Source organism: Variovorax sp. RTB1 (assembly GCF_035018765.1).
GTDB lineage: Bacteria > Pseudomonadota > Gammaproteobacteria > Burkholderiales > Burkholderiaceae_C > Variovorax.
In genome coordinates, this window is the sequence record NZ_JASJXG010000001.1 from 112,475 (window position 1) to 298,210 (window position 185,736).

A 185,736-nucleotide genomic window follows, 5' to 3' on the forward strand; every position below is an offset into this window, starting at 1 on the left:
GAAGCCCGACACCTTGAAGCCGCGCACCAGCGCCGACACCAGCAACACCATCAGCGCGTTGATCACGAGCAGAAAAAGCCCGAAGGTCAGCAGCGTGAGCGGCAAGGTCAGCACGATGAGCAATGGCTTGACCAGCGCGTTGGCCAGGCCGAGCAGCAGGGCGGAGACGACGAGCGCCGAAGTGCTTTCGAACTTCAGGCCCCGAAAAATCAGGCTGGCGACCCAAAGCGAGAGCGCCGTGATGGCCCATTGAACGAGAAAAGGCATCAGGTTTTGCATCGATCGATCATAGGGCGATCAGCCGGTGTGCCACCGTTCAGCGCGCGTCGTGAAAGATCAGCCCCATCGTCTCGCGCCGACCCGATCGCACGCGGCTGACGCCGTGCCGCATCGCCACCCGATAGATGCCGCGCGTCCCCGTCACCGGCCGTTGGTTGACCGCAAAGATCACCGCTTCCCCTTGCGCCAGCGGCACGACCTCGGCGCGCGACTGCATGCGCGGTCGTTGCTCGGTCAGGACGAACTCGCCGCCGCTGAAGCTTTGCGGTGCACTCAGCAACACGGTGAGTTGCAGCGGAAATTGCAGGTCGCCGTACAGATCCTGGTGCAGACAGTTGTAGTCGCCGGCGTCGTAGCGCAGCAGCAGCGGCGTCGGGCGAAGTTGACCGGCGGCATGACACCGTGCGAGGTAGCTGGCGTGGTCGGGCGGATAGTCGGCCGGCAGCTTCATCGCGCTCGCCCAGGCATTGGCGAGCGGCGCGAGGCGCGTGTACATCGCGCTGCGCAACCCGACGATGGCCTCCGGCAGCGGGTTGTCGAAGTACTGGTACTCACCCTGGCCGAAGCCGTAGCGCTGCATGACGACGCGGCTGCGAAACAGCGCGGGGCGGTCGTACAGGGCGGTGAGCGCGTTGCATTCGGCGGCGGTTAGCAAGGGGCCGGTGGCGGCGCAGCCGCGTGCGGCGAGATCGTCGAACAGGCGTGGCCAGTCGAGCCGGTCCAGGCGGTCCGTGGGGGTTTGAGTCATGGGTCGGAGCAGAAAAAGCAGCAGCGTGTGCCGCAGGGAAAGCGGAAAGGGCGGGGTGGCTTTGGTCGATTGCGCAGTCTGCTGCTGCTCGCTGCAAGGTGCACGCCGTTTCCGGACCCGTGTTTGCAGAATAATCGGGGCCGGCAGCAACAAGGAGACAGCATGGGCGCGCAGTGGAAAGCAAAACACAAGGACCTGGCGGCCAACGCCCGAGGTCGGGTCTTCGGCAAATTGGCGAAGGACATCATGATCGCGGCGCGCGGCGGTGCCGACCCGGCCTCGAACGCCCGGCTGCGGCTGGTGGTCGAGCAGGCACGCAAGGTGTCGATGCCCAAGGAAACGCTCGACCGCGCCATCAAGAAGGGCGCCGGCCTGACCGGCGAGGCGGTGCACTTCGATCACGTGATCTACGAAGGCTTTGCGCCGCATCTCGTGCCGTTGATGGTCGAGTGCCTGACCGACAACGTGAACCGCACCGCATCTGAAATGCGCGTGCTGTTTCGCAAGGGCCAGCTCGGATCGTCGGGCTCGGTGGCGTGGGATTTCGACCACGTCGGCATGATCGAGGCCGAGCCTTCGACCAAGGATGCAGACCCGGAAGTGGCCGCCATCGAAGCCGGCGCGCAAGACATGGAACCGGGCGCGGAAGACGGCACGACGATGTTCCTGACCGATCCGGCCGACCTCGATCTGGTGAGCCGTGCGTTGCCGGCGCAAGGCTTTTCGGTGCTGTCGGCCAAGCTCGGCTACAAGGCCAAGAACCCGGTCGACCCCGCCACGTTGAGCGCCGAGCATCTGGAAGAGGTCGAAGCGTTTCTGGCGGCGATCGATGCCAACGACGATGTGCAGAACGTGTTCGCGGGCTTGGCGGGCTAGACCTACAAAGCAGGAACGGCGCGCTGTCCGATTGCCATGTGGCACGGCGGGCGTCAGCATCTTCGCCAGTGCACGTATACCGCGCAACGTAACCCGAACCCAAAGGACATTGCATGGCATCCCCTTCCGACAATTCTCCCGTCTGGTTCATCACCGGCTGCTCCACCGGCTTCGGCCATGAACTCGCCTCGCTCGTGCTCGCGCGCGGTGGACGCGCAGTGGTCACCGCACGCGACAAGGCAAGGCTGGCTCCCTTGATCGAAGGCGCTGGCGATCGCGCACTGGCACTCGATCTCGATGTGACCGATGCGGCGCAGATCGCATCGGCTGTCGCGGCCGCCGAGTCGAAGTTCGGCCGCATCGACGTACTGGTCAACAACGCGGGCTATGGCTATCAATCGTCGGTGGAAGAAGGCGACGAGTCCGAGATCCGCGCGCAGTTCGATGCCAACGTGTTCGGTCTCTTCGCGATGACGCGCGCGGTGCTGCCCGGCATGCGGGCACGGCGCAAGGGCCATGTGCTCAATGTCACCTCGGTGGCAGGCTTCCTCGGCTTTCCGGGCTCCGGCTACTACGCGGCGAGCAAGCACGCGGTCGAAGGTTTCTCGGATGCGCTGGCATTCGAAGGCGAGCCGCTGGGCATCAAGGTGACCTGTGTGGCACCGGGTCCGTTTCGCACCGACTGGGCCGGTCGCTCCCTGAAGCAGACGCCCAACCGCATCTCCGACTACGCCGAGACCGCTGGCGCACGCATGAACACGACCGCGACCAAGACCGGCACGCAGCCGGGCGATCCGGCACGCGCCGCGGCCGCGATGATCCACATCACCGAGATCGACAATCCGCCGCGGCATCTGGTGCTCGGCGCCATCGGTTTCGAGAACGTGACCAAGACGTTGAAGAAGAGCCTGGCGGAAATAGAGCAGTGGAAAGAAACCAGCGTGGGCACCGACTTTCCGAAGTCTTGATGGCGGTTTGACGACAACGCGATCGATGGTTCGTCGATGACTTGAACAAGCAGCCGACCGGCCTGTTATTTTCTCGCCATGCGTCAATACTGGCTGATGAAATCCGAGCCCGACGAGTGCTCGATCGACGATGCGCTCGCCGCGCCCGTTGCCACCGTGTCATGGACCGGTGTGCGCAACTATCAGGCGCGCAACTTCATGCGCGACGCGATGCAGGTCGGCGACGGCGTGCTGTTCTATCACTCGAGTTGCGCCCAGCCCGGCGTTGTTGGCATCGCGCGCGTCGCCTCCGGCACGCGGCCTGACCCGACGCAATTCGATGTGGCATCGCCGTATTTCGACGCGGCCTCGAAGCCCGACGACCCGCGCTGGCTGCTGCTGGATGTGCAGGCGTTGCGCAAGACGCGGGTGCTCGGCTTGCCGGAGCTTCGTGCGGCGCCCTCGCTGGCCGAGATGGTGGTGCTGCGCAGGGGTAACCGGCTGTCGATCACACCTGTGACGACGGCGGAGTGGGCGTTGATCGATGGGACATTGCTTTCGCGATGAGTGCACGTACGCTCTTAGCCTCTTTGCTGTTCGTCACTTGCAATCCATTGGCGGTAGAGAGTGGCGCTCAACCGAAGGTCGACGCCGTCTGCACCGGTGATACCCGCGATGCCGTAAAGAAGGTCAGGAACACCGTAGCCCGCATCCTCAAGAAGCCGCCAGCGCAAATCGATGCGTCGAAATTACTCGTCGAACAAGGCGCCGATGAGTTGGACATCATGGAAGTCGTGCTCGATATCGAAGAAGAGTTCAAGGTTCGAATACCGGACAGTGCCATCGGCAGCACGCCGCACCAGATCGGCAAGGTGCTGACGGTCGAGAAGCTGGTGCAGGTCGTGTCGGGGCTTCCAAGGAAGTAGCGGATAGCGGGCAGCGGAAGCTGCGCAGCGAGCACATCACTCCGGCTGCGCCTGGCCCACCAGCCACTTCCCGAACGACTTCAACAGCGGCCGTTCGTCGCCGCGGTCCGGCATGACCAGGTAGTAGTTGCGTTCCCCGGACAGCGGCCGGGCACACGCAACGACTAGGTCGCCACGACGCAGCTCATCTTCGACCAGCATGGTCGGCATCAGCGCGACACCGAGGCCGTGCGTGGCAGCCCCGGCGAGGATCGAGAACAGCTCGTAGCGCGGGCCACCGCGCGCACTGGGCGCTTCGATTTGATGCGCATCGAACCACTGACGCCAACCGTCGGGCCGCGTGCTGAGTTGCAGCAGCGGCAGCCTGGCGATCGCGGCGGGCGTCACGGCCGTGCCGCGCGGCAGCAGGCGCGGGCTGCAGACCGGCACCACGTCTTCGTGCATCAGCAACAGCGCGCGCGTGCCGGCCCAGTTGGCGACCTGGGTCGGCGTGCCGGCATACAAGGCAGCGTCGAACTCCGTGTCTGCGAATAAAAAAGGCCGCGTGCGAGTTTCGATGTGCACGACCACGTCGGGCTGCAGCCGCGCGAAGTCGGGCAGGCGCGGCACGAGCCAGCGCGTGGCAAAGGTCGGCACTGCGGCCAGCGCCAGGGAGCCGCCCTCGCCCTGGTGCGCCATGGCGTCGAGCGTGTCGCGCTCCATGGCTTCGAGGCGCTTGGTGATCTGGCGTGCGTAGGCAGCACCGCTGGCGGTCAGCGCCACCCCGTGCCGCGTGCGGCGAAAGAGTGCGACGCCGACAAAGGCTTCGAGCGTGGCGATCTGGCGCGAGACCGCGCTTTGCGTCAACGCCAGCTCTTGTGCGGCGCGCGTGTAGCTTTCGTGGCGCGCTGCGGCGTCGAAGCAGACCAGTGTTTGAAGGGGCGGAATCTTGCGGCGCATTCAGGGCTTTCGGCGGTTCATGTATTCCATCGACGCATATCTGACTGAGTATTGCTCGTTTGCGCCAGGCTGCGTGCGTCGCTACGATCAGCCTATTCCCCTCACCTCATTTCCGGAGACAGCCTCATGGCCGCCAAAGCGCAATTTCACTGGGACGACCCGTTTTTGCTCGACCAGCAACTTACCGAAGACGAACGCATGGTGCGTGACGCGGCCAATGCCTACTGCCAGGAACGCCTGCTGCCGCGTGTGGTCGAAGGCTTTCGCTCGGGCGAGACCGACCCGGCGATCTTTCGCGAAATGGGCGCACTGGGCTTGCTTGGTCCGACGATCCCTGAAGAGTACGGCGGCCCCGGCCTCAACTACGTCTGCTATGGCCTGATTGCGCGTGAAGTCGAGCGCGTCGACTCGGGCTACCGCTCGATGGCCAGCGTGCAAAGCTCGCTCGTCATGGTGCCGATCTACGAATTCGGCACTGAGGCGCAAAAGCAGAAGTACCTGCCCAAGCTGGCCACCGGGGAATGGATCGGCTGCTTCGGCCTGACCGAACCCGACCACGGCTCCGACCCCAGCAGCATGGTCACGCGCGCCAAGAAGGTGCCGGGCGGTTATTCGATCAGCGGCGCCAAAATGTGGATCAGCAATTCGCCGATCGCCGATGTCTTCGTGGTGTGGGCCAAAGAGGTGAGCGAGAGCGGCACGGTCGGGCCGATTCGCGGCTTCGTGCTTGAAAAGGGCATGAAGGGTTTGAGCGCTCCCGCCATCCACAGCAAGGTCGGCCTGCGTGCCAGCATCACCGGCGAGATCGTGATGGACGGCGTGTTCTGCCCTGAAGAAAACGCCTTTCCAGAAGTGCAGGGGCTGAAGGGCCCATTCACCTGCTTGAACAGCGCACGCTACGGTATCTCCTGGGGCGCGCTCGGTGCGGCCGAAGACTGCATGCACCGCGCGCGCCAGTACGTGCTGGACCGCAAGCAGTTCGGTCGCCCGCTCGCCGCCAACCAATTGATCCAGAAAAAGCTGGCTGACATGCAGACCGAAATCGCGCTCGGCCTGCAAGGCTGCCTGCGCTTGGGCCGCATGAAGGACGAAGGCACGGCCTCGGTCGAGATCACCTCGATCCTGAAGCGCAACTCGTGTGGCAAGGCACTCGACATCGCCCGCCTGGCGCGCGACATGATGGGCGGCAACGGCATCAGCGACGAGTACGGCGTCGCGCGGCACCTGGTCAATCTCGAAGTGGTGAACACTTACGAAGGCACGCACGACATTCATGCGCTGATCCTCGGCCGCGCGATCACCGGCATTGCTGCTTTCGCGAACTGATCCGACCAGACTTCATTGGGTAGACATGGCGCAAGCAGCCCTCGACGGCATCAAGGTTCTCGATCTTTCGCGCGTGCTCGCGGGCCCGTGGTGCACGCAGATCCTGGCCGACCTGGGGGCTGACGTCGTCAAGATCGAGCGGCCCGGCGTCGGCGACGACACACGCACCTGGGGCCCGCCATTCCTGAAAGACGCGGAAGGCAACACGACCAACCAGTCGACCTACTACACCGCGTGCAACCGCAACAAGCGGTCGGTCACCATCGACATGACGACGGCCGAAGGCCAGGCGCTGTTGAAGCGCATGGCGGCGCAGAGCGACATCCTGGTGGAGAACTTCAAGACAGGTGGCCTCGCGCGGTACGGGCTCGACCAGGAGAGCCTGCGTGCCGCCAATCCACGGCTCATCTACTGCAGCGTGACCGGCTTCGGTCACGATGGCCCGTATGCCACGCGCGCCGGCTACGACCTGATGATCCAGGCGACCAGCGGCATGATGAGCATCACCGGTCGGCCTGACGAAGTGCCCGGCGGTGGACCATTGCGCGTAGGCGTGGCGCTCACCGACCTGTTCACCGGCGTCTATGCCAGCACCGCCATCCTCGCCGCGCTTGAGGTGCGGCACCGTACCGGCGAAGGCCAGCACATCGACATGGCGCTGCTCGATGTCGGCATGGCGATCCTGGCGAACCAGGCGAGTGCGTTCCTGAACACCGGCGTGGCGCCGCATCGACAGGGCAACAGCCATCCGAGCCTGGCGCCGTACCAGGACTTTCATACGCAAGACGGCTCGATGCTGCTGGCGATCGGCAACAACGGCCAGTTCGCGCGCTTCTGCGAGGCCGCCGGCCATGCCGAGTGGGCCAGCGATCCGCGCTACGCCACCAACACGTTGCGCGTGAGACACCGCGAGGTGTTGATCCCCGACATGGAAGCCGTCACGCGCACGCGGACCACCGCCGCGTGGATCGCGCTGCTAGAAGACAAGGCCGTGCCCTGCGGCCCGATCAACGACATCGCGCAAGCCTTCGACGACGAGCAGGTGAAGTCGCGTGGCCTCGCCGTGACGATGCAGCGCGATGCCGGCGACGGCATCGAAAGCATCGTGGGCGTCGCGAGCCCATTGCGCCTGCAGGCCACGCCACCGGTGTTGCGTCATGCGCCGCCCGCGCTAGGTCAGCACACCGACGAGGTGCTGGCCGAACTCGGCATGGGCGCGGCGCAGATCGCGGCACTGCGAACGGCGGGCGTGCTCTGACGCTGCACCGGCGCTCGAGCGAAGAGCGTGCAGAGCGCGCAGCGGCCGTGCCTGCGCCTGATACGCTGACGCCGGCCGATCGCTACGCCGAGCTCTTTGCGGCGGTGCAGGGCGCGCGCGTCTTCGCCGACAGCAAGACTTTCGTCGATTGCGCGCCGCGCATCGATCCTGCAGCGATCCTCGCGGCGTACCGCGCGCAACGCGACCGGGCGGACTTCGATCTGCCGGCTTTCGTCGATGCGCATTTCGAGATGCTGCAGCCGACCCCCAGCGATTACGTGTCGGTGCCGGGCCAGCCCATCGCCGATCACATCGACGACCTGTGGCGCGTACTGACGCGGGAGCCGCTCGACCATCCGCCGCGCGGCTCGTTGCTGCAGGTGCCGCACGCCTACGTGGTCCCGGGCGGCCGCTTCGGCGAGCTGTACTACTGGGATTCGTACTTCACGATGCTGGGCTTGTCGGCGAGCGGCAAGGCCGGGTTGCTGCACGACATGGTCGGCAACTTCGCGCACCTGATCGACACCTATGGCCATGTGCCGAACGGCACGCGCACCTATTACCTGACGCGGTCGCAGCCACCGTTGTTCGCCTTCATGGTCGAGTTGGCGGAACAACTCGACGATGTCGACGGCATTGATTTTTTACGGCAGTTGAAGCGTGAGCACGCGTGGTGGATGAGCGGCAGCGACGCGCTCGAATCGGATCGGACAAGCCAAACTGGCGCGGCGAACCGCCGTGTCGTGCGCTTGCCCGATGGCGCATTACTGAACCGCTATTGGGACGAGCGCGACACGCCGCGCGAAGAAGCCTGGCTCGAAGACGTCACCACCGCCAAGGCCGCGGAAGCGCAGGGGCGCGACGCTTCGGAGGTGTATCGGCACCTGCGCGCGGCGGCCGAATCCGGTTGGGACTTCAGTTCGCGCTGGCTGACCGAGCCGTTGCAGTGCGATGCGGATGCGGCCGTGAAGGGCGGCGCGGCCGACGCCGCATCGCTGGCGGGCATCTGCACCACCGACATCGTGCCGGTCGATCTCAACGCCCTTTTGTACAAGCTCGAATCGGTGATCGCGACCGTGTCTGCACGCGCCGGCGATGCGGTCGGCGCAAGCGACTTCGCGCATCGCGCTTCCGTGCGCAAGGCGGCCGTCGTGAAGTGGCTTTGGGACGATGCGCAGGGCGCGTTCTTCGATCACGACTGGCGGCTCGGCCGTCGCCGCAGTTGCCTGACGGCTGCCGGCATCTCGACGCTGTTCGCCGGCCTCGCCGATCCGGCGCAAGTCGAAGCGATGGCGGCAACCGTTTCGCGCAGCCTGCTGGCCCCCGGCGGCCTGTCGACCACCGCATGCACCAGTGACCAGCAGTGGGACCAACCCAATGGATGGGCCGCGCTCCAGTGGATGGCGATCCAGGGCTTCGCACACTACGGCGAGATGGCACTGGCACGCACCATCGCGCACCGCTGGCTGGCCACCGTGGCCGCGGTGTACGAGCGCGAAGGCAAGCTGGTCGAAAAGTACACGCTGCGCCAGCAAGAACACGACGCATCGGCTGGCGGCGGTGGTGGCGAGTACCCGTTGCAGGACGGCTTCGGCTGGACCAACGGCGTCACGCGGGCGTTGCTGGCAGCGCATCCGGCGCACACCGCCAACGACTGCGTCTCGAACGCACCGGTGCCGAAGCACCGTTAGCCCGCGACCGGAAAGCGGTCTTGCCCACGCGTGGTGTGGGCGACAAATCGCGGCATCCAGGCGTTGGCACGGCCTGGAACGAAGATTGCAGTAAAGGAAGTAATCGACACTTTTGTCGGTATTTTCCCCTGACCCGCAGGCATCGCCGATCCCATGAAAGCCCTCGACCAACTCATTCGCGACGTGCCGCCCGGACGCACGATCGTCGTGCGTGCGCAGGCGCTCGGCTTGAGCGAGGGCGCGTTCGTCAGGTTCGTGAACGAAATCAAGGAAGACGAAGGCATCGACGATTTCGATCTGGTTCAGCTGCACCGTTTGGGCGACAGCGGATGGCAGTCGCTCGACCTGCTGGCCGCGGGTGGCGCTAGCGGCGCAGTCGACGCGGTCTCGCTGCGCCGACGCAAGGCCTAGACGCGGTCGGGCGACTGAGGTCGCCGGGGGGGTCGTCAGGGGATAAGCTGCGCCGGTCTGCTTTTGCGAGTAAACCGAGGAATCCGCCATGTCGAATCGCCCGTCCGTTCCCCTCGCTGAACGCGCGCATGCCGTGGCGCTCCCCAAGTCGGGCCGAATCGCCGGCCTCTACGACGGTGCCTTTCTGGCAGACGCCTTCGCGATTCGCCTGCCGGCCGGCGCAACGCACGACCCGCTCGCACTCGCGCGCTTCGCCCTCGAACGCCCGGCTCCATGGGTCGATCGCCTGATGCGTCTGCGCGACAGGCTGGTGTCGCTGTTCGGCCTCAAAACCGCCAAAGCACTGCGTGCCGACACGTCGACTCGCACGCCGCGCGTCGGCATCTTTCGGATTTACGAAACGCATGCCGATGAAGTCGTGCTCGGCGAGGACGACCGGCATCTGGATTTTCGCGTGTCGGTGCGGCGCGGACCGTCTGCGACGGCGGGTGAGGGCGACGAGCTGGTGGCGGTGACAGTGGTGCATTGCCACAACCTGCTGGGTCGCAACTACATCCGTTTGATCGCGCCGTTCCATCGCATGGTGGTGCGGTCGGCGCTCGACCGCGCGGCGCGATCAGGCTGGCCGATGGCAGTGCCGGCCTGACTTGGGTTGATCACCTGCGCGATGGCCTGCGTGGCCGATCAGCGCACCTTCGACGCGTACCCGCCCTCGATCCAGGCCCCCGCGCTGGCCGACGTCAGCTTGAAGGCCGGTGGCACACGCGCCTCGCCCAGTTGCACGCCGGACTCGTCCTGCGCAGTGAGTACGGCGTAGGGGTTGTCTTCGTCCGGCACGATCTGCAGCGCGACGCGTATGCGCCCCGAGCCGTCGCCGATGTTGACGTGCTTGTTGAGTTGCCCGTGGAGCTGTTGCTCGTGGCGCCGCAGCACTTCGGCAGCCGTTTTGACGAGCGTGTGAAAGGCAGAAGGGTCCAGCGGCTTCGGATTCTTCTTGTCGCGTCCCATGGTCCACGGGCCGACCAGTGCCGGCTCGGGGTCGCCGTGGCGTGTCATCTCGACCGCCCAGCCGTCGTCGTCTTCGTTCTTCACCACCTTGGCGGTCCAGACCTCGTCGCGCCAAAGCCTTGGTTCCTGAATGGGGAGGTTCTCTTCGCTATCGTTGTTGTCGTTCATGCCTGAAGTTTTGCACAAGGAGCCCATCGTGAATCCAATGTCCGATCGTTTGCGGCAGGCGCGCGCCCAATGGCACCACGTGGGCGACGAGCGCCCGGCCTTCGCCACTCCGCCGCAGCCGGGTCAGGAATCGGTCTGGGACTATCCCCGGCCGCCGCGCATCGCGGCTGATGCACGTGAGGTCGTCGTCACATTCGGCGCGCTGGAGATCGCCCGCACGCGGCAAGCTTTGCGGGTGCTCGAAACAGCGAGTCCGCCCACCTTCTACCTGCCGCAAGCGGACGTGCAGATGGCACTGCTCGTTGCGGTCGCTGGCAATTCGTTCTGCGAGTGGAAGGGCGATGCGCGTTACTGGTCGGTGGTGGCCGGCGCCGATCGCCTCGACGCGGTCGGTTGGTCGTACCCAGCGCCGTTCGATGAGTTCGACGCGCTGCGCGACCACATCGCTTTCTATCCGCAGCAGCTGGTGTGCACCGTCGATGGCGTGCGGGCACAGCCGCAACCGGGTCGCTTCTACGCCGGCTGGATCACGCCGGAAGTGGTCGGGCCGTTCAAGGGCGAGCCGGGCTCGGGCGGCTGGTGATGCGACGCGCTGCCTGAAAAGTCAGAACACCGACAACCCCGTCTTGGCGACGAACAGTTCCAGCGCCTTCATGCCGAGCAGGGAGTTACCGGTGGCGTCGAGCGCCGGCGACCACACCGCGAGCGTGAGCCGGTCGGGCACCACCGCGACGATGCCGCCGCCCACGCCGCTCTTGCAGGGCAGGCCGATGTTGAAGGCCACGTCGCCGGCCGCGTCGTAGGTGCCGCAGGTCAGCATCAGCGCGTTGATGCGCCGCGTTTGCCGCTCGTTGGTGACCTCGGAATCCTGCTCGAACGGATGCGCGCCATCGCAGCACAGGAAGCCGGCGGCGCGCGCCAGTTGCTGACAATTCATGCGAATGGCGCACTGGTGAAAGTAGGTGTCGAGCACTGCCTCCACGTCGTTGTCGAGCTTGCCGAAGCTCTTCATGAAGTTGGCCAGCGCGATGTTGCGGTAACCGGTCGCGGCCTCTGAAGCCGCCACTTCCGCATCGAACTCGATCGGCTCGCCGCACAGGCTGGACACCAGCGCCAGGATGTCCGCCTTGGCGCTGCCGCGGTTTCCCTTGCCCTGGACGTGGCTCACCAGCCGGTCTGCCACTGCGATGGCACCGGCATTGATGAACGGGTTGCGCGGCTTGCCCTGTTCGTTCTCGAGCTGCACCAGCGAGTTGAAAGCGCTGCCCGAAGGCTCGCGGCCGATGCGCTCCCACAGCGCGTCGCCGAGGCGCTGCATGGCAAGTGTGAGCGTGAACACCTTGGACACGCTCTGGATCGAGAACGGTGTCGCGCTGTCGCCGGCCGCGGCTTCTTCGCCGTTGCACGTATGCAGCGCGATGCCGAGTTGCTTCGGGTCGATGCACGCGAGCGCCGGTATGTAGCTGGCCACCTTGCCGTCCGCCCCGAGAAAGGGGCGCAGCGTGGTCACGATGTCTTCGAGCACGGCTTGGTAGTTCATCGCAGCGATCTCCGGTTCACCAGCACGATGCCCGCCGCCACGCCCACCAGTGCGAGCACCAGTTGCAGCGTCAACGCTTCGCCGAGCAACACCACGCCGAACACCAGTGCGAAGAGCGGCGTCAAAAAGCTGAACGACGACATTTGCGTGGCGGGGTAGTGCCGCAGCATCCACATCCACGCCAGGTAGGTCGCGAAGGCGCCGACGATGGTCTGCACTGCAATGGAACTCCAGGCCCATGTCGAATAGCTCAGGCTCCAGTGCTCACCGAGCGCCATCGAGACGATAGGGCACACGATGGCCGCTACGCCGACTTGATAGAACAGCGTCTTCTCGGGGCTTGCGGTTGCGAGCTTCGTCGTGCGCAGCGCCAGCGTCGTCAGACCCCACAGCATGCCGGCTGCAAGGCCCAGCGCGTCGCCCCGCAACTGGGCCGATGTGCTGTGGCCGAAGCTCTCGCTGAAAGCCAGCACGACGCCCGCGAATGCGATGGCCAGCCCGGTCCATTGCAGCGCGCGCATGCGCTCTGACGGCACCCAGCGCGGCAGCAGCAAGGCGACCCAGAACGGCGCTGTATAGAGGAACACGGTAAGGCGGGAGGCAGAGGTGTTCTGCAGCCCGATGTAGATGCCGATGAACTCGCCGGTGAAGAGCAAGCCTGCCAGCAGGCCCGCGCCCAGGGTGCCGTCGCGCCGGAACAGCGGTACGCCGCGCCACCGGCACCAGAGCCATAACAGCAGTACGGCGCCGGACGTGCGGATCGAGGCTTGCCACAACGGCGGGACTTCCGCGACGGTCGTCTTGATGAGAATCTGCTGCCCGCCCCACGTGGCGCAGCAGACGATGAGCAGAGTGATGGCGAGGGTGTCTAGGTGGGTTTTGCGTTCGATCATTCGGAGGGGCGGGTCGCTGTCTGGAAACGTGAAGATAAACCCATCGGCATGGGGCTCCGCGGGGTATGCACGCCGAGCGTGCGTCTCGACTGGGCATAGGCCACCGAGCAGTTGGGGGCTAGAGTGGGCCGGAATGCATCCTTCACCTCAACCACCTGATCAATCATGACCCCTCTGCCCTTGTTAGCCATCCCCGGCCTGATGAACGACGAACGCGTCTGGAAGCACCAGCAGGAGGCCCTCGCGCCGGACCGCGAAGTGTGCATCGCCGACATCACGGCGTACGGCAGCGTGCACGAGATGGCCTCTGCTGCTCTGGCGAGCGCCCCCGGTCCGCGCTTTGCACTGGCGGGGTTTTCGCTCGGCGGTTATGTCGCTCTGGAGATGCTCCGGCAGGCACCCGACCGGATCGCAGCGCTGGCGTTGGTCGACACGGGCGCCCGTTCGGACACGCCGGAATCGACCGACATGCGTCGGCGAATGATCGCTGCCGTGGGCGCTGCGCCGGCCAACTTTGGCGCGGTGACGGCGGCCTTTCTCCCTCGCGTCATCCACCCTTCGCGGGCGCACGATGACGAACTGATCGACCTGTTCACGGACATGGCTCGGGCCGTCGGCGTCGAAGGATTCGTGCGGCAGCAACAAGCGGCCATGCTGCGCATCGACAGCCGGCCCACGCTCCCAGATATTCGGTGCCCTGTTCTGGTGATGTGCGGTCGCGAAGATCTGACCACGCCCCTCGCGCTCAGCGAGGAAATGGCCGCAATGATTCCCGGCGCCCGGCTGGTCGTGATCGAGACGTGCGGGCATATGGCACCGCTGGAGCGACCTGACGAGGTGACGCAGGCCATGGTCGATTGGTTGGGTAGGGCGCAGTAGGCCGGGCCCCGGCATCGGCCAGACCAGTCCAAACCTGCCCTATGCCCAGGCCGCGCGCCACCAGCCTGCGCTGGCTAAAGAGGGTGCTCGGTATAGAAGCGCCCGCCGTGATACAGCAACGGCGACGCGCCCACGTTGTGCGTGCAGCGCTCCACTTCGCCGACGAAGATGATGTGATCGCCTTCGTCGTAGCGGCTGCGGTTGAAGCATTCGAAGCTCGCTGCCGCACCCACCAGCACGGGGGCGCCACTCAGCCCTTCGGTGAACGCGACATCGGCCCAGCGGTCGATATTCTTGGTCGCGAAGCGTTGGGCCAGCGCCTTCTGATTCGCCGCGAGGATGTTGATGGTGTAGTGCGATCCGGCGCTGATGGCCGGCATCGACGATGCGCTCAGCGCCAGGCTCCAGAGCACCAGCGGCGGATCGAGCGAGACCGAGTTGAAGCTGTTGGCCGTGAGCCCGACCAGCGTGCCGTTGGCCGCGCGCGCGGTGACGATGGTTACGCCGGTGGCGAACATGCCCAGCGCGTTCCGGAACTCGTCGACCGAGAAAGAGGGCGCTTGCGCCTGGGCGGGGAGGGTCACTGGCATCACTGGCTGAGCAGTCGTCGAAAAGAAGAGAGCTATTCTGGCCGATCGCATGGCGCCTCGCTGTCGTCGAAGCGCCTGTTCGCACGCAAAGGCGACTAGCCGAAGAACCAGTAGCAGACCGCGATCGCCGCGACCACGCCGGCCAGTTCCGCCAGCAGTGCACAAGCCACCGCATGGCGCGCGCGTTGGATGCCGACCGCGCCGAAGTACACCGCCAGCACGTAGAACGTGGTCTCGGTGCTGCCCTGAATGGTTGCGGCGACCAGCGCCGGAAAGCTGTCGACGCCCTGGCTTTTCATGGTCTCGATCAGCATCGCCCGTGCCGCGCTGCCTGAAAAAGGCTTGACCAGCGCGGTCGGCAGCGCATCGACGAAGCGTGCGTCCAGGCCGCCGGCCGTCACCAGCCAGCGCAGCCCGCCGAGCACGATGTCGAGCGCGCCCGAGGCACGCAGCACCCCTACGGCGCACAGCATGGCGACCAGGTAAGGCAGCAGGTTCTTCGCGATGTCGAAGCCTTCTTTCGCGCCTTCGACAAAACATTCGTAGACCTTCACACGACGCAGCGCCCCGGCCACGACGAAGATCAGGATGATGCAGAACAGCACGAGGTTGCCGAGCAGCGACGACAGCGACGCGATGGCCGCCGCCGAAAGCGTGCCGAGCAGCGCCATGAAGCCGCCCAGCAGCAGCGCGCCCGGCAACAGATAGGCCAGCACCACCGGATCCCACAGCCGCAGGCGCTGCACCACTGCGACCGACAGCAGGCCGACCAGCGTCGATGCGCTCGTGGCCAGCAAGATCGGCAAAAAGACCATCGTCGGGTCGGCCGCGCCCTGCTGCGCGCGGTACATGAAGATCGTTACCGGCAGCAGCGTGAGTGACGATGCGTTCAGCACCAGGAACAGGATCTGCGCATTGCTGGCCGTGGTCGTGCTCGGGTTGAGCGTCTGTAACTCGCGCATCGCCTTCAGGCCGATCGGCGTGGCCGCGTTGTCCAGGCCGAGCGCGTTGGCCGCGAAGTTCATCGTGATGAGTCCCAGCGCCGGATGGCCTGCCGGCACTTCCGGCATGAGCCTCCGGAACAGCGGCCCGAGCGCGCGGGCCAGTGCAGCGACCAGCCCCGCTGCCTCGGCGATGCGCAAGAAGCCGAGCCACAAGGTCAGCGTACCGAACAGCAGCACCATCACCTCGACCGACAACCGCGCCATCGCGAACAGGCTCTCGACCAGCGCTGCGAACACGGCCGCATCGCCGCCGATGAGCCAGCGCCCGAAGGCGGCCAGCGCCGCCACCACGAAAAACCCCAGCCACAACCCGTTGAGCACGCGCGTCCTTCTCGATGCCGGCCGATGATAGAGGCGGCCCGAGCCAGACCCAGAGATGTTCACGGCGGACTCAGGAGAAGGAATTCAAGACGATTGAGGGTGACTCGATGGCGGCGCGCACAGGCCGCAGTTCCTCACTACAGTTCGCCCATGCAGTTTTCCCCACGACATTTCGCCAGTGGCCTCCTTGCGCTGGCGACCCTTTTGCTCGGCGGGTGCTTCACGCTGCCGCCAGCCGTGCCGAACACACCGAGCTACGCCATCACCGACGTCGCGAAGACGACGCTTGCCAAGCTGGCGGCGCAAGGAGCACCCCCCGTGGCGCCCGACGGCTCGCCGTTCTCCGGGTTCCGCCTGTTGCCCGAGGCGGCCTTCGCTTTCGACGCGCGCATCTCGCTGGCGCGCAATGCGGAGAAGTCGCTCGACGTTCAGTATTACCTCATCAACAACGACGACGTCGGACTGCTCCTGCTGAGAGAGCTGCGCGAGGCGGCGGAGCGGGGCGTGCGCGTGCGGCTGTTGATCGACGACCTCTACACCGGCGGAGAAGACGAGTTGTTCGCTTCGTTCGCTGCGTTCCCCAATGTCGAGGTGCGGTTGTTCAATCCGTTGCCGTCGCGGGTGAGTTCGCTGCCGGCCCGGCTGGCCTTGTCGATCTTCGATTTCGACCGCATCAACCATCGCATGCACAACAAGCTGCTGGTGGCCGACAACAGCTTCGCTGTGTCGGGCGGTCGCAATATCGCCAACGAGTACTTCATGCGCAGCACCGAGGCGAACTTCATCGACATGGACGTGGTGTCGAGCGGGCCGATCGTGCACGACATGTCGAAGGCGTTCGACATGTACTGGAACAGCTCGCACGTTTGGCCGATCGAGACCATCGCCCCGCTCACCGTCTCGAAAGACGAGGCGCAGCACCGCTTCGACGAACTGGCGCGCACCGCTGTGCCCGACGTGCCGCTGCGGCCGCGCGACGTGCTCGAGAAATCGCCATTGGGCGAAGAACTGCTGACCGGCAGGATCGATCGCCGCAGGGCCACGGCGCATCTCTTCGCGGACAACCCCGACAAGATCACGCGCGACCGTAACGCGGCGTTTCGCGGCAGCGTGACCGAAGGGGCGTTGGGCGTGATCGACACCGCGAAGAAGAAAGTGGTCATTGCTTCGCCGTACTTCATTCCCGGGCCGATCGGCATGGCGATGATGCGCAAGCAGATCGACGCCAACGTCAGCGTGGTGGTGGTCACCAACTCGCTCGGCTCGACCGACGAGCCGCTGGCCTACGCGGGCTACGAGCGATACCGGGCCGACATGCTGAAGGTCGGCGTGACGATCTACGAGATCGCGCCGCGCTACACCTTCAACAAGCGCTTCGGTGATTTCGGCAAATCGATCAGCCGGCTGCACGCCAAGCTCGCGATGATCGACGACTCGCGCATGTTCGTGGGCTCGATGAATCTCGACCATCGATCCGCCGCGGTCAACACCGAACTCGGGCTGGTCATCGACAGCCCGCCGATGGTCGAGGAGTACAACAAGCTCGTGACCGGCCCGCGCACCGACGACCTCGGCTACCGCCTGCGCCTGACGCCCGATGGCCGCCGCGCGCAGTGGGTCGAGTACGACGACCAGGGCGGCGACATCGTTCATGAAGACGTGCCGGGCGAGTTCCTGTGGCTGCGCTTCAAGAACTGGCTGTTGCTGCCGATCGTGGGGGAAGACCTGCTTTAGGCGCTTCGTTTCGCCTGCTTTTCACAATTCGCGGCGCCGCACAATCCGGGCGATGAATTTGCGCCGTCGTGATTTGAATCGGGCCGCTCTCTGGCTGGCCCTGGGCGCTTGGGGAGTGCGGCCGAAGACAACACGTGCGGCAGGCGCGGTGAGTGCGCCGCGCTGGCAGGGCAATCCGTTTTCGCTCGGCGTGGCGAGCGGCCAGCCGCGGCCCGACAGCGTCGTTTTGTGGACACGCTTGCTACCGGATGCGGCAACCGAATCCGGCTGGAATGCCGAAGCCGAGTGCCCGGTGCGCTACGAAATCTTCGGCGACGAGGCGCTTCGGCAACCGATGCGAAGCGGCGAGGTCATGGCCTGGCCGTCACGAGCGCACAGCGTGCATGTGCGCGCCGACGGGCTCGCGCCGGGGCGCAGTTACTGGTACCGCTTCACATGCGGCAATGCGGTGAGCACGGTCGGGCGTACCTGCACTGCGCCGGCAGCCGATGCCGAGGTGCAACGCCTCCGTTTCGCCCTGGCCTCGTGCCAGCATTGGGAGCAAGGTTTCTTCGCGGCGCACCGCGAGATCGCGCAGCGCGATCTCGACTTCGTGATGTTCGTCGGCGACTACATCTACGAGGGCAGCAGCCCGGCCTACACCGTGCGGCAGCACGGCAGCTGGACGCCGCACACGCTGCCCCAATACCGGGCGCGGCATGCGCTCTACAAAAGCGACGCCGACCTGCAGGCGTCGCACGCCGCGCATCCGTGGATCGTGACGCTGGACGATCACGAGGTGGTCAACGACTACGCCGACGATCGCGATCCGGCGTACACCGATCCCGCGCAGTTTTTGCAGCGTCGGGCTGCGGCCTATCGCGCTTACTTCGAACACATGCCGCTGTCGGTTCCGCCGCAGGGCGCGGCCATGCAGATCCACGACCGGTTTACATGGGGCCGGCTGGCCGACATCTGGACGCTCGATTCCCGCCAGCACCGCAGCCACCACGCTTGCCCCGATTCGCATCGCGACAACGGCCGCAGCGTGACCGGCTGCGCCGAGCTCGAAGACGCGTCACGCACCATGCTCGGCGCTGAGCAGGAGCAATGGCTGGCGGCTGGCCTCGCGGGGGCGGCGCGTCGCTGGAAGCTGATCGGACAGCAGACGCAGATCAGCGCCACGAGCGCCGACACGCCGCAAGGCCGCAGCGTCTGGACCGACGGCTGGGATGGATATCCGGCGGCGCGCCGCCGCTTGCTGCAGGGCATCGCGGAGGCCGGCGTGCGCAATGTCGTCGCGCTCGGCGGCGACGTGCATCGCCATGCTGCCGCCAACCTGCGCGTGGTGCCTAACGATTCAGCCTCGCCGATCGTCGCGACCGAGTTCGTCGGCGGCTCGTTGACCTCACGCGGAGCCAGCCAGGCCGCCATGGCGCGCATGCGCCGCGACAACCCGGACGTGCTGCATGCCCGCGGCGACGAGCGTGGCTGGGCATTGCTCGATTTGCGTCCCGATGCGTTGCAATGCGAGTTCAGGGCGACCGCACATCCGGTGGCGGCCGATGCGGTGTTCAGCCGGCAGGCGGCGTTCACTGTGCTGGCAGACCGTGCCGGGATCGAAGCGGCTTAACGAGGCTGCTTGGGCACGGTGATCAGCATGTCCGGTCGAAACGCATCCTGCTCCCCCTTGCTTCGGTAACCCAGGGGATTGGCGACCACCCGGCAGCCGTCCTCGACGTAGTCGAAAGCGCAGTGCAGATGCCCGTGCAGCCAGAGGTCGGTGAGCGGCAACAGTCCATCCAGGGAATTGCAGAAGCCAGCGGTGCCGGGTGCGAGGCCATAACGCGGGTCGGCGCTGGCGAGCGTCGGCGCGAAGTGGGTGACAGCGACCGTGGGGCCGTCAAACGGTCCAGACAAGGCTTTGCGCAGCCAAGCTTGACACGTAAGTGAGTGCTCTCTCAACAGGCCGGACATGAAGGGCTGACCGCCGCGCGTAGTGGCGGCCTTTCTCAAGTAGAAGTCGGCAGCGCGCATCGCTTTGCCTCGCTTCTTGAGCGCCTGAGCCAGGCCGTCCGACGGTTCGACCAAGGCATCGAAATCAGCCCAGAGGGTGGTGCCGACAAAACGAACGCCATCGATCACCAAAGTTTCGCGCTCGAGCCACTGGATGCCGAGTACCCCGCAAAGTTCGCGCAGCCGCGCATGCGTGGCGTCGAAATCGGCGTTGTCGTATTCGTGGTTGCCAGGCACATACAAGACAGGCACCGGCCAGCCATGCAGCGGAGAAAAGCGTGTGAGCCCGAAGTCCGGCGCGGTCAGCCGCGAGCCTTCCTGGTACGAGCCGACATCGCCGGCCAACACGAGCAGGTCGGCGCCCGGCGCCGGTGCAATCTGGAGGCGGGGGTGGGACTCGATGTGCAAATCTGAGAGCAACTGCAGTTTCATCGTCGATCGGTTTCCATGATGCTATGCAGAGCGCGCATAAGGTCGCTCTGGATATCTAAGGGATAACCCTTATCATTCTTCTCTATCTACTCAAGCGCCGCCCCAGGCCGCGCAATGTCATGTTTAGTCTATTTGCCTTTTCAGCCACGTTCGTTCGTTCGCTCCTCCAAACCAGCGCCAGCGCTGCGCCCGAAAGCCTGGCTGCCGTGTTGATGGAAAGCGCTGGCAGCCGTGCCGGTAGCGACGCCCGCCAGGCACAAGAGCTGCGCGTCGCAGCTAGCGCCTGGCTCAGCGTCGTCCGCTGAGTACCGATGTTGCGAACGCCGCTGCGGCCGACCGCAACAAAGCATCCCGCAGCCACTCGTGCGCATGGATGTGCTGCGCGCGCCGATGCCACACCGCATCGACATGCACCAGCGGCTGGTCGAACGGCAGGTCGCGCATCACCAATCGCTCGTCCACCCCGGTGACGTTGACGAAGTGGCGCGGTAGCACCGTCAGCAAATCGGAGCCTGCGACGACACGACCCGCGGTAAAGAACTGGTTCACCGTGACGGCGATGCGTCGTTCGCGGCCCAGGGCGCCCAACGTCTGGTCGACGAATCCGTACGGCCGGCCCGAGAAACTCACCAGCAGATGCCGTGCGGCACAGTAGGCGTCCAGCGTGAGCGGGCTGGCGGCCAGCGGATGGTCGCGCCGCATCACGCACACGTATTGACCCACATAGAGCCGTTGCGTTTCGAACGGCACGCCGACGCCCGACTGGCTGCGCGCCGCCAGGCTGGCGGTGACCGCCGGAAAATAGCCGATCGCCATGTCGGCCTCCTCGTGCTCAAGCAAGCCCCGCGGGTCGCGCGTCGTGAGCGGCAACACCCGCAATGAGATGCCGGGCGCTTCCAGTTCCGCGATCCGCACCAGGCCCGGCATGAGCTCGGCGGCGGTGGCGTCGGCCATGGCCAGCAGAAATGTGGTGTCGGATGTGCTGCTGTCGAATTCGCCCGGTGCGAGTGTGTGTTGCAGCTGACGCAATGCATCGCGCACGGTGGGCCACAGCGCCAGGGCGCGAGCCGTTGGTTCCACTCCGGCACCGGAGCGACGCACCAGCTCGTCGCCGAGCACGTCGCGCAGGCGCCGGAGCGAGTTGCTGACGGCCGGCTGGGTGATGGCGAGGTTGCGGGCCGCTCGCGTGAGGTTGCGCTCCGCCATCACTTCGTCGAAAACGCGAAGCAAGTTCAGATCGAGTGTGCGGAAGTTAACGTCCATCAGTGGCGTGAATGATAAACATCAAGAAGATAAAGTGGCGAAGCAGTAGGGCAAACCCTAATATCAATGCATCGGCTCACGCCACACCCGTTCCTTAGGAGGAGCACCATGACTTCTTTCGTCCATGTCGACCAACCCTCGCAGCACGCCGGCCTGAACCGCGCTACCGCCGCCTTCGATAACATCCGCAATGCCGGCCAAGGCGTGACGCGCTTCGGCCTTGCCTTTCGCTTGTTGATCGCTGCCGGCGTCGTGCTGCTCGCTGTGTCTACCCAACTCACCACGCACGAATTCGATGCCGGCTGGATGGCCGCCTGGATCTCGCTGTGCGCCATCGCTTTTGGCGTGATCGCGTTGAGCGCCAACAAGATCGGCCCGACGACGAGCCGCATCGCCACCGCCTGGCGCGGTATGGCTCAGCGCCGCGCCAGCGCTCTGGCCGATGAGCGCTTTCTGGCGCATGCCTCGTACGACCCCCGCGTACTGAAGGAACTGCAAGCTGCCATCACGCGCCAGCAGGCCGACGGAGAGCTGCCATTGGTAGCATCCGCAAAGGTCGACGCCGTGGTTCGCGCCCAGCAAACCCGCCGCACGCCGTCGCTGCACCAGGTTCTGGTCAGCCATAACCTGTCGCGCTACTACTGAGACAGGCATACGCCGGGCACTTCGGCGTTTCGCTTCCTGTGCCAACGAAGAAAAAGCCGCCCGAGGGCGGCTTTTTCTATGGGCTAACGAGTGATCACGCCGCCAGCCGCTTTTCGATCGCTGCCTTGGTCGCCGGCAATTCCGCAGGCAGATGGTGCGCCAGCTGGGTGAACAGCTCATCGTGCAGCTTCAGCTCCGCAAGCCAGGCGGCCTTGTCGATGCTGGTCACGGTGTCGAACTGCGCGGCGCTGAAATCGAGCCCAGTCCAGTTCAGGTCTTCGTAGCGCGGGCTCACCCCTGTGATGTGCGCCACGCCTTCCCCTGCCTTGCCTTCGATGCGGTCGATCATCCACTTAAGCACGCGCATGTTCTCGCCGTAGCCGGGCCAGACGAACTTGCCGTCTGCGCCTTTGCGGAACCAATTGGTCGTGTAGATTTTCGGCAACGATGCCCCCGATGCTTTGAGCTTTTTGCCCAGATCGAGCCAATGCTGGAAGTAGTCGCTCATGTTGTAGCCCATGAACGGCAGCATCGCGAATGGGTCGCGGCGCACCACGCCGGCCTGGCCGGTCGCTGCGGCCGTGGTTTCCGAACCCATCGTGGCAGCCATGTACACGCCTTCCACCCAGTTGCGCGCTTCGGTCACCAGCGGCACCGTCGTCGAGCGACGGCCGCCGAAGATGAAGGCGTCGATCGGCACGCCCTTCGGGTCGTCCCAAGCTTCGTCGAGCGCAGGGTTGTTGGTCGCGGCGACAGTGAAGCGCGCATTCGGATGCGCAGCGGGCTTGAGCTTGCCACCGACACCGGTTTCCGTTGCGATGGCGGGCGTCCAGTCCTTGCCCTGCCAGTCGATCAGGTGCGCCGGCAACGCCTTGCCGGGCGCGTCCTGCTCCAGGCCTTCCCACCACACGTCGCCATCGTCGGTCAGCGCGACGTTCGTGAAGATCACGCCGTCGTTCAGGCTGCGCATGCAGTTGGGATTGGTCAGCATGTTGGTGCCCGGGGCCACGCCGAAATAGCCGGCTTCAGGGTTGATGGCGCGCAGTGAGCCGTCTGCCTGGGGCTTGATCCAGGCGATGTCGTCGCCGATGGTCGTGACCTTCCAGCCTTCGAAGCCGGCGGGCGGCACCAGCATCGAAAAGTTGGTCTTGCCGCACGCACTGGGGAAGGCCGCGGCCACGTGGTACTTCTTGCCCTCGGGATTCGTCACGCCAAGAATGAGCATGTGTTCAGCCAACCATCCTTCCTCGCGGCCCATGGTCGAAGCGATGCGCAGCGCGAAGCATTTCTTGCCGAGCAACGCATTGCCGCCGTAGCCCGAGCCGTAGCTCCAGATCTCGCGTGTCTCGGGGTAATGAACGATGTACTTGGTCGTGTTGCAGGGCCAGGCCACGTCCTTCTGCCCGGCTTGGAGCGGCGCGCCTACCGTGTGCACGCAGGGAACGAACTCGCCATCGGCACCCAGCACGTCGTACACGGCCTTGCCCATGCGCGTCATGATCTTCATGTTGACCGCGACATAGGGCGAGTCGGACAGCTCGATGCCGATATGCGCAATCGGCGAACCCAAAGGGCCCATCGAGAACGGCACGACGTACATCGTGCGGCCCTTCATGCAGCCGTCGAATAGCGGTTGCAGCGTCGTGCGCATTTCAGCCGGTGCCATCCAGTTATTGGTCGGGCCGGCTTCTTCCTTTTTGGCCGAGCAGATGTAGGTGCGGTCTTCGACACGGGCCACATCGACCGGGTCGGAGTTGGCGAGGAAAGAGTTGGGCCGTTTGGCGGGGTTGAGTTTCTTGAAGGTGCCGGCGTCGACCAGTTGCTGGCAGAGGCGGTCGTATTCTTCTTTGCTGCCGTCGCACCAGTGAATGGCGTCTGGCTTGCACAAGGTGGCCATGTCGGCGACCCAGGCGATTAGCTTGGCGTTTTTTACGTACGAGGGTGCCTGAGTATTCAGGCCCTGCATCACGGGTGCGTTCATCGGAAGTCTCCTAAGTTGAAAATCGTCTTTTCGAACGGGACTTGGCGAGGCGCATCAACAGAAGGCACCGGCGCAAAAACCGTCTGAGAAAACGTTTCTTTTTTTAAGAGTGCATCGACGCGGGCCGCACCGCCCGCAGACAACAGCGCGAAGCGCTGTCAGGCCAGGAAGACGGCGATGGACGCCAGCAGCAGCATCAGCACGGCGCCGGCAAGCGGCAGCACGATGGGCATCATCGGCACGATCGACTCGACAGCGTCGTGTTCGACGGCGGCCGCGTGGCCTGGATCGACAGGGGTGGGGGTGGACATTGAATTACCTCGGAGGACCTAAAAACTGGTCCCATTTTACCGGCGACGGGCCTTTATGCGGTGTAGGTGCTTGCCAGCGCCTGCACCTTCGCGACACCTGCTTGTCGCGCATAGCGAAGACGCTCAGTGCTGCTCTTCGGCCTCGAAACCGGCCGCATGGAGTGCATCGAGCACGCTGGCCAGGTGAGGCCGACCGCGGGTCTGCAACACCAGTTCGACATCGACGTTCTGCGCCGCCTGCATGGTGAAGGCGCGTTGGTGATGCACTTCGTCGACGTTAGCACCCGCTTCCGCGACAGTGGCCGTGATCTCGGCAAGCGATCCCGGCACATCGCGTGCGCTCACCCGCACACGAGCGAGTCGACCGGCGCGCACCATGCCGCGTTCGATGATGGCCGCCAGCAGCAGCGGATCGATATTGCCGCCCGACAGCACCAGCCCGACGCGCTTGCCCTTGAAGCGCTCCGGATGCCGGATCATCGCGGCCAACCCTGCAGCGCCCGCGCCTTCGACCAGTGTCTTTTCGATTTCGAGCAGCATCAGCACGGCTTGCTCGATGTCGCCTTCGTCGACCAGCAGCAAGTCGTCGACATGCGTTGCGACAATCGCTTGCGTCAGCACGCCGGGCGTACCCACCGCGATGCCCTCGGCGATCGTGCTCCTGCCCTGCGCGTAGTGCGTGCCCTGGATCGCGTTGACCATGGCCGGGAAGCGTGTCGTCTGCACGCCGACGATCTCGATCCCGGGCTGGATCGCCTTGGCCGCCACCGCCATGCCGGCAATGAGCCCGCCGCCGCCGACCGAGATGACCAGCATGTCGAGGTCTGGCACGGATGCCAGCATTTCGAGTGCCACCGTGCCCTGGCCCGCGATGATGGCTTCGTCGTCGTACGGATGCACGAACGACAGGCCTTCGCTTTCCGCCAACTCGTAAGCATGGGCCCGAGCTGCCTCGAGCGTGTCGCCGTGCAGCACGACTTCAGCGCCGAAACCCCGCGTGCGCTCGATTTTCACGCCCGGCGTAAAGCGCGGCATGACGATCAATGCGCGCATCCCGAGCCGCTGCGCGTGGTACGCCACGCCCTGCGCATGATTGCCGGCCGACATCGCCACCACGCCCCTTACGCCGCTGTCGGACAGGTCGACCAGCTTGTTGCAGGCGCCCCGCTCCTTGAACGATGAAGTGAACTGCAGATTCTCGAACTTGAGAAACACCTGCGCGCCGACGATCTCCGACAACGTGCGTGACTCGACGCACGGGGTGTCGAGCAATTGTCCTTGCAGGCGCGCCGCAGCTCGCCGGATGTCTTCGATGCCAACCATGTGAGAGATTGTGGACGGGATCGCAAACGCTAGGGTTTTTACTCTTCCCAAGTCTTCCCCAATCCGGAGGTCTGCGTTATGGTTTGCGTGGGTTTCCTTTTGCTAGCTGGAGATTGTCCGATGGTCAAGCGTTCCGGGGTCGATGTGGTGGCTGCTGCCGTGCGCGGGCAGGCATTGCCGTCCCCCGGGCTAAAGGAAGCGCCGGTGCTGGAGCTGATGTGCTCGCATTTCGTGCTCACGCTCGCGGCCAAGCAGGGACCGCGTTTCAACGTGCGGCGCGACCTCAATGGACTGCTTTCGCTGACCGGTCGCCACTTGGTCTGGCCCGAAACGGTGCTCAAGCGCCTGGGCGAATTTCTGGGCCGACGCTGCGCCGGCAACGAAGCCTGGAAGGGCGTCGAAACGCTCGATGGGCGAACGCTGCTCGAACGCCACGGCATGTGGCGCGGCCCCTACGAAGAAGGCACGCTCTTCTTCTATCTCGACGAATACGCAAAGGACCAGCCGAAGGATCTGCTGTCGGTGCTGTCGGTCACGCGCGACTGGCTGACGCATGCGTTGCGCAAGCAATCGACGCTGGTCGAGAAAAACATCGAGGCGCTGGCCGGCCTGCTGCAACTGAACAAGGCCGAGCGCGCCCTGCTGCTCTACGGCACCTTGGCACGTTATCAGCGCGACCTGCGCTCGCTGCTCGTCGAGTTCAAGGTCAACAATGCGCCCGAGGCCTATGCCGCCATCGCCGACATCGCGGGCGTGAGCGCCAGCGACGTGGGCGAGGCGTTGCGCGCGGGCTCACGGCTGGAGCGCATCGGGCTGGTCGAAAACCTGATCTCCGAACACAACATCACCGACCTGGCCGACCTGATGAAGGTCAGCGAAAAGCTGCCGCCGGTATTGATGCGCGAGTACCGCGACCACAACGAACTGATGGCGGTGTTCACCCGGCCATCGTCCAAAAGCACTCTCACGCCGCACGACTTTTCTTTCGTGCAGGAAGACGCGCAGATGCTCGTTACGCTGCTGCAGGCTGCCGTTGCGCGCAAGGAGCCCGGCGTGAACGTGCTGCTCTACGGGCCGCCCGGCACCGGCAAGACCGAGCTGGCCAAGGTCGTGGCGCAGGCTGCGGGGCTCGAACTCTTCGAAGTCGAGTACGCCGACCGCGACGGCAATTCGTTGAGCGGCCGCGACCGCTATCGGTCGCTGCAGATTGCGCAGGTCTTTCTCAAGGGCAGCGCGCAGGCCGCCTTGCTGTTCGACGAAGTCGAAGACGTATTCCCGCCCATCAGCACCGAGGCCGCGCAGTTCATGGCGCGCGCCGAGCAAGTGTCGTCGTCCACCAGCGGCAGCGTCAGCGGCAAAGCCTGGGTCAACCAGATCCTCGAGTCGAACCCGGTGCCGACGCTGTGGGTCACCAACCGCATCGAGCAGATCGACCCGGCCTTTCGGCGCCGCTTTGCGTACCACCTCGAGCTCAAGTCGCCACCGCCCGGCGCGCGTGAGCAACTCATCAAAAAGACGCTGGAAGGCGTGATCGTCTCTGAAGCCTTCACCGCCAAACTGGCCGAGCGCAAGGGTCTCACGCCAGCGCAGATTCGCACCGCAGTGCGCTTTGCAGGCCTCGCCAAAACCGGCGATGCCTCGGTCGAATCGTTGATCGAACGCCAGCTGAAAAATGCAGACCTCGCATTGGGCACGCTCGACAAATCACTTGGCAACCGGCGCAGCGTGACCACGTACGACCTCGACATGCTGAATGTCGAAACCCGGTTCGAGATCCCGCGCATCGTCGAGGCATTGAAGGCGCGGGGCCACGGCACGATGTGCTTCTACGGCGCGCCGGGCACCGGCAAGACGGCGCTGGCCGAGCACCTCGCCAAGACGATCGGCCGGCCGCTCATCATCAAGCAGGCCAGTGACCTGATGAGCAAGTACGTCGGTGAAACCGAGCAGAACATGGCGGCCATGTTCAAAGAGGCCGAGGCTGAAAAGGCCGTACTGCTGCTAGACGAGGCCGACAGCTTTTTGCAAGATCGGCGCGGCGCGCAACGGACTTATGAAGTGACGGAAGTCAACGAAATGCTGCAGGGCATGGAGCGCTTCGATGGCATCTTCGTGTGCACGACCAACCTGCTCGAAAGGCTCGACCAGGCGGCGTTGCGGCGCTTCACCTTCAAGATCAAGTTCATGCCGCTGACGGCAACGCAGCGGGAGCGCATGTTCGTGACCGAGGCGCTCGCCGGCGATGCGTCGCTGATGACGCCGGAGATCCACAAGCGCCTTGCGCACCTCACGCAGTTGTGTCCGGGTGACTTCGCGGCGATCAAGCGGCAGACCGAGATCTTGGCGGCTGAGTTTTCAGCCGCTGAGTTTCTGGATCAGCTCGAAGCGGAGCACCGCATCAAGCCTGAAGTGCGTGAATCTCGGGGTATCGGATTTGTGCAGTAAGGCAAAAGTTTTCTGAAAATCTGCGACCGCCGTTTAGGCGCGCGGACAGGGTCACAACCAACCGTTGTAGCCGCCCTACTTGAAATCGTGTTTGCACGGGAGTTCGTGTTCTTTTGCACGAGCATGCCGAGCCAATCAACGCGCTGACGCCCCGGCCAATGGGTGCAAGCCCGAGCATCGGCGCAGCACGGCAACGCAGTCTGCGTGGCCGGCTCTCAAGAAAAATATTCAGGGAAATCACAATGAAACATTCGTTTCGCCTCGCGGCGCTGGCCGCTGCATTCGTCTCTCTAAGCGCTTCGGCCCAATTCAGCAATGTCGTCGTCGACGATGGCGCCGCAGCAACGACCTATGGGTCCACCAACGCGACGCCTGGCGTTACTTCGGGCACGCCACAAGTGCAAACCGCGGTGTTGGGGGCGGGCGGGCTCAGCGTCGTCACGACGACAGCTGCGTTTACGCGAGCAGATCATCTGCAGATCAATGGCGACGTGACGTCCATGTCGTTGGGCGCTTCTGGGGGCAGCGTCTCTTATACGAACAACGCGACCAACACGATCTCGCACTTTCAGGCTCTGCCTTCAGGCACCTTTGTCGGCGTGTCCGATGGCACGACGTTCATGGCGACGACCGGGCTGTTTTCTGATGGCACGACAGGACAAAACACGTTCCTCGGTCTGACCAATGCGGCAGGAATCGCGAACGTCGGTGGCATGACGAACGCCGGTGGCTTCAACAATGGTGGCAGCGGCATCACCAACGCCGGTGCCATCTCGGGCGTCACTTCGCTCATCGCAAGCGGGCTGGTGTCTGCTGGCAGCCTGAGCGTGAGCGGCGCGACAGCGACCAACGGCATCACCAACAACGGCAATCTCTCGACGACCACGCTCGGCACCACGGGGAACGCCACCATCGGCGGAAATTTGAGCGTGGCGGGCGTCACGTCGACCAGCGGCATCAACAACAACAACAACGTCATCAGTGGCGTTGCAGCGGGTGTGGCGAGTACCGATGCAGCCAACGTAAGTCAGCTCAAGCAAATCTCCGATGCGCAGGCGACGGTCAACGTCAACCAGGCCACGACGAATGCCAGCCAGTCGACGTTCAATACGAATCAGGCCAACATCAATGCGGTCCAGGCGCAGACAAATGCGTTGCAGTCCGGCACCAATGCAAGGGTGCAGCAGCAACTCGTCGACAACCGAAAGGTCGCGAGTTCAGGGGTGGCATCTGCAGTGGCTGCAGCTTCGATTCCAGCACTCGAGCGTGACAAGAAGGTGGGCGTCGGCCTGGGTGTCGGCAACTACGACGGCAGCTCTGCATTTGCGCTCGGCGTCGCGGCGCGTGTCTCCGAATCTTTGCAACTGAAGTTCACGGTCGGTAGCGGCAATGGCGGCCGTGTGTCGGCCGGCGCGGGCGGCATGTTTTCCTGGTGAGAATCCGAAGCGGCGTGCAGTCGTTTCAAGCCCGGAAGGCAATTGCCTTGCCGGGCTTTTTTGCGTTCGCCGCGCCGCTCAGTGGTCGGCCACGACCCGCAGCACATCCGCCCCATACGCTTCCAGCTTCTTCGCCCCGATGCCGCTGAGCCCCTGCAGGTCTTCCAGGGTCGCAGGCGCGCACTCCGCGATGGCGGCGAGCGTGGCGTCGTGAAAGATCACGTAGGCTGGCAGGTTGTGTTCGCGCGCCACTTCGGCGCGCCAGGCCTTCAACGCGGTGAAACGCGATTGCCCCGCTTCGTCGAGCTTGGCTGCGGCCGGCGAGGGCGCGCCGCGCGGTGTCTTCTCGCGACGTGATTTGCCGGAACCTCCGGCGCTGCTTCGCGCTACCGGTGACGACACCGACTCCCGCAACATCACCGTCGCCTCGCCCTTCAACACAGCACGCGATCCATCGGTCAGCTGCAGGGTGTTGAAAGCCTGCGAGTCGACCGCCAGTGCGCCGGTTGCGATCAGTTGCCGCAGCACGCCGCGCAACTGCACTTCACTGAAATCACTGCCGATGCCAAAGGTGCTGACCGACGCGTGGCCGAACTGCGTCACCTTGTCGGTGGCCTTGCCGCGCAGGATGTCCATGATGTGGCCGGCACCGAAACTGATGCCGCTCATCTGCTGTACGCGGTAGATGGTGCTGAGCAGCTTGCGCGCGGCGTCCGTGCCGTCCCACACCTGCGGCGGCGTCAGGCAGTTGTCGCAGTTGCCGCAGGGCGTGCTCTGCTCGCCGAAGTAGCCGAGCAGGCGCACACGGCGGCAGTCGCTGGCTTCGGCCAGCGACAGCAGCGCATCCAGCTTGCCGCGCATCACCTGCTTGAACTCTTCGCCGGCCGGGCTCTCGTCGATCATGCGGCGCTGGTTCACCACGTCTTGCAGGCCGTAGGTCATCCAGGCATCGGCGGCCGCACCGTCGCGACCGGCGCGTCCGGTTTCCTGGTAGTAGCCCTCGATGTTCTTGGGCATGTCGAGGTGCGCGACGAAGCGCACGTCGGGCTTGTCGATGCCCATGCCGAAGGCGATGGTCGCAGTCATGACGACGCCTTCTTCGCGCAGAAATCGGTCCTGATGTTTTTGCCTGATCGAAGCGTCGAGGCCTGCGTGGTACGGCAGCGCGTTGATGCCCGCCGCCTGCAGCGCGACCGCCACGTCTTCGACGCGCTTGCGTGACTGGCAATACACCACGCCGGCATCGCCTTCGTGTTCGCGCTCGATAAAGCGCAGCAACTGCGTGGTCGCTTCTTTCTTCTCGACGATGGTGTAGCGGATGTTTGGCCGGTCGAAGCTGGAGACGAACTGGCGCGCTTCTTCGAGTTGCAGCCGCTCGACGATGTCGGCCCGGGTCAGGTCGTCGGCCGTGGCGGTGAGGGCAATGCGCGGCACGCCGGCATAGCGCTCGTGCAACACGGTGAGTGAGCGGTACTCGGGCCGGAAATCGTGACCCCACTGGCTCACGCAATGCGCCTCGTCGATGGCGAAGAGCGACAGCTTGCCGCGCTGATGCAACGAGTCGAGCTGCTGCAAAAAGCGCGGCGTGTTGACGCGCTCGGGTGCGGCGTAGAGCAACGTGATCTCGCCGCTCAGCATGCGACGCTCGACGTCTTGCGTCTGCTCCCAGTCGAGCGTCGAATTCAGAAAGGCCGCGTTGACGCCGGCCTCGTGCAACGCTCCGACCTGGTCGTGCATCAGCGCGATGAGTGGCGACACCACGATCGACACGCCGTGGCCCGCGCGCTGCCGTGCGATCGCCGGGATCTGGTAGCAGAGCGACTTGCCGCCGCCAGTGGGCATCAGCACCAGCGCGTCGCCGCCATGCACGACGTGGTCGACGATCTCGGCCTGCGCCCCTCGAAAGTGCTCGTAGCCAAAGATTTCGTGGAGGATCTGCGCTGGGTCGGCGGAAAGAATGTCGGAGGGCAGTGCGGACAAAACGGGCAAGCTGAAGTGACGCGCACCCTGCGGCGCGCAAGCCACCATTGTCGCCGTTCGGTCGCGGCTCGGCGCCTCAGTGCCCGAACTGTTCCGCCCAGGCAAGCGCCTGCAGATGCGTGTCGATCATGTGGCTCGACGCGATGCGGTTGCGCACAGAAAGAATTTCCAGAAGCGCTTCGTCGGTGTGCTCGCAGGCCTTGGCGATGGCGAGGTATTGCGCGAACGGTCCGTCGCCCGACAGGATCGCATCGGTGATGGCCTTCGGCAGATTCACCAGCGCTAGCGCGTCCTCGAGCGGCATACCGAGCAACACATCGAGCATCGAGAACATGCCGGTGACGAAGGCCAGGTCGGCGTCGGCCGTGGGCATCGTTTCGAGCGCCAGCAGCTCCATCAGCCTTCCGCGAACGATGGCCCGCGTGCCCGCAGCCGGCGCCACGCTGCCCGGCGGCGTGTTGGTGATGAGCAGCGCCGTCCAGCGAAACAGTTTCTTCAGGCCGACCGTCAGCACCGCGTGCCGGAACGAGGTGATCTCGATGTTGGAGCCGAAGCCGACCGAGTTGATGTGCCGCAAGAGCTTGTACGCCAGCGTCGGCTCGTGTTTGAGCAGCTCTTCGATTTCCGTGGAGTCGGCTTCGCGCATCACCATGTTCAACAGCTTGATCAGGCCGGCGTACGACAGCTGGATCGACTTGTCGGTTCTGACGGGCGGCTGCGCGTACCAATGGCCTTCGAACATCTGCACGCCGGCGTCGGCCAGCGTTTCGTATTCAGCCGAAGTGCGTACCTGGGCGGCCATCGGCACCGCCCTGGTGCTGGAGCGGATGCCGCGTGCCAGCGCCGCGGCACGGTCTAGCTCCATGACACCCATTTCGAGAATGATGTAGGAGGCCAGGGAGACGAATCCCGCGTACTCCTTCTTCAACAGGCGCGCATCGAACGCCAGCTTGAAGCCCTTGGCCCGGGCCTCCTTGAGCACGGCTTCGTCGAGCCCGCCGCCGCCTTCAGGGCCGCCGGGGTCGCTGTCGGCACCGTCGCGTATTTCGAGCACCACGGTTTTCGGGTCGAGCTTGTCGAGCTGGCCATTCATGAGGTCGCGGCAGGTGCAACGGATGAAGGTCGGCTTGGCGAGGCGCGTCGCACTCTCGGCCGATCTGGCGGTGCCCGCATCGTCGAAACACGCGCCGGCCGTTTTGGGCGCTGCCACGGAGGGGACGAGTTGATAGCCACTGACCACGCGCTTCTCGTCCACGAGCATGCGCCGCGCCCGGGGCGGTGCGGGCACAGGGACGAAGTCGTCTTGCTGCATCAGCGGCATCGGCTGGCTGTTTGCAGCGGCGCGAGGCGCGCTGGCAGTGGTGGTGAACATCGCAATCTCCTCTTTCTCAGGTCCGGAGGCTCATCCGGAGGTTCGTATTTGTTATCGGCGTGCCGATGGCGAACTTGAGCAGCGGGTGGATCGTCGCGTTGGCATACGCCTTGCAAACGGGGTCCGGCATTCGCCTCAAAACGACCTGTATAGACAGCAATCTGGTGCATCGGTCACGTCTACTGCACCAATAGCGCAAAGGCGCTGGCACTTTCCGTGCACGTTGTCTCGGGGTTACCTTGTATATACAGGCTGGACGCAGGCGGATGACACTGTTCCCAACTTGTTCGACGCTTCACCCATCCACAGGAGAGCCGCATGGCCATCACAGTTGCTACCCTTCCTAGCCTCAAAAAATTCGCCCGCTCGCTGATGGCGGCCGGTGTTTGCGTCGCAGCCGGAACTGCGTCGATCGGCGCCAGTGCGCAGACCACTATCGCGCTCGGCATGTCGGGCTGGACCGGCTTCGCGCCACTGTCGCTGGCCGACAAGGCCGGCATCTTCAAGAAGAACGGTCTGGACGTCGAACTGAAGATGATTCCGCAAAAAGATCGCCACCTGGCGCTGGCGTCCGGTGCGATCCAGTGCGCGGCCACGACGGTCGAAACACACGTGTCGTGGAACGCGAACGGCGTGCCGATCACCCAGATCTTCCAGATGGACAAGTCCTATGGCGCCGACGGCCTGGCCGTGCGCAACGACGTCAAGACCTTCGCCGATCTCAAGGGCAAGGCCATCGGCGTCGATGCGCCGGGCACCGCGCCTTACTTCGGCCTGGCCTGGATGCTCAACAAGAACGGCATGACCCTGAAAGACGTCAAGGTCGTGACGCTGGCTCCGCAGGCTTCGGCGCAGGCTTTCGTCGCCGGCCAGAACGATGCCGCGATGACGTACGAGCCGTACCTGTCGACCGTGCGTGCCAACCCCGCCGCCGGCAAGATCCTGGCGACCACGCTCGACTACCCGATGGTGATGGACACGGTCGGCTGCGCGCCGACCTGGCTCAAAACCAACGCCAAGGCGGCGCAGGCGCTGACCGACTCGTACTTCGAAGCGCTCGAAATGATCAAGGCGGACCCGACCAAGGCCAACGAGATCATGGGCTCGGCGGTCAAGCAAGACGGCGCAGCCTTCGCCAAGTCGTCCGCCTACCTGCGCTGGCAAGACAAGGCCGCCAACCAGAAGTTCTTTGCGGGTGAGCTCACGCAGTTCATGAAAGAGTCGGTGCCGATCCTGCTCGAAGCCGGCGTGATTCGCAAAGCGCCGGACGACTTGGCCGTGACCTTCGACGCAAGCTACATCAAGTGATGCGCATGGCGCCGCTGGAGCCGGTGGGCGCGCGTGCGCGATGGGTGCTCGGCGTCGGCTTCTTCGTGCTCTTCGTTTGCGCGTGGAGCTTTTTCACGCTGGGCGGCTTCGTCTCGCCGACTTTTCTGGCGAGCCCGCCGACGATGGTCAAGGAGGCGTACCTGCTCTTCGTGGAGTACGGCTTCATCCGCGACATCGGCATGACGGTGTGGCGCGTGTTCGGCGGCTTCCTGCTGGCCGCGATCGTCGCGGTGCCGCTCGGCATCGCGATGGGTGCGTACAAGCCGGTCGAAGCTCTCCTTGAGCCCTTCGTATCGTTCTGCCGCTACCTGCCGGCCTCCGCTTTCATTCCGTTGCTGATTCTTTGGGCCGGCATCGGCGAAGCGCAGAAGCTGCTGGTCATCTTCATCGGCTCGGTGTTCCAGATCATCCTCATGGTCGCGGTCATCGTCGGCGGTGCGCGGCGCGACCTGGTCGAGGCGGCCTACACGCTCGGCGCCGACAGCAACGGCATCGTCAAGCGGGTGCTCATTCCGGGCGCGGCGCCGGGCATCGCGGAGACGCTGCGGCTGGTGCTGGGCTGGGCCTGGACCTACGTGATCGTGGCCGAACTCATCGGCTCGTCGTCGGGCATCGGCCACATGATCACCGACAGCCAGGCGCTGCTCAACACCGGGCAAATCATCTTTGGGATCATCGTCATCGGAATCATCGGGCTGGTGTCGGACTTCGCGTTCAAGGCCCTCAATCGCCGCCTCTTCGCGTGGAGTGCCATCTGATGAGCCAGCTTTCCATCCAGGCGGTCACTCGCGTTTTCGAAGGCACCAAAGGCCAGCGCACGCAGGCGCTGCAACCGATCGATTTTGAGGTCAAGGAGAACGACTTCGTGACCATCCTCGGCCCCTCGGGCTGCGGCAAGTCGACACTGTTGCGCATCGTCGCGGGACTCGGTCGTCCGAGCAGTGGCCAGGTGCTGCTCAACGGTCAGAAAGTCATCGGCCCCGGCGCCGATCGCGGCATGGTGTTCCAGAGCTACACGCTCTTTCCGTGGCTCGATGTCGAGCAGAACATCCGCTTCGGCCTGCGCGAGCGCGGCATGCCCGAGGCACAGCAGAAAGAACGCGCCGCTTATTTCATTGCCAAGGTCGGCCTGCGCAGCTTCGAGAAGCATTTCCCCAAGCAGCTTTCAGGCGGCATGCAGCAACGCACAGCCATCGCGCGTGCGCTCGCCAACGACCCCAAGATCCTGCTCATGGACGAGCCCTTCGGCGCGCTGGACAACCAGACGCGCGTGCTGATGCAGGAGCTGTTGCTCGGCATCTGGGAGGCCGAGCGCAAGACGGTGCTCTTCGTGACGCACGACATCGACGAGGCCATCTTCATGGCGAATCGCGTGGCCGTGTTCAGCGCGCGACCCGGCCGCATCAAGGCCGAGCTGGCCGTCGATTTGCCGCACCCGCGGCACTACACCGTCAAGACCACGCCCGAGTTCATGGCCCTGAAGGCGCGGCTGACCGAAGAGATCCGCGCCGAGTCCATGGCTTCGGTCGAGCACTGACACCATGAAGCGCGACTTGCCGTCCCTCGCCCTCTACGAGCAGGTCAAGGAGCACATCGTCCGCAAGATCCAGGACGGCTCGTGGCCCGCGGGGCACCGGCTGCCTTCGGAGCACGAGCTGGTTGTGCAGTTCGGCATCTCGCGCATGACGGCCAACCGCGCGCTGCGCGAGCTGGTGACACAGGGACGTGTGGTGCGCGTGGCAGGCGTCGGCAGTTTCGTGGCCGAGAACAAGCCGCAATCGACATTGCTGCAGATCGCCAACATCGCCAGCGAAATCCGCGCGCGCGGCCACGACTATGGCTATCAGCTCATTGCCGCAGAGCGCATCGCGTCGCCCGCCGATGTGTCGGCCTGGCTCGACCTGCGCTTGGGCGAGTCGGTGTTTCACAGCGTCTGCCTGCACCTCGAAAACGGCGTGCCCGTGCAGCTCGAAGACCGCTACGTCAACCCGCGTGTGGTGCCCGACTACCTCGACCTGGACCTTTCCAACCTGCAGCCCAGCGAGTACCTCGTGCGCAACGTGCCGTTCGACCAGATCGAGCATCTGGTCGACGCGGTGCTGCCCACCGCCGAGCAGGCGGTGCGGCTCGCGATGCCCGCGGCCGAGCCTTGTTTGTTGCTCACGCGTCGCACCTGGACGCGTACGGTGCCGGTCACGCTGGTGCGCTGCCTGCACCCGGCGTCGCGCTATCGGTTGGGCAGTCGTTTCAGTGCCGACGGCAACCCGCGTTCCGGATGAATCACATGCCGAATTCCATGCCAATAGAACCCACTCTCCTGTTGCCAGGCCACGTCGATCTCGCACTGCTGCGCCGCATCCACGCCGGCCGCGACATTAGGCTGGCGCTCGACCCATCGACCGCACACGGGATGGCGGCCGCGCAGGCGGCGGTGCAGCGCATCGTCGATAACGACGAAGTGGTCTACGGCATCAATACCGGCTTCGGCAAGCTGGCCAGCACGCGCATCGGCAACGACCATCTGGCCGAGTTGCAACGCAACCTGGTGCTGTCGCACAGCGTGGGCACCGGCGAGCCGCTGGCGCCGGCGGTGGTGCGGCTGGTGCTGGCGACCAAGGCGGTCAGCCTGGCGCGCGGCCACTCGGGCGTGCGGCCGGCGCTGGTCGAGGCGCTGCTCGCGCTCTTCAATGCCGACGTCATGCCGCACATCCCGGCCAAGGGTTCCGTCGGCGCATCGGGCGACCTGGCGCCGCTCGCGCACATGGCTTGCGTGCTCATCGGCGAAGGCAAGGCAACGATGCCTGACGGCAGTATCGTCAGCGGCGCCGAAGCGATGAAGCGCACCGGCCTCGATTCCTTCGTGCTCGGCCCGAAAGAAGGGCTGGCGCTGCTGAATGGCACGCAGGTCTCGACTGCGCTAGCGCTGGCCGGCCTGTTCGGCGCCGAGAGCGTTTTCGCGTCTGCGCTGATGTCCGGTGCGTTGTCGCTCGAAGCCATTCAAGGCTCGATCAAACCCTTCGATGCGCGAATCCATGCAGCGCGCGGACAACCGGGACAAATCGCCGTGGCGGCAGCGGTGCGTACGCTCCTCGATGGCAGCGAGATCGTGCCGTCGCATGCCGATTGCGGCCGGGTGCAAGACCCGTACTCGGTGCGCTGCATTCCGCAAGTGATGGGCGCCTGCCTCGATAACCTGACGCATGCGGCGCGCGTGCTGGTCATCGAAGCCAACGCGGCATCGGACAACCCGCTGGTGTTCGTGGACACCGGAGAAGTCATCTCGGGCGGCAACTTTCACGCAGAACCCGTCGCGTTCGCTGCGGACATCATCGCGCTCGCTATTGCCGAGATCGGCGCCATTGCCGAGCGCCGCATCGCGCTGCTGCTCGACACCGGCCTGTCGGGCCTGCCGCCGTTCCTCGTGCGCGTTGGCGGGCTCAACTCCGGCTTCATGATCGCGCAGGTCACGGCCGCGGCGCTCGCGTCGGAGAACAAATCGCTCGCGCATCCAGCCAGCGTCGACAGCTTGCCGACCTCGGCCAATCAGGAAGACCATGTGTCGATGGCGACCTTCGCGGCGCGCCGGCTGGGCGACATGGTGACCCACACGGCGGTCGTCGTCGGCATCGAGGCGATGTGTGCTGCGCAGGGCATCGAGTTGAAGCGACCCGACAGCGGGCTCAAGAGTTCGCCGCTGGTCGAAGCCGAGTTCGCAAAGATTCGTACCCAGGTCGCCTTTCTCGAACGCGATCGTTACCTCGCGTCCGACATCGAAGCCATGCGCCTGTGGGCGCTCGCGGCCGACTTGCCGCCCGCCTTGACCGACATCCTCCCCAGTCACCGAAAGGAGCCGACACCATGAATGCGCCCGACAAATTCATCGCCACTGAATCAGCTTCGCCCGACGCCAAAGCCGATCCGCGTCACGACCCGACCCGCGTGATCCGCGCCCCGCGCGGCAGCACGCTCACCTGCAAGAGCTGGTTGACCGAAGCGCCGTTTCGCATGCTGCAGAACAACCTCGACGCCGAGGTCGCCGAGCGACCGCAAGACCTCGTGGTGTACGGCGGCATCGGTCGCGCCGCCCGCAACTGGGCCTGCTACGACCAGATCCTCGAGTCGCTCAAGGTACTGGAAGACGACGAGTCGCTGTTGATCCAGTCGGGCAAGCCGGTCGGCGTCTTCAAGACGCACGAGAACGCGCCGCGCGTGTTGATCGCCAACTCCAACCTCGTGCCCAAGTGGGCGACGTGGGAAAAGTTCAACGAGCTCGACCGTGCCGGCCTCTTCATGTACGGCCAGATGACGGCGGGCAGCTGGATCTACATCGGTGCGCAAGGCATCGTGCAAGGTACTTTCGAGACCTTCGTCGAAGCCGGCCGCCAGCACTATGGCAACGACCTCGCCGGCAGGTGGATCCTGACCGCCGGCCTCGGTGGCATGGGCGGCGCGCAGACACTCGCGGGCGTGCTGGCCGGTGCCTGCGTGCTGGCCATCGAATGCCAGCAGTCGAGCATCGACTTCCGGTTGCGCACGCGTTATGTCGACAAGCAGGCCAAGGACATCGACGACGCACTGGCACTCATCGCGCACCACACGTCGAAGAAGGAAGCGATCTCGATCGCGCTGCTTGGCAACGCCGCCGAGATCGTGCCGGAATTGGTCAGGCGCGCGAAGGCCGGCACCGCCATCAAGCCCGACCTGGTGACCGACCAAACATCGGCGCACGATCTGATTCACGGATATCTTCCCGCAGGCTGGAGCGTGCCGCAGTGGCAGGCCGCCATGAAGGACGACGCGCAACATGCAGCGCTCACCGCCGCCGCCGCCGCATCGTGCACGGTGCACGTGCAGGCCATGCTCGACTTCCAGTCGATGGGCGTGCCGACGGTCGACTACGGCAACAACATCCGCCAGGTCGCTTTCGATCAGGGCCTGAAGAACGCGTTCGACTTTCCGGGCTTCGTGCCGGCGTACATCCGGCCGCTGTTTTGCGAAGGCAAAGGCCCGTTTCGCTGGGTCGCCTTGTCGGGCGACCCGGAAGACATCTACAAGACCGACGCCAAGATCAAGGAACTGTTCCCCGACAACAAGCACACGCACCGCTGGCTCGACATGGCGCGCGAGCGCATCGCCTTCCAGGGCTTGCCGGCGCGCATCTGCTGGCTCGGCCTCGGCGAGCGCCACATCGCCGGACTTGCTTTCAACGAGATGGTGAAGAGCGGAGAGCTGAAGGCGCCGATCGTGATCGGTCGCGACCATCTGGACACCGGCTCGGTCGCCAGCCCGAACCGCGAAACCGAAAGCATGAAAGACGGCACCGATGCAGTCAGCGACTGGCCGCTGCTCAACGCCCTGCTCAACACCGCGGGTGGCGCAACCTGGGTCAGCATCCACCACGGCGGCGGGGTCGGCATGGGCTACTCGCAGCATGCCGGCATGGTCATCGTGTGCGACGGCACCGACGCAGCCGCAAAACGCATTGGCAACGTGCTGTGGAACGACCCGGCCAGCGGCGTGATGCGTCATGCGGATGCGGGCTACGACATCGCGATCGCTACGGCGAAAAAGCATGCGTTGAAGCTGCCGATGATCGAGTAGTTTCCTTTTCTTTTCGTCATCTTCCATTGAAAGCTTCCATGCCCATTCGCCGTCAGTTTCTCGCTGTCGCAACGACAGCCCTCGCCACGCTCGGCTTTGCCTCCGCGCTGCATGCGCAAACCGGCGACACCATCACCGTCGGCACGGACGCTACCTTTCCGCCGATGGAGTTCGTCGACAACGGCAAACGCACCGGTTTCGACATCGAACTGGTCGAGGCCATCGGCAAGACGCTGGGCAAGAAGATCGAGTGGACCGACATCGACTTCAAGGGGCTCATCCCCGGTTTGATCTCCAAGCGCTTCGACATGGCGGTGTCGGCCATCTACATCACCGACGAGCGCAAGAAGGTCGTCGACTTCACCGTGCCCTACTACGCTGGCGGCCTCGTCGCGATGGTCAGGGCCGACAACACCAGCATCAAGACGCCCGCCGACTTGAACGGCAAGAAGGTCAGCGTGCAGGTTGGTACCAAATCGGTCACGTACGTGAAGGAGAAGTACCCGCAAGTGCAGCTGATGGAGGTCGAGAAAAACCAGGAGATGTTTAACCTGGTCGACATCGGCCGCAGCGACGCTGCCGTCACGGGCAAGCCCGCCGCCTATCAATACGTGCGCATGCGATCGGGCCTGAAGGTGCTCGACGAGCAACTCACGACAGAGGAGTACGGCATGGCGATCCGCAAGGACACGCCTGAACTGACGAAGGCGGTGAACGGCGCGATCGAGAAGATGAAGGCGGATGGCACGTATGCGGCCATCGTGAAGAAGTGGTTCAGCAACACGGCGAAGTGATGCCGGCTGACCAGCCCCATGGATCTTGATTTTTCCCCCGTCTGGCAAGGCTGGTCTGCCCTTTTGCAGGGCGCGCTCGTCACGGTCGAGCTCACGGCGTGCGCGCTGCTGCTCGGCTGCGTGCTCGGCCTCCTGGTTGGCATCGGCCGGCTGAATCCGAAGCGCCGCTGGCTCTATTCGGTGTGCACGGCTTATGTGGCGGTTATTCGGGGCACGCCGTTGCTGGTGCAGCTCTTCATCCTCTTCTTCGGGCTGCCGCACTTCGGCATCCTGCTGCCGGCATTCTTGTGCGGCGTGCTCGGCATGGGCGTGTACTCGGGCGCGTACGTGTCGGAGATCGTGCGGGGCGCCATCCAGTCGATCGACCGTGGCCAGACCCTGGCGGCTGAATCGCTGGGCATGACGCCGGCTGTCGCGATGCGACAGGTGATCCTGCCGCAAGCTATCGTGCGCATGATCCCGCCACTGGGCAACGAGTTCATCGCGCTGATCAAGAACTCGGCGCTCGTGTCCTTGCTCACCATTCACGACGTGATGCATGAAGGGCAGAAAATCATCAGCGTGTCGTACCGCTCGCTGGAGGTGTACCTTGCGATAGCGCTCGTGTACTTCGTGCTGACCGGTGCTGTCACGTTGGTGCTGCGCCATTTCGAACAACGACTTCGCCAAGGTGGACTGCTGAGATGACCCTGCAACGTTTCGCTCGCAACGCACTGCGCTCGACCCCGTGGAAAAACGGCGGCGGTACCACGCAAGAGATTGCGGCCTGGCCCCTGGGGGCCGAGTTCAACACGTTCGATTGGCGCGTGAGCATCGGCACCGTCGCGGCGAGCGGACCGTTCTCGGTGTTCCCTGACATGGACCGCACCATCGTGCTGCTCGACGGCGAAGGCATGCGCCTGCGTTCCGGCGATGGCAGCGTCGTGCACCGGCTCGACGAGCCGCACGAGCCCTTCGCGTTCAGCGGCGACGTCGATGTCGAATGCACGTTGATCGGCGGCCCGTCGAGCGACTTCAACGTGATGACGCGGCGGTCTGCATGGGTCGTCGATGTGCGGGTATTCGAAGAAGGCCTGACTCTCGGCGCTGCCGAGCACGGCGTGCTGATGAGCCTCGACGGCCACTGGCAGGTCGGCGAGCAGAAGTTGAATCAGGGCGAAGGCATCTGGTGGGCCGATCTCCGGACCGAGTGGCGGCTGGCGCCGTTGAGCCGCAGCGCGAAGCTGGTGGCTGTGCGATGGAAGCCGAGCGCGCTATGACGCCGTCTTAGCGCCCGTTCGCTCGTACCGCGGTCTTCATTGCTGCAATGCCTATCCGCGAAGGCACAGCCATCCCACCAGCAATGTGGCGCTGATCCATGCGGCTCGGCGAAGAAAGTATTGCATATGGTCGCGCCATGACAACGGCACCGGGTTGAGCGCGTGCCGGAGTACGTCGCGGTCCTCGCGACGCTGCATTCTTTGGCGCTGCCGGATCGTTTGCTGACTCAAATTGCAATCTGTCATGACGCGTCGAAAATTTTCCACTGAATGGCTGGCGTTGCACGAGAGGAGATTCCTCGGCGTAGCGACGATTGATTCTGTGGATTTGGGGGCGACGCCGGAATGCCGAAAGGCGTCATCACGATCACCGTTGGCGATCGTGTCGCTCAGGGAATTCGAAAAAGCGTCAGCCCGCCGGGCCAACCAGCCGCGCGTATGAAACGAACATGCTGGTCAACGTGCTGGCAAGCGGCGTGAGCGGAACGCTGTGTCTATGCACCAGGCAGATTTCATACCTGGGAAGTTGCTCCGCGAGAGGAATGGCGACCAACTTGCCGTCCATGATGCCGGCGGTCAAGATCATGCGAGGCAGCGGCGCGAGGAGGTCGGTCTCCGAAAGAATCGTCAAACTGTCGAACATCGAATTGCTCGTGACAGCGATCCTCGGACTGCCCAAGCCGCACGCGGCAAACAAGTCGACGACACTGCCTTTTGGAGCGCCAAAGGATTCGGGCGAACCGAGGACGAGCCATTCGCTTTCGGCGAGTTCGCGGATGGACCTGGCCCGTGCCATTGGATGGTCTTTTCTAGCCACTACCACGGGCTCGCTTTTGAACAGCTTGGTAACCACCAGATCTTCGGTTTCGATGTCTGCGGGCAAGGGCACGATCGCAAAGTCGAGGCGACCTTCACGCACAGCCGGAAGAAGCGAGTGCGACAGGCCGCTGGTCAGTTGGACCATCACATCCGGATTGCGTTTGCGAAAGTCGGCGAGCACCGTCGGTGCGAGCAGCAGTGATGGCGCCGTCGAAACGCCGAATGCAACGCTTCCCATACCAAGGCCGCGCAATTGTTGGATCGCCGTCTCCGCCTGATCGCATTCACGCAAGATCGCTTGCGCGCGCACGAACAGCGCGTCGGCGTAGCGGGTCAGCGTGATGCCACGCGTGGTGCGATGCAACAGGCTGACCTGCAACGAACTTTCGAGGTTTTGCAGGCTCTTGGTGAGGCCTGACTGGGAAGTCTGCAGTGAGCGCGCCGCGGCGCGAACGCTTCCCTGCTGGACCACGGCTACAAAATCTCGCAGTTGTTGAAGTGTCATGGCGTGATCGCTGAAGGTGATCTTGATGCTGTATTGCGACCTTACGCTGTTCAGCACCGCCCTACAGAATGGATCGGGCGATCGACCCGCTGGAGCCTTCATCGAATGTCGCGCAAAAAAAGAATGCCCGACGATGAAGACTGCGCCAGCCGACCGCCCGAACATCATTTTCATTGTCGCCGATGACCTCGGATATGCCGACCTGGGTTGCTACGGCGGCCGGGCGCCGGTCTCGCCGGTGCTCGACGCTCTTGCCGAGCGGGGCATTCGCTTCGACCAGGGATACGCCAACTCACCCGTGTGCTCGCCGACGCGCTTCGCGTTGATGACAGTCCGGTATCAGTACCACCTCCGGGGCGCTGCAGAGGAGCCCATCAACAGCAAGAGCCGCGGCAGCGCGGAGCTCGGCTTGCCAGCCGACTGCCCGACGCTCCCGTCACGATTGCGGGCTGCCGGCTATCGAACTGCATTGGTAGGCAAGTGGCACCTGGGCTATCCGCCAACCTTCGGCCCTCTCAAGTCCGGGTACGACGAGTTCTTCGGGCCGATGTCCGGTGGTGTCGATTACTTCACCCATTGCGACACCGGCGGCACCCACGACCTTTGGCAGAGCAGCGAACCAGTTACAGAAGACGGCTACCTCACCGACCTTTTCTCCAGGAAGGCCGTGGACTTTATCGAGCGTGCTGCGCCTGCGGCCGATGCGACGCCCTTCTTCCTCAGTCTCCACTACACGGCGCCACACTGGCCTTGGGAGACGCGAGACGACCAAGACATGGCAATGAGCCAGGAGCTGCGCGCCAACCTCTTTCATCACGGCGGCGGCAACATCCATGCGTATCGCAAGATGATTCATCACATGGACGAGGGCATCGGCTGGATCGTCGATGCTTTGAAAAAGAAGGGGCTGCTGGACAACACGCTGATCGTCTTCACGAGCGACAACGGGGGCGAGAGATTTTCAGACAATTGGCCTCTTGTTGGCGGCAAGCTTGACCTGACGGAAGGTGGCATCCGCGTGCCATGGATCGCGCATTGGCCAGCCGTCATCGCAGCTGGCCGACAAAGCGCCCAGCAATGCCTGACGATGGACTGGTCCGCCACGATGCTGGACGCGGCTGGCATCTTGCCCGGTGGCGCGAATGGTGCGAGTAGTGCAATCGACGAGTCAGAGACCCCGATCGATCCAGACTTCCCGTTGGACGGCGTATCGCTGCTGGCGGTGCTGCGTGGCACGGAGCCGCCGTTTCGCAGGCGGATGCATTGGCGCATGAATCATCGCGGGCAAAGGGCACTGCGCGACGGGGATTGGAAATACTTGCGTGTCGACGGGCATGACTATCTCTTCAATCTGGCCGAGGACGAACGCGAGCGCGCCAATCGCGCGACCCATCAACCGCTGTTGCTCGACGCGATGCGCGCGGACTGGGAAGCTTGGAACGTGACCATGCCCGAGATCCCTGCCGATGCCAGCGTGTTGCCCGGTTATTCGGCCAAAGACATGCCGCAGCGCTGAATCGATTTGTCTATCAATGGAAAGCGAAAGAAACATGAAATCCAACTTGCTGCACCTGCTCGTCATCGCGAGCTTCACGGTGCTTCCGTTCGGGTCCATTGCGCAAGAGGCGTATCCCGCCAAGCCCATCCGCATCGTTGTTCCCTACCCAGCCGGAGGTGTGCCGGACGTTCTCACCAGAGTCGTGGCAGAGAAAGTGGCGGCGTCCTGGGGTCAGCCATTCGTGATCGAGGCCAAGCCGGGCGCCAGCGGCAACATTGCGGCACTGGCGGTAAAAGGCGCCCCGCCCGATGGATATACGTTGATGGTTGCAGCCCCTTTTCTGACGATCAATCCGCTGCTCGACACCAACACCAAGTTTGCGGCCAAGGACTTCGTGCCTGCTGTCCTGCTGGCCAATTCACCGAACCTTCTCGTGGTGCCGGCAACGCTTCCCGTCAACACGCTGAAGGAGTTCGTTGCCTACGCCAAGTCTCGTCCGGGAAAGCTCAATACCGCCAACCACGGAACCGGAACGTCCAATCACATGGGCACCGAAGTGTTCATGTCGGTTGCGGATCTCGATATGGTCATGATTGGCTACAAAGGGCAGGTCCAGTCGGTGCCTGACCTGCTTAGCGGGCAGATCGATTTCATGTTCTTGGCCTCGGCGCAGGCTGCGCCTTTTCTCAAGTCCGGCAAGCTGAAGGCGCTTGCTGTCAGTGCCGACAAGCGGCTCGAGTCGCTGCCCGACGTCCCGACTGTCGGCCAGGCAGGCTACCCCGACGCCGTTGTGCTCCCATGGTACGGACTGGTAGCACCCGCAGGCACGCCGACGGCGATCGTCGCGCGCATCAATGCCGCGTTCACCGAAGCGCTGAAAGACCCGGAGGTCGCCAAGCGCCTGCACAGCCTGTACGCCGAGCCCATGGGTGGCTCACCCGCAGACTTTCAGCGTCTTCTGACCTCTGAAAACACGCGCTGGGCCGATGTCATCAAGAAGCGGAACATCCAGCCCAAGAAGTGAAGTCTTACACTGGCTCTTCGCCGGCAAAACATGCCGGCAAGTCTTCGGTGACCCATGACGATTTCGTTTGACTCGTATCCTTCCGCAGACGGCCTCTGGATCGATCTTCGGTTGCCATTCCAGCCTGGAACCAACGTAGCGATCGTCGTCGAGCATGGCATCGTTCGCTGGATTGGGTCGCCTGATTCGGTGCCGAAAGACTTCTTGGGGTTGCCGACGCATGAGGGCGGAGATGCGCTCGTCACACCCGGCCTCGTCGATTGCCACACGCACCTGGTCTACGGTGGCCAGCGCGCCAACGAGTTCGCGATGCGGCTGGCCGGCGCGAGTTACGAAGAGGTCGCGAAGGCAGGCGGCGGTATCGTCGCGAGCGTGCGCGCCACACGCGCGGCTAGCGAAGACGAACTGTTCTCGAGCGCATCGCATCGATTGCAAAGCCTGTTGTCCGAAGGCGTCTGCGCGATCGAGATCAAGTCGGGCTACGGCCTGGCGCTGGAACATGAGCGCAAGCAGTTGCGTGTGGCACGGCGACTGGCCCGAGCACATGGCGTGACGGTACGCACCACCTTCCTCGGCGCGCATGCGTTGCCGCCCGAGTACGCCGGCCGACCGCACGGCAGTCGCGACTACATCGACCTCGTGTGCAACGAGATGCTGCCCGCGCTGGCAGCCGAAGGACTCGTCGATGCGGTCGATGTTTTCTGCGAGCGCATTGCGTTTTCTCTGGCTGAAACCGAGCAGGTCTTCAAGGCGGCGCGAGCGCTCGGCTTGCCGATCAAGCTGCATGCCGAACAACTCTCCGACATGGGTGGCGCCGCGCTCGCCGCACGCTACGACGCGCTGTCGTGCGACCACATCGAGCACCTGTCGCAAGCCGGCATCGACGCCATGCGCGAGGCCGGCACCGTCGCCGTGCTGTTGCCCGGCGCGTTCTATACATTGCGCGACACGCAACTGCCGCCGATCGCCGCGTTGCGTGCGGCCGGCGTGCCGATGGCGGTGTCGACCGATCACAACCCCGGCACCTCGCCCGTGCTGAGTCTGCTGCTGATGGTGAACATGGCATGCACCTTGTTTCGGCTGACCGTTCCCGAGGCGATCGATGGCGTGACGGTGCATGCGGCACGTGCGTTGGGACTGCAGGAAACGCATGGCACGTTGGCGGTCGGGCGGCCGGCGAACTTCGTTTTGTGGGACTTGCAGGATGCTGCCGAGCTGGCTTATTGGTTCGGTCAGCGGCCGGTGAGGACTGTGGTGCGGCAGGGGAAGATTGCTGTGGGAAGCAACAGAACGTGAACCATGCGCTTTTCGCCGCAGATGCCCTGCTCCCCGGAGGATGGACACGCAACGTCCGTCTGACATGGGATGCGGCCGGTGACATTGCGCACGTGGAGCACGACGCCAAGCCTGTAGCGGGTGACCCGGTCGCCAACGGCCCGCTCATCCCCGGCATGGTCAACCTTCATTCGCATGCCTTTCAGCGCGCCATCGCCGGCCTTACTGAATTCCGCGGCCGGAGCGTCGACGGACAGCAAGACAGCTTCTGGAGCTGGCGCACCTTGATGTACCGTTTCGCGCTGCGGCTCGACCCGGCACAAATGGAAGCCATCGCGCTCGGCCTCTACGTCGAAATGATCGAGGCCGGCTACACGTCGGTCTGCGAGTTTCACTATGTGCACCACGACGCCGATGGCCGTCCGTATGCCGACGACGCCACGCTCGCGCTGGCCCTCATGCGTGCCGCGCACCGCGCCGGCATCGGCCTGACTTTGCTGCCCGTGCTGTACCAAACCAGCGGCTTCGGCGGCACCGCACCGGGCGACGGCCAGCGGCGCTTCATCCGCTCGACCGACTCGATGCTGCGACTGCTCGAACGCCTCAAGCCACTGTGCGATGCGCAAGGCGCACGGCTCGGCCTCGCGCCGCATTCGCTGCGCGCCGTGCCGCCCGAAGGCTTGCGCCAAGCGCTTGCCGGACTCGACGCGATCGATGCCACCGCGCCCATTCACATCCACATCGCCGAGCAGACCAAAGAGGTCGACGACTGCATCGCCTGGAGCCGGCAACGGCCAGTCGCCTGGCTGCTCGATCACGCTGACGTGAATGCGCGCTGGTGCCTCGTGCATGCGACGCACATGGACACCGACGAGTACGCGCGGGCGGCCCGAAGCGGGGCCGTCGCGGGGCTGTGCCCGACGACCGAAGCCAACCTTGGCGACGGCATCTTCGACCTGCCCGCGTGGCGCGCAGCCGGTGGTGTGTGGGGCGTCGGCTCCGACAGCCACATCTGCGTCAACGCCGCGGAGGAATTGCTGATGCTCGAATACAGCCAGCGCCTCGCGACGCGCCAGCGCAACGTCGTTGCCGACAGGGGACAACCGCATGTCGCCACGGCGATGACGCTCGCCGCAGTGCAGGGCGGCGCGCAGGCGGCTGGCCGCCTGGACCCCGGATGCGTCGCCGGCCTCGCGATCGGTCAGCGCGCCGACTTCGTCGTGCTCGATGCAGCGCAGCCAGCGCTTGCGGGATTGAATGCGGAGGACATGCTCTCGTCGCACGTATTCGCGAGCCACCGCACCAGCGCCATAGACGCTGTGTGGGTCCGTGGCGAACAGCGCGCGAGTGGCGGCCGGCACCTTCTTCACGACAGCGCAGCAGCAGGCTTCGTCGCTGCGCGCACGCAACTGCTTTCGACCACATGACCTTCGTCACCGACCAACCCCCATTCCGCTTTCGCCAGGGCACGCGCCCGTTGCTGATCTCCATGCCGCATGTCGGCACTTACGTTCCCCCGGCATTGGCAGTTCGCCTGACAGAAGAAGCGCGCCATGTGCCCGATACCGACTGGCACCTCGAACGGCTCTACGACTTCGCCCATGAACTTGGCGCGTCGGTGCTCGTTGCCACGCATTCGCGCTACGTCATCGACCTCAATCGTGCGCCGGATGGCGCCAGCCTCTATCCCGGCCAGAGCGTGACCGGCCTGTGCCCGATCGACACCTTCGACGACACGCCGATCTACACCGCAGGTGATGTGCCCGACGCCGCCGAAATCGCCGCGCGTCGCGATGCGGTCTGGCATCCATACCACCGGCAGTTGCAAGCTGAACTCGCCCGAATGAAGGCGGCGCACACCACCGTCGTCTTGTGGGACGCGCATTCGATCCGCTCGCGACTGCCGCGCTTCTTCGAAGGCAAGCTGCCCGACCTGAATCTGGGCACCGCCAACGGCGCGAGCTGCAGCGAAGCGCTTGCATCGACACTGCTGGCCATTGCGCAGTCGGCGCCGTCCTACGCGGGCGTGTTGAACGGCCGCTTCAAGGGCGGCTACATCACGCGCGAATATGGCGATGCGGCCGCGGGCGTTCACGCGGTGCAACTCGAGATGACCCAGTCCAGCTACATGCAGGAAGCGCTGCCGTTCAACTACTTGCCCGAAGCAGCGGCCGGCGTCTTGCCTCAAGTTCGGCAGATGCTCAACGCGGCGCTGGAGTTCGCCCAGAAACGCTAGGGACATCGAGGCGGCAGCAGAAGCAGGGAGGTGGCGCGAGATACCGTCCGATTGTCCAAACACCCCACAGGAAGAAATGTATGCCGATGATCAAGGTTGCCACCGAGGCGCATCACCCCGTCGAACTTCACTATGAGGACTATGGTGTCGGCAAGCCTGTGGTCTTGATTCATGGGTGGCCGTTGAGCGGTCGTTCCTGGGAGGCGCAGGTGCCTGCGCTGATCAAGGCCGGCTATCGCGTCATCACCTACGACCGACGCGGCTTCGGTACCTCCTCGCAGCCGTGGGCCGGCTACGACTACGACACGTTCGCCGCGGACCTGGATGCACTGCTGACGCAGCTCGAGCTGCACGGCGTAACGCTGGTCGGCTTTTCAATGGGCGGCGGTGAAGTTGCCCGTTACATCGCGAAGTTCGGCACCGCAAGAATTGCCAAGGCAGTGTTTGCTTCCGCTGTGACGCCGTACCTTTACAAGTCGACGGACAATCCTGAAGGCGGCCTGGACGATGCAACGATTGCGGGATTTCAAGGCGGTGTCGAAAGTGATCGGCTCGCCTTCCTGGACGCCTTCACCGAAAACTTCTTCAAGGCCGGCGACAAGGTGCAAGTCAGCGAGAGCCAGCGGGTGTATGCGCGCAACATCGCGGCTTTTGCCTCACCCAAGGGAACGCTGGATTGCGTGGCCGCCTTCGGTCGCACGGACTTCAGGGCCGACCTGGAAAAGATCAAGGTGCCCACGTTGGTCATTCACGGCGATGCCGATGCAATCGTGCCGTTCGAAGTGAGCGGTGCGCGCACGCACAAGGCGATTGCAGGCAGTCACCTCACCCTGATAAAGGGTGGCCCGCACGGGGTGAACCTCTCGCACGCTGCCGAATTCAACAAGGCCTTGCTGGAGTTCCTGGCCGTCTGAGTTCCGGGCGCTTCGGGGTTATTCGCCGGGCATCCGAAGTCCCGGTTTCTACAATCGGAAGCATGAAGCCTCTCGTCTACACCCGCGGCCAGGCGTTGCCTGGCATCCTCGCCCAGCGCATCGCCATCCTCGACGGCGCGATGGGCACGATGATCCAGCGCTTCAAACTCAACGAAGCGCAGTACCGGGGCGATCGCTTTAAAGACTTCGAGCGCGACGTCAAAGGCAACAACGAGCTGCTCTCGCTCACCCGCCCCGATGTCATTCAGGACATCCACGAAAGCTATCTGGCCGCCGGTGCCGATCTGATCGAGACCAATACCTTCGGCGCCACCACGATCGCGCAGGAAGACTACAGGATGGCGCATCTGGCACGCGAGATGAACGTCGAGTCCGCCAAGTTGGCTCGCGCAGCCTGCGACAAATTCAGCACGCCCGACAAGCCACGCTTTGTGGTCGGCGCGCTCGGCCCAACGCCCAAGACCGCGAGCATCAGCCCGGATGTGAACGACCCGGGCGCGCGCAACGTCGACTTCGAATCGCTGCGGGCGGCCTACTACGAGCAGACCGAGGCACTGGTCGAAGGCGGCTCCGACGTCATCCTGGTCGAGACGATCTTCGACACGCTCAATGCCAAGGCCGCGCTGTTCGCGGTCGAGGAGTATTTCGACAACAGCGGCGAGCGGCTGCCACTGATCATCAGCGGCACCGTGACCGACGCATCGGGCCGCATCCTGAGCGGCCAGACCGTGACCGCGTTCTGGCACAGCATCCGGCATGCACAGCCGCTGGCCGTCGGCCTCAACTGCGCGCTCGGCGCGGCGCTGATGCGGCCGTACATCCAGGAGCTGGCCAAGGTCGCGGGCGACACTTTCATCAGCTGCTACCCCAACGCCGGACTGCCCAATCCAATGAGTGAGACCGGCTTCGACGAGACGCCCGAAGTCACATCGCGGCTGCTGCACGAGTTCGCCGCCGAAGGGTTGGTCAACATCGTTGGTGGTTGTTGCGGCACCACGCCCGACCACATCGCCGCCATCGGGCGGGCAGTGGCGCCGCTGCACGGACGCGTGCTGCGCAATGCGTTCTATCGCGAAGCCGCCTGATCGGAAGCGTCGCAATCTGCGTTCGATCGGCGACTCTGCGAGTCTTCACTTTCAGCAAATTTGTGAAGCGCAGATGAAGCTTGCGCTCCAAACGCAACGAGCGTGCACGCGGACGCTTCATGCCGCGTTGTTCGACAAGGCCAGGCCGGCACAGACGAGGTTAAGGCCGATTGACAACGCTTCAGACCGCGGCCTACCCTGACCTCGCACAAGGACTCAACATGAACAAGACAAATGCTCAGCGATGGATCGGCATCGGCGCCCTCGCGCTGATTCTTCCGGTCGCCGCCGCTGCACAGCAGGCCTTCACGCGCGGGCCCGTCAACTTGCGCGCCGGTCCCTCGGGCGACTACCCGACGGTGGCGCGGCTCGGTCCGGGCCAGCCGCTCGACGTCATCGGATGCACCAACGGCTACGGCTGGTGCGACGTCGTGTTGCCCGACGAACTGCGTGGGTGGGTCGCAGCTCAAAGCCTCGACTACGCCTACGAAGACCAGCGTGTGCCGTTGGCCACCTACGGCGCCAGCATCGGCATCCCGATCGTCGGCTTCGCAATCGGCAACTACTGGGCCGATAACTACCGCGATCGCTCCTGGTACGGCGACCGTCGCTACTGGGGCAATCGGCAACCGCCGCCCGTACAGGGTTGGCGACCGGAACGGCCGCCTGAACCGGGCTGGCGGCCGAATCCGTTTCCAGGTGGCGGTGGCGGAGGTGGCTATGGCCCGGGCTATGGTCCCGGCTACGGCCCCGGCTATGGCCCCGGTCGCCCCGGCAATCCCAATTTCGGCGGGCCCGGTGGCGGTCAGCCTCCCGGCTACCGGCCACCACCCGGCGGGAACTTCAACCCGCCGCAGCAGGGGTTTCGTCCCCAACCGATGCCGCAGCCCGGCTTTCGTCCGCTGCCGGGCGTCGGGCTCCAGCCGTCGCCGCCGCCAGCGCCTTCCAACACACCGCCGCGCAGCAATGGCTTCCAGAAGGACGGTCCCTGACCTGACCCACAGCGACTTCGCTCGCTGCTCACCCGCGGCGTCGCATCAGGTCGACGAAGCGGCTGGCGCCCAGCCCGAGCGGCCGCTCTTTCGACCACACGACGTCGACCCATAGGTCGAGTCCGTTGCTGAGGTTCTCAAAAGGAATTTCGACCAGCGCGCCAGCGGCTATGTGCGGTAGCACCACGTTGCGCGGCAACCAGCCCCAACCCAGGCCCGCCGCGATCAGGCTCAGTGCTGCGAGCGCGTTGTCGGTGCGCCAGGTGTCCCGCGCATAGACGAAGCGCGGATCGCTCGTCGCCAGATCACGCCCAGCGACGACGATCTGCCGCGTCGTGATGAGGTGTTGTTCACGCAGTTTGCCGGCGGCCTGTGCGAGCACGGGGTGCGCTGGCGCGATGACCGCGACCATCGTCTCGCTGCTCACTTCCTGAAAGCCTTCGCGACCGTCCAGGCTTGGCCGCTCGAACACGAGCGCCAGTTGCGCGCGACCGGTGTGCAGCATGTCGAGCGCATCGGCCTGCGGCGCCGCCAGCACCTCGACTTCGAGCAGGGGATGCTCTTGCGCCAGTGTGGCGAGCGCGGCGCTCCACGGTGCCGCCAGCAACTCAGGCGCGATGGCGAGCGTGAGTCGATGTTCCAGGCCCTGTGTCAGCGAAAGCGCTTGAACCTGCAACTGCCGCAACTGCGTTGCCAGCAACCTCGCTTGCGGCTCCAGCGAGCGCGCGGCGGCATTGGGTCGCGGCTCGCGGCCGGCGCGGTCGAACAGCGGCAAATCGAGTTCCGCTTCGAGGTTGGCGATTGCCATGCTGACCGCCGAAGGCACGCGGCCCAGCGCCCGAGCGGCGGCCGAGAACGAGCCTTTGTCGATGACAGAGAGAAAGACTTCGACGCTGTCGCTCGACCAAGCCATGCCGTCTTACCTATCAGTTAGATTGAAAGTAGATAACTTTATATGTCAGCACGCCAAACATAAAGTCGCCTCATGCAAGGTATCAAACGCCGCGTCGTCTACATCACCCTCTACGAAGGCATCGCCATCGTGGCCGCCAGCGTCGGGCTCGCGCTGATGTCGGGGCAGGGCCTCGGTCATTCGGGGGCGTTGGCCGTGGTCGCCTCGGTCATCGCCGTGCTCTGGAACCTGGCCTTCAACGCGCTCTTCGAGCGCTGGGAATCGCGGCAAGCCGTGCGTGGCCGCAGCGTCAAGCGCCGCATCGCGCATGCAGTCGGCTTCGAGGGCGGGTTGATCGCCTTTCTGGTGCCGGTGTTCGCCTGGGCGCTGGGCGTGAGCCTTCTGGAGGCGCTGGTGATGGACCTCGGCCTGGTCGTGTTCTTCCTGGTCTACACCTTCGTTTTCAATTGGGGCTTCGACACCGTTTTCGGTCTGCCCACATCGGCTGCAACGCCTTCCACGAGCGCTGCTCAGCCGGCCTGAACCAGCGCCGCACTGCGGCATGCAACACTCGCTCGATGTCATCTTTGGAATGGGCCGCGTCGGCCTTGCAGGCGTTCGACGGGGCTGTGGCCGCGAGCAAGGGATTTCGCAGTCGCGAAGGGCAGCGGCGCATGGCCGAACACGTGGCGCGCACGCTGAGCGTTGCCACGCTCGGCAAGGCTGAAAAGTCGAATCTTTCGCAAGAGTCGCAAATCGGCGCCGTCAGCGGCGCCGATGAGCCGGTCCGCGCGATTGCCGTGATCCAGGCAGGGACTGGCGTCGGCAAGTCGCTCGCCTATTGCGCACCTGCCATCGCGCTGGCCCTGGCGCGCAACACGCGCGTGGTGATTTCCACCGCTACGGTCGCGCTGCAAGAGCAGTTGGTGAACAAGGACTTGCCGGCGCTCGCCGCGCTGCTGCCCGAGCCGTTTCGCTTCGCGCTCGCCAAGGGCCGCGGTCGCTACGTGTGCAAGCTGAAGCTCGAACGCCTGACCGGCATGGCGGCGGATGGCGCCGACGCAGAGCACGGAAGCCACGGCGAAGAGGGCGACAACTTCGAAGACGACCTGTTCGCCGACGAAGAGGCCGGCGAGGGCGCGTCGCGCGCCGTGCGGCCACCGCATGAGGTCGCCGCGCGCCTCCAGTTCCATACCGGTATCGCGCAAGCGCTTAACCGCGGGGCATGGGACGGCGACCGTGATTCGCTCGACGCCCAGCCCGCCGCCGACCTCTGGGCACCGATGGCGGCCGACGCTGCGTCGTGCACCGGCAAGCATTGCCCATCGTTCAACGGCTGCGTCTACTACGAGCGCCGCAAGACGCTGGTCGGCGCGCAGGTGATCGTGGTCAACCACGACCTGCTGCTGTCGTCGCTCAACAACCGCTTGCTGCCCGAGCTCGACAACTGCCTGCTGATCCTCGACGAGGCGCACCATTTGCCGGCCACCGCGCTCTCGCAATTTGCCTGCCGCATGGACCTGGGCCGCCACGTGTGGGCCGAGCGGCTGGCCCAGCGTGCGGTGCGCGTTGGCGTGCGGCTGGAGGTGACCGAGGTGGCCGACATTCCGATGCATGCCTCGCAGATGCGACAGGCGCTACAACAGGTCGAGCGGCTGGTGATGGAACTGTACGGAGAAGCTCTCCAGACCGGCCTCGCGAACGCCTTCAACGCAACGGGTCGCAACACATCCCGGGCACGTTTGCCGCTCGGTGAACTGCCGGAATCGCTGCAGGGACCACTCGGTCGGGTGGCGCACCATGCTTCCGGATTTCTGGACGCGTTGCGTGTCATCGCGAGCGCGTTGCGAGCCGAAATGCGCGACCAGCCAGCACTCGCCCGCCGGCTGTCCGCCATGTATGCCCAACTCGGCGCGCTGGCGCCACGGCTCGAACAGACACTCGACACCGCTCAATTGCTGTTGCGCGACGCAACGCCCGGTGCAGCGCCGGCCGCCAAATGGTTCACGCTGGAAGTCGATGGCGACCTGGCCACGCTGCAAGCCCACGCGAGTCCGTTGCTGCCTGGAGCGACGCTGCGCAACAACCTGTGGAACAAGGTGCGCGGCGCAGTGCTCACATCGGCCACGTTGACCAGCTGCGGACGCTTTGATTTTTTCTTGCGCGAGTCGGGCCTGCACGGTTTGCACGAGGAAGGCGTCGCGACCACGCTCGAAGTGCCCAGCCCGTTCGACTACGCCAAGCAAGGCAAGCTCATCGCGGTCGAGACCCGAGCCGATCCTCGCGAAGCTGCCGCCTATGTCGCCGAGATGGTGAAAGCATTGATGCGCGATCTGGCCGATGTGCGGCACGGTGCGCTCGTGCTGTTCACCTCGCGGGAGCAATTGCGCATGGCCGTCGAGGCGCTGACGTCCCGCCTGAAGCCCATCGTGCTGCTGCAGACGGCGATGCCGCGCCAGCAGTTGATGGCCACGCACCGCCACCGCGTCGCCGAAGGCCTACCGTCGATCATCTTCGGCATGCAGTCGTTTGGCGAAGGGCTGGACCTGCCGGGCAAGCTGTGCGAATCGGTCTTCATCGCCAAGCTGCCGTTCGCATCACCCGACGATCCGGTGAGCGAAGCCCGCGCCGAGTGGCTGCGTACCGTCGGCCGCGATCCTTTCACCGAGTTGGTGGTGCCGGCGACGGCGATTCGTTTGGCGCAGTGGGTCGGTCGCGCGATCCGCAGCGAGGACGATCGGGCGAGCGTGTATTGCTATGACCGGCGGCTGGTTCGTACGTCTTATGGGCAACGGTTGCTGCAGGGCTTGCCGGCGTTTGCGCTGACGACTGTGCGTGCGTCGGAGGTGGCGGTGGTCGTTTGACCAAACCCTCACGCGGCATCGACGATCCGAAAGCCGCCTAAAATTAAGCCTCTCGAGGAGCGTTGCAGCGTTGACCGGTCTTTCTCAAGACCCGGTCACGTCAGGCTCGGGATCGCAACGACGCTCACCTGATTTCAAAAATCTACAGGTGAGCCCGTGTCCCAGATGTCCCCGAACTCCGAGTCCCCAGAGACCTCAGGTACTCCGATTCTTCCGCCGCTGATGCTCTCGGGCCTCGAACCGGTCACGATCGGCGAGGGCGCCTTGTTCGTCAACATCGGCGAGCGCACCAACGTCACAGGTTCGAAAGCATTTGCCCGGATGATCCTGAATGATCAGTTCGAGGAGGCGCTCGCGGTAGCACGCCAGCAAGTCGAGAACGGCGCGCAGGTAATCGACATCAACATGGACGAGGCCATGCTCGACAGCAAGGCTGCCATGGTCCGGTTTCTCAACCTGATCGCCAGCGAGCCCGACATCGCGCGCATGCCGATCATGGTCGACAGCTCCAAGTGGGACGTCATCGAAGCCGGTCTGCGCTGCATCCAGGGCAAGGGCATCGTCAACTCGATTTCGATGAAAGAAGGCGTCGACGGCTTCAAGCGGCAGGCCAAGCTGGTGCGGCGTTACGGCGCTGCAGCGGTGGTCATGGCGTTCGACGAAAAGGGCCAGGCCGACACCTACCAGCGCAAGATCGAAATCTGCGAACGGGCCTATCGCATCCTGGTCGACGAGGTCGGCTTTCCGCCGGAAGACATCATCTTCGACCCGAACATCTTCGCCATCGCGACCGGCATCGAAGAGCACAACAACTACGCGGTCGACTTCATCAACGCGACGCGCTGGATCAAGCAAAACCTGCCGGGCGCCCGCGTGTCGGGTGGCGTGTCGAACGTGAGCTTCAGCTTTCGCGGCAATGACCCGGTGCGCGAAGCCATCCACACCGTGTTCCTGTACCACGCCATCAAGGCGGGCATGGACATGGGCATCGTGAATGCCGGCATGGTCGGCGTGTACGACGACCTCGAGCCGGTGCTGCGCGAGCGGGTGGAAGACGTGGTGCTCAACCGCCGCGAAGACGCTGGCGAGCGCCTCGTCGAAGTGGCCGAGACGGCCAAGAGCGGCGCCAAGGACGAGAGCAAGAAGCTCGAATGGCGCGGCACGCCGGAGCACCCGGTGGCGGTCGACCAGCGCCTGTCGCATGCGATGGTGCACGGCATCACCGACTTCATCGTCGACGACACCGAGGAGGCCTACCAGATCATTTTGGCGAAAGGCGGCCGGCCGCTGCATGTGATCGAAGGGCCGCTCATGGCCGGCATGAACGTCGTGGGCGATCTGTTCGGCCAGGGCAAGATGTTCTTGCCGCAGGTGGTCAAATCGGCACGCGTGATGAAGTCGGCCGTGGCGCATTTGCTGCCCTACATCGAGGCGGAAAAACTGCTCGACGAAGCCGCGGGGCGCGATGTGCGCACCAAGGGAAAGATCATCATCGCGACGGTCAAGGGCGACGTGCACGACATCGGCAAGAACATCGTCACCGTCGTGCTTCAGTGCAACAACTTCGAAGTGGTGAACATGGGCGTGATGGTCCCGTGCCACGAAATTCTGGCGCGCGCCAAGGTCGAGGGCGCCGACATCGTGGGGCTCTCGGGCCTCATCACGCCGAGCCTCGAAGAGATGCAGTATGTCGCCGGCGAGATGCAGCGCGACGACCATTTCCGCATCAAGAAAATCCCGCTGATGATCGGCGGCGCGACCACCAGTCGCGTGCATACGGCCGTCAAGATCGCGCCGCACTACGAGGGCCCGGTCGTCTACGTGCCCGATGCCTCACGCAGCGTGAGTGTGGCGCAGAGCCTCCTTTCGGACAACGCCACCAAGTACATCGACGAACTCAACGCCGACTACGAAAAGGTGCGACTGCAGCACGCCAACAAGAAGCAGATACCGATGTGGTCGCTGGCGAAATCGCGGGCCAACAAGACGCCGATCGACTGGGCGAACTACACGCCGCCGGTGCCCAAGTTCATCGGTCGCCGCGTGTTCAAGAACTACGACCTGACCGAGCTCGCCAAGTACATCGACTGGGGCCCGTTCTTCCAGACCTGGGACCTCGCGGGTCCGTTTCCCGCCATCCTGAAAGACGAGGTGGTCGGAACCGAAGCCGTGCGCGTGTATGCCGACGGTCAGCGCATGTTGAAGCGCCTGATCGAAGGCCGTTGGCTCAGCGCCAGCGGCATCGTCGGTTTCTGGCCCGCCAACACGGTGAACGACGACGACATCGAGTTCTATACCGACGAGAGCCGCACCGAGGTCGCCATGACTTGGTATGGCATGCGCCAGCAGACCGAGAAACAGATGATCGATGGCGTGATGCGACCGAGCCGCTGCCTGGCCGACTTCGTCGCGCCGAAAGACAGCGGCCTGAAAGACTATGTCGGCATGTTCGCTGTTACCGCGGGCCTGGGCGTCGAGAAGAAGGAGAAGTACTTCGTCGACGACCTGGACGACTACTCGGCCATCATGCTGAAGGCGCTGGCCGACCGGCTGGCCGAGGCCTTTGCCGAATCGCTGCATCACCGCGTGCGCACCGACCTCTGGGGCTATGCGCCGCACGAAGGCCTGAGCAACGAGGACATGATCGCCGAGAAGTACCGCGGCATTCGTCCGGCGCCCGGCTATCCGGCCTGCCCCGACCACAGCGTCAAGCGCGAGATGTTCGAAGTCATGCAGTGCCAGGACATCGGCATGACGCTAACCGAAAGCCTTGCGATGACGCCCGCCGCCAGCGTCAGCGGCTTCCATTTGAGCCATCCTCATTCGACGTACTTCAACGTCGGCAAAATCGGGCATGACCAGTTGCAGGACCAGGCGGCGCGCAGGAAACAAAGCGAGGCCGAGTTGGAGCGGCTGCTGGCCCCGAATCTATAACCCGTCGGCCGGTGCGTCCGTGGCCGGCGACCGGGAGTTTCTATTTTCCAGAAGTTGATTTTTGCAGCGGCGCACTACGCGGCGCTGGCGGTGTTCGTCGTGAGCTGTTGGGGCTACGGGCGCGCCGTGTTGTCCCGCATCGGCGCGCCCACGCCGGCCGACGTTTGGCTCGAAGCCGGTATGACCGCCACGCTCGGGGTCGGCCTGTTCATCTGCGCGTTTCAGGCATTGGCCATCGCGGGATTGTTCGGCGTGACGGGCGTTCTCGTGCTGGTCGCTATCGGCATCGGCGCTGCGGCGCTGCAAGTGCCGGCATGGCGGCGGCAATTGCGTGAGCGTGCCGCGGCTGCTACCTTTCCTTCCTCCTGGGGCGCCGACGCGCCGATGTCGTGGCTCGACAAAGCCGCACTCGCCGCGCTCGCGCTGATCGCTCTTCCGGCGCTGGTCGCACCGCTCGCACCGCCCGCCGTCTTCGACGAACTGATGTACCACCTGCCGTACGCGCGCATGCTGGCGCAGACCGGCGCGCTCGGCATCCACGACTGGCTGCGCTACCCCTGGTTTCCGTACAACTACAACCTGCTCTATGCCGCCGCGCTGCTGGTCGGCGACGACGTGCTGCCGCACTTCCTGAGCGCGCTCGCGGGCGCGCTGTCGGTAGGGATGGTCTATCGGCTCGGACGACAGCACACCAGCCGCACGCTCGCGCTCGCCGGCGCCGCCATCTGGCTCGGCCTGGGCGACTACGCCAGTGCGCTGATCGACATGGGCGTCGCACTGTTCGTGCTGGCCGGCTGCGTCGCGCTGTGGTGGTGGCGCGAGGCGCAGGATGCGAAGAGTCCGCAAGCGCCGCGCTGGCTGGTCGTGGCGACATTTTTCTTCGGCGTGGCGGCAGGGTGCAAGTACCAAGCGCTGACTTTTCTTCCGTTGGTCGCGGTGTTCGTGCTGTGGCGCGAGCGTCGGCCCAAGGTGTTGGCGCTCGCGCTGTTGAGCTTCTTGCTGCCGTGCATCTACTGGTACGCGCGCAACGCCATCACGACGGGCGACCCGTTCAACCCGATCGGCGCGCGCCTGTTCGGCTTCACCAACTGGAACGCCGCCGACTATCAGAACCAGTTCGACGACGTGAAGGCGCACGCGGCATGGCCGAACCTGGCGATCTGGGGCGTCGTGCTGGCGCCTTTGAGCCCATGGTTCAGGCGGTCTGCGGCGGTGCGCGCGGCGGTCGTGTTCTGCGCCTACTCGCTGGTCGTCTGGCTCGTGACGTCGCGCTATCCGCGCTACATGACGGCGTCGTACCCGTTGGTCGCGCTCATGTCTGCGCTGGGCTGGGCCGTGTTCTTCAAGGCGATCGCTTCGGGCGTTCGCAAGGCCGCACCGGCGTTCGCGGCGTGGTCACGATGGTCGACGGTCGGCGTTTGGGTCGGTGGGCTGTTGATCGTCACGCTCGCCGCCATGTCGGTGCAACAGACATTCAAGAGAGGCGCCATGGTCTCGCTCACGCAGGACACGCGCGATGCCTTCCTGCGCGTGAACGTGCCGGGCTATGAAGTGATGCGCTACCTGCGCGAGCATCCGCACGGCAAGCTCTATCAGGTGGCGCTGAGCGAGGCGATCTACTACGGCCCCGACGAGGTTTGGGGCGACATGCTCGGGCCGTGGCGCTACGCCGATTTTCTGGCTGCGCCGCCAGCCGAGATGGCGCGCAAGTTCATGTCGCTGGGCTTCGGTTCTCTGGTCGTCGCCTCGCCCTATGTGGCGGGCCTCAGCAGCAAGCCCGGCTTCGACAAGCACTTCGTTCCACTGTTCGAAAAGGACGGTGCCAAGGCCTACCGTATCCTCGCGGACGCGCCATGACCGAACTCTCCTTACTTTCCCTGCGCATCGCCGCCGTCATCCCGTGCTTCAACGAAGCGCTCGCCATCGCCCAGGTGATCGCCGAATTCAGGGCTGTCCTGCCCGAAGCGCAGGTCCACGTTTTCGACAACCACTCGACCGACGACACCGCCGCAGTGGCACGCGCCAGCGGGGCGCGCGTCACGCACGTGGCGCTGGCCGGCAAGGGCAACGTCACGCGGCGTATGTTCGCGGATGTCGAGGCCGACGTGTACGTGATGGTCGATGGGGACGCGACCTACGATCTGGACGGCGTGCGCCCGATGATCGATGCGCTGGTGGCAGGCAACCTTGACATGGTGGTCGGCTATCGCGTCGACGACGGCGCCGATGCCGAGACCTACCGGGCTGGCCACCGGCTCGGCAATCGCATGTTGACCGGCGCTGTCGTCGGACTCTTCGGCGGCCACCTCACCGACATGCTGTCGGGCTACCGGGTGTTCTCGCGCCGCTATGCCAAGTCGTTCCCGGCCGTGTCGGCGGGCTTCGAGATCGAGACCGAACTGACGGTGCACGCGCTCGAACTGCGCATGCCCTTCGCCGAACTGCCGGTGCGCTATCGCTCGCGGCCCGAGGGCTCGCACAGCAAGCTGTCGACCTACCGCGACGGCTGGCGCATCCTGAAGACGATCTGCAAGCTGTTCGTGAGCGAACGGCCGCTGCAGTTCTTTGCCAGCATCGCAGGGATGCTGGCGCTCGTGTCGCTGCTCGCCGCCCTGCCGCTAGCGCTCACTTACGTCCAAACTGGTCTGGTGCCGCGCTTGCCGACGGCCGTGCTGCTCACCGGCAGCATGCTGACCGCCATGCTCGCCTTCGTTTGCGGCGTGGTGCTGCACACGGTGACCATCGGCCGGCGGGAAGCCAAGCGGCTGCGCTACCTCGCGATTCCGGGCGTGCGACACGCTGTCGAGCCTTGAAGCATCCATCGATGTGCAGTGATCCGGCGATCAAAGCGCGATGAAGCTCGGTCGTGAATTCCTGACCTTCGCTGCGGTGGGCATCGTCGGCCTGGGAGTCGACGTCGGCGTGCTGTACCTCGCTGCGCCGGTGCTCGGCTGGTATGCAGCACGCGTCATGTCGTTTCTGGCCGCGGCCAGCACGACGTGGGCGCTCAACCGGCGCTACACCTTCGCGGCGCGGTCGTCAGACACGTCGATCGTGCGTGAGTACCTCGGCTATCTGGTGACGATGCTGGGCGGCGCCGTCATCAACTACGCGGTCTACGTCGCGACCCTGCACTGGATCGACGGTCGCTGGGCACCCGCGCTCGGCGTGGCGCTCGGCAGCTGCGCCGGCCTCACGCTGAACTTCCTGTCGGCGCGGCAGCTGGTGTTCAAGGCCCGGCGCGGTCCCTGACTGCGAACCGCGGCGCTACGCAGGGTAGGGCAGGGCAGGCTAGTCGAGCAGCGGCTCGAGCCCCGACGCGCTGTCGATTTCGGTGGGCTTGTAGAGCTTGTGCGCCGCCGCCGGGCCGGGGACATCGGTGACGACGACCAGGCGCCATTGGTCTGTCGTCTTGGCGCACGCGCGCTCTTGCGCCGAGAGCTGAAAGCTGGCCATCCCCGCCGCTGTGCCTTTCACCGCGAGCTTGAGCAACGTGGCGCCCTTCTTGTCCTTCACCTCGATGTCGTAGCCGAGGTTCTGGCCGACCACGTTCTCAGGCTTGTATCCGTAGCCCGCGAAGTGGCGCGTCAGATACTCCAGCGCGGCCGTCTGCAGCTCTTCGCGGGAGGCGACGACCACCACGACTTCCGGCGGCGGCACCGGAACGCCGCCCCGCGCACGTGCGGCCTGCATGTCTTCGTCGGTGGGCAGCCAGCCGCGCGCGCCGCGCACCAGCACTGCGACCTTCAGGTCGGCATCCCACGAAGCGACGTGCCATTCCTGCTCGTCTGGGACACGTGTCGAGACTTTGGCCGCCTTGTCCGTTTCCAGGTCTGCAATCTCGATGCGGTTCGTCTGCAATACGGCCCGCACGCCTTGGCCCGCGTCGAGCGACCGCTTGAGCAAAGTCAGACGGTCTTTGGCGCGCTGAATCTGCTGGGCGCTTCGCTCCCCGCCGTCCAGCCGGCGCTGCGCATCCAGCGACTCGAGATAGAACCAGCGCCCATCGCCGGAGATGCTGACCAGCTCCGCCCAGACGGTGGCGATCACGTTGTCGCCGGTCGCCAGCCAGGCGTGGTCGCCGGCTTTGTCGCGCGCTTCGAACACGCCCATGCGGGCAATGATTTCGACAGGCGTGCGTTTTTCGCCCGTGAGGCGCTTTTCGTTGATGAGGGCCAGGACGGCGGGTTCGACTTCTTTTTCCATGCGGGAGGGAATCTGCGGGTTGTGACCGTCTCAAGTATGCCGCGAAGCGCTCTGGCCATTGTCGGGTGGCTCGCGCAGAATTCGTTTCGGGTTCGGCTTCGCTCAATTTTCAGGAGATACGAAATGACCCCTAAAAACACGATTTGTATTTGGTACGACGGCACCGCGTTGGACGCCGCCACCTTCTACGCCAAGACGTTCCCTGACAGCGCGGTGGGCGCCGTCCACCATGCACCGGGCGACTATCCCGATGGCAAGCAGGGCGATGTGATGCTGGTCGAGTTCACCGTTGCGAGCATCCCCTGCATCGGTCTGAACGGGGGCCCGCATTTCAAGCACAGCGAGGCGTTCTCGTTCCAGATCGCGACCGACGACCAAGCCGAGACCGATCGCTTGTGGAATGCGATCGTCGGCAACGGCGGTCAGGAAAGCGAGTGCGGATGGTGCAAGGACCAATGGGGATTGTCCTGGCAGATCACGCCGCGCGTACTGATGGCTGCCATCGCGGACCCCGATCGCACGGCGGCCAAGCGCGTGTTCGACGCGATGATGACCATGAAGAAGATCGACGTCGTTGCGATCGAGGCGGCGCGGCGGGGCTGAACGGTCGCCGGGCCGATGCCCGACAACGCGGGGCGCTGGTGGCGCTCAGTGCGCGCCGGAAACTACCGTCGGCACCTCGGTCGCAGGCGGTGTATTGCGACTCCGGCCGCAACGCACGATGCCGTCGATCATCACCATGCCGACGCCGGGAATGTCGCCGATCTGCACGCTCTCCAGCAGGCCCGACGCGGGCGAATGCTGCGCCCTGTCCATGAACACGAAGTCGGCATCGCGGCCGACTTCGATCAGGCCGCTGTTCAGATTGCGGATGCGCGCCGTGTTGCCGGTCGCAAAGCAGAACACCTGCTCTGCCGGAATGTTGGCGAAGGCCGAGATGAACGACACCATGCGCAGGATGCCGAGCGGTTGCACACCCGAGCCTGCAGGGCCGTCGGTGCCGAGGATCACGCGGTGCGGGCACTTCAGTTCCATGGCGGCGCGGGCCGCGGCGATGGCGGTTTTCTCGTTGCCGTTGTGCACGATCTCAATGGCGCGCGAACTCTTCTCGCACAGCTCGCACACATGCGCTTCGGGCAGCGAGGTGTGGCCGCCGTTGATGTGGCCGATGATGTCGGCGTCGGCTTCGAGCACTACGTCCTTGTCGATGTAGCCCGAGCCCGGCACCGAAGGGCCGCCCGTGTGGATGGTGCTCTGGATGCCGTACTTGCGGGCCCACGCGACCATCTCCTTGGCTTCGTACCCGGCCTTGACCGTGCCCAGTCCCACTTCGCCCAGCAGTCCGACGCCGGCTTCGGCCAGTTCCTTGAAGTCGCTCTCGACCATGCCTTTTTCGATGACCGGCGCACCGGCCAGCACCTTCACGCCGGCCGGGCGAAAGTTGTCGAACGCGCGTTGCGCCGTGATGGCGAGCGCCTTCAATCCGACGATGTCCTTCGGCCGACCTGGCAAGTGCACTTCCCCGGCCGAGATCATGGTCGTCACGCCGCCGTTCATGCTCGACTCGATCCAGCCGAGCTGGCTCTGACGCGGCGTCCAGTCGCCGAACACCGGGTGCACGTGGCTGTCGATGAGACCGGGCGCCACGGTGGTCTGGTGGCAGTCGATGACGGTCTTGGCACCCTCGACGTCCAGGTCCTTGTACTTGCCGACCGCGACGATCAAACCGTCGTTCACCACGATGGTGTCGGCATCGAGAATGGGCTTGTCGATGTCGCCCGAAAGTAGCAGGCCTATGTTCTGGATGACGACTTTGCCCGACTTGCCGCCGGTTGCGATTTCTGCCATTTCTTGACCTCGTGGGGGACTGTTGTTGGTTCATCGGGGACGCCGGCATCGACCGTGCGCAGCACGGTCTCGATGACGAAGTCTTCCCAGTGCGACACCGCTTCGGGCGTTTCGAGCGGCTCGCCCAGAAACGCAGTGAGCGTGTGTCGGTTCGACGTATAGAAGTAGCCGGTCGATGCGATCAGCAGATACAGATCGCGGGCGGCGACGTCGGCACGAAAGAGCCCTTGCGCCACGCCACTGGTGAGCAACTGCTGGATGATGGCGATGGCCTGCGAGGAGTACTCGCGCGCTCGCAGCGACTTGGCGATGTGCCGGCCCTTGTGCAGGTTCTCGGTGTTGAGCAGCGTGACGAACTCGGGGTTCTTGCGGTAGTAGCCGAGCACGAAGCGGATTACCGCGGTGAGCGATTCGACGGGCCGCGTGGCATCGAGTTCGATCGAGGCCTCGGCCTCGTCCATGCGCCGATAGATGCCTTCGAGCACCGCGATGAAGAGGCCCTCTTTGCTGCCGAAGTAGTAATAGATCATCCGGTCGAACGACTTGGCGGCTTTCGAGATTTTCTCGACACTGCCGCCGTCGTAGCCGTACTTGGCGAAGACCTTGGTGGCGGCCTTCAAGATCGAATCGCGCGTGGCCTGCGCCGCAGCCTCGCGCACGCCGGTGCGGCGTGTGGGCTTGGCGGCGGCCTTGCGCTCCATTATTTTTCAGCGAAGGCGCGTTCGATGACGAAGTCGCCGGGCGTCGAAGTATTTCCTTCTTTGAAACCCTTCGCTTCGAGCATGTGCTTTAGATCGACCAGCAGGCCGGGGCTGCCGCACAGCATGACCCGGTCTTCGGCGGCGTTGATCGGCGGCAATCCCAGGTCGTCGGTCAGCTTGTTGCTCTCGATGAGCTCGGTGATGCGGCCCATGTTGCGGAACTCTTCGCGCGTCACGGTCGGGTAGTAGAGCAACTGCTTTTCGATCATCTCGCCCAGGATTTCGTGCTTGGGCAAATGATCGGTCACGAGGTCGTGGTACGCCAGCTCGTCGATCTGGCGCACGCCGTGCACCAGGATGACCTTCTCGAACTTCTCGTACGTTTCCGGGTCGCGGATGATGCTCATGAACGGTGCGAGGCCGGTGCCGGTGCCGAACAGATAGAGCCGCTTGCCGGGCAGCGTGTAGTCGATCAGCAGCGTGCCCGTGGGCTTGCGACCCACGATGATGGTGTCGCCCGGCTGGATATGCTGCAGCTTCGAGGTGAGAGGGCCGTCTTCGACCTTGATGCTCAGGAACTCCAGGTGCTCTTCGTAGTTGGGGCTCACGATGCTGTAGGCGCGCAACAACGGCTTGTTGTTCACCTTGAGGCCGATCATGGTGAAGTGGCCGTTCGAGAAGCGCAGGGAAGGATCGCGCGTGGTGGTGAAGGTGAACAGCCGGTCGGTCCAGTGGTGGACGGTAAGGACACGTTCTTCGCTGAATGCACTCATACGGGATTCGATGTTGGTTGTGAACAGAAGTCGGTCATCCGATTGTCCTAGGTTGCCAAAAGCCTTGCGAACCCGCTTTGGAAACGCCGCTCGAAAACACCATTGCAAGCCTTGGGCCCGTTTGCTACATTGACCATGAATGTAGTGAACGCCACATGAAAGTGTAGGGAATGCTACACAAATGTCAGACGCCGGACAAGCGCGGCTGTCGGCACGTTTGTTGCACGCAGCGGGAATACGCGTCCAGAAGAATCCTCACGAGATCGCCACGATGACCGAACACACCAAGACAGACGGATTGCCCGGCATGGACATGCCGGTGCCGGCCAGCCGCGAAGACAGCGCCGTCGCCAAGCCGGCCAAGATCGAGTGCAACGCCTGTCCCGTGCTGTGTCAGATCTCCGATGGCCGCACCGGCGCCTGCGATCGGTACGCCAACCGCGACGGCGTACTGGTGCGCGTCGATCCCGTGGTGCTGCTGCGTCGTGAGCTGTCGAGCGCCTCGCCCGCACTCGTACCCTTCGACCGACCGGCAGCAGAGACCGCCGATGGCATCGACCCCGACTGGAACGGCGACCTGCTGCATTCCGACGAAGTCTTCGTTACCGGCGTTGGCTCGTCGACGACGTACCCCGACTACAAACCAGCGCCCTTTATCGTGGCGTCGAAGGCGCGCGGCGTGGACATGATCACCGTCGTGACCGAAGGCATCTTCAGCTACTGCAGCCTGAAGGTGAAGATCGACACCGATCGTTTTCTGGGCGCCGAGCAGGCCAACGTGCGCTACCGAGGCGAAGTCGTGGGGCACGTCACCACGGCGGAGTACGGTTCGCAGATGCTGTCGCTCGGGGGTGTGCATCACCTGACTGGTGGCAGCAAGAAAGAAGGCCGTATGACGGTCGAGCTGATGCAGTTGCTCGGCAACAAGAAGCCGGTCGAATGCACCATCGACGGCGGCGCCAGCATGGTGATCCAGGCCGGCAAGGCGCCGATCGTCAACGGCGTCGAAGAGCAGCGCATGCGTGTCGGTTGCGGCTCGGCAGCCGTCGGCATCTTCGCGCGTCAGTTCGCCAGCGTGGCCGACGAGGTGGTGGTGGTCGACGACCACATTACCGGCGTGCTCACCGAACACCAGGCCGGCAAATGCCTCGATATGCCGAAGTCGGGGGTGCAGATGCGCGGCCGCAAATCGACGCCCGGCCGTTACTTTCAGGTGGCCAATCCGGGCAATGGCTGGGGCGGCACCGACATCGACGATCCGCTGTCCATCATCGAAGGCTGGGAAGAGGGTGTGGCCAAGCCCGGCTTGCGACTGCTGATGACATCGACCACCGGCGAGCACGCGCAGTGGTACGTGCTGGACGACGCGCTGCGGCCCGTCGAGCAGCCGATGCCGTCCGAGGTGCGCCGCATCGTCGAGCGCATCGGCGAGAACTGCGAACCATCGCTGTGCACGGTGTTGTTTCTCGGCGGCGCCGGCGGCAGCCTGCGCGCCGGCGTCACGGAAAACCCGGTGCTGCTGACGCGTGCCATCAAGCGGGCGCTGGTCAACGTGACCTGCGGCGGCGCGCCGGCCTATGTATGGCCCGGCGGCGGCATCACGGTCATGGCGGATGTCATGCGCATGCCCGACAACAGTTTCGGCACCGTGCCGACGCCGGCCATCGTGGCGCCGATCGAGTTCAGCATGCGGCGGGACGACTACGCCGCCCTCGGTGGCCACATGGACAGCATCTTTTCGCTGGAGCAGGCGCTCACGCGCGGGGCCTGGCAAGACGATGGCGCCCCGCTCGCGCGCCAGTGGCTGACGCTCGACGAGGCCAATCCGTGGCCACTGGGTCAACCGCCCATGCTGGGTTAAGGCACTGCCGAAAATGACGGCACAACGCAACCGGCTCGACGCGGACCGCTGGCATTTCAGCCACGGGCCCATCGACGTCATTGCCGAGGCACATGGCGATGCAGCGGTCGTTGCCGCGGCGCATGAGGCCGCGTGGCAGCGCTTCGCCTGCGTGCTCGACGAACTGGTGGGCGAGCTGCGCGAACTGCGTCGACCGATTCAAACAGTGCAAGCGACGCACACGCTGCGCGGCCCCATCGCACGCCGCATGTGGTCGGCCTGCGCACCCTTCAGTGCTGGCTTCATTACCCCGATGGCGGCCGTCGCCGGCTCGGTCGCGCAAGAGCTCGTTGCCTGCTATCTGCGCGCCGGCATCGAACGTGCCTGGATCAACAATGGCGGTGACATCGCGCTGCACCTCGCGCCGGGCGCGCAGGTACGCATCGGCCTGCTGGCGGACATCGGGGCCTTCGATTGGCGCGGCGCCGGCCCGCTCCTGACCGACGGCCAATTCGACATCACTGCCGACATGCCGGTGCGCGGTGTCGCGACCAGCGGCTGGCGCGGCCGCAGCTTGTCGCTCGGCATCGCGGACAGCGTCTCCGTGCTGGCGGCCACCGCAGCCGAGGCCGATGCGGCGGCAACGGTGATCGCCAACGCGGTCGATGTCGACGACGTGGGCATTCGACGCAAACCGGCCAGCGAATGCAAGGACGACAGCGACCTCGGTGACATCCCTGTGACGGTCGATGTCGCGACGCTGGATTCCGTGCAGGTGCGGCGTGCGCTGGACGCGGGATCAGCCTGCGCGCAGGCGCTGCAAGCGGCCGGCCGCATCCATGCCGCTGTGCTGGTTTGCCAGAAGCAATGGCGCGTCGTCGAGCCCTTATGCTCGGACGCACTGCGTGTCGCGCAGCCCGTCGGGCGCGTCGCGATGTCTGCAGTTGGTTCAGTATTTGCTTAACGAAAAGCAAGGCAACTTTCAATGATCGCAATGATCGATATCCGTCGCGTCTTCACCCATGTCGAGCACATCCACCACGAGTTCGGGCCGCGCGCCGAGACGCCGTTGGTGCGTGGCGCCGTCGGCGTGGTGATGACCAATCCATTCGCCGGCCGCTACGAGCCCGACATCCTGCCGATGATGGCCTTGCTCGATCCGGTCGGGGTCGACATGGCGCACCGGTTGCATGCCGCGATGGACGTGCCCCTCGACCAGATCGCCACGTACGGCAAGGGCGCCATCGTCGGCGCTGCCGGGGAGCTGGAGCACGGTGCGCTGTGGCATGTGCCCGGCGGCTATGCGATGCGCGAGCTGCTCGGCTGGAAGGGCGACCGCGCTGCATATACCGCTGGCAAGGCGGAAGCCAAGGCCGGCCAACCTGCCAATGCTCTGTCGATCGTGCCGTCGACCAAGAAAGTCGGCCCGCCCGGCGCCGCACTCGACGTGCCGCTGACCAACATCAATGCCAGCTACGTGCGCGGCCAGTTCGATGCGATCGAAGTCCGCGTGCCTGGTGCGCCGGCTGCGGACGAAATTGTCTTCATCCTGGCGATGAGCACGGGCTATCGCATCCATGCACGTGTGGGTGGACTGCTCGCCAAGGACATCAGCAAATGGGATGGTTTGCGATGAACGCGGCACCCACGAAGCATACAAAGACAAGGAAAAATTCATGAGCGCCAACATCAGAAAACTCGTCGTCCAGGTGGATGAAGTCCGCAAGGAAATGGGCCAGACCATCGATCCGCCGACGCGCCGTGCCGTCGCCATCGCTGTCATCGAGAACCCGTATGCCGGCCGCTACAGCGAGAACCTCGACGAGCTGATCGCCATCGGCGAAGAGCTCGGCGCACTGCTCGGGCAAAAGGCCGTCGCCGCGTTGGGCATTGCGCCCGGCGACGTCGAGAGTTACGGCAAGGCGGCCATCGTCGGCGAAGCCGGCGAGCTCGAACATGCGGCCGCCATCCTGCATCCGAAGCTGGGCGCTCCGTTGCGTGCCGCAGTCGAAAAAGGCGCCGCACTGGTGCCGTCGAGCAAGAAGCGCGGCACGCTCGGCACCGCCATCGACGTGCCGCTCGGTCACAAGGACGCCGCATTCGTGCGCAGCCACTTCGACGCGATCGAAGCGCGCGTGTCCGATGCGCCGCGCGCCAACGAGATCGTCGTTGCCGTGGCCGTTACCGACAGCGGCCGTCCGCTGCCTCGCATCGGTGGCTTGAAGGCCAGCGAGATCAAAGGCGAAGACGGCCTTCGCTGAACATGAGAACACCCCCAGCCTTCGCGCACTTCGTGTCGCTTCACCAACCCCCTTGCAGGGGGCAACACCAGCTTCCGGGCAAAGCCCGTTCCGCGGTGTTCCCGGCGAAGAGCTACTCATTCGTTACTTGTCACCATCCCCAAGGAGTTTCCCGATGAACCCATTGCGTCATGTCTTCAGCGCCGCGGCTCTCGCCGTGTTCGCCATCGCCGTCGTGCCCGCCCATGCGCAGGGCGTGATCAAGATCGGCGAAGTCAACAGCTACAAGGCGCAGCCCGCCTTCCTCGAGCCCTACAAGAAGGGGATGGAACTCGCAGTCGACGAGATCAACGCCAAGGGCGGCGTCAACGGCAAGAAGGTCGAGCTCATCACGCGTGACGACAACGCGAACCCCGGCGACGCCGTGCGCGTGGCCGAAGAACTGGTGGCGCGCGAAAAGATCGACGTGCTGACCGGCACCTTCCTGTCGAACACCGGCCTGGCCGTGGCCGACTTCGCCAAGCAAAAGAAAATCTTCTTTCTGGCCGGTGAACCGCTGACCGACAAGATGACCTGGCAAGGCGGCAACGAGTACACCTTCCGTCTGCGCCCCGGTACCTACATGCAGGCCGCGATGCTGGTGCCTGAAGCCGTCAAGCTCAACAAGAAGCGCTGGGCCGTCGTGTACCCCAACTACGAATACGGCCAGTCGGCGGTCGCTGCGTTCAAGACGCTGCTGAAGGCGGCACAGCCCGATGTCGAGTTCGTGGCCGAGCAGGCGCCGCCGCTGGGCAAGGTCGACGCCGGTGCCGTCGCGCAAGCGCTGGCCGATGCCAAGCCCGACGCCATCTTCAACGTGCTGTTCGGCGCCGACCTGTCGAAGTTCGTGCGCGAAGGCAATACGCGCGGCCTCTTCAAAGACCGCGCGGTCGTCAGCGTGCTGACCGGTGAGCCCGAGTATCTCGATCCGCTCAAGGAAGAAACGCCCAACGGCTGGATCGTCACCGGCTACCCGTGGTACGGCATTCAGACGCCCGAGCACAAGGCCTTCTTCCTGGCCTATCACGCCAAGTACAACGACTACCCGCGCCTCGGCTCGGTGGTCGGATACACCATGATCAAGTCGGTCGCAGCAGGCATCGCCAAGGCCAAGAGCACCGAGCCGCTGAAGCTGGTCGCCGCCTTCAAGGGCCTGCCGGTCGATACCCCGTTCGGCAAGATCACCTACCGCGCCGAAGACCATCAATCGACGATGGGTGCGTTCGTCGGCAAGACGAAGAACGAAAACGGCAAGGGCGTGATGGTCGACTACACGTACTTCGACGGCGCCAAGTTCCAGCCGAGCGCCGCCGACGTCAAGAAGTCGCGCGCCGCAGACTGATCGTTCTTTTTTTCGACCGCTAGCTTTCGACTGCCCGCCTCATGAGCCTCTCGTCCCTGCTGCTGCAGTTCCTCACCGGGCTGTCATCGGCTTCTTCGTTGTTCCTCGTGGGCGCGGGTCTGTCGTTGATCTTCGGGGTCACGCGCATCGTCAACTTCGCGCACGGCTCCTTCTTCATGGTGGGCATCTACATTGCCTACACGCTGGTCGACCGGCTCGGCACCGGGCTCGGTTTCTGGCCGGCCATCGTCATCGCGGCGCTGGCGGTCGGGGTGCTCGGCGCGTTGATCGAAATGGTGCTGCTGCGGCGCATCTACAAATCGCCGGAACTGTTCCAGTTGCTAGCCACCTTCGCACTCGTCCTGGTCATCAAGGACGCGGTGCTCTATCTCTGGGGGCCCGACGAATTGCTCGGCCCTCGCGCGCCGGGCCTGTCGGGCGCGGTTGAAATCCTCGGGCGGCAGTTCCCGACCTACGACCTGTTTCTGATCGTCGTCGGCCCGGTCGTTCTCGGCCTCATGTGGTTGCTGCTGACACGCACGCGCTTCGGCACGCTGGTGCGCGCCGCCACGCAAGACCGCGAGATGGTCAGTGCGCTGGGCGTCAACCAGGCGTGGCTCTTTACGGCGGTGTTCGCGCTGGGCGCCATGCTCGCGGGACTCGGTGGCGCGCTGCAACTGCCGCGCGAGCCGGCCACGCTGGCGATGGACTTGAACACCATCGGTGCCGCCTTTGTGGTGGTGGTGGTCGGCGGCATGGGCTCGATCCCCGGTGCCTACGTCGCCGCGCTGCTCATCTCCGAGATCAAGGCGGTCTGCATCTGGCTCGGCGTGGTGGAACTCTTCGGCTACAGCGTCTCGTTCTCCAAGCTCACGCTGGTGGTCGACTTCATCGTGATGGCGATCGTGCTGGTGTGGCGCCCGTGGGGCCTGTTCGGTCGGCCGCAGGCGCCGAGCCGCTATGTCGGTATGGCTGAAGAACCATTGCGTCGCGCCAGCAAGGGCTATCTGTGGGCCGTTGCCGTGCTCGGCGTACTGCTGATGGCGATGCCGCTGCTCACGGTCGACTCGCCCTACACCACGGTGCTGATGATCGACCTGCTGATCGCCGCGCTGTTCGCTGCCAGCCTGCACTTCATCATGGGTCCGGCCGGCATGCATTCGTTCGGCCACGCCGCGTATTTCGGCCTGGGTGCCTACGGCGCTGCGCTGCTGGTCAAGGCCAGCGGCCTGCCGATGGAACTCGCGCTGATCGTGGCGCCGCTGGTCGCAGCCATCGGCGCTTTCGTCTACGGCTGGTTCGCGGTGCGGCTGTCGGGGGTCTATCTGGCGATGCTGACGCTGGCCTTCGCGCAGATCACCTGGGCCATCGTCTACCAGTGGGATTCGTTTACCGGCGGCAGCAACGGGCTCACCGGCGTCTGGCCGTCGGAATGGCTGTCGGACAAGCGCATGTACTACTGGCTCACGCTGAGCCTGGTGGCGGCCGGCGTGCTGCTGCTGCGCCGCGTGCTGTTCTCGCCCTTCGGCTACGCGCTGCGCGCCGGGCGTGACTCGGTGCTGCGTGCCGACGCCATCGGCATCGACGTCAAGCGCATGCAATGGACGGCGTTCGTCATCGCCGGCACCGCAGCCGGTCTCGCGGGCTCGCTCTATGCGTTCTCCAAAGGCAGCATTTCGCCAGAGAGCCTGAGCGTCGACAAGTCGGTCGACGGGCTCGTCATGGTGTTGTTAGGCGGTGTCCAGACTCTGGCGGGCCCGGTCGTCGGTGCCGTCACCTTCAGCTGGTTGCACGACACGGTGGCGCGCAATACCGACTACTGGCGCGCGATGCTGGGTGCGATTATTTTGATTCTGGTGCTGCTGTTCCCGCAGGGCATCGCGGGGTTTTCCAAGCAGATGTTCGACAAGCTGAAACGCAAGACTGTAATGGCGGGGGATGCCCCCATCCCAGCCTTCTCCCGGAAGGGGAAGGAGCAACTTCCATGAACGCAGACATCGCAACATCCGTGACCGACGTCGCGCTTTTGAAGGTCACCGGCCTCGGCAAATCCTTCGGTGGCGTGAAGGCGGTCGACGGCATCGACTTCGAGTTGAAGGCCGGCGAACTGCTGGCGCTGATCGGGCCGAACGGCGCGGGCAAGTCGACCACCTTCAACATGGTCAATGGGCAGCTCAAGGCCGACCAGGGTTCCATCCTGTTCGACGGTCACGAACTGGTGGGCATGAAGCCGCGCGCCATCTGGCGCCTGGGTGTCGGCCGCACCTTCCAGATCGCAGAGACATTCGCTTCGCTGACGGTGGTCGAGAACGTGCAGATGGCGATGCTGTCGCACGACGGCAGGCTTTTCTCGATGTGGCGTCGCGCGGCCGAGCACAAGCGCGACGAAGCACTTGCGTTGCTTGACCAGGTCGGCATGAAGGCGCAGGCCGATCGGCCGTGCAGCGAACTGGCTTACGGTGACGTCAAGCGCGTCGAACTCGCCATCGCGATGGCCAACGCACCCAAGCTGCTGCTGATGGACGAGCCCACTGCCGGCATGGCACCGAAGGAGCGCAACTCGTTGATGGCTTTGACCAAAGACCTCGTGATCAGCCGCGGCTTGGCCGTGCTGTTTACCGAGCACAGCATGGACGTGGTGTTCGCGTACGCCGATCGCATGATCGTGCTGGCGCGCGGACGTCTGATCGCGCAGGGCAAACCGCTCGAGATCCGCGACCACCCGAAAGTGCAGGAGGTGTACTTCGGCAGCGGCAAGACCTTCGAGAAGATCGCGGAGAAGGCAGCGGCTGTCAATGCTGCTGTTGGAGCCTCGGCATGAGTGCACACGAACTGCTGCTCGAAGCCAAGTCGGTCTGCGCCTGGTACGGCGCGGCACAAATTCTGTACGACGTCGACCTCGAAGTGCGGCGCGGTGAAGTCGTCGCGTTGATGGGTCGCAACGGCGCCGGCAAGTCGACCACGCTGAAGACACTGATCGGCATGCTGACCAAACGGCGCGGTGCCGTGCGCTTCCTGGGGCACGACATTTCGAAGAGCGAGCCGCATGTGGCGGCGCGCCTCGGACTCGGCTTCGTTCCGGAGGACCGGCGCGTGTTCACCGATCTCACGGTGATGGAAAACCTCGAGGTCGGCAAGCAGCCCGAACGGCACTGGACCGACGGCACGGCGGCACCGCTCTGGACGCCCGAGCGGCTCTTCAAGCTGTTTCCCAATCTCGGCGAAATGCCGAACCGGCCGGGTGGCCGTATGAGCGGCGGCGAGCAGCAGATGCTGACCGTCGCGCGCACGCTGATGGGCAACCCGTATCTGGTGCTGCTCGACGAACCGTCAGAAGGCGTCGCGCCGGTCATCGTCGAACAGATGGCCAACATGATCCTGGAGCTCAAGTCGCAGGGCGTCAGCATCCTGCTGTCGGAGCAGAACATGCACTTTGCGGAACTGGTGTCTGATCGTGCCTACGTGCTCGAAAAAGGCCAGATCCGCTATCACGCGTCGATGGCCGAACTTGCCGCCAACGAAGATGTGCGGCGGCAATATCTCAGCGTTTGATTCGTCGCTTCATCTCAACCATCCAGCCAAGGACACCCAACCATGCATCGCAAAGCTGTCAAGCGCCCCCAGTCGGGCAACGTCGCCGCGGTTGGCTGAGCTGTGAACGCCTCTTTTCCCGACTCCGCTGCGAACTCCCTTGGCCGCTCTCGCGCCAGGACCGCCCTGATCGTGGTCGACGTGCAGAACGGCTTCATCGACGGCGGTGGCCTGCCTGTGAAAGGCGGCGCCGAGGTCGTGCCGGTGATCAACCGCCTCGCGTCGGTCTTCGAGAACATCGTCATCACGCAGGACTGGCATCCGCCCGGCCATGCCTCGTTCGCTGTCAACCACGCGGGCCGCAGCCCTTACGAGATGGCGACGATGCCGTATGGCGAGCAGGTGCTGTGGCCGGTCCATTGCGTGCAGGGCACCGAAGACGCCGCGCTGCACAAGGACCTCCACCTGCCGGCGGCGCAGCTCATCATCCGCAAGGGTTTCCATCCCGGCATCGACAGTTACTCCGCCTTCGAGGAAGCCGATCGCACGACGTCGACCGGCCTGGCCGCCTATCTGCATGCGCGCGGCATCGACACGGTCTATGTGACCGGACTGGCGACCGACTTCTGCGTCGCGTGGACCGCCCTTGACGCGCGCACCGCCGGCTTCACCGCGTTCGTCATCGAAGACGCGACGCGTGCGATCGATCTCGATGGCTCGCTCGACAAGGCCTGGGCGCAGATGGCCGCGCAGGGCGTCGGGCGCATCCAGTCGGCCGAGCTGATCGGTTGATGGCCTTTTCCCTGACCGTTAACGGCCGAGCGCAACAGCTGTCCGTGTCGCGCGAGGCATCGTTGCTGCACGTGCTGCGCAACGACCTCGGGCTCAACGGACCCAAGTACGGTTGCGGACTTGGCCAATGCGGGGCGTGCACCGTGTGGGTCGACGGCGTGGCGGCGCGCAGCTGCGTGATCCCGGCGCACGGCGTCGAAGGGCGCGAGATCACGACGCTAGAAGGGCTGGGTTCGCGTGGCGATTGGCACCCCGTTCAGCAAGCATTCGAAGACGCGCAGGCGGCCCAGTGCGGCTACTGCCTGAACGGCATGGTGATGCAGGCTGCGGCGCTGTTGGCGCGCGAGCCGAACCCGAGCGAAGACCGTATCCGCGCCGAGCTGTCCGGCAACCTGTGCCGTTGCGGCACGCATGTCGAGATCGTTCGCGCGGTGCAGCTAGCGGCGCTGCGGCTGGCCGAGGCCGCGTCATGAGCGCTGCGCAATGACATCGCGGCGGGCCGACCAGCCGCGCACCCGCGCCGACTTCTTGAATGCCGATGGCGTGCTCGTCATCGTGCGTCCGACGCCGCCGGCACCGCCGCCTGCCAAGGGCCAACCTGAGCTCGTGTCGGGCAACCCGATCGAAGGCGACGAGGTGCTGCTCGCGGTGTGGGACGACGGGAGCGCGACGGGGTTGAACGGCCACGTCGATCTGGGCACCGGCCTGCAGACCGCACTGGCGCAGATCGTCGCCGAAGAGCTCGACCTCGGCATGCCGTGCGTGCGCATGATGCTGGGCGACACCGCGCGTGCACCCAATCAGGGCGGAACGATCGCCAGCGCGTCGATCCAGAACCATGCGAGGCCGTTGCGCTTCGCCGCAGCACAGGCGCGGGCCTGGTTAATTGCGCGTGCCGCGGCACGGCTCGATGCGCCGGTCGACGCGCTGGTCGTTCGCAACGGCGTGGTTCACGTCGTCGATGCACCCGAGCGCAGCGTCGCTTTCGGCGACCTCGTGGCCGGCCAGCGCACCGTGCTGCAACTGGCGCATCACGTCGAACAGAAGCATCCGGACGACTACCGCATCGTCGGCACCTCGCAGCCGCGCGTCGACATCCCGGCCAAGCTGGCGGGCGAACTCGTCTTCGTGCACGACATGCGCGTGCCCGGCATGCTGCACGGCCGGGTGGTGCGGCCGCCGTATGCCGGTGCCGACCATGGCGACTTCATCGGCAACACGCTCGAGTCAGTAGATGAAGCATCGATCGCTCACATCCCCGGCATTCGCGCGGTGGTGGTGATCCGCGACTTCGTCGGCATCGTCGCCGAGCGCGAAGAGCACGCGGAGCAAGCCTTGCGCGAACTGCGCGTGACATGGAAGCCGTGGCCCGGCATGCCTGACCTCGGCGACGTCGCGCAGGCGATTCGCGACAACCCGTCGACGCAGCGCTTGCTGGTCGACGAAGGGGATGTCGATGGGGCGCTGGCCGCGCTAGCGGCGTCCGGCAGCTCGATGAGGCGGACGTATGTCTGGCCGTACCAGATGCACGCGTCGGTCGGACCTTCATGCGCGTTGGCGGAGTGGCATGCCGATGTCGATGCCGATGCTGATACGCATGAAGGCGGTGGTCAGATCGCACTGCGCGTCTGGGCCGGCTCGCAGAGTCCGCACGTGCTGCGCGAAGATCTCGCCAAGCTGATGGGCGTGCGCGATGTGCAGGTCGATGTCGTTCGCATGGAAGCCGCGGGTTGCTATGGCCGCAACGGCGCCGACGACGTGGCCGCCGATGCTGCGTTGCTGGCGCGTGCGGTCGGTGCGCCGGTGCGGGTGCAGCTCACGCGCGAGCAGGAGCATGCGTGGGAGCCGAAGGGTGCGGCGCAGCTGATGGAGATCGACGGCGGCCTGCTCGCCGATGGCGGCATCGCTGCGTATGACTTCGAAACCTCCTACCCCTCCAACGGATCGCCGACGCTCGCGTTGCTGCTGACGCGCACCATCGAACCGGTGCCACACGCCTATGAAATGGGCGACCGCACGGCGCGTCCGCCGTATGCGATCGACAACCTGCGCGTCAAGGTTAACGACATGGCGCCGATGGTTCGCGCGTCGTGGTTGCGCGGGGTGTCGGCGCTGCCGAACTCGTTCGCGCACGAGTCGTACATCGACGAGCTGGCGACGGCCGCCGGCGTCGATCCGGTGCAGTTCCGGCTGCGCCATCTGCGCGATCCGCGTGCTGTCGAGCTGGTGCAGGCGACCGCGCAGAAAGCCGGCTGGCGCATGCGTACCGGGCCGCAGGAAAACGCCGATGGCGGACTGGGCGAGGGCGGCGACATCCTGTTCGGCCAAGGCTTCGCGTATGCGCGCTACGTGCACAGCAAATGGCCGGGCTTCGGCGCGGCCTGGGCGGCGTGGGTGGCCGACGTCGAGGTCAATCGCAAGACCGGCGAGGTGCATGTGCGGCGCGTGGTCGTCGGCCACGATGCGGGACTGACCATCAACCCCGCGGGCGTCGAGCACCAGGTACACGGCAACGTGATCCAGACCACGAGTCGTGCGCTGATGGAGGAGGTGCGGTTCGCACCGCAGCACAAGGCCGGCGAACGCTTGCCCGGCGTGCTGCCGTCCGGCGTCGTCGCGAGCCGCGAATGGGGCAGCTACCCGATCATCAATTTTCGGCAGGTTCCCGTCATCGAAGTGATCCAGATGGCACGCCCCGGCGAGCCGCCGCTGGGCGCGGGCGAGTCGTCTTCGGTGCCTGGGACGGCGGCGATCGCGAATGCAATCTTCGATGCGACGGGGGTGCGGTTTCGGTCGCCACCGTTCACCTCCGAAGTCATCCGTGCTGCGCTCGGCAGTTCGCTTCCTCCCCCGCTGCGGGAGGGCATGGGTGAGGGCACGAAACCGGCGCAGCTTGACCTGCGCGCGCCCCCATCCCAGCCTTCTCCTAAAGGGGGAAGGAGCAATACAAGAAGCATTTGGGCGGTGGGGAGTGCGCTCGCCATCGGCGGCATCGGTGTCATCGCCGGGCTGCTCGGCTGGCGCTCGGTCATCGCACCCGTGTCGTTCAGCGCGCCGGTCTACAGCGCCTCGACCATCGAGCGCGGTCGGGTGCTCGCAGCGCTCGGCGATTGCGCCGTATGCCACACCGCTGCAGGCGGCGTGCCCAACGCCGGTGGACGTGCGATGGAGACGCCCTTCGGCACGCTCTACGCAACCAACCTCACGCCCGATGCCGACACGGGTCTCGGGCACTGGTCGTTCAGCGCATTCCAGCGTGCGATGCGCGAAGGCGTCTCGCGGGATGGCCATCACCTGTACCCCGCATTCCCGTACACGGCGTTCGCGAGGACCAGCGACGACGATCTTCAATCGCTCTATGCGTACTTCATGTCGCTGCCCGCGGTCAGCGCCGAAACGCCGCCTGCCGAGTTGAAGTTCCCGTTCAGCATTCGTCCTTTGATGGCGGGATGGAACGCGCTGTTCCACGACGCGACGCCCTACCAACCGGTCGCCTCGCAGACAGCCGAGTGGAACCGCGGCGCCTATCTGGTCAACGGCCTCGGCCATTGCGGCGCGTGCCACACGCCGCGCAATTCGCTCGGCGCGGAGCAGGGCGGCAATGCGCTCTTCTCCGGCGCCATCGCCGACGGATGGGAAGCGCCCGCACTCACCTCGCTTTCGAAGGCGGCCGTGCCGTGGGACGCCGATGAGCTGTACCGCTATCTGCGCCAAGGTCACACGCAACGGCATGGCATCGCCGGCGGTCCGATGGCCGAGGTCGTGCGTGAACTCGGCGCGGCCAGCGACGACGATGTACGCGCGATGGCAAGCTATCTGGCGACGTTCAATGCGGTGACGACATCGGCATTGCCCGAAGCGCACGCCGCCACGGCGACCCACGCTATCGACAGCGCCGCCGCCGGTCGCGGCCCGCTGCTCGGCTCGGCGCAGCGCATGTTCGACAGTGCCTGCGCCGTCTGCCATCACGATGGCGACGGGCCGACGCTGCTCGGCGTCAACACGCCCCTCGCGCTCAACAGCAACCTCACCAGCACGCGACCCGACAACCTGCTGCGCACCATCCTCGATGGCGTGCGCGCGCCGGCGACCAAAGACATCGGCTTCATGCCCGCATTTCGCGATGCACTCGACGATGCGCAGGTCGCGCAACTCGCGGGCTACATGCGCGCGCGCTTCGCACCACAGGAGCCGGCATGGAACGATCTGCCGGCGCAGGTCGCACGCGTGCGGGCCTTGCGCTGATCGCCGTACCATCGACGGCAGACGCTGCTTTCAAGCGCCGAACCAGGAGACACGCCCGATGACCACCACCCTCTCGCCCGACACCAGCCTGCCCCGCGACGCCGACCGCGCCACGCTCATCGGGCGCATCTGGCAACCCGGCATCGGGCCCACGCTGGTCGCAGTGCACGAAGGCGGACTCCACGACCTCTCGCACCTCGCGCCGACCGCGAGCGACCTGCTCGAAGCCGATGCGCCGCCCGCCGATGCCGTGCGCGAAGCCATCCAATCCGGCAAAGCGCCACGCATCGCGCATCTCGCCGATGTGCTCGCCAACAGCTTCGAGGCGCAAGACGACGAAACCAATGCGCGAGACTTCGGCCGGCCATGGTTACTGGCGCCGTGCGACCTGCAGGCGATCAAGGCCAGCGGCGTCACCTTCGTCGAGAGCCTGCTGGAGCGGGTGATCGAGGAACAGTCCCGCGGCGATGCATCCAAGGCCGACGCGATTCGTGCGGCGCTCAGCGGTGTGCTGGGCGACAACCTGGCCGGCATCGTGCCGGGGTCGCCCGAGGCCGCGAAGGTCAAGGCTTTGCTGATCGCGCAAGGCGCGTGGTCGCAGTACCTCGAAGTCGGCATCGGACCCGACGCCGAGATCTTCACCAAGGCGCCGGTGCTGGCGGCGGTGGGCACCGGTGCGCAGGTTGGCATTCATTCGGGCTCGGTCTGGAACAACCCAGAGCCGGAGGTCGTGCTGGCGGTGAACAGCCGGGGTCAGACGCTCGGTGCGGCGCTCGGTAACGACGTCAACCTGCGCGACTTCGAAGGCCGCAGCGCGCTGCTGCTCGGCAAGGCGAAAGACAACAACGCGTCATGTGCCATCGGCCCGTTCATCCGCTTGTTCGATGCGCACTTCGGCATCGACGATGTGCGCCGCATCACGGTCGGGTTGAAGGTCGTCGGCCCTGAAGGCTTCGTGCTCGAAGGATCGAGTTCGCTCGCGAAGATCAGCCGCGATCCGCTCGACCTGGTCGGCCAGGCGATCAACCCGCATCACGCGTATCCCGATGGCCTGATGCTGTTCCTCGGCACGATGTTCGCACCGACGCAAGACCGGCACGGTCCGGGTCAGGGCTTCACGCATGTGGTCGGCGACCTTGTGACGATCTCGGCGCCGGAACTCGGCGCGCTCGTGAATCGCGTGGTGCACGCCGATCAGGCGCCGCGCTGGAACTTCGGCATTGGCGCGTTGATGCGCAATCTTGCGGGACGCGGATTGCTCTAGCGTTTCAGCGCGTCCTTCAGAGCGTCCCGCGCAGGGCGCGCCTGTATTGAACTGCCTCCGCCACATGCGCGACCTCGACCAGCGGCGACGACGCCAGGTCGGCGATGGTGCGCGCGACCTTGAGCGCGCGATGCGTAGACCGCGCGCTCCAGCCCAGCTTGGCGGCGGCCGTGTGCATGAACTTCAGGGCTGCCGGTTCGAGGCCGGCGTGGCGATCGATCTCTGCACCTTGTAGCGCCTGGTTCGGCTTGCCCTGTCGCTCGACAGCGCGGTCTCGCGCAGCGGCGGCTCGCGTGCGGATGCTGTCGGTCGATTCACCCGCAGGTGAATCGAGCAGCTCCTTGGCCGACACCGCAGGTACTTCGATATGCAAGTCGATGCGGTCGAGCAACGGTCCGCTCAGCTTGCCCTGGTAGCGCGCGACCTGGTCGGGCGTGCAGCGGCAGGCTTTCAGCGTGGAGCCGAGGTAGCCGCAAGGGCAGGGGTTCATCGCGGCGATGAGCTGGAAGCGCGCAGGGAATTCAGCGCGCCGGGCCGCGCGCGCAATCGTGATGGTGCCGGTCTCCAGCGGTTCGCGCAGCGCTTCAAGCGCCGAGCGCGCGAACTCGGGAAATTCGTCGAGGAACAGCACACCGTGATGCGCCAGCGAAATCTCGCCCGGTCGCGGTGGCGATCCACCACCCACCAGCGCCACCGCGCTCGAGGTGTGGTGCGGTGTCGAGGTCGGCCGTTGCATGCAGCGCTCGATGGCGAAGCGGCCGCCGAGGCTGGCCACGGCGGCGCTTTCGAGCGCCTCGTCGACCGTCATCGCCGGCAACAATCCGGCAAAGCGTTGCGCCAGCATTGACTTGCCCGAACCGGGCGGTCCGACCATCAGGAGCGAGTGATTCCCGGCGGCCGCGATTTCGAGCGCCCGCTTGGCGCCGACGTGGCCTTTGACGTCGGACAGATTGGCGTACCGCGGCGGCGCGGCGCTCGCAGCCGGCAGCATGCGCGCCCACCCATCGACAGGAGCATCTATTGGTGCAGTCGTGTCGGCTGGCAAAAATTGACGCACCACATCGAGCAGATGCGCCGCGCCATAAACCTCGGTGCCATGCACCAGTGCGGCTTCCCTCGCACTTTCGGTGGGCAACACCAGCTTCATCGCGACACCGCAGCTGTGCAGCGCGAGTGCCATCGCCAGCGCCCCCCGCACCGGCCTCAACTGGCCTGACAAAGACAACTCACCCGCGAACTCGTGGCCTGCCAGCCGCGCACCGTCGATTTGACCGCTGGCCGCCAGGATGCCGAGCGCGATCGGCAAATCGAGGCGGCCCGAGTCCTTCGGCAGGTCGGCCGGGGCGAGGTTCACGATGATCCGCTTGTTGTTCGGGAAGTCGAGCCCGGCGTTCTGGATCGCGGAGCGAACCCGTTCACGGGCCTCCTTGACCTCCACATCGGCCAGCCCGACCAGCACGAAGCTGGGCAACCCGTTCGCTAAATGCACCTCGACGGTCACACTGGCAGCTTCCAGGCCCAGCAAAGCGCGGCTTTGCACCAAAGACAAACTCATTTCACTCCCTTTCCCCAATATGGTGCACCATACTTTTGTGGGGTCGTTGCTGCAGGTTGGCGGACAGCCAATTGACAGAAACAGTTTGATTAACTTTCGCCCGGCGAGCGATTCGGATTAGCGGTTCAGGTTCCGCGCTTACGTGAACTTTGGCACGCTCCCTGCTTTGAGGATCACTCCAACCCATTCCAAAACCCCCTGAGGAGCTACCCGATGATGCACCGTACCGCCGCCAAGACCCTGGTTGTCCTGGCCACCGCTTTGACCGCGACGGGTGCCGTCCTGGCCCAGACGACACCGGCCGCCGATCCGGCTGCGGCACCTGCGGCGACGTCCCCCCTGACTGCCAACATCTCGCTGACCACGAACTACAAGTTCCGCGGGCAGGACCAGGACACCATCGGCCACAACGGTTTGTACAAGACGCGTGGCGTGAAGCCGGCAGTGCAGGGCGGCTTCGACTACGCCTTCGGCGAAAGCGGCTTCTACGTGGGCAACTGGAATTCCAGCGTCAACTGGCTCTCGGGCAACAGCATCGAGATGGACATCTACGGTGGCTACAAGATGAAGGTCGGCGTGTTCGACCTCGACTTCGGCGTGCTGACCTATGTGTACCCGGGCAACCACCTGGGCAACACCACGGAACTCTACGGCGCTGCCACCTACAGCGACGACGCCCTGGGCGCCTTCACCGCGAAGTACTCGCACACGGTGTCCAAGGACTACTTCGGCTTTGCCGGCGCGGCCAACGGCTCGGGCCTGAAGGGCCGCAACAGCGGCTACCTGAACCTGTCGTATGCCAAGGAAGTCATCCCGCATCTGACGTTGAAGGCTGCTGTCGGCTACACGCGCCTGAGCAGCGACATCCGCAAAAACACGGGCTACAAGAGCTATGTCGACTACAACGTCGGCGCGTCGTGGGACTTTGGCGGTGGCCTGTCGCTGGCCGGTGCGGTGGTCGGTGCCAACAAGAAAGACGCCTACCTGGCGGTCGTGGAACCGGGTTTTGGCCCGATCGGCGCGCAGACCCAGTCGATCAACAAGGCGCAGTTCATCGCCACGCTGACCAAGACGTTCTGACCCTCCAAATAGAAAGCGCGGCGACCGCCGCCGCGCCCGTCGGTTTTATCTCAAGGAGAACATCATGAAGCTGGTTACAGCCATCATCAAACCATTCAAGCTCGATGAAGTGCGCGAAGCACTGTCGGCCATTGGCGTGCAGGGCATTACCGTGACCGAGGTCAAGGGCTTCGGTCGCCAGAAGGGCCACACCGAGCTCTACCGTGGCGCTGAGTACGTCGTCGACTTTCTGCCCAAGGTCAAGATCGAGGCAGCCGTTTCCGACGAGCTGGTCGAGCGCGTGATCGAAGCGGTCGAGGGTGCCGCCCGCACCGGAAAAATCGGCGACGGCAAGATTTTTGTCTACAACCTCGAGCAGGTTGTTCGCATCCGCACCGGCGAAACGGGCCGTGAAGCGCTCTGAGATCAAGGCACGAAAGAACAACTGAAATGAAAAAACTGCTCGTCTCCCTCGCGCTCGGCCTGAGCGTGTTTGCCGCTGGCTCTGCGTTTGTCACCTCGGTGCAAGCGCAGACCCCGGCGCCGGCCGCCGAAGCGGCTGCACCTGCGGCCAGCGCTGCGCCAGCGGCTCCGGCCCCTGCCGCAGCAGCTGCTGCGACTCCGGCAGCCGACGCTGCTGCAGCGCCTGCCGCTGCCGCCCCTGTCATCAAGTTCGACAAGGGCGATGTCAGCTGGATGATGGTGTCCACGCTGCTCGTCATCATGATGACCGTGCCGGGCCTGGCGCTGTTCTACGGCGGCTTGGTCCGCAGCAAGAACATGCTGTCGGTGCTGATGCAGGTCATGGTCACGTTCTCCTTGATCGTGGTGCTGTGGCTCATCTACGGCTACAGCCTGGCGTTCACGGAAGGCAATGCTTTCGTCGGCGGGTTCGACCGGCTCTTCATGAAGGGGATCTTCGATCCGGCCACCGGCGTGTTCGCACCCGGCGCGACCTTCAGCAAGGGCGTCTACATCCCTGAACTGCTGTTCGCTGCCTTCCAGGCCACGTTCGCCGGCATCACCTGCTGCCTGATCGTCGGTGCCTTTGCCGAGCGCGCCAAGTTCGGCGGCATCCTGCTGTTCATGGTGCTGTGGTTCACCTTCAGCTATGCGCCCATCGCGCACATGGTCTGGTTCTGGATGGGCCCTGACGCCTACGCAAGCAAGGAAGTCGTCGACTCGATGAACTCCAAGGCGGGCCTGATCTGGCAGTGGGGCGCGCTCGACTTCGCAGGCGGTACTGTCGTGCACATCAACGCAGCCGTTGCCGGCCTCGTGGGTGCCTTCATGATCGGCAAGCGCATCGGCTTCGGCAAGGAAGCCTTCACGCCGCATTCGCTGACGCTGACGATGGTCGGTGCCTCGCTGCTGTGGGTGGGTTGGTTCGGCTTCAACGCAGGATCGGCCCTCGAAGCCGGCACCAGCGCCGTGCTGGCTTTCATGAACACCTTCTCGGCCACCGCCGCCGCCGTGCTCGCATGGTGCATCGGTGAAGCGCTGCACAAGGGCAAGGCTTCGATGCTGGGTGCCGCTTCGGGTGCTGTCGCCGGCCTCGTCGCCATCACGCCGGCCGCCGGCAACGTCGGCCTCATGGGTGCCATCATCATCGGCTTCGTCGCTGGCTTCGCTTGTCTCTGGGGCGTGACCGGTCTGAAGAAGCTGCTCGGTGCAGACGACTCGCTCGACGTCTTCGGCGTGCACGGTGTCGGCGGTATCGTCGGCGCGTTGCTGACCGGCGTGTTCAACACGCAATCGCTCGGCGGCCCCGGCATCGTCGGCGACTGGGTTACGGCCAGCGTCGTCACCAGCGAAATCGGCCCACAGGTCTGGATCCAGCTCAAGGCTGTGGTGCTGACCATCGTGTGGTCGGGCGTGGTTTCGGTCATCGCCTACAAGATCGCCGACCTGACGATCGGTCTGCGCGTGACGGAAGAAGAAGAGCGCGAAGGCCTCGACATCTCTTCGCACGGCGAGACCGCATACAACAGGTAACCCCCCAAGGGCTTTGCGCACTTCGTGTCGCTTTCCTCCCCCCTGCGGGGGGCGACACCAGCGGATCGGCGAAGCAGGATCCGCGGTGTCTTTGGAATTTAAAGGCCACCTTCCGGTGGCCTTTTTTATGGGCGGCGGTGACGCACAATTACCTCCATGTGGACCACGCTTGACGACAGCCTTTGCGAACTGGGTGAATCGCCGTTCTGGCACCCGGGCGAACGATCTCTTTACTGGCTGGATATCGCTGGACGTGCTGTGTTGCGGACTCGTGGGGACATCGGTGCCGCCGGCGCGACCGTCGAGCGATGGGCGCTGCCCAGCGAGCCGGGCTGCATGGCGCCGGCGCGGCGGGGCGGTTTGGTCATTGCACTGCGCGATGGCATCTACCGGGCCAAGACATGGGGCGGCGCGCTGACGCAACTGGTCGGTGTCGACTACGACACGCGCACCATGCGTTTCAACGATGGCAAGTGCGATCCGCTCGGCCGTTTCTGGGCCGGCACATTGAACGAGGTCAAGGACAAGTCCAACGCCGAGCTCTATTGCCTCGACATGCGTGACGGGCGCGCACCGGCTTTGCAGCGCATGGCCGGTGATGCCATGACCGCCAACGGCCTCGCGTTCTCTCCCGACGCCGGCACCCTGTACTGGTCGGACACGGCGGCGCATGCCATCCGCGCGTGGGACTGGGTGGCCGATTCCAATACGCTGACGCGGCCGCGCGTGTTCGAGCAGTTCGCGGCCAAGCCGGCGGGCTGGACGCCATCGTCGCCGGTGCGCTATGCGGGGCGCCCCGATGGCGCCACGGTCGATGCCGAGGGCCACTACTGGGCAGCGATGTACGAGGGCGGTCAATTGCTGCGCTTCGCGCCCAGTGGCAAGCAGGTCGGCGCCATCGCGACGCCCGTGCAGTGCCCGACCATGCCGTGCCTCGGCGGCGATGATTTGAAGACGCTGTTCGTGACGAGCGTGCGCAAGGGACGTCCCGCAGAGGAACTCGAAGAGCGACCGGCCTCGGGTTGCGTCGTCTCCATGCGCGTCGACACACCGGGGTTGCCGGTGGCGTTCTTCGAGGACTGACACGATGACGAACTCCGTTGAACTCCAGCGCATCGTCGAGCGCGTGCGCGCTGCTGCGGCCGACGCCACGCCGCTCGACATTCGCGGTGGCGGCACCAAGGATTTCTATGGTGAGGTGGCTTCGGGCGAGCCGCTCGCGACCAGCGAGCTCACCGGCATCACGAGCTATGAACCCAGCGAGCTGGTGGTCACCGTCCGTGCCGGCACGCCGCTCGCCGAACTCGAAGCGCTGCTGGCCGACCAGGGCCAATGCCTGCCTTTCGAGCCACCGCGCTTTGCGCATCCGGCCAACCCCGGCGTGCGCGGTGGCACCGTCGGCGGCATGGTCGCTGCCGGCTTGAGCGGGCCGTCGCGCGCCAGCGTGGGGGCGGTGCGCGACTACGTGCTCGGTGCCACGCTGGTTGATGGTCGCGGCGAGGTGCTGCACTTCGGCGGCACGGTCATGAAGAACGTCGCGGGCTATGACGTCTCGCGCGTGCTGGCCGGGTCCCTCGGCACGCTCGGCGTGATCGCTGAGGTGAGCCTGAAGGTGCTGCCCGTCGTGCCGGCCGAAGCGACGATCGAGTTCGCTTGCGAGCAGGCCGATGCATTGCGGCTGATCAATGAATGGGGCGGTCGTCCACTGCCGCTGAACGCCAGCCTGTGGCGACGGCGCGATGGTGCGGGCGTGTTGTCGTTGCGCTTGCGCGGTGCGGTCGCGGCGGTCGACGCGGCGTGCCGTCATCTGGGCGGTGCGCCTCAGGCCACAGAACCCGCTGCAGCCGGCTGGCAATCGTTGCGCGATCAGCAGCATCCGTGGTTCTCCGACCGTGAGGCGAACGGCGGTGCTTCGGCCAACGCGGATGACCTCTGGCGCCTGTCGGTGCCGCAGACTGCGCCGGTGCTCTCGCTCGATGGCTCGCCGTGGATCGAATGGCATGGCGGCCAGCGCTGGTACCAGGCCGGGCAAGGGCAAGCTGAGCGCATGCGCGCAGCCGCCCGCGCGGTCGGCGGTCATGCAACCCTGTTCAGGGCGGGGGGCCGTACCGAAGCGACCGATGCAAGCGCACCGGCTGCAAGGTTCGATGCGCTGAGCGTGCCGTTGGCGCGTATTCATCGCGCGCTAATGAAAGAGTTCGACCCGCACCGGATCTTCAACCGCGGCCGGCTGATGCCGGAAGCTTGAGTCGTCTCGCTTCTTCAGCCAACACGTTAGCCAACACAGCCAGCTATCAAGGCCAGCCACTACCCCACATGCAAACCGAACTCGCCGCTGAATTTCGTGACACCGCAGACGGACAAGAGGCTGAAGCCATCCTGCGCAAGTGCGTGCACTGCGGCTTCTGCACCGCCACTTGTCCGACCTATCAATTGCTGGGCGACGAACTCGACGGCCCGCGTGGCCGCATCTACCTCATCAAGCAGGTGCTCGAAGGCAAGCAGCCGACGCGCAGTACGCAAGTGCATCTGGACCGTTGCCTGACCTGCCGCAACTGCGAAACGACCTGCCCGAGCGGTGTGCAGTACGGCCACCTGGTCGACATCGGCCGGAAGATCGTCGACCAAAAAGTGCCACGTCCCGCAATGGAATCGGCCACGCGCTGGCTGTTGAAAGAAGGCCTGCCGTCGCCGCTCTTTGGACCGGCCATGAAGGTCGGCCAGGCCGTGCGCGGACTGCTGCCCGCCGCGCTGAAAGCCAAGGTGCCCGCCAAGCAGGACGCCGGTATCTGGCCGACGACCCAGCACGCGCGAAAGGTGCTCATGCTGTCCGGTTGCGTGCAGCCGTCGATGATGCCGAACATCAACAGCGCCACCGCGCGTGTGCTCGATGCTGCGGGCATCCAGACCGTCATCGCCAGAGAGGCCGGTTGCTGCGGTGCGTTGAAGTTTCACCTCAACGACCAAGAGGGCGGTAAAGCGAACATGCGCACCAATATCGACGCGTGGTGGCCACACGTGGAACGCGACGAAGTCGAAGCCATCGTGATGAACGCATCCGGCTGCGGCGTCACGGTACGCGAATACGGGCACATCCTGCGCGACGATCCGGCATACGCGGCCAAGGCCCGACGCATCAGCGAACTGACCAAAGATCTGAGCGAGCTGTTGCCCGACCTGGTGCCCGTGCTCAGGGCGCGTGTGAAGCCGCCCGAGGGCGTTATCGCCTACCACCCGCCATGCACCTTGCAGCACGGCCAAAAGCTGCGTGGGGGCGTCGAAGTCAACTTGCGCGCGCTAGGGTTCGATGTGCGCGTCTCGCTCAACGAAGCGCATCTTTGCTGCGGCTCGGCCGGGACGTATTCGGTGCTGCAGCCCGAGCTCGCTTATCCGCTGCGCGATCGCAAGCTCGGCAACCTGAACCAACTTCAACCGAGCGTCATCGCCTCGGCGAATATCGGCTGCATCACGCATTTGCAGAGCGGCAGCGGCGTGCCGGTGAGGCATTGGATCGAGTTGCTCGACGCTGCGATTTCTGCGGATTGACCCGGTAGTTAGAGAAGAGTCAAAGAAGCGTCTTCCGTGGCGTTTCTTAACATTTAATTTCTTTTCGGAAACATTGAGGTGACACTTGCGGCGAGCGCAATTGTTAAATGCTTCACGCATCGTTAAAGAGAGTTGCAGCTCCACCTGAGACCGCGACTTAGTACCCACGTCTCGCGAGAATGCGACCAGATACTCGCGCCCCACTGCCAAGGCACTTTTTGACCGCGGCATCAATCAGGGGAAGCGACGATGAACCGGTCATTTAAGAGCATCTGGAGCGAAGCGCAAGGTGCGTGGGTCGCGGTGTCGGAAGTTGTTGGAGGGCGCGGGAAAAAGAGTCGCAGTGGTGCAACCTCTGGCCTCGTTGCGTTGTCGGTCACGATGGCCTTGTTGGCCGTGCCTGCGGCTGCGCAGACTCTCATCGTAAACTCCGGTATCAACAGTGGCGGCGATGCAAGTGCTGTAGCCGAGATCGGTCAAGCGGGCGGCTCTGCGCAGGGGTTTTTGACAGCCCGCGTGCCTTTGACGGCCGCAAATGTTTTCGGCCTGACCGGCAACACCATGACCGCCGGCATGCAGGTCTACAACACGGCCACAACCACCGGCGCGAACGGTGTCAGCCCGGGCTTGTACACGTGGAACGGCGCCCAATGGATTTCCAATAGCGAGGTGCCGTACGTTCATGCCAATTCAAACGTGGTTGGCAATTCGACCTTGACAAATTCAGGCGCCATCGGTGCCGAGAGTGTCGCCATCGGACCGCTCGCTGTGGCGGCGGGTGCCAACAGCGTCGCTGTCGGCAACGGCGCCGCGGCCAACACATCCGGCATTGCGATCGGACTTAACGCCAACGCTTCCGGCAGCAACGGCGCCATCGCGATTGGTGGTTCCGACCAGCCTGCCGCCCCCAACACCGCCGGAAAAATGGGTACTGCTGTCGGCTTCGGCAGTTCGGCACTGGCCACCGACTCCAACGGCTTCATCAACGACCACCAGGGCGGATCGGCTTTCGGCGGCTACGCGAAAACCACTGGCGGCTCCTACAACACGGCACTGGGCTACCGGGCACAGGCCACCGGTGCCGGTGACTCGATCCTGGGCGACGGCTACGCGACCTCGGTCGGCGGGTTCAGCTCGGCCGTCGGCACGGCTTCCACGGCCCTGGGTGCTTCCAGCAACGCTAGCGGCACCGGTGCGACGGTGGTCGGCACCTTCAGCAAGGCCACGGGCAACGGCGCCATTGCCATCGGCGGCGGATCGCTCTTTACCTCCACCTCGGCGTCGGGCGTCAGCGCCATCGCCATCGGCACAGGCGTCGGCACGGCGTTCGACCGCGCCACCGCCATTGGTATCGGAACCAAGGCCGGCAGTATCTCCTCGGTCGCCATCGGCGACACGGCCACCACCGGCGCCACAGGCCAGAACGTCGCCATCGGCGCGACCACCAACGCCAATTCGGGCAGCGCCACCGGTGGCGCGGTTGCCATCGGGCGGGGTCAGACTGCCGTCGGCGACGGCGCTGTCGCGATTGGCGACCCGAACACCGCGACCGGCAACGGTGCGGTGGCTTTTGGGCGCAACAACACGGCGACCGGCAACGGGGCGGTGGCTTCGGGCGACACCAACACCGCCATCGGCGATGGATCGGTTGCTGTCGGCGCCAATTCCAGTGCCAATGCGGGTTCATCGACCGGTGTGGGGGCCGTGGCCGTCGGCGCGAACGCCAATGCGGCCTATGCCAACAGCGTGGCACTGGGGTCGGGTTCCAACACCAGCGCGACGCTTGCCGCACTCACAGCGAATACCGCTTACAACCCTGCCACCGGAACGCTCGCGGGCACGACGCCAGTGGGTGAAGTGTCCGTTGGTGCAGCCGGTGCCGAACGCCGCATCACCAATGTGGCGGCGGGTTCGGTGGCGACCGATGCCGTTAACGTAAGTCAGTTGACTTCGTTGAGTCAGGTCGTTGCCGCCGGCAAAATCAAATACTTCAGCGTCAACTCCGTGGGCGGGACCAATGCAGACAACCTCGGTGCCATTGGCCTGGATGCCATCGCCATCGGTGTGGACGCAAAAGCGGTGGGCGACACTACGGTTGCATTGGGCTCAGACGCGGTCAGCGCGGGCAAGCAGGCGGTGGCCATCGGACTGCGGGCCAATGCCTCTGCGCAGCAGGCGATTGCCATCGGCAGCGATGCACTCGCAACTGATTTTTACGCCACGGCTGTCGGAACCGGTAGCCAAGCGACCAATTACCTTGCCACGGCCTTGGGGGCTGGAAACCTTGTCAGCGGCTCTTCTAGCACCGGAGTCGGCTCGTACAACACGGTGAGCGGAAACAACTCGGCGGCGGTTGGAACAGGCAACACAGTTGCGTCGAACAACGCCGTTGTGCTGGGCAACAACGTGACCGTTGCCGCGGGCCTCGATGGCGCCGTCGGCATTGGCAACAACAGCACAGTGACGGCATCGACCGTGGCTTCGTACAACCCAGGCGCGGGCACTGTAAGCGGCACGGCTATCGGTAGCAACGTTGTCAGCGTGGGCAGCGCAGGTGGCGAGCGGCGCATTACCAATGTGGCTGCGGGCGGGGCCCCTACGGACGCCGTCAATGTGAGCCAACTCAAGGCGGTCAGTGCAGCGGCATCTGCGATCGACTTCCCGATTCGGTCTGGCAATACCGGTCCCTTTACGACTTCGGCGACGGGTAAGGACAGTCTCGCCGTCGGCTCGACTGCAGCGGCCACCAGCGGCAACGGTACGGCCGTGGGCGAGGCCAGTCGTGCGTATTCGTTCTCGACTGCACTCGGCTACAACGCCAACGCAGCGGGCCAGAACAGCATGGCGCTCGGTGCTAACAGCCTCGCTGCAGGCACTCAGCAAACTGTGATCGGAATCGGTGCCAAATCCGACATTCTTTCGACCCAGTCCACAGTCATCGGTGAGGGCGCCTCGGCGACCAACGCCGCTTTCAGCACGGTCGTGGGCGCGGGCGCGGTAAGCACCGGCAATACCAACTCGGTCTTCGGTTACGGGGCTTCTGCGACCAACGTCACCAACGCCACCGCGATCGGCGAAGGTGCGTCGGTGACGGGCTCGGCAGGCATTGCACTGGGGTCCGGCGCTGCTGCGACCGGCAATCTGACCACGGCCATCGGCGTGGGCGCCGCATCGAGTGGCAGCACCGGCATCGCACTGGGCCTGAACGCCGTCAACACGGTCGACAACTCGGTCGCATTGGGAGCGAATGCATTCGACAGCGCTACTGCCAGCGTAACGACTGCGGGGACGACGGCCTACAACAGCAGCGTCATTGCCGGCAAGACCTTCAACTACGCGGGCGGTACGCCAATCGGTGTAGTTTCCGTCGGTGGTCCAGGCGCCGAACGACGCATCCAGAACGTCGCGGCCGGCCTTATCAATTCGACCAGCACGGATGCTGTCAATGGGAGTCAGTTGAATGCTGTAGCAGCTCAGACGGCCGCCATCGACTTCCCAATTCGGTCGGGCAATGCCGGCCCGTACGCCACCTCGGCGACGGGTGTGAACTCGCTGGCTGTGGGTGCCAGCGCAACCGCAGGTGCGGCGGGTGCCACCGCCCTCGGTGAGGGCGCGAACGCCAACCGTGCCGACAGCATCGCCATTGGACGCAATGCACGCGTCAAAACGGTGGTGACACCGCAAACCGTGGCTGGCGACATTGCGATCGGGGCCGACTCGGCGGCAGCCAACTATGGCTTCAGCTCTTCCGGCGGCGTTTTCGTGGCGGCGGTTGCTCTGGGCTCCAAGGCCAACGCGGCCGGGAGCGGCGCCGTGGCGGTCGGTGGCAACACCTTCGCGACCAATGGTTCGGTCGCAGTTGGCGCGGGCGCTATTGCGGGTGCGACGCCCTTCGGAACTGCACAAGCAACGAACCTGTCTCAGATTGCCATCGGCAGCGGTGCCAGAGCGGGAGCGAACACTACTGATTTTGGCGGGACCAATTCGATTGCTATCGGCAATCAAGCGGTTGCCAGCGTGGCCAATGAACACGACACGATCGCGATCGGAAATTTTGCGCGCGCAGCGGCCGCTGACACCATCGCTCTAGGTACCTTCTCCAACGCAAATGCGGGAGGTGCATTGGCCTTTGGCCGCTTTGCTTCAGCGCAGACCGCCGGAGCAATTGCCATTGGCTACGGAAGTATCGCCAACGCATCTGTAGACGACGTGGCGCTGGGTTCCGGTTCGGTCACGGCAGCACCCAATCCCACCAACAGCGCGACAGTCAACGGCCATACGTACGGACCATTCGCCGGCAGCGCACCGACCAGCGTGGTCAGCGTGGGCACCGGCGTTGCCGGTGGTGAAAGGCAGATCACGAACGTCGGGGCAGGGCGGATCACTGCATTGAGCACCGACGCGATCAATGGCAGCCAGCTGTATGCGGTGGCCGACGCGCTGACGTCCACGGTTGCGGCCGGCGCTACGCATTACTACAGCGTCAATTCCGCAGATCAAACCGCTGGCTCCAACTATGCCAACGACGGCGCGACCGGTACAAATGCCTTGGCTGCCGGCGTGGGTGCCTTGGCATCGGGCGGTCAAACCACGGCGATCGGCAATGGTGCGAACGCAGCAGTCGCAGGCGGCGTCGCGCTCGGCTCCGCTTCCGTTTCCGACCGAGCCCTCGTGCCCAGCACCGGCATCCTCGCGGCCGGCAATTTCATGGTCCCCTACAACACCACCGACCGCACCCTGCTCGGCGCCGTGTCGGTCGGCAACGCCACGAGCTACCGTCAGATCACCAACGTGGCCGACGGCACGCAGTCGCAAGACGCGGTCACGGTGCGTCAGTTGACCGGTGCGTTGCAGTCTTTCGCGGTCACGCCGACCAAGTACTTCCACGCCAATTCCGCGGCGGCGGACTCGCTGGCCGTCGGTAATGAATCGGTGGCGGTCGGTCCGCAAACGGTGGTCAACGGCAACAACGCGATCGGCATCGGCAATGGGGCGACGGTGCAGATTTCGGCACCGGGGAGCATCGCGATCGGTCAAGGTGCCAACACGCAGTTGGCCGACTCGATTGCCATGGGTACCAATGCGTCGGCCGCAGCGGTGCAGGGCATTGCGTTGGGTGCCGGCAGCATTGTCAACGTGGCAGGCGGCGTGGCATTGGGTGCCGGCTCGATCGCCAGCACGGCGGCAGGCGCCAAGGGCTACGTCCCCACCGGCGCCAGCGTGGCACAGACCGCAGCGGTCAATGCCACCACCAGCACGTTGGCAGGTGTGTCGGTCGGCAATGCGGCCTCGGGTCAGCTGCGCCAGATCAACGGCGTGGCCGCAGGCTCGGTCGACAGCGACGCGGTCAACGTGAGTCAGTTGAAGGCGGTGCAGACTTCCGTGACCACGCTGGACAACAACGCGGTCAAGTACGACACCACCACCGCCGGCACGACCAACTACAACTCGGTCAACCTGGGCAACAGCAACTCTACTGGGCCGGTCACGCTGGGCAACGTGGCCAACGGCGTAGCACCGAACGATGCGGTGAACGTGCAGCAGCTGAACGCGGGCGTGGCGTCTGCCAATGCGTACACAGATGCGCGCGTCAACGGGCTGCAAGGGAACATCGACGGTGTGGCCCGGAAAGCCTACGCCGGCGTGGCGTCGGCGATGGCACTGGAAAGCGCCCCGTACATCGCGGGCAAGACGACCTATGCGGCTGGCATGGGTTACTACCAAAGCCAGGGTGCGGTCGGCATCGCGTTGCGTCGCACGGCGGACAACGGACGATGGAGCGTGACGGGTGGCGTGTCGGCCAGTGCGGGCGGCGTGGCGGTGCGCGCGGGCGTGTCGGGGATTTGGGACTGACGGGATGAGAGCGACCACCACTTCATTCGCATCCAACTCCTCCTTCATCCCACTTTTCCGGAGATAGACACCATGTCATCGCACTCATCTTTTCGTTTCGTTCGCGCCACCTTCGGCCTGGTGGTGCTCACGTGTGCCGGCCTCGTGGCTTCGGCGCAGCAAGCGCAACCTGCGGCGTCCGCCGCGGCCGCAGGCGAGGTCAACTTTCCGTCGCTCGACAGCTCGTATCTCAAGACCGGATCGTTCGTCGGCCCCGACCATGTGCGGCGCATCACGCCCGGTTTGAGCAAGGACCAAGTGCGGCTCGAACTCGGCAATCCGCAGTACAGCGAAGGCCTCTTCGGTGTCCGCGAATGGGACTACGCCTTCAACTTCTACACGGGCAAGGGCAATGAGTACATCACCTGCCAATTCAAGGTGAAGTTCGATCTGGTCGACGATGTCTATCGCGCGGCCAGCACGCACTGGAAAGGCGTTGCCTGCGAACGCTATCTGAATCCGGTGGTGATGGCGCAAGCCGTTCCGGTGGTGATGGCCGCACCGGCGCCGGCACCCGTGCCCACCACGCGCCGCCTGACATTGGGCGCCGATGGTCTGTTCAAGTTCGCCAAGTCCGGTTTCAACGATCTGCTGCCTGCAGGTCGCGGCCGGCTCGAAGCACTGGCGTTGGAACTGCGTCGCGACGGCGTCGTGCTCAGCTCGATCATCATCACCGGCCACACGGACCGCATCGGTTCCGACGCGTCCAACGTGACGTTGTCGCAAGCGCGTGCCAGCACCGTGCGCAACTACCTCATCGGCAAGGGCCTTGACGGCAAGCTGGTGCGTGCCTACGGTGCCGGAGAAACGCAGCCAGTGACGCAATGCGCCGGCGAGCGGGTCACGCCCGAACTGGTGGCTTGCTTGCAACCGAACCGCCGCGTCGATATCGAAGTCGCGGGGCAGCAATGACAGCGCGGGGCGCGCCAGCTGAGTCGCGTCGCGGCGGCCGCATTCGTGCCTCGCTCCTGTGCAGTTTGCTGGTCTGTTCCACGCTGGTGTCGGCAAAGGTTCAGCAGGCTCAGCCGGTTGCACCAGCCCCGCCGTCGCGCAATGCGCTGGAGCAATTGACCGCGCAAGCCGGCATCGGTACATGCATGAGCACGATGCATCGCGTCGCACCGGCCCTGACCGGGCCCGAAGGCGCTTTCGCCGCCATGCTGATGACCAACCCGGTAGCGCCCGATGCCTCCGCGTTTGCAGCGTCGGTCGAGCGCGCCGAGCCGACGGGCACGCGCTTCGTCAGCGCGGTGTTCGCACCGACCGGGCGTGGCGGGTGCGACGTGGGCTACGACATGATCGACGTGTGGGGCAAGCCGTGCGCGCAAGTTGCGGTGCAGGACCTCGGCTACGCCAAGCCGCTCGATGTCGTGGGCAAGTCGATTGGCGTCGTCCCGATCAGCCCGACGCATCACATCTACCTGATGCCTACGGCCGGCAACGGCTGTGTCAGCATCACCAAGGAACTGCTGTTTCCCTGACCTGGTCTGGCGCTCCGGTCCGACCCTGAACGCCGGCAGTTGCGGCGACGCTTGAGTTCCCTGATTCAAGGAATGTCTGACCATGTTCAATAAAACCCGGATCGCTTTTGTCGCCGCAGCCTGCCTGGTGTTGCCCGGCGTCACAACAATCGCTGCGGCGCAATCCGCTATGCCGGCCATGCGTGGCGAGGGCGCCGCGCGCTACGTCTGCGGCGGCATCGGCTCCGACGAATCGACAGCCTTTCGCGCCGCCATGAAGGAGCATCCGCTGGCACTGTTGTTCGCGCGTGCCGACGGCGCTTACGAGGCCGACGTCGCGGTCAGCATTCAGAACGAAAACAACGTGACCGCGTTGGCGTTTCGCGCCAACGGGCCGGTATGCCTGATCGATCTCCCTGCCGGAAAGTACGTCGTCAACGCCGATGCTGGCAGCGCTTCCAAGAAGCAGGCGGTCACCGTGGGTGGCGGGTCGAAGTCGGTCGACTTCCGCTTTTGATCTGACGTGAGCTGGCGCCGCCTTGCGCGGGCGCCGTGTCTGTCAGGCCGTAGCCAGCGCCTTCTCAATGTCGCGCTCCATCGATGACGGCGTGTCGAGCGGCGCATAGCGCTTCAACACGCTGCCGTCGCGCGCCAACAAAAACTTGGTGAAGTTCCACTTGATGGCCGTGCTGCCGAGCAAGCCAGGCTTCTCCTTGCTGAGCCACTGGTACAGCGGTGCAGCGCCGCTGCCGTTGACGTCGATCTTCTCCATCATCGGAAAGCTGACGCCGTAGTTCTTGGTGCAGAACGCGCCGATCTCTTCGTTGCTGCCGGGGTCTTGCGAGCCGAACTGGTTCGACGGAAAGCCAAGCACCGTCAGGCCTTGCGCAGCGTACTTTTCATGCAGTTTTTCGAGCCCCTCGAACTGCGGCGTAAACCCGCATTTGCTCGCGGTGTTGACGATGAGCAAGACCTTTCCGCGATAGCTTGAAAGCTGCACGCTCTTGCCATCGATCTGGGTTGCGTCGAAATCGTAGACGGTGGTCATGTGGTGTGTCTTCCTGGGTCAGTGGTGTTTGTCGCTGCGCGCGATGGCAAGCAGATGCTGCACCTCTTCCGGGTATTTCCGCAAGTTGCTCAGATGCCAGCGGCGAATGAGCCACATGAAACCGGCGACCAGTCCGCCGAAAGCGGTGATGGCGGCGTTGGCCGACAGGCCGAGGCCGGTGCACGCGCTGTAAAAACCACCGAGCAGCAAAATGCAGGCTTGCTCGTTGAAGTTTTGTACGGCGATCGAACGGCCAGCGCCCATCAGGTTGTGGCCGCGATGCTGCAGCAGCGCGTTCATCGGCACCACCAGAAATCCGCCGCATCCGCCCAACAAAATCAGGAACGGCACAGCAAGCCACACGTTGCCGATAAAGATCATGCAGATCACCAGCACGCCCATGCCGATGCCCATCGGAATGACCTGCGTAGCGGTGTCGAGCCGCATGCGCATCGACGCCGCTACAGCGCCGACCGCCATGCCGATGGTGACCACGCCGGTCAGCCAGGACGCCTGCGTCGTGTTGTAGCCGAGTGCCACCGAACCCCAGGCGATGACGATGTACTTCAAGTTGCCGCCAGCGCCCCAGAAAAGCGTGGTGGTCGCGAGCGAAATCTGGCCGAGCTTGTCGCGCCAGAGGCGTGCATTGCAGTGCCAGAAGTCGGGCAACAACGATGCGATGTTGCGCACCAGGCCATGCTGCTTGTTGCTGCGCAGCGACCGCATCTCCACGCCCGTGTGCGGGATGCGCGTGTTGAACCAGGCCGCCAATGCGTAGACGAAGATCAGCACGCTGATCGCGGCGGCCGGCGGCGTGTCGACGCCGGTGTCGATGAACGGCAGATCGAACCGCAGCAGATGGCTCGACACCGTGTGCCCGACCAGCGTGCCGCCGAGCACGATGCCCAGCAGGATCGATGCGATCGTCAGCCCTTCGATCCAGCCGTTGGCCTTGACCAGTTGCGATGCCGGCAACAGCTCGGTCAGGATGCCGTACTTGGCCGGTGAGTACGCCGCGGCGCCGAGCCCGACGATGGCATACGACAGCAAGGGATGCGTGCCGAACAACATCATCAGACACCCGACCACCTTGATCGCATTGCTGATGAACATCACTTTGCCCTTGGGCAAAGCGTCTGCGAAGGCACCGACCAGCGGTGCCAGCACCACATAGAAGACCGCGAAGATCGGCACCAGCGCGGCACGCTGCCATTCGGGTGCGCCGGCACTTCTCATCAGTTCGACGGCGGCCACGAAAAGCGCTTGGTCGGCCAGTGACGAAAAGAACTGGGCCGACATGATCGTGTAAAAACCGCGCTTCATCGAGGGGCTGAATGGCCAGAGAGGGGGCTGCTGGCAATAGTGAAAAAAAGGCTTCCGCTACAGGCGGATGGGCGGTTATAGCATGGGGTTGCGATGCCAAAATGAGCACTACCACCCGTGTTTTCTGTGGGCATTGCGCCTTTTTTCGCACATTCTTTTGCACATTCAAAAACGAGTCCGAGATGCCCCGTCCGATTCTTGCCACCGTTCACGCCGACGCACTGCGCCACAACCTCGAGCGTGCGCGTCGTGCCGCGCTCGATTCGCGCGTGTGGGCGGTGGTCAAGGCCAACGCTTACGGCCATGGCATTGAACGCGTGTTCGACAGCTTTCGCGGCGCCGACGGTTTCGCGCTGCTCGACCTGGCCGAAGCCGAGCGGGTCCGCGCGCTCGGCTGGCGCGGTCCGGTGCTGCTGCTCGAAGGCGTGTTCGAGCCGCGCGACCTCGAACTTTGTTCCCGCCTCGACCTCTGGCACACCGTGCATTGCGACGCGCAAATCGACATGCTCGCCGCGCACAAGACGCAGGCACCGCAACGCGTTTTCCTGAAAATGAACTCCGGCATGAACCGGCTCGGTTTTGCACCGTCGCGTTTCAGGTCGGCCTGGACGCGACTCAACGCGTTGCCGCAGGTCGACGAGATTTCGCTCATGACGCACTTCAGCGACGCCGACGGCGCGCGTGGCATCGCGCATCAGCTCGAAGTGTTCGAAGACGCCACGCGCGACTTACCCGGCGAGCGCTCGATCGCAAACAGTGCCGCCACGCTGCGGCACCCGGCACTGGCCCGCGGCGATTGGGTGCGGCCCGGCATCGTGCTGTATGGCAGCGCGCCGGATTTCCCGGAGCACGACGCGTCACACTGGCAACTGCGGCCCGGCATGACGCTCTCCACGCGGCTGATCGCGTTGCAGACGCTGCAGGCCGGCGACACCGTCGGCTACGGCTCCAGCTTCACCGCCGAAGGGCCGCTGCGCATCGGCGTGGCGGCGGTGGGTTATGCCGACGGCTATCCCCGGCACTGCACCACCGGCACGCCGGTGCTGGTGAACGGGGTGCGCACGCGCATGGTCGGGCGCGTCAGCATGGACATGATCACGGTCGACCTCACGCCCGTGCCGGACGCAGGTTTCGACAGCGACGTCACGCTGTGGGGCCGCGCCGCCAACGGCACGCTGCTGCCGATCGACGAAGTTGCGCGCGCGGCAGGCACGGTCGGCTATGAGCTGATGTGCGCGGTGGCGCCGCGGGTTCCGTTCGCGGTCGACTGAGCGGGCCGACTTCGCGAGCGACTCAGCGCAGACTCAATAAAGCCCGAGCTCCCGACCCTTGAGCCGTGCCAGCCCGAGCAGCGCATCGGTGAACGGTGTCGGCACCTTCGTCAGCTGCCCGAGTTCACGCACCACGCTCACCAGCGCATCGAGCTCGATGGCGCGATGCGCCTCCACATCCTGCAGCATCGAGGTCTTGAACGCGCCGAGCTTGCGCGTGACGGCATGCCGGTCTTCCGGGCTGTCGGTGATCGAGATGCCGATGCGCGCGCCGATCTCCTTGGCCTCCAGCATCACCGCTGAAATAAAGCCGAGCACCAGATCGTCGGACATGATCTTGTCGGTGGTGGCGCCGGTCAGTGCGCTGATGGGGTTGACCGTCATGTTGCCCCACAGCTTGAACCAGATGTCTTTTTGGACCTGCGGCGACACGCTGCATTCGATGCCGGCACGGGTCAGCAGCGCCGCCAGTTCGGTCACGCGCGGTGAGGCGCCACCGGCCGGCTCGCCGATGATGAGCCGGTTGCCGAAGTGGTGCCGCACCACGCCGGGCGCGTCGAGCGAGCAGCTCGCATGCACCACGCCGCCGATCACATGTGACGCCGGGATGGCGGCGGCGATGGCGCCGTCGGGATCGACCGCTGCCAGCCTCGAGCCGGCCAGCGTGCCGCCGAAGCCGCCTTCGAGGAACCACCAGGGCACGCCGTTCATCGCGGTCAACACGATGGTGTCGGGACCGATCAATGGTGCGATCTGCGCAGCCACGCCAGCCAGCGCCGGCGCCTTCACCGCGACCACCACCAGGTCTTGTGGTCCGAACTCGGTTGGGCTCGCCACTGCGTGGACCGGCACGTGCAGCCGCTCGTCGCCACGCACGAGCGACAGGCCGTTCCGTTGCAAGGCATCGAGCGTCGCGCCGCGTGCCACGACGTTGATCCGTTCACCAGCTTGGGCAAGGGCGACGCCGATCCATCCGCCGATTGCGCCGGCACCGTAGATGCAGATTTTCATGATGTCAGAGGTGTCGAAAGGTCTTGAAGATGGCTCAGAGGTACTGGGCGAGGTTGTTGAGTTTGCCGGCGTAGACCTCGGCACCCTCGTCGATCTGCAAGGTGAGCCCGAGCGCACGGCCGGCGGCAATGGGCGCGAAATGCATTTCGATGGCGGCCATCAGCGTGTCGCCGACTTTCTTCTTGAGCGCATCGCTGCGGCCTGGCGTGATGCGCAGTTGCAGCCAGACGAATGCACGATCGGGCGCGCCGTCGGCCACCGCGAACTGTTGCGCCGGCCAGGCCAGCACCCGAGTTCCGGTGATTGGAAAGACCGGCGCGCCGCTGTCGTCGAGCGTGCCGACGAGCGTCGCGCGCAGGTGTTCGCAAAGTTCGTCGATGCGAAGTTCGTCTTCGAGGTTGGCGGTGTATTCGATGCGAAGGTGCGGCATGGCGCGATGTCTCCGTGTGTGCGGGGTGAGCGGCGGCGACCACCTTTATAGTCGCAGGCCCATGGCCAAAGACAGAAGCATCTACGTTTGCACCGAATGCGGAGGCACGAGCGCGAAATGGCTCGGCAAGTGCCCGAGCTGCGATGCATGGAATACGCTGGTCGAACAGGCTGCTGCGGTGCAACCCGGCAGCGCCAACAACCGCTTCGGCGCTCCGGTGTTCACCGCTCTGGCCGGCGCTGCCGAACTCGCCACCCTGTCGGACATCGAAGCCACCGACATGGCGCGCACGCCGACCGGGCTCGACGAGCTGGACCGCGTGCTCGGCGGCGGCATCGTGTCGGGCGGCGTCACTCTCATTGGCGGCGATCCGGGGATCGGCAAGTCGACGCTGCTGCTGCAGGCTGTCGATGCGCTCCAGCGCGCCGGGCAAAACGCGATCTACGTCACCGGCGAAGAAAGCGGCGCACAGGTAGCGCTGCGCTCCAAGCGGCTCGGACTCGATCACTCGCAGGTGCAGGTTCTGGCCGAGATCCAGCTCGAAAAAATCCTGGCCACGCTCGACGCCACGCGGCCGGCGATCGCGGTCATCGATTCGATCCAGACCGTCTACTCGGATCAACTCACGTCGGCGCCCGGCTCCGTCGCGCAGGTGCGCGAGTGCGCGGCGCACCTGACGCGCTTTGCCAAGGCCAGCGGCACTGCAGTGGTGCTGGTCGGCCACGTCACCAAAGAAGGCGCGCTGGCCGGCCCGCGCGTGCTGGAGCACATGGTCGACACGGTGCTGTACTTCGAGGGCGACACGCACTCGAGCTTCCGGCTGGTGCGTGCCATCAAGAACCGCTTCGGCGCGGTCAACGAGATCGGTGTTTTCGCCATGACCGAGCGCGGGCTGAAGGGCGTGACCAACCCGAGCGCGATCTTTCTGAGTCAGCACGCGGAGCCGGTGCCCGGCAGCGTGGTGCTGGTCACGCTCGAAGGCACGCGGCCGATGCTGGTCGAAATCCAGGCGCTGGTCGACAGCGGCGGGCCGAGTCCGAGGCGGTTGTCGGTCGGCCTGGACCGCGACCGCCTCGCCATGCTGCTGGCGGTGCTGCACCGTCATGCGGGCATCGCCTGCATGGACCAGGACGTGTTCGTCAATGCGGTCGGCGGCGTGCGCATCAGCGAGCCGGCGGCCGACTTGGCCGTGATGCTGGCCATCACTTCGAGCCTGCGCGGCAAGCCCTTGCCCAAGGGCTTTATCGCGTTCGGCGAAGTCGGCCTGGCCGGCGAAGTGCGGCCGGCGCCGCGCGGCCAGGAGCGTCTGCGAGAAGCCGCCAAGCTGGGCTTCAGCGTGGCGGTCGTCCCAAAAGCCAACGCGCCCAGAAAGGGCGCGAAGGAAATCGAAGGGCTGACCGTTCATCCGGTCGAGCGCATCGAAGAAGCGATGGACGTGGTGCGGCAGCTTCAGTAGCTGCGCGCAGGCCAAGCCTTGGTCAGCCGATGTGCATCGTGAAGGCCGGACCGTTGTTCAGCACGCAGGTGCCGCTGCCGAGCGTTGCCGAATTCATCGTGTAGCGGCAACTCAGCATGCCGCCGCGCGTGCCGCTGGCATTGGCGATGCCGCTGCGCTGCGAACTGCCCGCTTGCCGCGTCGACTCACCCTGGAATTGCTCGCCGGCGATCGTCGCGTTGAAGTAGCCGCGACCGTTCATGTCGTTCGTGACGGTGCCGGTGATCGTTCCGTACATGACTGCTTCGGCGTTGGCCGGGTAGAGGCGTGCGGTGAAGGTCAGCGCCACCATCGGAAGCGGCGTCACCATCGTTTGCGGCGCAGCCATCGGCATCGTTGCGACCGGAAACAACTGCTGGGACGGCACCTGCGGCGGTGGCGTTTGCAACGGCACGATGTAGCAGCCGCTCAACGCGGCGGCCGCGAATGCGCCGGCGAGGGAAAGACGAACAACAGAAAAAGACAAGCGCGAAGGCGAGAGCTTCATACACTTTTCGGTGGCCCGGGCAGATGCCCGTGAACGCAATGTCGTCGACACGGTCAGCGAAGCGCCGGGAATTTGGGTCGAGTAGCGCTGGGCGCTCCCGCAGGTAACGCCAGCCGCGCCCCGGCGACAATCGGTTCATGAATTTCCGGAAGATCCTCGTGCCGCTGGTCGGTATCGTGCTGCTAGGGCTAGCCTATCGAAGCTACGGCTGGCAGGGCGTCGCGCTCGTCGGCGGCGCCATCGTCATGTTTTTGCTGCTGCACTTCAACCGCGCGATGAAGGTGCTGCAACGCGCCGCCGAGCGGCCTGTGGGCTACGTCGACAGCGCCGTCATGCTCAACGCCAAGCTCAAGCCGGGCTCGACGCTGATGCACGTGGTCGCGATGACGCGCGCGCTCGGAGAGCCGAAGTCGCAAGAAGGCACGCAGCCCGAGCTGTACCGCTGGACCGACAACGGCAACTCGTGGGTCGACGCGACCTTCGTCGGCGGCAAGTTGAAGGAATGGGCGTTGACGCGGCCCGACGTGCCGGCGGAAGACACTCCCACCGGCCCGTCTACCTTGGCGCGCTAGAACGGCGCGGATTCGTCCGCGAGTTCTTTGGCCGTGGGGCCGTTGGCCGAGGTTCCGGGCGACTTGCCACCTTGCGCCTTCAGCTTCGCGACCGTGTCGTTCGCAGCATCGGCCGCAGATGCACCCAGCTGCATCTCACCGCCAAGCGCCTCGAGCAATTCAGGCACCAGCTGGCCCAGCTCGCCTGTCGCGATCGCCGCATCCGCATCGAAGTTGTCTTCCTTGCCGCCCTTGTTTGCGACTGCACTGTCGGTGCCCTCGAGGAACACGATCTTGCGGATCACCATCGCGTCGGTCAGCTCGAACGACACGCGGTCGTCCCAGGTCATCGCAAGGCGCGTCGGCCGCTTGCCATCGGCGATGTGCTGGCGGACCTCTTCGATGTCGAGCGCGTGCTTGGCGTAACGCACGACGGATTTCGATTCGTCGCTGGCGCGCAGTTCGCATTCGCGGTCGATCGTGAAGCCGGCCGGCGGTTCCTGGCTGGAGAGCCACTCCGACATCGCGGCGGCCGGCTCCATTTGCGTTTGCAGCAGTGCCACCGAAAAACCTTCGAGGCACTGCACCAGGCTGGTCACGACTTCGTCGGCGCGCGACACGTTGCTGGCGTTCACCACCAGGCGGCGCTCGGCTGGGTCGATCCACACCATGATGCGTGCATGCTTGGTGAAGGCCAGCGGCAGCAGCTCGTGCGTAACGTCTTCCTTCAGGTCGCGCTTTTCTTTCTTGCCCGGCTTGCGGCCGGTGGTGGCCTCGATTTGCGCGGCGCGTTCCTCTACTTTGCGCCGGATCACCGAGGCCGGCAGCGCCTTGCTCTCGATCATGTACTCGAGCAGCCACTGGCCGCCGATGGATTCGACCAGCGGCCCGTTTTCTTCACCGCGGGGCTCGGTCCAGCCGGCGGACTTTTCTTGCGACGGGCCGCAGGCCACGAAGCGGTTGGCGCCCAGGGCCTCTTCGGCCTGGGTCGATGTTTGAGACCACGATGGTTCGATGCGATAGACGATGACGTTCTTGAAGACGGACACTGAAACCCTTTTCCGAGTGATTGGCAGAGCCGTCCATTGTGGGCCTCTCGTCGCGCCGGCCCGTGGCAATACCGATACGCGCCGGCGCCGTAAAATCGAAAGCTTTTGCGACAGCATTTCCACACGCCCCCAAAGGACCAAGACATGAGCGCCCTCGTACCGCCTCCCGCTTCCCTAGACGACCGCGACGGCAAGATCTGGATGGACGGTGAACTGGTCGACTGGCGCAATGCCACGGTCCACGTCCTGAGCCACACGCTGCACTACGGCTGCGGCGCCTTCGAAGGTGTTCGGGCCTACGACACGGTCGATGGCACTGCGATCTTTCGTCTTGCCGAGCACACCGAGCGCCTCTTCAACAGCGCCAAGATCCTGCGCATGAAGATCCCTTTTTCGCAGGAAGAAGTGATGGCGGCGCAAAAGCAGGTCGTGCGCGAGAACAAGCTCGCAAGCTGCTACCTGCGCCCGCTGATCTGGATTGGTTCCGAGAAGCTCGGTGTCAGCCCCAGGGGCAACAAGATCCACGCGATGGTTGCGGCCTGGGCCTGGGGCGCGTACCTCGGTGAAGAAGGCATGCGCCGCGGCATCCGCGTGAAGACGTCGAGCTACACGCGGCACCACGTCAACATCACCATGACGCAGGCCAAGGCGGTGAGCAACTACACCAACTCGATCCTCGCCAACATGGAAGCGCTCGACGACGGCTACGACGAGGCGCTGCTGCTCGACGCCAGCGGCTTCGTCTCCGAAGGCGCCGGTGAAAACATCTTCGTGGTGAAGGGCGACGTGGTCTACACGCCCGACCTGTCGGCCGGTGCGCTCAACGGCATCACTCGCAACACCATCCTGCATATCTGCAAGGACTTGGGGCTGGAGCTCGTGCAAAAACGCATCACGCGCGACGAGGTCTACATCGCCGACGAAGCCTTCTTCACTGGCACCGCGGCTGAAGTGACGCCGATTCGCGAACTCGACCGCATCGAGATCGGCAACCGTGGCGACGGCGGTTCCCGCGGCCCGATAACCGAAAAAATCCAGAGCGCGTTCTTCGACATCGTGAACGGCAAAAATCCCAAATACGCCCATTGGCTAACTAAAGTCTGAAGACCCCTATCACCATGTCGACCACCGCCGTCATCGAACTGCTCGCGAAAGAACTCAATCACCAGGGCGGCGTCCACTGCCCGAGCCCGCTGGCCGACATGAAGCTCTGGAGCGCGCACCCCAAGGTCTACCTCGACGTAGCACGCATGGGAGAAGCCAAGTGCCCGTATTGCGGCACGGTGTACCGCCTGAAAGCGGGTGAGTCGGCAGTGCATCGGCACTGAGCCGCTGATCTGCGCCAAGCGATAAGGACAAGACGATCAACAAGCTTTCTGTCCCCCGTCGAGCGTTGTTGCTCGGCGCGTTTTCCGCACCGTTCGTCGGTGCATGCGCTCCCTTGTCGCATGACGCCGGCGCATCGGCGGCTGCGCTGCAGGCGCTGGACAAACTCGAAGCATCCGCGGGCGGACGCCTCGGCATCGTGGCCTTCCGGACCGATGCCGGCAGCGGGGGCGATGTTGGCGCGCGTTCTACGGTGCAGCATCGCGCCGATGAACGCTTTCCGATGTGCAGTACGTTCAAGGTGCTGGCCGCCTCCGCCATTCTTCAGCGCAGTGCGATCGAAATCGATCTGTTGCAGCGTCGCGTGCGCTATGCCACCAGCGACCTTGTGACCTATTCGCCCATTACTGAGAGGCATGTGCAGGACGGCATGACCATCGCCGAACTTTGCGCCGCCGCGCTGCAACACAGCGACAACTCGGCCGCCAACATGCTGCTCGACGCACTCGGTGGTCCGCCAGTGCTCACTGCCTTTGCGCGATCGATCGGCGACACGGCTTTCCGACTCGACCGCCGCGAGACGGAACTGAACACAGCGCTGCCCGGCGATCCCCGCGACACGTGCACGCCTCGCGCCATGGCGCGCAATCTGCAAGTACTGCTGACGGGCAACGCATTGCCCACGCGACAGCGCGATCAACTCGTCGCATGGATGCTCGGCAACACCACCGGTGCCACGCGCATCCGTGCAGCGGTGCCTGCCGACTGGCGCGTCGCCGACAAGACCGGCTCGGGCGACTATGGAACGGCGAACGATATCGGCGTCGCATGGCCGCCAGCGGGTGCGCCGATCGTCATGGCGATCTACTTCACCCAGACCGTCAAAGAGGCGCCGATGCGCAACGATGTCATTGCAGCCGCAGCGCGCATCGCGGCCACTGCATTGGCCTGAGCGCGCCGGTCGAATCTTGCAGGCTCACGCGTCAGGGCCGGTGTATCGCCGGCGCATCCACCACTGCACACCGCTGCGCAGGCCGGTATAGACCGCGAGAACGACCGCGCCCAGCAGCAGCCCGGCACCGACATCCGCCGGAAAATGCGCGCCTGCGTAGATGCGGCCCCATGCAGTGGCAAAGGCCAGTGCCAGCAACACGGCACCCGCGGTATGCAGGCCCGGACGCACCAGGCAACCCAGCGCGACCAACGACATCACCGACATGTGCGTACTCGGCATGGCGCCTCGTCCACCGTGCTGGAGGTAATTCGGGCTCATGCCTATCGCGAAGGGGCGAGGCATGTCCAGGGCGCTCGAGATGGCTTGAGACAGCACGGACGTGATGCATGCCAGCAGCAGCAAGAGGACCAGATACAGGCGCTGAGATGGCTGGCGAAAGCCGCTGTAGAGCACTGTCAGGCCTGCAGCCCAGGCGCCGTACACGGCGATCCAGCAAGCCGCCGCCAACAGCCAGGGCGTGGGATGGAAACCTCCCGCCATCCATTCGAACAATCCGTAGTTCACATAGCGCATGGCAAAACCTCCCGACCGAGACGTCGACCACCGTCAAGGGCAGTTCGGTTGCGGATTATTGAAGGCACGACGCTGCGATTCTCAAAATCAGGGGTTAACCGAAGCTGAACGTGGCGGTTGCAGCCGCATCAGCTCCTGTAGCCGCAAGGGCAGCATCTCGCGCCACGGCTGGCCCGGCTCCTGCACCAGCCGCAGGTAGACCATCGCGATCCACAGCAGGCTGAGTCCGATCTGCGCATCGCGCAGCGCAGAGTTCACGCTGGTCGCGATCAGCATCACCAGCATGGCTGCAAAGCCGCAGCGTCCGGTGATGTCGTTCCGGCGCCAGCCCTGCCACACGCCCACCAGCATGATGACCAGCAGCGTCAGCAGTCCCGGCACCCCGGCCTGCGCGCCCATCCACAGGAAATCGTTGTGGGGCATGTTGTAGTCGGCCAGCAGCTTGGGCCCGCGCAGGTGCCATTGCTCGGTCCAGCCGCCGATGCCCCAGCCTGCGAGCGGTTTGTCGATGATCATGCGTGCGGTGTCGCGGTACATGTAGAAGCGCACGACCCAGCTGCCTTCCGACACCGCACCGGCCTGCGCTGCTTCGATTTCCTGCGCGCCCAGCGCGAAGGTGCGCTGCACCACCGGCGACTGCCACACCAGTACCGACGCCGCACCAACCGCGATCACCAGCACCACCGCCAGCACCCGCAGTTGCTTGCGCCACTGATGCACGCACACTGCAACGCCCGCAACCAGCAGCCCGAGCAGCGAAGTCCGAGATGGCAACCACAGCGTGATGATCACCGCGACAAAGCCGGTGAGCGCGAAAGCGGGCAGCGCCCAGTGCCCCTTCTTGTCGTGGATATGGGCCAGCCCGAATACCACCGCACTCACACCCAGCACCGTGAACAGCAGCGCATCGTTGATCGACTTGTTGCCGACCAGCACCAGCGTGGCGCGCCACAACTCGGCCATCGGAAAGCCGACAGTGCGATAGAGCAGCACCATCAACACGCTGGTGAAGGCGATGACGAAGAAGCCGCGCAGCGCCCACAGCGCTTCGTCGCGGGTGAGCGCCATCGCCATCACGATGGTCGCTGCGATACGGAAACCATGCCAGAGGTTCGATGGTGTCTGCGGGTAATGCGGCCTGAATGCGAGCACGACAAGCGTCCACGCAACGTAAGCGACCACCGGCCACCACAGCGGATTGGCACGGATGCGCGCCGCGCGTTCCTGCAAATTGCCCGCGATAAAGAGCGTCGCGAACATCAGTACGGCGGCAAGGTAGTTGACGCCCACCGGTGCGAAGACTGCGAGCCCCCAGAACATGGCGGCGGGGCGGGCAATCGTCGATCTCTGCATGGTGGCGGCGATTCTAGGTGCGGCCTCCGGGTGGCCACCTGACTTCACCGCCTCGCCTAGAGGCTCAAGCTCCGTTAGGCAGCGCGATGACGAAACTGGCGCCGCCGCCGGCACGGTCTTCGCAGCGCACCGTGCCGCCGTGGCGTTCCACGATCGATTTCACCAGCGCCAGCCCCAGGCCCACACCGCCTTCGCGCTCGCTGGCGCCGGGCAGCCGATAGAACGGCTCGAAAATGCGGTCGCGCAAGGCGGCTGGGACGCCCGGCCCGCGGTCGTTCACGCGCACGGTGGCAAAGCCGCCGGCGCCGGAAGCGGTTGCCAGCTCCACCGAAATCTCGCCGGCGCCATAGCGCCGTGCGTTCTCGAGCAGATTGCGGATCGCGCGTCGCAGCAGCCGCGGCACGCCACGCACCGTGAGTGCATTGCTGTCTGTGCCTTCGGCCACGTCGAGTTCCGCGCCGACCTGAGAGCACTCTTCGGCAGCCAACCCCATCAGGTCGACGGTTTCGATCGTGCCCATGTCGGCTTCGCTGGCGTCGAGCCGGCTCGACAACAAAATCTCGTCGATCAATTGGTCGAGCTCACCGATGTTGCGGGCGATTTCCTGCCGCGACTTCGGGTTCGGCGTGTCGCCCATCAGCTCCAGGCCCATGCGGATGCGCGTGAGCGGCGAGCGCAATTCGTGCGACGCGTTGGCCAGCAGCGACTTGTGCGAGCGCACCAGTTGTTCGATCCGCACCGCCGCCGCATTGAAGCGTCGCGCCAGGTCGCTGACCTCGTCTTGCCCTTCTTCGGCCACGCGCACCGACAAGTCACCCTCGCCCCAACGTTGCACGCTGCGCTGCAACGACTCCAGCCGCTTGGTGAGCCGCCGCACGATCGGGTACACGCCGAGCGCGACCGAGACGCCGACCAGCACGATCATCCAGACGAAGCCGAACGGCGTGCGCCACGGCGGCGGTGGTGGCCGGCCTTCGCTGGCGATGGTGCCCGGCTCGCGCCGATTCACTTCGAGCGACAGGGCGCGGCCGTCGCTGAGCGTCAAGTCGAACTCCAGGCCTTGGCCGCGCGCACGCGTCGCCTGGCCGGTGCCGATGACGTTGTTCTCGGTGTCGCGCACGATCACCTCGCGCGGCAGTGCGTTGATGCGGTCGCGCTCGCTCTCGGCGGAGATGCGCACCAGCCAGCCAGCCGTCAGCGTGAGCACCACGACACCCGCTACCACCGCCAGCCAGATGCGAACGTAGAGGTGGCGCGAGTAGAGGCTCAGCATCGGTCGGTCAATCGGTCAATCGATTTGAGCCGATCAGTCTTGTTGCTTGGCAAAAACGTAGCCGACGCCGCGCACCGTAAGGATGCGCTTCGGGTTCTTCGCGTCGATCTCGATGGCGGCACGGATGCGGCCCATGTGCACGTCGATCGAGCGGTCGAAGGCTTCGAGCTCGCGGCCGCGTACCGCTTCCATGATCTGGTCGCGTGTGAGGACGCGACCCGCGCGCTCTGCCATCGCGACCAGCAGGTCGAACTGGTACGAGGTGAGGTCGGCCAGTGCGGCCGCGACGGTCACGGTGCGAGCGTTGCGGTCGATCTCCAGGGTGCCGAATCGCATCATGGTCGACGCTGCGGCTTCGCTCGTCGTCTCGCCGCGACGGCGCAGCACGGCGCGAATGCGGGCCAGCAATTCACGCGGCTCGAAGGGCTTGGGCAGATAGTCGTCGGCCCCGATTTCAAGGCCGATGATGCGGTCCATCGGGTCGCCCTTGGCCGTGAGCATCAGCACCGACACCTTCGCAAGGCCACCCGGCAGTGCGCGGATGCGGCGGCACACTTCGAGCCCGTCGGTGTCGGGCAGCATCAGGTCGAGGATGACGAGGTCGGGTGCGTGCTCCTGCAACTGCGCCAGTCCGCTCGCACCGTCGGCCGCGTGGTTGAAACCGAAGCCCGACTGCGTCAGGTACTCGCCCACCATCTGCGCCAGGCGGGTGTCGTCTTCGATCATCAAAAGTTGGGGGGTGCTCATGGGCTTCATGGTGAAGGGCGGCGAGCAACCCGCGTTGAACGCTGCGTAAAGTTGGGGTAAACGTCGGGATGTGCCTCAAGCGGCGAACAGCATGGTCCCTTGACCGGAATGGGCTGGCACCATCGCCATTTTTTCTTTGAGCAACATGCGCAATTCGGTCGCTTCGATGCCGGAGTGTTCCGTCGATGCGCGCACCAGAATCTCGGCCGCCAACTGCCGTAGTTGTGCGGCCGATGCGCGCATGCGATCGCGAAACGCGCTGTCGTCGAGATCGTCTTTCAGGCTCCGATTGAGGTCGGCAAACCAGGGTAGCGCCGCCTGGTCGAGCATCACCGCCGGATTGCGCTTGGTCGTCACGCCAGACCACGCGCGCAAAAAATGCTGCACGGCGACGTTGAGCTTCTGGCAGTGCTGCAGTTCTTCCTTGAGGCTGCCCAGCAGCGCCAGGTCGGTGAGCCGATCCTGAAAGAAGATCTGCGAGAGCACGCCCCAGTAGTAGGTGTAGTCCCAGATCACCTTGATCGGCAGCACCTCGGGGTCGCCGAACAGCGCGTACTGGTCCTGATAGAGCGCGAGCGTGCTCTCGTAGAACGAGTGATAGATCTGGTCGTAGAGCTGCGCGCGTGCTTCCACCGAGTGCCCGGCGCGGTCGTGCGCGATGAGGTCGGTGATGTAGGTGTTGCCCATCGCGATGAAGTCGCTGCCGGGCGAATAGAAGGGGTCGAGAAAGAGCCCTGCTTCACCGGTCAGCGCCCAGCGCTTGCCCGAGAAAACCTGCTTGCAGCCGTACGAAAAATTCTTGAAGAAGGCGAAGTCCTGCAAGAGATGGCGCTTGCCGTCGAGCTCGTCGTAGAGCGCAGGCTGCCAGGTCTTGAACCAGTCCATCGCCTTGTCGAAAGTGTCGAAACGGTCGAGCGGGTGAATGCGCGGGTCGGCCACGATGCCGATCGAGTGCGAACCCGATGCCAGCGGAATCAGCCACACCCAATAGCCCGCGCCGACCAGGTGATTGGTCGACAACCAGCGTGCTTGCGGCTCGCAGCGCTCGCGCCATTCGGTGTTGTCGCTCCAGTGGTCGATGGTGATGCGGTCGCCGATGCGAAACCACACCGCGTTGCACTCGTGCGAGTTGGGCTCGGCCAGGCCGAGCTTGCGCTTCAACATGCCCGCACGGCCGCAGGCGTCGATCACCCAGCGCGCATGGATCTCGTGCGACTCGCCGTCTTGCGTCCAGCGCAGGCGATGCGGCTGGCGAGCGTCATCGGCCAGGTCGATCTGCTTGACCAGCGCGTTGTCGACGAAGCGGACGCCGCAACGCGCAGCTTCTTCGGCCAGATAGTTCTCGAAGATGCCGCGATCGATTTGGTAGCTCGGCACCGACAGGTAGCGGCTGGCGCCGATCTCGGTCACCTGATCGATATCGCGCCGCCCTTCGCTGAAGAAAAAGCGAAAGCCGAACTTGCGCAGCTGTTCACCTTGCAGGTGCGGCTTCAGGCCCAGTACCGTGTCGAAGTAGTGCGCGCCGATCTCGACCGAGGATTCGCCGACCTTGTGCGCGGCGTGCGGCACCGGATGCGAGCGACGCTCGAGCACCAGCACGTCGATGGGGTCGAAGCGCTTTTTCAGCTGCAGCGCCAGCGTGAGCCCGGCCAGCCCGCCGCCCATGATCACGACATCGTGCGCGCTCACATTGGCATCATCGGATGCTGTATTGGCGGCCGCCGCCGCAACGGCTTTGATGGACATCAGGCCTGCTCGAGCCGCATTTGAAGCGACAGTTTGGGTGACAGCGGGAGCGCCAGCGTGCCCGCCTCGCCCAGTGCAAGCAATTCGAACAGCGGCAGCGCGTCGGCCATGGCGTTGGCGGTGAGCGCTTGCGATATGTCGCTGCGCGGTGCAATGGCGTGCGCTTCGCCGCTGAACAGCGACCAGTCGAACGATGCCACCGTGCGCTCGGTGCGCTCCGGCGCGATCACCATGCCGACTGCCAGCAGGCCCCGGCTGGTAGTGACCGACGACAACGCACCGACCGACGGAATGTCGTAGCCGACCAGCAGCACCGGCGTCTGGTCGGCGGCACACTGCGCGGCGGCTTCGAGCATGCCGGCGGCAAAGCTGCTCTCGAAAGCCGAGATCGAATTGCTGGCCGCCATGCAGCCGGTGCCGATGGTCCAGTAGCCCACGGCGGCGTTGTGAACCGAGTTGTGGAACTTGGTCGGCGACAGCACCGATGGATCGCTGGCGAGCACCGTGCACATGTAGTCGTTGATCGCCAGGTCGCCGTGCGCCGAGACGAACACGCACGGCAGGTCGGGCGCGTGGCGGCCGGAAGCGGCGATGGACGCGGCCGCAACTTCCAGTGCCAGCGCCACGGTATCGGGCGCGCGGCGGCGCTCGGCCGGGGCCAGCACCATCGGCGCGGGGCGCTTGGCGGGCGGCTCGGTCACGTTGCCTTCGCCACGAAACGCGGCGCGGGCGTTGTCCCAGCCCGGCAGGCTCGGGGCCCAGAAGGCCGGGCCTTCGATGTAGAGCGTCGGTGGCTTCGGAATGTGGTTGGTGCTCATGCCGCGGCTCCCTTGCCGAACACCAGCGAGCAGTTGTTGCCGCCAAAGCCAAAAGAGTTGGACAGCACGTAGCGCACCTCGCCGTGCGCCGGTTTCAGCCGGATCTGCGGTCCGAAGTCCGGATCGATGTCAGTGGTGTTCACAGTGCCCGGCTTCAGCCCGCGCTCGATGGCGAGCAGGCTGACGACGGCTTCCACGATGCCCGCTGCCCCGAGCGTGTGCCCGGTGAACCCCTTGGTCGAGCTCGCGTGCGTGGTCTCCGGAAAGCGGCGTCCGACCAGCGCGCCTTCGACTTCGTCGTTCTTCATGCTGGCGGTGCCGTGCATGTTGATGTAGTCGATGGCGTCAGTGCCGAGGCCCGCGCGGGCCAGTGCATCGTTCAGCGCCCTTTCAGCGCCGAGGCCTTCGGGGTGCGGCGTCGACATGTGGTGCGCATCGCTGGCTTCACCGTAGCCGAGCAGTTCGAGCGCACCGGCGCCGCGTTCGAGCAATGCGAAGCCGGCCGCCTCACCCAGGCTAATGCCGCCCCGCGCCGCATCGAACGGGCGGCACGGCTGGTTCGACACCAGCTCGAGCGAGTTGAAGCCGAACAGCACGCTGCCGCACAGCGTGTCAACACCGCCGACCACGGCCGCATCGACCAGGCCGAGGCGGATCAGCCGCTCGGCCGAGGCGAATACTTTGGCGCTCGACGAACAGGCCGTCGAAATGGTCTCGCACGGGCCTTCGAGGCCGAGAACTTCCTGTACGAACATCGTGAGCGAGTGCGGTGTGTGAACTTCAGGGCGCCGCTGGTCTGCGGGAAAGTGGCCTTCGGCATCGAGCTGCGTGTATGCGAGCTCGGTTTCGCCGATGCTCGACGTGGAAGTGCCGAGGATCAGCGCGATGCGCGACGCGCCGTACTTTTCTCGCGCTGCGGCCACGGCCTGCTCGAAGCCATCGGCCTGCAGGCCCAGCCAGGCGAGGCGGTTGTTGCGGCAATCCCAGTGCGCCAAGGCTTCCGGGAGACGCACTTCTTCGACGCCCTCGACGCGGCCGATCCAGGTGTCGAGCGGTGCATCGCCGAAGTCGTTGGGACGCAGGCCACTGCGGGACGATTCGAGCGCGGTGGCCAGCGACTCCTTGCCGGTACCGACGGCCGAGGTCGCGGTGTAGGCGCTGATCTTCAGAGGGGGAATTCGGGAGGGCACGGTGATGGAGAGAGAAAAAATACAGGGGTCGGGCGCACGGTGAGGTGCAAGCTCTCGGGCGGGCCCGCTCGAAAACCGTTACAGCCTACCAGCAGCACGCTCTATGCCACGTCGGCGCAATCCGATAGTCCAGAGCCGTAGCGGGGCTAGCTGTTCGGGTCTGTCGAAGCGGTCGAAGCGTGCTGGGCCCTGGCGGCACGCGACGCCAGCGCGACCAGCACCAGCACCGGCACGCCCAGCACAGCCGTGGCGATGAAGAAGGTGCTGTAGCCATAGGCATTGACGAACACGCCCGAGTAACCGGCGATGAACTTCGGCAGCAAGAGCATGAGCGAACTGAACAGCGCGTACTGCGTCGCCGAATAGCTGACGTTGGTCAGGCTCGACAGGTAGGCGATGAACGCCGCCGAGGCGATGCCGCCGGCCAGGTTGTCGGCCGACACCACCGCGATCAGCGCGTGCAGGTCGTGGCCGCGGCCGGCCAGCCAGGCAAAGAGCAGATTGCTGGCCGCGCTCAGCACCGCGCCCAGCATCAGCACCCTCATGACGCCGACGCGCATCGACAGCACGCCGCCGACGAAGGCGCCGACCAGCGTCATGATGACGCCGAACACCTTGCTGACGTTGGCCACCTCTTCCTTGGTGAAGCCCATGTCGACGTAGAACGGGTTCGCCATGATGCCCATCACCACGTCGCTGATGCGGTAGATCGCGATCAGCGACAGGATGAGCGCCGCCTGCCATTTGTAGCGGCGGATGAAATCGGCGAAAGGTTCGATCAGCACGCTCTGCAGCCACTCGGCCGCATTCTTGGGCTGTGGCAACACGCGACGGATGGGCTCGGGCGACAGCAGCACCGTCAGCACGCCGACCGCCATCGAACCGGCCATCACCAGGTACGCCGTTTTCCAGGCGCCGTTCTGGTAGCCCGATGCGACTCCCACCTCGGCCCATGCGGCCACCCACAACACGCCGGCGCCGGCCCAGATCATCGCCAGGCGGTAGCCCGTCTGGTAGGCGGCGGCGAGCGCGGCCTGCTTGCGGGTTTCGGCCGACTCGATGCGAAAGGCGTCCAGCGCGATGTCTTGCGTGGCCGAACCGAAGGCCACCAGCAACGCGCACCAGATCATCGGCCGCAAGCCGGCGCTCGGGTCGTTCACCGCCATGCCGACCAGCCCGACGATCACGACCATTTGCGCCAGCAGCAGCCAGCCGCGCCGTCGTCCGAGCAGCGTGGTGAGTGGCGGTAACGGCAGCCGGTCGACCAGCGGTGCCCACACCCACTTGAAGCCGTAGGCCAGGCCGACCCAGCTCAGGAAGCCGATGGTCGCGCGGTCTATGCCGGCTTCGCGCAGCCGAAAGCTCAGCGTGCCCAGCACCAGCAGCAGCGGCAACCCCGCAGAGAAGCCGAGGGCCAGCATGCGCAGCGTGGCAGGTTCGAGGTAGACCTTGAGCGCGTCGCGCCAGGGCAGGGCGGGGGTGGCTTCGGCAGCCGAGGGTGCGGACATGAGGGCAATAGGGTGGGGCTCTCCTATTATTCCCTTATGCCTGCGGTCGCCCCGGCCTTGCCCGCCGGGCGCCGTCAGCGCCGGTGGTACGTGGGCGCCAGTTGGTACACCGGCGTCGGAATGCCCTCCATCCGCGCCTTGAGCTGCAGCGCCAGAAACTGCGAATAGTGGCGCGACTGGTGCAGGTTGCCGCCGTGAATCCACAGCTGGGCGACCTGCGTCGGCTTCCACATGTTGCGCAACTCGCCTTCCCACGGGCCGGGGTCTTTGGGCGTCGCGGAGCCCAGACCCCAGCACTTGCCGACCTGGTCAGCGACCTCCGGTGAAATCATGTCGGCCAGCCAGCCATTCATCGAACCGTAGCCGGTCGCGTAGACCAACAGATCGGCCGGCAACTCGGTGCCGTCGCTCAGGGTGACCGAACGAGGGTTGATGCGCTCGATGCCGACGCCGCTCCTGAGCTTGACGCTGCCGTTGGCCACCAGCTCCGAGGCGCCGACGTCGATGTAGTAGCCCGAGCCGCGGCGCAGGTATTTCATGAACAGGCCCGATCCGTCGACGCCGAAGTCGAGCATGAAGCCGGCCTTCTCCAGGCGCGCATACAGATCGGCGTCGCGCACCTTCATGGCGTCGTAGATCGGCACCTGCATCGGCGCCATGATCTTGTAGGGCACCGAGGCGAAGGTCAGGTCGGCCTTGTCGGTGGTCATGCCCGCCTTCACCGCGGCATCGGAATACAACCCGCCCAGCGCCAGCTCCATCAGTGAATCGGATGGCGCGATGTGGGTCGAGCTGCGCTGCACCATGGTGACGTCGGCGCCGTGTTCCCACAGTGCCGCGCAGATGTCGTGGGCTGAATTGTTGGAGCCCAGCACCACGCATTTCTTGCCCTCGTAAGCCTCCGGTCCGGAATGCTTGCTCGAATGATGTTGCTCACCCTGAAAGTCGGCGGCACCGGCGATCTCCGGCGTATTCGGGTAGCCCGAAACGCCCATCGCGAACACCAGCTGCTGCGGCCTGAGCACGACCTCCTTGCCTTCGCGTTCGACCACCACTTCCCACGCCTGGGTGGCTGCGTCGAAGTGCGCCTTTTTTGCGACGGTCGAGTGCCAGTAGTTGAGCTCCATCACGCGGGTGTACATCTCGAGCCAGTCGCCGATCTTGTCCTTCGGCGCGAACACCGGCCAGTCGTCCGGGAACGGCATGTACGGCAGGTGGTCGTACCACACCGGGTCGTGCAGACAGAGCGACTTGTAGCGGTTGCGCCAGGCGTCGCCAGGCCGCGCGTTGCGGTCGACGATGATGGCCGGCACGCCGAGTCGCCGCAGCCGCGCTCCCAGTGCGATACCGCCCTGGCCGCCGCCAACGATCATCACATAAGGCTGCTCGTCGTAGCCGAGCGCGGCCTCTTCTTCCTGTCGCCGTTCCAGCCAGCTCTGGCGCCCGCGTCGCGCACCGTGCTCCGCACCCTTGACGCGCCGCGCGCCGGTCTTCTCCTCGAAGCCTTTCAGCTCGGTCATGGTGGTCAGCAGCGTCCAGGCCTTGCCATGGCGCAAGCGCAGGTGGCCGCGGCCACGCGCCACTGTCGTCTCGAAGGTGAACCACGCATCGACCACGCCATCGGCCTCGGTGGCCTGGCCTTCGACGGCAAAGCCGCTCGGCTTGGTGTCGGCGAGGCGCGCCTGCAGCATCGCGCGGATGGCCGCCGGGCCTTCCTGCGTGCAGATATTCCAGGTGAAAGAGACAAGGTCGCGCCAGTAGCAGTCCGGCTCGAAGAGCTCGACCGCGGCGTCGATGTCTTCGCGTTCCAGGGCGGACGAAAAGTCCGCGAACCAGGCGCTGGCAGCCTGGGTCGGATGAGTCGACAGGTCAGTCATCGGATGTCTCCGTGCACGGGGGATCCCGGCGACAGGTTCCTGCGTCGAGCCGACGCGTGCCAGAGGCAAAACCCGTGTCTTTGAATCAAGTCGTAAGGTGCCGCACAGCCATGTCCGGGCCGTCTTCATGCGGAACAGATCGTGGGCGCGAGTTGCACTTTCGACAAAACAGTATTGCAATCGGTGAAGCGGCGTGACGAGGCGGTAGTCGAGATTTTTCGGTTGAGGGGCGCGGCCGCCACTAGAGTCGCTCCAATCCCGGAACTTCTGCACGGGGGTCAGGATTCATATGTGTTCTTGCTGATCGGTTTTGCGCGGTCATTCGCCAAGGCCGAGTGGCAGCCGGTGCCGTGGCGCGGCGCAGTGCTTGCATGCGTGGCTGTGCTGGCGAGCTTCGGCGCGCAGGGTGCCCAGACCGCTTGCACCCCCCAAGCTGGCTTTACCGCGTGCACCCAATTCAGCTACAGCGGTGTCGATCAGACGTTCACCGTGCCTGCCGGCATCACGACGCTGAACTTCAAGGCCTGGGGTGCGGGCGGCGGAGGCTCCATCTCCAACACGTACGGCAACGGTTCGGCCGGCGGCGGCTATGCGACCGGCAACCTCGCCGTTGCGGCTGGCAGCAGCCTGACGGTGGTGGTCGGTGGCGGCGGATCGGCTGCCGCACTTTCGGCGGTTGCCGGCAATTCAGCCTACGGCGGTGGCGGCGCGGGCGGCAGCGCCACCGGCGGCACACCGCACGTCGGCGGCGGCGGTGGTGGTCGCAGCGCGATGGTGCTGAGTGGCACCGAGAGGCTGACTGCGGGTGGCGGTGGCGGCGCCGTGGTCGATCAGGCGTACGACACGTTTCCAGTCGCGGGAGCGGGTGGCGGGACGACCGGACTGGCGGGCAGCAACTACGCACCTGCCGGCTGCGGGGCTGCAGGCGGCTCCGGTGGGCAGGGCGGAAGCTCGGGCTCTGGCGGGGCTGGAGGCGTCAGCGTCGAAACGGCCCGAAACGGCTTGGCCGGCACCGCGAGACAGGGCGGCGCAGGCGGCAACGGCGTACCTTTTGCGTCCTCCACCGGAAACAGCGGAGGTGGCGGTGCCGGTGGCGGCTACTACGGCGGTGGTGGCGGCAACGGCGACTCTAATTTCAACTGTGGCTCGCAGACCGCGGGCGGCGGCGGCTCCAGCTACACGGGTGTCCTGACAGGGGCTTCGACCACGGCAGGGGCCGGCAGCGTTGCCGGCAACACGGGCGACAGCGTCTACTCGGCCGGCGTGGGTGCGGGCGGTGCACAAGCATCCGCGGGCGGCAACGGCTTGGTGGTGATCCAGTACAACTTGCCGTCAGTCGTCACATCGAGCATGACAGCGAGTGCCAACCCGCTGCTCGGCGGCGTATCGGGGCAGTACTACACGCTGGTGGTGAACGTGGGCACCGCACCGACCACGGCGCCGATCAGCATCGCCGACACGTTGCCCGCCAACATCGTGCTGAGCGGCACACCGACGATCGTGGCGGGCACTGCCGTGCTGTCCGGTTGTCCCTCCTCCGGCGGCGCGACGGGAGGTTGCACGGTCGCTGCCGGCGCAGCGGTCGGCAGCTTTTCCATCCGTTTTCCGGTGAGCGTCGCAACCACGGCGACCACCGGCACCAACTCTGCGAACCTTTCGGGCGGCGGAGATCCCAACTGCACCGCGGTCCTGCCAGATGCGTGCGACGCCACGACGCCGGCCACATCCGTCTACAACCCGCCGCTGATGCAGCTGACGGCGCAGACAAATAACGCCGCGCCAATCTCCTCGACTTTCGGCTACTCCCTCACCGGCCTGTCAATCAGCAGCGATTCGATCGCGACGGTCGGTGTGGGCCAGACGGCGTCGTCGCAAAACGCCGCAGGCATCTACGGCACTGCGGGAACCACTGTCACGATCGTGGCATCCGGCATTCCAGCGGGTTGGCCGACAAATCTGGATAGCGTGACCTGTAAAGACGCCAATGCTGCTGCCGATGGCAATGGCTCGAGCAGCACTAATTTTGCTACTCTAGTCGGCAATACCGTCACGCTGCCGGGCTCGGCAATGCGAGCCGGGGCCTTGTTCACCTGCACCCTGGTCAACGCGCGCCCGACCGTTGTTCTAAAGAAGCAGATCGCGGGTATCGCACCCGATTCGGCTTTGTTCAATTTGACTGTCGGCGGTGCGAACCTGCTATCGGCCGGTAACCCCGTGTACGACGTTGGCAACTACGGGACTACCGCAGTTGTTGGCGTCGATGTCGGCAGTGCGTTGACTTTGGTCGAATCCGCAGGCACCGGAACCAATCTGGCGCGCTATTTCTCCAGCATCGCATGCGTTAATTACGCTGGGGCGACCTATACGACCGGTGTCGGCGGCTCCGGTGGCAGTTTCACGGTGACTGCGCCGCCGGCTTCAGCCAACGGCGCTGGTCTCAAGGGCGTGAACTGCACCATCACCAATACGCCAGCCCCTGGAGTGTTGGTGGGCGCACAAAGTGTAGGCAGTACCGGTACTTTCAACTTCACGTTGAGCGGCGCAAGCAACACCAGCGACAGCGTGACCACGGTAAATCCGTCGGCCACGATCGTGTCGGGCGTTCAGCATGTTGGCACTGTCGGCACTGCGATCACGGTCTCCCAGACGGCCGCACCCGGCTACACCACAAGCGCCAGTTGCGCCGATGGGAACAGCTCGATCACGGGCAACACCACGCCGTTCGTGTCAAGCACCAACAGCATCACGATTCCCGCCGCGAACGTGAAGTTGAGCGCGTCGTACGTTTGCACCTTCACCAATAACAAGGTGCCGACGGTCAAGATCACCAAGGTCAGCAATGGCGGCGGAAGCAGCGGTGTCGGCACTTTCAGTTTTACAGGAACCAACGGCATTACCGGTGGCAGCATCACGACCACTAGCCCCAACGTTGCGGCATCGGGGCCGGATCAAACCGTCTCGTTGGCCAACACGCTTACGACGGTGAAGGAGAGCTCTGTGCCGGCCTTCTGGCCGAGCAACCCGGCCTCTGTTTTCTGCGTAGACAACAACGCGTCGGTATCAGGCAACGTCGTGGGCGCCAACTATGCGACGTTGGCAGCCAACGTGGCAAGCATCGCAGCGCCCGCCATGAAAAGCGGCGCCACTTTCAACTGCACTTTCTACAACACGCTCTACCCGCCGCCGAACCTGTCGTCAACGAAAACACCGAGCGCCAACCCGCTCATCGTCGGTGCCAGCGGACAGTCATACACGGTCAACATTTTCACCAATGCGACCACGACGGGCCCCATATTGGTGAACGACAACTTGCCGACGGGCATCACGCTTGGCGGTGTGCCGACACTGATACCAGGCTCAAGCACCGGCACGTTGTCGGGTTGTCCGACTAGCGGGAACAGCACCACCGGTTGCACCATCGCGACCGGAATGGCCGCCGGTTACTTGAGCATCAAGATACCGATAAACGTCGCAGCGACGGCAACAAGCGGTACCAACACGGTCAACATTGCCGGCGGTGGCGATGCAAGCTGTACGACGGCAGCGGATTTTTGCGACAGCACCACTGACAACACGCCGATTGCTGGACTGCCGACCATCAATCTCTTCACCAACACCGCGACCGCCAGCGCGGGTGCATCGACCTTCGGCTTCACCATGACCGGCTTGTCTGCTTCTGCTGACAGCATCGTTGTAACGGGTAACGCATTGGTGCGTTCGGCGCTGACGCTGACCGGCACGGCTGGTGTGGCAGCAACTATTAACGAGTCGAGCATCCCCGCGGGCTGGCGCACATCGTTAGACACGGTCGTCTGTTTGGATTCGAATGCACCGGCTGATGGCAACTTGAACTCGACCAGCAATCTGGCCACGCTGGCTGGCACCACGATCACGCTGCCAGCTGCCGTGATGCGGGGCAATGCCAACATCACCTGCACGTTTAACAACCTCAGGCCTACCATCAAGGTTATCAATCAGATCCTGGGCACGCCGCCAGACAACGGGCTGTTCAACCTGACGGTCGGCGGTGTCGCGTTGGGCGTCGATGGAACGGCAAACCCGCTGCTCGCCGCAGGCGACGGTGCCACCATCTCCAACATCGGCGTAAACGCGGGCGGTGCCCTCACCATCGGGGAGACCGTCGCCAGTGGCACCGTTTTTGCCAATTACCTTTCAACGTTCGCCTGCCGGGACGATCACTTCTCGATTTATCCGTCCGGCGGCTACGGCGGCAACTTTACGGTGACTGCCCCGCCAGCAAGCAGCAGCGGCGGCACCGAAAAGCTGACCTGCACGATAACCAACACGGTGCTTCCCACCTTGACCGTGGCCACGCGGTCAGTTGGCGGCACCGGGACTTTCGGATTCACGCTGAGCGGCGTCACGAACACGACCGATAGCGTTACCACCGCCACATCGGGCACAACGGTCACCTCTGCCACCGTGCACCGCGGATCGGTCAGCACGTCTGCCACGGTCACGCAGACCGCCGCAGCCGGCTACACCACCTCCGTCAGTTGCGCCGATACCAATGCTGCGACGACCGGCAACTCAACTGCGCTTACCGCTTCCTCCAACACCCTCACGATCCCGGTCAACAACATGCCGGCAGGGGCCAGGTATGTATGCACCTTTACCAACAACAAGGCACCGTCGATCAGCGCGACCAAGACGGCCAGTACGAGCCCGTTCCTGGTCGGCGCGACAGGTCTCTATTACTCGGTGAACGTCACCGTCGGCGCCTTGACCACGACGGCCGCCATCACGGCAGCCGACACGTTGCCGAACGGCATCACGCTCAGCGGCACGCCGACCTTGGTCGCGGGCACCACCACGGGTGTCCTGAGCGGCTGCCCCACCAGCGGCAACAACCTCACCGGCTGCAGCGTTGCCAGTGGCGTGGCGCCGGGCACTTTCTCGATCCGCATACCGATCAACGTCGCTGGCACTGCCGTCGGCGCTGGGGGTGGCACCAACACCGTCAACCTGAGTGGCGGTGGCGACCCGTCTTGCACCTCGGCGGCGGGCGAGGCGTGCGATGCAAAGACCGCGGCGATTGCGGTGGTCGCCAGCAACCCGACAGTGCAGATCGTCAAGACGGTTGCCAGCGGGTCGGGCAGCAACCTGTTCGGCTTTGCGTTGAGCGGCCTCTCCGCGCCGACCGACAGCGTGACGGTGGTGGGCGCGACGTCGGGCAACGGCGCTGCCAACCTCACCGGCACCAGCGGCGTCGTGGCAACGCTTCGCGAGACGGCGCCCGCCGGTTGGCCGGCCAACCCGCAGAGCGCGAGTTGCGTCGATGGCAACGCCGGCGTCAGCGGCAACCCTGCCGGCGCCATCGGAACGCTGTCGGGCGCGTTGCTGACCATTCCGGCAGCCAACATGGTCAATGGCGCAGCCTTTACCTGCACCTTCGTGAACGCCTACGCCTTCAGCGTGACCGGCCGTGTCTTCACCGACAGCGGTGCCGGCGCAGGCATCGCCAACGACGGCGTGCTGAACGGCGCCGAAGCCGGCGTGTCGGGCGTGACGCTGAAGCTGCTCGATTGCGGCAGTTCGAGCCTGATCGCCACGGCCGTCACCGACAGCGCGGGCCGTTACTCGCTGGCGGTGCCGTTCGCCACCGCGGTCGGCAACAACCTGTGCGTGCAAGAGACGACGCCCGGCACTTGGCTCTCGACCGGTGCGTCGGTCGGCTCCGTCGCGTTGCCCGCGGGCTCGCTCGTCACGACAGGAGGTACCGGCTACACCTACACCCGCGCGGTGCCGCTGGATGTCATCGCTTTCGCATGGAACGGCAGCGGTCACGCCGACTTGAACTTCGGCGACGTACCGCCCAACACCTTCGCGACGGGGGAGGTCAAGAGCGGCATCGCAGGCAACACCGTGAGCTATCCGCACAGCTTCTCTGCACGCAGCGGCGGCTCGGTCGGGTTTGCGATTGCCTCGTCGGTCAGGTCGCCGCCGCTGAGCGGCTGGAACGAGAAGATCATTGCCGACCCGGGCTGCACCGGTACGCTGCAAGCCGGCGCCGCCATGCTCTATCCGCCCTCGGTATCGATGGTTGTCACGGCGGGCCAGCCGGTGTGCATCCTGGTGCAGGTCTTCGTGCCGGCGACCGCGCCCGCCGGCTACACCGACAACGCTTTGGTCCAGGCGAGCTTCAGCTACACCGGCGCGATGTCCGCATTGACGGCCACTTACACGCTGAACGACCTCACTACCGTTTCGGGCGGCGCGCTCGACCTAAAAAAGGAAGTTCGCAACCTGACGCAGAACGGCGTCTTCGGCTTCGACAACCTGGCCAAGTCGGGTGAAACGCTGGAGTACCGCATCACCTACACCAACAATGGGCCGGCGCCCATCACGGGGCTCGACGTCAACGACGTGACGCCCAGCTACACCACCTTCGTCGCGGCGACCGCAGGCTCCACGCCAGCGGCAATGACCGCCTGCGCCAAGCGCACGCCGGGCAACCCTGCGCCACAGCCGACCGTGCCGTGCGCCACCGTGCAGTCGACCGGCGGCACCGGACCCCTGCGCTGGAGCTTGACCGGGCCGCTCGATCCGGGCGTCAGCGGAACGGTGCTGTTTTCCGTCAAGCTCGACTGATCGTTCGCTCGCGCCGCCTTCCGGCCGCCGTGAAAATTCGCTGGCACGTCGCTTGCATGTCATCTTGTACACAAGACGGGATGCCTGACGATGGTGCATACGAAAATCGACGCGACCGCGACCGCCTGGATCAAGCGGTTCGACACTCCGGTTGCAAGCGCGAGCGCCGGGTCGGGCACGACGGGCGCATTGGCCGGCCTGCGCTTCGCCGCCAAAGACAACATCGACGTGGCCAGCATCGCCAGCAGCGCAGGCTGCGCCGCGTTCGCTGACTTCCGCGCAACGCCAACTTCGCATGCGCGTGTGGTGCAGCGCCTGCTCGATGCCGGTGCGAGTTGCGTCGGAAAAACCAATCTCGACCAGTTTGCCTGCGGCCTCAACGGCACGCGTTCGCCCTACGGAGCGGTCCCCAACAGCTTCGATGCGCGCTATGTCTCGGGCGGATCGAGCTCAGGCTCTGCTTACGTTGTCGCGACCGGGCAAGTCGACTTCTCGCTCGGCACCGACACCGCAGGCTCCGGCCGCGTGCCGGCCGGGCTCAACAACATCGTCGGCATCAAGCCGTCGCGCGGGCTCATCAGCGCACGCGGCGTGGTGCCGGCGGCGCAGAGTGTCGATTGCGTTTCGATCTTCGCGCGCACCGTGGGGCTGGCGCTCAAGGTGCTGCACGCGGCAAAGGGCTTCGACGCGGCGGACCCGTACGCGCGAGCACTCGAACTGACGAACGTACCGTACCCGAAGCGCTTTAGATTCGGTGTGCCGTCGACGCTGGCCTTCTTCGGCGACGACGCATCGGAAGCTGCATTCGCAGACGCGATCGCGCGGCTTGAAGCAATGGGCGGCGTGCAGGTCGCCATCGACTACGCACCTCTCGCGGAGATCGCCGCGCTGCTCTACGACAGCGCGTTGGTCGCCGAGCGCTACGCCGCGGTGCGCGAGTTCTTCGACGCGCACGAGGCCGATGTGATGGAGCCGGTTCGCGGCATCCTCGCTTCCGGGCGCGGCTACAGCGCGGCCGATCTGGTCGACGCGCAAATCAAGCTGCGCACACTGGCCCAGCGCGTCGCCCCCATGTGGAACGACATCGACCTGCTGCTGGTGCCGACCGCGCCGACGCACTACACGATCGAAGCGATGCAGGCCGACCCGGTCGTGCTCAACCGCAACCTCGGCGCCTATACCAACTTCGTCAACCTGCTCGACTACGCCGCGATCTCTGTGCCGAGCAGCTTGCGGCCCGACGGCATGCCGTTCGGCATCACGTTGATCGGCCTGTGCGGCAGCGACTTGCAACTGGCGGAGCTGGGCCAGCGCTATCACCACGCAAGCGGGCTCACGCAAGGCGCGACTGGCGAGCCGCTGCCGGCGCCCGTCGACGTGTTCGCGAACGCATCGACGGCCCCGGCAACATCAGCGCCTGCCATGGCGCGCGTCGCCGTCGTCGGCGCTCATCTGTCGGGCATGCCGCTCAACAGCCAACTTGCCGACCGCGGCGCGACGCTGGTCGCCAAGACGCAAAGCGCACCGAGCTACCGCCTCTACGCCTTGCCCGGCACCGTGCCGCCCAAGCCCGGCATGGTCCGCGTCGCGCCGGGCGAAGGCGTCGCGCTCGAACTCGAGGTGTGGGAGATGCCGATGGCGCAATACGGCAGCTTCGTCGCGCTCATTCCCGCGCCCCTGGGCATCGGCACGCTGGCACTGGCCGATGGCAGCAGCGTGCAGGGCTTCGTCTGCGAAGCGCTGGCGCTCGACGGTGCCGAAGACATCTCGCATCACGGTGGCTGGCGCAGGTACATCGCTTCGCGCTCATGACGCCTGCCCTTCTTCGCCTTCGCCTTCTTCGCCTTCGCCTTCTTCGCCTTCGCCTTCTTCTCCCGCCTTTTCCCTTGTCCTTTTCTCTACCGTCCCATTCAACGAGGAGCCCGAGTCCATGAGCAACCCCGAACAGTTTCATCGCGCATCGCGCCGGCAGCTTTTGCAGGCGGGCGCCGCGGGGGTCGCCGTGCTGGCAGCACCGGCCATCGTGCGCGCCCAGACCGGTCCGAAAATCCGCATCGGCTTCTGGCCCGTCGCGGCCGGTCTGCCGTTTTTTGCCGCCCTTGAAAAAGGCTACTTCAAAGAAGCCGGCCTCGATGTCGAACCGCTCAAGTTCGCGGGCGCGCAGCAGGTGATGGAAGCCATGCTCTCGGGCCGCGGAGATGGCAGTGCCAACGGCACCGGTACGGCCAACCTCGCCATCGGCGAGATCGCGCAGCCCGGCCTGTTCAAGATCTTCTGCACCAACCCGAGCAACGTGAAGTACGTGCTCGACGAGTTCATCACGGGCAAGGACAGCGCCATCAAGACGATGGCCGACCTGAAGGGCAAGCGGGTCGCCTCCGGGCCCGGCATCCAGAATACGACGCTGTGCAAGACCATGCTGGAGCGCGCCGGCGCAACCGGCGCCACGGTGACGGAGCTGCCCATCGGCCAGCACGTCGCCTCGCTGGTGGCGGGCCAGGTCGACGCCTGCTACACGCTGGAGCCGACCGGCACCATCGGCCGCATGAACGGCACCACCCGCGTCATCGAAGCGGGTGTCGTCGCCAAGTACATCCTGGGCGATCCGATGGCGCCATGGCACGGCGGCGCGGGCAGCCTCACGACCGAGTTCATCAAGAAGAACCCCGAAGTCTCGAAGAAGTTCATCGCGGCCTACGCACGCGGCGTCGAACTCGTGCGCGCCAAACCCGAAGAAGCGCGCCAGTTCATGAAGGGCTACACGGCCATCGAGGGGCCGCTCACCGCCGAGGTGCCACTGGCCTCCTACATGATCTACAACGAATTCAAGCCGAGCGACATCGCGTACTTCCAGAAGTTCTACGACCTGTTCAGCGACAAAGGCATCTTCGAGAAGAAGGTGCCGGTCGAGCCGCTCATCTACAAGGCATGACCATGGCCGATGCCACCACGACCACAACCACGGGCGTACCGTGGACGCCGCCGGCCGGCGCTGCCGCCGTCTCGGTTTCCACGGCACCCGCCTGGGACCGCTTCCTGCCTTTCATCGGGCCGATCGCGCTGTTCATCCTGTGGGATCTGGTGGTGCGTTTCGGCTTCATCAAGCAGATCCTGTTGCCGACCCCCATCGACACGCTGCATGCGCTTGCGACCGGCCTGGCTGGCGGCCCGCTGTTGCTCGACTTCGCGGTCACGGTATGGCGCACGTTGCAGGCTTTCGTGATCGCGGCCGTCATCGGCGTGCCGCTCGGCGTGCTGCTCGGCAGCAACGAGAAGGCGTACCGCAGCGTCGAGTTCCTGATCGACTTCTTTCGCTCGACGCCCTCGTCCGCACTGATCCCGTTGTTCCTGCTGATCTTCGGCGTGTCAGACGTCAACAAGGTGGCGATCGCCGCCTTCGGAGCCTTCCTCATCGTGATCTTCAACAGTGCCTACGGCGTCATCAATGCGCGCAAGCAACGCGTGATGGCAGCCAAAGTGATGGGCGCATCGCGCTGGCAGGTGTTCAAGGATGTGCTGATCTGGGAGAGCCTGCAACCCTCATTCGTCGGCTTGCGTTCCGCCGTATCGATGGCGCTGGTGATCGTGATCGTGGCCGAGATGTTCATCGGCTCCGACAGCGGCCTCGGCCACCGCATCATCGATGCGCAGCAGGTACTCAACGTCAAGAGCATGTACGCGGCCATCCTGGCGGCCGGCGCGCTGGGCTATGCGCTCAACATTCTTTTCCTGGTGACCGAGCGCCGCATCGTCCATTGGTCGGGGAGGTAAATCACCATGAGCGCAGTCTTGAACGGCCCTGTTTTTGCCGACGTGCCGCAACCCAAGTTCCAGCCCGGCCCGGCCGGCACGCACATCACGATCCGCAGCCTGACCAAGTACTTCGCCGGCTGGCCGCTGTACGAGAACTTCAACCTCGACATTCCCAAGCACGCGATCGTCTCTGTGTTCGGGCCCAACGGCTGCGGCAAGTCGACCCTCATCAACATGATCGCCGGGTTGGTCCCGATCGATGCCGGCGAGATCCTGTTCGACGGCAAGCAGCGCAAGGACACCAAGATCGGCTACGTGTTCCAGAACTACCGCGAGGCGATGTTTCCGTGGATGCGCACCATCGACAACATCGCCTATCCGCTCAAGCTGGAAGGCAAGAGCAAAGCGGAAGTCGACCGCCGCATGGCCGAGCTGGTGGCGTCGTTCGACGTCAAGTTCGACCTGAAGCGCTACCCGTACGAGCTCTCTGGCGGGCAGCAACAAACGGCGTCGATCATGCGGGCGCTGGCGCCCAACCCGGAGGTGCTGTTCCTCGACGAGCCGTTCTCGGCGCTCGATTTCGAGATGACACTGTTCATCCGCGAGAAGCTGCAAGAGGTCTTCATGAAGACGGGCACCACCATGTTGCTGGTGTCGCACGACCTCGAAGAAGCGGTGTACCTGGCCGACCAGGTGCTGCTCCTGACCAAGCGCCCGACCAGGGTGGCCGAAATCTTGCGTTACGGCGATGCACGGCCCCGCACCCTCGAGACGCTGAGCGAGCCGAGCTTCGTGGCCATGAAAAAGCTAAGCCTCGAAATCTTCCAGCGCGAAGTCAGACGATGAGGTTGCCATGACGCCTGTGCAGATCGAAACCTATGTGGATGCGGCAGCGGCCGCGCTGGGGCTGCGGCTTTGGCCGGAGCACCGGGCGGGCGTCCTCGGCTACTTCACGCTGGCAGCAGGCTTTGCCGACATCGTCGAGGCGGTGCCGTTGGCGCCTTCGCACGAGCCCGCGGTGACGTTCGTGCCCGTGAGCCCGACGGAGCAAGAGCGATGAACCCCGAAGCGTTTCTGGCCAGCGATGCGTCGTCGATGGCCGATGCGGTGCGGGCCAACGAGGTCAGCGCGGTGGCGCTGGTGCAGGCCAGCCTGGAGCGCATCGCCGCGACCGACACCCGCATCAACGCGTTCACCGAAGTGCTGCAGGCGCGGGCGCTGCGGCGCGCGTCGCAGGTCGATGCATCGCTGGCTTCGGCCAACGGCGATCGCACGCGCGAGCTGCCGCTGCTGGGCGTGCCGTTCGCCGTCAAGAACCTGTTCGATATCGCCGGCATCGCCACGTTGGCCGGCTCGAAGATCGAGCGCGAGAGTGCGCCAGCCCGCAGCGATGCGGCACTGGTGCGGCGCCTCGAGAGCGCTGGCGCGGTGCTGGTCGGTGCGCTCAACATGGACGAGTACGCCTACGGCTTCACCACCGAGAACAGCCACGTCGGCCCGGTGCGCAACCCGCACGATCGCACCCGCATCGCGGGCGGCTCGTCGGGCGGTTCGGGTGCTGCGGTGGCGGCGGGGCAGGTGCCGCTGACGCTCGGCTCGGACACCAACGGATCGATCCGCGTGCCGGCTTCGCTGTGCGGCGTGTTCGGGCTCAAGCCGACCTTCGGCCGCCTGCCGCGCACCGGCAGCTATCCTTTCATTTCGAGCCTGGACCACCTCGGCCCGTTCGCGCGGTCGACCCGTGACCTGGCGCTGGCCTACGACGCCATGCAGGGGCCGGAGAGCTTCGGCCATCGCGACCCCGGTTGTGCGCAGCGCGATGTCGAGGCCGTCGTCAAAGATCTCGACCTCGGCACGCAAGGGCTGCGCATCGGCGTGCTCGGCGGCTACTTTCGAGAGCACGCAGGGCCGGAAGCGCTGGTCGCGGTCGATCGCGTGGCCGATGCGCTGGGCGCGGTCAACACCGTGATGTTGCCGATGGTCGATGCCGGCCGCGCGGCGGCGTTTCTCATCACCAACTCCGAAGGTGCGGCATTGCACCTGAACGATTTGCGCAAGCGGCCGCATGACTTCGAGCCGCTGTCGCGCGACCGATTTTTAGCCGGTGCGTTGCTGCCGGCCGCGTGGGTTGCGCGCGCCCAGCGCGTGCGCCGCGCCTACGCCGAGGCGGTGGCGCGCGTGTTCGAGCGCTACGACATCTTGCTGGCCGCGGCAACGCCTTCGGCTGCCACGCCCATCGGCGCGGAGTGGTTCGAGATCAACGGACAACGCCTGCCGGTGCGGCCGAACATGGGGCTGCTCACGCAACCCATTTCATGCGTGGGGCTGCCGGTGTGCGCAGTGCCGGTGTGGGGCGCCCACGCGACCTTGCCGATCGGCGTGCAGGTGATCGGCGCACCCTGGCGCGAAGACCTGGTGCTGCGTGTGGCCGCGGCACTCGAAGCCGCCGACGTGGTGCACGCGCCGGTGGCCTCATTGAATTGAACCGAACTGAACTGAAGAAGCATCCTCATGTCCCTGCAACCTGCCATCAACCTGCCCGACGTCGTCGCCGAAGTCGTTGCTGCGTTCGAGCGCTACGAAGACGCGCTTGTCACCAACAACGTCGGGGTGCTTGACGAACTGTTCTGGGACAGCCCGCTCACGCTGCGCTACGGCGCCGGCGAAAACCTCTACGGCCATGAAGCGATCCAGGCGTTCCGGGCCGGGCGCCCCGCCGTGGGGCTCGCGCGCGAATTGCTGCGCACCGTCATCACCACTTATGGGCACGACTTCGCGACCGCCAACTGCGAATTTCGCCGTGCCGGCAGCGAGCGCACCGGCCGCCAGAGCCAGACCTGGATGCGCACACCAGAGGGCTGGCGCGTGGTGTCGGCGCATGTGAGCCTGCTCTGAAATCGACGCTGGTTTCGGTGCGCTTCATCTCGGCACACTTCGTGCATACCTTCTTGTATCCAAGATGCGCCAGTCCAGGATGCATTGGAGGATCAACCCGCAAGCCGTCCCAAAACCGGAGAGAGCCATGAAGAGTCAATTCAACCGTCGCGATTCCCTTAAGTCACTCGCCGCGCTGGGCGCAGCGGGCACCCTCGGAGGATTCAGCGCATTCGCCAACGCGCAAAAGCCACTCACCGTCGGCGTCATCTACGTCGGCCCGCGCGACGACTACGGCTACAACCAGGCACACGCCCAGGCCGCGGCCGAGATCAAGAAAATGCCTGGCATCAAGGTGGTCGAAGAAGAGAACGTGCCTGAGACCGCAGCGGTGCAAAAGACCATGACCGGCATGATTTCGCAGGACGGCGCCAAGCTGCTGTTCCCGACTTCTTACGGCTACTTCGACCCGCACATCCTGGCGCTCGCCCCCAAGGACCCCGATGTACGCTTTTCGCATTGCGGCGGCCTGTGGACCGAGAGCATGCCCAAGAATGTCGGCAGTTTCTTCGGCTACATCGACGAGTGCCAGTTCCTGAACGGCGTGATTGCCGGCCACATGAGCAAGAGCGGCAAGATCGGCTTCGTGGCGGCCAAGCCGATCCCGCAGGTGTTGCGCAACATCAACGCCTTCACGCTGGGTGCGCGCTCGGTCAAGCCCGGCATCACCTGCAGTGTCATCTTCACGGGTGAATGGTCGATGCCGGTGAAAGAAGCCGAAGCCACCAACAGCCTGGCCGACCAGGGCTGCGACGTGTTCACGATGCACGTCGACGGCCCCAAGGTGGTGGTCGAGACCGCCGCCAAGCGCGGCAAGATGGTTTGCGGCTACCACGCAAGCCAGGCCAAGCTGGCACCGCAGGCCTACCTCACCGGCGCCGAATGGAACTGGCTCACCGCCTACAAGACCATCATCGAAGCCGCGCAGACCGGCAAGCCGCACCCCAACTTTTTGCGGGGCGGCCTGAAGGACGGCTACGTGAAGATGTCGGCTTACGGCCCGGCCGTGACCGACGCCGCCAAGAAGCAGGCCGACGACGTCAAGGCCAAGATGATCGCCGGCACCTTCGACATCTTCAAAGGCCCGCTCAAGGACAACAAGGGCAAGGAAGTGCTGGCGGCTGGCAAGACGCAAAAGCAGACCGACATCGAACTCGAAAAGATGAACTACCTGGTCGAGGGCGTGAACGGCAGCTTCTAAAGGCTCGACGATGCGCAACGCCCTCCGCGAGATCGCCCTGCCGGTGTTCGCCATCGTGGCGGCGCTGTTGCTCTTCGGCCTGCTGGTCGCCTTTGCCGGGGTCGATCCGGTGGCAGTGTGGGTGACGCTTTTCAAGGGCGCGTTCGGCGACTGGTTCTCATGGCAGAACACGTTGCAGCGGGCGGCGCCGCTCATGCTCACCGCTTTGTGCGTGGCCATCCCGGCGCGGGCCGGGCTGGTCATCATCGGCGGCGAAGGGGCGTTGGTGCTGGGCGGACTCGCCTGCGCGGCATTGGCCCATTCCGTCCCGTTGCCTGCCAACGTCATCGGCACCGTGCTGGTGTGCATCGCCGGCGCCATCGCCGGGGGGCTGTGGATCATGCTGGCGGGCTGGTTGCGACAGTACCGCGGCATCAACGAAACCATAAGCAGCCTGCTGCTGGCCTACATCGCCATCGGCATCTTCAAGCACCTGGTCGAAGGCGTGCTGCGCGACCCGGCCAGCCTGAACAAGCCGTCGACCTATCCGCTGCCCGAAGCCTTGCGCATCGGCGGCATCGGCGGCTCGGACATTCACTGGGGTCTGGTCATCGGCATCGTCGCCTGCATCGGGCTCGGGCTCTGGCTGCGCATCACCGCGTCGGGTTTTGCGATTCGCGTGGTCGGCGGCAACCCGCGCACCGCGCAGCTGGTCGGGCTGCCTGCGACGAAGCTGATCCTCGCTGCGTGCGGGGTCGGCGGTGCGTGTGCCGGCGTGGCCGGTGCGGTCGAAGTCGCTGCGGTGCACACCAACGCCAACGCGTCGCTCATCGCGGGCTATGGCTATGCCGGCATCCTGGTGTCGTTCATCGCGCGGCACAACCCGATCGCGGTCATTCCGGTCGCCATCCTGTTCGGCGGTTTCGGCGCGGCCGGCAGCTTGCTGCAACGGCGGCTCGGCTTGCCCGATGCGTCGGTGCTGGTACTGCAGGGCATCGCTTTCGTCCTGATCCTGGCGAGCGAAGGGCTCCGGATGATCGACTGGAAGAAGCTGAGCGCGAAGACGCTCGGTGCGGCCTCGGCGAAGAAGACCAACACCGTGGAGGCTGCATGACCGCTGCCCGTTCAACATGACCGCCGACCAGTGGGTGGCGCTTGTCGCAGGCATCGTCGGCGGTGCTTTGCGCGTTGGCGCACCGTTCCTTTTCGTCAGCCTGGGTGAATGCCTGACCGAGAAATCGGGCCGTATCAACCTGGGCCTCGAGGGCGTGCTGGTGCTGTCGGCGATGGCGGCTTTCGGCGGTGCGTATCTCACCGGCTCACCCTGGCTCGGCGTGTTGATCGGCGCCTGCGCCGGCGCGGCGCTCGCCTTGCTGCACGGCTTGTTGTGCTCGCTTGACGGCGTCAACGACGTGGCGACCGGCATCGCATTGATGCTCTTCGGCACCGGCCTCGCGTTCTATCTCGGCAAGCCGCTGATCCAGCCGCAGGCGCCGCAGATCCCGGCGATCCCGCTCGGCGACTGGAGCGACAACCCTGTCGTTCGCTCGGCGCTGCAGCTGAACGCGCTGGTGCCGATCGGCCTCTTGCTCGCGGTCTTTCTGTGGTGGGGCTTCGCACGTACGCGCGCCGGTCTGCTGGTGCGCATGGCGGGCGATTCGGCCAACGCCACGCGGGCGCTCGGCTACTCGGTGGCGGGCATTCGCATCGCGGCCACCACGGCAGGGGGCTTCATCGCGGGGCTCGGCGGTGCGTCGCTCACGCTGTTCTATCCGGGCAGCTGGAACGAAGGCATCTCCAGCGGGCAGGGCTTGATCGCAGTGGCGCTGGTCATCTTCGCGCGCTGGAGCCCGCTGCGGTGCGTCGGCGCGGCCTTCCTCTTCGGCGGTGCGGGCGCCATCGGGCCGGCGCTGCAATCGGTCGGCGTGGGCTGGGGCTACCACCTCTTCAACACGGTGCCCTACGTACTCACGCTGGTGATACTGGTCATCACATGCAAGCCTGGCAGTGTCGCGATCGGCAGCCCGGGCGAGTTGTCTTCCACGCGCTGATCGTTCGGCGCGCCAACCCTTATAGGAATCATTGAAATGAGCGGCTTCGGTGGTCTCAACAAGTCGGCGAACGGCGTCGTCATCGGTCTGGTGCAACTGCAGTTGCCAACGGTCAAGACCAAGGCCGACCTCACGGCGCAGACGCAGCGTGTCTGCGACATGGTCGGCAAGGCGCGGCGCAACCAGGGCACGATGGACCTCGTCGTATTCCCGGAGTATTCGTTGCACGGGCTGTCGATGGACACCTCGCCCGAGATCATGTGCGAGCTCGATGGCCCCGAGGTGAAGGCGCTGCGGCAAGCGTGCGTCGACAACACCATCTGGGCCTGCTTCTCCATCATGGAAGCCAACCCCGGCGGTAACCCGTACAACACGGGGCTCATCGTCGACGACATGGGTGCGATACGGCTCTACTACCGCAAGCTCCATCCGTGGGTGCCGGTCGAACCGTGGGAGCCCGGCAACGTCGGCGTGCCGGTGTGCGACGGCCCCAACGGCAGCAAGCTCGCGCTCATCATCTGCCACGACGGCATGTTCCCCGAGATGGCGCGCGAGGCCACGTACAAGGGCGCTGAAATCATCCTGCGCACTGCGGGCTACACCGCACCGATCCGCCATGCCTGGAAGATCACGAACCAGGCCAACGCCTTCTGCAACCTGGCCTACACCGCGAGCGTGTGCCTGTGCGGTAGCGACGGCTCCTTCGACTCGATGGGCGAGGGCATGTTCTGCAGCTTCGACGGCACGGTGATGGTCGAAGGCGGCAGCCGCGTCGACGAGATCATCACTTGCGAACTGCGGCCCGATCTCGTGCGCGAAGCCCGCACCGGCTGGGGCGTCGAGAACAACATCTACCAGCTCTACCACCGTGGCTACGTGGCGGTGAAGGGCGGGGCGCAAGACTGCCCCTACACCTACATGCAGGACATGGCGGCCGGTAACTACAAGCTGCCCTGGAGCGATCAGGTGCAGGTGGTCGACGGCACCTCGTGCGGCTTTGCGGAGCCGCTGCGTGCCTACAAGGGCCACGAGACGCATCCGCTCGTGCCGCAACTCCCCGCCTCGCTGCCCGACATTCCGCAAGACCCCGACTCGGCACACCGGAGGGCTCTCGATTCATGACCGACAGCGCCACTTTGCCAGCGCTGCACATTGAGGCCGAGCCTTACGCATGGCCCTACAACGGCGACCTGCGGCCGGCCAACACGGCGCTCATCGTCATCGACATGCAGACCGACTTCTGCGGCAAGGGCGGCTATGTCGATGTGATGGGCTATGACCTCGCGCTTGTGCAGGCACCCATCGCGCCGATCGCACGCTTGCTGGCCGTGTTGCGGCCGCTCGGCTTTCACATCATTCACACGCGCGAAGGGCATCGGCCCGACCTCGCCGACCTGCCTGCCAACAAGCGCTGGCGCTCGCGGCAGATCGGCGCCAACGGCGTCGGCATCGGCGACGACGGACCGTGCGGCCGCATATTGATTCGCGGCGAGCCGGGTTGGCAGCTGATCCCCGAGCTGGCGCCGCTGCCGGGCGAAGTGGTCATCGACAAGCCGGGCAAGGGCTCGTTCTATGCGACCGACCTGGAACTGATCCTGCGCACGCGCGGCATCGAGAACCTGATCCTCGCCGGCATCACGACCGACGTGTGCGTGCACACGACCCTGCGCGATGCCAACGACCGCGGCTTCGAGTGCCTGCTGCTGTCCGACTGCACGGCCGCCACGGACCACGGCAACCACCTGGCGGCGTTGAAGATGATCACGATGCAGGGCGGCGTGTTCGGTGCGCATGCCACGTCGACGGCGTTGATCCACGCGGTCGGCGCGCTCGACAACTGAAAGACCGCATGGCCGCAAAGCTCAGTGCACTCGCCGATATCGCAGCGCGCTCGCACCCCATCGGCGCATTGCCCGCAGGCACCGGCGCGCTGATGCTCGACACCTACCGGCTCACCAAGCGCTTCGGCGCGTTCACCGCCATGGACTCGGTGACGATGCACGTGGAGCCCGGCACGGTGCACGCGTTGCTCGGAGAAAACGGCGCGGGCAAGAGCACGCTGGTGAAGTGCGTGGCGGGCTTTCAGCGGGCTGAAGAAGGCGGCATCCTCATCGACGGCCGGGAACAAGACATCGCCAACCCGATCGTCGCGCGCGCTTTGGGCATCGGCATGGTTTATCAGCACTTCACGCTGGCACCGGGCATGACGGTGGCGGAGAACCTGTTGCTGGCCGGCGGCAAGACGCCGGCGCTGATCGACTGGAAAGCCAAGCGCGCCGACCTCAAGGCATTTCTCGCGACCACGCCCTTCAGCCTTGACCTCGACGTCACGCCTTCGTCGTTGGCGGCCGGAGAAAAGCAGAAGCTCGAGCTGTTGAAGCAGTTGTACTTGCGGCCGCGTCTGTTGATCCTGGACGAACCGACCTCGGTACTGACGCCGCAAGAAGCCGATGAAGTGCTGGGCCACGTGCGCGACTTTGCGCGGAGCGGCATGTGTACCGTGCTCATCATCACGCACAAGTTTCGCGAAGTGATGGCCTATGCCGACAGCGTGACGGTGCTGCGCCGCGGCAAGGCGGTGCACCACTGCCGCGTCGACGCAACCAGCCCGGCGCAATTGGCTGCGGCCATGATGGGCGAGGCGGGCGAAGGCGTGGCGCCACCGCCCGAAGGCGATGCGCCGGCCGAGCTGGAAACGGTCGCGCCGACCGGCCGCGCACTCCACACGATGAAGGCGCTGGCAAGCAACGCGCCGATCGCCTTGAATGTCGAGAACCTGCAAGCCATGGGCGACCGCGGCACGCTGGCGTTGCACGACCTGAGTTTGTCGGTGCGCGCCGGCGAAATCCTCGGTGTCGCTGGCGTGTCGGGCAACGGTCAGCGCGAGCTGGTCGAGGCATTGGTCGGCCAGCGTGCACGGCTGTCGGGCAAGGTCACGGTGATGGGCCAGCCCTACAGCGCCAAGCGTGACGAGAACCGCGAACTCAAAGTGCGCAGCCTGCCCGAAGAACCGTTGCGCAATGCCTGCGTCGCCGACTTGAGCGTGGCCGAGAACATGGCACTGCGCGACTTCGATCAAGCGCCTTTGGCACGCGGCGGCATCCTGAACTTTCCCGTGTGGCGCAGCCGCGCGCGTGAGTGGATCGGCGAGTACGGCGTCAAGACGCAAGGCGAGGGCGCTCCTATTCGCAGCCTGTCCGGCGGCAACGTGCAACGCGCCGTGCTGGCCCGTGAGCTGGCCGGCGACATCAACGTGCTCATCGCGGCCAACCCGGTGTTCGGGCTCGACTTCGCTGCCGTGGCCGAGATCCACGCGCGCATCGTGCAGGTGCGCGAGAAGGGCGGCGCGGTGCTGCTCATCAGCGAAGACCTCGACGAGTTGCTGGAGCTGGCCGATCGCATCGTGGTCATGAGCGAAGGCCGCGTCGTGTTCGAGACGCCTGCGGCCACGGCCGAGCGGCACGTGCTCGGCGCGCACATGGGCGGCGGGCACCACTAACCAACCGAGAAGCACACCATGCGCGTGGAAGCCAACCCCTTTGCCTACGACTTCGACATCGACACCACGGCCCTGGTGCTGATCGACATGCAGCGCGACTTCATCGAGCCCGGCGGCTTCGGCGAGACGCTCGGCAACGACGTTGCGCTGCTCGAAGCCATCGTGCCCGCGACGCAGACGATGTTGAAAGCCTGGCGTGAAGCGGGCGGTCTTGTAGTGCATACACGCGAGTCGCACGAGGCCGACCTGTCGGACTGCCCCCCCGCCAAGTTGAGCCGTGGCAACCCGACTCTGCGCATCGGCGACCCAGGGCCTATGGGCCGCATCCTCGTCAAGGGCGAGCCCGGCAACCAGATCATCGACGCGCTGGCGCCGGTCGAAGGCGAGCTGGTCATCGACAAGCCGGGCAAGGGCATGTTCTATGCGACCGGGCTGCACGAGATCCTGCAGAACCGCGGCATCACGCACCTGCTCTTCGGCGGTGTGACCACCGAGGTGTGCGTGCAGACCAGCATGCGCGAAGCCAACGACCGCGGCTACAACGGGCTGCTGCTCGAAGACTGCACCGAGAGCTACTTCCCCGCATTCAAGGCGGCGACCATCGACATGATTCGCGCCCAGGGCGCGATCGTGGGCTGGACCGCACCGAGCAATGCAGTGTTGACTGTTTTGCGCGGCACCTTCAGCGACTAACATTCCGCGGTGTCTACCGTCCGTACTCCTGTCACGCGCGCCGCTCGTCCTATCGGCTCCGCTGCTGCGGTCGCTGCGGCTGCCGCTGCATCGACACCGGACCCCATCGTCGTTCCTGTTCCGGTGCCGTTTCGCACCCGCGCCGACGAGGTCTACGCGCAGCTGAAGCGCGACGTCGCCGAGTTCCGTTTGGTGCCTGGCGACCGCTTCACTGAAAACGAGATCAGCGAGCGGCTTGGCGTCTCGCGGACGCCTGTGCGCCAGGCGCTGTTTCGCATGCAGCAGGAAGGCTATGTCGAGGTGCTGTTCAGGAGCGGCTGGCGCGTGCTGCCTTTCGACTTCGACCAGTTCGAACAGCTCTACGACCTGCGCATGGTGCTGGAGACCACGGCCGCACATCGCCTTTGCGAAACCGACCGCCACATCGACCGCGCCATGCTCGACACGCTGGTCGCCATCTGGCTGGTACCCGCCGCGCAACGCAGCACAGATGCGACGCAGGTCGCGCAGTGGGACGAGGAGTTTCATTGCGCGCTGGTCGCCGCCGCAGGCAATACCGAGATGGCCCGCGTGCACCGCGATGTGACCGACCGCATCCGCATCATCCGGCGCCTCGACTTCACCAAGCAGCCGCGCATCGACGCGACGTACGACGAGCACGCGAAGATCCTGAAAGCCGTGCGTGCGAACCGCGGCGACCAGGCAGCGATGCTGTTGCGCGCGCACATCGAGACGAGCCAGGCGGAGGTGCGAAAGATCACGCTGCACCAGGTGCACATGGCGCGGCACGCAGCCGGTTGAACTCCCATACAGGCGCGTGGCGTCCCGCGATGCAAACGCCGCTTTCAGGTTGATTTTTTTCAGGAGCAAAGACGATGGCGAAAGAGATTTTGTGTGGCTTCGGGGTCGACGTGGACGCCGTGGCCGGTTGGCTGGGGTCGTACGGTGGGGAAGATTCGCCGGACGATATTTCTCGCGGCCTGTTTGCCGGCGAGGTCGGGGCGCCGCGCTTGCTCAAGCTGTTTGAGCGCATGGACATCAAGACCACCTGGTTCATTCCGGGCCACTCGATTGAAACCTTTCCGGCGCAGATGAAGGCGGTGGCCGAGGCTGGCCACGAGATCGGTATTCACGGCTATTCGCACGAGAATCCGATCGCCATGACGCCAGGACAGGAAGAAGCCGTGCTGGACAAGTGCATCGCACTGGTCGAGCAGCTCTCGGGCCGGCGCCCGACCGGCTATGTTGCGCCGTGGTGGGAGTTCTCCAAAGTCACCAACGAGTTGCTGGTGAAAAAAGGCATCAAGTACGACCACTCGCTGATGCACAACGACTTTTCGCCCTACTACGTGCGGGTGGGCGACAGCTGGACGCCGATCGATTACAGCAAAAAGCCTGACGAGTGGATGGTGCCGCTGCAGCGCGGCGTCGAGAGCGACCTGATTGAAATTCCGGCCAACTGGTACCTGGACGACCTGCCGCCCATGATGTTCATCAAGAAGTCGCCGAACAGCCATGGCTTCGTCAACCCGCGCGACATCGAGCAAATGTGGCGCGACCAGTTCGACTGGGTCTACCGCGAAATGGACTACGCGGTGTTCCCCATCACCATCCACCCCGACGTGGCCGGGCGGCCGCAGGTGCTGCTGATGCTCGAGCGTCTGTTTGCGTACATCAAGTCGCATCCGGGGGTGCGCTTTGTCACGATGGACGAGATGGCCAACGACTTTGCGACGCGCCATCCTCGCGTCAAAGCCTGAGTCCCTGACAGCATGTGCGGCGTCTGCGGCTCGCTCGGCGGCGAGGAACACTGGAGCAGCGGCGCGGGCCGCATTCAAGGCGCATCGGCGCCGACGCGCCGGGCCGAGCGGGCCAAGCGCATCCGGGTCATCAACCGAGTGCTGGCCAACGCCCGCGTCACTGTGAGCGACTGGCAAGGGCGCTTCTATCTGGTGGCCGGTCCCACGGGCAAGCAACAGGTGGTCGATAGCCTGCCCCATGTCTGGCAGGCCGTGCAGGAGATCACCGGACGCAGCGTGGACCCGCTGGCGCAGGCCGACACGCTCCGCGCGGGTCCATGACCGAGCGCATTCCCGTCAATGTGCTGACCGGGTTTTTGGGCTCCGGCAAGACCAGCCTGCTGAACCGGCTGCTGCGCGACGCGTTGTTCAATAACTGCGCCGTGTTGATCAACGAGTTTGGTGACATCGGCATCGACCACCATTTGGTCGACCGCATCGAGGGCGACATCGTCTTGCTGCAGTCGGGCTGCATTTGCTGCACCATCCGCGGCGACCTGGCGAGCGCCATGCGGGACCTGTACGAGCGCCGCGAGCGCGGCGAGATACCGGCGTTTGTGCGGCTCATCATCGAGACCACCGGCCTGGCCGATCCGGTGCCGGTGCTCGCCACCGTGATGTACGACCGAGTGCTGCAGCACCACTTCCGTGTCGGCAATGTGATCACGACGGTGGACGCGGTCCACGGCGCGGGCAGTCTGGCGCAGTACCCCGAGTGCCAAAAGCAGGTGGCGCTGGCCGACCGCCTGGTGCTCACCAAGCTCGACATCGTTGACCCCGCGTTGCTACCGGCGTTGCAGCTGCAGCTGGCCCAGGTCAACCCGAGCGCGCTGTGTCTGGCGCTCGACCCCACGCAGCTGGACGCGCGCGCCATCCTGGGCGCTGACGTCTTCGATGTTGCGGGCAAGACCGAAGAAGTCGCCAGCTGGTTGCAAGCCGGCCGCCAACGCAACTACCTGGCGCTGGCTGCGCCCGGAGGGCCTGCCGCCGCGGACGCCAACGTGCATCGCGACATCGTGGCCTTTGCCTTGGACTTGCCCGAGGCCGTCGACTGGACCGTCTTCAGCGTCTGGCTGTCGCTGCTGTTGCATGCCCACGGCACCCAGGTGCTGCGCGTCAAAGGCCTGCTCAATGTAGAAGGGGCCGAGGCCCCGGTGGTGGTGCACGGCGTGCAGCAGTTGGTGCATCCGCCGACGCATCTGGCGCGCTGGCCGAGCGACGACCACCAGTCGCGGCTGGTCGTCATCGTGCGCGGCCTGGAACCGCAACGCGTGCAAGAGTCGCTGACCCGGTACCTGAGCGATTGTTGCTAGATCGCGCTCTGCGTTGTCGGTGACGCCAGTGCTGCGGCGCCACCAGGTCGGGTACGGATTTTGCAAACTGAAGCGGGCCCTTAACCACCCACCTTCACCATGCCCAGCACCCGCTCCGTCACCCTGATTCGCAATGGTCGCGTCATCACCGCCAGCGACGACTACGTGGCCGACGTGCTGATGCGAGACGGCTTGATCCACACCATCGGTCACGCGCTGGAAGTCGGCGGCGATGTGCTGGTGATCGACGCCACCGGCCTGTATGTGCTGCCCGGCGGCGTCGACACCCATGTGCATCTGGAAAACGTGATCGGCCCGACGGTGACCTGCGACACCTTTGCCAGCGGCACCAAGGCCGCGGCATTTGGCGGCACCACCACCGTGGTCGACTTCGCGCTGCAAACCGCGACCGATTCGCCGCTCGGGGCGATCGCCCGCACCCAGCGCAGTGCCGAGTCGCAAGTCGCGGTCGACTACAGCTTGCATGTGATCGTCACGCGGGTCGACGCCCAGGTGCTGCAAGACGTGCGGCACGCCATGCACCACGAGGGGGTGACCAGCTTCAAGATGTTCATGGCCTACCCCGGCGTGATGATGGCCGACGATGCGTCCATCTTTCGGATGCTGCGCCAGGTCGGTGCGGATGGCGGCATGGTGGCGTTGCACGCGGAAAACGGCACGGTGATCGACCTGCTGATCCAGGAGGCGCTGGAGGCGGGCCACACCTCGCCGCGCTATCACGCACTGACCCGTCCGGCCATTCTGGAAGGCGAGGCGACGCACCGCGGCATCCGGCTGGCCGAGCTGGCCCAGGCGCCGATTTACTTTGTCCATGTGTCGAGCAACGAGGCGCTCAAGCACATCGTCACCGCGCGCGCCGAGGGCATCCCGGTGTTTGCCGAAACCTGTCCGCACTACCTGTTGTTCGATGATTCGGTGTACCAAAGCGACGACCTGGAAATCGCCAAGTACGTGATGACGCCGCCGCTGCGCAGCGCCGACAACCAGAAGCATTTGTGGCGGGCGTTGCGCTACGACGACTTGCAGGTGATCGCCACCGACCATTGCCCTTTCTGCATGAAAGAGGGCCACCTCGGCTACCGCCTGCAGAAGATGCGCGGCAAGGATGATTTCTCGCAAATTCCGAACGGTGCCCCCGGCATTGAAACGCGCCTGGTCAGCCTGTTCGACATCGGCGTGATGCAGGGCAAGCTGTCGCTGAATCGCTTCGTCGAGTTGACCGCGACCACGCCGGCCAAGCTGTTCGGTCTGTTTCCGAAGAAAGGCACGATCGCCGTCGGCAGCGATGCCGACGTGGTGCTGTTCGACCCCAACGCCAGCCAGACCATCCACGCGGAGCACTTGCACAGCCATTGCGACTACACCTTGCTGGAGGGACGCACGCTGCGCGGTCGCGTCGAAAAGGTATTTCTCCGCGGCCAGCTGATCGTCGATGGGCCGCAGTGGCTGGGGCGCGCCGGTATGGGCCGCTTCGTGCCGCGCGGCGAAGTGCGGGCTTTTTAGTTGGATCGCGTCGGCCACGACACGCACTGAGGATGGCTTGAACGACGCATGGCCGGGCAACTGCGGGACGGCGTGATTCAGAGATTGCGATAAAGCGACAAGGCGAAGCGCTGATTGGCACGGCGGCTGCAAGGCGATGGGCATGAAAGCCTCCGCGCGCTCCCCACGCCCCAATTTGGCGCCGACGCTGCCCGAAACGGCGTCGTTCGGCCCCGTCGCGCACAACGCATGGCAACTCCATGCCGACCATGTCAGTTTCGTCAGCACCATCGGCGCCACGCCGCCCAGCATTCCGCTCAACCCTCTGCCGCTGGTGGCGGCGCTGGAGTACACGCTGTGAGCACGTCAACATCATCTGGCAAGGCGCAGAAGGTCGATGTATTTCGCGTGTCATGCAGTGGTCCGGCGGACCTTTCGGGCGTACAGGCGCTGATCGACGCGGGGCGGCTCGACCCGACACACATCGTCGCGGTGATGGGCAAGACCGAAGGCAACGGCTGCGTCAACGACCACACACGCGACTTCGCCGCCACGGCCTGGTGCCACTTCCTCGCGCCGCATCTCCGCTGCACGGTGGCGCAGGTGCACGACCGCGTGGCGCTCGTGATGTCGGGCGGCACCGAGGGCGTGCTTTCGCCGCACTTCACGGTGTTCACGCGTGGCTTCATCGATGTCAGCGATGCCGCGAGCGTGTCGGGCGAGAAGCGCCTGGTGATCGGCACGGCGCACACGCGCGCCTTCGCACCCGAAGAGATCGGCCGCATAGCGCAGGTAGCGGCCACGGCAGAAGCGGTGCAGGCCGCGATGCACGATGCGGGCATCGACGATGCGGCCGACGTGCACTTCGTGCAGGTCAAGTGCCCGTTGCTCACATCCGCCAAGGTGCTGGCGGCACAACTGCGCGGCGAAGTGACCGTCACGCGTGACAGCTATGAGTCGATGGGATGGTCGCGTGGCGCCTCGGCGCTCGGCGTCGGGCTGGCACTCGGCGAATTGCCCGCAGTCGATGAGGCGGCGATCCTGCAAGACAGCGCGCTGTATTCGGCACGGGCCTCGTGTTCGGCCGGCATCGAGCTCGAAGGCAACGTCGTCATCGTGCTGGGCGAGGCCATCGGCAGCGCATCGGCTTACCGCATCGCGCACACGGTGATGCAGGACGCGGTCGATGCTAGCAGCGTGCGCCGCCTGCTGCGCGAAGCCTTCGGGCTCGACCCCGAGCGCGATGCCGATGCCATCGCGGCACGTCTGGTCAACCTGCTGGCCAAGGCCGAGGCCAGCCCAAGTGGGCTGGTGCGCGGCGCCCGTCACACCATGCTGAACGACTCCGACATCAACGCCACGCGGCATGCCCGCGCGGCGGTCGGCGCCGTGCTGGCCTCGGTGGTCGGCCAGACTGCCCTCTACGTCTCGGGCGGTGCCGAGCACCAGGGGCCAGCGGGCGGTGGTCCGGTCGCCGCGATCCTCGCGGTCGCTAGCTGAAAGCCATGATGCGCAACGCCAACCTGGGCGTGGCATGCGATTCGACCCGCACAATTCGCACTGAAATGACGACACCCCAGATGCCTGGCGCTACGCCGACCCGACAAAGCTTTGATTGCGCCTGGCTGTTGACCGACCCCGGCGCTGCGCCTGCGCAGGCCGATGTGCGAGTGGCAGTTTCGGGCGGTCGCGTGGCATCGATCGATGCGCTGGAGGCACTGGGCGCCGCAGTCACGGCGCGTCGCCTGCTGGCCTTGCCGGCGCTGTCCAACGCCCACGACCACGCCCGCACCGTCCGCAGCGCCACTCTCGGCGCCTTCAACCAGCCGCTCGAAAGCTGGCTCCCCTACCTCGGCCTCGCGCCCGGCGTCGACCCTTACCTGTGCGCCGCCACATCCTTTGCGCGCTCGGTGCGTCACGGCGTCGCCAATTTGATGGTTCACTACACGCGGGTGCAGGGCGGCATGCCGTATGTCGACGAGGCCCGTGCGGTGGCACGGGCGGCGAGTGATGTCGGCGTGCGCATCGGCTTCGCGATCGCGATGCGCGACCGCAACGGCATCGCCTATTGCGACGACGCGACGGTGTTGAAGGCACTGCGGCCGGGCATTCGCAACGCGGTCGCGCAGCGGCTGTCGGTCAAGCCGATGGCGCCGGCGCAGCAACTCGCGTTGGTGGACGAGGTCGCTGCGATGGTGAGCGAAGGTGGCTATGGCGATTGCGTCACCGTGCAGTACGGCCCGGCCGCCGTGCAGTGGTGCAGCACGCCGTTGCTCGAAGCGATTGCACAAGCATCCGCTGACACCGGCCGGCCCGTGCACATGCACCTGCTGGAAACCAAGTACCAGCGCGCATGGGCCGATGCGGCGCATCCCGGCGGCGTCGTTCAATTTCTCGACAGCATCGGCTTGTTGAGTCCGCGTCTCACGCTGGCGCATTGCACCTGGGCGCGCGGCGACGAGCTGGCGCTGCTGGCCGAGCGCGGCGTGACCATCGCAGTCAACACCAGCTCCAACCTCGGCCTCAAGTCGGGCATCGCGCCACTGCCCGAGATGCTGAAGCGAGGCTGTCGCGTGGCGATGGGCCTCGACGGTATGGCGTTCGATGAAGACGACGATGCGCTGCGCGAGATGCGGCTCGCCTATTCGCTGCACCGTGGCTGGGGCTTCGACACGACGATGACGCGCGATCAGCTGTGGGGCTTTGCGGCGCGACACGGTCCGCGCAGCGTGGGGGGCGCCTTGCGTAGTGGTGGACGCATCGAGCCCGGCGCGCCGGCCGACATCGTGCTGCTCGATTGGGATGCGCTCGACGACGATGCGCTGTTCTCCAACATCGATCCGCTCGATCTGTTGTTGGCGCGCGGCAATGGCAGCCACATCGCGCAGGTGTTGATCGCCGGCCGCTGCGTGGTCGAAGGCGGCCGTGTGACCGGCATCGACGAGACGGCCTTGCGTGCCGAGTTGTTGGCGCGAATGCGCGCGGCTCTGTCCAGCGATGTGTCCAGCGATGCGGCCAGCGCTTCATGGCGCGGCACGGTACAGGCGCTGTCCGAGGACCTCGCGCCGTTCTATCGCAGCGGGCACTTCGGCGGCTGCTGCGACTGACCCACTTTCAATATCTCAATCTTTGAATCTCGCATGACACGACTCGACATCACCGCCGGCGGCCTTCACTTCGTCGCCGAAACCCATCCGGACGCACCGCTCACCGTGGCTGCTTTTGCCAAGCTGCTGCCGTATCGGCAGAAGCTGATTCATGTGCGATGGAGCGGCGAGGGCTGCTGGGTTCCGCTCGGCGACTTTCAGTTGGGCGTCGGCTTCGAGAATCACACCGCCCATCCATCACGCGGCGACATCCTGTTCTACCCGGGCGGCTACAGCGAGACCGAGATCATCTGGGCGTATGGACCGTGCAGCTTCGCGAGCCGCATGGGGCCGCTGGCGGGCAATCACTTCCTGACGATCGTCGAAGGGCGGGATCAACTTCAGGCGCTCGGCCGCAAAGTGCTGTGGGAAGGTGCCCAGGACGTTCTGTTCGAACTGGCCTGAGCCCAAGCTCAACCGAAGCTGGCGGCCTCGACCGACGTTGTCTGCTTCGGCAGTGCGATCGGTACTTCGGTCACCCACATCTGCAGCGGATACGGCCGAAGGAATGCCGATGTTTCTTCGATGGGCGCATAGAGCCACTCGTCGACCCAGCCGTCGGGCAGGATCACAGGGCGCCGCCGCGGACGTTCGCCCCTGAGTTGCTGCATGAGCGCGTCTTCGGTGGCGTCGATCGTCAGCAGCGCAAAGCTCTCGACACACGCGCCTTGTGGCGAGCGCCAGCCATTCCACAGTCCGGCGATGCAAAACGGTGCGCCATCGAATCGCTCGATGCGAATTTCGCTGCCGGTGTCGGTCGTTTCGAACAACGCATCGGCAACCACCACGCAGCGGTGCGAGCGTTTCCATGGCTGATAGAAGTTGCGTTCGGTCGCGGCGGTTTCGCTGGCTGCTTCATGCGTAAGGCGGTCACGACCGTCCGGTGAAAACAGCGGGATCAAACCCCAGCGGCCGGTCGCGGCTTCAAAGCGAGGTAGCTTGCCGCCGCGGGCCGCGTCGGTGCGCGGTCGGCAGACGAACACGCCTTGATCGTGGACGCGAACTTCAGGCGCCACGGCCGGCGGCTGAACGCCAAACTGGCGCCAAAAATGCGCTGGATCCTGAACGGCGTGATAGCGGTGGGCCATGCGACCAACTCTAAATGCAACGGAATATTTCGGGAGAAAAATTGCGGCCAGCAGTTAATGCAAACGGCTTACCTTTCCCCTGAATTCGGGGCTTTTTACATCTTCAAAGCGAAAAATCGTAGTCGACGGTGATCGGCGCGTGGTCGCTGAACTTGACGGTCTTGAAGATCGACTCGTGCTGTGCCAAGTGAGCGAGCGCTGGCGTCGCCAAGTGGTAGTCGAGACGCCAACCCACGTTGTTGGCATAGGCCTGACCACGGTTGCTCCACCACGTGTAGGCCGCGTCAGTGGTCTCGGGCTGCAGCATGCGATAGACGTCGACCAGTCCGGCGCCCTCGGTGCCGGCATCGAGCAGTCGCGTCATCCAGGCGCGCTCTTCAGGCAAGAAGCCGCTGTTCTTCTGGTTGCCGCGCCAGTTCTTTAAATCGATCTGCTGGTGCGCGATGTTGATGTCGCCGCACAGGATGAACTCGCGTTCTTTCTTCAACGCGGTCAGATGCGGAAAGAAGCCCTTGAGGAAACGGAACTTGGCCGCCTGCCGTTCCTCGCCCGAGCTGCCGCTGGGGAAGTAGCAGCTGATGATCGACAGCTTGCGCGCAGGGGTGTCGAAGCGCAGCTCGAGGTAACGGCCTTCGGCATCGAACTCGGCGTCGCCCCAGCCGATGACGACGTCGCTCGGCGCATGGCGCGTGTAGATCGCGGTGCCGGCGTAACCTTTTTTCTCGGCGAAATGGAAGTGGCCTTTCAGGTTGGCCATTTCTTCGAATCGGCCTTCGACATCGCTTGCCTGGACGCGGATTTCCTGCATGCAAATACAATCCGGCGCCAGTTCGGCCACCCAGTTGGCCACGCCCTTGGTCGTTGCCGAACGAAGGCCGTTGAGGTTGAGGCTTGTAAGTTTGAACAAAGGAATTCCCGATGGCTGAGTTGACTGAATTGAATGAGGCTGGCCGTTCGGTCGCGCTGGACTTCGTGCAGTTCGCGATCGATTCCGGGGTGCTGCGCTTCGGCGAGTTCAAGACCAAGGCCGGTCGCATGAGTCCCTACTTTTTCAACGCGGGCCTGTTCGACGATGGCGCCAAGCTGATGCGGCTGGCTGAATTCTATGCAGACCGATTGATCGAAAGCGGCATCGAGTTCGACATGATCTTCGGCCCGGCCTACAAGGGCATTCCATTGGGGGCGACGGTGGCGGCGGAGCTGGCCCGGCGTGGCCGCAACGTGCCGTTTGCTTACAACCGCAAGGAAGCCAAGGACCACGGCGAGGGCGGGACGCTGGTCGGTGCGCCGCTTGCGGGTCGCGTGCTGATCGTCGACGACGTCATGTCCGCCGGCACTGCGGTGCGCGAATCGATCGCGGCCATCGAGGCTGCCGGCGCGGTCGCGCACGGCGTGGTCATTGCGCTCGACCGACAGGAGAAGGCGACGGAGAACGGCATCGATGTAGACCACAGCGCCGTGCAATATGTACGCAATCAGCTTGGCATGGAGGTGGTGGCCATCTCCACGTTGAACGACTTGCTACATTACCTCTCGGAACGCACAGACTCCTCGCTGGGCGTTCATCGCGAGGGAGTTATGGCTTACCGAAAACGCTACGGCGCTTGAGCATTTTTGGTCGGCTGAAAGACAGGATTTCTGGTGCGCACACATAATTTTCTCGCGATCTTGTCGGCAGTACTTTTGCTCGTTGGAGGCGCAGCGACAGCGCAGACGACAGCCAACTCGGGCGGTCCGAGCGGCGGCATCTACAGCTGCACCGATTCGCGCGGCCGCATCATCACCGCCGATCGCCCCATCGCCGATTGCATCGACCGCGAGCAGCGCGAACTCAACCCGAGCGGCACCACGCGCCGCACGGTCGAGCCGACTTACACCGCACGAGAATCGGCCGAGCGCGAGGAGCGCGCGAGGCAGCAGTCGCTGCTTCAGGCGCGCCAGCTCGAAGAGCGGCGACGGGAACGCGCGCTGCTGGTCCGATACCCCAACGCCGCGGCGCACAACCGGGAGCGCGCCGAGGCACTCGTGCAGATCGACGCTGTGACCCAGGCAGCAAAGAAGCGCCTGGCCGAGCTGTCCGACGAGCGCAAGAAAATCGACGAAGAGCTCGAGTTCTACAAAAGCGACATCGGCCGCGCCCCGGGTGCCGTGCGCCGCAAACTCGACGACAACGTGCAGAGCATGGCGGTGCAAAACCGCTTTGTCAGCGACCAGGAAGACGAGAAGAAGCGAGTGAATTCGCGCTTCGATGATGAGCGAATCAAACTGCGCCAACTCTGGACATCAGACGCTGGCGGCACGGCGAAATAGCCGACGCTCTCGCGGGCGCCGGCTCTGCTGAGCTAGCTCAACTTCGACTTCAAGAGCGCGTTGACCTGTGCCGGGTTGGCCTTGCCCTGGCTGGCCTTCATCACCTGACCGACGAGCGCGTTGAAGGCTTTCTCTTTGCCGGCGCGGTACTCGTCGATGTTCTTCTGGTTGGTCGCCAACACGCCGTCGACGATGGTTTCCAGGGCGCCTGTATCGCTCATCTGCTTCAGGCCCTTGGCCTCGATCAGCGCATCGACGCGTGCTAAATAATCGGCTGCTCTGCCGACATATGCCTCCGCCACAGGAGCGCCACTCATCTCTCCTGCGCCCCACAGAAGGCTGAGTATTTCTTTGGCTGCATTGTTTGAGATCGTTCCATCAGCAATGCGGCCAATGAGCGACGCCAACAAAGTCGCGCTCACCGGAGATTCTTGAATTCCGATTTCCTGCGCATTCAGCAGCTTTGCCATCTCGCCGGTGATCCAGTTGCTTGCGAGCTTTGGCGCAGCACCTGCCGCGACCGTGTCGTCGAAGTAGCGCGCCAGTGCCGTGCTCTGCGTAAGTTGCGCCGCGTCGTAATCGGAAAGTCCGTGTTCCGTCACATACCGCGCCGCCATCGCACGTGGCAGTTCCGGCATCTCAGCCTTGACGCGGTCGATCCAGTCTTGCGCAATTGCCAGTGGCGGCAAGTCCGGATCGGGAAAGTAGCGGTAGTCGGCCGCGTCTTCCTTGGTCCGCATGGCGCGCGTCTCGCCCGAGTCGGGGTCGAAAAGAATGGTTGCCTGCTGTACCTTGCGGCCATCTTCGATCTCTTCGATCTGCCAGCGAATCTCGTAGTCGATCGCCTGCTGCATGAACTTGAAGCTATTCAGGTTCTTGATCTCGCGTCGCGTGCCCAACGGCTGGCCGGGCTTGCGCACCGACACGTTGGCGTCGCAACGGAAGCTGCCTTCCTGCATGTTGCCGTCGCAGATGCCGATCCACGTCACGATCTTGTGCAGCTCTTTCGCATACGCCACGGCCTCGGCGGTCGAGCGCATGTCGGGCTCGCTCACGATTTCGAGCAGCGGGGTACCCGCACGGTTCAAATCGATGCCCGACTGGCCGATGAAGTTCTCGTGCAGCGACTTGCCCGCGTCTTCCTCGAGGTGCGCGCGCACCAGGCGCACGGTTTTCGATTCGTCGCCTACGAAGAAAGTCACCTCGCCGCCCTGCACCACCGGAATCTCGAACTGGCTGATCTGGTAGCCCTTGGGCAGGTCGGGGTAGAAGTAGTTCTTGCGCGCGAACACGCTGCGCGGCGCGATGGTCGCGCCGAGCGCCAAGCCGAGCTTGATGGCGCGTTCGACTGCGCCCTTGTTCATGACCGGCAGCGTGCCCGGCAGCGCCAGATCGACCGCGCAGGCCTGCGTGTTGGGCTCGGCACCGAAGGCGGTCGAGGCACGGCTGAAGATCTTGCTGGCAGTCGACAACTGCGCATGCGTCTCGAAGCCGATGATGACTTCGTAGCCACGCACCAGCGGGCCGGTCGGTCGGCCTTCCTGCATCTGTTCGAAAGAGTTCATCACGGGTTGGCTCATCTCAAAAGCCCTCCGGCGTACGTGTGTGCCAATCGGTCGCTTGTTGAAAACGATGCGCTGCATTCAGCAACTTCGCTTCGCCGAAATAGTTGCCGATCAATTGCAGGCCAACGGGCATGTGCCCATCGAAACCGGCCGGCAGGCTCATGCCCGGCAGGCCGGCAAGCGAGGCGGGGAGGGTGAAGATGTCAGCCAGGTAGTCGGCGACAGGGTCGTTGCCATGCTCGCCGAACTTCCACGCGACCGTGGGTGCCACCGGGCCGGCGATGACGTCGCATTGCGCAAAGGCCTGCTGGAAGTCGTCGGCGATCATGCGGCGCACTTTTTGCGCCTGCAAGTAGTAAGCATCGTAGTAACCGTGGCTCAGTACGTAGGTGCCGATCATGATGCGGCGCTTGACCTCGTCGCCGAAGCCTTCTTCGCGCGTCTTGCCGTACATGTCGGCCAGGTCTCTGTACTGCTTGGCGCGATGGCCGAACTTGACGCCGTCGAAGCGGCTCAGGTTGCTCGAGGCTTCGGCCGCGGCAATGATGTAGTAGACCGGGATCGACAGCTCGGTGCGCGGCAAGCTCACCTCGACGCGGCGGGCACCTAGCTTCTCGTATTCGGCAAGTGCTGCATCGACCGCAGCGCGCACGCCGGGCGCGACGCCGTCGCCCAGAAACTCCTTGGGCACGCCGATGCGCAGGCCATCGAGCGAAGCATCGAGCGAGCGCGAATAGTTCTCGGCTGGGCGGTCGATCGATGTCGAGTCGCGGTCGAGATCGGGTCCGCACAGGGCCGACAGCAGCAAGGCGCAGTCTTCAGCCGAGCGGGCCATCGGGCCGGCCTGATCCAGGCTCGACGCAAAAGCCACCATGCCATAGCGCGAGGCGCGGCCGTAGGTCGGCTTGATGCCGGTCACGCCGCAGAAAGATGCGGGCTGGCGGATCGAGCCGCCGGTGTCGGTGCCGGTGGCGGCCGGTGCCAGTCGTGCCGCCACGGCCGCGGCACTGCCGCCGGACGAGCCACCCGGAATGCGCGCCCGATCCCACGGGTTGTGCACCGGCACGGCCTTGTCGTGGCCGACCGCAGGCACGGCGACGTTCTCGTTGGCCGAGCCCATGGCGAACTCGTCGCAGCTGAGCTTGCCGAGCGTCACGGTGCCGGCCTCGGCCAGCTTGCGCACCACGGTCGCATCGAAAGGGGATCGGTAGCCGGCCAGGATGCTTGAGCCCGCGGTGGTCGGGAAGTCGAGCGTCACGAAGATGTCTTTGTGCGCGATCGGCACGCCGGCGAGCGCGGGTGCGTTGCCGGCCGCAATCGATGCATCGGCTGCACGGGCCTGGGTCAACGTGACCTCCGGGTCGACCGCGACGAAGGCGCCGAGCGCTTCATGCAACTTCATGCGACCGAGAAAGTGTTGCGCGGCTTCGACGGCCGAGACTTCGCGTGCGGCGAGTGCCCGCGCCAGCTCGGCCACGCCTTTTTCGTGAATCTGCTTGCCGCTCATTCGATCACCTTCGGCACCAGGAACAGGCCTGCCTCGACGGCGGGGGCACTTCTTTGATTGGCTTCGCGGTTGTTCGGCTCGCTCACCACGTCGTCGCGCAGGCGCAGCGTGATGTCTTCGATGGCGGCCACCGGATGCGCCAAGGGCTCGATTCCGGCGGTGTCGACGGCGCGCATCCGCTCGACCAGTTCGAAAAAGCCGTTGATCTGGCCTTGCAAGCGCTCGCTCTCGTCGGGGGCGAGTTGCAGGCGCGCCAGCGAAGCGATGCGCGCAATATCGGAAGCGGAAAGTGACATCGGGAGAGTGGCTTGGTCCGGTGAAAGCACCGGTGGCATTGCACCCTTGAGGGGCGTGCAAACGTGAAAAAGACAGGGGATTCGGTTATTATCCCGCCTTTGCCGCAACCCCCGCGAACGCGCCGGCATTTGCCGCAAAAGCCCTCAATTTCACCTGTCAAACCAAGGGCGATGCCATGCCGAAGCGCATGCCGTGCCCGCAGAGGACCCCTTCATGTTCGGTACTTTCCGTCGGTATTTTTCTACCGATCTCGCAATTGACCTCGGTACGGCCAACACCCTGATCTTCGCGCGCGGCAAGGGCATCGTGCTCGACGAGCCATCTGTAGTCGCCATCCGCCACGAAGGCGGCCCGCATGGCAAGAAGGTCATTCAAGCGGTCGGGCGAGAGGCCAAGGCCATGCTTGGCAAGGTGCCGGGCAACATCGAGGCGATCCGCCCGATGAAAGACGGCGTCATCGCGGACTTCGTGATCACCGAACAGATGATCAAGCAGTTCATCAAGATGGTGCATCCGCGCACGCTGTTCACGCCGAGTCCGCGCATCATCATCTGCGTGCCCTGCGGTTCGACCCAGGTCGAGCGCCGCGCCATCAAGGACGCGGCTGAAGCGGCCGGCGCCACGTCGGTCTACCTGATCGAAGAGCCGATGGCCGCGGCGATCGGTGCCGGCCTTCCGGTGTCGGAAGCGTCGGGCTCGATGGTCGTCGACATCGGCGGCGGCACCACCGAAGTCGGTGTGATTTCGCTCGGCGGCATGGTCTACAAAGGCAGCGTCCGCGTCGGTGGCGACCGCTTCGACGAGGCCATCATCAATTACATCCGCCGCAACTACGGCATGCTGATCGGCGAGCCGACGGCCGAAGTCATCAAGAAGACCATCGGGTCAGCCTTCCCGGGCTCCGAAGTCAAGGAGATGGAAGTCAAGGGCCGCAACCTGTCCGAAGGCGTGCCGCGCAGCTTCACCATCAGCAGCAACGAAGTGCTGGAAGCGCTGACCGATCCGCTCAACAACATCGTTTCGGCCGTGAAGAACGCGTTGGAACAGACTCCGCCCGAACTGGGCGCTGACATCGCCGAGCGCGGCATGATGTTGACCGGTGGTGGTGCGCTGCTGCGCGATCTTGATCGCCTGCTGGCCGAGGAAACCGGTCTGCCTGTGCTCGTCGCCGAAGACCCGTTGACTTGCGTGGTGCGCGGTTGCGGCATCGCCCTGGAGCGCATGGACCGTCTTGGAAGCATCTTCACGTCGGAGTGAGGTCGCTCGCGCCCAGGTCGCGCGCAGTTCGTGTCGCGCTCCCACCCCCGGCCGGGGACGCTGCCAGCGTCCCGGCAAAGCCGGCTCCACGGCAGCCCTGAAACAAGCCACTCGTGTGGCATAAAGCGCCATGCCGCTCGGTACCCTTGACCGCACCGCCCCGCCCCTCTTCAACCAGGGGCCGTCGGCACTCAGCAAGCTGGTCTTTTTCAGCGCGCTAGCGCTGTTCCTGATGGTGGCCGATGCCCGGTTCCACATCGTGCAACCGCTGCGCGCGGCCATCGGTGCCGTGCTGTATCCGGTGCAGTGGCTGGCACTGAAACCGGTGCAGGCGATGGTCGGCGGCGGTCGTTACCTCGAAGATCTGCAAACGGCGCAGAGCGGCGAATCCGATGCGCGCAAGGCGCTGGCGGTGCAGTCCGAGCGCGCCAGCCAGTCCGACACCCTGTTGCAAGAAAACTCGCGGCTGCGGTCGTTGCTCGAACTGCGCGCGAGCACGCCGACGCCATCGCGTGCGGCCGAGGTTCTCTATGACGCAGCCGACCCTTACACCCGCAAAGTCGTGATCGACCAGGGCATGACGCACGGCATTGCCGCGGGCTCGCCGGTCATCGACGAGCACGGGGTGCTGGGTCAGGTTACGCAGGTGCAGCCCTTCACCAGCGAGATCACGCTGGTGATCGATCGCGACCTGGCGATTCCGGTACAAAACACCCGCACCGGCGCGCGCAGCGTGGCGTTCGGCGATGCCAATGCGCACGGCGGCGGGCTCGAACTGCGCTTCATGGCCGCGAACTCGGACTTGCAAGAGGGCGATCTGCTGTCGACCAGCGGCGTCGACGGCGTCTATCCGGCGGGCTTGCCGGTCGCGAAGATCGACCGTATCGAGCGCCGCGCCGACTCCGCTTTCGCGCGCATCCATTGCCTGCCACTGGCCCGTGTGAGCTCGGCGCGCTATGTGCTGGTGCTGGCGCCGACCGGTGCCAACACGCCGCCAAAGCCGGCACCGTCCGCCGCGCCAGCGGCTGCGGCGGCCGCAAAGAAAAAGGCCGACAAGGCAGCGGAAAAAGCAGCTGAGAAGAAGCCCGCCGCCAAGCCGAAACCCAAGGAGCGCCAACCATGATCATGCGACCCGGCCAGCAGCAGTTGCTGCTCCCCCTCAGTCCGCTTTTCATGTGGACCAGCCTGTTCGTGGCGCTGCTGCTCAACATGATCCCGATCGGGCGCGCGGCGTGGACGCCCGACCTGCTGGCGCTGGCCATCGTCTTCTGGAGCGTGCACCAGCCGACCCGCATCGGCATCGGCGTCGCGTTCGCTTTCGGCCTGGTGATGGACGTGCATCAATCGGCGATGCTCGGCCAGCATGCGTTGTCGTACACCACGCTGGGCTACTTCGCGATCGCGATTCATCGGCGCCTGCTCTGGTATCCGGTGGCCTCGCAGGCGCTGCAAGTGCTGCCGCTCTTCGCGCTGTCGCACGTCATCGAACTGGCCATTCGCATGATCGGTGGCGGCGTGTTCCCCGGGTGGAACCTGATGGTGTCGCCGGTCATCGAAACCATCCTCTGGCCGTTGGCGAGCCTGCTGTTGCTGGCACCCCAGCGTCGCACGCCCGAGCCCGACGCCAACCGTCCGCTGTGAGCAACGCTCGAGCCTGTTCGATCTGCCTTCGATTTGCCCTGACGTGGCATCCCACCTAAGCTCAATCGCCCCATGACTGAAATACGCAACGTCGCTGCCGAGGTCGCGCGCTTCAAGCGCCGCGTCATCGTCACCGGGCTCGCGGTGCTGGTGGCTTTCGGCCTGCTGTGCATGCGGCTCGTGTACCTGCAAGTCGTGCGGCACGAAGACCTGGCCGAACAGGCTGAAAATAACCGCACGGCCGTTGTGCCGGTGGTGCCCAACCGGGGCCTCATCCTCGACCGCAACGGCATCATCCTGGCGTCGAACTACTCGGCCTACACCCTGGAGATCACGCCGTCGAAGGCTGTGGATGTCGACGCGACCATCGATGGCCTGGCCGAGGTGGTCGATGTCACGCCGCGCGACCGACGCCGCTTCAAGCGCCTGCGCGAAGACTCGCGCAGCTTCGATTCGGTGCCGATTCGCACACGCCTGAGCGACGAAGAAGTGGCGCGATTCGCGGCGCAGCGCTATCGCTTTCCGGGTGTCGAGATCAAGGCGCGGCTCTTTCGAAACTACCCCAACGGCGAGATCGCGAGCCATGTGCTCGGCTATATCGGCCGCATCAACCAGACCGAAAAAGCGGCGATGGAAGATTGGGAAGACGAGGACTTCGCCAACTACAAAGGCACCGAATACATCGGCAAGCTCGGCGTCGAGCAAAGCTACGAGAAAGAGTTGCACGGCCTGACGGGCGTCGAGCAAATGGAAACCTCGGCTGGTGGTCGCGCTGTGCGGCGATTGGCGGGCCATCCGGCGACGCCAGGCAACACCGTCATGCTGGCGCTCGACATCAAGCTGCAGAAGATGGTCGAAGACATGTTCGGGGACCGGCGCGGCGCGCTGGTGGCGATCGACCCCAAGACCGGCGAAGTTCTGGCCTTCGTCAGCAAGCCGACCTTCGACCCCAATCTGTTCGTCGAAGGCATCGACACCGAGAGCTGGAAAGAACTCAGCGAGTCGCTCGACAAGCCGCTGCTGAACCGCGCGCTGCGCGGCACCTACCCGCCCGGCTCGACCTACAAGCCCTTCATGGCACTGGCCGCCCTGCAGACCGGCAAGCGCGGGCCGAACGTGATCGTGAACGACCCCGGCTACTACAACTTTGCCGGGCACCGCTTCGGCAGCCCCGAAGGCAACCTGGGCGGCGTCGACATGCGGCGCGCCATCCAGCTGTCGAGCAACATCTATTTCTATTCGCTCGCCAACGAGATGGGCGTCGACCTGATTCACGACTTCATGAAGCCGCTCGGCTTCGGGCAGATCACCGGCATCGATCTGAGTGGCGAATTGCGCGGCGTGCTGCCGAGTCAGGAGTGGAAGCGCAACGCCTACAAGCGGCCCGAGGCCAAGAAGTGGTACGCCGGTGAAACGATTTCGCTCGGTATCGGCCAGGGCTACAACAGCTTCACGATGCTGCAGCTGGCGCAGGCCACCTCGATCGTTGCCGAAGGCGGTATCAAGCACCAGCCGCATCTCGTGCTGGGCACGCGTGACACGGTCACCGGCCAGATGACGTCGGTGGTGCAGCCGCCGGCCATCAACCTCGGCTTCAGCGCTGCCAACGTGTCGGTGGTGCGCGACGGATTGATGGCAGTGATCTCGGCCGGCACGGCGCGCAGTGTGTTCGCCGGCGCAGGCTACGTTGCAGCAGGCAAGACCGGCACCGCGCAGGCCGTGACGCAGGCACAAAACACGAAGTACAACGCCAAGTCCCTCGAAGAGCACCAGCGCGACCACGCTTTGTTCATGGCGTTCGCGCCTGCCAATGACCCGAAAATCGCGGTGGCGGTGGTGGTCGAAAACGCAGGTTGGGGCGCCGGTGCCGCAGCCCCCATCGCGCGCCGGGTGTTCGACTACTGGTTGATGGACCAGTACCCGAGCGAAGCCGACATGGAAGCCATCAAGACCGGCAAGGCAGCGGCGCCTATAGGCAAGCCACGCGTCGCCAGCGAAGTCGCCTGGCCGACTGTGGCCGCGACGCCGGCGACTGCGCCCTGATCAACGGCTCCCTGACACGCACCCAGACGACCGCCTAGAGATTCTTCAGGAAGGTCAGGCTGGGCGAAAAGAAGTACTCGCCGCCTTTCATCTTCACGAAACCTGCGAACGGCGCATTGTTGGCAAAGCCTTCCGCTGTGTCGTCCCAGGTCTTGGGCAGCTTTTGGTCGCCCGGATTGTTGGGCCCTTGGCCGATGACCGGATCGATGCCGTGCGGGCTGCCGGGCTGCAGCGGAAACTGCGTGAGGTTGACCCAGGTTTGCTGGGTGAATTTGAACTGGTCGCCAATCTTGTGGTTGTAGGCCATGAAAAGGAGGCCCACGCCACCTGTCGGCAACGAGGGCGCCACGTCGGCGGTGAACTCGGCCAGGCTGCCGGAATCGGGCAGCTCCGACGGATGCACATCGCGTTTGACGTCTTCGTACGGAATGCCGCGTCGCGCCATCAGGTGCATGCGTTCGAGCGCCGGCGTCTCGGCGTTGCCGCTGCCGCGCGGGTTGGTCTTGCGGATGTGGCCATGAAACGGGCAACGCGTGCCGGCATCGCCGTCGTAGTTGAAGTTATTCGGTGGATCGTCGTCCCGTGCGTCTTTGGAGAGCGTCACTGGCGTGCCGTCTTCGAAGCGGCCGACGATCATCGCGCCGGCGAGTTCGCGGTCCTCGCCTTCGAGCTCGAGCACGTCCGCAATCTCCTGCTCTCGCGTCTTGAATCCGCGCACGTCCTGTTCGAGTTTGCGGAACACGAAGAAGCTGCCGAAGGAGAACGTGTCGGTCACGCCGGGGTCGTCGACCAGCGCCAGCTTGAGCGGAAAGCCCGGGTCCCAGCGCGACGAGCCTGTGGCGGAGGTCTCGGCGTCGATGTCTTCCTGCAGCATCAGGGGCTGGCTGCGGCCGTCGACATAGCCGAAGTTCTCGATGCCGTCGCCGCGCGCGTTTTTCAAGGCCCGACCATGCTGGACGTGGACGATGGTGCCGCCCGCGTCTTCGATGAGCTCTTTGACCTTTGCGGCCAGTGCGGCCGTCTTGCCCTCCGTTTCGTCGGCTGCGAGCACCATGCCATGGATATCGCTCTGGAACGGCGTTTCCCAAACGGTGACGGCCGGGTCGGCAAGCGCTGAAATGCTGTCGGCAGCCTTCATGCCGCCGCGGAAATCTGTGTCGGTCGGGGCGCTCGCGGCAAGGCCAAGTGCCTGGTAGCCGGTAAAGCTCAGCGCCAGGTGCACGAACGGACCGCCGCCGTCGCACTTCTTGCTCGCCTTGAATTTTTCCGCGTCGAGCAATTGCCGATGGGCGCTGACGACATGAAAGTTCGCGAGGTCGCGCAGCATGCGTTTCGAGTCTTTTGCTGCCGGGCCGAACTTGAAGAAGATATCCGCAGTCGACTCTCGCCCGTGGCCCTTGAGGATGTTGCCCTGCAGGGCCTGCAGCAACTTGAGCTCGTCCGAGTCGGCCTTTTTCCAGGCGAGCGGTTTGGTCAGATGAATCGGCATGACGAAATCTCCTGTGAGTGGGGGATTTCAGTCTAGGAAGCCGTCTTGCCGTCCACATCCGCCGGATGGTGGAACCATCGCGACGGCCTCGGCGGCAGATGGTCTAGCACCGTCGGAAAGTTAGAAGGCCGTTTGTTGGTGAGTGCTGACCATCTGGCCAGGACCTGCGGTAGCTATATGCCGCCATGCAAGCGTCTGTGAAGCGCGCAAAAAAAAGCGCCGACCAGCGGCGCTTCGAAAAGGTATTCAGGCATCTCGAATGGATGCCTTGAATATTTATTGTTTAACAGTCGGAAGCTTTGTCTCCTCAGACCCTCGACAGCCGGGACGTGCCCGCTTGCGAGTGGCGAGACTTTAGGTTGTCGCACCGAGGTAGTGCATTAGGAGTAACCCGCTCTAAAGCGTGCGCGGCGTCACGTTGGCGACGTGAGTTTGTTTCTGGAAGTTAACAAATGGCACGACTCGTGCAGGCAAAGAGCGTCCCAAATTCCCGATTGGCTCTTTCCGATGGCACTGGTTCCCCAAGCGTCCCTCAATGGCGCCGACACCGCCTGGCTTATGACATCGACCGCGCTGGTCCTGCTCATGACGCTGCCCGGCATCGCGCTTTTCTATGCGGGCATGGTGCGGCGCAAGAGCGTGCTGAACACGATGGCCAGTGTGCTGGTCGTCGCCGCCGCCGTGTCGATCACCTGGTTTGCGATGGGCTACTCGCTGGCGTTTACTGCGGGCTCGTCATGGCTCGGCGGCACGAGCCGCTTCTGGTTTGCCGGCTTCGACTATCTGAAAGAAGCGGGCACCGTTGCGGTGAGCCATGTCGCGCCGAATGTCCCCGAGTCGGTGTATGCGATGTTCCAGCTGACCTTCGCCATCATCACCTGTGCGCTCGTCGTTGGCTCATTCGTGGAGCGCATGCGGCTGTCGGCGGTGCTCTGGTTCGCCCTGCTCTGGAGCGTCCTCGTCTATGCGCCGATCGCGCACTGGGTCTGGGAGCCGGGTGGCTGGCTCGCCCAAATGGGGGTGCTCGACTTCGCTGGCGGCTCGGTGGTGCACGTGAACGCGGGCGTGGCGGGCCTGGTGTGTGCCTATGCGGTCGGCCCGCGCCGCGGCTACGGGCGCGAGTCTTTCGAGCCCTACAGCCTGGCGTTGACGATGGTCGGTGCCGGCCTGTTGTGGGTGGGCTGGTTCGGATTCAACGCTGGTTCTGCCGTGGCGGCCGATGGCCGAGCCGGGCTTGCGATGCTGGTGACGCACCTTGCCGCAGCGGCGGGCGCGCTGAGCTGGATGATCGGCGAGTGGACGACACGGCGCAGCCCATCGTTACTCGGCTTGTGTTCTGGCCTGGTGGCAGGTCTGGTGGCGATCACGCCGGCTGCGGGCTTCGTGACGCCGCCCGCAGCAGTGGCCATCGGTCTGATCGCCGGGCTGGCCTGCTACTGGGGTGCAACCGCGCTCAAGCGCGTGCTGCGGGCCGACGATTCGCTCGACGTCTTCGGCGTGCATGGCATCGGTGGCATCGTCGGCGCGCTGTTGACGGGGGTCTTCGCAGACAGCCGCATCTCCGGCGGAACGGGCCACTTGGGCGTGCAGGCGCTTGCCATCGGCGCGGTCGCGCTTTACAGCGCCATCGGCACGGGGCTGGTGCTGCTGGTGGTCCACATCGTGGTCGGCCTGCGCGTCAGCGACGAGACCGAAGCGGTGGGCCTCGACCTCGGCCAGCAGCGCGAGCGCATCGGCACCTGAAGGATCACAACGACATGACCGAAGAGGATCGCATAGCCGCAGCGGCCCGACTGCACGTGGCGCTGCGCCGGAAGACCGGCCGCGTGACCGACACAGAGTGGATGTCCGTCAACGTCGAGTACGCGACAGCGATAGTGCGCATTGCGCGGGCGCACGCAATGGCGACGAGCGATCTCGATCTGGCGGCCATCGCCACGGGGCTCGAATTTGCGATGGCGCCGCTGGCGCCGCTGGCGCTCGAAGCACGGGTGAAGGCGGCGGCTGCGAAGGCCGGGCTGGCGCCGGTGATCTCGAAAGGCGCCCCGCGCTATGTGGGTGGCTTGCGGTGAGCCCCAGCTAAATTGCGGCGCTCCTCGACTTGGCGCCGGCCACGGCCTCTTCGTGCATCCAGCCTGCGGCCTTCTCCGCCATCATCAACGTCGGGCTGTTGGTGTTGCCGCTGGTGATCGTGGGCATGGCACTGGCGTCGACCACCCGCAGGCCATGGATCAAATTGCCGCGCCCATCGCGCACGCGCATGCGGGAGTCGAGCACGGCCATCGAATCGCTGTCGGCGCCCATCTTGGCGGTGCCGACCGGATGGAAGATGGTGGTTGCGATGTCGCCCGCCAGCCGTGCGAGCTCGTCGTCGGTCTGGTACTGCACGCCGGGCTTCCACTCTTCGGGCTTGTACTTTGCCAACGCCGGTTGCGCCGCGATGCGACGCGTGACGCGCAGCGAATCGGCCGCGACCTTGCGGTCTTCATCGGTGCTCAGGTAGTTGGGCGAAATCGCCGGCGCGTCCTGGTAGCGCGGGCTCTTGATGCGCACGGTGCCCCGACTGGTCGGGTTCAGGTTGCACACGCTCGCGGTAAAGGCCGGGAAGCTGTGCAGCGGCTCGCCGAAAGCATCGAGCGACAGTGGCTGCACGTGGTACTCGAGATTCGGCCATTCGTGCTCGGGCGAACTGCGCGTAAAGGCCCCGAGCTGCGACGGCGCCATGCTCATCGGGCCGCTGCGCTTCATCACGTATTCGAGGCCGATCTTCGCTTTGCCGAAGAGCGACGAGGCCAACACGTTGAGTGTCGGTGCGCCTTCGATCTTGAACACCGCGCGAATCTGCAAGTGGTCTTGCAAGTTGCCGCCGACGCCGGGCAGGTCGGCCACGACCGGAATCCCATATTCCTGCGATAGCGCCGCGGGTCCAATGCCCGAGAGCTGCAGGATCTGCGGCGAGCCGATGGCGCCGCCGCACAGCACCACTTCTTGCGTCGCATGGGCGATCACCATCTCGTGCCCGTCCCACACCTGCACGCCGGTGCAGCGCTGGCTTCCGTCGGCCTGCTTCTCGACGATGAGCTTGGTCACCTGCGCGCTGACCCACATCTCGAAGTTGGGCCGCCCGTAGCAAACCGGCCGCAAGAACGCCTTGGCCGTATTCCAGCGCCAGCCGTCCTTCTGGTTGACCTGGAAGTAGCCCACGCCTTCGTTGCTGCCGCGATTGAAGTCGCTGCTGTGCGGAATGCCGGCCTCTTGCGCCGCCAGCGCAAAAGCATCGAGGATGTCCCAGCGCAGCCGCTGCTTTTCGATGCGCCACTCGCCGCCGGCGCCATGCATCTCGTCGGCACCGAGGTAGTAGTCCTCGTGCTGCTTGAAAGCGGGCAGCACGTTCTCCCAGCGCCAGGCGTCGTCGCCGGTGAGAGTGGCCCACTGGTCGTAGTCGCGTGATTGCCCGCGCATGTAGATCATCCCGTTGATGGACGATGAACCACCGAGCGTCTTGCCGCGCGGATAGCGCAGCGTGCGCCCGTTGAGGCCGGCATCCGGCTCTGTGTTGTAGAGCCAGTCGGTGCGTGGGTTGCCGATGCAATACAGATAGCCCACCGGGATGTGAATCCAGTGGTAATCGTCCTTGCGCCCCGCCTCGATCAGCAGCGTGCGCTTTTGCGACTGCCGCGTGAGCCGGTTGCACATCAGCGCGCCGGCCGTGCCGCCGCCGATGACGATGTAGTCGAAAGTGGTGTCGTTGCTCAAGCCGTTGTCTCCAGATCAAACAAAAAAGCCCGGGACGGTGTGCCGTGCCTCGGGCTGTATTCGGAGCTTACTTTGCCGTGGGCATGACGAACTCTGCACCCTTGCCGATGCTCTCAGGCCAGCGCTGCATGATGCTCTTTTGCTTCGTATAGAAGCGCACGCCTTCTTCGCCGTAGGCGTGCATGTCGCCGAACAGGCTCTTCTTCCAGCCGCCGAAACCGTGCCATGCCATCGGCACCGGAATCGGCACGTTGATGCCGACCATGCCGACCTGGATGCGCCGCGAAAACTCGCGCGCCACGTTGCCGTCGCGGGTGAAGCAGCTCACGCCGTTGCCGAACTCATGCGCGTTGATGAGCTCGACTGCTTCTTTCAAATCGCCGACACGGACGCATGAGAGCACCGGACCGAAGATCTCTTCCTTGTAGATGCGCATCTCGGGCGTGACGTGGTCGAACAACGTGCCGCCCATCCAGAAGCCGTCGTCGCAACCCTTGCCGGCCTTGGCGCCGTCGAATTGGCGGCCGTCAATCACGAGCTTGGCGCCTTCTTTCTCGCCCAGGTCGATGTAGCCGGTGATGCGTTCGTGCGCGGCGCGCGTGACGATCGGGCCCATCTCGGCTTCGAGGTTCTCGCCGTCGAGTACTTTCAGCGTTTTGGTCCGTTCGATCAGCTTGGGCATCAGCTTGTTGGCCACGTCGCCCACCAGCACCGCCACGCTGATCGCCATGCAGCGCTCGCCGGCCGAGCCGAAGCCGGCGCCGATGAGCGCGTCGACCGCCTGGTCGATGTCAGCATCAGGCATTACGACCATGTGGTTCTTGGCACCGCCCAAGGCCTGCACGCGCTTGCCGTGATGGGCGCCGGTTTCGTAGATGTAGTTGGCGATGGGGGTCGAGCCGACGAAGCTGATCGCCTTGACGTCCGGGTGCTCCAGCAGCGCATCGACCGCGACCTTGTCGCCTTGCACCACGTTGAAGACGCCGTCGGGCAAGCCGGCCTGCTTGAGAAGCTCGGCCATGCGCAGCGAGACACTTGGGTCGGTCGGACTCGGCTTCAGGATGAACGTGTTGCCAGCGGCGATGGCGACCGGGAACATCCACATCGGCACCATCACCGGGAAGTTGAAAGGCGTGATGCCGGCGACCACGCCGAGTGGCTGGCGCAGCGTCCAGTTGTCGATGCCGGTCGAAACCTGGTCTGTGAAGTCGCCTTTGAGCAATTGCGGGATGCCGCAGGCGAACTCGACGACGTCGATGCCGCGCGAGACCTCGCCCTGCGCATCGGTGAACACCTTGCCGTGCTCGGCGGTGATGAGGTGGGCGAGCTCGTCCTTGTTCTGATTGAGCAGGTCCAGGAACTTGAAGAGCACGCGAGCGCGGCGAATGGGCGGCGTGTCGGCCCAGGCGGGGAACGCGGCTTGCGCCGCGGCCACGGCGGCATTCACTTCTACCGCGCTGGCCAGGCCGGTGGCGCCCGTCACCATGCCGGTGGCCGGGTTGGTCACATCCTGGCTGCGGCCGGACGCGTTGGCGACCATGCGGCCGTTGATGAAGTGATCGATCGGTGTCTTGGTGATTTGCATCGGGTGTCTCGCTTGGGGCGGAAAAGGTTGATGGACAGCGTGCGCGGAGCCGCCAGTGATGATGGAGTTTAGGCAGCGCAAGCTCGGCCGCCAAGGCGCAAACACTGAACGCATTGTTCGCTATGGTGAACAATGCATCCATGGAACCCCAAAAGATCGAAGCGCTCTGGATGCATTTGCACTGGCTCACCGTGCTGGCGCAGCAGGGCAGCTACACGGCGGCGGCGCAACGGCTCGGCGTGAGCAAGGCCGCGATGAGCCAGCGCATCGCCGAGCTGGAGCGCGCTGCCAATGTGCAACTGGTCCAGCGCACCACCCGCAGCGTGCGACTGACCGAAGCGGGGCAGCGGCTGGTCGACGACATGCGCACGCCGTTCGAGCAGATCGCGCACAGCTTCGCCAGCGTGCGCGACCTGGCCGGTGTACCGACCGGTCTGCTGCGCGTAACCGCGCCGGTCGCCTTTGCGCGGCAGCAACTGGTACCGCGCATCGCTGAGTTTCTGCGGGCGCATCCTGACGTGCGCATCGAGCTCGACCTGTCGGATCGGCTCAGTTCGCTGGCGATGGAAGGCTTCGATCTGGCGATCCGCCACACCGCTGCGCCACCCGACACACACGTGGCCTGGACGCTCTGCGCCACACGGTCGGTGCTTGTGGCGAGCCGCGCCTATCTGCGGCGCCGTGGCGTGCCCCGAGAACCGTATGACCTCGCCTCGCACGACTGCTTGCACTATCCCCGTGTGAAGGACACACCGGCGTGGCACTTCGAGGCGAAGGCCACGGTGTCGACGATGGGGAAGCTCGCCGGCCAGCGCCTGACCGTGCCCGTGTCGGGCCCGTTTGCGGCAAACAACAGCGAGGCGTTGCGCGATGCCGCACTCTCGGGATTGGGCATCGCGCTCATGCCGGACTTCAGTGCGCAGTCGGCCCTGCAGGCGGGCAAGCTGGTCGAGGTGCTGGCGCAGTGGCGGCCAGTGGGTGCGTTCGGCGAGCAGCTCTACGCGATCCGGCCCTACGCGACGCATGTGCCCCGGGCAGTTGCGGCATTCGTCGAATGGCTGCGTGGTGCGCTTGCGCCGGGCTTTTCCGTGCAGCCCTGACGCACCCTGCGGTTAGGATGAATCCCGCCTTCAAACGAGCCGCCTCAGGAACCGACCGAACCCATGCCGCCAGCCGCTGCACCGATCCCTGCGCCCGACGCCGAAAGCGTTTTGCCGCGTGTCGTGCGGCACGATGAGCAAGGGCACCGGCTGAACGTCGCGAGTGGACGCTGGACGGCGCTGGCCATGTCGCGAACGTCGACTTGGGAGGCGCTGTCGAAGAGCCTCGGAGCTGCGCCGGCCAGCGACGAAACCGCTTGGGATCTGCGCCCGATCGAGCAACTCGACCACATCGGCGCGCAGCTCCTGTGGGGCCATTGGCACAACGCGTGGCCCGCATCGCTGGAAATGTCAGATCAGCAGAAGGCCGTGCTCGATCAGGTGGCGCGGTACACCTGCAGCACACCCGACGAGCCGCCCAAGACGCTGGCCGATCGCCTCAAGGCTTTCGCGCTCAACGGCCCGCGCCTGATGATCGTAGCGGGCGAGTTCACCCGGATGATCGGACAGCTTGCGCTCGATATCGGCAAGCTCATTCGTGCGCCGCACCGGGGGCCGTGGCGCGACTTTTCCGGGCATCTGTACCAGTTCGGCGCTACTGCTTTGCCGATCACCGCGCTGGTCGGCTTGCTCATCGGCGTGGTGCTGGCTTACCTCACGTCGCAGCAACTTCGGCAGTACGGCGCTGAAACTTTCATCGTCAACATCCTCGGACTTTCTCTGGTGCGTGAACTCGGGCCTGTTCTTGCCGCGGTGCTGATCGCGGGGCGTTCCGGTTCGGCGATCACCGCGCAGATCGGCGTGATGCGGGTGACCGAAGAACTCGACGCAATGCGCGTGATGGGCATCCCGCATGGCTTCAGGCTCGTCATGCCGCGCGTGCTGGCACTGGCCATTGCCATGCCGCTCATCAGCCTCTGGACGTCGATGGCAGCATTGGCGGGTGGCATGCTGGCCGCCGAGGCTGCGCTCTATATTTCGCCCGCCTTCTTTTTGTCGGCGCTGCCGCGCGCGGTGCCCATCGGTAACCTGTACCTCGCGCTCGCCAAGTCGGCGGTGTTCGGCATCCTGATCGCGCTGGTCGGCTGCTACTTCGGTATGAAGGTCAAGCCCAACACCGAAAGTCTGGGAAAGGGCACGACGTCGTCGGTGGTGACCTCCATCACCATCGTGATTCTGGTCGATGCATTGTTCGCGGTCCTGTTCCGCGGCGTGGGGTTTTCGTCGTGACAGGCTTCGTCGATCCGAGCGTGCCCGTGGTCGAAATCCGCAAGCTCTGGACGGTGTTCAAGAGCCCGGAAGGCGACCAGGTGGTGCACCGCGACCTCGACCTCGTCATCCAGCGGGGCGAGGTCCTGTCGCTGGTCGGCGGGTCGGGCACCGGCAAGACCGTGCTGCTCCGGCAAATGCTCGGGCTCGAGCAACCGACGAAGGGCGATGTCAAGGTGCTGGGCGAGGCGCCCGGCAAGCTCAGCGCGACGGGTGCAGCCAACGTCGGCATGCTGTTTCAGCACGGCGCACTGTTCTCTGCATTCAGCGTCCTGGAGAACATCGCGTTTCCGTTGCGCGAATTGAAGTTGCTGCCCGACGAACTCATCCGCGACGCCGCAATGGTCAAGTTGCAGATGGTCGGCCTGGGGCCCGAGAACGCAGGCCGCAGCCCGTCGGAGTTGTCGGGCGGCATGATCAAGCGGGTGGCGCTCGCGCGTGCGCTCATCATGGATCCGCCGCTGCTGTTGCTGGACGAACCGACGGCCGGCCTGGACCCGGAGAGCGCCGATGAGCTTTGTGATCTTCTGCGGGGCCTGCACCGTGAACTCGGCCTCACGGTGGTCATGGTCACGCACGATCTGGACACGCTGTTCGACCTCAGCACGCGCATCGCGGTGCTGGCCGACCATAAGGTGATCGTGACCGGCGAAGCGCGCGATGTGATCGCCTATCCGCACCCCTTCATCCACCAATATTTTCTCGGCGGACGCGGCCAGCGCGCCATGGCGGCGTTGCACGAAAAACGTGCGACCCCGCCGATTGCACGGCCCGCCAACGCGGGCTAGAAAGAAAGGGAACACTGCCCATGGAAAACAAGGCCCATGCCATTGCCGCCGGTGCTTTCGTGCTCGGACTTATCGCCTTGCTCGTAGGGCTGGTGGTCTGGTTCACGCGCGACAACACCGTGCGCAATATCTACGAACTGTCGACCAGCGATGCGGTGAGCGGTCTCCAGCCGCAGGCCATGGTGCGCTACCGCGGCATCGCGGTCGGCAAGGTCACGCTCATCGACTTCGACCCCAAGCGCAAGGGCAACGTGCGGGTGCGCATCAGTGTCGACGAGCGCGTGCCGCTCACGCAATCGAGCTACGCGACGCTGAGCTACCAAGGCGTGACCGGCCTGGCGTTTATCGCGCTGGACGACAAGGGCGGATCGACCGTGGCGCTGGTGCCCAACAACGACGATCCGCCGCGCCTTCCGCTCAAGCAATCGGCCCTCGCGCAGTTGCAGGACCGCGGCGAAGCCATCATCAACCAGGTCGAGGAAGTGACGAAGCGCGCCAACACCTTGCTCGGCGATACCAACCAAAAGCGCTTCGCCGACGCGCTCGACAACATCGCGCAGGCGGCTGGCAGCGCGAACGATCTGACCAAGCGACTCGACAACACCGTCAAGACGTCACTCGATCCGGCGCTCAAGGCCATGCCCGATGCGTTGACGCGCGTGAAGGCCGCCGCCACCGATGTGTCGCGGGTGGCGAACAACCTCAATTCGACGGTGAGCCGCGTCAACGAGAAAGACGGTGCGCTCGACCGATTGGCGAGCGGCACGCAGGCGCTGGGTCAGGCAGTGGATTCTTTCAATACCGCGACGCTGCCGCGCGTCAATCGCGTGGCCGACGACACCTCCCGCGCGGTACGCCGGCTCGGCCGCGCGGCCGACGGCATCAACGACAACCCGCAATCGCTCTTGTTCGGCAACGGCGGTGCTGCAGCCGGACCGGGTGAGCCCGGCTTCGCACTGCCTCCGGCTTCCGCACTGCCGGCCGCCAACAGCGCAGCGCGCCCTTGAAGGGGAACACATGAAACCAATCGATTCAGTCGCTCGGCTTGTACTGCCGTCTGCCTTCGGGCCGGCTCTGCTCGCGCTCTTGATCGCAGGTTGCGGCGCATTGCCGGACAAGCCACAGCGCGCGGCGCTCTACGACTTCGGGCCGGGGCTCGGTACGCCATCCGCCACGACGAGCACCGTGATGCCGCCCATCTCTTTGCCGGAGATCGATGCCAACACGAGGCTCGACGGCACCCAGCTGAACTATCGATTGGGCTATGCCGATGCCAACGAACTCAAGCCGTACGGTCAGTCGCGCTGGAGCGTCGCGCCGACGCAGTTGCTGCGGCAGCGTTTGCGTGAAGCGCTGTCGGCACGTCGCACTGTGCTCGGGCCGGAAGAGAGCGCGACCATCGCGCGTCGCGACGGCAAGGTGCCGGACACGCTGCGGATCTCGCTCGACGAGTTCAGCCAGTACTTCGAATCGCAAGGCTCGAGCGTGGGGTTGGTGCGGCTGCGCGCGACGCTGGTTCAAAGCACGGCGGGCGGCGACAGGGTGCTTGGGCAGCGCAGCTTCAACGCGCAGCGCCCGGCACCGACAGGCGATGCCGCAGGCGGCGTGAAGGCGCTGGCGGCAGCGAGCGATGCGGCGATTGCAGAGATGGTCGCGTGGGTCGATCAGCTGCCGCGTTAAGCCCGCCGCCGAGAGCCGAATGACGGCCTTAGGCGCCGCGCGACAACAGCACGGGGAACAACTTGCCTAGGCCGTCGGCCATCACTTCGACAGCCAAAGCCGCGAGGATCAGTCCCATCAGCCGCGTCATGATGTTGATGCCGGTGCGGCCCAGCACCTTGGCAATCGGCTCCGCCAACGAGAACGCAGCAGCGGTCGCCAGTGCGATGACCGCGCCATAACCGACCAGCACGAAAAGCTCCCAGAGGTGCTTCGCCTTCTCGGCATAGATCACCACCGTCGACATGGTCGCCGGGCCGGTCAGCAGCGGGATCGTCAAGGGCACGACCGCGATCGATGCACCGAGCGACGCCTTCACCTCTGTCGCCCGGATTTCCTCGTTGGTCGTCTTGTCTTCCGCCGGTTTGGCGTTGAGCATCGACAGCGAACTCATCATCAGCAGCAGACCGCCGCCGACTTGAAAGCTGGCGATCGAAATGCCGAAGAACCCGAGCAGTTGCAACCCGAGCAGTGCGCTGACCGCGATCACCACGAACGCGCTGAACGAAGCCACGATGACCGTGCGTCGCTTTTGCGCCTCGTTGAACTCCTGCGTGTAGTGAATGAAGAACGGAACGATGGCGAGCGGGTTGACGATGGCCAGCAGCGTGATCATCGGCTTGATGAGATCCATCGTCGGGCTGGCCATCAGCGTCCTCCCGCGACGTCCAGTACCGTCGCGGTGGTGTAGCTCGATTCGGGCGACAGTAACCACACGATCGCTTCGGCAACTTCCTGCGCGCTGCCGACGCGCTTCATCGGCACGCCGGGCGCCAGTTCTGCGGCGCGACCGGGCTGCCCACCGGAGGCGTGGATGTCTGTGTCGATCAAGCCCGGCCGCACTGCGTTGACGCGAATGCCTTCGTCGGCCACCTCTTTGGCCAGGCCGAGGGTGAAGGTGTCGATGGCGCCTTTGCTCGCGGCGTAGTCGACGTACTGGCCCGGGCCACCGAGCCGCGCTGCAGCGCTCGACAAATTGACGATCACGCCGCCTGCGCCGCCGTGACGGGTGCTCATGCGTCGCACCGCCTCGCGCGCGCAGACAAAGCTGCCAATCACGTTGATGCGCAGCATGCGTTCGAGCCGCGCGACCGACATCTGGTCGACGCGCGCCTGCACGTCGACCACGCCTGCGTTGTTGACCAGCGCGGTGAGCCGGCCGAGCTCGGCATCGACCTTCGCGAACATCGCCAGGACCTGCGCTTCGTCGCCGACATCGGCCTGCACGGTGATCGCCGTGCCGCCCTCGGCGCGAATGGCGCGCACCACCTCGTCGGCAGCGAGCGGCTGGCTGGCGTAGTTGACGGCGACGGCATAGCCGCGGCGCGCCGCGAGCAGTGCGGTGGCGGCGCCGATGCCGCGACCGCCACCGGTGATCAAGAGCACTTGTTCCAAATCCTGCCTCCTGCACAAAAGTTGCGCGTCAGTTAAAAACTGATTACATCACCGCGACATCACGAGGAGACACCCTTGACACGCACGATCGATTACTACTTTGCGCCGCAGAGCCCGTGGACCTATCTCGGTCACGCGCGCTTCGCCGCTATCGCCAAATCAGCCGGCGCCACGGTGCGTGTGCGGCCGGTCGACCTGGGCAGCGTCTACCCCGTGTCGGGCGGCTTGCCGCTCGGCAAACGGGCACCGCAACGCCAGACTTATCGACTGGTCGAACTCGCGCGCTACTCGAGCCATCTCGATGTGCCGCTGCATCCCAAGCCCAAGTTCTTTCCAGTGGCCAGCGACGACGCGGCCAAAGTCATCATCGCGGTCGATATCAAGGACGGCACCGAGGCGGCCATGCGTCTGTGCGCTGCCGTGTTCGGCGCGGTGTGGGCGCAAGAGCGAAACATCGCCGACCCCAAGGTGCTTGCCGAGCTGGTCGCTGAATGCGACCTGCCGGAACAACGCAACGACCAATCGCAAAGCCAAGCCGTGCAGGAACGCTACGAGGCCTACACGCAGGAAGCGATCGACATCGGGATCTTCGGTGCGCCGAGCTACGTGGTCGACGGCGAAATCTTCTGGGGCCAGGACCGGCTCGACTTCGTCGAGCGGGCACTGAGCCTGAAAAATCCATCCAACCAAGGAGCATGACCATGGGTCAATTCATCGATCTCACCGCCAAAGACGGTTTTACCTTTCCGGCCTACGTGGCAGAACCCAAGGGCACGCCGAAGGGCGCAGTCGTGGTGTTGCAGGAAATTTTCGGCGTCAACTCGCACATTCGTTCGGTGGCCGACGGCTATGCGGCCGAGGGCTATCTGGCCGTGGCTCCATCGACCTTTCAGCGCACGAAGCCGGGCGTCGAGCTGGGCTACTCGGATGAAGACATGAAGGCGGGCTCAGCCTTGAAGGCCGCGGCCGAAGCACTCCCCAAGCCGGGCGTGTTGCAGGACATTCAAGCGGCGGTCGATTACGCAGCGCGTGCCGGAAAGGTCGGCATCGTCGGTTATTGCTGGGGCGGCTTGCTGACCTGGCGTGCTGCCGCCGAAGTGTCGGGCCTTTCGGCTGCTGCGCCTTACTACGGCGGCGGCATGACGACGCCGGAAGAAAGCGCGCTGGAGCCGCAGGTGCCGGTACTCGCGCACTTCGGCGACAACGACCATTGGATTCCGCTGGACACCGTCGACGCCTTCAAGAAGGCGCATCCCGATGTCGAAGTGCACGTTTACGCGTGCGGCCATGGCTTCAACTGCGAGCAGCGCGGGTCGTACAACGCCGAAGCCGCCGAGCTTGCGAAGGACCGCACGCTGGCGTTCTTTGCCAAGCACCTGGCCTGAGTCGAGGCGAAGGCCGCACTCAATGTTTTCTGGTCGTGCTGCGCGTGCCGATGCGCGTCTCCAGAAAGTCCAGAAACGCCCGCAGCGCCGCGCTGTTGTGGCGCCGCTGCAGGTAGGCGGCTGACAGCCACATGTCGTCCCGAACGAATTCTTCGAGTGCCGGCACCAGCTCGCCATGGTCGAGGTGCGGCTGGATGATCAGCGCCGGCAGATAGGTCACGCCGAAGCCCTGCATCGCCACCTCGATGAGCGGGCCAGCCTCGGTCGCGTCCATGCGCGTCTTGAGCGGCACATCGAGCGGTTTGCCGTCGACCTGAAAACGCCAGTGCGGATGCAGCCCGAGGCGTGAGTGCGTCAGCGCGTCGTGCTGCGTCAACTCCGACGGATGCGTCGGCTTGCCGTGCTTTTTCCAGTAGCGCGGCGAGGCGCACAGCACGAGCTTCATCAGCATGAGTCGCCGCACGATCAGGTTGTCGTCTTCGATGGGGCCGAAGCGCAGCGCCACGTCGATGGCTTCCTCCGCCATGTCGACCATCCGATTGCTCAGGTGCAGGCTGATGCTCACATCGGGGTAGTAGCCCATGAACTGCCCGATGAGCTTGGGCAGGTCGCCCTGGCCCATGCCGTGCGGGGCCGACACGCGCAGCCTGCCGCGCGGCTTGCTGGCGTGCTCCTGCAACTCGGCAGTCGTCAGCGCAACCATCTCCATCACCGGCTTGCTGCGTTCGAGCAGCAGCTGGCCGGCATCGGTGAGACTGACCGATCGCGTCGAGCGATTGAGCAAGCGCACGCCGAAGCGCGTTTCGAGCTCGGCCACGTATTTGCTCACCGTCGCTTTCGACATGTCGAGCGCTGTTGCGGCGCGGGAAAAGCTGCCGCGCGCAGCGACTTCATGGAAGGTTTTGATGAGGTCGAAGCTGTCCATCGAGGCGGTCCGATAAAGAGGTGATTGTTTCCAGGGCGCGAACGCCGAGGTTCTTTTTCTGCGGGTTTTCCCTGCCATTCTCGGTTCAAACTTCATCTCACAGACCAGCCCACAAGTTGATCTGGGTGAACAGGGCCCCGAGCGAGGAGGTCGCATCCGAACGAGGAAGCGGCACCCACCCAAGACCGGTTCGAAATCATCCAAACAGTTGAAGGAAATTGAAATGAAGACCTCGAAAATCATCGCCGCTGCCGCGCTCACTTTGTTCGCTGCTGCTGCCGCTCAAGCTGAAACTTATGAAGGCGTGCATGCGCCGACGTCGATCGCCAGTCGCGCCGAAGTGCAATCGCAAGCTGTCGTTGCTGCGCACAGCGACAACCCGTATGCGGAAGGTGCCAACTCCGGCGTGCAAGTGATCGCTTCGACTGCCGAGCGCTCGGTCGTTCGTTCGGAAGCAGTCGCCACTGCGCATAACCCGCTGCAGAGCCTCGACCGCCGTGCGTTCTATCGCGATCAGGTGCCGGCCCAATACCGCAAGCCTGCGGTGTCTTTCACCCGTCAAGCCGGGCTGTAATCAAGACGGTTCGGCAGCATGACCGACTGAAAGAGCGGACCTTCGGGTCCGTTTTTTTATAGGCTGAGAAGACGCGCGTCGAACGATCAGCGGGCGCTGCGCGTCAGATAGCGTTTGCGCCAGAACACCAGCACGAGCACCACCGCCACGACCAGCATCGAGCCCATCGCGAGCCAGAAGCCATCTGACTTGTGCACCAGCGGGATGAATTCGAAGTTCATGCCGAAGATGCCGGCGATCAGGTTGAGCGGCAGGAATATCGCGGTCAGCACCGTCAGCACTCGCATGATGTCGTTGGTGCGATGGCTCTGGATGCTGAAGTGCATCTGGACCGCCGTCTCTATGTTCTGCTCGAGCCGCCGCACATGGTTGACCACGCGCTCGATGTGTTCCAGCGCATCCCGGCTGCGCACCATCAGCAGGTCTCGCTCGCGTTGTGCCGGCTTTGTTTCCGGCTCAGGCAGCGTCTCTTGCGAGTCGATCCAGTCTTGAACCGCGGAGCGCTGGTCTTCGCAAATATTGCCGAGGTGACGCAGCGACTGACGCGCCTCCATCAGCGCGCCCCAGTTGGTGAAGCGACTCTTCGGCTCGATCAGTTCGGCTTGCCAATGGTCGAGCTGCGTGGTCAGGTCGCGCCGCAGATCGAGATAGCCGTCGACGATCTGGTTGACGACGCGCAGCATCAGGTCAGCGGGGCTGGTCGGCATGCGTGCACTGACGGCGCGGGCATCGAGCGCGGGGTCGGCGTTGTGCGATGGGGTCGACCCATTGATGCCGTCGGATGCAGCGGCCAGCAGCTTGGCCGCGTAGGCGTCGCGCATGGCTGCATCAAACGGATGCACCGACAGCAGGACGCGGTCGAACACCGCGAACCCGACTGGTCGCGTGTCGATGCGCCGCAGCACCGGAGGTCCGCCGCGCGTTGCGGGCGCGGATGCGCGCGCGCGTTCTACGTCAGCCTGGTTCGCTGCGCCGGGCATCGCGCCGTCGCGTGCGGCCAGCCGACGAAACACGAGCACGTCGTACAGCGAGGTGTAGTCGTAGTGCGAGGGCAACTGATCGTTCAGCAGATCCGCGACATGCAGATCGACCAACTGAGTGCCGCATACCGTCTGCAGGATGCCCTGTACCGCGACGAGCGCCGCACGGAATTCATCGCGCGTAAGCGATAGCCACAAATAGCTGTCGTCCCCACAGGCGCCAGGCGCGGCCAGTGGCGCCAGTGCCTCGTGCTCGTCGACCCGCGAGCCGGTGATCTTGAAGATGCGCATCGCGCTATTGTTTTTGCAATAAGCGGGCAGCGTCCAGCGCGAAATACGTCAGCACGCCATCGGCGCCGGCGCGTTTGAACGCGAGCAAGCTTTCGAGCACGACAGCGTCGTGGTCGAGCCAGCCGTTTTGCGCCGCTGCCTTCAGCATCGCGTATTCGCCACTCACTTGGTAGGCGAAGGTCGGCACGCGGAACTCTTCCTTCACGCGGCGCACGATGTCCAGATACGGCATGCCCGGCTTGACCATCACCATGTCGGCGCCTTCGGCGATGTCGATGGCCACTTCGCGCAGCGCTTCGTCACTGTTGCCGGGGTCCATCTGATAGACCTTCTTGTTGCTCTTGCCCAGGTTTGCCGCGGAGCCGACGGCGTCGCGGAACGGCCCGTAGAAGGCGCTTGCGTACTTGGCGCTGTAGGCCATGATTCGCGTGTGAATATCGCCTCGCGCTTCCAGTGCGGAGCGGATGGCACCGATGCGACCGTCCATCATGTCGCTAGGTGCAACGATATCGACGCCGGCTTGCGATTGCGTGAGGGCCTGCTTGACCAGCACTGCGACGGTGGAATCGTTGAGGATGTAGCCGGTATCGTCGAGCAAGCCATCCTGGCCGTGGCTGGTGTAGGGGTCGAGCGCCACATCGGTCATTACACCCAGTTCCGGAAAGCGTGCTTTCAGCGCCGACACCACGCGCGGGATAAGTCCGTCTGGATTGAAAGCTTCGTCACCGGTGGGCGTTTTGAGCTTGGCGTCGATGACCGGGAACAGCGCCATCACCGGAATGCCTAGGGCGACGCACTGCTCGGCCACCGGGAGCAACAGATCGAGGCTCAGGCGTTCGACGCCCGGCATCGAAGCCACTGGATCCCGGCGCTGCGTTCCTTCCTGCACAAAGACGGGATAGATCAGATCGTGGGATGTGAGCGCATGCTCACGAACTAGATTCCTCGAGAAGGCGTCGCGGCGCAACCTGCGTGGCCGACCGGCCGGAAATGCGGCAAATGAAGAAGCGTGAGAAGTCATGCGGGAAATTTTGCCCGATCTGAAAGATTGCAACGATTGTCGTTTGGGCGACTATTCGGCCTGTAAAACCGCAGATTTGAGGGCTTTCGTATTGGCTTTCCCGCACCAAACGTCAAAAAATAGTTAACTCAAAGCTTGTTAGGTTGTTTGAGCTTTGTTAAATTCCGTGTCGGGCGGCTTGCCGCTCCCCGCTTTTCCTCCCTGAGCGGGTGCCTCGATGTGTGACAGCAAAAAGGCTTCCCAGCCCGGCGTTTTGACGCCGGGCTTTTTTTTGCCTGCGGTGTCGGGCAAATCCTCGGTCAGTCAATTGCCCGGCTTGCGCCACTAAACTGCTGCGATGCTCTGGGTCAAATCGCTGCACATCGTGTTCATCGCCAGCTGGTTCGCCGGCTTGTTCTATCTCCCGCGGATCTTCGTGAACCTGGCGATGGTTCCGCCGGAATCGGTCGCAGAACGAGCCCGGTTGTTGCTGATGGCCCGCAAGTTATTGCGTTTCACAACGCTTCTCGCTGTTCCGGCGCTCGCCTTCGGACTCTGGCTTTGGCTGGGCTACGGTATCGGTCTCGGGCCAGGCAACGGATGGATGCATGCCAAGCTGGTGCTGGTGCTCGCAACCATCGGCTATCACTATGCTTGCGGCGTGCTGTTGCGTCGCATCGATGCGGGCACAGCGCGGCATACCCACAAGTGGTACCGCTGGTTCAACGAAGCACCGGTTTTGCTGCTGACGGCCATCGTGATCCTCGTCGTCGTCAAACCCTTTTGAACGTGGCGGCTTCGCACAAGACCGCCGCGCTACCGCTTTCCCTGGCCTACGCGGCGCTGATCGTCTACGCCAGTCTTTATCCGTTCGCAGATTGGCGAGACCAGGGCATCGCGCCGTGGGCGTACCTGACGGCGCCGTGGCCGAAGTACTGGACCGGCTTCGATTTGGGCATCAACGTGATTGGCTACGCGCCGCTTGGCTTCCTGATGGCGGTGGCCGTGATGCGTGCGCGCTCCGACACCGGCGGTTTCAACGCCGTGCTGCGCGCCACGCTGGCGGGTGGCGCGATCTCTTTCGCCATGGAAACATTGCAGAGCTACCTGCCTGCGCGCATCCCTTCGAACGTCGACTTCGGACTCAACACCGTAGGCGCGCTCGTGGGCGCAACCTTGGCCGCAGGGCTGGAGCGCTTCGGCGCGGTGGCGCACTGGAGCCGTGCCCGCTCCGCTTGGTTTGTCGAAGACTCGCGTGGCGCACTTGTGTTGCTTGCGTTGTGGCCGGCTGCGCTGCTGTTCCCGGCAGCTGTGACGTTCGGGTTGGGCCAGGTGTTCGAGCGCATGGAGACGGGCATTGCCGATTGGCTGCAAGACACGCCGTTCATCGACTGGATGCCGGTTCGCCAGTTCGAACTCGAACCGCTGGTGCCCGGCGTCGAGCTGCTGTGCGTGATGCTCGGCGCATTGGTGCCGTGCCTGCTGGCCTTCGTCGTGACGCGCTCGGTGGTGCGACGCGCCATGTTGCTGCCATTGACTCTCGGCATGGGGATCGCGACCACTGCGCTGTCGGCGGCGCTGAGCTATGGCCCTGAGCACGCGTGGGCCTGGTTGAGTTTGCCGGTGCAAATCGGCATTGCCGCCGCGGTTTTCGCCGGTGCCCTGCTGCTCGCGGCGCCGCGTCGCTTTCTGGCCGCGCTGCTCCTGATTGCGCTGGTGCTGCACTTGAGCTTGCTGAACCAGGCGCCGGAGAGCGCGTACTTCGCGCAGACGCTGGCAACGTGGGAGCAGGGGCGCTTCATCCGCTTTCACGGACTGTCGCAGTGGCTCGGTTGGCTCTGGCCTTTCGTGACGCTGGGTTACGTGCTGCTGGTGCTGTCTCGACGGCCGCGGCAATCCTAGAATCTGCAGATGTCCAGTTTTTCATCTACGCCACCCGCTGTTGGCGGCTACTACGAGCGCCACATCTTCTTCTGCCTCAACGAACGCAAGAACGGAGAGGACTCGTGCGCCACGCACGATGCCCAACAAGGCTTTGATCGCTGCAAGGCGAAGGTCAAGGAGGCCGGGTTGTCCGGTGTTGGCAAAGTGCGCGTGAACAAGTCGGGCTGCCTCGACCGTTGTGCCGGCGGCCCGGTGGCGGTCGTGTATCCCGAGGCGGTCTGGTACACATTTGTCGACAACGAAGACATCGACGAGATCGTCGATTCGCATCTCAAGAATGGCCGGGTCGTCGATCGCCTGTTGCTCCCGCCTGACGTGGGCCGTTGAGCCGTGAATTCGCAAACCGAAAAGCTCAGCTTGCACGGCGGCGCGGGCGCGATTGAGGCGGAGCGCGACGCCGCCGCGGCGGGCACGCAGGCGCGCGGTGTAGTGGTCATTGCGCATCCGCATCCGCTCTTCGGCGGCACTATGGACAACAAGGTCGTGCAGACACTGGCCCGCGCCTTCATCGCGTCGGGCTGGACGGCAGTCCGATTCAATTTTCGCGGCGTCGGCGCCAGCGAAGGCGTGCATGACGAAGGACGTGGCGAGGCAGACGATATGCGTGCCGTGATCGAGCAAGTCGCACCGCATGGGGCGCTGGCCATCGCGGGCTTTTCGTTCGGCGCCTTTGTGGCGATGAATGCGCTGAGTGCGCTGTGGGAGGTGCGCGATATTCAGCGCGTGGCACTGGTTGGTGCGAGCGTTGCACGGGTGCCACCGGGACCGTTGCCGGAGGCGGCGCACGAACGCACGCTGGTCGTGCACGGAGAACAGGACGACACCGTTCCGCTGGCAGCCGTGCTGGACTGGGCGCGCCCGCAGTCACTTCCTGTCACGGTAGTTCCCGGGGGCGGTCATTTCTTTCACGGACAATTGCCGTTGCTCAAGCAGCTTGTCGCCCGCCACCTGCGCGTGGATTAGTTTCTCGTCTTTTTCCAACCCCCCAATGAATCGTTTCTTCATCGCGTTTCGCGCGCTGATGCTGGCGGCTGTCGCATCGTTCAGCCTGATCGCGACCGCGCAGGTTCCGGCGCCGCCGGAAGTCGCCGCGCGCAGTTATTTGCTGCTCGATGTCACGGCAAATCAGTTGCTAGCCCAAAAAGACATCGACATGCCGGTCGAGCCCGCTTCGCTTACCAAGTTGATGTCGGCGTATCTGGTGTTCGACGCGCTGCGCGCAAAGAAGATCACGCTTGCGCAGACCGTGCCGGTGTCGCTCCATGCCTCGAAAATGCCGGGTTCGAGGATGTTTATCGACCCGAAAATGCAGGTGCCGGTCGACGACCTGATCAAAGGAATGATTGTTCAGTCGGCCAATGACGCGACCAACGTGCTTGCTGAAGGCGTCGGCGGCACGCTCGAGCATTTCGTTGAATTGATGAACGAGCAGGCCAAGGTGCTCGGCATGAAAAACACGACGTACAAGAATCCCGAAGGATTGCCGGCACCGGGTCACATCACGACGGCGCGCGACTTGAGCATTCTGGCCACGCGATTGATCCACGACTTTCCCGAAGAAACAAAGTACTACGCGATCAAGAAGTACCGCTACCCTGGCACTCCATCGACCAACGACACCAATCGCAACGTGCTGTTGTTTCGCGATCCGACGATCGACGGCCTGAAAACCGGGCATACCGACACCGCGGGGTTTTGCATGATCGCCACCGCCAACCGCGACTTTCCGAACCTGCCGGGCGGTCGCAGGCTGCTGTCGATCATCCTCGGTGCGTCGAGCGAAACCGCGCGCGCCAACGAATCGCAAAAGCTGCTGAACTGGGGCTACACCGCCTATGACGACGTGCTGCTTTTCGATGCGGATCAGCCGGTTGCCACGCCCGCCATCTGGAAGGGCAGGGTCAACACCCTCAAGCTTGGCCGGCCTGAAGCCATCGTGGTGGCTGTGCCATCGGGCTCGGCCAGTAAAATCAAGTCGCAACTCGCCCGGCCTGACCCGCTGGTGGCGCCGATTACCAAGTTCCAGGCGGTCGGATCGCTGAAGGTCACGCTCGGCGACCAGTCGGTGGCCGACATTCCACTGGTTGCACTGGAGCCGGTGGAGCAAGCCGGCATCCTCGGCCGCGCCTGGGACGCTGTACGGCTCTGGATCAAGTAAGCGAGAGAGTTGGTTGGCGGCGGCTGGGCTGCTATACTCGTGGGCTTTTCGGAAATTCCCGAGGTGCCTTCGACGGCGCTCGGCGCTATTTCGAAGGGTTTCACGTTTTTGCATCTCAGGTCCCTCGCGTCACGACGAGGAATTCGCCGGGGATGCCGTTTTGGGACTAACTCATTCATGCCAACCATCAATCAACTGGTGCGTCAGGGTCGAACGGTCGAAAAGATCAATTCGAAAAGCCCTGCCATGCAGAACTCGCCGCAACGTCGCGGTGTCTGCACCCGGGTCTACACCACGACCCCCAAAAAGCCGAACTCGGCATTGCGTAAGGTTGCCAAAGTGCGCCTGACGAATGGCTTCGAGGTCATCTCGTACATCGGCGGCGAAGGCCACAACTTGCAGGAACACAGCGTCGTGCTGGTTCGCGGCGGTCGTGTCAAAGACTTGCCGGGCGTGCGTTATCACATCGTGCGCGGTTCGCTCGACTTGCAAGGCGTGAAAGACCGCAAGCAGTCGCGTTCCAAGTACGGCGCTAAGCGCCCCAAGAAGGCTTAAGCCTTCTGCGTTAAAAAACGGTGTTCGACGTGCCTTGGCGGGTGCATCGAACGAAGTGGCCCGATTCTGGGCCGAGTAAGTGAGAGTTATTGTTGGCTCTCGCGGCGCTGGAAACGGTGCCAACTGAAGCAAAGAGGTTAGTAACATGCCACGTCGTCGCGAAGTCCCCAAACGTGAAATCCTGCCGGACCCAAAGTTCGGCAACGTCGAGCTGTCCAAATTCATGAACGTGATCATGGAAGGCGGCAAAAAAGCGATCGCCGAGCGCATCATTTATGGTGCCCTCGAGCAAATTGAAAAGAAGAACCCGGGCAAAGATCCGGTCGAAGCTTTCACCATGGCCATCAACAACGTGAAGCCGATGGTTGAAGTGAAGTCGCGCCGCGTGGGCGGTGCGAACTATCAGGTGCCGGTCGAAGTTCGCCCGGTCCGTCGTCTGGCGCTGTCGATGCGCTGGATCAAGGAAGCCGCACGCAAGCGCGGCGAAAAGTCGATGGCCCTTCGTTTGGCCAACGAACTCATGGAAGCGACGGAAGGCCGTGGCGGCGCGATGAAGAAGCGCGACGAAGTGCACCGCATGGCCGAAGCCAACAAGGCTTTCAGCCACTTCCGCTTCTAAACGGTCCCCTCAAATCAGACTGGCTGGAAGCCCGACCCACCGCTTGGTGGGCGGGCTTTCATCCGTTAACGGAGTAATTTTTCATGGCACGCAAGACCCCCATCGAGCGCTACCGCAATATCGGTATCTCTGCGCACATCGACGCTGGCAAAACCACCACGACCGAGCGCATCCTGTTCTACACGGGCGTCAATCACAAAATCGGCGAAGTGCACGACGGCGCTGCGACGATGGACTGGATGGAGCAGGAGCAAGAGCGCGGCATCACGATCACCTCGGCTGCCACCACCTGCTTCTGGAAGGGCATGGCGGGTACTTTTGAAGAACACCGCATCAACATCATCGACACCCCCGGTCACGTCGACTTCACGATTGAAGTCGAGCGCTCGATGCGCGTGCTAGACGGTGCTGTCATGGTGTACGACGCGGTCGGCGGCGTGCAACCCCAGTCGGAAACTGTCTGGCGTCAAGCCAACAAGTACAAGGTTCCGCGCCTTGCGTTCGTCAACAAGATGGACCGCACCGGCGCCGACTTTCTCCGCGTGCGCCAGATGATGGTCGACCGACTGAAGGCCAACCCGGTCGTGATCCAGATCCCCATCGGTGCCGAAGAGCGCTTTCAGGGCATCGTCGACCTCGTCAAAATGAAGGCCATCATCTGGGATGACGACAAGGGCGTGACGTTCACGTACAGCGAGATTCCTGAAAACCTCGCTGAAGTCTGTAAGGAATACCGCGAAAAGCTCGTCGAAGCGGCCGCCGAGTCGAGCGAAGAGCTGATGAACAAGTACCTCGAAGGCGAGGAATTGACCGAAGTCGAAATCAAGGCCGGCATTCGCCAGCGCACGATCGCGGGCGAGATCCAGCCGATGCTGTGCGGCTCCGCGTTCAAGAACAAGGGCGTCCAAGCCATGCTCGACGCCGTCGTCGAATACATGCCTGCGCCGACCGACATTCCCCCGGTCAAGGGCATGGACGAAGACGAAGTGCCGACAACGCGCAAAGCCGACGACAGCGAAAAGTTCTCGGCGCTCGCATTCAAGCTGATGACGGATCCATTCGTGGGCCAGCTGACCTTCGTGCGCGTTTATTCGGGCGTACTGACCAAGGGTGACAGCGTTTACAACCCGATTCGGGGCAAGAAGGAGCGCATTGGCCGGATCGTGCAGATGCACGCCAACAACCGCGTCGAAGTGAGCGAAATTCGCGCCGGCGACATTGCCGCGTGCATCGGCCTGAAGGAGGTGACCACGGGCGAAACCCTGTGCGATCCGAATGCGATCCTGACGCTCGAGCGCATGATTTTTCCGGAATCCGTGATCTCGCAGGCCGTCGAGCCGAAGACCAAGGTGGACCAGGAAAAGATGGGTATCGCCTTGCAACGTCTGGCCCAGGAAGACCCTTCGTTCCGTGTGAAGACGGACGAAGAATCGGGTCAGACGATCATTGCCGGCATGGGCGAGTTGCACCTGGAAATCATCGTTGACCGCATGCGCCGCGAGTTCGGCGTGGAAGCTAACGTCGGCAAGCCGCAAGTTGCTTACCGCGAGACGATCCGCAAGACCGTCGAAGATGCCGAAGGCAAGTTCGTGCGCCAGTCCGGCGGCAAGGGCCAATACGGCCATGTCGTGCTCAAGATCGAGCCGCAAGAAGCGGGCAAGGGCTTCGAATTCGTCGATGCGATCAAGGGCGGTGTCGTGCCGCGCGAATACATTCCAGCAGTGGAAAAGGGTGTTGTCGAAGCGCTGACCCAAGGCGTGCTGGCCGGCTATCCGGTCGTCGACGTCAAGGTCACGCTGCACTTCGGCTCCTACCATGATGTGGACTCGAACGAAATGGCATTCAAGATGGCTGCGATCTTCGGTTTCAAGGAAGGCGCTCGCAAGGCCCAGCCGGTCATCCTCGAGCCGATGATGGCCGTGGAAGTCGAAACGCCTGAAGACTACGCCGGCAACGTGATGGGTGATCTGTCATCGCGTCGCGGTATGGTTCAAGGCATGGAAGACATGATGGGTGGCGGGAAGACGATCAAGGCTGAAGTGCCTTTGTCGGAAATGTTCGGCTACTCGACGACGCTGCGTTCGATGTCGCAAGGCCGCGCCACGTACACGATGGAGTTCAAGCACTACGCTGAAGCTCCGCGCAATGTGGCCGAAGCAATCGTCGCTGCCCGCGCCAAGTGATCTCCAGGTAATTCATCGATTTGTCTGCGACTGTGTGCCTCTCGTTGCCCGTGGCGAGAGATTCAGCAACATGGTGCAGACGTTAAACCTCACACGGGCCTGCTCTTTCAAGGATTGAAAAATGGCAAAAGGAAAATTCGCCCGTACCAAGCCCCACGTGAACGTGGGCACCATCGGTCACGTCGACCACGGCAAGACCACGTTGACGGCGGCCCTGGCCACCGTGCTGTCCGCTAAATTTGGCGGCGAAGCCAAGGCATACGACCAGATCGACGCGGCGCCTGAAGAAAAGGCCCGCGGCATCACCATCAACACCGCCCACGTCGAGTACGAAACGGCCAACCGCCACTACGCCCACGTCGACTGCCCCGGCCACGCTGACTATGTGAAGAACATGATCACCGGTGCTGCGCAGATGGACGGCGCCATCCTGGTCTGCTCCGCTGCTGACGGCCCCATGCCCCAGACCCGCGAGCACATCCTCCTGGCCCGTCAGGTCGGTGTCGGCTACATCATCGTCTTCCTGAACAAGTGCGACATGGTCGACGACGCCGAGCTGCTCGAACTCGTCGAAATGGAAGTGCGCGAACTCCTGGACAAATACGATTTCCCAGGCGACGCCACCCCCATCATTCACGGCTCCGCCAAGCTCGCCCTCGAAGGCGACAAGGGTCCGCTGGGTGAAGAAGCCATCATGAAACTGGCCGA

General features: G+C 64.7%; 167 protein-coding genes and 1 riboswitch (1 of these 168 running past the window's edge). Of the genes, 117 read left to right on the top strand and 50 right to left on the bottom strand.

Features of this window, described 5'->3' with window-relative positions; genetic code table 11:
* Both QN397_RS00545 and QN397_RS00550 read right to left on the bottom strand, forming a co-directional pair.
* Positions 1 to 279, bottom strand: partial view of a phage holin family protein gene (locus QN397_RS00545; protein ID WP_323499759.1) — the 5' portion only. Its footprint begins 120 nt before the window's first position; 279 of the gene's 399 nt are visible here — the first part of the coding sequence; it begins with the start codon at positions 277 to 279; the stop codon falls past the left edge of the window.
* Positions 280 to 316: 37 nt separating this feature from the next.
* Positions 317 to 1,027, bottom strand: coding sequence for a 2OG-Fe(II) oxygenase (locus QN397_RS00550; RefSeq protein WP_323499760.1), 711 nt, complete (start codon positions 1,025 to 1,027; stop codon positions 317 to 319).
* Positions 1,028 to 1,189: 162 nt separating this feature from the next.
* Between QN397_RS00550 and QN397_RS00555 the strand changes: the two genes are divergently transcribed.
* The 4 genes from QN397_RS00555 (at position 1,190) to QN397_RS00570 (ending at position 3,776) form a co-directional block, all read left to right on the top strand.
* Positions 1,190 to 1,903 carry a YebC/PmpR family DNA-binding transcriptional regulator gene (locus tag QN397_RS00555; protein ID WP_323496856.1) on the top strand — a complete coding sequence of 238 codons (714 nt, stop codon included), beginning with the start codon at positions 1,190 to 1,192 and terminating at the stop codon, positions 1,901 to 1,903.
* A gap of 113 nt (positions 1,904 to 2,016) precedes the next feature.
* A complete protein-coding gene (locus QN397_RS00560; RefSeq protein WP_323499761.1) occupies positions 2,017 to 2,871 on the top strand; it encodes an oxidoreductase in 855 nt (284 codons plus the stop codon).
* Between the two features lie 78 nt (positions 2,872 to 2,949).
* Positions 2,950 to 3,417 (top strand): EVE domain-containing protein, encoded by a 468-nt coding sequence (locus tag QN397_RS00565; RefSeq protein WP_323499762.1) that lies wholly within the window; start codon positions 2,950 to 2,952, stop codon positions 3,415 to 3,417.
* The gene (locus QN397_RS00570; RefSeq protein WP_323499763.1) at positions 3,414 to 3,776 is read left to right on the top strand and encodes an acyl carrier protein; all 363 of its coding nucleotides are present in this window, start codon (positions 3,414 to 3,416) and stop codon (positions 3,774 to 3,776) included. The genes QN397_RS00565 and QN397_RS00570 overlap by 4 nt, the downstream gene beginning before the upstream one ends.
* Positions 3,777 to 3,812: 36 nt before the next feature.
* Here the strand turns inward: QN397_RS00570 and QN397_RS00575 are convergent, their stop codons facing one another.
* Entirely contained in the window at positions 3,813 to 4,715 is a 903-nt protein-coding gene (locus tag QN397_RS00575) for a LysR substrate-binding domain-containing protein (RefSeq protein WP_323499764.1), read from the bottom strand.
* Positions 4,716 to 4,841: 126 nt separating this feature from the next.
* On the opposite strand from QN397_RS00575, the gene QN397_RS00580 reads away from it, so the two are divergent.
* The 5 genes from QN397_RS00580 to QN397_RS00600 all read left to right on the top strand — a co-directional run bounded on the left by QN397_RS00580 (position 4,842) and on the right by QN397_RS00600 (position 10,047).
* Positions 4,842 to 6,041 (top strand): acyl-CoA dehydrogenase, encoded by a 1,200-nt coding sequence (locus QN397_RS00580; RefSeq protein WP_323496861.1) that lies wholly within the window; start codon positions 4,842 to 4,844, stop codon positions 6,039 to 6,041.
* 25 nt (positions 6,042 to 6,066) lie between these two features.
* Positions 6,067 to 7,299, top strand: coding sequence for a CaiB/BaiF CoA-transferase family protein (locus QN397_RS00585; RefSeq protein WP_323499765.1), 1,233 nt, complete (start codon positions 6,067 to 6,069; stop codon positions 7,297 to 7,299).
* Between the two features lie 2 nt (positions 7,300 to 7,301).
* The gene (treF, locus tag QN397_RS00590; protein WP_323499886.1) at positions 7,302 to 8,990 is read left to right on the top strand and encodes an alpha,alpha-trehalase TreF; all 1,689 of its coding nucleotides are present in this window, start codon (positions 7,302 to 7,304) and stop codon (positions 8,988 to 8,990) included.
* A 153-nt stretch (positions 8,991 to 9,143) separates the two neighbouring features.
* Positions 9,144 to 9,401: a hypothetical protein gene (locus QN397_RS00595; RefSeq protein WP_323496863.1), complete on the top strand. Its 258-nt coding sequence runs from the start codon at positions 9,144 to 9,146 to the stop codon at positions 9,399 to 9,401.
* Between the two features lie 88 nt (positions 9,402 to 9,489).
* On the top strand, positions 9,490 to 10,047 hold the full coding sequence (locus QN397_RS00600) for a DUF2867 domain-containing protein (protein ID WP_323499766.1): 558 nt from the start codon (positions 9,490 to 9,492) through the stop codon (positions 10,045 to 10,047).
* A gap of 38 nt (positions 10,048 to 10,085) precedes the next feature.
* Here QN397_RS00600 and QN397_RS00605 read toward each other — a convergent pair whose 3' ends face one another.
* A complete protein-coding gene (locus QN397_RS00605; RefSeq protein ID WP_323499767.1) occupies positions 10,086 to 10,577 on the bottom strand; it encodes a hypothetical protein in 492 nt (163 codons plus the stop codon).
* A 37-nt stretch (positions 10,578 to 10,614) separates the two neighbouring features.
* Here QN397_RS00605 and QN397_RS00610 point away from each other — a divergent pair, with 37 nt between their 5' ends.
* Complete coding sequence (locus QN397_RS00610) at positions 10,615 to 11,160, top strand: DUF427 domain-containing protein (protein ID WP_323496895.1); 546 nt, start codon at positions 10,615 to 10,617, stop codon at positions 11,158 to 11,160.
* Positions 11,161 to 11,181: 21 nt separating this feature from the next.
* On the opposite strand, the gene QN397_RS00615 is transcribed toward QN397_RS00610, so the two are convergent.
* Entirely contained in the window at positions 11,182 to 12,117 is a 936-nt protein-coding gene (locus QN397_RS00615) for a glutaminase (protein ID WP_323499768.1), read from the bottom strand.
* Positions 12,114 to 13,010, bottom strand: coding sequence for a DMT family transporter (locus QN397_RS00620; RefSeq protein ID WP_323499769.1), 897 nt, complete (start codon positions 13,008 to 13,010; stop codon positions 12,114 to 12,116). The genes QN397_RS00615 and QN397_RS00620 overlap by 4 nt, the downstream gene beginning before the upstream one ends.
* A 165-nt stretch (positions 13,011 to 13,175) precedes the next feature.
* On the opposite strand from QN397_RS00620, the gene QN397_RS00625 reads away from it, so the two are divergent.
* On the top strand, positions 13,176 to 13,889 hold the full coding sequence (locus QN397_RS00625; protein WP_323499770.1) for an alpha/beta fold hydrolase: 714 nt from the start codon (positions 13,176 to 13,178) through the stop codon (positions 13,887 to 13,889).
* 74 nt (positions 13,890 to 13,963) lie between these two features.
* Here QN397_RS00625 and QN397_RS00630 read toward each other — a convergent pair whose 3' ends face one another.
* Together QN397_RS00630 and QN397_RS00635 are read right to left on the bottom strand one after the other, a co-directional pair.
* On the bottom strand, positions 13,964 to 14,479 hold the full coding sequence (locus QN397_RS00630; protein WP_323499771.1) for a flavin reductase family protein: 516 nt from the start codon (positions 14,477 to 14,479) through the stop codon (positions 13,964 to 13,966).
* A 95-nt stretch (positions 14,480 to 14,574) separates the two neighbouring features.
* Complete coding sequence (locus QN397_RS00635) at positions 14,575 to 15,804, bottom strand: nucleoside recognition domain-containing protein (protein WP_323499772.1); 1,230 nt, start codon at positions 15,802 to 15,804, stop codon at positions 14,575 to 14,577.
* A gap of 150 nt (positions 15,805 to 15,954) precedes the next feature.
* Between QN397_RS00635 and QN397_RS00640 the strand changes: the two genes are divergently transcribed.
* Entirely contained in the window at positions 15,955 to 17,538 is a 1,584-nt protein-coding gene (locus QN397_RS00640; RefSeq protein ID WP_323499773.1) for a phospholipase D family protein, read from the top strand.
* A 52-nt stretch (positions 17,539 to 17,590) separates the two neighbouring features.
* The gene (locus QN397_RS00645; RefSeq protein ID WP_323499774.1) at positions 17,591 to 19,150 is read left to right on the top strand and encodes an alkaline phosphatase D family protein; all 1,560 of its coding nucleotides are present in this window, start codon (positions 17,591 to 17,593) and stop codon (positions 19,148 to 19,150) included.
* Here QN397_RS00645 and QN397_RS00650 read toward each other — a convergent pair.
* Entirely contained in the window at positions 19,147 to 19,965 is an 819-nt protein-coding gene (locus QN397_RS00650; protein ID WP_323499775.1) for a metallophosphoesterase, read from the bottom strand. The genes QN397_RS00645 and QN397_RS00650 overlap by 4 nt on opposite strands.
* Positions 19,966 to 20,253: 288 nt before the next feature.
* Entirely contained in the window at positions 20,254 to 21,228 is a 975-nt protein-coding gene (locus QN397_RS00655) for a LysR family transcriptional regulator (RefSeq protein WP_187053847.1), read from the bottom strand.
* Between the two features lie 108 nt (positions 21,229 to 21,336).
* Here QN397_RS00655 and QN397_RS00660 point away from each other — a divergent pair, with 108 nt between their 5' ends.
* Positions 21,337 to 21,873, top strand: a complete 537-nt coding sequence (locus QN397_RS00660; protein WP_323499776.1) for a hypothetical protein — start codon at positions 21,337 to 21,339, stop codon at positions 21,871 to 21,873.
* 94 nt (positions 21,874 to 21,967) lie between these two features.
* Here QN397_RS00660 and QN397_RS00665 read toward each other — a convergent pair whose 3' ends face one another.
* From QN397_RS00665 to QN397_RS00675, 3 genes are all read right to left on the bottom strand, one after another.
* Positions 21,968 to 23,854: a phosphoenolpyruvate carboxykinase (GTP) gene (locus tag QN397_RS00665; protein WP_323499777.1), complete on the bottom strand. Its 1,887-nt coding sequence runs from the start codon at positions 23,852 to 23,854 to the stop codon at positions 21,968 to 21,970.
* A gap of 158 nt (positions 23,855 to 24,012) precedes the next feature.
* Positions 24,013 to 24,165 (bottom strand): hypothetical protein, encoded by a 153-nt coding sequence (locus QN397_RS00670; protein WP_187053850.1) that lies wholly within the window; start codon positions 24,163 to 24,165, stop codon positions 24,013 to 24,015.
* 123 nt (positions 24,166 to 24,288) lie between these two features.
* Complete coding sequence (locus tag QN397_RS00675; RefSeq protein WP_323499778.1) at positions 24,289 to 25,488, bottom strand: threonine ammonia-lyase; 1,200 nt, start codon at positions 25,486 to 25,488, stop codon at positions 24,289 to 24,291.
* Positions 25,489 to 25,608: 120 nt separating this feature from the next.
* On the opposite strand from QN397_RS00675, the gene QN397_RS00680 reads away from it, so the two are divergent.
* Both QN397_RS00680 and QN397_RS00685 read left to right on the top strand, forming a co-directional pair.
* Positions 25,609 to 27,933 carry an ATP-binding protein gene (locus QN397_RS00680; RefSeq protein WP_323499779.1) on the top strand — a complete coding sequence of 775 codons (2,325 nt, stop codon included), beginning with the start codon at positions 25,609 to 25,611 and terminating at the stop codon, positions 27,931 to 27,933.
* Positions 27,934 to 28,175: 242 nt separating this feature from the next.
* Positions 28,176 to 29,369 (top strand): YadA C-terminal domain-containing protein, encoded by a 1,194-nt coding sequence (locus QN397_RS00685; protein ID WP_323499780.1) that lies wholly within the window; start codon positions 28,176 to 28,178, stop codon positions 29,367 to 29,369.
* 78 nt (positions 29,370 to 29,447) lie between these two features.
* Here the strand turns inward: QN397_RS00685 and recQ are convergent, their stop codons facing one another.
* Entirely contained in the window at positions 29,448 to 31,397 is a 1,950-nt protein-coding gene (recQ, locus tag QN397_RS00690) for a DNA helicase RecQ (protein WP_416352295.1), read from the bottom strand.
* 28 nt (positions 31,398 to 31,425) lie between these two features.
* Positions 31,426 to 32,721 carry an EAL and HDOD domain-containing protein gene (locus QN397_RS00695; RefSeq protein WP_323496881.1) on the bottom strand — a complete coding sequence of 432 codons (1,296 nt, stop codon included), beginning with the start codon at positions 32,719 to 32,721 and terminating at the stop codon, positions 31,426 to 31,428.
* A gap of 318 nt (positions 32,722 to 33,039) precedes the next feature.
* Between QN397_RS00695 and QN397_RS00700 the strand changes: the two genes are divergently transcribed.
* Genes QN397_RS00700 through QN397_RS00740 form a run of 9 tightly spaced genes read left to right on the top strand, consistent with a single transcriptional unit; the run spans position 33,040 to position 41,704 of the window.
* Positions 33,040 to 34,029: an ABC transporter substrate-binding protein gene (locus tag QN397_RS00700; protein ID WP_323499782.1), complete on the top strand. Its 990-nt coding sequence runs from the start codon at positions 33,040 to 33,042 to the stop codon at positions 34,027 to 34,029.
* Positions 34,030 to 34,034: 5 nt separating this feature from the next.
* On the top strand, positions 34,035 to 34,808 hold the full coding sequence (locus tag QN397_RS00705) for an ABC transporter permease (protein ID WP_323499783.1): 774 nt from the start codon (positions 34,035 to 34,037) through the stop codon (positions 34,806 to 34,808).
* Positions 34,808 to 35,587 carry an ABC transporter ATP-binding protein gene (locus QN397_RS00710; protein ID WP_323499784.1) on the top strand — a complete coding sequence of 260 codons (780 nt, stop codon included), beginning with the start codon at positions 34,808 to 34,810 and terminating at the stop codon, positions 35,585 to 35,587. The genes QN397_RS00705 and QN397_RS00710 overlap by 1 nt, the downstream gene beginning before the upstream one ends.
* A gap of 4 nt (positions 35,588 to 35,591) precedes the next feature.
* Positions 35,592 to 36,329 (top strand): histidine utilization repressor, encoded by a 738-nt coding sequence (gene hutC, locus QN397_RS00715; protein ID WP_323499785.1) that lies wholly within the window; start codon positions 35,592 to 35,594, stop codon positions 36,327 to 36,329.
* 17 nt (positions 36,330 to 36,346) lie between these two features.
* Entirely contained in the window at positions 36,347 to 37,912 is a 1,566-nt protein-coding gene (gene hutH / locus QN397_RS00720; RefSeq protein ID WP_323499786.1) for a histidine ammonia-lyase, read from the top strand.
* Complete coding sequence (hutU, locus tag QN397_RS00725) at positions 37,909 to 39,651, top strand: urocanate hydratase (protein WP_323499787.1); 1,743 nt, start codon at positions 37,909 to 37,911, stop codon at positions 39,649 to 39,651. The genes hutH and hutU overlap by 4 nt, the downstream gene beginning before the upstream one ends.
* Before the next feature lie 38 nt (positions 39,652 to 39,689).
* Positions 39,690 to 40,445 (top strand): transporter substrate-binding domain-containing protein, encoded by a 756-nt coding sequence (locus QN397_RS00730; RefSeq protein WP_323499788.1) that lies wholly within the window; start codon positions 39,690 to 39,692, stop codon positions 40,443 to 40,445.
* 18 nt (positions 40,446 to 40,463) lie between these two features.
* Entirely contained in the window at positions 40,464 to 41,132 is a 669-nt protein-coding gene (locus QN397_RS00735; RefSeq protein ID WP_323499789.1) for an amino acid ABC transporter permease, read from the top strand.
* A complete protein-coding gene (locus QN397_RS00740) occupies positions 41,129 to 41,704 on the top strand; it encodes a HutD family protein (protein ID WP_323499790.1) in 576 nt (191 codons plus the stop codon). The genes QN397_RS00735 and QN397_RS00740 overlap by 4 nt, the downstream gene beginning before the upstream one ends.
* A 409-nt stretch (positions 41,705 to 42,113) precedes the next feature.
* Here the strand turns inward: QN397_RS00740 and QN397_RS00745 are convergent, their stop codons facing one another.
* The gene (locus tag QN397_RS00745; RefSeq protein ID WP_323499791.1) at positions 42,114 to 43,028 is read right to left on the bottom strand and encodes a LysR substrate-binding domain-containing protein; all 915 of its coding nucleotides are present in this window, start codon (positions 43,026 to 43,028) and stop codon (positions 42,114 to 42,116) included.
* Positions 43,029 to 43,161: 133 nt separating this feature from the next.
* Here QN397_RS00745 and QN397_RS00750 point away from each other — a divergent pair, with 133 nt between their 5' ends.
* The 8 genes from QN397_RS00750 (at position 43,162) to QN397_RS00785 (ending at position 52,073) form a co-directional block, all read left to right on the top strand.
* The gene (locus QN397_RS00750; RefSeq protein WP_323499792.1) at positions 43,162 to 44,544 is read left to right on the top strand and encodes a sulfatase; all 1,383 of its coding nucleotides are present in this window, start codon (positions 43,162 to 43,164) and stop codon (positions 44,542 to 44,544) included.
* 34 nt (positions 44,545 to 44,578) lie between these two features.
* Positions 44,579 to 45,550 carry a tripartite tricarboxylate transporter substrate binding protein gene (locus tag QN397_RS00755; RefSeq protein WP_323499793.1) on the top strand — a complete coding sequence of 324 codons (972 nt, stop codon included), beginning with the start codon at positions 44,579 to 44,581 and terminating at the stop codon, positions 45,548 to 45,550.
* A 54-nt stretch (positions 45,551 to 45,604) separates the two neighbouring features.
* Positions 45,605 to 46,846 (top strand): imidazolonepropionase, encoded by a 1,242-nt coding sequence (gene hutI, locus QN397_RS00760; RefSeq protein ID WP_323499794.1) that lies wholly within the window; start codon positions 45,605 to 45,607, stop codon positions 46,844 to 46,846.
* Positions 46,843 to 48,252: a formimidoylglutamate deiminase gene (locus tag QN397_RS00765; RefSeq protein ID WP_323499795.1), complete on the top strand. Its 1,410-nt coding sequence runs from the start codon at positions 46,843 to 46,845 to the stop codon at positions 48,250 to 48,252. The genes hutI and QN397_RS00765 overlap by 4 nt, the downstream gene beginning before the upstream one ends.
* Positions 48,249 to 49,061 carry an N-formylglutamate deformylase gene (hutG, locus tag QN397_RS00770; RefSeq protein WP_323499796.1) on the top strand — a complete coding sequence of 271 codons (813 nt, stop codon included), beginning with the start codon at positions 48,249 to 48,251 and terminating at the stop codon, positions 49,059 to 49,061. The genes QN397_RS00765 and hutG overlap by 4 nt, the downstream gene beginning before the upstream one ends.
* 80 nt (positions 49,062 to 49,141) lie before the next feature.
* Positions 49,142 to 49,975, top strand: coding sequence for an alpha/beta hydrolase (locus QN397_RS00775; protein WP_323499797.1), 834 nt, complete (start codon positions 49,142 to 49,144; stop codon positions 49,973 to 49,975).
* 62 nt (positions 49,976 to 50,037) lie between these two features.
* Positions 50,038 to 51,081, top strand: a complete 1,044-nt coding sequence (locus QN397_RS00780) for a homocysteine S-methyltransferase family protein (protein ID WP_323499798.1) — start codon at positions 50,038 to 50,040, stop codon at positions 51,079 to 51,081.
* A 221-nt stretch (positions 51,082 to 51,302) separates the two neighbouring features.
* Positions 51,303 to 52,073, top strand: a complete 771-nt coding sequence (locus QN397_RS00785; RefSeq protein WP_323499799.1) for an SH3 domain-containing protein — start codon at positions 51,303 to 51,305, stop codon at positions 52,071 to 52,073.
* Positions 52,074 to 52,101: 28 nt separating this feature from the next.
* On the opposite strand, the gene QN397_RS00790 is transcribed toward QN397_RS00785, so the two are convergent.
* Entirely contained in the window at positions 52,102 to 52,986 is an 885-nt protein-coding gene (locus QN397_RS00790) for a LysR family transcriptional regulator (RefSeq protein WP_323499800.1), read from the bottom strand.
* A gap of 72 nt (positions 52,987 to 53,058) precedes the next feature.
* Here QN397_RS00790 and QN397_RS00795 point away from each other — a divergent pair, with 72 nt between their 5' ends.
* The 6 genes from QN397_RS00795 to QN397_RS00820 all read left to right on the top strand — a co-directional run bounded on the left by QN397_RS00795 (position 53,059) and on the right by QN397_RS00820 (position 62,015).
* On the top strand, positions 53,059 to 53,508 hold the full coding sequence (locus QN397_RS00795) for a PACE efflux transporter (protein WP_323499801.1): 450 nt from the start codon (positions 53,059 to 53,061) through the stop codon (positions 53,506 to 53,508).
* A 35-nt stretch (positions 53,509 to 53,543) separates the two neighbouring features.
* Complete coding sequence (dinG, locus tag QN397_RS00800) at positions 53,544 to 55,829, top strand: ATP-dependent DNA helicase DinG (protein WP_323499802.1); 2,286 nt, start codon at positions 53,544 to 53,546, stop codon at positions 55,827 to 55,829.
* Positions 55,830 to 55,877: 48 nt separating this feature from the next.
* Positions 55,878 to 55,962, top strand: a riboswitch (S-adenosyl-L-homocysteine riboswitch).
* Between the two features lie 32 nt (positions 55,963 to 55,994).
* Positions 55,995 to 58,763: a methionine synthase gene (gene metH / locus QN397_RS00805; protein ID WP_323499887.1), complete on the top strand. Its 2,769-nt coding sequence runs from the start codon at positions 55,995 to 55,997 to the stop codon at positions 58,761 to 58,763.
* Positions 58,764 to 58,817: 54 nt separating this feature from the next.
* A complete protein-coding gene (locus QN397_RS00810; protein ID WP_323499803.1) occupies positions 58,818 to 60,620 on the top strand; it encodes an ArnT family glycosyltransferase in 1,803 nt (600 codons plus the stop codon).
* Positions 60,617 to 61,576 carry a glycosyltransferase family 2 protein gene (locus QN397_RS00815; RefSeq protein WP_323499804.1) on the top strand — a complete coding sequence of 320 codons (960 nt, stop codon included), beginning with the start codon at positions 60,617 to 60,619 and terminating at the stop codon, positions 61,574 to 61,576. The genes QN397_RS00810 and QN397_RS00815 overlap by 4 nt, the downstream gene beginning before the upstream one ends.
* 40 nt (positions 61,577 to 61,616) lie before the next feature.
* A complete protein-coding gene (locus QN397_RS00820) occupies positions 61,617 to 62,015 on the top strand; it encodes a GtrA family protein (protein WP_323497302.1) in 399 nt (132 codons plus the stop codon).
* Between the two features lie 39 nt (positions 62,016 to 62,054).
* Here the strand turns inward: QN397_RS00820 and QN397_RS00825 are convergent, their stop codons facing one another.
* Entirely contained in the window at positions 62,055 to 62,969 is a 915-nt protein-coding gene (locus tag QN397_RS00825; protein ID WP_323497301.1) for a protein NO VEIN domain-containing protein, read from the bottom strand.
* A 123-nt stretch (positions 62,970 to 63,092) separates the two neighbouring features.
* Here QN397_RS00825 and QN397_RS00830 point away from each other — a divergent pair, with 123 nt between their 5' ends.
* On the top strand, positions 63,093 to 63,572 hold the full coding sequence (locus tag QN397_RS00830) for a VOC family protein (RefSeq protein ID WP_323497300.1): 480 nt from the start codon (positions 63,093 to 63,095) through the stop codon (positions 63,570 to 63,572).
* Between the two features lie 45 nt (positions 63,573 to 63,617).
* Here QN397_RS00830 and QN397_RS00835 read toward each other — a convergent pair whose 3' ends face one another.
* The 3 genes from QN397_RS00835 to QN397_RS00845 are packed head-to-tail and all read right to left on the bottom strand — an operon-like array spanning position 63,618 to position 66,291.
* Entirely contained in the window at positions 63,618 to 64,817 is a 1,200-nt protein-coding gene (locus tag QN397_RS00835; RefSeq protein ID WP_323499805.1) for an amidohydrolase family protein, read from the bottom strand.
* Positions 64,763 to 65,518 (bottom strand): TetR/AcrR family transcriptional regulator, encoded by a 756-nt coding sequence (locus QN397_RS00840; protein ID WP_323499806.1) that lies wholly within the window; start codon positions 65,516 to 65,518, stop codon positions 64,763 to 64,765. Before QN397_RS00840 ends, QN397_RS00835 begins: the two co-directional genes overlap by 55 nt.
* On the bottom strand, positions 65,518 to 66,291 hold the full coding sequence (locus QN397_RS00845; protein ID WP_323499807.1) for a ferredoxin--NADP reductase: 774 nt from the start codon (positions 66,289 to 66,291) through the stop codon (positions 65,518 to 65,520). Before QN397_RS00845 ends, QN397_RS00840 begins: the two co-directional genes overlap by 1 nt.
* 271 nt (positions 66,292 to 66,562) lie before the next feature.
* On the opposite strand from QN397_RS00845, the gene QN397_RS00850 reads away from it, so the two are divergent.
* The 12 genes from QN397_RS00850 to QN397_RS00905 all read left to right on the top strand — a co-directional run bounded on the left by QN397_RS00850 (position 66,563) and on the right by QN397_RS00905 (position 81,584).
* Complete coding sequence (locus tag QN397_RS00850; protein WP_323499808.1) at positions 66,563 to 68,152, top strand: 6-hydroxynicotinate reductase; 1,590 nt, start codon at positions 66,563 to 66,565, stop codon at positions 68,150 to 68,152.
* A gap of 13 nt (positions 68,153 to 68,165) precedes the next feature.
* Positions 68,166 to 69,095: a UPF0280 family protein gene (locus tag QN397_RS00855; RefSeq protein WP_323499809.1), complete on the top strand. Its 930-nt coding sequence runs from the start codon at positions 68,166 to 68,168 to the stop codon at positions 69,093 to 69,095.
* Positions 69,096 to 69,125: 30 nt separating this feature from the next.
* A complete protein-coding gene (locus QN397_RS00860) occupies positions 69,126 to 69,767 on the top strand; it encodes an amino acid synthesis family protein (protein WP_323497323.1) in 642 nt (213 codons plus the stop codon).
* Positions 69,768 to 69,807: 40 nt separating this feature from the next.
* The gene (locus QN397_RS00865) at positions 69,808 to 70,392 is read left to right on the top strand and encodes an amino acid synthesis family protein (RefSeq protein WP_323499810.1); all 585 of its coding nucleotides are present in this window, start codon (positions 69,808 to 69,810) and stop codon (positions 70,390 to 70,392) included.
* Positions 70,393 to 70,546: 154 nt separating this feature from the next.
* Complete coding sequence (locus QN397_RS00870; protein WP_323497293.1) at positions 70,547 to 71,752, top strand: ABC transporter substrate-binding protein; 1,206 nt, start codon at positions 70,547 to 70,549, stop codon at positions 71,750 to 71,752.
* Between the two features lie 41 nt (positions 71,753 to 71,793).
* Positions 71,794 to 73,740, top strand: a complete 1,947-nt coding sequence (locus tag QN397_RS00875; RefSeq protein WP_323499811.1) for an ABC transporter permease — start codon at positions 71,794 to 71,796, stop codon at positions 73,738 to 73,740.
* The gene (locus QN397_RS00880) at positions 73,737 to 74,573 is read left to right on the top strand and encodes an ABC transporter ATP-binding protein (RefSeq protein ID WP_323499812.1); all 837 of its coding nucleotides are present in this window, start codon (positions 73,737 to 73,739) and stop codon (positions 74,571 to 74,573) included. The genes QN397_RS00875 and QN397_RS00880 overlap by 4 nt, the downstream gene beginning before the upstream one ends.
* A complete protein-coding gene (locus tag QN397_RS00885) occupies positions 74,570 to 75,304 on the top strand; it encodes an ABC transporter ATP-binding protein (protein ID WP_323497290.1) in 735 nt (244 codons plus the stop codon). The genes QN397_RS00880 and QN397_RS00885 overlap by 4 nt, the downstream gene beginning before the upstream one ends.
* A 102-nt stretch (positions 75,305 to 75,406) precedes the next feature.
* Positions 75,407 to 76,075, top strand: coding sequence for a bifunctional nicotinamidase/pyrazinamidase (gene pncA, locus QN397_RS00890; RefSeq protein WP_323499813.1), 669 nt, complete (start codon positions 75,407 to 75,409; stop codon positions 76,073 to 76,075).
* Positions 76,075 to 76,548: a (2Fe-2S)-binding protein gene (locus QN397_RS00895; RefSeq protein ID WP_323497288.1), complete on the top strand. Its 474-nt coding sequence runs from the start codon at positions 76,075 to 76,077 to the stop codon at positions 76,546 to 76,548. The genes pncA and QN397_RS00895 overlap by 1 nt, the downstream gene beginning before the upstream one ends.
* Before the next feature lie 10 nt (positions 76,549 to 76,558).
* Complete coding sequence (locus QN397_RS00900) at positions 76,559 to 80,320, top strand: molybdopterin cofactor-binding domain-containing protein (protein ID WP_323499814.1); 3,762 nt, start codon at positions 76,559 to 76,561, stop codon at positions 80,318 to 80,320.
* A 58-nt stretch (positions 80,321 to 80,378) separates the two neighbouring features.
* Positions 80,379 to 81,584 (top strand): fumarylacetoacetate hydrolase family protein, encoded by a 1,206-nt coding sequence (locus tag QN397_RS00905; protein ID WP_323499815.1) that lies wholly within the window; start codon positions 80,379 to 80,381, stop codon positions 81,582 to 81,584.
* Positions 81,585 to 81,600: 16 nt separating this feature from the next.
* Here the strand turns inward: QN397_RS00905 and QN397_RS00910 are convergent, their stop codons facing one another.
* A complete protein-coding gene (locus QN397_RS00910) occupies positions 81,601 to 83,139 on the bottom strand; it encodes a YifB family Mg chelatase-like AAA ATPase (protein ID WP_323499816.1) in 1,539 nt (512 codons plus the stop codon).
* 216 nt (positions 83,140 to 83,355) lie between these two features.
* Between QN397_RS00910 and QN397_RS00915 the strand changes: the two genes are divergently transcribed.
* The 10 genes from QN397_RS00915 (at position 83,356) to QN397_RS00960 (ending at position 97,608) form a co-directional block, all read left to right on the top strand.
* Positions 83,356 to 84,219 (top strand): TorF family putative porin, encoded by an 864-nt coding sequence (locus QN397_RS00915; RefSeq protein WP_416352185.1) that lies wholly within the window; start codon positions 83,356 to 83,358, stop codon positions 84,217 to 84,219.
* Between the two features lie 64 nt (positions 84,220 to 84,283).
* Entirely contained in the window at positions 84,284 to 84,622 is a 339-nt protein-coding gene (gene glnK / locus QN397_RS00920) for a P-II family nitrogen regulator (protein WP_187053895.1), read from the top strand.
* A gap of 26 nt (positions 84,623 to 84,648) precedes the next feature.
* On the top strand, positions 84,649 to 86,193 hold the full coding sequence (locus QN397_RS00925; RefSeq protein ID WP_323499817.1) for an ammonium transporter: 1,545 nt from the start codon (positions 84,649 to 84,651) through the stop codon (positions 86,191 to 86,193).
* A 156-nt stretch (positions 86,194 to 86,349) separates the two neighbouring features.
* Complete coding sequence (locus QN397_RS00930; RefSeq protein ID WP_323499818.1) at positions 86,350 to 87,276, top strand: SMP-30/gluconolactonase/LRE family protein; 927 nt, start codon at positions 86,350 to 86,352, stop codon at positions 87,274 to 87,276.
* A 4-nt stretch (positions 87,277 to 87,280) separates the two neighbouring features.
* Positions 87,281 to 88,441 (top strand): glycolate oxidase subunit GlcE, encoded by a 1,161-nt coding sequence (glcE, locus tag QN397_RS00935; protein WP_323499819.1) that lies wholly within the window; start codon positions 87,281 to 87,283, stop codon positions 88,439 to 88,441.
* A gap of 68 nt (positions 88,442 to 88,509) precedes the next feature.
* The gene (gene glcF / locus QN397_RS00940) at positions 88,510 to 89,739 is read left to right on the top strand and encodes a glycolate oxidase subunit GlcF (protein ID WP_323499820.1); all 1,230 of its coding nucleotides are present in this window, start codon (positions 88,510 to 88,512) and stop codon (positions 89,737 to 89,739) included.
* A gap of 249 nt (positions 89,740 to 89,988) precedes the next feature.
* Positions 89,989 to 95,592, top strand: coding sequence for an ESPR-type extended signal peptide-containing protein (locus tag QN397_RS00945; RefSeq protein WP_323499821.1), 5,604 nt, complete (start codon positions 89,989 to 89,991; stop codon positions 95,590 to 95,592).
* A gap of 72 nt (positions 95,593 to 95,664) precedes the next feature.
* Positions 95,665 to 96,543, top strand: coding sequence for an OmpA family protein (locus QN397_RS00950; RefSeq protein WP_323497277.1), 879 nt, complete (start codon positions 95,665 to 95,667; stop codon positions 96,541 to 96,543).
* Entirely contained in the window at positions 96,540 to 97,112 is a 573-nt protein-coding gene (locus tag QN397_RS00955) for a hypothetical protein (RefSeq protein WP_323499822.1), read from the top strand. Before QN397_RS00950 ends, QN397_RS00955 begins: the two co-directional genes overlap by 4 nt.
* An 82-nt stretch (positions 97,113 to 97,194) precedes the next feature.
* Positions 97,195 to 97,608, top strand: a complete 414-nt coding sequence (locus QN397_RS00960) for a carboxypeptidase regulatory-like domain-containing protein (protein WP_323497275.1) — start codon at positions 97,195 to 97,197, stop codon at positions 97,606 to 97,608.
* Positions 97,609 to 97,650: 42 nt separating this feature from the next.
* On the opposite strand, the gene QN397_RS00965 is transcribed toward QN397_RS00960, so the two are convergent.
* Together QN397_RS00965 and lplT are read right to left on the bottom strand one after the other, a co-directional pair.
* Entirely contained in the window at positions 97,651 to 98,139 is a 489-nt protein-coding gene (locus QN397_RS00965; RefSeq protein WP_323497274.1) for a glutathione peroxidase, read from the bottom strand.
* A gap of 18 nt (positions 98,140 to 98,157) precedes the next feature.
* Entirely contained in the window at positions 98,158 to 99,462 is a 1,305-nt protein-coding gene (gene lplT, locus QN397_RS00970; protein WP_323499823.1) for a lysophospholipid transporter LplT, read from the bottom strand.
* A gap of 182 nt (positions 99,463 to 99,644) precedes the next feature.
* Between lplT and alr the strand changes: the two genes are divergently transcribed.
* Positions 99,645 to 100,733, top strand: a complete 1,089-nt coding sequence (gene alr / locus QN397_RS00975) for an alanine racemase (RefSeq protein WP_323499824.1) — start codon at positions 99,645 to 99,647, stop codon at positions 100,731 to 100,733.
* A 33-nt stretch (positions 100,734 to 100,766) separates the two neighbouring features.
* Here alr and QN397_RS00980 read toward each other — a convergent pair whose 3' ends face one another.
* Complete coding sequence (locus QN397_RS00980) at positions 100,767 to 101,744, bottom strand: 2-dehydropantoate 2-reductase (protein ID WP_323499825.1); 978 nt, start codon at positions 101,742 to 101,744, stop codon at positions 100,767 to 100,769.
* Positions 101,745 to 101,778: 34 nt separating this feature from the next.
* Positions 101,779 to 102,174, bottom strand: a complete 396-nt coding sequence (locus QN397_RS00985) for a 5-carboxymethyl-2-hydroxymuconate isomerase (protein ID WP_323497270.1) — start codon at positions 102,172 to 102,174, stop codon at positions 101,779 to 101,781.
* Between the two features lie 61 nt (positions 102,175 to 102,235).
* Here QN397_RS00985 and radA point away from each other — a divergent pair, with 61 nt between their 5' ends.
* Positions 102,236 to 103,630: a DNA repair protein RadA gene (gene radA / locus QN397_RS00990; protein WP_323499826.1), complete on the top strand. Its 1,395-nt coding sequence runs from the start codon at positions 102,236 to 102,238 to the stop codon at positions 103,628 to 103,630.
* Positions 103,631 to 103,652: 22 nt separating this feature from the next.
* On the opposite strand, the gene QN397_RS00995 is transcribed toward radA, so the two are convergent.
* The gene (locus QN397_RS00995) at positions 103,653 to 104,156 is read right to left on the bottom strand and encodes a hypothetical protein (protein WP_323499827.1); all 504 of its coding nucleotides are present in this window, start codon (positions 104,154 to 104,156) and stop codon (positions 103,653 to 103,655) included.
* A 137-nt stretch (positions 104,157 to 104,293) separates the two neighbouring features.
* On the opposite strand from QN397_RS00995, the gene QN397_RS01000 reads away from it, so the two are divergent.
* Positions 104,294 to 104,728: a glycerate kinase gene (locus QN397_RS01000; RefSeq protein WP_323497268.1), complete on the top strand. Its 435-nt coding sequence runs from the start codon at positions 104,294 to 104,296 to the stop codon at positions 104,726 to 104,728.
* Here QN397_RS01000 and QN397_RS01005 read toward each other — a convergent pair.
* Positions 104,725 to 105,756, bottom strand: a complete 1,032-nt coding sequence (locus tag QN397_RS01005; RefSeq protein ID WP_323497267.1) for a recombination-associated protein RdgC — start codon at positions 105,754 to 105,756, stop codon at positions 104,725 to 104,727. The two genes, QN397_RS01000 and QN397_RS01005, sit on opposite strands and share 4 nt — an antisense overlap.
* Before the next feature lie 144 nt (positions 105,757 to 105,900).
* On the opposite strand from QN397_RS01005, the gene QN397_RS01010 reads away from it, so the two are divergent.
* Genes QN397_RS01010 through bla form a run of 3 tightly spaced genes read left to right on the top strand, consistent with a single transcriptional unit; the run spans position 105,901 to position 108,034 of the window.
* Complete coding sequence (locus QN397_RS01010) at positions 105,901 to 106,860, top strand: branched-chain amino acid transaminase (RefSeq protein WP_187053913.1); 960 nt, start codon at positions 105,901 to 105,903, stop codon at positions 106,858 to 106,860.
* A 14-nt stretch (positions 106,861 to 106,874) separates the two neighbouring features.
* On the top strand, positions 106,875 to 107,084 hold the full coding sequence (locus QN397_RS01015) for a zinc-finger domain-containing protein (RefSeq protein ID WP_323499828.1): 210 nt from the start codon (positions 106,875 to 106,877) through the stop codon (positions 107,082 to 107,084).
* 35 nt (positions 107,085 to 107,119) lie between these two features.
* Positions 107,120 to 108,034: a class A beta-lactamase gene (gene bla, locus QN397_RS01020; RefSeq protein ID WP_323499888.1), complete on the top strand. Its 915-nt coding sequence runs from the start codon at positions 107,120 to 107,122 to the stop codon at positions 108,032 to 108,034.
* 24 nt (positions 108,035 to 108,058) lie between these two features.
* Here the strand turns inward: bla and QN397_RS01025 are convergent, their stop codons facing one another.
* The 9 genes from QN397_RS01025 to QN397_RS01065 all read right to left on the bottom strand — a co-directional run bounded on the left by QN397_RS01025 (position 108,059) and on the right by QN397_RS01065 (position 119,122).
* Complete coding sequence (locus QN397_RS01025; RefSeq protein WP_323497266.1) at positions 108,059 to 108,610, bottom strand: phosphatase PAP2 family protein; 552 nt, start codon at positions 108,608 to 108,610, stop codon at positions 108,059 to 108,061.
* Between the two features lie 87 nt (positions 108,611 to 108,697).
* Positions 108,698 to 109,963 (bottom strand): O-antigen ligase family protein, encoded by a 1,266-nt coding sequence (locus QN397_RS01030; protein WP_323497265.1) that lies wholly within the window; start codon positions 109,961 to 109,963, stop codon positions 108,698 to 108,700.
* A gap of 64 nt (positions 109,964 to 110,027) precedes the next feature.
* Entirely contained in the window at positions 110,028 to 111,236 is a 1,209-nt protein-coding gene (locus QN397_RS01035) for an ATP-binding protein (protein WP_323499829.1), read from the bottom strand.
* 33 nt (positions 111,237 to 111,269) lie between these two features.
* A complete protein-coding gene (locus QN397_RS01040) occupies positions 111,270 to 111,992 on the bottom strand; it encodes a response regulator transcription factor (RefSeq protein WP_187053918.1) in 723 nt (240 codons plus the stop codon).
* A 66-nt stretch (positions 111,993 to 112,058) separates the two neighbouring features.
* A complete protein-coding gene (locus QN397_RS01045; RefSeq protein WP_323499830.1) occupies positions 112,059 to 113,729 on the bottom strand; it encodes an NAD(P)/FAD-dependent oxidoreductase in 1,671 nt (556 codons plus the stop codon).
* Positions 113,729 to 114,547 carry a beta-ketoacyl synthase chain length factor gene (locus tag QN397_RS01050; protein WP_323499831.1) on the bottom strand — a complete coding sequence of 273 codons (819 nt, stop codon included), beginning with the start codon at positions 114,545 to 114,547 and terminating at the stop codon, positions 113,729 to 113,731. The genes QN397_RS01045 and QN397_RS01050 overlap by 1 nt, the downstream gene beginning before the upstream one ends.
* Positions 114,544 to 115,737 carry a beta-ketoacyl-[acyl-carrier-protein] synthase family protein gene (locus QN397_RS01055; RefSeq protein ID WP_323499832.1) on the bottom strand — a complete coding sequence of 398 codons (1,194 nt, stop codon included), beginning with the start codon at positions 115,735 to 115,737 and terminating at the stop codon, positions 114,544 to 114,546. Before QN397_RS01055 ends, QN397_RS01050 begins: the two co-directional genes overlap by 4 nt.
* Before the next feature lie 146 nt (positions 115,738 to 115,883).
* A complete protein-coding gene (locus QN397_RS01060) occupies positions 115,884 to 117,245 on the bottom strand; it encodes an AmpG family muropeptide MFS transporter (RefSeq protein ID WP_323499833.1) in 1,362 nt (453 codons plus the stop codon).
* Between the two features lie 74 nt (positions 117,246 to 117,319).
* Positions 117,320 to 119,122 (bottom strand): NAD(P)/FAD-dependent oxidoreductase, encoded by a 1,803-nt coding sequence (locus QN397_RS01065; RefSeq protein WP_323499834.1) that lies wholly within the window; start codon positions 119,120 to 119,122, stop codon positions 117,320 to 117,322.
* 291 nt (positions 119,123 to 119,413) lie between these two features.
* Between QN397_RS01065 and QN397_RS01070 the strand changes: the two genes are divergently transcribed.
* The 24 genes from QN397_RS01070 to QN397_RS01185 all read left to right on the top strand — a co-directional run bounded on the left by QN397_RS01070 (position 119,414) and on the right by QN397_RS01185 (position 148,010).
* A complete protein-coding gene (locus QN397_RS01070; protein WP_323499835.1) occupies positions 119,414 to 125,734 on the top strand; it encodes a hypothetical protein in 6,321 nt (2,106 codons plus the stop codon).
* Between the two features lie 90 nt (positions 125,735 to 125,824).
* Positions 125,825 to 127,546, top strand: coding sequence for an allophanate hydrolase (gene atzF, locus QN397_RS01075; RefSeq protein ID WP_323499836.1), 1,722 nt, complete (start codon positions 125,825 to 125,827; stop codon positions 127,544 to 127,546).
* A 118-nt stretch (positions 127,547 to 127,664) separates the two neighbouring features.
* Positions 127,665 to 128,666, top strand: a complete 1,002-nt coding sequence (locus tag QN397_RS01080) for an ABC transporter substrate-binding protein (protein WP_323499837.1) — start codon at positions 127,665 to 127,667, stop codon at positions 128,664 to 128,666.
* A gap of 2 nt (positions 128,667 to 128,668) precedes the next feature.
* Positions 128,669 to 129,505 carry an ABC transporter permease gene (locus QN397_RS01085; protein WP_323499838.1) on the top strand — a complete coding sequence of 279 codons (837 nt, stop codon included), beginning with the start codon at positions 128,669 to 128,671 and terminating at the stop codon, positions 129,503 to 129,505.
* A 6-nt stretch (positions 129,506 to 129,511) separates the two neighbouring features.
* On the top strand, positions 129,512 to 130,333 hold the full coding sequence (locus QN397_RS01090; RefSeq protein ID WP_323499839.1) for an ABC transporter ATP-binding protein: 822 nt from the start codon (positions 129,512 to 129,514) through the stop codon (positions 130,331 to 130,333).
* Between the two features lie 7 nt (positions 130,334 to 130,340).
* Complete coding sequence (locus QN397_RS01095) at positions 130,341 to 130,547, top strand: DUF4089 domain-containing protein (protein ID WP_323497252.1); 207 nt, start codon at positions 130,341 to 130,343, stop codon at positions 130,545 to 130,547.
* Complete coding sequence (locus tag QN397_RS01100) at positions 130,544 to 131,971, top strand: AtzE family amidohydrolase (RefSeq protein WP_323499840.1); 1,428 nt, start codon at positions 130,544 to 130,546, stop codon at positions 131,969 to 131,971. The genes QN397_RS01095 and QN397_RS01100 overlap by 4 nt, the downstream gene beginning before the upstream one ends.
* 27 nt (positions 131,972 to 131,998) lie before the next feature.
* Complete coding sequence (hpxZ, locus tag QN397_RS01105; protein ID WP_323497250.1) at positions 131,999 to 132,382, top strand: oxalurate catabolism protein HpxZ; 384 nt, start codon at positions 131,999 to 132,001, stop codon at positions 132,380 to 132,382.
* Positions 132,383 to 132,509: 127 nt separating this feature from the next.
* Positions 132,510 to 133,622 (top strand): BMP family ABC transporter substrate-binding protein, encoded by a 1,113-nt coding sequence (locus tag QN397_RS01110; RefSeq protein ID WP_323497249.1) that lies wholly within the window; start codon positions 132,510 to 132,512, stop codon positions 133,620 to 133,622.
* A gap of 10 nt (positions 133,623 to 133,632) precedes the next feature.
* On the top strand, positions 133,633 to 134,715 hold the full coding sequence (locus tag QN397_RS01115) for an ABC transporter permease (protein WP_323499841.1): 1,083 nt from the start codon (positions 133,633 to 133,635) through the stop codon (positions 134,713 to 134,715).
* A gap of 16 nt (positions 134,716 to 134,731) precedes the next feature.
* Positions 134,732 to 135,652: an ABC transporter permease gene (locus QN397_RS01120; protein ID WP_323499842.1), complete on the top strand. Its 921-nt coding sequence runs from the start codon at positions 134,732 to 134,734 to the stop codon at positions 135,650 to 135,652.
* 36 nt (positions 135,653 to 135,688) lie between these two features.
* Complete coding sequence (locus QN397_RS01125; RefSeq protein WP_323499843.1) at positions 135,689 to 136,774, top strand: formamidase; 1,086 nt, start codon at positions 135,689 to 135,691, stop codon at positions 136,772 to 136,774.
* Positions 136,771 to 137,493: an isochorismatase family cysteine hydrolase gene (locus tag QN397_RS01130; protein WP_323499844.1), complete on the top strand. Its 723-nt coding sequence runs from the start codon at positions 136,771 to 136,773 to the stop codon at positions 137,491 to 137,493. Before QN397_RS01125 ends, QN397_RS01130 begins: the two co-directional genes overlap by 4 nt.
* 8 nt (positions 137,494 to 137,501) lie before the next feature.
* On the top strand, positions 137,502 to 139,151 hold the full coding sequence (locus QN397_RS01135; protein ID WP_323499845.1) for an ABC transporter ATP-binding protein: 1,650 nt from the start codon (positions 137,502 to 137,504) through the stop codon (positions 139,149 to 139,151).
* A gap of 18 nt (positions 139,152 to 139,169) precedes the next feature.
* Positions 139,170 to 139,844 carry a cysteine hydrolase gene (locus tag QN397_RS01140; protein ID WP_323499846.1) on the top strand — a complete coding sequence of 225 codons (675 nt, stop codon included), beginning with the start codon at positions 139,170 to 139,172 and terminating at the stop codon, positions 139,842 to 139,844.
* A gap of 105 nt (positions 139,845 to 139,949) precedes the next feature.
* Entirely contained in the window at positions 139,950 to 140,645 is a 696-nt protein-coding gene (locus tag QN397_RS01145) for a GntR family transcriptional regulator (RefSeq protein WP_323499889.1), read from the top strand.
* Positions 140,646 to 140,719: 74 nt separating this feature from the next.
* Positions 140,720 to 141,604, top strand: coding sequence for a polysaccharide deacetylase (locus QN397_RS01150; RefSeq protein WP_323499847.1), 885 nt, complete (start codon positions 140,720 to 140,722; stop codon positions 141,602 to 141,604).
* A 12-nt stretch (positions 141,605 to 141,616) separates the two neighbouring features.
* On the top strand, positions 141,617 to 141,925 hold the full coding sequence (locus QN397_RS01155; protein ID WP_323499848.1) for a hypothetical protein: 309 nt from the start codon (positions 141,617 to 141,619) through the stop codon (positions 141,923 to 141,925).
* Complete coding sequence (locus tag QN397_RS01160; protein ID WP_323499849.1) at positions 141,922 to 142,956, top strand: GTP-binding protein; 1,035 nt, start codon at positions 141,922 to 141,924, stop codon at positions 142,954 to 142,956. The genes QN397_RS01155 and QN397_RS01160 overlap by 4 nt, the downstream gene beginning before the upstream one ends.
* 99 nt (positions 142,957 to 143,055) lie before the next feature.
* The gene (hydA, locus tag QN397_RS01165) at positions 143,056 to 144,480 is read left to right on the top strand and encodes a dihydropyrimidinase (RefSeq protein ID WP_323499850.1); all 1,425 of its coding nucleotides are present in this window, start codon (positions 143,056 to 143,058) and stop codon (positions 144,478 to 144,480) included.
* 142 nt (positions 144,481 to 144,622) lie between these two features.
* Positions 144,623 to 144,820 (top strand): hypothetical protein, encoded by a 198-nt coding sequence (locus tag QN397_RS01170; protein WP_323499851.1) that lies wholly within the window; start codon positions 144,623 to 144,625, stop codon positions 144,818 to 144,820.
* A complete protein-coding gene (locus QN397_RS01175) occupies positions 144,817 to 145,959 on the top strand; it encodes a ring-opening amidohydrolase (protein ID WP_323499852.1) in 1,143 nt (380 codons plus the stop codon). Before QN397_RS01170 ends, QN397_RS01175 begins: the two co-directional genes overlap by 4 nt.
* A 65-nt stretch (positions 145,960 to 146,024) precedes the next feature.
* Positions 146,025 to 147,566, top strand: coding sequence for an amidohydrolase family protein (locus tag QN397_RS01180; protein WP_323499853.1), 1,542 nt, complete (start codon positions 146,025 to 146,027; stop codon positions 147,564 to 147,566).
* A gap of 33 nt (positions 147,567 to 147,599) precedes the next feature.
* The gene (locus QN397_RS01185; RefSeq protein WP_323499854.1) at positions 147,600 to 148,010 is read left to right on the top strand and encodes a DUF3830 family protein; all 411 of its coding nucleotides are present in this window, start codon (positions 147,600 to 147,602) and stop codon (positions 148,008 to 148,010) included.
* Between the two features lie 8 nt (positions 148,011 to 148,018).
* On the opposite strand, the gene QN397_RS01190 is transcribed toward QN397_RS01185, so the two are convergent.
* Complete coding sequence (locus tag QN397_RS01190) at positions 148,019 to 148,693, bottom strand: SOS response-associated peptidase family protein (protein ID WP_323499855.1); 675 nt, start codon at positions 148,691 to 148,693, stop codon at positions 148,019 to 148,021.
* 103 nt (positions 148,694 to 148,796) lie between these two features.
* Positions 148,797 to 149,600: an exodeoxyribonuclease III gene (locus tag QN397_RS01195; RefSeq protein ID WP_187053944.1), complete on the bottom strand. Its 804-nt coding sequence runs from the start codon at positions 149,598 to 149,600 to the stop codon at positions 148,797 to 148,799.
* A gap of 11 nt (positions 149,601 to 149,611) precedes the next feature.
* On the opposite strand from QN397_RS01195, the gene pyrE reads away from it, so the two are divergent.
* Positions 149,612 to 150,301, top strand: a complete 690-nt coding sequence (pyrE, locus tag QN397_RS01200) for an orotate phosphoribosyltransferase (protein ID WP_323499856.1) — start codon at positions 149,612 to 149,614, stop codon at positions 150,299 to 150,301.
* 33 nt (positions 150,302 to 150,334) lie between these two features.
* Positions 150,335 to 151,003, top strand: coding sequence for a DUF4124 domain-containing protein (locus QN397_RS01205; protein WP_323499857.1), 669 nt, complete (start codon positions 150,335 to 150,337; stop codon positions 151,001 to 151,003).
* A gap of 32 nt (positions 151,004 to 151,035) precedes the next feature.
* On the opposite strand, the gene gatB is transcribed toward QN397_RS01205, so the two are convergent.
* The 3 genes from gatB to gatC are packed head-to-tail and all read right to left on the bottom strand — an operon-like array spanning position 151,036 to position 154,371.
* Positions 151,036 to 152,583 (bottom strand): Asp-tRNA(Asn)/Glu-tRNA(Gln) amidotransferase subunit GatB, encoded by a 1,548-nt coding sequence (gene gatB / locus QN397_RS01210; RefSeq protein ID WP_323499858.1) that lies wholly within the window; start codon positions 152,581 to 152,583, stop codon positions 151,036 to 151,038.
* Between the two features lies 1 nt (position 152,584).
* Entirely contained in the window at positions 152,585 to 154,075 is a 1,491-nt protein-coding gene (gatA, locus tag QN397_RS01215; protein ID WP_323499859.1) for an Asp-tRNA(Asn)/Glu-tRNA(Gln) amidotransferase subunit GatA, read from the bottom strand.
* Positions 154,072 to 154,371: an Asp-tRNA(Asn)/Glu-tRNA(Gln) amidotransferase subunit GatC gene (gatC, locus tag QN397_RS01220; RefSeq protein ID WP_187053949.1), complete on the bottom strand. Its 300-nt coding sequence runs from the start codon at positions 154,369 to 154,371 to the stop codon at positions 154,072 to 154,074. Before gatC ends, gatA begins: the two co-directional genes overlap by 4 nt.
* 214 nt (positions 154,372 to 154,585) lie before the next feature.
* Between gatC and QN397_RS01225 the strand changes: the two genes are divergently transcribed.
* The 4 genes from QN397_RS01225 to mrdA all read left to right on the top strand — a co-directional run bounded on the left by QN397_RS01225 (position 154,586) and on the right by mrdA (position 159,313).
* Positions 154,586 to 155,629 carry a rod shape-determining protein gene (locus QN397_RS01225; RefSeq protein WP_187053950.1) on the top strand — a complete coding sequence of 348 codons (1,044 nt, stop codon included), beginning with the start codon at positions 154,586 to 154,588 and terminating at the stop codon, positions 155,627 to 155,629.
* Between the two features lie 130 nt (positions 155,630 to 155,759).
* Complete coding sequence (mreC, locus tag QN397_RS01230) at positions 155,760 to 156,752, top strand: rod shape-determining protein MreC (RefSeq protein ID WP_323499860.1); 993 nt, start codon at positions 155,760 to 155,762, stop codon at positions 156,750 to 156,752.
* Positions 156,749 to 157,270 (top strand): rod shape-determining protein MreD, encoded by a 522-nt coding sequence (gene mreD, locus QN397_RS01235; RefSeq protein WP_323497230.1) that lies wholly within the window; start codon positions 156,749 to 156,751, stop codon positions 157,268 to 157,270. Before mreC ends, mreD begins: the two co-directional genes overlap by 4 nt.
* A gap of 72 nt (positions 157,271 to 157,342) precedes the next feature.
* Positions 157,343 to 159,313, top strand: coding sequence for a penicillin-binding protein 2 (gene mrdA / locus QN397_RS01240; RefSeq protein WP_323499861.1), 1,971 nt, complete (start codon positions 157,343 to 157,345; stop codon positions 159,311 to 159,313).
* 34 nt (positions 159,314 to 159,347) lie between these two features.
* Here the strand turns inward: mrdA and QN397_RS01245 are convergent, their stop codons facing one another.
* On the bottom strand, positions 159,348 to 160,802 hold the full coding sequence (locus QN397_RS01245) for a hypothetical protein (protein WP_323499862.1): 1,455 nt from the start codon (positions 160,800 to 160,802) through the stop codon (positions 159,348 to 159,350).
* A gap of 507 nt (positions 160,803 to 161,309) precedes the next feature.
* On the opposite strand from QN397_RS01245, the gene QN397_RS01250 reads away from it, so the two are divergent.
* Both QN397_RS01250 and QN397_RS01255 read left to right on the top strand, forming a co-directional pair.
* Complete coding sequence (locus tag QN397_RS01250; protein ID WP_323499863.1) at positions 161,310 to 162,545, top strand: ammonium transporter; 1,236 nt, start codon at positions 161,310 to 161,312, stop codon at positions 162,543 to 162,545.
* A gap of 14 nt (positions 162,546 to 162,559) precedes the next feature.
* Positions 162,560 to 162,874, top strand: coding sequence for a hypothetical protein (locus QN397_RS01255; RefSeq protein WP_323499864.1), 315 nt, complete (start codon positions 162,560 to 162,562; stop codon positions 162,872 to 162,874).
* Between the two features lie 7 nt (positions 162,875 to 162,881).
* Here QN397_RS01255 and QN397_RS01260 read toward each other — a convergent pair whose 3' ends face one another.
* Both QN397_RS01260 and QN397_RS01265 read right to left on the bottom strand, forming a co-directional pair.
* Positions 162,882 to 164,498: a GMC family oxidoreductase gene (locus QN397_RS01260; RefSeq protein WP_416352298.1), complete on the bottom strand. Its 1,617-nt coding sequence runs from the start codon at positions 164,496 to 164,498 to the stop codon at positions 162,882 to 162,884.
* A 127-nt stretch (positions 164,499 to 164,625) separates the two neighbouring features.
* The gene (locus QN397_RS01265) at positions 164,626 to 166,143 is read right to left on the bottom strand and encodes a CoA-acylating methylmalonate-semialdehyde dehydrogenase (protein ID WP_323499866.1); all 1,518 of its coding nucleotides are present in this window, start codon (positions 166,141 to 166,143) and stop codon (positions 164,626 to 164,628) included.
* A gap of 140 nt (positions 166,144 to 166,283) precedes the next feature.
* Between QN397_RS01265 and QN397_RS01270 the strand changes: the two genes are divergently transcribed.
* From QN397_RS01270 to QN397_RS01290, 5 genes are all read left to right on the top strand, one after another.
* Entirely contained in the window at positions 166,284 to 167,243 is a 960-nt protein-coding gene (locus QN397_RS01270; protein ID WP_323499867.1) for a LysR family transcriptional regulator, read from the top strand.
* A 63-nt stretch (positions 167,244 to 167,306) separates the two neighbouring features.
* Complete coding sequence (locus tag QN397_RS01275) at positions 167,307 to 168,473, top strand: ABC transporter permease (protein WP_323499868.1); 1,167 nt, start codon at positions 167,307 to 167,309, stop codon at positions 168,471 to 168,473.
* Positions 168,470 to 169,300, top strand: a complete 831-nt coding sequence (locus QN397_RS01280) for an ABC transporter ATP-binding protein (RefSeq protein WP_323499869.1) — start codon at positions 168,470 to 168,472, stop codon at positions 169,298 to 169,300. The genes QN397_RS01275 and QN397_RS01280 overlap by 4 nt, the downstream gene beginning before the upstream one ends.
* Before the next feature lie 20 nt (positions 169,301 to 169,320).
* Positions 169,321 to 170,307, top strand: coding sequence for an MlaD family protein (locus QN397_RS01285; RefSeq protein WP_323499870.1), 987 nt, complete (start codon positions 169,321 to 169,323; stop codon positions 170,305 to 170,307).
* 10 nt (positions 170,308 to 170,317) lie between these two features.
* Positions 170,318 to 170,980: an ABC-type transport auxiliary lipoprotein family protein gene (locus QN397_RS01290; protein WP_323499871.1), complete on the top strand. Its 663-nt coding sequence runs from the start codon at positions 170,318 to 170,320 to the stop codon at positions 170,978 to 170,980.
* A gap of 28 nt (positions 170,981 to 171,008) precedes the next feature.
* Here QN397_RS01290 and QN397_RS01295 read toward each other — a convergent pair whose 3' ends face one another.
* Together QN397_RS01295 and QN397_RS01300 are read right to left on the bottom strand one after the other, a co-directional pair.
* Entirely contained in the window at positions 171,009 to 171,653 is a 645-nt protein-coding gene (locus tag QN397_RS01295) for a MarC family protein (RefSeq protein ID WP_187054834.1), read from the bottom strand.
* A gap of 14 nt (positions 171,654 to 171,667) precedes the next feature.
* Positions 171,668 to 172,414: an SDR family oxidoreductase gene (locus QN397_RS01300; RefSeq protein ID WP_323499872.1), complete on the bottom strand. Its 747-nt coding sequence runs from the start codon at positions 172,412 to 172,414 to the stop codon at positions 171,668 to 171,670.
* 75 nt (positions 172,415 to 172,489) lie between these two features.
* On the opposite strand from QN397_RS01300, the gene QN397_RS01305 reads away from it, so the two are divergent.
* Positions 172,490 to 173,113, top strand: a complete 624-nt coding sequence (locus QN397_RS01305; protein WP_323499873.1) for a 2-hydroxychromene-2-carboxylate isomerase — start codon at positions 172,490 to 172,492, stop codon at positions 173,111 to 173,113.
* A gap of 2 nt (positions 173,114 to 173,115) precedes the next feature.
* The gene (locus tag QN397_RS01310; protein WP_323497218.1) at positions 173,116 to 173,799 is read left to right on the top strand and encodes a dienelactone hydrolase family protein; all 684 of its coding nucleotides are present in this window, start codon (positions 173,116 to 173,118) and stop codon (positions 173,797 to 173,799) included.
* A 19-nt stretch (positions 173,800 to 173,818) separates the two neighbouring features.
* Here the strand turns inward: QN397_RS01310 and QN397_RS01315 are convergent, their stop codons facing one another.
* A complete protein-coding gene (locus tag QN397_RS01315; protein WP_323497217.1) occupies positions 173,819 to 174,724 on the bottom strand; it encodes a LysR family transcriptional regulator in 906 nt (301 codons plus the stop codon).
* Positions 174,725 to 174,947: 223 nt separating this feature from the next.
* Here QN397_RS01315 and QN397_RS01320 point away from each other — a divergent pair, with 223 nt between their 5' ends.
* Entirely contained in the window at positions 174,948 to 175,298 is a 351-nt protein-coding gene (locus QN397_RS01320; protein ID WP_323497319.1) for an alpha/beta hydrolase, read from the top strand.
* An 86-nt stretch (positions 175,299 to 175,384) separates the two neighbouring features.
* Here QN397_RS01320 and QN397_RS01325 read toward each other — a convergent pair whose 3' ends face one another.
* Complete coding sequence (locus tag QN397_RS01325) at positions 175,385 to 176,569, bottom strand: magnesium transporter CorA family protein (RefSeq protein ID WP_323499874.1); 1,185 nt, start codon at positions 176,567 to 176,569, stop codon at positions 175,385 to 175,387.
* A 4-nt stretch (positions 176,570 to 176,573) separates the two neighbouring features.
* Positions 176,574 to 177,590 carry a porphobilinogen synthase gene (hemB, locus tag QN397_RS01330; RefSeq protein ID WP_323499875.1) on the bottom strand — a complete coding sequence of 339 codons (1,017 nt, stop codon included), beginning with the start codon at positions 177,588 to 177,590 and terminating at the stop codon, positions 176,574 to 176,576.
* A gap of 337 nt (positions 177,591 to 177,927) precedes the next feature.
* Between hemB and QN397_RS01335 the strand changes: the two genes are divergently transcribed.
* The 9 genes from QN397_RS01335 to QN397_RS01375 all read left to right on the top strand — a co-directional run.
* Positions 177,928 to 178,356 carry a CopD family protein gene (locus tag QN397_RS01335; RefSeq protein WP_323497214.1) on the top strand — a complete coding sequence of 143 codons (429 nt, stop codon included), beginning with the start codon at positions 177,928 to 177,930 and terminating at the stop codon, positions 178,354 to 178,356.
* A 2-nt stretch (positions 178,357 to 178,358) separates the two neighbouring features.
* Positions 178,359 to 179,471, top strand: coding sequence for a VanZ family protein (locus QN397_RS01340; RefSeq protein WP_323499876.1), 1,113 nt, complete (start codon positions 178,359 to 178,361; stop codon positions 179,469 to 179,471).
* Positions 179,472 to 179,480: 9 nt separating this feature from the next.
* Positions 179,481 to 179,840, top strand: coding sequence for a (2Fe-2S) ferredoxin domain-containing protein (locus QN397_RS01345; protein WP_323499877.1), 360 nt, complete (start codon positions 179,481 to 179,483; stop codon positions 179,838 to 179,840).
* A 3-nt stretch (positions 179,841 to 179,843) separates the two neighbouring features.
* A complete protein-coding gene (locus QN397_RS01350) occupies positions 179,844 to 180,476 on the top strand; it encodes an alpha/beta hydrolase (RefSeq protein WP_323499878.1) in 633 nt (210 codons plus the stop codon).
* Between the two features lie 25 nt (positions 180,477 to 180,501).
* Entirely contained in the window at positions 180,502 to 181,671 is a 1,170-nt protein-coding gene (locus QN397_RS01355) for a D-alanyl-D-alanine carboxypeptidase family protein (protein ID WP_323499879.1), read from the top strand.
* Positions 181,672 to 181,848: 177 nt separating this feature from the next.
* The gene (gene rpsL / locus QN397_RS01360) at positions 181,849 to 182,226 is read left to right on the top strand and encodes a 30S ribosomal protein S12 (RefSeq protein WP_013543948.1); all 378 of its coding nucleotides are present in this window, start codon (positions 181,849 to 181,851) and stop codon (positions 182,224 to 182,226) included.
* 145 nt (positions 182,227 to 182,371) lie between these two features.
* Entirely contained in the window at positions 182,372 to 182,845 is a 474-nt protein-coding gene (rpsG, locus tag QN397_RS01365) for a 30S ribosomal protein S7 (RefSeq protein ID WP_068630557.1), read from the top strand.
* Between the two features lie 83 nt (positions 182,846 to 182,928).
* A complete protein-coding gene (fusA, locus tag QN397_RS01370; protein WP_187053975.1) occupies positions 182,929 to 185,028 on the top strand; it encodes an elongation factor G in 2,100 nt (699 codons plus the stop codon).
* 121 nt (positions 185,029 to 185,149) lie between these two features.
* Positions 185,150 to 185,736 (top strand): GTP-binding protein (locus tag QN397_RS01375; RefSeq protein ID WP_323499880.1); only part of this gene is annotated, 587 nt, incomplete at its 3' end.

What these genes read in the sequence shown, in the direction of transcription:
- QN397_RS00550 (WP_323499760.1), bottom strand. Translation starts at nt 1,027, where the DNA reads ATGACTCAAACCCCCACGGACCGCCTGGACCGGCTCGACTGGCCACGC.
- QN397_RS00555 (WP_323496856.1), top strand. Translation starts at nt 1,190, where the DNA reads ATGGGCGCGCAGTGGAAAGCAAAACACAAGGACCTGGCGGCCAACGCC.
- QN397_RS00560 (WP_323499761.1), top strand. Translation starts at nt 2,017, where the DNA reads ATGGCATCCCCTTCCGACAATTCTCCCGTCTGGTTCATCACCGGCTGC.
- QN397_RS00565 (WP_323499762.1), top strand. Translation starts at nt 2,950, where the DNA reads ATGCGTCAATACTGGCTGATGAAATCCGAGCCCGACGAGTGCTCGATC.
- QN397_RS00570 (WP_323499763.1), top strand. Translation starts at nt 3,414, where the DNA reads ATGAGTGCACGTACGCTCTTAGCCTCTTTGCTGTTCGTCACTTGCAAT.
- QN397_RS00575 (WP_323499764.1), bottom strand. Translation starts at nt 4,715, where the DNA reads ATGCGCCGCAAGATTCCGCCCCTTCAAACACTGGTCTGCTTCGACGCC.
- QN397_RS00580 (WP_323496861.1), top strand. Translation starts at nt 4,842, where the DNA reads ATGGCCGCCAAAGCGCAATTTCACTGGGACGACCCGTTTTTGCTCGAC.
- QN397_RS00585 (WP_323499765.1), top strand. Translation starts at nt 6,067, where the DNA reads ATGGCGCAAGCAGCCCTCGACGGCATCAAGGTTCTCGATCTTTCGCGC.
- QN397_RS00595 (WP_323496863.1), top strand. Translation starts at nt 9,144, where the DNA reads ATGAAAGCCCTCGACCAACTCATTCGCGACGTGCCGCCCGGACGCACG.
- QN397_RS00600 (WP_323499766.1), top strand. Translation starts at nt 9,490, where the DNA reads ATGTCGAATCGCCCGTCCGTTCCCCTCGCTGAACGCGCGCATGCCGTG.
- QN397_RS00605 (WP_323499767.1), bottom strand. Translation starts at nt 10,577, where the DNA reads ATGAACGACAACAACGATAGCGAAGAGAACCTCCCCATTCAGGAACCA.
- QN397_RS00610 (WP_323496895.1), top strand. Translation starts at nt 10,615, where the DNA reads ATGTCCGATCGTTTGCGGCAGGCGCGCGCCCAATGGCACCACGTGGGC.
- QN397_RS00615 (WP_323499768.1), bottom strand. Translation starts at nt 12,117, where the DNA reads ATGAACTACCAAGCCGTGCTCGAAGACATCGTGACCACGCTGCGCCCC.
- QN397_RS00620 (WP_323499769.1), bottom strand. Translation starts at nt 13,010, where the DNA reads ATGATCGAACGCAAAACCCACCTAGACACCCTCGCCATCACTCTGCTC.
- QN397_RS00625 (WP_323499770.1), top strand. Translation starts at nt 13,176, where the DNA reads ATGACCCCTCTGCCCTTGTTAGCCATCCCCGGCCTGATGAACGACGAA.
- QN397_RS00630 (WP_323499771.1), bottom strand. Translation starts at nt 14,479, where the DNA reads ATGCCAGTGACCCTCCCCGCCCAGGCGCAAGCGCCCTCTTTCTCGGTC.
- QN397_RS00640 (WP_323499773.1), top strand. Translation starts at nt 15,955, where the DNA reads ATGCAGTTTTCCCCACGACATTTCGCCAGTGGCCTCCTTGCGCTGGCG.
- QN397_RS00645 (WP_323499774.1), top strand. Translation starts at nt 17,591, where the DNA reads ATGAATTTGCGCCGTCGTGATTTGAATCGGGCCGCTCTCTGGCTGGCC.
- QN397_RS00650 (WP_323499775.1), bottom strand. Translation starts at nt 19,965, where the DNA reads ATGAAACTGCAGTTGCTCTCAGATTTGCACATCGAGTCCCACCCCCGC.
- QN397_RS00655 (WP_187053847.1), bottom strand. Translation starts at nt 21,228, where the DNA reads ATGGACGTTAACTTCCGCACACTCGATCTGAACTTGCTTCGCGTTTTC.
- QN397_RS00660 (WP_323499776.1), top strand. Translation starts at nt 21,337, where the DNA reads ATGACTTCTTTCGTCCATGTCGACCAACCCTCGCAGCACGCCGGCCTG.
- QN397_RS00665 (WP_323499777.1), bottom strand. Translation starts at nt 23,854, where the DNA reads ATGAACGCACCCGTGATGCAGGGCCTGAATACTCAGGCACCCTCGTAC.
- QN397_RS00670 (WP_187053850.1), bottom strand. Translation starts at nt 24,165, where the DNA reads ATGTCCACCCCCACCCCTGTCGATCCAGGCCACGCGGCCGCCGTCGAA.
- QN397_RS00675 (WP_323499778.1), bottom strand. Translation starts at nt 25,488, where the DNA reads ATGGTTGGCATCGAAGACATCCGGCGAGCTGCGGCGCGCCTGCAAGGA.
- QN397_RS00680 (WP_323499779.1), top strand. Translation starts at nt 25,609, where the DNA reads ATGGTCAAGCGTTCCGGGGTCGATGTGGTGGCTGCTGCCGTGCGCGGG.
- QN397_RS00685 (WP_323499780.1), top strand. Translation starts at nt 28,176, where the DNA reads ATGAAACATTCGTTTCGCCTCGCGGCGCTGGCCGCTGCATTCGTCTCT.
- recQ (WP_416352295.1), bottom strand. Translation starts at nt 31,397, where the DNA reads ATGGTGGCTTGCGCGCCGCAGGGTGCGCGTCACTTCAGCTTGCCCGTT.
- QN397_RS00695 (WP_323496881.1), bottom strand. Translation starts at nt 32,721, where the DNA reads ATGTTCACCACCACTGCCAGCGCGCCTCGCGCCGCTGCAAACAGCCAG.
- QN397_RS00700 (WP_323499782.1), top strand. Translation starts at nt 33,040, where the DNA reads ATGGCCATCACAGTTGCTACCCTTCCTAGCCTCAAAAAATTCGCCCGC.
- QN397_RS00705 (WP_323499783.1), top strand. Translation starts at nt 34,035, where the DNA reads ATGGCGCCGCTGGAGCCGGTGGGCGCGCGTGCGCGATGGGTGCTCGGC.
- QN397_RS00710 (WP_323499784.1), top strand. Translation starts at nt 34,808, where the DNA reads ATGAGCCAGCTTTCCATCCAGGCGGTCACTCGCGTTTTCGAAGGCACC.
- hutC (WP_323499785.1), top strand. Translation starts at nt 35,592, where the DNA reads ATGAAGCGCGACTTGCCGTCCCTCGCCCTCTACGAGCAGGTCAAGGAG.
- hutH (WP_323499786.1), top strand. Translation starts at nt 36,347, where the DNA reads ATGCCAATAGAACCCACTCTCCTGTTGCCAGGCCACGTCGATCTCGCA.
- hutU (WP_323499787.1), top strand. Translation starts at nt 37,909, where the DNA reads ATGAATGCGCCCGACAAATTCATCGCCACTGAATCAGCTTCGCCCGAC.
- QN397_RS00730 (WP_323499788.1), top strand. Translation starts at nt 39,690, where the DNA reads ATGCCCATTCGCCGTCAGTTTCTCGCTGTCGCAACGACAGCCCTCGCC.
- QN397_RS00735 (WP_323499789.1), top strand. Translation starts at nt 40,464, where the DNA reads ATGGATCTTGATTTTTCCCCCGTCTGGCAAGGCTGGTCTGCCCTTTTG.
- QN397_RS00740 (WP_323499790.1), top strand. Translation starts at nt 41,129, where the DNA reads ATGACCCTGCAACGTTTCGCTCGCAACGCACTGCGCTCGACCCCGTGG.
- QN397_RS00745 (WP_323499791.1), bottom strand. Translation starts at nt 43,028, where the DNA reads ATGACACTTCAACAACTGCGAGATTTTGTAGCCGTGGTCCAGCAGGGA.
- QN397_RS00750 (WP_323499792.1), top strand. Translation starts at nt 43,162, where the DNA reads ATGAAGACTGCGCCAGCCGACCGCCCGAACATCATTTTCATTGTCGCC.
- QN397_RS00755 (WP_323499793.1), top strand. Translation starts at nt 44,579, where the DNA reads ATGAAATCCAACTTGCTGCACCTGCTCGTCATCGCGAGCTTCACGGTG.
- hutI (WP_323499794.1), top strand. Translation starts at nt 45,605, where the DNA reads ATGACGATTTCGTTTGACTCGTATCCTTCCGCAGACGGCCTCTGGATC.
- hutG (WP_323499796.1), top strand. Translation starts at nt 48,249, where the DNA reads ATGACCTTCGTCACCGACCAACCCCCATTCCGCTTTCGCCAGGGCACG.
- QN397_RS00775 (WP_323499797.1), top strand. Translation starts at nt 49,142, where the DNA reads ATGCCGATGATCAAGGTTGCCACCGAGGCGCATCACCCCGTCGAACTT.
- QN397_RS00780 (WP_323499798.1), top strand. Translation starts at nt 50,038, where the DNA reads ATGAAGCCTCTCGTCTACACCCGCGGCCAGGCGTTGCCTGGCATCCTC.
- QN397_RS00785 (WP_323499799.1), top strand. Translation starts at nt 51,303, where the DNA reads ATGAACAAGACAAATGCTCAGCGATGGATCGGCATCGGCGCCCTCGCG.
- QN397_RS00790 (WP_323499800.1), bottom strand. Translation starts at nt 52,986, where the DNA reads ATGGCTTGGTCGAGCGACAGCGTCGAAGTCTTTCTCTCTGTCATCGAC.
- QN397_RS00795 (WP_323499801.1), top strand. Translation starts at nt 53,059, where the DNA reads ATGCAAGGTATCAAACGCCGCGTCGTCTACATCACCCTCTACGAAGGC.
- dinG (WP_323499802.1), top strand. Translation starts at nt 53,544, where the DNA reads ATGTCATCTTTGGAATGGGCCGCGTCGGCCTTGCAGGCGTTCGACGGG.
- metH (WP_323499887.1), top strand. Translation starts at nt 55,995, where the DNA reads ATGTCCCCGAACTCCGAGTCCCCAGAGACCTCAGGTACTCCGATTCTT.
- QN397_RS00815 (WP_323499804.1), top strand. Translation starts at nt 60,617, where the DNA reads ATGACCGAACTCTCCTTACTTTCCCTGCGCATCGCCGCCGTCATCCCG.
- QN397_RS00820 (WP_323497302.1), top strand. Translation starts at nt 61,617, where the DNA reads ATGAAGCTCGGTCGTGAATTCCTGACCTTCGCTGCGGTGGGCATCGTC.
- QN397_RS00825 (WP_323497301.1), bottom strand. Translation starts at nt 62,969, where the DNA reads ATGGAAAAAGAAGTCGAACCCGCCGTCCTGGCCCTCATCAACGAAAAG.
- QN397_RS00830 (WP_323497300.1), top strand. Translation starts at nt 63,093, where the DNA reads ATGACCCCTAAAAACACGATTTGTATTTGGTACGACGGCACCGCGTTG.
- QN397_RS00835 (WP_323499805.1), bottom strand. Translation starts at nt 64,817, where the DNA reads ATGGCAGAAATCGCAACCGGCGGCAAGTCGGGCAAAGTCGTCATCCAG.
- QN397_RS00840 (WP_323499806.1), bottom strand. Translation starts at nt 65,518, where the DNA reads ATGGAGCGCAAGGCCGCCGCCAAGCCCACACGCCGCACCGGCGTGCGC.
- QN397_RS00845 (WP_323499807.1), bottom strand. Translation starts at nt 66,291, where the DNA reads ATGAGTGCATTCAGCGAAGAACGTGTCCTTACCGTCCACCACTGGACC.
- QN397_RS00850 (WP_323499808.1), top strand. Translation starts at nt 66,563, where the DNA reads ATGACCGAACACACCAAGACAGACGGATTGCCCGGCATGGACATGCCG.
- QN397_RS00855 (WP_323499809.1), top strand. Translation starts at nt 68,166, where the DNA reads ATGACGGCACAACGCAACCGGCTCGACGCGGACCGCTGGCATTTCAGC.
- QN397_RS00860 (WP_323497323.1), top strand. Translation starts at nt 69,126, where the DNA reads ATGATCGATATCCGTCGCGTCTTCACCCATGTCGAGCACATCCACCAC.
- QN397_RS00865 (WP_323499810.1), top strand. Translation starts at nt 69,808, where the DNA reads ATGAGCGCCAACATCAGAAAACTCGTCGTCCAGGTGGATGAAGTCCGC.
- QN397_RS00870 (WP_323497293.1), top strand. Translation starts at nt 70,547, where the DNA reads ATGAACCCATTGCGTCATGTCTTCAGCGCCGCGGCTCTCGCCGTGTTC.
- QN397_RS00875 (WP_323499811.1), top strand. Translation starts at nt 71,794, where the DNA reads ATGAGCCTCTCGTCCCTGCTGCTGCAGTTCCTCACCGGGCTGTCATCG.
- QN397_RS00880 (WP_323499812.1), top strand. Translation starts at nt 73,737, where the DNA reads ATGAACGCAGACATCGCAACATCCGTGACCGACGTCGCGCTTTTGAAG.
- QN397_RS00885 (WP_323497290.1), top strand. Translation starts at nt 74,570, where the DNA reads ATGAGTGCACACGAACTGCTGCTCGAAGCCAAGTCGGTCTGCGCCTGG.
- QN397_RS00895 (WP_323497288.1), top strand. Translation starts at nt 76,075, where the DNA reads ATGGCCTTTTCCCTGACCGTTAACGGCCGAGCGCAACAGCTGTCCGTG.
- QN397_RS00900 (WP_323499814.1), top strand. Translation starts at nt 76,559, where the DNA reads ATGACATCGCGGCGGGCCGACCAGCCGCGCACCCGCGCCGACTTCTTG.
- QN397_RS00905 (WP_323499815.1), top strand. Translation starts at nt 80,379, where the DNA reads ATGACCACCACCCTCTCGCCCGACACCAGCCTGCCCCGCGACGCCGAC.
- QN397_RS00910 (WP_323499816.1), bottom strand. Translation starts at nt 83,139, where the DNA reads ATGAGTTTGTCTTTGGTGCAAAGCCGCGCTTTGCTGGGCCTGGAAGCT.
- QN397_RS00915 (WP_416352185.1), top strand. Translation starts at nt 83,356, where the DNA reads ATGCACCGTACCGCCGCCAAGACCCTGGTTGTCCTGGCCACCGCTTTG.
- glnK (WP_187053895.1), top strand. Translation starts at nt 84,284, where the DNA reads ATGAAGCTGGTTACAGCCATCATCAAACCATTCAAGCTCGATGAAGTG.
- QN397_RS00925 (WP_323499817.1), top strand. Translation starts at nt 84,649, where the DNA reads ATGAAAAAACTGCTCGTCTCCCTCGCGCTCGGCCTGAGCGTGTTTGCC.
- QN397_RS00930 (WP_323499818.1), top strand. Translation starts at nt 86,350, where the DNA reads ATGTGGACCACGCTTGACGACAGCCTTTGCGAACTGGGTGAATCGCCG.
- glcE (WP_323499819.1), top strand. Translation starts at nt 87,281, where the DNA reads ATGACGAACTCCGTTGAACTCCAGCGCATCGTCGAGCGCGTGCGCGCT.
- glcF (WP_323499820.1), top strand. Translation starts at nt 88,510, where the DNA reads ATGCAAACCGAACTCGCCGCTGAATTTCGTGACACCGCAGACGGACAA.
- QN397_RS00945 (WP_323499821.1), top strand. Translation starts at nt 89,989, where the DNA reads ATGAACCGGTCATTTAAGAGCATCTGGAGCGAAGCGCAAGGTGCGTGG.
- QN397_RS00950 (WP_323497277.1), top strand. Translation starts at nt 95,665, where the DNA reads ATGTCATCGCACTCATCTTTTCGTTTCGTTCGCGCCACCTTCGGCCTG.
- QN397_RS00955 (WP_323499822.1), top strand. Translation starts at nt 96,540, where the DNA reads ATGACAGCGCGGGGCGCGCCAGCTGAGTCGCGTCGCGGCGGCCGCATT.
- QN397_RS00960 (WP_323497275.1), top strand. Translation starts at nt 97,195, where the DNA reads ATGTTCAATAAAACCCGGATCGCTTTTGTCGCCGCAGCCTGCCTGGTG.
- QN397_RS00965 (WP_323497274.1), bottom strand. Translation starts at nt 98,139, where the DNA reads ATGACCACCGTCTACGATTTCGACGCAACCCAGATCGATGGCAAGAGC.
- lplT (WP_323499823.1), bottom strand. Translation starts at nt 99,462, where the DNA reads ATGAAGCGCGGTTTTTACACGATCATGTCGGCCCAGTTCTTTTCGTCA.
- alr (WP_323499824.1), top strand. Translation starts at nt 99,645, where the DNA reads ATGCCCCGTCCGATTCTTGCCACCGTTCACGCCGACGCACTGCGCCAC.
- QN397_RS00980 (WP_323499825.1), bottom strand. Translation starts at nt 101,744, where the DNA reads ATGAAAATCTGCATCTACGGTGCCGGCGCAATCGGCGGATGGATCGGC.
- QN397_RS00985 (WP_323497270.1), bottom strand. Translation starts at nt 102,174, where the DNA reads ATGCCGCACCTTCGCATCGAATACACCGCCAACCTCGAAGACGAACTT.
- radA (WP_323499826.1), top strand. Translation starts at nt 102,236, where the DNA reads ATGGCCAAAGACAGAAGCATCTACGTTTGCACCGAATGCGGAGGCACG.
- QN397_RS00995 (WP_323499827.1), bottom strand. Translation starts at nt 104,156, where the DNA reads ATGAAGCTCTCGCCTTCGCGCTTGTCTTTTTCTGTTGTTCGTCTTTCC.
- QN397_RS01000 (WP_323497268.1), top strand. Translation starts at nt 104,294, where the DNA reads ATGAATTTCCGGAAGATCCTCGTGCCGCTGGTCGGTATCGTGCTGCTA.
- QN397_RS01010 (WP_187053913.1), top strand. Translation starts at nt 105,901, where the DNA reads ATGAGCGCCCTCGTACCGCCTCCCGCTTCCCTAGACGACCGCGACGGC.
- QN397_RS01015 (WP_323499828.1), top strand. Translation starts at nt 106,875, where the DNA reads ATGTCGACCACCGCCGTCATCGAACTGCTCGCGAAAGAACTCAATCAC.
- QN397_RS01025 (WP_323497266.1), bottom strand. Translation starts at nt 108,610, where the DNA reads ATGCGCTATGTGAACTACGGATTGTTCGAATGGATGGCGGGAGGTTTC.
- QN397_RS01030 (WP_323497265.1), bottom strand. Translation starts at nt 109,963, where the DNA reads ATGCAGAGATCGACGATTGCCCGCCCCGCCGCCATGTTCTGGGGGCTC.
- QN397_RS01035 (WP_323499829.1), bottom strand. Translation starts at nt 111,236, where the DNA reads ATGCTGAGCCTCTACTCGCGCCACCTCTACGTTCGCATCTGGCTGGCG.
- QN397_RS01040 (WP_187053918.1), bottom strand. Translation starts at nt 111,992, where the DNA reads ATGAAGCCCATGAGCACCCCCCAACTTTTGATGATCGAAGACGACACC.
- QN397_RS01045 (WP_323499830.1), bottom strand. Translation starts at nt 113,729, where the DNA reads ATGTCCATCAAAGCCGTTGCGGCGGCGGCCGCCAATACAGCATCCGAT.
- QN397_RS01050 (WP_323499831.1), bottom strand. Translation starts at nt 114,547, where the DNA reads ATGAGCACCAACCACATTCCGAAGCCACCGACGCTCTACATCGAAGGC.
- QN397_RS01060 (WP_323499833.1), bottom strand. Translation starts at nt 117,245, where the DNA reads ATGTCCGCACCCTCGGCTGCCGAAGCCACCCCCGCCCTGCCCTGGCGC.
- QN397_RS01065 (WP_323499834.1), bottom strand. Translation starts at nt 119,122, where the DNA reads ATGACTGACCTGTCGACTCATCCGACCCAGGCTGCCAGCGCCTGGTTC.
- atzF (WP_323499836.1), top strand. Translation starts at nt 125,825, where the DNA reads ATGGTGCATACGAAAATCGACGCGACCGCGACCGCCTGGATCAAGCGG.
- QN397_RS01080 (WP_323499837.1), top strand. Translation starts at nt 127,665, where the DNA reads ATGAGCAACCCCGAACAGTTTCATCGCGCATCGCGCCGGCAGCTTTTG.
- QN397_RS01085 (WP_323499838.1), top strand. Translation starts at nt 128,669, where the DNA reads ATGGCCGATGCCACCACGACCACAACCACGGGCGTACCGTGGACGCCG.
- QN397_RS01090 (WP_323499839.1), top strand. Translation starts at nt 129,512, where the DNA reads ATGAGCGCAGTCTTGAACGGCCCTGTTTTTGCCGACGTGCCGCAACCC.
- QN397_RS01095 (WP_323497252.1), top strand. Translation starts at nt 130,341, where the DNA reads ATGACGCCTGTGCAGATCGAAACCTATGTGGATGCGGCAGCGGCCGCG.
- QN397_RS01100 (WP_323499840.1), top strand. Translation starts at nt 130,544, where the DNA reads ATGAACCCCGAAGCGTTTCTGGCCAGCGATGCGTCGTCGATGGCCGAT.
- hpxZ (WP_323497250.1), top strand. Translation starts at nt 131,999, where the DNA reads ATGTCCCTGCAACCTGCCATCAACCTGCCCGACGTCGTCGCCGAAGTC.
- QN397_RS01110 (WP_323497249.1), top strand. Translation starts at nt 132,510, where the DNA reads ATGAAGAGTCAATTCAACCGTCGCGATTCCCTTAAGTCACTCGCCGCG.
- QN397_RS01115 (WP_323499841.1), top strand. Translation starts at nt 133,633, where the DNA reads ATGCGCAACGCCCTCCGCGAGATCGCCCTGCCGGTGTTCGCCATCGTG.
- QN397_RS01120 (WP_323499842.1), top strand. Translation starts at nt 134,732, where the DNA reads ATGACCGCCGACCAGTGGGTGGCGCTTGTCGCAGGCATCGTCGGCGGT.
- QN397_RS01125 (WP_323499843.1), top strand. Translation starts at nt 135,689, where the DNA reads ATGAGCGGCTTCGGTGGTCTCAACAAGTCGGCGAACGGCGTCGTCATC.
- QN397_RS01130 (WP_323499844.1), top strand. Translation starts at nt 136,771, where the DNA reads ATGACCGACAGCGCCACTTTGCCAGCGCTGCACATTGAGGCCGAGCCT.
- QN397_RS01135 (WP_323499845.1), top strand. Translation starts at nt 137,502, where the DNA reads ATGGCCGCAAAGCTCAGTGCACTCGCCGATATCGCAGCGCGCTCGCAC.
- QN397_RS01140 (WP_323499846.1), top strand. Translation starts at nt 139,170, where the DNA reads ATGCGCGTGGAAGCCAACCCCTTTGCCTACGACTTCGACATCGACACC.
- QN397_RS01150 (WP_323499847.1), top strand. Translation starts at nt 140,720, where the DNA reads ATGGCGAAAGAGATTTTGTGTGGCTTCGGGGTCGACGTGGACGCCGTG.
- QN397_RS01155 (WP_323499848.1), top strand. Translation starts at nt 141,617, where the DNA reads ATGTGCGGCGTCTGCGGCTCGCTCGGCGGCGAGGAACACTGGAGCAGC.
- QN397_RS01160 (WP_323499849.1), top strand. Translation starts at nt 141,922, where the DNA reads ATGACCGAGCGCATTCCCGTCAATGTGCTGACCGGGTTTTTGGGCTCC.
- hydA (WP_323499850.1), top strand. Translation starts at nt 143,056, where the DNA reads ATGCCCAGCACCCGCTCCGTCACCCTGATTCGCAATGGTCGCGTCATC.
- QN397_RS01170 (WP_323499851.1), top strand. Translation starts at nt 144,623, where the DNA reads ATGAAAGCCTCCGCGCGCTCCCCACGCCCCAATTTGGCGCCGACGCTG.
- QN397_RS01180 (WP_323499853.1), top strand. Translation starts at nt 146,025, where the DNA reads ATGACGACACCCCAGATGCCTGGCGCTACGCCGACCCGACAAAGCTTT.
- QN397_RS01185 (WP_323499854.1), top strand. Translation starts at nt 147,600, where the DNA reads ATGACACGACTCGACATCACCGCCGGCGGCCTTCACTTCGTCGCCGAA.
- QN397_RS01190 (WP_323499855.1), bottom strand. Translation starts at nt 148,693, where the DNA reads ATGGCCCACCGCTATCACGCCGTTCAGGATCCAGCGCATTTTTGGCGC.
- pyrE (WP_323499856.1), top strand. Translation starts at nt 149,612, where the DNA reads ATGGCTGAGTTGACTGAATTGAATGAGGCTGGCCGTTCGGTCGCGCTG.
- gatB (WP_323499858.1), bottom strand. Translation starts at nt 152,583, where the DNA reads ATGAGCCAACCCGTGATGAACTCTTTCGAACAGATGCAGGAAGGCCGA.
- gatA (WP_323499859.1), bottom strand. Translation starts at nt 154,075, where the DNA reads ATGAGCGGCAAGCAGATTCACGAAAAAGGCGTGGCCGAGCTGGCGCGG.
- gatC (WP_187053949.1), bottom strand. Translation starts at nt 154,371, where the DNA reads ATGTCACTTTCCGCTTCCGATATTGCGCGCATCGCTTCGCTGGCGCGC.
- QN397_RS01225 (WP_187053950.1), top strand. Translation starts at nt 154,586, where the DNA reads ATGTTCGGTACTTTCCGTCGGTATTTTTCTACCGATCTCGCAATTGAC.
- mreC (WP_323499860.1), top strand. Translation starts at nt 155,760, where the DNA reads ATGCCGCTCGGTACCCTTGACCGCACCGCCCCGCCCCTCTTCAACCAG.
- mreD (WP_323497230.1), top strand. Translation starts at nt 156,749, where the DNA reads ATGATCATGCGACCCGGCCAGCAGCAGTTGCTGCTCCCCCTCAGTCCG.
- mrdA (WP_323499861.1), top strand. Translation starts at nt 157,343, where the DNA reads ATGACTGAAATACGCAACGTCGCTGCCGAGGTCGCGCGCTTCAAGCGC.
- QN397_RS01245 (WP_323499862.1), bottom strand. Translation starts at nt 160,802, where the DNA reads ATGCCGATTCATCTGACCAAACCGCTCGCCTGGAAAAAGGCCGACTCG.
- QN397_RS01250 (WP_323499863.1), top strand. Translation starts at nt 161,310, where the DNA reads ATGGCACTGGTTCCCCAAGCGTCCCTCAATGGCGCCGACACCGCCTGG.
- QN397_RS01255 (WP_323499864.1), top strand. Translation starts at nt 162,560, where the DNA reads ATGACCGAAGAGGATCGCATAGCCGCAGCGGCCCGACTGCACGTGGCG.
- QN397_RS01260 (WP_416352298.1), bottom strand. Translation starts at nt 164,498, where the DNA reads ATGTGCAACCGGCTCACGCGGCAGTCGCAAAAGCGCACGCTGCTGATC.
- QN397_RS01265 (WP_323499866.1), bottom strand. Translation starts at nt 166,143, where the DNA reads ATGCAAATCACCAAGACACCGATCGATCACTTCATCAACGGCCGCATG.
- QN397_RS01270 (WP_323499867.1), top strand. Translation starts at nt 166,284, where the DNA reads ATGGAACCCCAAAAGATCGAAGCGCTCTGGATGCATTTGCACTGGCTC.
- QN397_RS01275 (WP_323499868.1), top strand. Translation starts at nt 167,307, where the DNA reads ATGCCGCCAGCCGCTGCACCGATCCCTGCGCCCGACGCCGAAAGCGTT.
- QN397_RS01285 (WP_323499870.1), top strand. Translation starts at nt 169,321, where the DNA reads ATGGAAAACAAGGCCCATGCCATTGCCGCCGGTGCTTTCGTGCTCGGA.
- QN397_RS01290 (WP_323499871.1), top strand. Translation starts at nt 170,318, where the DNA reads ATGAAACCAATCGATTCAGTCGCTCGGCTTGTACTGCCGTCTGCCTTC.
- QN397_RS01295 (WP_187054834.1), bottom strand. Translation starts at nt 171,653, where the DNA reads ATGGATCTCATCAAGCCGATGATCACGCTGCTGGCCATCGTCAACCCG.
- QN397_RS01310 (WP_323497218.1), top strand. Translation starts at nt 173,116, where the DNA reads ATGGGTCAATTCATCGATCTCACCGCCAAAGACGGTTTTACCTTTCCG.
- QN397_RS01315 (WP_323497217.1), bottom strand. Translation starts at nt 174,724, where the DNA reads ATGGACAGCTTCGACCTCATCAAAACCTTCCATGAAGTCGCTGCGCGC.
- QN397_RS01320 (WP_323497319.1), top strand. Translation starts at nt 174,948, where the DNA reads ATGAAGACCTCGAAAATCATCGCCGCTGCCGCGCTCACTTTGTTCGCT.
- QN397_RS01325 (WP_323499874.1), bottom strand. Translation starts at nt 176,569, where the DNA reads ATGCGCATCTTCAAGATCACCGGCTCGCGGGTCGACGAGCACGAGGCA.
- hemB (WP_323499875.1), bottom strand. Translation starts at nt 177,590, where the DNA reads ATGACTTCTCACGCTTCTTCATTTGCCGCATTTCCGGCCGGTCGGCCA.
- QN397_RS01335 (WP_323497214.1), top strand. Translation starts at nt 177,928, where the DNA reads ATGCTCTGGGTCAAATCGCTGCACATCGTGTTCATCGCCAGCTGGTTC.
- QN397_RS01345 (WP_323499877.1), top strand. Translation starts at nt 179,481, where the DNA reads ATGTCCAGTTTTTCATCTACGCCACCCGCTGTTGGCGGCTACTACGAG.
- QN397_RS01355 (WP_323499879.1), top strand. Translation starts at nt 180,502, where the DNA reads ATGAATCGTTTCTTCATCGCGTTTCGCGCGCTGATGCTGGCGGCTGTC.
- rpsL (WP_013543948.1), top strand. Translation starts at nt 181,849, where the DNA reads ATGCCAACCATCAATCAACTGGTGCGTCAGGGTCGAACGGTCGAAAAG.
- rpsG (WP_068630557.1), top strand. Translation starts at nt 182,372, where the DNA reads ATGCCACGTCGTCGCGAAGTCCCCAAACGTGAAATCCTGCCGGACCCA.
- fusA (WP_187053975.1), top strand. Translation starts at nt 182,929, where the DNA reads ATGGCACGCAAGACCCCCATCGAGCGCTACCGCAATATCGGTATCTCT.